The sequence below is a fragment of the Pantoea sp. EABMAA-21 genome, assembly GCF_030053335.1.
Classification (GTDB): Bacteria; Pseudomonadota; Gammaproteobacteria; order Enterobacterales; family Enterobacteriaceae; genus Pantoea; species Pantoea communis.
The window spans coordinates 56,509-287,194 of record NZ_JASGBX010000003.1 but is presented as its reverse complement, the minus strand read 5'-3'; the positions used below and the strand labels follow the sequence as shown (position 1 = coordinate 287,194).

Below are 230,686 nucleotides of genomic sequence, written 5' to 3'. Positions count from 1 at the left end.
AATCCATGCCGGGCAGAATACGACCCACGGTGTGAGGTTTCGCGGCCATCGGCACGTTGATTGCCACCACTGGTGCACACTCGGTGACGCCGTAGCCTTCAAGAATACGAATGCCGTACTTCTCGGCGTAGATTTGGCGCGTGCCTTCCTGCAACTTCTCTGCACCCGCTACCACATAGCGCAGGCGTGCAAAATCATACGGATTGGCAAAGCGCGCATAGTTGCCGAGGAAAGTCGACGTCCCAAACAGCACGGTGCAGTTACGGTCATACACCAGTTCGGGCACGATGCGGTAATGCAGCGGGCTCGGATAGAGGAACACCTGCGCGCCGGTCAGCAGCGGCGTAAACAAGCCCACCGTGAGGCCGAAAGCATGGAACAGCGGCAGCGCCGACATAAAGCGATCGCGCGGGGTGAAATCCGCCACGGTGCGAATCTGTTCAACGTTAGCCAGCAGGCTTTTGTGCGAGTGCACCACGCCTTTGGGATTGCCTTCCGAACCCGAAGTGAACAGCACCATCGCGGCATCTTCCGGCTGCTGCCTGACCTGTGCGCGACGCGGCATCAGCAGGTGAGCCAGAATCCACAACTTGTCTTTCAGTGTGACGGTATCTTTCAGGTCTTCGAGGTAGATCCACTGGACTTCCGTTAAGCCCTGCGGCAGGTGCTCCAGGTTGCCTTTCTCAAGGAACTGGCGCGAGGTGAACACGGTTTTGACCTGTGAAGCGGTGAGCGCTGCACGCATGCCGTTGACGCCCGCGGTGTAGTTGAGCATCGCCGGGATACGCCCGCGCAGTGACGCCCCGAGGATCGCCGCCGCCGTGACGGTGGCATTGGGCAGTAGCAGACCAACGTATTCCCCCTGCTGGCTGTAGCGCTCAAGAATACGGCCGACGCCGAGCGATTTTTTCAGCAGCCCGGTGTAGCTGTCCGGCTTGAAGTTGATGTCTTTGATGCAGGGTTTAGTCAGGCCATAACGCTGGCGTGCATTAAGGAACGCTTCAAAGAGCGTTTCTCGTGGACGCACCGCCATGCGCGCTTCCATCATCACATGATGTAAGTGCTCACCCGCCAGTATGCGACGATCGCGCGCGCGTTTGGCTTCCGGCATCGGAATGACGGTAGCGGGTAAGACGCTTAATGTGATGCGCGGGAACAGGCGGCGTTTGAATACGCCCGCCAGACGACCAAACGGCGTGTACTCCGCGCCTTCAATGCGCATGGGCACCACGGTCGCACCCGATTTCGCCGCGACAAAGCCCGCCCCGCTGTAGATTTTCATCAGCGATCCGGTCACGGTGATACGTCCTTCCGGGAAGATCACCACCGGACGCCCCTCATTGATCATGCGCACCAGATGTTTGATCGACATCGGTTTAGTGGGATCGAGCGGCACGAAGTCGATAATCGGCTTCAGGAGCCGCATAAACCACTGATCGCTGATCGAGGAGTAGACGGCGAACACCGGTTTAATCGGCAAAAACAGCGCCACCAAAATGCCATCAAGGAATGACATATGGTTAGGGGTGATCAGCACTTTTTCTTTGTGCAGTGCGGTGAGATCGCCACGCAGGTCCACCCGCCATAACAGGCGAAACAGGAATCGCAGAACAGTGAATAGCATGCCAGCTCCTTAGCAGCGTTAAAATATGGCGCTTACCTTGCAGGATCTGGCGATTTTCGACAAGTGGCGCGGTGATTTATGGTGAGGAATTGAGGTGGGTGTGGTGTGTAATCTGTAAAAATGTGCCGTTGGGGTGCTGTTTATTGTGAAATGCTGCTCAGTGCTAATGCAGACTGGGCTGCACTGGCGTAGCTGGTGATGCGCAGTCTGAGGGGGAAACAAGGCTGGGTAGACTGGGATGATAAACAGGTGCTGACGCAGGCTGGGATGATTAGCAGGTGCTGGCGCAGAGGGGCTATGGCCCATCCGCGCGCCAAAAAAGCCCACAACAGAATCAAACTCAGCTGTTCTAAACTGCCAGACAACCTTCATCTATGCTGCTAAAACTCATCCCTGCCAGAACGAATAACACTTATCCCTGCCAACCACCGCCTAGCGCAGCGATCAACTCAACGCTGCTCACCCACTGGGTGCTCTGCAATGACAGTAAGCTCTGCTGCTCGCTCAGACTGCTGTTTTCTGTGGTCGCCACATCAAGGTAATCAATCATCCCGGCATCATACTGATTACGCGTCACGCGTGCTGACTCCTGTGCAGCGCTGGTCGCCAGCTGCTGTGAAGCTATCTCACCCTTCAGCGTATTCAGCTGCACCAGATAATCTTCTACTTCACCCATCGCCGTCAGCACCGACTGGCGATAATCCGCCACGCTGGCGTCATAGGCGGCGCGGGCCTGCTCCACTTTGGCTGAGGTGGCACCGAAGTCCAGCAGCGTGCCGCTTAACTCCGGCCCTAATGACCAGACGCGATTTGGCAGTGAGAACAGACTGTTGATGGCCGATGAGCTCACGCCGCCCGTGGCACTTAACGTCAGATCGGGATAGTAACCGGCAATCGCTACGCCCACCGCCGCATTGGCCGCTGCCACGTTACGTTCGGCATAAGCAATATCCGGACGACGCTGCAACAACGCAGAAGGCAGGCTGTTAGGGATGGCTGGCAGCGTGGCATCCAGCTTCGCCACTGGCAGCGAGAAATCAGCCGGTGCACGGCCCAGCAACAGCGCAATGGCGTGTTCCGACTGCGCGCGCTGCCACTGATAATCCTGTGCTGAGGCGCGCGCGCTCTCCAGCTGCATCTGCGCCTGTGCCAGCGTGGCGCGTGATTCGCTGCCCGCCGAGTACTTGTTCTGAATCACCGTTAAATAGCGCTGATAGGCATCGATACTGCGCTGATACAGAGCAATTTTTTCGTCGAGGATGCGCAGCTGGAAGTAATCCTGCGCCAGCTCCGATTGGGCACTTAGGGTGATATTCGCCAGTTCGGCCTTACTCGCCTGCGCGCTGGCTTTGTTCTCTTCCAGCGTACGGCGCAGTTTGCCCCACAAATCCAGCTCCCAGCTGGCGCTGAGATCGGCGGCATGCGCGTTGCTGACGCTGCGCTGCCCGGTGGTGCTGGCGCGACTACCGCTGCGCGTACTGCTGGCGTCGTAGCTTACCGACGGGAACAGTGCCGCGCGTGACTGCGAGGTCAGCGCCTGCGCTTCACGGTACTGCGCGGCATAGCTCGCCACGTTTTGGTTGGAGATGCTCACCTGACGCAACAGGCTATCCAGCGTGGCATCGTGATACACCGACCACCAGTCACCTTTACTCTGCTCATCCTGCGGCGTGGCCTGCTGCCAGCCTTTGGCTTCTTTAAAATGCGTCGGCATCGCCATGGTGGGGCGCTGATAATCCGGCCCCACCGCACAACCCGCCAGCAACAGTGCCACTACCATCGGGGTAAATTTCAGAACATTTTTCATCGATCAGGATTCCACATGACGCATGCGCTGCCACTGACGTTTGGTGGCGCGGCTTAAAATATCGAGCCAGAGATAAACAACCGGCGTGGTAAACAGGGTTAACAGCTGGCTGAGTGCCAGACCGCCGGCAATCGCGATGCCGAGCGGGCTGCGTAAATCCGCATCACCGCCGCTGCCTAATGCCAGCGGCAAAGCACCAAAGAAGGCTGCCAGCGTGGTCATCATGATCGGACGGAAGCGCATTAAACAGGCCTGCGTAATCGCCTGTTTCGGCGACATGCCTTGCGTGCGCTCAGCGTGGATTGCAAAGTCGATCATCATGATGGCGTTCTTCTTCACGATGCCGATTAGCAGAATGATGCCGATCAGGGCAATCACCGTCAGTTGGGTATTGGTGAGCAGCAGCAGCAGCAGCGCGCCAACCCCCGCCGATGGCAGCGTCGAAAGAATGGTGATGGGATGGATGTAGCTCTCATACAGCACGCCCAGCACGATATACACCGCCGCCAGCGCGGCAATAATCAGCCACGGCATGGTGGCGGTCAGCTGCGCAAAGGCAGCTGCGGTGCCGGCAAATCCGGCCTGAATGGTGGACGGCAGGCCGAGCTGCGCCATCGCCTGTTTAATCAGCGCCTGCGCCTGCTCCAGTGACACACCATCATTCAGGTTAAAGGCAACGGTGCTGGTGGCCGACTGCCCCTGATGCGCCACCGACAGCGGCGCGTTACCGCCTTTGAAGCTGGCGAAAGCGGAGAGCGGCACACGATCGCCGCTGTCGTTGATCACATATAGTTCTTTCAAAATCTCCGGATCGCGCGTGTAGCTGTCCTGCAACGACATCACCACATGATACTGATTCAGCGTGTGATACAGCGTCGCCACCTGGCGCTGGCTAAAGGCGTTGTTCAGCATGGTATCCAGCATCTGCACATTCACGCCGAGGCGTTGCGCGCGGTCGCGATCGATATTGATCACCACTTCCTGGCCGCCGGTTTGCGAATCGGAGTCCACGCTGTTGAGCTGTGGGATCGCCGCCAGCGCGGCCTGCACTTTCGGCGTCCACTCGCGCAGCACATCCAGATCGTCGGCCTGCAAGCTGTATTGATAGGTAGCATTGGCACTGCGCCCACCGATATGCAGATCCTGCGCCGCCATCAGGAACATCTGCGCCCCGGCGATATGGCTGGTCTTCAGGCTCAGTCGATTGGCGACTTCGGTGGCCGTGGCATCGCGATCGCTAAAGTCTTTAAGACGCACAAAGAAGTTGGCGCTATTGCGCGAGCCAAACATGCCGCTACCCATCGACGACATCACGCTGTCCACTGCGGGATCGGACTGGATGATCTTGGTGAACTCCAGCATCTTCGGCTTCATCGCCTGGAACGAGATGTTTTGATCGGCGCGCAGTGCGCCCATCAGCAGGCCGGTATCCTGATTGGGGAAGAAGCCCTTCTGCACCACGGTGAACAGAAACAGGTTGAGCAACACCGTCAGCACCAGGCTGAACATGGTGATCTTCTGGTGCGCCATCACCCACGCCAGACCACGCGAGTAGGCTGCCAGCAAAGCATTCAGCTGGTTTTCGATAAACTGATATAGCGGATGCGGGCGCTTGCTGACTTTCGGTTTTGGCTTCAGCAGACGCGCGCACAGCATCGGCGTCAGGCTCAGCGAGACAAACATCGAGATCAACAGCGAGACGGTGAGCGTCACCGCAAACTCGCGGAACAGACGACCGACAATACTGCCCATCAGCAGGATGGGGATAAACACCGCCACCAGCGACATGGTCATCGACAGCACAGTGAAACTCACTTCCTGCGCGCCTTTTAGCGCCGCCCGCAGCGGACTCAAACCTTCTTCGATATGGCGCGTGATGTTCTCCAGCACCACGATGGCATCATCGACGACAAATCCGGTGGCGATGATCAGTGCCATCAGCGAAAGGTTATCGAGGCTGTAGCCCAGCAGATACATCACTGCACAGGTGCCAATCAACGACACCGGCAGTGCCAGCGCCGGGATCACCACCGCCTGCACGTTACGCAGGAACACAAACACCACCGCGATTACCAACAGCATGGCGATCAGCAGCGTCTCTTCGGTGTCATACAAAGATTCACGCACCGTCGGCGAACGGTCCACCACCACCTTCAGCTGGGTATCTGCGGGCAGATCTTTTTCCAGCGCTGGCAACTGCGCTTTGATGGCATCAATGGTGTCGAGCATATTGGCGCCGGCCTGGCGCTTAATGCCCACCATCACCGACGGCTGCGAGTTAAGGAAACCGGCCTGGTACTGATCTTCCACCGAATCGTAGACGGTGGCGACATCGTGCAGACGTACCGCTTTGCCGTCTTTATAGCTGACGATCAGATCCTGATACTGCGCCGCTTTATCTAACTGACCGTTGCTGTCCACCACCCATGATTGCTGGCTACCCTGCAGAATGCCTTTGGGTTTGTTGGTGGTGCTGTTGGCGATGGCTTCACGCACCGTGTCCAGCAAGATGCCGTATTGCGCCAGCTTGAGCGGTTGCAGATCGATACGCACGGCGGGCAAGGCGCTGCCCATTAGTGACACTTCGCCCACGCCCTTGACCTGCCCCATCGCCTGCTCAATTTTGCTCTCGGCCAGGTCGTAGAGCTCACCCGGCGTGCGCGTGGCGGAGGTCAACGCCAGCATCACAATCGGTGCATCGGACGGGTTAGCTTTGCGATAGGTCGGCAGTGATTCCATCGCGCTCGGCAGCAGACTGCGCGCGGCGTTGATCGCCGCCTGCACATCGCGCGCCGCGCCGTTGATGTCGCGGTCGAGATCAAACTGCAAAATCACGCTGGTGGAGCCCTGCGAACTGGTCGAAGTCATTTCGGTAACGCCCGCGATCTGCCCCAGCGAGCGCTCCAGCGGCGTCGCCACCGTGGCCGCCATGGTCTCCGGGCTGGCACCGGCTAAGCTGGCGCTGACCATAATGGTCGGGAAATCCACCTGCGGCAGAGGAGCCACCGGCAACAGCCGATAACCCAGCAAACCGAGCAGCATGATCGACAACGTTAATAGCAACGTGGTGACCGGACGGAAGATAAACAGTCTGGTGAGGTTCATTACTCGCTCCGCGCCTGCTGCTGTTTACGCTGCATATAGCGCTTGCCGCGCTGCGCAATGCCATCGAACCACAGATAAATCACCGGCGTGGAGAACAGCGTCAGCACCTGGCTGACAATCAACCCCCCGACAATTACCAGACCAAGCGGTTGACGCAGTTCGGCGCCGGATCCTGAGGCCAGCATCAGCGGCAGTGCACCGAGCAATGCCGCCATGGTGGTCATCAGGATCGGACGGAAGCGCAGCAAGCAGGCCTGATGAATCGCATCACGCGCACTCATGCCCTGCTTGTTTTCGGCCTCCAGCGCGAAGTCGATCATCATAATCGCGTTCTTCTTCACGATGCCGATCAGCAATATCACCCCGATCAGCGCAATCAAGCTGAACTCACTGCCCGCCAGTAATAACGTCAACAGCGCACCCACCGCCGCTGATGGCAGCGTCGAGAGAATCGTCACCGGATGAATAAAGCTCTCGTACAGGATGCCCAACACCACATACATGGTGATCAGTGCGGCCAGAATCAGCCACAGCGTGTTACCGGTCGCGCTCTGGAATGCCGAGGTTTCCCCCTGATAGCGCAGCGTAATGCTGGATGGCAGATCCAGCTGCTGCGTCACTTCGGCAATCGCCTTCTGCCCATCCTCCAGCGAATAACCGCTGTTGAGATTGAACGACACCATCACCGCCGGGAACTGATTCAGACGCATATGCATCAGTGAACCGGTGCGCTGGTGAATGGTGGCAATTGAGGTCAGTTTCACCATGCCCGTGGTGGTGGTGTCGCTGTCGGAACTGGTGGTTGAGCTGCTGCTGGATGTGCTGCTCGAACTGCTGCTGGTTGATGTGCTGGAACTGCTGCTCACCGGCAGATAAACATCATCAAACGACGCCGGAGACTGCTGATACTGCGGTGCCACTTCCAGCACTACGCGATACTGGTTAGCCTGGGTAAAGATGGTGGAAACCAGACGCTGACCGAAGCTGTTGTAAAGCGCCGTATCCACATCCGAGGCGGTAATGCCGTAGCGCGCGGCTTTGTCGCGGTTCAGTTCGACATAGGCGACACGGCCCTGATCCTGCAGGTTACTCACCACGCCGTTAAATTCCGGGCGCTGCTGCAAGGCCGCCACCATCTTCGGCGTCCAGCTCACCAGGTTTTCACTGTCTGCGTCATCCAGCGTGAACTGATACTGGCTCGGCGTGACCTGATCGTTGACCGTCAAATCCTGCGCCGGTTGCAGATAGAGCTGAATGCCCGCCACCTGCTCCGCCGCCTGCTGCAGCTGCTTGATCACCACATCGGCTTTGTCATCGCGCTCATCAAACGACTTCAGGTTGATTTGGATACGGCCACTGTTGAGGCTGGTGTTGCTGCCGTCAATCCCGATGGTGGAAGAGAGGCTATCCACCGACGGGTTCTGGAGAATCACTTTCGCCAGCGCCTGCTGACGCTTCGACATCTCGCTAAACGACACATCCTGCGACGCCACGGTGACACCCTGAATCAGTCCGGTATCCTGCGTCGGGAAGAAACCTTTCGGGATGGCGATATACAGCAGCGCTGTCAGCGCAAAGGTCGCCAGCGCCACCAGCAGCGTCAGTTTCTGATGATTCAGCACCACCGTCAGCAAGCGGTCGTAACCGTTCACCAACTTATCGAATATTTGTCCGCCCTTACGCGAAAAACGAGACTGCTTCTCTTCCGGAATATGCTGCAACAGATAGGCGCACAGCATTGGCGTCAGCGTCAGTGACACCACCATCGACACCAGAATCGACACCGCCAGCGTAATGGCGAACTCGCGGAACAAGCGCCCTACCACATCGCCCATAAACAGTAGCGGGATCAGTACTGCAATCAGCGAGAAGGTCAGCGAGATGATGGTGAAGCCGATCTGCTGCGAGCCTTTCAGCGCCGCCTGCATCGGCGTTTCGCCCTCTTCCAGCCGACGCGAAATGTTCTCCACTACCACAATCGCATCATCGATGACGAAGCCGGTGGCGATGGTCAGCGCCATCAGCGACAGGTTATTCAGGCTGAAATCGGCCAGATACATCACGCCGAAAGTGCCAATCAGTGACAGCGGCACCGCCACGCTTGGAATCAGCGTCGCCGCCACATTGCGCAGGAACAGGAAGGTGACCATCACCACCAGCGCCACCGACAGCATCAGCTCAAACTGCACGTCGCTGATGGATGCACGGATGGTTTGGGTGCGATCCGACAAGATGCTCATCTTCACGCCATCGGGCAACGCGGCCTGCAGGGTTGGCAGCTGCGCTTTGATGCTGTCCACCACCTGAATCACGTTGGCACCAGGCTGGCGTTGCACGCTGATCACAATCGCCGGGCTGTTATTGGCCCAAGCCGACTGGAAGCTGTTCTCCGGCCCCTGTTCGATGTGCGCGATGTCTTTCAGGCGCAGTGCAGCACCGTTCTGATAGGTGATGATCAGATTGCCGTACTCATCGGCGGTGCGCAGCTGATCGTTGGCATCGATGGTCACCGAATGGTATTTGCCATCGAAGCCGCCTTTTGAGCCATTGACGTTGCTGTTGCTGATCAACGTATTCACGTCTTCCAGCGACAGCTTGTGTGCCGCCAGCGCTTTCGGGTCCATCTGCACGCGGATAGCCGGCTGATGACCACCTGCCAATGTCACCATGCCGACGCCGTTAATCTGCGACAGCTTCAGCGCCACGCGGGTGTTCACCAGATCCTGCACCTGCGTCAGCGGCAGGTTATCCGAGCTGGCCGCCAGCGTAATCACCGCCGTATCCGCCGGGTTGACCTTTTTATAGGTCGGCGGATTGGGCAGATCGCTCGGCAGCAGGTTGTTGGCGGCATTGATCGCCGCCTGCACTTCCTGCTCGGCGACATCCAGCGACAGATCGAGGCTGAATTTTAGCGTGATGATCGAGGAGCCACCGGAGCTGGTGGAGGTCATCTGACTTAAACCGGCCATCTGCCCCAGCTGGCGTTCCAGCGGTGAGGTCACAGACGATGCCATCACATCCGGGCTGGCGCCGGGATACAGGGTGGTGACCTGAATGGTCGGATAATCCACCTGCGGCAGCGCCGAGGTGGAGAGGAATTTATAGGCAAAGATCCCGGAAATCAGCACGCCGACCATCAGCAAGATGGTGGCGACGGGACGCTGGATAAACAGACGTGACGGATTCATTTTTTGGCCGCTGTGGCAGTTTTGCTGTCATCGGCCAGAGAGACTTTACTGCCGTTGGTCAGGCGATCGATGCCTTCGGTGACCAGACGCTCGCCCGGCTCGACACCTTTTAGGATCGACTGCTGATCTTCACCAAACGCCGGGCCGGTGGTCACGGCTTTGCGCGTCACGGTGTTGTCTTGATTGATCACAAACACAAAGCTGCCGTCGCTGCTCAGTTGCAGCGCCTGCGCCGGGATCACCGTGGCGTTATTCAGAATGTTGGTTTGCAGGCGCAGGTTGACAAACTGATTGGCAAACAGCGACTCATCTTTATTCGGGAAAGTGGCTTTTAGCTCGATGGTGCCGGTGCTGGTATCGATCTGGTTGCTAATGAACTGCACGCTGCCTTGAGCCAGCTGGGTGCTATTGTCCTGATCAAAAGCCACCGCCGGTAAACTCTGCCCGTTATGCAGCGCTTTGGTGAGCTGCGCGATATTGCTCTGCGGCACGCTGAAGGTCACGGCTGCGGGCTGCATCTGCGTCACCACCACAATGCCGGTGGTGTCGGTGGTTTGCACCATGTTGCCCGGATCAACCAAACGCAGGCCGACACGGCCGCTGACGGGTGAAGTGATGCGCGCATACTCAATATCCAGCTTCGCACTGGCGATCTGCGCCTGATCGGCTGCCACTGCGCCTTTGTACTGCCCAACGGTGGCCGTTTGCGTGTCGAGATCCTGGCGTGACAACGAGTCCTGGGCCGCCAGTTTTTTGTAGCGGGCCAGCGTCAACTCGGCGCTTTTCAGCAATGCCTGGTTCTGATTAAGGTCGCCCTGATACTGCGCCAGTGTCGCCTGATAGCTACGTGGATCGATCTGCGCCAGCAGCTGTCCAGCCTCGACTTTTTGCCCTTCGGTAAAGAACACTTTTTCCAGTTGACCCGCTACGCGGCTGGTCACGGTAACGCTGGCATTGGGGATCACCGTGCCCAGCGCATTGAGATACACCGGCACGTTGGCCGTCGTGGCCACGCCACTGTGCACCAGCGTGGCACTGCCGCCCATCATCGCCATGCCCGGAGGTCCACCTGCGCCCCCGCGATGACCGCCTTTTCCGCCTCCTGGTGGCATGCCGCCCGGCGCACCGCCATGGCCGCCGACAACGCGCCAAATCACGCCAGCCACGATTAACACAACAAGTAAAATGAGTAGCCATTTCAGCCAGTGGAAACGCGATTTGCCAGGGGAATTAATTGTCATCGGACTCTTCAGATAAACAGGAAAAAGGAAAATCCCCTGCACTGACAGGGGATTATTTCAAAGGAAATCATCACTGCTTGTATTATCAGCTGAAGTGCCATGGAATTTCCATGGAGAAACCGTAAGGGTAACGTTAAGGCACTCAGGCCTTCCAACCGCCTCCTAAGGCTTTATACAAGGTGATTTTCTCGCTCAACTGGCCCAGATGTGCACTGATTAACGACTGCTGCGAACTGTAAAGCGATCGCTGGGCCACTAATACATTGAGATAATTGTCTACGCCTTGCTTAAAGCGCATTTCGGAATAGTCGTAATCGCGTTGATTAGCACCAACCTCCTGTTGCAGCGCTGTCAGCTGATCCTGCCAGGTATCCTGACCGGCCAGCGCATCATTCACCTCTTTGAACGCGGTTTGAATCGCTTTCTCATAGTCAGCAATTTCAATGCGTTTCTCGATGTGCGCGATGTTGAGATTAGCCTCGTTTTTGCCGCCGTCAAAGATCGGCAGATTGATCGACGGCACAAAGGACCAGGCACCGGTTCCGCCGCCCAGCAAACTGCCGAGCGAACTGCTGGTCGATCCCCCAGAAGCGGTCAGCGTGATGCTCGGGAAGAACGCCGCGCGCGCTGCGCCAATGTTGGCATTCGCCGCTTTCAGGCTATGTTCTGCGGCCATGATATCCGGACGACGCGTCAACAGATCAGATGGCAAGCCCGCTGGCGTGGCCGGGAACTGCCAGTTGACGTCCAGCGTCGCGTGGGACAACAAGGTAGCGGGCAGATCGGTGCCCACCAGCAAGCGCAGTGCGTCCACATCCTGACGTACCTGACGCGTATAGCTTGCCACATCCGCCTGCGCAGCCCGCACCGTGCTCTCTGCCTGCGCCAGATCCTGATCGCTACTGGCCCCGCCGTTGTAGCTGAGTTGCGTCAGACGATACGACTCTTGCTGACTTTTGGCGGTATTTTGCGCCAGATGCAGCAGATCGTTATCCGAACTCAAGGTCAGCCAGGCGGTGGCCACCTCCGAAATCAGCGAGATGCGCGTGGCGCGTTCGGTCGCGGCGGTGGACAGATAGGTTTCCTGCGCTTCATCACGCAAGCTCTGTAAACGACCAAAGAAGTCCAGCTCCCACGAGGTGACGCCCAGACCGGCGTTCAACTCGTGATAGGTCACCGCACCGCTGGTCTTGGTGTTATAGAGGTTGGCCGGTTCATGCGCCGAGGTCTGGCTGGCGGTAGCATTGATTGACGGCATTAACGCCGCACGCTGCACCGTGACGCTCTGCTGTGCCTCTTCGACATTTAGCGCCGCGACGCGCAGGTCACGGTTGTTGTCGAGTGACAGCTGAATCAGATTGCGCATCGTGGCGTCAGTGAAGAAGTTCTGCCACGGCAGATCCGCCACGTTGCCCACCGGCGTGGGCTGATCGTACTTCGCGTCTACCGGCATTGCGGGGCGCTGATAGTGGGGGGCCAGCGTACAGCCCGCCAGCGTCATAGCCAGCGGCAGCAGCGCCATACGGAAAGTTTTAGTGTTCATGCGTTGTCACCTCTGCGGATGCTTTTTTCTTGCGGGCGAAGAACTGCGAAACCACCACGTAGAACATCGGAACAAAGAAGATGGCGAGGAAGGTGGCGGTGATCATCCCGCCTGCTACCGCCGTACCAATCGAGTGCTGGCTACCTGCGCCTGCGCCGTTAGAGATAGTCAGCGGCAGCACGCCGAGAATAAACGCCATCGACGTCATGATAATCGGTCGGATACGCAGTCTCGCGGCTTCCACCGCTGCCTCGACCAGCGTTTTGCCTTCCCGTTCGTGCAACTCTTTGGCGAATTCCACAATCAGAATGGCGTTTTTCGCCGCCAGTCCCACCGTGGTGAGTAAGCCCACCTGGAAGAATACGTCGTTCTGCAAGCCGCGCAGCAGTACGGCACTAATAGTCCCGAGAATGCCGAGCGGCACCACCATGATCACTGAGAACGGAATCGACCAGCTCTCATATAGCGCGGCCAGACACAGGAACACCACCAGAATCGAGATCAGATACAGCTGGGTAGTCTGGTTGCCGGACGCCTGCTCTTCATAGGAAATGCCGTACCACTGCACGCGGAATCCTTTTGGCAACTGCTTCGCCAACTGTTCCACGGCTTTCATCGCTTCACCGGTGCTCTGCCCTGCCGCAGGCGATCCGAGGATCTCTTCAGAGGTCAGGCCGTTAAAGCGTTCGAAGTGTGGCGAGCCGTAAACCCATTTGCCGCTGGCGAAGGCGGAGAAGGGCACCATGGTGCCGCTGCTGTTGCGGAAGTACCATTTATCGAGATCGGATGGCGTGACGCGTGAATCGGCTTTACCCATCAGGTAAACCTCTTTCACACGGCCGTTATACATAAACTGATCGATATAGCTGGAACCCCACGCCACTGACAGCGTGTTGTTGATGTCGGTCATGCTCAGGCCCAGCGCGCTGGCCTTCTCGTCATTGATCTCCAGCTGATACTGCGGCTCATCTTCCAGTCCGTTCATGCGCACCTGCGCCAGATGCGGATCTTTGTTGGCCAGATCGATTAACTGGTGCGTGGCATCCATCATCTGCTGATGGGTGTGCGCGCCCGTATCCTGGAGATAGAGATCGAAGCCAGTGGCGTTACCCAGCTCCATCACCGCCGGTGGCACCATGGCGAAGATTTTGGCGTTTTTGTAGTTGGCAAAATGCGCCATCACCCGGTTCGCCAGATTCTGCACGCTTTGCCCGCTGTGGGTACGATCGCCCCAATCCTTCAGGCGCACGAAGGCCATGGCGTTACTCTGGCCGCGACCGGCAAAGTTAAAGCCCGCCACGCCAAAGGTGGTGGTGACCACTGAGGCTTCATTCTTCTGCAGGTAGTCATTGAGATCGTTGATCACCTGCTGCGTACGCTGTGAAGAGGAGTTCACCGGCAGCGTCATCTGCACCATCATCAAGCCCTGATCTTCTACAGGCAGGAACGTGGTGGGCACACGCGTGAACAAAAAGCCCGTCACGCCGACGATCACCAGGTAGATCACCAGGAACAGGCCGCGACGGGAAATAACGTTGTTAACGCCGCGCGTGTAGTGCATCGCGCCGCTATCAAACTTACGGTTAAACCAGCCAGCAAAACCGGTGGTCTTGTGCTCCGCCGCCGAAGGTTTGAGCAGGGTGGCACAGAGTGCAGGGGTAAAGATCAGCGCCATGATCACCGACAGCGCCATCGCCGACACAATGGTGATCGAGAACTGGCGATAAATCACCCCGGTCGAGCCGGAGAAGAACGCCATTGGCAGCAGCACCGCTGACAGCACCAGCGCAATACCAAACAGTGCGCCCTGTATCTGCTGCATCGACTTGATGGTGGCGGTTTTCGGATCGAGATGTTCTTCGTGAATCACACGCTCGACGTTCTCCACCACCACGATGGCATCATCCACCAACAGCCCTATCGCCAGCACCATACCGAACATGGTCAGGGTGTTGATGCTGTAACCGAAGGCCGACAGGATGCCGAAAGTACCGAGCAACACCACCGGCACCACCAGGGTAGTAATCAGGGTGGCGCGCAGGTTTTGCAGGAACAGCAGCATGACGAAGAACACCAGCACCACCGCTTCGATCAGCGTTTTCACCACTTCTTCAATCGAAGCGCTGACCACTGGCGAAGTGTCATACGGATACTGAATTTCAACATTATCCGGCAGTGAGTCTTTCAGATCGGCTATGGTCTGGCGCACCGCTTTGGCGGTATCCAGTTCGTTCGCCCCGGTGGCCAGACGCAGCGCGATACCTGCCGCGGGCTTGCCGTTCATGGTGGCGTCAATGCCGTAGCTCTGCGGACCGAGCGCCACGCTGGCAACGTCTTTCAAACGCACCTGTGAACCATCGCTGTTCACTTTCAACAGCACATTTTCAAACTGCTGCACCGTGGTGAAGCGAGTTTTCCCCAGTACCGTGGCCTGCGTTTTGGCGCCCTGAATGGTCGGTAACCCGCCGAGTGAACCGGACGACACCTGCACGTTCTGGTTATCAATGGCGGTGGTGACATCACTCGGCATCAGGTTGTACTTGTACAGTTTGGCGGGATCGAGCCAGATGCGCATGGCATATTCCGAACCCAGTACCATAAAGTCACCGACGCCTGGCGTACGCGAGATCGGATCTTCCAGCTTCGACACCAGCATATCCGCGAGATCGCCGTTGCTCAGCTTGCCGTCTTTAGAGATCAGCCCGATGACCATCATGAAGTTCTTTTGGTACTTACGGATGCGGATCCCTTGCTGGGTCACGTCGGTTGGCAACTGCGATTCCGCCAGCGAGACGCGGTCCTGTACCTGCACCTGGGCGATATCCGGATTGATGCCCTGGTTAAAGGTGGCGATGATCTGCGCACTGCCGTCCGAGGCACTGCTGGATTCCAGATAGCGCAAGCCATCCAACCCGTTCAACTGCTGCTCAATCACCTGCACCACGGTGTTCTGGGTGGTTTCGGCGCTGGCCCCCGGATAAGTCACCGAGATCGACACCGCAGGTGGGGAGATATTGGGATACTGATTGACCGGCAAACTGATGGCCGCAATCCCGCCCACCAGCATCACGATAATCGCGATAACCCAGGCAAAAATGGGACGTTCAATAAAAAACTTCGACATGCCGCCCCCTTATTGCGCTGCTGCGTCGGTCATCGACAGACTGACAGCGTTGGCAGATGGCGTGTCATGGGTGTTGGCGGCGGTGGTGGTGACTTTCGCCCCGGCACGCACACTTTGCAGATTGTTCACCACCACGTTTTCACCTTCGCTCAGGCCGGCGGTCACCAGCCATTCACCTTTGATCATCTCGCCGGTGTGAATGCTGCGCTGCTCAATGGTGTTATCGCTTTTCACCACGTACACATACGGCTGGCCTTTGGTGTCATGCATGATCGACTCCTGCGGCACCAGAATCCCCTGCTGCTGAATGCCCTGCGGGAAGCTGGCGTGTACGTACATGCCTGGCAGCAGTTCATTATGCGGGTTCGGGAACACCGCACGCAGCACCACGGTGCCGGTGGCGGTGTCGACGTTCACTTCCGAGAACGCCAGTTTGCCCTGCTGGCCATACTGGCTGTTGTCTTCCAGAGAGAGTCCGACCGCCGCCGTGTTGTCATCCACTTTGGCGATCTTGCCGTCGGCTAAGGCTCGGCGCAGACGCAGCAGATCGGTAGAGGATTCACTGACATCAACATAGATCGGATCAAGTTGGGTAATGGTGGCGAGATAGTCGGTCTGGCCGTTAGTCACCAGCGCACCGGCGGTATACAGCGAACGGCTGATATGTCCGGAGATCGGCGCCTTCACCAGTGTGTAATCAAGATTGACCTTAGCGGTTTCCACATCGGCCTGTGCTTCACGCTCTGCCGCAACGGCATCGTCGTAAGTCTGCTGGCTGATGGCGTGTGCAGAAGCGAGCGGCTGATAGCGTTTTGCCACCATCGCATCGTTTTGCCAGGTCGCCATCGCTTTGTCGTAAGCGGCTTTATAGGTCGCCGGATCGATCTGATAGAGCGGCTGGCCTGCTTTCACTTCGCCGCCTTCGGTAAACAGGATTTTCTGGATCACGCCGCTGACTTGTGGGCGCACCTGTGCGGTGCGGACCGCCGTGGTGCGGCCAGGCAGTTGTGTCACCAACGTAACGGGCTCAGATTTTAGGGCGATGACACCCACCTGGGGTGTCGCGGATGCAGCGGGCTTTGCTCCGCCCTGGTCACAGGCTGCCAGTAAAAACACCACGCTGGCAGAAAGAAGTTTCAGGCGCATAATTTTTCTCTGGATGAAAGGAGGGATAGTCACTGATGTGATGACATGCAAAAAATCATTGTAGGGAGGGAGTGATAAGGCGGTTGTTAAGGTTGCGTAAAATATATTTTCCAAAGGAAAATGGTAAACCTTTCGTGCCATAAATGGCTGTGAAAATTAGCTTTTTGCGGGTTTTTTACCGCCATGCAGAGCAACAGGTTTACCCTTTCGGCTCGATCCCGCAACGGCGCAGTTCGCGACGCGCCAAATCTTTCAACCAGCACGATAGCGTGATGTTTTCATCTTCGGTGACTTCGCGCAGTTGATCATGCAACTCCGGATGAATGCGTAACTGAAACGCCGTGGAGCGGCCCTCGCCTTTTGGCGTTCGGTCTTTGGTTTTTGGCATCGGGTCACACCTCAACGAATGGCAATAAAAAACGCCCCAAAGCCGCGCTACCAACACGGCAAGGGGCTGGCGAACCGAAATGGAATGCGGCATCGCGGTGCGTTACATACAGGTTACACGGCAAGATATTTTTATGTTGGCGGGGAAGTGTTAAGACTCAGACAAGAGGTGTGAGCGAGTTCGCTGAGTGCTGAATTTCAGGCAAAAAAAACCCACGCATCCGCGTGGGTCGGTGCAACCGAACAGGGTGAATACCTGAAGACAGGTATTGCTGCCGCAGCAGCCGATCTTCACACCAATCAATACCTCTGGGACTTTTATCGTCGCCGAAAGTGGTGTGAGAAAACAGCCGCAAATCGCAACGGAGTTCGGCGAAATGCAACGAGGTGTGAAAAGCACCTCACGGCAGTTACATCCTGATTTTACTAAGATTTATCCGAAGTCGGTTTGCTGTAAATGGCGTCAGGCGCAATGTTCATATGCTTCAACACCGGCCCCATAATGCTGCCGAAAATCGGCGCCGCTACCGAACCACCAAAGTGATCGCCCGCTGTCGGATGGTTGACCATCACCACCAGCGCCACCTCAGGATGGCTGGCAGGAGCAATACCGGCGGTGTAGTTAACGTAACCGCCATCGTACTTCCCGCTGGTGCCCATTTTCTCTGCGGTACCGGTTTTGGTCGCCAGGCGGTAACCCGGCACAGCGGCTTTGACGCCGGTACCACCAGGCAATACGTCACTCTCCAGCATGTGCACCACGGTTTGCACGATTTGCGGATCGGCCACCTGCTTGCCCAACACCGGCGGTGTCACTTTGGTGATCGACAGTGGACGATATACGCCGTAAGAACCAAGCGTGGCGTATTCACGGGCGATTTGCAGCGGTGTGACGCGCAGGCCGTAGCCAAAGGCAAAGGTGGCGCGTTCAATATCCGCCCAGCGTTCACGGTGCAGCGGGAAGTAGCCCACGCTCTCGCCGGTTAACCCGAGTCCGGTCGGCTTACCCAGGCCAAACGCCTGATAGGTGTTCACCAGCGCTTCAGCAGGCATCGCCAGCGCAATGTGCGATACGCCGATATCACTCGATTTCTGCAAAATGCCCGTCATGGTCAGGCGCGGCCAGTGGCCGACGTCACGAATCAAGTGGCCGTTAACGCTGTAGGGTGTGGTATCGATCACCGAGTCGGCACGCACCAGATGACGCTCCAGCCCTTCCATCACCACCAGCGGTTTCACCGTTGAGCCGGGTTCGTAGCTGTCATTGATCGCCGTGTTGCGCATCTGTGCAGGCGTGGCGTTATCGAAGTTGTTGGGGTTGAACGAAGGATAGGAAGCCATCGCCAGGATCTCGCCCGTATCGATCTTGATCAGCACTGCCGCACCGGAATCCGCTTTATTCAGCAACACGCCATCGCGCAGTTTGCTGTAGAGGGTGAACTGGTCAAACTTATCAATACTCAGCTGTACCGTTGGCGGCTGCTTCGGCGGCTCGTAATCCAGCATCGCCACGATATTACCCTCTTTGTCCTGACGATAAACCTCTTTGCCCGGCTCGCCTTGCAGCACGTGGTCGAAACCTTTCTCCAGACCGTTCAGGCCATTGCTGTCAGCACCGACAATGCCAATCAACGGCGCAGCGGCTTCACTCATTGGATAGAAGCGGCTGTCGTTGTATACCGAGCTGATGCCCTTCAGGTGCAGTTCGGCGATGTCTTTGGCGATGCCCAGTTCGATTTTACGGCCAAGATAGAGGAAGCGTTTTTTCGGGTTCGCGGTGATCTGCTCACGCAACTCTTCCGGACGTAAGTTCAGCGCCGAGGCAAGATAGGTCCATTTGGCGTTGGTAAAGTCGGGATTGGCTTCCAGCACGCGCATCGGGTCGGCGATGATATCGCGCGCCGGTACGCTCAGTGCCAGTGCCTGGCCATCACGATCCAGTAAGGTGCCACGGTTGGTGGGCAAGGTGACGGTGCGCAGTGAACGCTGATCGGCCTCGTGCTCCAGCATCGGATGCTTAATCAGTTGCAGGTCACCGACGAAGATCAGCAGCAACACCATGCAGCTGAAGACACCCAGACAAATCAGGCGAAAACGAAACGGGTTAAATGGGGCTTTGATCTGGTCTTTTCCCAGAAGTTTTTTTATACGGGGCATAGCATTCCGCTGCAATAAACAGTTTTTTCAAGCTTGTTATCCGCAGTTATAAAGAAAGGTAAAGCGAGTTGACAGGAAAACTGTGTTTCAGTTCGTTAGCGGGAACGACAGGCAAAAAAAACCTGCGCATCTGCGCAGGTCGGTGTAATCAAGAAAACTTTTTGATGTTCACCCATCAATACCTCTGGGACCCTGACTGTAGCAAGGTGGCATGACGGTTCTCCATCTCTCAAACGCAACAGTTACCCGCAAAATGTAACCAGCGGTGAGATTGTTAGCACCCCATTCACATCAGGTGTTTTTTGATTTCCACCAGGCAACTCATGGCGTTAGGGCCTTGCGTCAGTGACGAGGTGCCAATATCCAGCGTCAGCACATTGGGGTTACCGGCACGGTCCCACGGCTGCCAGGTGCGGCCGAATCCGGGATCAAACCAGGCACCGGTGGCGATGATCACCACACCCTCGGTTAAGCCATCGGTCAGGCGCACACCGGCCAGCATACGGCCACGCGCATTACTGACTTCGATTTCGTCGCCATCCACAATCCCACGCGCACTGGCGTCCTGCGGATGCATATATAAGGTTTCACGCCCGGCCGTTTTATTCGCTTGCACCGTGGCAGTCGCGTCCATCTGGCTGTGCAGCCGATCCGAGGGCTGAATCGAGATCATATGCAGCGGGAAATCCCCGCTCAGCGGTGAGCCCAACCACTCCTGCGGCTCACGCCACTCGGGATGTCCGGCAAAATCTTCCAGTTGATAATCGGCGATGGTCTGACAGAACAGCTCGATTTTACCACTGGCGGTCTGGATCGGATGGGCCTGCGGGTTAGCACGGAACTCATCCATAAACACATACGGCTTGCCACCTTCCGGGATCTCAACAAAGCCACGCTCCCAGAACTCACCAAACTCCGGGAAGTGGATATCTTTACGCGCGTGCGCCACCGCACACTGCTGATACAGGTGCTCAATCCACTGCATCTCGTTGCGCCCTTCGGTGAACAGATCGCGGTAGCCGAGGCGATCGGCGATATCCGCAAAGATATCGAAGTCATGACGCGCCTGATGCTGCGGTTTCACCGCCTGATGCATCGCAAACACAAAACGATCGCGTGAAGATCCGCCGATGTCGTTGCGCTCCAGCGTGGTGGTGGCGGGTAACACGATATCCGCCATCTGCGCCGCCGGGGTCCAGACGATATCCTGCACGATAACGGTATCCGGGCGCTGCCAGCCTTCCACCAGGCGGTTAAGCTGCTGATGGTGGTGGAACGGATTGCCCCCCGCCCAGTGCACCAGATGGATATCGGGATAGTGCAGGGTTTCGCCCTGGAAATGGTAAGGCTGGCCGGGGTTGAGCAGCATATCGCTGATGCGCGCGACCGGAATCGAGAAGTTGCCGGGATTCGGCCCGGTACTCATCATCGGCGCGGGCCCTTCCTGACGCGGATTACCGACGCTGTTCATCGACCCGTGACCAAAGGAGAAGCCGCCGCCCGGTAAGCCCGGCTGACCGAGCATCGAGGAGAGCGCAATCATCATCCAGTACGGCTGCTCACCGCGATGGGCGCGCTGTACCGAGTAAGAACAGGTGATAAAGCTGCGTTTGCCAATCAGCTGCTGTGCCAGTAACGCGATACGCGCCGCCGGAATGCCGGTGATGGCACTCGCCCACGCCGGCGTTTTGGCGATGCCGTCGCTTTCGCCCAGCAGATATTCACGTAACTGCGGCCAGCCGGTGCAATGGCTGGCGAGGAAACTTTCGTCCAGCGCATTGCGGCGGGTGATTTCGAAGCCAAGCGCCAGCATCAACGCCACATCGGTATTCGGGCGAATCGGAATCCACTCGGCATTCACAAACGCCGGGCAGTCATCGCGCATTGGGCTGATGTTGATGATCGGCGTGCCTTTGGCGCTGAGTTGCTCCAGCGCCGGTTTCAGGCTGTGCTGTCCGGCACCGCCCGACGCCACCTGGGCATTTTTCAGCGCCAGACCACCGAAGGCGATAAAGATGTCGGCATGTTCCACCACGCTCGGCCAGTCGGTGACGCGGCCGGTGAGCGGCATATAGGTGCCAATTACGTAAGGCAGGAAGAACTGCGCGGCGCCCCAGCTATAGTTGCCCTGCTGATCCACCCCGCCGCCGCCCTGGAAGTAGAAACGACGGATCAGGGTGCGCGCATGGTTAACGCGTCCCGCCGAAGACCAGCCATAAGAACCGTTGAAAATACCCGATGCGCCGTAGCGATCGCGCACGCGGCGATTCTCTTCTGCCACCAGATCCAGTGCGGTATCCCAATCCACGGCGACAAAATCTTCACGTCCACGCAGCGTGCGATCGCTATTCTCACGCGACTTTAGCCATGAACGACGTACCATTGGCTGGCGGATACGCTTATCCGAGTAGACCAGTTCCGGGATGGTGTTGAGCATTGGCGACGGATCGGCGTCAGCAAAAAAGGGTTCACAGCCAATCAGGCGGTCGTTTTCCGTGACGGCAGTAAATGCGCCCCAGTGCGCCAGGTGTGGCACGCGTGTTTTCATGGTTATTGGGTCCGGCAGACAGGTCTGAATCGTGCTGGCAGCATACCATGCCGCCCTGACGCGCTGAAGTCTGGCTGTGAGCGCCTGATTTTCCGCGCTTTTGCGACAGCGCTGGCATTCTCGCGGGTTGCTACAGGTACTGTTTTCCGTAACACTGATGAGATGTGTAAACGTTTTCCCGGATGCAAGTAACCGCATGGCTACCATTAAGGATGTTGCCCGCATGGCTGGGGTATCGGTCGCGACCGTTTCCCGCGTCATCAATAATTCGCCCAAAGCCAGCGAGAGTTCACGTCTCGCCGTGACCCAGGCAATGGAGCAGTTGCAGTATCACCCGAACGCCAATGCACGCGCGCTGGCGCAGCAATCCACCGAAACCCTGGGTCTGGTGGTGGGTGACGTTTCCGATCCGTTTTTCGGCGCGATGGTGAAAGCGGTCGATGAAGTCGCCGGTGCCACCGGCAACTTCCTGCTGATTGGTAACGGTTACCACATTGAGCAAAAAGAGCGTCAGGCGATTGAGCAGCTGATGCGTCATCGCTGCGATGCGCTGGTGGTGCACGCCAAGAAAATTCCTGACGCCGATCTCGAAGTGCTGATGAAGCAGGTGCCGGGCATGGTGTTGCTCAACCGACTGTTGAAAGGCTTTGAATCGCGCTGCATCGCGCTGGATGACCGTTACGGTGCCTGGCTGGCAACGCGCCATCTGATTCAGCAAGGTCATACGCAAATCGCCTTTATCTGCTCGACCCACCCTATTTCTGACTCCGAAGACCGCCTGCAAGGTTACTACGACGCGCTGAAAGAGCACGGCTTACCGTCCAACGACCGCTTAGTGGCGTGGGGCGAGCCGGACGAAGTCGGGGGTGAACAAGCGATGACGGAATTGCTGGGGCGCGGTAAGCAGTTCACAGCGGTGGCCTGTTACAACGACTCCATGGCGGCTGGCGCACTGGCGGTGTTGAGTGATAACGGCATTCGCGTGCCGGAAGAGATGTCGCTGATTGGTTTTGATGATGTGCTGGTGTCACGCTATGTGCGTCCACGTTTGACCACGGTGCGTTACCCGATTGTCACCATGGCGCAGCAGGCGGCGCAGCTGGCGCTGGCGTTAGCCAACGGCACGGAAATGCCAGAAGTGACCAATATGTTTAGCCCGACGCTGGTGAGAAGGCATTCGGTGAGCGGACCGGGTTGATCTCCAGGTGCGCATCAATGCGCACCGGGTCATAACACCTGCGAATAGACCTTCACCCGCACATCCGGGAACTCCAGCGCATCACACTGATACTGCCAGCCAAAGCGCTCGTAGTAGCCGCCAAACGTTGACCACAGCCACAGTTTTTCATGTCCGCGCTCGCGAGCATAATTCAACACATGCTGCTGTAACGCTTCGCTCAGGCCATTGCCGCGCGCATGTTCATCCACATACAGCGCGGCGATCCACGGATAGAGATCCTGACGGCTGATGAGATCACAGCGCCAGAATCCCACCGTGCCCAACGGCACATCACCATCCAGCGCCACGAAAGTCACCGGATACTCGGCACCGTTCAGGCTGCTGCGCACAATGCTGTCATAAAACTCGCGCGACGTTCCCTCGCCAAACGCCTGCCACAGCCAGTCGGTAATATGACTGGCGTGATGTGGGACTTCACTGAGTGGAACAATGTTGATCACATCAGCTCCAGCGCCAGCAGCTCCTGAATGGTCTGCGCGCGACGAATTTCACGCGGAGCGCCATTCTCAAACAGCACTTCCGGAATCAGCGGACGGCTGTTGTAGTTGGAAGACATCGAAGCGCCGTACGCGCCGGTGTCGTGGAACACCAGATAATCGCCGACCTGCGTCGCAGGCAGTGCACGCGTCTCGACTTTACCGCCTTCCAGCTGGGTGAACACATCGCCAGACTCGCACAGCGGCCCCGCCACCACGCTCTCCACCGTTGCATCACTCAATGCACGACCATCAGCTGGCAGCACAGAAATGTGGTGATAGCTGCCGTACATCGATGGACGCATCAGATCGCTGAAACCGGCATCCACCAGCACAAAGTGACGGCTGCCCATCTCCTTAACCGCACGCACCTGCGACACCAGCACGCCAGACTCCGCCACCAGGAAACGACCCGGTTCAATCTCCAGTTTCACCGCATGGCCAAGATGCGCCGCAATGCGGTCACGCGCGCCACTCCACAAACCGAAATAGTGCTGGGTATCAATGGCTTCTTCACCGAAGCGATAAGGAATCGACAAACCACCACCGGCTGAAATCGCTTCCAGATCCTGACCAAATTCGATGACCTGATCGACCATCGCGTCACACACCTGCTGCAGGTGGCCGTAATCAACACCGGAACCGATGTGCATATGCAGACCCACTAATTTCAGGCCGTGCTGCTGAATCGCTGCCAGCGCCAGCGGCAGATCGCTATGCCAGATGCCATGCTTGCTGTTCTCGCCACCGGTATTGGTTTTTTGACTGTGCCCATGACCAAAACCCGGGTTGATACGCAGCCACACTTTATGGCCCGCAGAGACCGCGCCAAGCTGATGCAGCATATCCACAGAACCGGCATTGACCGGCACTTTTAACTCCGCGATACGCGCCAGGGTTGGCTGATCGAAGACGTCAGCGGTAAAGACGATATCTTCGCCACCCGGCTGGAAACCGGCGGCCAGAGCGCGTTCGATTTCACCCAGGGAAACGGAATCGACCTTCACGCCTGCGGCACGCATCAGGCGCAGAATGTGGATATTGGAGCAGGCTTTCTGGGCGAAACGCACCACGTCAAACGCACTCAGCTGGGCAATACGCTGCTGAATGATGGCGGCATCGTAGGCCCAGAATGGACCAGCATAGCGCTGTGCCAGCGGCAGTAAATTAGCGGCGGTCAGGGCCGTTTCGTTGTTGTTCAGTGGACGTGGCATCTCAATTCTCCTGTGTCTTTACCACTATTTAGCCACAGCAAGACGATTCAGAAAAATATCTGTTTTAGCGTCAGCTATACAAATATGATATGGATTAACGGAGGAGTGATGGCAAAAATTAACTGGCGACATATCGAAATTTTCCACGCGGTGATGACCAGCGGCAACCTGACGCAAGCCGCCGCGTTGCTGCACACCTCGCAGCCAACCGTTAGCCGTGAGCTGGCGCGGCTGGAGCAGCAGCTGGGTCTGGAACTGTTTGAGCGGGTGCGTGGACGATTGCAGCCCACGGTGCAGGGTTTACGGCTGTATGAAGAAGTACAACGCTCCTGGTACGGGCTGGACCGCATCATGGATGCCGCCGAAGGATTGCGCCAATTCCGTCAGGGCGAGCTGTCGATTGCTTGTTTGCCGGTGTTCTCGCAGTCACTGCTGCCACCACTGCTGCAACCCTTTCTGCAACACTATCCGCAGGTCAGCCTGAACATCATTCCGCAGGAGTCGCCGCTGCTGGAAGAGTGGCTGTCGGCACAGCGCTACGATCTGGGTTTGACTGAGACTCAACATGCGCCAGCAGGCACCGAACGCGTACCGCTGCTGACCTGCGATGAAGTGTGCGTGTTGCCGCCCAACCATCCGTTGTGCCAGCGTGAGGTGCTGACGCCGCAGGATTTTCAGGGAGAGAATTACGTCAGCTTGTCGCGCAGTGACAGTTATCGCCAGCTGCTGGATTCACTCTTTCATGAACAAGAAGTGGAGCGCCGTCTGGTACTGGAAACACACAGTGCGGCATCGGTTTGCGCGATGGTGCGCGCCGGCGTGGGGATTTCAATTGTGAATCCGCTGACGGCGCTCGATTACGCCGACAGCGGTGTGGTGATGCGCAGATTTAGTATCGCGGTGCCGTTCACCGTCAGTCTGGTGCGGCCACAGCATCGCCCGGCGTCAGCGCTGGTTGATCATTTCTGCGACCACCTGCAACAGCAGGTGGCCACCTTTACCCAACGCATTGCCGAGCGTCTGGTTTAAGCGCGTACCGTTTCGCCCTGCCCGCCTGATTTGCGGAAGGTGATCAGACAGATGACCAGACCGACCACCGCCAGTGCAGCGGCGGCCACCGGCACTGACGTCAGCCCGTAGCCTTTATCGATCACCGCGCCGCCTACCCAGGCACCGAGCGCATTACCGACGTTGAACGCCGAGATGTTAAGCGTGGAGACCAGATTAGGTGCGTCTTTACCATGGCGCACCACGTTAATCTGCAAGCCAGGCACGGTAGCAAAGGTCGCCATCGCCCACAGGAACAGCGTGATTTCCGCCAGCCACAGCGCGTGGCTGGTCCAGCTGAACAGCAGCGAGAAGACGGCGATCAGCACAAAGCTGAGGATCAGGCTAAACGAGACTTTCCAGTCGGCCAGCTTGCCGCCGAGGATATTACCGACGGTTAAGCCTGCGCCAATCAGGAACAGCGTCCAGCTCACCCCACGATCGGTGATGCCCGTGACCTGCAACAGCAGCGGCGCGATATAGCTGAACAGCGCAAACATCGCAGCAGCAAAGAACACTGTCATCAGCAGCGACAGCCACAGTTTGCCATTTGCCAGCGCGCTGACTTCACTCGCCAGATGTACCGGTTTCTCTTCTTTGTTGGTTGGCAGACTGACAATCAAAGCGATAAAAGCGAGGATGCCGATGATCGCCACGCCCCAGAAGGTGGCACGCCAGCCAAACATCTGACCAAACCAGGTGCCGAGCGGCACACCCAGCACGTTGGCGAGGGTTAAGCCGGTGAACATCAGCGCCACCGCCGATGCCTGACGGCTCGGTGCCACCAGACTCGCCGCTACTACCGCACCAATCCCGAAGAAGGCCCCGTGACAGAGTGCGGTGACCACGCGCGCCAGCATCAGCAGGTTGTAGGTGTACGCCAGCGCGCACAGCACGTTGCCGATGATGAAGATGATCATCAGCAGAATCAGGGTTCGTTTACGCGGCAGCTTCGCCGTCAGCAACGCCATAATCGGTGCACCGATGGCTACGCCCAGTGCATAACCACTGATCAGCCATCCTGCTGAAGGAATCGTTACCTGCAGATCGCCCGCCACTTCCGGCAGTAATCCCATAATCACGAACTCCGTGGTGCCGATGGCGAACGCACTCAACGCCAGCGCCAGTAATGCAACAGGCATAACACACTCTCCTAAAAATGTTTTGCAGGCAGGCCGCACAACGAACGCCGTGCGGTTACAACGGACGCTTATAGATATTTGAACTGCGTCACATTCTGATTAAAGCACAGGCTTGGCAGCTCAACCAGCCTCTGCGCTGCAAGGCATCTTTGCTTGCAAAGCAATAATCCCCGCGCGCGAAAGTGACTCTGCCTGACCACTGAGACAGATGACACTTTTCACGCTACGCTTGATTCAGTTGTGATCGCTGTCACAGCTCATCAGCTTTTGGCGAGCAATCAAGCAGTAAAGGATGGGCGCGCATTGCCGATACCTCAACCAGTTACGCGGTGATGCGGTGTCAAACAATGCAGGGGGAATGACCTATGCGATGGCTGATCGCACTGACAGTGGGCTGCCTGAGCGGCTGCTCCGTGGGGCACTATGAGTACAGCAAAGAAGCCGCAAAACGCGTCGATATGACCGTAACCGGCATTCCTACCGTGCTGGGCATTGGTGCGCTAGGCACCACCATTCCCCTGACACCGGAATACAGTTTGACGGCCGCACATGTGGCAAAATACTCGATGTATCGGGTGAAAGCCTGGCATCCCGAGTGCGATATCGCCGTGGTGTACCACAAGAACAGCGAACCCAATCTTCCTCCCCCGTTCCGCAACAGCCATATCGGCGACAACGTCAATCTCTATGGCTACAGCTTTATTTCTGCCATGCCGGTGGCCTCAAGCGGCAAGAATTTGATCAACACCACACTGGCCAACGACTGGAATAAACCGAGTTGTGTGGTGGTCGCGGCGAATGCCGGTGTAGTGAAAGGCATGTCGGGTGGTGCGGTGTACAACGCCAGCGATGATACGCTGGCGGGGGTAATTGTCGGCTACAGCAGCGCGATTGACGACAATAAAAGCGGTAAGACCTTGTATAAGGATGTGGCGCTGTATGTGCCTTATTCGCGTTTTCAGGTGTGGCTGGATCAGGTCGTGAAATCGTAATTACGCTGGCACCCAAGCCCCTTTCAGCTGCACCTGCGGGAAGCCGGCAGTCAGAATACGCAGTTCGGCATCACGCGGGGTGTTGTCGCCCTGCCCCTGAATGCTGACGATATCCTGTGGGCAGGCGGAGAATGCCACGTAGCAATCCATCTCAGCGCGCAGCACAATGTAGTCACCGGGCTTTGTCACCACCGGCAGCGTTTTCAACGTGATACCATCCGGCTGCACCTGAATATTCATAAAAATATTCAGAGACGCCAGGTTGCCGTGCGGCAGTTCGACACCTAATTCGCGCATGCCTTCAAACAGGTTATCGTGGCAGTTGCGGTGATACTCGGTGCAGCCCAGCAGCTCATAACGACGCGCATCGCAGGCCGCCATAAAGGAATCATGCACGCCGGGTGAAGTATCTGCCACCAGGGTCAGAATCGGGTGGCGCTGGCTGGTGATAAAGCTGTCACCGACTTTGGGATTAAGACGCTGGTTCCACACGCGCGTCGCTTCCATACACATATATTCACTGACGTCTTCGGCGTTGTACGCCCAGCAATCCACTACCTGAGTGCCATGCAGATTGATCACCTGCACCGCTTCCCCTTTCTTCAGACGCACCGCTTTGCCGTAGCGCGCGGGAATGGTGATCGCTTCACGATGCTGATATTCAGCTGACATAGTGTTCTCCTGATTAATGCTGCATGCCGCGACGATAGCGCGTCATGCGAGATTCAAGGCCGCGTGCCAACCAGTCGATCAGACTGTTGAGCAGCCAGTAACAAAGCGCCACCGTGAGATAGATCTCCAGCGGCGCGTAGGTATCTGAAATCGCCTGTTTGGCGGCGTACATAAACTCCTGCACCGAGACAATCGACAGCAGCGCCGAGTCTTTAATCAAACCAATCATCAAACCGACCAGCGGCGACAGCATCTGCGGCAGGGTTTGCGGCAACACCACATCGCGCAGCTGTTCGCTGCGGCTCAAACCCAGCACGCGGCAAGCTTCCCACTGCCCCTTCGGCAATGCCTCTATTGCCGCACGAATAACCTGTGCGATATAGGGCGCGTAATAGAGCGTCAGGGCCAGCACGCCCACCACCGGCGATGACAGCGTGATGTCGTACTCCGGCAGCACAAAATAGAGCAGGTAGATCACCACCAGCAGCGGCAACGCGAGGGTTAATCCGCTGTAAAGATTGAGTAAACGCAACCAGAACGGCGAAGCGCGCATTAGCAGTAATGCCATCAGCCCGCCCCATGCCAGTGAGCAGAGCGCGGCAACAATGCACAGTTGCAGCGTGGCGATCATGCCGTCTCCCAGCGAAGGCAGGGAAGTGAGAATGGCTTGCCAATCCATCAGGCAATCCTCCGTTTGGCTTCCAGACGTCGGGCAGCGGCAATTAACGGCATGGCGATCAGCAGATATCCAGCCGCCACCAGCAGCAGCACCTGCGTAGCTTCATAGGTACGCGCAATCACAATCTGTCCTGCGTAGGTCAGTTCCGTCAGCGCCACCACCGAGGCCAGCGGCGTGGTTTTCAGCAGGATGGTGAACTCGTTAACCAGCATCGGCAGGCTGGCGCGCATCACCTGTGGATTAATCACATACCACCAGGTTAAGAAGCGGCTGAGACCTAGCGTGCGTGCGGCTTCGAGCTGACCGCGCGTCACCAGTGAACGGTTCACCCGCAAAATCTCCGCCACGTAAGCGCCACTGTTGAGGCCGATGGCAATCACCGCCGCCAGCATCGGCTGACCGCCCAATCCGAGGCGCGGCAAGGTGAAAAACACCACGAACAGTTGCACGATGGCCGGTGTACCGCGCATCAGGCTGACGTACAGCCGGCCGATGGCGCGCCAGATCCAGGCACGGCGCAGTTGCAGGAAGCAGCCAAGCTGCCCCATCACCACGCTGACCAATGATGCCAGTACAGTGAGTACCAACGTCATCAGCAGGCCGTGTCCGAGTTCCGGCAGCGCGGCCACTACCTGTTGATCCAGCCCCATGCGTTACTCCGCGTTAAAGTCGTGCAGGTTTTCCGCCACCGACAGCAGCAGCGGTGCAGGTTGATCGTTGCCCTCGATGCCGGTGTTGCAGGCCGAGACGATAAACTGCGTGTCCATCACCACGCGACAGGTGATGCTGTCGCCTGCTTTGGTGAGGTTCGGCTCCGGCAGGATGTCGCCGGCCCGCGTCAGCTTGACGTGCATAAACAGGTTGATCGGGTCCGGCAGCTTCGGCACCACCATCCCCAATCGCGCCAGCTCGCCGCTCACCGCTTCCAAACAGCCTTCACCCTGATACCCTTTTTCCGTAAGGAAGGCGCGGGTAGAGGCAGGCAGCAGCAGGTCGTGACGCTTCACGCTGTCTTTGCCCAGCACCATCATCGGACGGCGGCGGTTGTTCACCAGACGCATACCGGAACCCAGCAGATAGCTGTTGCTGAAGACGCGAGTGTGATGCACCGACAGCCACACAGCAGGATCGGCGAGGCTAAAACCAAACAGGGAAGCCACCGCGCCGTCGCCCTGCGCCGTGATGCGCAGCAACTGGCCGCGCAGCACCTTAATCGACCCGACGCTGCCCGGTTCCACCGTGACCGACTGCGCCAGCGTGCGCTCAGCGGTCTCTTCATAACTTTCACGCATTAACAGCATGATTCATCTCCTCTGCGTGAAACACGTCACTCACCACGATATCAATCGGCGTGACCTGCAAACCGTTACCGGGAATGATGTCCTGCGGGCAGGACGATACCGAACAAATCAAATCGCACAGCGCTTCGAAGGTAATGCTGTCGCCCGCTTTGCTGTTGGGATCGGTCACTTCCATTCGGCCATCGGCGGTCACCGGACCGTTCTGGAACAGGTTGAACGGCTCAGGCAGCGAGAAGTACGTCACGCCAAAGGCTTTCATGCCCTCCAGCAGGTTGTCCACGCAGTTGCGATGGCCTTCAACGCCGAAATCGACGCTGAAGCGGGTACGATCGCAGGCTGGCACGTTGGCATCGTGGATGCCGATGCTGTCCGCCAGAATCCGCAGCATCGGACGGTTTTCACTCGACCACAGCGCATCGCCTGGCTTGAAAAACAGTGAGCGTAGATGCTGGCGGGTATGCACCGGCGACAGCTTTTCGTTTAAATCATTGGCGTTAACGGCGACGAAATCCGCCGCCTGCTGCCCTTCACTGTCAATCACGGTAATAAACTGGCCCTTACGCACGCGGAAGGTTTTGCCATGGCCCGCAGGCACCGTCAGGTTGCACTGGCACATAATTACTCCTGAGGAATGAAATCGCTGGCGGGCACGGTAAAGGTGGTGCCGAGATACTGCTGCTGCAGTTTGGTCAGCTCGCCATCTTTCTGCATTGCCAGAATGTGGTCGCTGATGGCTTTGTTCAGGCTGCCGTCTTCTTTACGTGTCGCCCAGCCCATCCATTGCGATGGACCGACTTCACCCACCTGCGCCACTTTTCCGGCGTATTTTTTCGCGACCGGGGCCAGCACGGAGATGTCGTCGTAAACGAAGTCAGCGCGTTTGGTCATCAAAGTGCTGACGGTCTGATCCAGCGAATCCACGTTGATGATGGTGATGGGTTTTTTACCCTCCTTTTTCAGCTGCTCGTTAAAGCCTTTCAGCAACTGCTCTGGCACGCTGGCGGTTTTTACCGCGCCACGCAGACCAGACAGGCTTTCCGGGCTGAGCGTTTTGCCGCTGAAGGTGCTGGCTTCACTTTCACGTACCAGCACGCCGTTTACGGTTTTGCTGTAAGGCACGGTGAACAGCACTTTCTTCGCGCGCTCGGCGGTGACGTTAAGAGAAGAACCTTCGGCGTTGAACGAGCCAGAGATCAGGCCCGGCAAAATGCCGCTGAAGGCGGTTTTCTGAAACTCCAGTTTCACACCGAGATCTTTGGCGAAGGATTGCATGATCGCCACGCTATAGCCGGTGATATCGCCTTTGTCGTCGGTGTATTCGTATGGAGGAAAGGTTGGATCGATACCAACGGTAATTTTGCCGCTGCTTTTGATGTCACTCAGGGTATCGGCTTGCGCCTGCGCCATGGTGCCAACGGTGAGAAGAGCGGCGATCAGCAGTGCTGTTTTTTTCATTGTGGTGTTTCCCTGGTGTTGGTGAAATGTCTTTTTCTACTGAGCATATTTTGTGCCAGTTTTTTCACCACCCAGCTAACACCTTTGGGGTAGAGAGGGTATTACTGAATAAAATCAGTGAGAAACATTTGTTTCTTTATTTTAATTTTAAGTTTCTGTGATTTCATTGGCGGGAAATCAGGCGGGGATAGCGGAGGAGTGAGCGCACTACTATGGGGCAATATCTGGCGCACTATGCGCCAGAACGGGGCGTTATTCCAGTTCGTCGAGGGATTGGTGCAAGGCTTCAACCTGCGCCAGATAATCATTGCTGGTTTTGCCCATTTGCCGGGCCACCAGTGAGCAGAGCAGATTGCATACGCCGGAGAGCGCGGCGGTGCTGTCGAACATCAGGCTGCTGTCGGTATGGCAGCGCACCACCCACTGCGCGTGACGCGCTGGTTTGCCGGAGAGCACATCGGCGATATACAACATCGGCACGTTGCGTTCTGCCAGCGCATTCATCGCCGCTTCCAGCGCAGGCATACGGCGACGCAATCCAACGCAGATCACCACATCCTGCTGATTCAGCGCCGCCAGATGCTCCGCAAGCGAATCGCCGGGACGCGGCAGCAAACGCACGTCAGGATGGATATGCACCAGATCGCGGTAAATCAGCTGGGCAATGGTCTGGCTGTGACGCCAGCCCATCACCACCACGCGGCGTGATTGGGCAATGGCGCTCACCGCCTGCTGCAGCTGTTCACTGTCGAGCGTGCGATAGCTGTTGACCAGATTAGCGATCTCTTTTTCCAGGTGCTGCTGCATGATGCTGGCCAGCGGTGATGCGGTTGGTACGGCCTGCAAATAGAGCGGTGAGCCGCTGCTCTGCATCTCACGCGCCTGCCGACGCGCGGCTTCATAGCTTTCGTAACCGAGATGACGGAAAAAACGCGTGGTGGTGGCTTTGGAAACGCCCGCGCTCTGTGCCAGTTCGGTGGCGGTATTCATCGCCAGCTGGCCAGGTGCCGCCAGCAGCACGTCAGCCAGTCGCTGCTCGTGGCTGGAGAGTTGATCCCAGTGCTGTTGAATCCGGCCCTCTAACGTTGCCGCTTTTGCACTCATGGTGATTCCCTGAAAATAAAAAAACTATCCTGCACAGAGCGTGCCGGGTTGTCATCAGGAATTTTGCCAGGGGAATAGAAATGAAAAAGGCCGCCATAATGGCGACCTCTAAGGCTTACGGCAAAGTGCGCGGATTTATGCGCACCGATTTGCCTTACTTGCTGGTTGGACGCAGTGCCGGGAACAGGATCACGTCGCGGATGGTATGGCTGTTGGTGAACAGCATTACCATACGGTCGATACCAATGCCGAGACCTGCTGTTGGCGGCAGGCCGTGCTCCAGTGCAGTGACGTAGTCTTCGTCATAGAACATCGCTTCGTCATCGCCTGCATCCTTAGCGTTAACCTGCTGCAGGAAACGCTCTGCCTGATCTTCTGCATCGTTCAGCTCGGAGAAGCCGTTACCGATTTCACGACCGCCGATGAAGAACTCAAAGCGGTCAGTGATTTCCGGGTTCTCATCGTTACGACGTGCCAGCGGTGACACTTCAGCCGGGTATTCAGTGATGAAGGTTGGCTGAATCAGGTATGCTTCTGCGGTCTCTTCGAAGATCTCAGTGACGACGCGGCCCAGACCCCAGCTCTTCTCTACTTTGATATGCAGCGATTTGGCAATCGCAACGGCTTTATCAAAGTCTTCCAGATCGTTCAGGTCGGTTTCCGGACGGTATTTCTTGATCGCTTCACGCATGGTGAGCTTCTCAAACGGTTTACCGAAATCGAAGGTGTGGTCACCATAAGGCACTTCAGTGGTGCCCAGCACATCCTGCGCCAGGGTGCGGAACAGGCTTTCGGTCAGCTCGATCAAATCTTTGTAGTCCGCATACGCCATATAGAGTTCCATCATAGTGAACTCTGGATTATGACGTGGCGAAATACCTTCGTTACGGAAGTTACGGTTGATCTCGAACACGCGATCGAAGCCGCCGACCACCAGACGCTTCAGGTAAAGCTCTGGTGCAATACGCAGGTACATGTCGATGTCGAGCGCATTGTGATGGGTGATGAACGGACGGGCTGACGCGCCGCCAGGGATCACCTGCATCATTGGGGTTTCCACTTCCATAAAGTCGCGGTTAACCATGAACTGACGGATGCCGGCCATGATTTTAGAGCGCACTTTGAAAGTATTACGTGATTCGTCGTTAGAGATCAGATCGAGATAACGCTGACGGTAACGGGTTTCCTGATCGGCCAGGCCGTGGAATTTATCCGGCAGTGGACGCAGCGCTTTGGTCAGCAGACGCAGTTCAGTGATGTGGATCGACAGCTCACCGGTTTTGGTCTTGAACAACTTACCGCGCGCGCCAAGGATATCGCCCAGATCCCATTTTTTGAACTGCTCGTTGTAGACGCCTTCTGGCAGATCGTCACGTGATACGTAGATCTGAATCTGGCCGCCAACATCCTGCAGGGTGGCAAAAGAGGCTTTACCCATGATGCGGCGGGTCATCATACGACCGGCCACGCTCACTTCAACGCCGAGCGCTTCCAGCTCTTCGTTCTCTTTTGCGTCATAGCCGGCGTGCAGCACATCAGACGTGGTATCGCGACGGAAATCGTTAGGAAACGCGATGCCCTTTTCACGCAGCGCGCTGAGTTTTTCGCGACGCGCTTTCAGTTCGTTGTTTAACTCAAGGGCGGCATCAGCGCTCTGCGGTTGTTGTTCAGACATGTCGGTTCCTTATAACCCTGCTTTTAAACTTGCTTCAATGAAACGGTCGATGTCGCCATCCAGCACCGCTTGCGTGTTGCGCGTCTCTACGCCAGTGCGCAGATCTTTGATACGTGAATCGTCAAGTACGTATGAGCGAATCTGACTGCCCCAGCCAATGTCGGATTTGTTGTCTTCCGCGGCCTGCTTGTCAGCGTTTTTCTTCTGCATCTCATATTCGTACAGCTTCGCACGCAACTGCTTGAAAGCCTGATCTTTGTTTTTGTGCTGTGAACGGTCGTTCTGGCACTGCACCACAATGTTGGTCGGCAAGTGGGTAATACGCACCGCAGACTCGGTTTTGTTAACGTGCTGACCACCCGCACCCGAGGCGCGGTAAACGTCGATACGCAGATCGGCGGGATTGATGTCGATATCGATGTTGTCATCCACTTCCGGGTAGATAAACACCGAACTGAATGAGGTATGACGACGGCCGCCGGAGTCAAATGGACTCTTACGCACCAGGCGATGGACGCCAGTTTCGGTACGCAGCCAGCCAAACGCGTAGTCACCGATGATTTTAATGGTGGCGGATTTAGTACCGGCCACTTCACCGTCTGACTCTTCAATGATTTCGGTTTTATAACCTTTGGCCTCTGCCCAACGCAGGTACATGCGCAGCAGCATACTGGCCCAGTCTTGCGCTTCAGTACCGCCAGAACCGGCCTGAATATCCATGTAGCAGTCGGCGCTGTCATACTCGCCAGAGAACATGCGACGGAATTCGAGTTCGCCCAGCTTGGCTTCTAAACCATCCAGCTCGATAACGGCTTCGTTGAAGGTCTCTTCGTCGTCGGCTTCTACCGCCAGATCCAGCAAGCCCTGCACATCTTCCAGGCCCTGACGCATATGATCTAAGGTTTCTACCACCGCTTCCAGCGAAGCGCGTTCTTTACCCAGCGCCTGCGCGCGTTCAGGTTCGTTCCAGACGTCAGGCTGTTCCAGCTCGGCGTTTACTTCTTCGAGGCGTTCTTTCTTGGCATCATAGTCAAAGATACCCCCTAAGAACGTCGCTGCGCTCGGTGAGGTCTTGAATACGATTTTTGACCGGATTAATTTCAAACATGGCTTTTCAGTCTTTTTTGACGATTCGGTGAAAGGGGATAAAAAGTAACGCGCTAGTTTACCCGAAACTGCGCGTACTTTGTAGCATTGCAGGTATGCGAGATAGCGCAACAGTGCGCCCAAAGGGATTCGGTTACCCACCATGGCGAACCAGGGTCACTCGCTGCAGGTTACCGGGTGCGCTTTTAGACGCCCCCGAATGAATGATGCGGTTATAGCGGCCAGATATGGTCGATAATCAGTTGAACCGAGCGGTTGCCACGGTATTCGTTGATATCGAGTTTGTAGGCCAGTTTCACCTGGCGCACGCTGGTATCCGGCCACAAGGTCGTATCAACGTTAAACGCGATGCCATCCAATAGTGGGCCGCCGCCCAGAGGCTCAATCATCACCTTGAGGTGGCGCTCGCCCACCAGCTTTTGTTGCAGCAATTTGAACTGGCCGTCGAACACTGGCTCCGGAAAAGCCTGGCCCCAGGGACCGGCTTCACGCAGCATTTCAGCGGTGTGCAGCGTGAATTCCTGCGCATGCAGTTCGCCATCGGACCAAATCACACCCTGCAGCGCTTCACCATCTAACCACTCGTCGATCAGCGCGGCGAAGCGTTCGCGGAACAGATCATACTTCTCGGTTTCCAGCGACAGGCCCGCCGCCATGGCATGCCCACCAAACTTGATCATCAAGCCAGGATAGAGCGTATCAAGACGCTCCAGTGCATCACGTAAGTGCAGCCCCGCAATCGAGCGGCCCGAGCCTTTAAGCGTGCCGTCGCCCGCTGGCGCGAAGGCGATCACCGGGCGATGGAAACGCTCTTTCAGCCGTGAGGCCAGAATGCCGACCACGCCCTGATGCCATTCGGGATGATAGAAGGCCAGCCCCAGCGGCAAATCGGTGTGCTGGCGTTCCAGCTCATCACACAGCGCCAGCGCTTCGCTCTTCATGCCCTGCTCAATCTTTTTGCGCGTCTGGTTCAGCGCATCAAGCTCGTTGGCAAGCATGCGCGCCTGCGCAATGTCTTCGGTGAGCAGCAGTGCCACACCGACCGACATATCATCCAGTCGACCGGCTGCATTGAGGCGAGGCCCGACGGCAAAACCGAGATCGCTGGCCGCCAACTGACGCGCATCGCGGTTGGCGATCTCCAGCAGCGCGCGAATCCCCGCCCGGCATTTTCCAGCGCGGATGCGGCTCAAGCCCTGCCACACCAGAATGCGGTTATTGGCATCCAGCGGCACCACGTCAGCCACTGTACCTAGCGCCACCAGATCCAGCCACTCCGCCAGATTGGGCTCGTTTCGGCCATCACTAAACCAGTTCTGCAAACGCAGGTGTGCACGCAGCGCCAGCATCAGATAAAACGCCACGCCCACACCGGCCAACGACCGCGAAGGGAAGGCACTGTCATTGAGATTGGGGTTAACGATCGCTTCCGCTGCTGGCAACGTTTCGCCAGGCAAGTGGTGATCGGTGATCAGCACGGGAATACCGTGCTGATGGGCGGTTTCTACGCCTGCATGGGAAGAGATGCCGTTATCCACGGTGAGAATCATCTCCGCACCGCGCGCGCGCGCCTGCTCTACCACTTCAGGGCTCAGGCCGTAGCCATCTTCAAAGCGGTTCGGCACCAGATAATCGACATTGCCGCCCATGCTGCGCAGCGCTAAGACCGTTAACGCGGTGCTGGTTGCGCCATCGGCATCGAAATCACCGACCACCACAATACGGCGACCGGTTTCCAGCATCTGATGCAGTAAGGCTACCGCTTGATCGATGCCACCCAGGGTTTGCCACGGCAACAGATGTTTTGCACCACGCTCGAGCTCAGCGGCCTCTTTGACACCGCGTTGCAGGTAAAGGCGGCGCAGTAGCGGCGGTAAGGTATCAGGTAAGCTGGCGTCGGCCTGGATTTCACGCCGACGCAGTTCGACAGAATGCATCACTGTGGATTAACCGCCTCGCTTCTGACCATCAAGAACCTGTTTCAGCTCCTGCGGGCCCTGATAGCCAGGGATCATCATGCCGGTATCGGTAAGAATGGCAGGCGTGCCCTGAATACCGTACAAGATGCCCAGCTGATAATGCTTATCCAGATTGATTTTGCAGGTTTCTGGCGCATCCATCTGCGGCGCATCGCCTTTCATCGCTGCATCAAAGGCTTTGTTGCGATCGGCGCTGCACCAGATGGCGCGCATGGCTTTTTCCACCTGACCGTGCAGACCTTCACGCGGGAAAGCGAGGTAACGCACGGTGATGCCCAGCGCGTTGTAGTCGGCCATCTGCTCATGCAGCTTACGGCAGTAGCCACAGGTGATGTCGGTAAACACGGTAATCACGTGCTGCTCTTTTGGCGCTTTATAAACGATCATTTCCGGCGCCAGCGCGGTGATTTTTTTGTCCAGTAGCTGGTTGGTGACGTTTACCGGCTGCGCACCGCTAACATCGTATAGTGGGCCCTGAATCATGTGTTTGCCATCTTCAGAGACGTACAGCACGCCACTTTCGGTCAACACGGTTTTCATGCCTGGCAGCGGTGAAGACTGAATCTCTGTCTGCTGCAATCCGAGTTTTTTCAATGCTTGCTGAATGGCGCTGTCATCGGCATGAGCCAGACCGGCAAAGGCGCTGACCAGCAATGCCAGCATCGTTAACTGTTTTTTCATCTCAATTCCTTGTTGCCGCGGTTCAAGCACGCGGATGATGCTGTTGATGTAACTGACGCAGGCGCTCGGTAGCCACGTGCGTATAAATTTGGGTGGTGGAGAGGTCGCTGTGTCCCAACAACATCTGTACGACGCGCAAATCCGCACCGTGGTTCAGTAAATGTGTGGCAAATGCGTGACGTAGCACGTGTGGTGATAGCTTTTCGCTGTCGATACCGGCAAGGGTGGCATAGTGTTTGATGCGATGCCAGAAAGTCTGACGCGTCATTTGTTGCGCGCGGTTACTGGGGAACATCACATCCAGCGTTTGCCCATTCAGCAACCACGGCCGACCGTGCGCCATATAGTGCTCCAGCCAGTAAATCGCTTCTTCACCTAATGGCACAAGTCGCTCTTTGTTACCTTTGCCGATCACGCGCACCACGCCCTGACGCAAACTGATGTCGCTGAGGGTTAAACCCACCAGCTCCGACACACGTAAACCGGTGGCATACAGCAGTTCCAGCATCGCTTTGTCACGTAGCTCAAGCGGCACATCAATACTCGGTGCCTGCAGCAGACGTTCTACCTGGTTTTCACTGAGGTCTTTTGGCAATCGCTGCGGCAGTTTGGGCGCGGAGAGCAGTGCGCTGGGGTCATCACTGCGCAGCTTTTCGCGATAGAGGTATTGAAACAGACGGCGCATCGCGCTGAGCGTACGCGCCGAACTGGTGGCCTTGTAGCCGCCTTCGACGCGTTCGGCGAGAAATTGCTGCAGATCGAGCGCTTCCAGCGTCAGCAGCGTGCGTTCGTGGTGGTGTAACCAGCCGGTGAGCGTTTGCAAATCCTGGCGATAAGACGCAAGGGTATTTTGCGCCAGGTTACGCTCAATCCAGAGCGCATCCAGAAATTGTTCAATCAGATCGCTATCCTGCACGGTTCCCCCCAAACACGTGTGAAATCGTGCTCATTATGCCTGAAAGTCACCTGCTTCTGGTACAATTGCGCCAAAGTGAGTTTCAGTCAGAGCATTAATTGCATGAATATCGGTCTGTTTTACGGTTCAAGTACCTGTTACACCGAGATGACGGCGGAGAAGATTCGCGATTTTATCGGTGAAGAGTTAGTCACGCTGCACAACCTCAAAGATGAAGATCCCTCGCTGATGGAGCAGTACGATTTGCTGATCCTCGGCATTCCCACCTGGGATTTCGGTGAGTTACAGGAGGACTGGGAAGCGGTGTGGCAGCAACTGCCCGCGCTGAATTTGCAGGGAAAAATTGTCGCGCTGTACGGCATGGGCGATCAGGCTGAATATTCAGAATGGTTCTTAGATGCACTCGGCATGTTGCATGAGTTACTGCAGCCGATGGGCGTGCAGTTTGTCGGTTACTGGCCGCTGGAAGGTTATGAGTTTGTCAGCAAAAAACCACTCACGGCTGACGGCACCCAGTTTGTCGGCCTGGCACTCGACGACGTGAATCAGTTCGAGCTGAGTGAAGATCGTGTCGAACAGTGGTGCGAACAGATTCTGACGGAAACGGCTGCACTGCTTTAACGCGACGCATCTCTGTCACGCAGAAAACAGCAGGCGCGCAGTGAGCGCCATGCATAGGGCGGCAGGTTATCCATCATCAACCACAGTCGCCAGCGCGTGCCCTGCTGGTTTTGCAACGTTAACAATACGCCGAAAGGCAACCAATCTGCCTGCCGCGCTAATTGCCAGCGCTTTCCATACCAATGCCAGTCACCCTGTTCATCCAGCCCTAAGCGACCGGTGCGCTGCCTGAGCCGACGCTCATTGCGCCCGCACTCCAGCAGCATCAGAATCAGCAGCGGGGCTTTGCCCCACGCCCAGCCCTCGGGCCACTCAAGACTCAACAGCCAAACGGTGAACAGCACATACAGCGTCACGTTAAGCGCCCGAGCGCTGCGTGACGGCTGCACATCACATTGGAACCGGTCCGCGTTCACGGTTGCGTTGCTGAATCAGTTGCACCATGCGCTTGAACTCTGGATCAGCGGGCTCGCCGTGGTTCATCAACCAGTTAAACAGGTCAGGATCGTCACTCTTGAGCAGGGCGATAAACACCTGCTTATCGGTGTCAGTGAGCGAGTCATATTCGTATTTGAAGAACGGCATGATGGAGACATCCAGCTCCAGCATGCCGCGACGGCACGCCCACTGAACGCGAGCTTTATCATGAATTTCCATGTGTCTTTTTTCCATGGCTGAAAACAGTGGCGCTCAGTGTACCTGCTTTTTTCTCTGCCTGCAGGCGCAGCGCTGAATGCTGCGTGAAATTGCGCACAACAGTTCTACCCATTGCAGGATTATCACGCGATTTGTGCGCCAGATGAGGTAAACAGGTTGCAAAGCAGCACTGCTCTTTTAACATTGGAAGCAATATTGTTATTAATCAGGACGCACCCATGCCGATTTTCACCCTTCCGCCACGCCAGCCTGCTGCGGCCTCACGCCTGCCATTAACCCTGATCTCCCTCGACGAGTGGGCGCTGGTGTCGGTGCAGGGCAAAGACAGTACGTCATATCTGCAAGGCCAGGTCACTTTAGATGTTGCTGCAATGGACGCCACCCAGCATCGTCCGGCAGCCCATTGTGATGCCAAAGGTAAAATGTGGAGTAATCTGCGTCTGTTTCATCGCGGTGAAGGTTACGCCTACATCGTCCGCCGCAATCTGCGTGAGCAGCAACTTAACGAACTGAAGAAATATGCGGTGTTCGCCAAAGTCACCATCGCTGCCGATGATGATGCAGTGCTGCTGGGTGTGGCCGGTTTTCAGGCACGCACGGCACTGGCTGATGTGTTTGCCACCCTGCCGGATGCAGAAACACCGGTGGTACAACAAGGCGAGAGCACGCTGCTGTGGTTTGAACACCCCGCCGAACGTTTCCTGCTGGTGACCACGCTGACTCAGGCAGAAACGTTGAAAGAGAAGTTAGCCGGTGCTGCACAGTTCAATGACAGCACGCAGTGGCTGGCGCTGGATATTGAAGCGGGCATTCCGGTGATTGAAACCGCCACCAGCGCGCAGTTGATTCCGCAGGCAACCAACCTGCAGGCGCTGGATGCGATTAGCTTTAAGAAAGGCTGTTACACCGGTCAGGAGATGGTGGCGCGAGCTAAATTCCGCGGGGCCAACAAGCGTGCGCTTTACTGGCTGGCGGGCAGCGCCAGCAAAGTACCGCAGGCTGACGGTTCGATGGAGCTGCAAATGGGCGACAAATGGCGTCGTACCGGCACCGTATTGAGCAGTGTGCAGCTGGATGACGGTAGCGTGTGGGTGCAGGTGGTGATGAACAACGACCTGGAGCCGGACAGTGTGCTGCGCGTGGAAGGTGATGAAGGCGGGAAACTGACGATTCAGCCACTGCCGTATTCATTGGTCGATTGATTTGCATTCCAGGTGCGCATGAATGCGCACCTTAAGTAACCCCGCATGTTTCCCCGTAAGGTCGCCATTTATGGCGACTTTGTCGAAAGTCACACCCGGTGGTGGCACTTTTTATATCAACCGCTCAGTAAGCTCAGGCGACATAAAAATAGATCGCGCAGAAGTGCAACACGCTGCCACCCAGCACAAAGCCGTGCCAGATAGCGTGGTTGTAAGGAATACGCCGCGAGACATAGAAAATCACCCCTAGCGAGTAGACAATCCCGCCCGCAGCCAGCAACCACACACCTCCGGCTGACAGCCTGGTCGCCAACTGATAAATCACCACCAGCGACAGCCAACCCATACTGAGATAAGTGATCAGTGACAGTACTTTGAAACGGTGTGCAATCGTCAGTTTAAAGATGATGCCTGCCAGCGCCAGACTCCAGATCACCACCATCAACCCTTGCGCCAGCGGTGATTTCAGTCCCACCAGCAGGAAAGGCGTATAAGTGCCCGCGATCAGTAAATAGATCGCACAGTGGTCAAATTTCTTCAGCCAATATTTCGCTTTTTGGTGCGGAATGGCGTGATAGAGCGTTGAGGCGAGGAACAGTAAAATCATGCTGCCGCCATACAGACTGTAGCTGGTAATCGCAATGGTGTCGGCTCGCATTTCAACCGCTTGTGTTAGCAGCAACACCAATCCAACAATGCCGAATATGCAGCCAATTCCGTGGCTAATGCTGTTGGCAATCTCTTCGGCTACCGAGTAGCCCTGAGCAAGTATACGATTCTGTGCCATGCGCTAACATCCTGGAAAGAGGGTTAAGAACTGTGTTTTTTATCAACATCAGGGTAACCGGGAAAAATTTCAGAGTACACATGTACGCTAAAATAATTCTATGACAGGCGTGTGACAAATGGCCGATGGCCGCGCCGTTTATCACGCGGCCTCAATGTCGGATAGTCAATCAGAAGATTAGCGGCCACCTGCCGCATCAATAAAGGTGCCGGTGACGTAAGAAGCGGCATCACTTGCCAGCCAGATAATCGCGGCGGCGATCTCTTCAGCCTGCCCCCCGCGCTGCATTGGCAGTGAGCTGGCAACACGATCAACTCTGCCTGGTTCCCCCCCATCCGCGTGCATCTCGGTATAGATTAAGCCCGGACGCACGCTATTGACGCGAATGCCCTGCGCCGCCACTTCCAGCGATAAGCCTTTGGTCAGCGTATCCATGGCCCCTTTTGACGCTGCGTAATCAACATACTCGCCCGGCGCACCGAGACGCGCTGCCGCTGAGGAGACATTGATGATCGAACCGCCCTGCCCGCCGTGTGCGGTGCCCATGCGCTTGACCGCTTCACGACAGCAGATAAAGGTGCCCGTAACGTTGGTGGCGAACACGCGCTGAATACGTTCCGCATCGAGATCTTCTACGCGGCACTGCGTAAACAAAATTCCGGCATTATTGACCAGCACGCGCAGGTTGCCTGGCTGCTGATCAAGCTGTTGGAACATGTGCACGACCTGAGCTTCATCGGCGATATCCGCCTGCACGGCAAAGGCGCTGCCGCCCTGTGCTTCGATCTCAGTCACGACCTGCTGAGCTTCAGTGGCGCGCTTACGATAGTTAACTGCAACACGATAACCCGCCTGCGCCAGCATCAAGGCTGTTGCGCGTCCAATGCCACGGCTACCGCCGGTGACTAATGCCAAATCCATGTTGCCTCCAAATAGAAAAAGGGCCGATTTCTCGGCCCTTAGATTAGGGATCAAAATGTGTTTAGCCAAAATAATTTGAGTTGCACAAGGCAGCAGGCCCCCCCCTTCCCGCAAGCCCATATGAGGCCGTGAGCGAGGTGAATGAGTGCCGCCAATACAACGGCGGCCCTGAGCATAACGGCTAAATTATTGGTATTCGCTCATTGGAACACAGGAGCAGAACACGTTGCGGTCACCAAACACATCATCCAGACGCTTCACGGTTGGCCAGTATTTGTTGGCGCTACCTGCCGGGAACACCGCCAGTTCGCGAGTGTACGGATGCGCCCACTCGCCAACGATCTCCATCTGAGTATGAGGTGCATTTACCAGCGGGTTATCGTCAGCGGGCCATTCGCCATCGGCGACGCGGTCGATCTCCATGCGGATGGAGAGCATTGCATCGATAAAGCGATCCAGCTCGATTTTGCTTTCTGATTCCGTTGGCTCAACCATCAGTGTTCCGGCCACCGGGAAGGACATGGTTGGCGCGTGGAAGCCGTAATCGATCAGACGTTTGGCAATATCCAGCTCGCTGATACCGGTCTGCTCTTTCAGCGGACGAATATCGAGAATACATTCGTGCGCCACACGGCCATCGCGACCGGCATACAGGATTGGATAAGCCGATTGCAGACGGCTGGCAATGTAGTTGGCATTCAGAATGGCTACCGAACTCGCCTGCTTCAGACCTTCCGCGCCCATCATGCGGATGTACATCCAGCTGATTGGCAGAATCGAGGCACTACCGAATGGTGCGGCAGAGACCGCACCTTGCTGCGTCAGCACACCATCAATTTGCACCACGCTGTGACCCGGTACAAACGGAGCCAGATGCGCTTTCACACCGATTGGGCCCATGCCTGGACCGCCACCGCCGTGTGGAATGCAGAAGGTTTTATGCAGATTAAGGTGCGAGACATCTGCGCCGATGTAACCTGGCGTGGTGATGCCCACCTGGGCGTTCATGTTGGCGCCATCCAGGTAAACCTGACCGCCATACTGATGCACGATCTGGCACACTTCACGAATGGTTTCTTCGTACACGCCGTGGGTTGAAGGATAAGTCACCATGATGCAAGACAGCTCATCGCCAACCTGAGCGGCTTTCTCACGCAGATCGCCGAGATCGATGTTGCCTTGTTTATCACAGGCCACCACCACCACTGCCATGCCCGCCATCTGTGCGGAAGCCGGGTTAGTACCGTGCGCAGAACTTGGGATCAGGCAGACATTACGTCCACCTTCGTTGCGACTCTCGTGATAACGACGAATCGCCAGCAGACCAGCATATTCACCCTGCGCACCGGAGTTTGGCTGCATGCAGAGCGCATCGTAACCGGTGAGCTGTACCAGCCACTGTGACAGCTGGCCAATCATCTGCAGATAACCTGAAGCCTGTTCTGCCGGGCAGAATGGATGCAGCTCGGCGAATTCTGGCCAGGTGATCGGGATCATTTCGGCAGCGGCGTTAAGTTTCATGGTGCACGAACCGAGCGGGATCATCGCCTGGTTCAGCGCCAGATCCTTTTTCTCCAGGCTGTGCATGTAACGCATCATCTCGGTTTCGCTGTGATGACGGTTAAACACTGGATGGGTCAGGAACTCACTTTCACGCGACATGCCTGCCGGAATAGCGCTGTTTTCCGCAGCAACGCTGGCATCCAGAGCATCAATCTCCTGACCGTGCGCATCACCCAGCAGAATGGCAAACAGCGTCTGCACATCTTCGCGTGAGGTGGTTTCATCCAGCGTGATACCCACGCCGTTGAGCACGTCACTGCGCAGGTTGACGCCAAAGCTCAGCGCGCGATTCAGCACTTCGGCTTTATCGGCGACTTCAACCGTTAAGGTATCGAACCAGCTGTTGTGACGCAGCTTCAGTCCACCGTTTTTCAGGCCAGCGGCCAGAATACTGGTCAGACGATGAATGCGCGAGGCGATGCGCTTGAGGCCCGCCGGACCATGATAAACCGCATACAGGCCGGCGATGTTTGCCAGCAGCACCTGTGACGTACAGATGTTGGAGTTGGCCTTCTCACGACGGATGTGCTGCTCACGGGTCTGCATCGCCATACGCAGTGCAGTGTTGCCAGCAGCATCACGTGAAACACCGATGATACGACCCGGCATTGAACGTTTGTGCTCATCGCGGCTGGCGAAGAACGCAGCGTGTGGACCGCCGTAACCCATCGGCACACCAAAGCGCTGAGCGGAACCAAAAACGATATCTGCGCCCTGCTTGCCCGGTGCTTCTAACTGCACCAGCGCCATGAAATCGGCGGCCACGCTCACCACCACTTTGCGGCTTTTCAGCTCGGCAATCAGTGAACGGTAGTCATGCACTTCACCGCTGGTGCCCACTTGCTGCAGCAGCACGCCAAACAGGTCGTCGTGATCCAGCGCTTTGCTGGCGCTGTCGATGATCAGTTCAAAACCAAAGGTTTCTGCACGCGTGCGCACCACATCCAGCGTTTGCGGATGGATGTCTTCGGCGATAAAGAATTTACCGGCATTTTTCAGTTTGCTGACGCGCTTCGCCATCGCCATCGCTTCGGCGGCGGCAGTGGCTTCATCGAGCAGTGAAGCAGAGGCGATATCCAGACCGGTTAAGTCCAGCGTCAGGGTCTGGAAGTTCAGCAGCGCTTCAAGGCGGCCCTGCGAAACTTCTGGCTGATATGGGGTGTACGCGGTGTACCAACCCGGGTTTTCCAGCATGTTTCGCAGGATAACCGGTGGGGTGATCACGGCACTGTAGCCCATGCCGATCCAGGATTTGTAGATTTGGTTCTGACTGGCAATGGCTTTCAGCTCTGCCAGCGCTTGCTGTTCGGTCGCGGCATCACCGACCGCAGGCGGGCCTGGCAATTGGATGTCGGCAGGCACGATGGCGCTGATCAGTGATTCCAGAGAGCTGGCACCAATCGCTTCCAGCATGGTGGCCTGCTGCGCGGGTGTAGGACCGATATGGCGCTCAATGAAGGCACCGTTGTGTTCAAGCTGGCTGAGAGTCTGGGTCATTTGCAGTAAATCCTGAATCGGGCTGGGTTACAAAAATGGCATTAAATCAGGCAGATAAAAAAGAAGGCGCTGCAATGCAGCACCTCCGATGACTACCGGTTACTCGTCGATAGCGCCTTTATAGGCATCGGCGTCGAGCATCGAATCAAGTTCTGAAACGTCGCTGGCTTTAATACGGAATAACCAGCCTGCGGCGTACGGTTCGCTGTTGACCAGCTCCGGTGCGTCGGCCAGCTCTTTGTTCACGGCAACGATTTCACCGCTCAGTGGTGCATAGATGTCTGAGGCAGCTTTCACGGACTCCGCGACGGCACAGTCATCACCGGCAGCGAAAGTGGCGCCCACATCAGGCAGATCCACAAACACCATATCGCCCAGCAGTTCCTGCGCGTGTTCGGTGATACCCACGGTGAAGGTGCCATCGGCTTCTTCACGCACCCACTCGTGACTATCGCGGTATTTCAATTCATTAGGCACATTGCTCATCGCCATTTCTCCTGAAAAATTACTGAGCGACCGGCTTGCCGGCGCGAACAAAAATCGGTTTGGTGACTTTCACCGGCATTTCACGATTGCGGATCTCTACAATCGCTTGCTCACCAATGCCCGCTGGCACACGTGCCAGCGCGATGCTGTAACCCAGCGTCGGGGAGAAGGAACCACTGGTAATAATACCCTGCTGTGGCTGACCTTGTTCATCGGTGAAACGCACCGGCAAGCCGTTTCGTAACACCCCTTTTTCGGTCATGATCAAACCCACCAGCTTTTCAGTGCCATGTTCACGTTGCGCTTCTAGCGCCTCGCGGCCGATGAAATCGCGATCGGCAGGTTCCCAGCTCACCGTCCAACCCATATTGGCCGCCAGCGGTGAAACGCCTTCATCCATTTCCTGACCGTAGAGATTCATCCCCGCTTCCAGACGCAGCGTGTCACGCGCCCCCAGGCCAGCCGGTTTGACGCCTGCCGCCAGCAGCTTCTGCCAGAAATCAGCCGCTTCACTGTTCGGCATCGCAATTTCATAGCCAGCTTCACCGGTGTAACCGGTGGTGGCGATGAACAGGTTTTCGCTTTGCACACCGAAGAACGGTTTCATGCCCGCTACAGCTTCACGCTGCGCCGCAGTAAACAACGTCTGTGCTTTCTGCTGCGCCTGCGGGCCTTGTACGGCAATCAGCGCCAGGTCGTCACGCTCGGTGAGTTCGACACCAAACGGCTGAGCGTGCTGTTTGATCCACGCCAAATCCTTCTCACGCGTCGCGGAGTTCACCACTAAGCGGAAAAAGTCTTCGGTCATAAAGTAAACAATCAAATCATCAATGACGCCAGCCGAAGCATTCAGCATGCCGGTGTAGAGGGCTTTGCCGGGTTGCGTCAGTTTGGCGACATCGTTGGCCAGCAGATAACGCAGGAATTCACGGGTGCGGACACCGTGCAGATCGACGATGGTCATGTGGGAAACATCAAACATACCGGCATCGTTGCGCACCACATGATGCTCATCCATTTGCGAGCCGTAATGCAGTGGCATCATCCAACCATGGAAGTCCACCATGCGCGCACCGCATGCCTGATGCTGTTCGAATAGAGGCGTTTGCTGAGTCATAACCATCCTGTGAAAACAAGTGAGTGTGACGCGCCTGCGCCGCCTGTACAGGCTGACGCAAACGTTCTCTTTGTGCTGAAGTTACCACCGAACGCGGCGATTAACCATAAGGAAAACGAGGGCGAAACAGTACCACCCTTCAGCACGCACCAAACCCACCACAGCACAATTCACTGCGTTTTTGTGATTAACCGCGCATAAAATACAATTAATAACGATAAACACAGCCTGATAATGGAACACACGCCTCAGTACGGGAAATAGGTCCGGCGAACCCGCGACACCTTCATTAGTTAAAGTAATGCGAATTGGCGAGTAAAATTAGAATAAATCAAACGAGGCGCAATTTGAGTGCAGAGGCGCACCAGAGCAGTGCAGAGGGGTTAAAAACAGTTTAAGTGCGGTTTTTTTACTGACCCGCAGTGTCCCAGCAATCACTACATGAGCAATATCAGGATGGTTTCAGGTATGACGGCGCAGTGAATCAAGCAAAAAAATGGCGCCTGTATCGGCGCCATTTGAAGAGAGTTTAGCGAATCCAGCTGGGCATATCATTCAGCCCCATGGCCTGCTTCAGCATCATCGGTTTTACGCCCGGCAATGTGTCAGCCAGTTTCAATCCCACATCACGCAGTAGCTTTTTCGCCGGATGGGTGCCGGCAAACAGCTCACGGAATCCCTGCATACCCGCCAGCATCATTGCTGCACTGTGCTTGCGACTGCGCTCATAACGACGCAGATACAGGTGCTGTCCGATATCTTTGCCTTCCTGATGCAGGCGACGAATTTCACCGATCAGTTCTGCGGCATCCATGAAGCCAAGGTTAACGCCCTGTCCGGCCAGCGGATGAATGGTGTGCGCGGCATCGCCCACCAGTGCCAGGCGGTGCGCGGCAAAGTTACGGGCATAGCGCGCCATCAGTGGGAAGGTTTTGCGCTCGCTTTCAACATGGCACAAGCCGAGGCGCATATCGAAGGCGACCGACAAATGCTGGTTGAATAATGCTTCTGGCATCGACTGCACGCGGGCCGCTTCCTGCGGTGAGAGCGACCAGACGATAGAGCACAGGTGCGGGTCCTGCATAGGCAGGAACGCCAGAATGCCGTCGCCATGGAACACCTGACGCGCAATCGCATCGTGCGGCATATCGGTGCGGATATTGGCGACCAGCGCGTGATGATCGTAATCCCAGAAGGTAATCGGGATATCGGCTTTGTCGCGCAGCCACGAGTTTGCCCCATCCGCGGCAATCAGCAGGCGCGCACTCATCATGCTGCCGTCCTGCAAAGTGACGAACGCTTCGTTGTCGCCAAAGGCCACCTGCTGCAACTGCGCAGGGGCAAATAAGGTGATGTCGCTACACTGGCTGGCGCGCTGCCACAGTGCGCTGTGAATCACTTCATTTTCAATAATATGGCCGAGATGGGATAAGCCTTGCTGCTCATCATCAAAGCTGATGGAACCAAAGCTGTCTTGATCCCACACTTCCATCCCGTGATAGGCACTGGCGCGCAACGCCAGGATACTGGACCAGACATCCAGCTTTTGCAGCAGACGTTCGCTGGCAGCATTGATCGCCGAGACGCGAATCGATGCGGCGCTCGCTGGATCAAATTGTGGCTCAGGTGCTTTCTCCAGCACGGCAACACGCAGGCCGCTGCCCTGTAATCCGCAGGCGACGGCCAGACCTACCATACCGCCACCGGCGATAGCCACATCAAATGTTTGCATTGCTGCCCCTTAATTCATGCTCAACGCTTCACCCAGCCGAGCGTGCGCGCGGCAAGTGGGTTTCGCAGCCATGGCAGATGGTCCATTGCCACCAGCCCAAGATTTCTTCCCGCCACTAAGGGCGCATAACGATTGGCAAACAGCCGCACCAGGCCATCGGTCACGCCGATTGTCGCGGCGCGATCCGGTTGACGGCGTGCAGCGAAGTGCTGCAAAACGCCATAGCCGCCAACATCCTGCTGATGACGATGCGCGCCTGCCAGCGTTTCCGCCAGCGACATCACATCGCGCAAGCCCAGGTTAAAACCCTGGCCCGCAATAGGATGCAGCGTTTGCGCCGCGTTGCCCACCAACGCCAGGCGATGCGCCACCTGACGCTCTGCGGTTTGCAGCCCCAGCGGATACACTTCGCGCTGGCCGGCATGGGTGAAACGCCCTAAGCGCCAGCCAAACGCCAGCTGAAGCTCGCGCAGGAAAGTTGCATCATCCCACTGTTTCACCGTGGCTTCAGCCTCAACGGGGTGGCACCACACCAGCGACATGCGATTGCCAGACATCGGTAACAGCGCCAGCGGGCCGTACTCGGTAAAGCGTTCAAACGCGCGACCCTGATGCGGCTGCTGCGTGGTGACGTTGGCGATCACCGCCAGCTGCTGGTAATCGTCCCGCTGCCAGCTGATGCCACAGGACGCCGCAAGGGGCGAACGTGAGCCATCGGCTGCCACCAGTAACGCGCCCTGTAGCTGCTCGCCGCTGTTGAGTGTCACCGTGACAGATTCAGCTGATCGCACCACCGTCGTGACGTAATCCGGGCAGCGCAGCGTCACACCAGGCGCACTTTTCAGACGCTGGAACAGGCGCTGGCCCACATCAAACAGCTCAACCACCTGCCCCAGCGCCGGGACCTGGTAATCCTCCGCCTTGAGCTGCACAAAGCCGGTGTGGCCACGGTCAGAGACGTGGATATCCGTGATCGGCGTACCGCAATCTGCGAGCGAGCGCCACACATCGATATCCGCCAGTTGCTGACAGGTGCCCGCCGCTAACGCAATCGCACGGCCATCAAAGCCCGGATGTTTGCGGCTATCCGGCAGACTGCGCTCAATGAGCGTGACGGGCAGTTGGCCTTGCGTCAGATGCGAAATCGCCAGCGCCAGGGTTGCCCCGGTCATGCCGCCGCCTGCAATCAAAATGCTCATGCGTGGCGTGCCGCTGCCATCAAGGCTTCAATTGCGTCGGCATCTTTTACTACGCTGTCGGTCAGGTTTTCGTTGCCGTCAGCGGTGATCACGATGTCATCTTCGATACGGATACCGATACCGCGATACTGCGGTGGGACTTTCGCATCCGGCGCAATGTACAGGCCAGGTTCAATGGTCAGCACCATGCCCGGTTCGAGAATGCGGTCACGGCTTGGTGTACCGTAATGGCCGACGTCATGCACATCCAGCCCCAGCCAGTGACTCAAGCCGTGCATGAAGAACGGGCGGTGCGCCTGCTCTTCGAACAGCGTATCGATATTGCCTTCCAGAATGCCGAGATCGACCAGACCGGTGATCATGATGTGCACCACTTCGTCATTGACGTCGTGGATGCTGATGCCAGGGCGGAACATCGACAGCGCTTTGTACAGCGAGGCCAGCACGATGTCGTAAATCTCGCGCTGAGGTTGCGTGAATTTGCCATTAACCGGGAAGGTGCGGGTGATGTCCCCGGCATAACCGTGGAATTCACAACCCGCATCAATCAGCACCAAATCACCATCGCGCATTTCACTTTCGTTTTCGGTGTAATGCAGGATGCAGCCGTTCTCACCCGATCCCACAATGGTGTTGTAAGAAGGGAAACGTGCGCCGTGGCGATTGAATTCATGGTGAATTTCGCCTTCGAGCTGATACTCAAACATCCCCGGACGGCAGGCTTGCATCGCACGAGTATGCGCCAGCGCACTGATTTTTCCCGCACGGCGCAGGATTTCAATCTCAGCTTCGCTTTTGAACAGGCGCATATCGTGCACCCAGGGACGCCAGTCGGTGACAGTGGCAGGCGCGCTGAGATTCTGACGGAAGCCGCGACGCAGTTTTTCCAACGCGCTGAACACCCGTTGGTCAGCTTCTGCGTACTCACCCTGAGCGTGATACACCACATCAAGCCCGTTGAGCAGCTGATGCAATTGCTCACCGATGTCATCCCACGGTAAAGCGCGGTCAACGCCAAGCTTAGCGGGTGCGGCATCTTGCCCGAGGCGGCGGCCAAACCAGATCTCAGCGGTAAGGTCGCGAACACGATTGAACAGCACGCTGTGGTTATGCTTGTCATCACTTTTGATCAGCACTAGTAGCGCCTGCGGTTCATTGAACCCGGTGAAATACCAGAAGTCGCTGTTTTGGCGGAAGTTGTATTCCGTGTCGTTGCTGCGGGTCACTTCAGGTGCAGCGAAAATCAAAGCGGCGCTGCCAGGTGCCATACGGGCAATCAGCGCCTGACGACGTTGCTGGAAAGTATCCAGTGTAATCATGTTTGCACTCCCTGTTGAAACGGGCACCACGCGCCCGCAATAACGCACTTAGTGTAACGTTGGCTTTTGCACTTCCGGCGCAGTTGGTGTGTGCTGACGAGTGAATGTGTCATGGCAAAGCAAGGCCGCCACGCGCACATACTCAATCACTTCTTCCAGCGACTGCTCCAGCTCTTCCTGATCTTCATCTTCGTCGTAACCGAGCTGCGCGATGGTGCGCAAATCATCAATCGCTTCGCCGGTTTCGCCAGTGACTTTATCCAGCTTCGGCTGCGTAACGCCTAAGCCGAGCAGGAAATGATTGACCCAGCCCGCGAGCGCATCCGCGCGATCGAAGACGGTGATGTCATCATCTTCCGGCAGCATCAGCTGGAACATGAAACCCTCGTCTTCCAGCGTATTGCTCAGATTTTCATGCAGCGCCTGCAGCGGCTGTGACAGGCTTTGTGAAAACGCCATGCCTTCGTTGGTGAGGTCATGGACCATGGTTTTCCAGCGGGTGTCTTTATTGCCACCACACAAAATGCCGGACAGCAATCCGTGCATTTCGGCTGGCGTCATGCCCACGCCCTGCTGAGAAAGGGCTGCGGCTAGCGCGTTGTAACCAGGAGTTTCGTTCTGTAAAGACATAGGCTTTGGTCGTCGTTGGCAGAATAAGTTCGTGTTATGCTACCACCAGGTGCCTCAGGGTTTCCAGAAAAGGGGTTGTAACTTATATCGCGGCTCTATATAGTTGCGCACCTCCCAACCCATTGACAGGTAAGGGAGATGCGAACAGAGTAATCAGTCAGGATGGTGGCATGTCTGCACAACCGGTAGATATTCAGATTTTTGGTCGTTCATTGAGAGTAAATTGTCCTCCCGAACAGCAAGATGCGCTGAATCTGGCTGCTGAGGATCTCAATCAACGGTTGCAAGATTTAAAAGTTCGCACTAGAGTCACCAATACAGAGCAACTGGTGTTCATCGCCGCCTTAAATATCTGCCACGAGCTGGCACAGGAAAAAGGCAAGACGCGCGACTATGCAGCAAACATGGAACAACGTATCCGCATGCTGCAGCAGACCATTGAACAAGCATTAGTTGAGCAAGGTCGCATAACTGATCGCCAGGGCCCTAAATTCGAATAACACTTCATGGTACTCGTGTTAGAGTGACGGTGAAGTCAATTTTCTCTGAGATGTTTGCAAGCGGGCCAGTCCCCTGAGCCGATATTTCATACCAACAGAATGTGACGCTCCGTAACCTGTGAGCATGCTCGGTCCGTCCGAGAAGCCTGATGGTTGCGACGGCATATTCACCTTGAACCAAGGGTTCAAGGGTTACAGCCTGCGGCGGCATCTCGGAGATCTCCTCTTTCGTCCCCTTCGCCAGAGACTCATGTTTCAGCAAGGCGGCAAGCAAATGAATCCCAATCAGCTTAACAAATTGAGTGATTGGGGTGCATGAGCGCAGTTAACCCCCTGTACCTGAAGTATGACGCGAATCTCCCGCTTCGCATGATATAGTTGGCCAAATAGCCGACTCTGCCGGGGGGCATCATGACCGCACCTTCCCTACTTGATCGCCAGGACATTCGTCAGCATGTGCGCCATCTGCGTCGCAACCTTACGCCTGAACAGCAGGAACAAGCTGCCGATCTGCTCGCCGAGCACGCTATCAACTTTGCGCCTATCGCTAATGCTCAACGCATCGCGCTGTTTTTATCTGTCGATGGCGAAATCAACACCCGCCCGCTGATTGCCAAGCTGTGGCAGCAGAAAAAGCAGGTTTATTTGCCGGTACTGCATCCTTTCGCTCCCGGCCATCTGCTGTTCCTGCGTTATACACCTGAGACCTCACTGACCCCGAACAAATTGCGCATCCCGGAACCGCCGCTGGATATCACGCAGATGGCCACACTCGATCAGTTGGATGTGATGCTGGTGCCGTTAGTGGCATTTGACCACCAGGGTCAGCGATTGGGCATGGGGGGAGGTTTTTACGATCGCACCCTGCAGCACTGGCAGCAGCATGGCTTTTTACCGATGGGCATTGCGCACGATTGCCAGCGTGTTGAGGCATTGCCAGTCGCGGCATGGGATGTCCCCTTGCCTGCTATTTTGACGCCGTCAAAGCTGTGGCAATGGGATAGCGCCGAACGATAAAACAAAGGGCGCCAAACGATGTGGCGCCCTGAGCAATCAGCAAGATGAACGGGCACACTCGGTGCCCTGAATCATCAGTACAGCAGACGGGCGCGAATGGTGCCCGGAATCGCTTTCATCAGCTGCAGCGCTTTTTCCGCCACATCTTCTTCTGCATCGATATCGATAACCACATAACCCATCACCGGAGAAGTTTGCAGATACTGAGCGGCGATGTTGATGCCCTGCTCGGCAAAGATCTGGTTAATCGCGGTCAGCACGCCAGGACGGTTCTCATGGATGTGCAGCAAGCGGCTGGCGCTGGCAGCGTGCATCGGCAGAGACACTTCCGGGAAGTTAACCGCAGATAGCGTAGAACCGTTGTCAGAGTATTTCGCCAGCTTGCCCGAGACTTCCAGACCGATGTTCTCCTGCGCTTCCTGAGTAGAACCCCCGATATGTGGCGTCAGGATCACGTTATCAAACTCGCACAGCGGTGAGTTGAAGGGATCGCTGTTGGTCGCCGGCTCAACCGGGAAGACGTCGATGGCCGCACCGGACAGATGCTTGTTAGCCAGCGCATTGCACAGGGCTGGGATATCAATCACGGTGCCGCGTGCGGCGTTGATCAGCAGTGCACCCGGCTTCATCAGCGCCAGCTCTTCTGCCCCAATCATGTTCTGCGTTGAGGCGTTTTCTGGTACGTGCAGGCTGACCACGTCGCTCATGTTCAGCAGATCGGACAGGTGGCGAACCTGAGTCGCATTACCCAGCGGCAGTTTGGTTTCGATATCGTAGAAGAACACGTGCATGCCCAGGCCTTCTGCCAGTACGCCCAGCTGCATGCCGATATGGCCGTAACCAATGATGCCCAGCTTCTTACCACGCGCTTCGAACGAGCCGTTAGCCACTTTGTTCCAGATACCACGGTGTGCTTTGGCGTTCGCTTCAGGAATCCCGCGCAGCATCAGCAGCATTTCACCAATTACCAGCTCAGCCACCGAACGGGTGTTAGAGAATGGCGCATTGAAGACCGGCACACCGCGTTTTGCGGCCGCATTCAGGTCAACCTGGTTGGTACCGATGCAGAAGCAGCCTACCGCGACCAGCTTCTCAGCCGCCGCAAAGATCTCTTCAGTCAGTTGGGTACGGGAACGGATACCAATGAAGTGCGCATCGCGGATGGAGGACTTCAGCGACTCCGCATCCAGTGCCCCTTTGTGGAATTCGATGTTGGTGTAACCTGCAGCACGCAGATTATCCAGTGCACTCTGGTGAACGCCTTCCACCAGCAGGAACTTAATCTTGTCTTTTTCCAGTGATACCTTTGCCATTTCCCGACCCTATTCAGAATTCAACGAGGACTACCATAAGGTAGCCTTCTGCCAAAATATCAAAAATTTCGAGCGCGGCAATACAAACGATTGCCTGACCGCCAGCACGCGCCCACGTTGAGGCAGCACAAAGCCGTACAAAATCGTGGGATGCGAGTGCGCCGAAGTACGAACCTGCTGTTGATGAATCTTTTGTGACATAAGTCACCAAATTTCACCCCAGCAAGAAAAGATGTTTTGCAGATGGAAATAACCGGCGCAGCACTCGCGCCGGTGAATACGCTATCAGATCAATAAGTGATGGTTTTCACACCCTCTGCGGTGCCGATCAACGCCACATCAGCACCACGCGCAGCAAACAAGCCCACGGTAACCACGCCCGGCAGTGCATTGATGGTTTTTTCCAATGCAATCGGGTCGAGAATACGCAGATTATGCACGTCGAGAATAATGTTGCCGTTGTCGGTCACCACGTTCTGACGATACTCCGGCTGGCCCCCCAGCTTCACCAGTTCACGCGCGACAAATGCACGCGCCATCGGAATCACTTCAACCGGCAGCGGGAAGTTACCCAGGATATCCACCTCTTTGGAGGCATCCGCAATGCAGATGAACTTCTTCGCCACCGCTGCGACAATTTTCTCACGCGTCAGCGCTGCGCCGCCGCCTTTGATCATCTGCATCTGTGGATTGATTTCGTCGGCGCCATCAACGTACACCGACAGCTCATCCACATTATTCAAATCAAAAACCGGAATCCCCAGGGCTTTGAGTTTTTCCGTCGAGGCTTCCGAACTGGAGACCGCGCCTTCAATCTGATCTTTCATGGTGCCAAGCGCATCAATAAAATGCGCCGCTGTTGAACCGGTGCCAACGCCAACAATGGTGCCGGGTTGCACGTACTGCAGTGCTGCCCAACCAACCGCTTTTTTCAGTTCATCCTGGGTCATGGTATGTTTAAAACCTGTGCGACATCGAAGTGCGCGTAGTATAAAACAAGGCGTCGTGAAAATGCGCGGCTGTTAACGCATCGATTTAAGCCTTTGGAAGCCAGCCCGCAAAAAAGCGCCGCAGCACAATATGACAGTTTTGTGGCATAGTACTTTCCATCCTGAACGAGAGAGAACAACAATGAAACGCCCGGATTATCGAACGCTTCAGGCGCTGGATGCTGTGATTCGCGAGCGCGGTTTTGAGCGTGCGGCCCAAAAACTCTGCATCACGCAGTCTGCGGTGTCACAGCGCATTAAACAGCTGGAAAATTTATTTGGTCAGCCGCTGCTGGTGCGTACCGTGCCGCCGCGTCCGACCGAGCAAGGACAAAAACTGCTGGCACTGTTACATCAAGTCGAGTTGCTGGAAGAAGAGTGGCTGGGTGATGACAACGGCGGCACCACGCCATTGCTGCTGTCACTGGCGGTCAACGCCGACAGTCTGGCGACCTGGCTGCTGCCTGCGCTGAAAGATGTGCTGGCCGATTCACCAGTGCGCCTGAATCTGCAGGTCGAAGATGAAACCCGTACTCAGGAACGCCTGCGTCGTGGTGAAGTGGTTGGTGCTGTCAGTATTCAACCGCAGCCGCTGCCAAGCTGTCTGGTGGATCAATTGGGTGCACTGGATTATCTGTTCTGCGCCTCGCCGGATTTTGCTGCGCGCTACTTCCCGAATGGTGTCACGCGTTCGGCTTTGTTGAAAGCCCCTGCGGTGGCGTTTGACCATCTCGATGATATGCATCAGGCGTTTTTACAGCAGAACTTTGATCTGTCCCCGGGTAGCGTACCGTGCCACATTGTTAACTCGTCGGAAGCCTTCGTGCAGCTGGCGCGTCAGGGTTCGGTGTGCTGTATGATTCCGCACTTACAGATTGAGCGTGAACTGGCACAAGGGGATTTGGTGGATTTGACGCCGGGTCTTTATCAGCGTCGCATGCTTTACTGGCACCGCTTCGCGCCAGAGAGCCGCTTAATGCGCAGCGTGACGGATGCATTGATTGCACACGGTCATCGCGTATTGCGTCAGGATACGGCGACAGCCTAAGCCCAATTGCAGACGAGCATAGCGGCGCGATTTATAACGTAAATGAACAGCAGAATTGCTGCCGTTCAGCGTCATAAATCACGCCGCTATGATTCAACACATCAGATTACTGAGCCGTATTCGGCTTGATTTCGAACACCACATCGACCTGATCGTCAAAGTGAATGCTCTGCTGCTCATAGGTCTGCTGCGCGGTGGTATCCGCAGGTGCAGCAGCCGCTTTGTACATGCGCGCCATTGGCATTGGCTGATAGTTCGCCACGTGATAGCGGATGCTGTATACCGGGCCTAATTTCGCGTTAAAGCCTTCTGCCAGCGCACCGGCCTGCTGAGTGGCGTTAGCAATCGCCGCTTTGCGCGCCTGATCTTTATAGGCATCAGCATTCGCCACGCCCAGCTCTACTGAACGGATTTCATTCAGGCCGGATTTCAGCGCGCCGTCCAGCAACTCATTCAGTTTATCCAGCTGACGTAAGGTCACCTGCACCTGACGCACCGCACGATAACCTTTCAGTACGGACTTCCCTTCTTTGGTGTAGTCATACTCGGGTTGCGTGCTCAGGTTTGCCGCATCAATATCTTTCTTTTCGATACCGTTCTTTTGCAGGAAATCGAAATATTGCGCCACGCGGTCATCAGCTTGTTTTTTCGCATCTGCCGCATCTTTCGAAGAAACATTCACCACGATGGAGAGTGTCGCGATATCCGGACGGGCATCAACGCTTGCCTGACCTGAGGTCACAACATGCGGGCCATTCGGGACTTCACCCGCTTGTACCATCGCTGACATTACGCCCGTGCTCATAACGGCGGCCAGCGCCAGTGCTTTCAGTTTCACGAAAGTCCTCCTTGAAGGTTCAATTTACAGGTCGCCACTATGGCTAAACCTAAAACACATTACTATGCGTGATGGTCTGAGTTTGAAATCACCAAAAAGTTCGGATAACGGCGTTTTTAACGTATCCGCGATCGCAAAACTATGCTGACAGATTCGCGGAAAGTTCGCCTTGGTGTTTCTATTAAAGAAACAATTCTAGCCTCCGGGAGAGTTGTATTATGACAGAACAGCCCCTTAGCCACAGCGCCGTTGCCGTTCGCGCCGGACGTACCCGATTCCTGATGTTAGGCCTGGTGTTTATCAACATCATCATCAACTACATGGATCGCACCAATCTCTCCGTGGCCGCCACGCAAATGGCCGGCGAACTGCGCTTTACGCCGATGGAGATGGGGTTGATCTTCTCGGCATTTGGCTGGATCTATGCGGCGCTGCAGATCCCCGGAGGCTTTCTTATCGATCGTCTCGGCGCGCGACTGGTGTATGGCGTAGGACTGTTTGCCTGGTCATTGATCACCGCTCTGCATGCGCTCGCCAACAGCTTCGGTGCGCTCTTCGGACTACGTCTGGGCGTTGGTGCTTTTGAAGCGCCGGTGATGCCTTCGAATAACCGCGTAATATCCAGCTGGTTCCCGGAACAGGAGCGTGCCAGCGCCATCGGTATTTACTCCTCGGCCCAGTTCGTTGGACTCGCCTGCATGACGCCACTTCTGTTTCACGTGCAGGATGCCTTTGGCTGGCGCGGACTGTTTCTGATCACCGGTGTGGCCGGGATGATCTGGGCGCTGGTGTGGTATCTGCTTTACCGTGAGCCACATGAGCATAAAGGCGTGTCAGAAGCCGAATTAAACTACCTGCGCAGCAACGGTGCCTTACTCGAGAGCCGTCAGCACACGCTGCAGCCGAAGGCCCGCTGGGCCGATCTGGCACAAATGTTCCGCAGCCGCAAACTGGTGGGTATCTATATCGGCCAGTTCACCATCTCCGCCACCTTTTGGTTCTTCCTCACCTGGTTCCCGACCTATCTGGTGGAGTATCGCCATATGGGCTTCATTAAAAGCGGCTATGTGGCTTCCGTTCCCTACTTCGCCGCTTTCTGTGGCGTACTGCTGGCAGGTTTCGCTTCGGATCGCATGATACGCCGAGGCGTGTCGCCCAGCGTGGCGCGTAAATTGCCGGTGATCCTTGGCCTGTTCCTGACGCTGTTTATTCTTGGCGCCAATTACACCGACGACGCCACGCTCATCGTGCTGTTTATGTCGCTGGCGTTTTTTGGCAACGGCCTCGCGACCATCACCTGGGTGTTTGTCACTGCACTGGCGCCGCGCCATCTGATTGGCTTAGCGGGCGGCGTATTCAATTTCACCGGTGCGCTTTCCGCTATTGTGGTGCCGATTGCCATTGGCGCGTTGATCGATGGCGACAATTTCGCGCCAGCACTCGGCTTTATTGCCGTGCTGGCCGCGATAGGCATTTGCAGCTATCTGTTCGTGGTCGGGAAAATCGAGCATGTCAGCGCGCACTGATCAGCACTTTCGCCAGCGACTGCAACTGCGTCACCCGCTGCTGCAGATGCGCATCGTCTGCCTGCCAGATTTTGGCAAACGCCAGCGCGGCGCGGTTGTTATTGATTGGCTGCGCCATGCTGATTTCGCCGTCATTACGTTGCCAGATCAAGTGGTTTGCATCACGCTTGCGCGCCAGCAACGGCGCCATCTGCGCCCACTGTTCGTTGGTAAATCGTGGACGCAACTGCTCATCACTCTCTGTCGCCAGCAGCGACACACCAATCACCGACTGCCACGCCGGCAGCATGCGGAAACCGGCCAGCGCCTGGCTGGCACTGGTGCGCTCACCCGGTTCGGAGTGCCAGATGTAAATCACCTGGTCCTCCCACAACACGCCCAGCGCCACCACGATGTCGCGTGGCGCGTGTGCTTCCAGTTGCGGCAGCGCCTGGGCAAACAGCGAGGAGCCGCGAATCGCCTGCGCCGCCAGAGCATGAATCCCCGGGCCGGGCAAATAGCGGCGATGTTCGTCCTGAATCGTCAGGCCAATCGAGGCCATGGTCATCAGCAGGCGGTTAACGCGTGTGCTGTTCATGTCCATCTGTCGCGCCAGTTCACGGCAGCCCACGGCTTTATCGCTGGAAACCAAATACTGCAAGCAGCGAATCCCATCAATCAGGCTTTGGTTGGGTTGAGAAGACATAGTTCACCCTGTGGCGCTCAAAACACCAATCTTAGCTTCAGCATGACAGGAAGCAAATGATGCAGACTTTCTCTTCGCAAAATGCGCGCCACTTCCCAGAGCAAAAATTACAGGCCGATTTGTTGGTGGCGGGCGGTGGGCTCGCGGGCGTGTGTGCCGCACTGGCCGCCGCGCGTGACGGATTACAGGTGGTGTTGGTTCAGGATCGCCCGGTGCTGGGTGGCAACGCATCGAGTGAAGTGCGCTTGTGGGCCAACGGGGCGACATCGCATATGGGCAACAACAACCGCTGGGCGCGCGAAGGCGGCATCATGGGCGAGATCATGGAGGAAAACCTGTGGCGCAACCAAGAGGGCAATCCGGTGCTGTTCGATATGGTGCTACTGGATTTGGTGCAGTCGCAGCCCGGATTAACCCTGTTGCTCAATACCGTGGTCACCGATATCGAGAAATCAGACCGTCATTTGCAATCGGTGCAGGCCTTCAACGCCATCAATCAGACCCGCTATCACGTTAAGGCCAGCCAGTTTATTGATGCCAGCGGCGATGGCGTGCTGGGATATCTGGCGGGCGCAGCGCATCGCGTGGGTGCGGAAACCGTTGAAGAGTTTGGCGAAAAGATGGCGCCAGGCGAACATTTTGGCCACAAACTCGGCCACTCAATCTACTTCTACACCAAACGTACTTCGCAGCCGGTTCGCTTTGTCCCGCCCTCTTTTGCGCTTAAAGAGATTACCGCCATTCCGCGTTACAAACGCCTGACCTCCGATCTTAACGGCTGTGATTTGTGGTGGCTGGAATGGGGCGGACGGCTCGATACGGTGCACGAAAGCGAAACCATCAAATGGGAGCTGTGGAAAATCGTCTGGGGCGTTTGGGATTACATTAAAAACTCCGGCGAGTTCCCGGATGCCGATAACCTGACCATTGAGTGGGTAGGATTAATTCCCGGCAAACGCGAGAGTCGTCGCTTCCTTGGCGACACCCGGCTCTGCCAGCAGGACATCATCGAACAGCGCGATCACTACGACGCCGTCGCCTACGGCGGCTGGTCGATTGACCTGCATCCGGCCGATGGCGTCTACAGCGAACACGATGGCTGTCGCCAGTTTCACAGCAAAGGCACCTATACCATCCCGTTCCGTGCGCTTTACAGCCAGTCGCTGGATAATCTGCTGCTCACAGGTCGTTTGATTTCAGCCACTCATGTGGCCTTTGGCAGTGCGCGCGTGATGTGCACCTGCGGCGTACTGGGTGAAGTGGTGGGACGTGCGGCGGCGATCTGTCAGCAGCAGCAACTCACGCCAGCACAGTTAGCCCAGCCTGCTCACGCAACGCAGCTGCAGCAACGCCTGCTGCGCGAAGGGGCATACATCCCACGCCAGCAGCTTGCGAACCCGGTCAGCGATGCGCAGATCGAGGTCAGCAGCACCCTGCAACTCAGCGCCCTGCCCGCCGATGGCGGTTGGCAGTCGTTGCAATCGCGCTGTGCGTTGCTGCTGCCACTGAAAGCCGGTGAGCGCTTACCGGCAATATCCGTGCAGCTTCGTGCCAAACAGACGCAGAAACTGCAGGTTTCGCTGCTCAGCAGTGACAATCCGGCCAACACCTGCGGCGATCAGCATATCGCCAGCCAGACAATCACGGTTAACGACCAGGGCAGCTACCGCCTGAGTTTTGATTACCGGGCGGATGTCGATCGCTATTTGTTTATCGCCTTCGAAGAGCAGCCAGCGATTGAAGTAGCCCTCACCCGCCAGCGTTTGCCTGGCGTGATGATGGTGTTCAACAGCCTCAATCCGCGCGTCGCCAAACGCACAAGGCAGATTAACGATGGCGATTACGGCGTGGATGAGTTTGATTTCTGGCTGCCGCGCCGTGCGCCACATCAGGTGCTGCTGGCGTTCGCGCTGGAGACGCCGCTAAAACTCTGGCATCGCGATTATTTACTCAACGGCAAATTGCGTCCGGAACAGCACACCAACTGTTGGGTGCCAGCACTGGATGATGCTCAGCCGACGGTCACCTGGCGATGGGAACTACAGCAACACGCACGCCAAATCACCCTGCTGTTTGATAACGACTTCGACCATGCGATGGAGACGGTGCAGATGGGTCATGCACAGGCAGTGACGCCGCACTGCACCACACATTACCGGTTATGGCTGGATGAGATGTTACTGGTGGAAGTGAAGGACAATCATCACTCGCTATGCCATCACGTCGTGCCGCAGGATGTCAGTTTCCGGCAGATACGCTTAGAGCTGATCGCCAGTGCGGGCGCGCTACCCGCACTGTACGGTTTACATCTGCATCAGAACGCGGCAATGCCCTGACGCGCTAACTGGATGGCGATAAACCACATCACGCCGCCCACCAGCAGATTGATGATGCGCTGAGCACGCACGGTGCGCAGTCGTGGCGACAGCCACGCTGCCAACAATGCCAAACCAAAAAACCAGATAATCGATGCGCTCACCGTGCCCAACGCGAACCACTGGCGTGCGGCGGTAGAAGGCAGCTGACTGCCCAGGCTACCGAGCACCACGAAAGTATCGAGGTAGACATGCGGATTGAGCCACGTCACCGCCACGATGGTAGCAATAATGCGCCAGCGGCCTTGCTTCATCACTGCATCATCGGCCAGCGTCACATCGCCCTGCCACGCGCTGCGCAGTGCGCCCCAGCCATACCACAGCAGAAACGCCACGCCGGCCCAGGTAATTAGCATCAGCATAATGGGGGATTGATTTAGCAGCGCACTGCCGCCGAAGATGCCGCCGCAAATCAGCACGATATCGCTCAGGGTGCACAATCCTGCAGTCATCAAATGGTAGTGGCGTTTAATGCCCTGGTTCATCACGAATGCGTTTTGCGGGCCCAATGGCAGAATGAGTGCAGCCCCAAGAGCAAGCCCTTGTAAATAAACAGATAACACGTTGATAGTCCTGAATAACGAGGTAATGCGATGCAGTATAGTGACGCGAGGATATTAGTGGAAATTGAAAGATTTAATCAGGCATTAGAGAAAATAATAAGGTCGCCATAAATGACGACCTTTAAACGATGTTGTGCAGTTTACCGTTCAAAACACAAGGCTACTGAGTGATTACTCGGCTTGTGCAGCTTGCTGCTCACTTTTAACCTGGTGCAGATGCACATCCATCTGCGGATACGGAATGCCAATACCCTTCGCGTCCAGTGCACGTTTGAAGTTCTTCAGCAGATCCCAGTACACGTTTTGCAGGTCACCGCTTTTGCTCCAGCAGCGCACCACAAAGTTCAGTGAAGAGGCGGCCAGTTCGTTCAGTCCGATCTGAATCCCCATCTCTTTCAGCACACGCTCATCGGCTTCGACGACTTCACGTAATAGCTCGATCACCTTATCAACGTCCGCATCATAGGCCACGCCGATAATAAACTCGTTACGACGAATCGGCTCACGCGAGAAGTTAACGATGTTGGCGGCGATGATTTTACCGTTCGGGATCACCACGATTTTGCCATCCACGGTTTTCAGCGTGGTAGAGAAAATCTGCACGTTTTGCACTGTACCCATCACGCCCAAATCAACGAACTCACCGGTTTTGAACGGACGGAAGGTCACCAGCAGCACGCCCGCTGCAAGGTTGGACAGAGAACCTTGCAGTGCCAGACCCACGGCCAAGCCCGCGGCACCCAGTACGGCGATCACCGAGGCGGTTTGCACGCCCACGCGACCCAGCGCCGCAATTAAGGTGAAAGCGATAATGCCGTAGCGCACCAGGGCAGAGAGGAAGTCTGCAACGGTAGCGTCGATATGACGCGCCTGCAGCACGCGATTAATCGTATTTGAAACGATACGCGCAATGAACATACCAATAATGATGGTGATGATCGCCGCAACGATATTCACCGCATAGCTCAGAATCAGTGCCTGATTACGTACCAGCCAGCCGCCGGCACTATTAATGCCATCGACGACATTTAAGTCTTCCATTTGTTAGCCCTGTTGTTGAGTTTCCCGCAGGAAAATGCAAAAACGGCCAGATCAGCTCCGGCACTCCCGTGTACAAGGGTAAACAAAAATGGCATGAAGCGCCAAAGATGGGCTGAATTTACTCATTATTCCGAATCGAATGCATAAAAAAAGGCCCTTTCGGGCCTTTTTTGTACTGTAAGGAAAAATTACAGCACGTCGACAGCGTTCAGTTCTTTGAAAGCCTGCTCTAAACGCACAACCATTGAAGCCTGTGCAGAGCGCAGCCATACGCGTGGGTCGTAATATTTCTTGTTCGGGCTATCCACGCCATTTGGGTTACCCAGCTGGCCTTGCAGATAGTCTTCGTTCTTTTTGTAGTACTGCAGGATGCCGTCCCAGGTCGCCCATTGGGTATCGGTATCGATGTTCATCTTGATTACGCCGTAACCAATTGACTCTTCGATTTCTGCAGCAGAAGAACCTGAACCACCGTGGAATACGAAATCCAGCGCGTTGTGCGGCAGATTGTGTTTCTTGGTCACGTATTCCTGAGAATCACGCAGGATGGTTGGAGTCAGTTTCACGTTGCCTGGCTTGTACACGCCGTGCACGTTACCGAATGAAGCGGCGATGGTGAAACGCGGGCTGATTTTGCTCAGCTCGGTGTAAGCGTAATCAACGTCTTCTGGCTGGGTGTACAGGGCAGAAGCGTCCATGTGGCTGTTGTCCACGCCGTCTTCTTCGCCACCGGTGCAACCCAGTTCGATTTCCAGAGTCATGTCGATTTTCGCCATGCGCGCCAGATATTTAGAAGAAATCTCGATGTTCTCTTCCAGTGATTCTTCTGACAGGTCAATCATGTGAGAAGAGAACAGTGGCTTACCGGTTTTCTTGAAGTGCTCTTCACCGGCATCCAGCAGACCGTCGATCCATGGCAGCAGTTTCTTAGCACAGTGGTCGGTGTGCAGAATGACTGGCACGCCGTACTGTTCAGCCATCAGATGCACATGGTGCGCACCGGCGATAGCGCCGAAGATTGCTGCGCCCTGTGGCTTGTCGGTTTTGAAACCTTTACCGGCGATGAAGGCAGCACCACCATTGGAGAACTGAACGATGACCGGCGCTTTAACTTTGGCCGCAGCTTCCAGTACCGCGTTGATGGAGTCCGTGCCGACGCAGTTAACTGCAGGCAGAGCGAATTTGTTTTCTTTCGCTACTTGGAAAACTTTCTGAACGTCATCACCAGTGACAACGCCGGGTTTTACGAAATCAAAAATTTTAGACATGGTTGTGTCCTGTTTCGTTACCGTTCATCCCACAAAGGGACGTCGATTTTTTGCCCAGGATGGGCAAGCCTTCAGACGGCGCCGAAGCGCCGCCCCCAAAAATTACTGCTTAGCGCGCTCTTCCAGCATCGCTACCGCTGGCAGTTTTTTGCCTTCCACGAACTCGAGGAATGCGCCACCGCCGGTAGAGATGTAGGAGATCTTGTCTTCGATACCGAACAGATCAATCGCTGCCAGGGTATCGCCGCCGCCCGCTACAGAGAACGCGTCGCTGTCTGCAATCGCGTTCGCCACGATTTCGGTGCCTTTGCGGAAGTTCGGGAATTCGAACACGCCAACCGGACCGTTCCACAGGATGGTTTTTGCCTCTTTCAGCAGTTTTGCCATCGCCTGTGCGGTTTCGTCACCGAAGTCCATAATCTCTTCGTTATCCGCCACTTCGGAAACCTTTTTCACGGTTGCCGGGGCAGTTTCAGAGAATTCCGTTCCGACGCGTGAGTCGGTTGGAACCGGAATACCGTGCTCGTCACGCAGCTTTTTCGCCGCTTCAACGAAGTCTGGTTCGTACAGTGATTTACCGACGTTGTTGTCGATAGCCACGAAGGTGTTAGCGATACCGCCACCAACGATCACGGTGTCAGCGATTTTCACCAGAGACTGCAGCACGTCGAATTTGGTCGATACTTTAGAACCACCAACAACCGCCACCAGCGGACGCTGTGGGTTGCTCATGACTTTACCCAGCGCTTCCAGCTCAGCAGAGAGCAGCGGGCCAGCACAAGCGATAGGGGCGAACTTGCCCACACCGTGGGTTGAAGCCTGCGCACGGTGCGCAGTACCGAAGGCATCCATCACGAACACGTCGCACAGGGCGGCATATTTCTTCGACAGCGTCTCTTCGTCTTTCTTCTCGCCTTTGTTAAAGCGCACGTTTTCCAGCACCACCAGTTCACCCGCGCCGACTTCAACGCCGTCGAGGTAGTCTTTCGCCAGGGTCACGTTAGTGCCGTTCAGTTTGTCTTTCAGGTAGTTAACAACCGGCAGGAGCGAGAACTCTTCGTTGTATTCACCTTCGGTCGGACGACCCAGGTGAGAGGTAACCATCACTTTCGCGCCCTGTTTCAACGCCGCTTCGATGGTAGGCAGAGAAGCACGGATACGTGCATCTGACGTCACTTTCCCTTCTTTCACTGGCACGTTGAGATCGGCACGGATCAGAACGCGTTTACCAGCAAGATCCAGATCGGTCATCTTAATTACAGACATGGTGAACCCTCTCGTTGATTCTCATAAGTTTTGCCAGACGCAGTCCGCGTCTTACCTGAAACCGCTTGCGGCCATTGCTAACGTGGTGTCGATCATGCGGTTAGCAAAGCCCCATTCGTTGTCACACCAAACCAAGGTCTTGATCAGGTGATGACCACTGACCCGCGTTTGCGTGCCATCGACTATGGCACTGTGCGGATCATGGTTAAAATCTACTGAGACTAACGGTAATTCCGTATAGTCAACTATACCACGAAACGCCCCTTCTGACGCATTTTGCAGCAACGCATTGACCTCACACGCCTTCACGGCTTCGCGTACCGAAACGCTCAAATCAATGGCTGTCACGTTGATCGTGGGCACGCGCACAGCGATGGCTTCAAAGCGATCGTTAAATTTCGGAAAAATACGGGTAATGCCAGCAGCAAGACGCGTATCCACCGGAATGATCGATTGGCTGGCGGCACGGGTACGACGCAGATCGCTGTGATAGGCGTCAATCACCTGCTGGTCGTGCATCGCCGAGTGAATCGTGGTCACGGTGCCCGATTCAATACCGAAGGCGTCATCCAGCAACTTGATCACCGGAATAATACAGTTGGTGGTGCAAGATGCGTTGGAGACAATGCGGTCAGTTTGTTTAAGAGCCTGTTCGTTTACGCCGAACACGACGGTGGCATCTAAATCGTTACCGCCCGGATGCGAGAACAACACCTTCTTCGCGCCTGCTTGCAGATGCGCTTCGCCATCTGCGCGGCTGCCGTACACGCCGGTGCAATCCAATACGATATCGACGTTCAGTTCCTGCCATGGCAGTGCATCGATATCGGCCAGGTGCAGAATGCGGATGGTGTCGTCGCCCACGAACAGTTGATCGCGCTCCTGGCGCACATCCCAGGCAAAGCGGCCATGGCTGGTGTCATACTTCAGCAAATGCGCCATGCCGGTGGCTTCAGCCAGTTCGTTGATCGCCACCACGGTAATTTCAGCGCGGCGGCCGGTTTCATACAACGCACGCAGCACATTGCGTCCGATACGACCAAAACCATTAATTGCTATGCGAACGGTCATCTCACTTCCTGCAACAACAGCCAAAAAAACGTGCCAAATACCTTGAGCGTTTCGCTGCGTTTTGTACAGGGAATTATTGCCCGCTTAACGTTGCAAAATGATGCCGCTCAATTGCAACTGAAACGGTTCAGCTAGAATAAAGCATGCGCGGAATAACAGGAATGATTGCGATCAATTGCGCTGCTGATTATTGGATCTACGTCACATATTTCGCATGTAAAAATTATTACTGCAGGAATAATTGAAGCGTTTCAGGTTAAAAACGGAAGCAGAAATGAAAAAAGGTGCGCATAAAGCGCACCTTAGTTGGCGATCATCTAACCTGTCGGGTCGCCCTTACGGCGACCGCTGATTACAGAATAGATTTCGCGGTGTTCACCACGTTATCAACGGTGAAGCCGAACTCTTTGAACAGCAGCTCTGCCGGAGCAGACTCACCGAAGGTGGTCATGCCGACGATAGCGCCATTCAGACCGGTGTATTTGAACCAGTAATCGGCGATACCCGCTTCGATTGCCACACGTGCAGCAACGGCTTTCGGCAGTACAGACTCACGGTAAGCCGCGTCCTGCTTGTCGAAGGCATCGGTTGAAGGCATAGAGACAACGCGCACTTTGCGGCCTTCGCTGGTCAGCTTGTCATAAGCGGCAACGGCCAGTTCCACTTCTGAACCGGTAGCGATCAGAATCAGCTCTGGCGTACCTTCGCTGTCTTTCAGCACATAACCACCGCGTGCCACGTTTGCCAGCTGCTCAGCGGTACGATCCTGCTGCGCCAGGTTCTGACGAGAGAAGATCAGGGCTGATGGGCCGTCTACGCGCTCGATAGCGTATTTCCAGGCAACCGCAGACTCAACCTGGTCACATGGACGCCACAGGCTCATGTTTGGTGTTACGCGCAGGCTGGCCATCTGCTCAACCGGCTGGTGCGTTGGACCATCTTCACCCAGACCGATTGAGTCATGGGTATAAACCATAATCTGACGAATCTTCATCAGTGCAGCCATACGTGCCGCGTTACGCGCGTATTCTACGAACATCAGGAAGGTTGCGGTGTACGGCAGGAAACCACCGTGCAGCGCGATACCGTTGGCGATCGCGGTCATACCGAATTCGCGCACACCGTAATGGATGTAGTTACCGGCTGCATCTTCGTTGATTGGCTTAGAACCAGACCACATAGTCAGGTTGCTTGGCGCCAGGTCAGCCGATCCACCCATGTATTCCGGCAGGATCTTACCGAAGGCTTCAATCGCGTTCTGGGAAGCTTTACGGCTGGCGATTTTAGCTGGGTTAGCCTGCAGCTGTTCAATGAACTTCTGCGACTCAGTTTCCCAGTTAGCTGGCAGCTCGTTGTTGGTACGACGCGTGAACTCAGCAGCCAGTTCAGGATGAGCAGCAGCATAAGCAGCAAACTTCTGATCCCATGCGGACTCTTTCGCCTGACCAGCTTCTTTCGCATCCCACTGCGCGTAGATGTCTGAAGGAATTTCAAACGGCGCGTGGTTCCAGCCCAGTTGCTTACGGGTCAGTGCGATTTCGTCGTCGCCCAGCGGTGCGCCGTGTGAGTCGTGGGTACCGGCTTTGTTCGGAGAACCGAAACCGATGATGGTTTTGCACATCAGCAGTGAAGGTTTGTCTGAAACCGCTTTGGCTTCTTCTACTGCTTTCTTGATGGCGTCAGCATCGTGACCGTCTACGCCACGCACTACGTGCCAGCCGTAAGCTTCGAAGCGAGCGGCGGTATCGTCAGTGAACCAGCCATCAACGTGACCATCGATTGAGATGCCGTTGTCATCATAGAAGGCAACCAGCTTACCCAGTTTCAGGGTACCGGCGATGGAGCATACTTCGTGTGAGATGCCTTCCATCATGCAGCCGTCGCCCATGAACACGTAAGTGTTGTGGTCTACGATGTCATGGCCTGGACGGTTGAACTGTGCGGCTAAAGTGCGCTCAGCGATGGCAAAGCCCACTGCGTTAGCGATACCCTGGCCCAGTGGACCGGTGGTGGTTTCAACGCCAGCGGTGTAGCCGTATTCTGGGTGGCCTGGAGTTTTAGAGTGCAGCTGACGGAAGTTCTGCAGCTCGCTCATCGGCAGGTCATAACCGGTGAGGTGCAGCAGGCTATAAATCAGCATGGAGCCATGACCGTTAGACAGCACGAAGCGGTCACGATCTGCCCACAGCGGGTTAGTCGGATTGTGGTTCAGGAAGTCACGCCACAGCACTTCGGCGATGTCCGCCATGCCCATAGGGGCACCAGGATGTCCCGATTTGGCTTTTTGTACTGCATCCATACTTAACGCGCGAATGGCGTTGGCAAGCTCTTTACGAGAGGGCATCTTCTACTCCAGGTCGGATTAATGCTCCGCCGCGCTTAACGTATTGTAATTAATCAGTTATCAGGCGAAGCGAGAAAAAAGTCGCACATCAATGTACATGAAAATCGGGGCAAAAGTACATGCGTCGACGTGCTAAATAGCGGGTAAACGGTTGCAATTCGGGGCTTGTCTGCTAGCCAGTGAACAAGATGCGCGCTATAACCAAAGCGTTTGAACACCGATCTCAATTTCAGGTGTTTGTTTTCTCTACCTTGTTACGCAAAGGACCTCTCAATGAAAATCCGCGCCACAATTATTGCTGTGGGAATCGCTTCGCTGCTGAGCGGCTGCGAAGGAATGGACAACAACGCGCTGCTGCAATCCGGCGCGCAGGCCTATCAGGCTTATACGTTGAATGATTCACAAGTGAAGCAGCTAAGCGATCAGTCTTGTGCCCAGATGGACAAAGACAACCAGCTCGCGCCTGCCAACAGTGAATATCAGCAGCGCCTGAACAAAATCGCCGCAGCGCTGGGCGATAACATCAATGGCGTGCCGGCCAACTACAAAGTCTATCTGACCAAAGATGTGAACGCGTGGGCGATGGCCAACGGCTGCATCCGCGTCTACAGCGGCTTGATGGATATGATGACGGATAACGAAGTGGAAGGTGTGCTCGGCCACGAGATGGGCCACGTTGCGCTCGGCCATACGCGCAAAGCGATGCAGGTTGCCTACGCCACCACGGCGGCACGCACTGCTGCGGCCTCGGTTGGCGGCGTGATTGGTCAGCTTTCGCAGTCACAGCTGGGCGATCTGAGTGAGAAGCTGGTCAATGCGCAGTTCTCGCAAACACAGGAATCGCAGGCGGATGATTACTCTTATGACCTGCTGAAAAAGCGCGGTGTTAATCCACTTGGCTTAGCCACCAGTTTCGAGAAACTGGCGAAAATGCAGCAAGGCCAAACGAGTTCGATGTTCGATTCGCACCCGGATTCCGCAGCACGTGCACAGCACATCCGCGATCGTATTGCGGCAGATGGCAAATAATCGGCCATAAAAAGGAGCGCCTTGTGCGCTCCTGTTCTCAGCTTCAACAGCTAGCGCTTAAACAGATCATCCACCATCGAACCTAAATCCATTTGGTTGTTGTGCAAACTCTGCTCATCCAGCTGACCTTGCGGCGACATCTTATCGATCAGTTGCGGTAACAGCGCCGCCAGCGTGCCAGATGCACCATTCACATCGGTGCCCAGCTTATCGGCCAGCGACTGCAACTCCTCCTGACCGAAAGCATTCTGAATCTCGCCGCCACCGACCTGTTGATTGCCGCCAGTGCCGATCCACGAACCCAGCACCTCGCCAAGCCCGCCTTGTTGAAACTTCTGCAGCAGCACTTCGATACCGCCCTGCTCCTGCACCCAATTCCAGATCGCCTGCAACTGACCCAACTGATTGCCCTGCCCGTTGCCGTTCCCCAGCGAACCGACTAATTCATCCAGAAAGCCCATATTGACCTCCGAAGATTGTGTAACCGTGATTAACGAAGCGATTAATGACGTACGCATCAAAGTATAGCCACGCGCAGCCGATAACGAATTGTCACCGTTAAGTTGTTGAGCCGTTGATGCGAGAAGCGTGACAATGGTCTGAACTCGCCAGACGAGGCCATGTCATAGTGAGTATGGTCTACACTGACCGTTTGTTTTTAGGCGATATCAGAGAGAGTCACCGGAGCACCACATACTATGTTGACCATTCTGATTATTCTCGCCATCGTTATCGCGATTGTGCTGATTGGCGCGTATCTGGTGATACGTTCCGCAGCCAAAGATGTGAATGACGATTACTAGGAACCGGGGACGTCGAGGGCAATGGATCGCCCCATCAGCTATCACCCTTTCTTAATCACTCTGCGCCGCTCAAAACAAATCCCAACCCACTTCACAGATTGACATCATTGCTATCAATGCGCGTTGAGAAAGGACGATAAACATCAGTAGACGAATTCGCGTGGAGAATGAGAAAGCAGAAACGTGATGAGAAAGCTCAGAAGCGATGAATGTCCCTGGAAGGATGATTCTGAATTAGCGGGCGAAGCAAGATTTCTGTCATAAATAAAATGTAGCGTGGTTCAAAGACTCTGACTGGAGCCACTTATGTTGACAATTATCATCATTAGCGCAGTGACGTTATTAGCGGTTGCCGGATTCGCCGTAGTGCGTTCAGCCAGCAACGATATCAACAACAACTATTAAGTTGAGGACAAGGCCATCGCCCTGCCCTCATCTGGATTAACCTTTATTTGCAGCCTGCACGTGCAGCATATCCAGCGCCAGCGTAGCAGCCGCCAGTGAAGTCAAATCAGCGTGGTCATAACCCGGCGCCACTTCCACCAGATCCATCCCGACGATATTCATACCCTGCAAGCCACGAATCAGCTTGGTAGCTTTATCGCTGGTCAGTCCGCCGATCACTGGCGTGCCGGTGCCCGGTGCATGTGCCGGATCCAGACAGTCAATATCAAAGGTCAGATACACCGGCAGATCACCCACGGTGCGTTTCACTTCCGCCAGAATGTCATCGACGCTGCGATCGTTAACCTGCGCTGCATCCAGCACGTTAAAGCCAAGGCTCTTATCAAACTCGGTACGGATACCAATCTGCACTGAATGATTCGGATCGATCAGACCTTCTTTCGGCGCGGTGAAGAACATGGTGCCGTGGTCAAAGGTTGGACCGTTGGAGTAGGTGTCTGTGTGTGCATCAAAGTGCACCAATGCCATCTTACCGAAGTGCTTAGCGTGGGCACGCAGCAGTGGCAGCGTGACATAGTGATCGCCCCCGAAGGTCAGCATACGCTTACCGTTTGCCAACAGCTTCTCAGCGTGCGCCTGCAGTTTGTCAGAGAGATCCTGTGAATCACCGAATGCGTAAACGAGGTCACCGCAATCCACCACATTCAGGCGCTGACGCAGGTCGAAATCCCACGGCCAGCGGCAACCTTCCCATGCGAGGTTAGTAGAGATCTGGCGAATCGCGCCCGGCCCTAAACGGCTGCCCGGACGGCCTGAAGTTGCGGCATCGAAAGGTACACCAGTGATCACCCACTCAGCATCGCTGTCGTAAGGCTGAAAGTTCACCGGGAAGCGCATGAAACCGAAGGCGTTAGAAACCAGGGAGTTATCGTACTGATTGCCCAGGGTGTTATACATAACTTGTCCTCTTTAGATCCGTGAGTCGTTTAGCCACTAAGGTATAGATGAAAAAAATCCCCTCCGCGTCGTTATGCCCGACGAGGAAGGGATTTGTTGTGCATGATTATCGCGAAGAATCAGGCGACCTGCAATCGTCACTTTTCAAATGTAACAACTACTACTTTTTGTAAAATTCAGTGGATTGTCTCGTGAATGAATTGATTAGCAGTGTTGATTTCATGATGCAGAGTAAGGTCAAGAACAGAAACGTACTTAAGCATTAAAGTCATTATATTCAGTCAGTTGAGTTAAATCAGGTGCAATGATTAGTTCAATAGGCCTTACAGATAATTTGCAAAATATTAATAGACGAAAACGTTTAGGATTATTTCGACATGATCTGTAACTTACGTCATCAAAATTAGGGAAAATTCTTACAGACAAGCAGGGACCAGCTGTTCAAGTGGATGGATCCATATCAACGACAAACCATCTAATTGTTCAAAATGGCATCACGCCTTTCGCGTATTCATCAGCTCTAATCTTTTGAATTTGCGTAAAATCTGCTGACTAATTCAGCTCCCCCGTCTGAAAAACTATAAACCTCCCCCCTACACCGCCTGTATTGCGTCCAGTGCATTGGTAGCTGTTAAGCCAGGGGCGGTAGCGTGTAAAAATCCCACCCAATTCTTATGAGTTAAACAAATGGCCAGAAGTGGATTTGAAGTCCAGCAAGCTGCCGTAAAGGCCTTGTTTTTGCGTGAAATACGCACCCGATTTGGTAAATTTCGCTTAGGCTACTTTTGGGCGATTCTTGAGCCGTCTGCACATTTGCTGGTGCTGCTGGGCATATTTGGTTTTGTTATGCACCGCACCATGCCGGATATATCATTCCCGGTATTCCTGCTGAATGGCATTATTCCGTACTTTATTTTCAGTAATATTACAAACCGTTCAGTCGGAGCGATTGAAGCTAACCAAGGGCTGTTTAATTACCGTCCGGTAAAGCCGATCGACACCATTATGGCCCGCGCACTGCTAGAAACGCTGATCTATGCCGCCGTTTATATTCTGCTGATGGTGGTTGTGTGGATGGCTGGCGAATACTTTGAAATTACCAACCTTCTGCAATTAGTTGCGACATGGGGATTGCTGATTCTATTTTCATGCGGAATTGGGTTAATCTTTATGGTAGTGGGAAGAACCTTTGCCGAAACCCAGAAGTTTTTGCCGATATTGCTAAAACCGCTTTATTTTATTTCCTGCATTATGTTCCCTTTGCACTCCATTCCAACAGATTACTGGCCTTATTTGTTATGGAACCCTTTGGTTCATGCAGTTGAACTCAGCCGTGAAGCGGTAATGCCAGGTTATGTGAGTGAGGGTGTAAGTCTCAGTTATCTAGCGATTTGTACCTTAGTCACGGTATTTGCTGGCCTTGCATTATATCGCAATCGTGAAGAGGCAATGCTTACCTCATGATTAAAATAGAAAATTTAACGAAATCATACCGCACGCCTCAAGGTCGCCATTATGTTTTTAAAGACCTAAACATCGAAATTCCAAGCGGAAAGAGTGTAGCGCTTATAGGTCGTAATGGTGCGGGTAAATCAACTTTACTTCGGATGATTGGCGGCATCGACCGTCCTGATAGCGGCTCCATCACCACCGATAAAACTATCTCATGGCCGGTAGGCCTTTCTGGTGGCTTTCAGGGTAGTTTGACAGGGCGGGAAAATGTAAAGTTTGTCGCCCGGTTATATGCCAAGCAGGAAGAACTAAAAGAAAAAGTAGCATTTGTTGAAGAGTTTGCCGAACTTGGAAAATATTTTGATATGCCAATAAAAACTTACTCTTCAGGAATGAAGTCTCGCTTAGGCTTTGGTCTGAGCATGGCATTTGAGTTTGATTATTATTTAGTTGATGAAGTAACTTCAGTAGGCGATTCTAGTTTTAAACAAAAATGCGCTAAATATTTCAAAGGTCTTAATAAAAAATCCAACTTCCTAATGGTTTCACACAGTCTGAACTCACTTAAGGAATTTTGTGATTGTGCCATTTATATCGAAAAAGATAATGAAGTAAATTACTTTGAGGATATAGAGAAAGCTTTAGAAAAGCATAAAACTGAACAAACCGCCTGAATGAATGAGATAATTTATGCCCATGTTAAAAAAAATAAAAAAACTCATAAAAACACCATCTTTATTTTTTAAAGATTATCTCAATAAAAAACACCCCATACATCTTAATGAAATAAAGTGCCCTCAAGAAGAGGAGCAAATAATAATAAGTTATGATGAAAAACTAGAAAGAACATTCAAAAATAATGCACCAATTGATATTGTTTTCACCTGGGTTAACAGCGATGATTTAATCTGGTCTGATAAATATAATCACTTTAAGAAAAGTGGAAATAAAGAATTAGGAAGATATGCTACTGATTCAGCTAGGTTTGAAAATCATGATGAATTATATTATTCACTTCAGAGTGTTCACAAATTTTTACCTTGGGTGAGAAATATATTCATAGTTACTGATAATCAGATACCAGCATGGCTGGAAAAGTTTAAATCCAAAAAAATCATAATAATTGATCATACCGAAATCATTCCGGGAAAATTCCTGCCTACATTCAACTCTCATGTTATCGAGGCTTTCTTACATAATATACCTGAAATTTCCGAGAGTTTTATCTACTTCAATGATGACGTTTTTGTAGCAAGACCATTAGAAGCAAGTCATTTTTTCAAGAATAATGGACACGCCTCACTTTTTGTGTCCTCCAAAAACCTCAGTCAAATGGTCGAAAGAGGAACATTGACTCCCACACTTTCAGCATCATTGCTTTCATCCGCGCTCATAGAAGAGACATTTAATCACAGACCAGACAATCCATTGGTTCATACTTATGTTCCATTACGTAAAAGTGATTACTTAGATGTCTGGGAATTGTATAAAGATGAAATTGAATCTTTTCTTATGAATAAATTCAGAACAGATAGTGACTTAAACCTCGCAACATTTCTAGTGCCATGGTTTAGCTATTACAAGGGTAATTCAATTCTCCAAAGAGATATTTGTTATTATTTCAACATTAGATCAAAATCAGCGAATAGTTTCTACAAAGCATTAAGAAAAGCAAAAATTGACAATCATCGCCCTCATTCATTCTGTGCAAATGACTTTAATTCTCTCAATGCTCCGTTTGAAAGCTATCAAGATACTCTTAAAAAAGAATTAGATAATTACTACGAGACTGAAAATAAATGAACATAAAAAAAATGCGAAAACTCATTAGAGATCCAAAACTATTCATTTCAGACATGATGTTAAAAAGAAACAAGAGTATTGACAAGCTAAAGCCAAAAAAAAATCATGGTGCATATCAATACACAGTAGTTTCTGCTGTATACAATGTAAGCAATTACCTTGATAATTATTTTGAAAGCATCACCACTCAAAGATTAGATTTTGAAAATAACATTTTTTTGATTATGGTAGATGATGGTTCCGTTGATAACTCTGCAGAAATAATAAATAAATGGCAAAAAAAATTCCCTAGAAATATAAAGTATATTCTCAAAGAAAATGGTGGGCAGGCTTCAGCACGCAATGTAGGGTTGGATTATGTTAAAACAGAATGGGTAACCTTTATTGACCCTGACGATTTTATAGACATAAATTACTTTTTATCAGTTGACAAGTTTATTAGTAAAAATAATCATGGGAATTTAGATTTGGTTTCCTGCAACTTCATTTTCTACTTTGAAGACAAAGATCAAATTAAAGACACTCATCCACTTAAATATAGATTTTCAGGTGGTGATAAGATCATCCCCGTAAATAGCCTAGGGAAAGAAATTCAACTATCGGTAAACTCAGCAATATTCAAACATGAAAAAATAGAATCTAACAATATAAGGTTTAATGAAAATATAAAACCAAATTTTGAAGATGCACACTTTGCTTCATCTTACCTATTGCATATTCAAAAAAGTAACATAGCATTTTTAAAGTCAGCAAAATATTTATATAGAAAAAGAAGTGATGGAAGTTCAACTTTAGATAAGTCATGGGAAAAACCAGGATTATATGATCAAGTATTAGAATTAGGTTGCCTTGATCTCCTTAAAAAATACGCAAATGAAAAAGGAAGTGTGCCTGAGAACATTCAAATAACAGTTGTATATCATCTTATTTGGTATTTTAAGAAGTTGATAAATAATCAGCAAAAATTAAATTTCCTAAGCTTACAAAAGCAAGAACGCTTTCTTTCTCTCTTAGATGAGATTTTTTTATACATTGATGAATCTGTGATTATGAGATTCAATCTTGCAGGTGCATGGTTCTATCATAAAGTAGGAATGTTAGGTGCATTTAAAGACATAGATCCAAATATGCAAATTGTATATGTTGAAGGCTATGATCGTATAAAAAAAATGGTCCAACTAAGGTACTTTACGTATAAGGAAGTATTTGAAGCCATCGAAATTGGTGGAAAGGAAGTTTACCCTAGCTACGAAAAAATAATAAACCACTCTTTATTATCTCGTAGTTTCGCTCAAGAGAAGCGAATTTGGGTGAAAATTGGCTGGCATGAGAAAATAATAATAAACATTTCAGATGTTAAAACAACAATATCTCTTGCAGGAAAACAGTATAGCAATGGAATAACTGGTGAACAAATTGTACGCCACTTTGATAATTTAATACCTGATTATGTATCCAAAGCAAAAAAAACTGATGCTTGGATTTTGATGGATCGAGATTATCAAGCCGATGATAATGCTGAACACCTATATCGTTATATTAGTAAACACCATCCTAACCAAGAAATTTATTTTGCACTTAATGAAACTTCACATGACTGGGAGCGTTTAAAAAAAGAGGGATTTAACCTTTTAAACTTTGGGGGTGAAGAACATCTATCAAAATTAAAAAGTTGTAGTAAAGTCATAAGTTCACATGTAGATTATTGTGTTGTAAACTTATTGGGGCCGCGAATGCTATCAGGCAGACACTTCATATTTCTTCAGCATGGAGTGACAAAAGATGATCTTTCAGGCTGGTTGAATCAGAAAGAGAACATTGACTGTTTTATTACTGCATCAAGTGATGAATATAAATCAATCGTTTCTAATGATAGCAATTATAAGTATTCTAGTAAGGAAGTGAAAATTACGGGTTTCCCACGGCATGATTCTTTATTAAATAGTTCAGGGCACAATAAACAAATTCTAATTATGCCTACTTGGCGTGCTAGTATTGCAGGAGAAGCTAATCGTAACGGGCATGAACGTTCTAAAAATCCTGATTTCATGAGTTCAAGCTTTGCTATACATTGGAATAATTTATTTAACTCTCAGGAGCTAAAGCACTTATCAGAAAAGTACAATTACAAAATCGTCCTTCATCCTCACCCAAACCTTATTAATTACATTGATGAATTCGATATCCCCTCATATATTACATTAAAAAAACCATCAGAAATCAGAATTCAAGAGCTGTTTAGTGAATCATCTCTTTTGATTACGGACTATTCATCTGTAGCTTTTGAATTAGCAATACAGGGAAAACAAACAATTTATTATCAATTTGATGAGGAAGAAGTTTTTTCTGGAGCACATACCTACTCTAAGGGTTACTATGAATATAGGAAACATGGCTTCGGCCCAGTTTGTAATTATTTAGAGGATGTATTTGTTTCTCTTAACAAACTGCTTGAAAATGATGCTATACCATCTGATGAAACTCTTAATTTAATCGAAAACACATTCCCTTACAGGGATGGTAAATCTTGCGAGCGCACCTATAATGCTATTACTGCGTTGGACCAATGTAACGATGATCACATTGATATAAAAGCATTATATAGAAGAGCAATTATCGCATCTAAAAAAGGGTATTGGGCAAGCGCTTGTGATCGGTGGGAAAAGCTATTTTCTATAGATTCATTTATAAATGAAGCAACTAATTCAGATGTTGTAAACTATGCTCAGGCGTTGCTTCAACATGGAAAAGTGTTCCAGTCATTAAAAATGATAAAATCATTAGATATAAATACACCGCACATCGAGCAGGCCACTATAGATGACATTAAAGATAGGTTAAACTTAGCAATTGAGAGCCTAACATTTTTTAATGAAAAATCTAATGCAAAAAAAATAACAAATAATAATAATAATAATAATAATAATACCATTTATCATAACTTTACTTGTGCTTTTAATGGAGGTGACAATTTTATTTTTGCTCCACCTCAAGATACTGAAAAAAATGAGTTTGAAAATCATTTGAAGTTGTGCGAATCTTTTTCAAGAAGAGATTGGGATGAGGTTGAGACCATATTTGAATCAGCTAATGAAAACATAAGTAAAAACATTGAAATTAAAAAAACAACAAAAATAATCACACTTTTTTATCTGCAATATAAAAAAGGGAAAGTAGATTTAATTTCATATTTAAATAATAACTTCAGCAAGCAAGAAAAAGATAGTTTGTGGTGGATTCAGTCTATTTCAATTAACCATAGCTTAAATATTTTTAATAATGTGGTTAATATGATCAGTCCACTCAAAGAGTTTTTTGATTTATTCCCACCTGAACTTACTACGATTTATCTGAATTCATTAAGACATATTAATAACCATGATCTATTTATAGAAGCTTTATCCTGTCTGAATGAAGAATCAAAATCCGCAAATTCAGTTCGCCATGAAATTGCGGAATTTTTCTTTAAAGCCGGGCAATGGGCTGAATCTGCTGAGAATTGGTTGCTACTTTCGAATTCAGAATTTGAGTCACCATACAAATTAGCTTATTCGTACCGAATGCTAGGTATGATAGATGAAAGCTATCATATTTTAGAAGTAAATGACCAAATAGGTAAATTTGACGTAAATTATTGGCTGCTTCGTTCAGAACTTTCACAAATCACTGAAAATTGGGATGATGTCGTATTATGTTGGAACTCAATTATTCGCTTGCACCCAACAACCGCGCCTAAAAATGCCGTAATAAGATTGCAAAATGCACAGCTAATTAGATCTATAAATAGTCTTACTTCAAAAGAAATATAAAACTGTAGAGTTAAACCCAGGCTTCTTAAGTAGGATTCTGACCTACTGAGGAGCCTAACACTTTTTGTAAAACTCCTTTCTCCACCTATACTAAAACTTTAATTTCGTTACCAACTAGCAAGTTATCTCATCATTTACGTACCAGTTTTACTTCAAAAATATTATCGCGTAATATAGAAACGCATTTATTTAATATACGTAGAGACTCATTAACATAACAGTTTTTAATTCTGGAAAAAAATAAACTTGATGGTTTAGATACCTCAGTTAAGTGCATCATTAATTACTTAACTACCTAAAAAATCACACTCTAAGGGGGCACGATGCTAACAGAGTTAAAGTCATATAAAGATGAAAGAAATAACATCATAAACTATGAGGGTAATATCATAAGCAATATGAAAATAACCTTCATAGGATCAAACAATACATTAAATGTACATAAAAACACTAAATTAAAAAACTCAACATTTACCTTTGATTGCGATAATGGCACATGTACTCTTGGAGATAATTCGTTTAACGGTATGGTAAGGGTTGGACAAGACTGTGTTGTAAAAATAGGGGATGGTGTAACATTCACAGGATGGACTTATATATCTACCGCAGAGGGTTCTAAAGTTGAAATTGGTGACGACTGTATGTTCGCATCCAATATTGAAATAAGATCTGATGATGCACACCCATTTTTTGATGTTGATACTGGTAGAAGATTAAATCCTACGCAAGATATAATAATTGGCAATCATGTTTGGATTGCTGCCAAGGCTGTTATCTTAAATGGTGGTAGTATCGGTGACGGAAGTATTTTAGGTTATGGTAGTATATTGAAAAAAAAGATACCTAATAATTGTGTTGCCGTTGGATTGCCAGCCAGAGTTGTTAAAAAAAACATTGCTTGGGAGAGGCCCCACCTTAACCTAGTAAAACCTTATTACAAACCTAATTCATCGTCAATAATAAAGTCCGCATACTGGAATTTGACTGATGAATCAGAATCTACTTTGAGACCAATAAGCATGCCATTTAATAAGCGTTTGTATAACGCTTTTAAAATTCTACTTAAAGGGGACGTCTCATAAAAAATAATTAATAAAAGGTATTTTAAGATCCATATTAAAGAGTATTCCTTGGGTGGGTATAATAAATACCCCATCCTATCAATGGAAATCACGGCCCTTATCAACTGAAGATAACTCTCTATCCATTGTATTTTTGCATGCCTCATTCATGCTTACAGTTGCAACTTCATTAGACTGTTTTTTTAAAACCGTTAGAGCTCTCTAAAGAAATCACATCTCAATAAAAAATATAAAATCGTCTTTTTAATTCAATCCCTTATCATGTCTTTTTTAGTTACAACCGGAAGCCGATTAGATGATGGTTGTTTTTTCCTAAAATCGCCATAATAAACCGCATTCACCTGCGTATTCTCCAGCAGGTAACCACGAAACTTCTTAAACAACTTCATATCCGGCTTAAAATCTGCCGTCCAGAACTGATTAAGATGCCCTTGATAGGTCAATCCCTTCATATCGTACAGCGCGTTCCCCATCACCTTTAATGGTTTATTGTGGATCAACGCTGAAATCCCTGCCGTACTATTAATCGTGATCGCTGCCTTTGCATGAGTTAACAACTCAGGCATTGGCACGTCATGCACATAAATCACCCGGTTCTTTACGCCGTACTCTTTGCTGAGTTTATTGATCAGCGGACCATATAAACGGTGTCCGCGATCCATCGGATGATGCTTAATCACCAAAAACTCGTTACGCGGTGCTTTCTTCGAAAATGAGAAGATTACGTCGTTAATGTAGTCGCGCACATCTTTATACGGGCTATGGTTGCGGATCTGGCTATCGTTATATACCTGCAAGATAGCGAGAAAATAACGCTGATCAAGGCTATTCTGCAAATGCGATAACACATTGCGCTGACGCCAGCCGTACCATTGCTTGCGCCAGTAAGCCCTAATCCAGCACTGTGCCTCATACCACGGTGAGAAAGATTTATGATGCCGATATTCATGGAATTCATGCCGATAGCGCCAACCTACAAGGTAATACCAGGTGGCGTGGCCGATACGTTTCATGGCTGAGGGCTTAAGCTTCTCAACTTGCATTGGCGGCATTTCTGGCAGACGGCGATAGAACTCAGGATCGCGCGGTAAGGAAGAGAACGCATTTACCCCGCCCTCCTCTACCGTAATAAAGTGCGGCCGCAAGTAGCCTTCTTCAAATGCGATAAAACGTATCCCTTTGGCTTGCGCCCAGCGCTTGGCAGCCTGATGCATAGGACGGCAATCGCCAAAGCAAAGAATCGTGTCGAAATCGTATTCTTTATGCGTATCGCGCAGCCATGATGGAAATTCTTTTGGAGTTTTCAGGTAAGGCAAATATTTACGCTGGCGACAGTAAAAACGATCCCCACCGTTAAATATTACATTAACAGCTTCACGCTCAAGTGATTCGAGCCATGTGGCCAGATCATTGAAGAACGGCCCCATCGGCCCCTGTAATAGCAGATACTTTTTCCCAGACAGCAGCATTTTTAAAGCGTTACTGTGCATCATCAACCTTCTTTTTTTTATTTTATGAATCGGTTTTCCTAACCGAATTTAACCTTAAAAAACATCAACATCTTGCGATAATGCCTAACGAGGTAACTCGCTTTCTTTTTATTAACAAACATCTGTCCACGCGGTGCGTGAATCAAAAACTCTGCCGCTTCTTCCGCGCTAATAGCTGCCAAACGCAGCGGATGGATATACGTTGGATAGGCAATCAATGCCTGGTAGATCACATCTGCAAGCCCCAACTTGCGTTTGCGCCTTGCACAGACATGCTCATCATTGGTTAACCCCCATCCGGCATAAAATGGCAGGCCATAGCAATGCACTTGCTTGCCATGCAATAACGCTTCAAAGCCGGAGAGTGAAGTCATGGTATGCAGTTCATCTGCCATCTGGATGCACTGAATAACATCAGCATCCAGCGCCTGATAGTCCGCCAGTTGCGCCACCACTTCCGCTGGGATATCCCCTTTGCGATTGCCTACCAGTACATCAGGGTGCGGCTTATAAACGATGAAGGCACCGGGATTACGCTCACGAACCGTGCGCAGTAATGACAGATTGGTGTTGATGGAAAGCGTACCCGTTTGAATTGAGGCGTCATCTTCAACCTGGCCGGGCACCAGTAGAATTCGCTTACCCTGCGAACCTTGTGGCAGGGCAAAATCCGCCCCTAAGTTGTATTTACTTAGTTTGTTTTCAACCAAACGCTGATGCAGTTTCTCTGCTCGCAACTGTTGTGCCAGCGTCAGTTCGCTATGGTTTAGCATCACTTCGAGATCGCTGGTGCGCGTGGCGTCGTAATAGATGCCGCGCTTATCCAGTACCAAAGAAAGTGGCGGTAACAAGTCAGAACCCAAACCTGAAGAGCGCAGGAAACCATCTTCCATCCGCCATAACGGCAGCTGGCGTAATCTGGCTTTCTCCTGCCAGCGTTGCTCGCCTCGTACTCCCCACACCACACATGCAGTAGCAGCACGGCAATGGCGGGAAAAACTCAGCTTATTGGCGGTGGTATGTAAAAACGGTTTGAGGATGGTGGATTTCCACAGCGTTAATCCTGGTGCCCATAGATGCCCACTGCGTTGCTGCTGATGACGTCGCTGTAGCTGCATCCAGCCCAACACATCAAACAGGGTTGCGGCTGCTCCCGTCAACGGGTCGATATACCGGCTGTAACGCAAATAAGCTGCGGCAAATAGCTCTTCCAAGGTTGAGCTTCCACGGCGCTGGCGAAGTTGCTCCGCCTTTGGATGGCGATCGTCGGTTAACCCCCATCCTGCAAACCAGGGCTGACCAAAGCAGGTAACCGGTTTGCCCGCCATCAAAGCTTCGAAACCATATTGCGAAGTCATCACGTATACGCGTGAGACATGGCGCAGCAACGATTGCGGGCTGACGTTATCCGCCATCAGATGAACGCGATGCGTCGATTGCAGCTGATGGTAGTAACCGGCTTTTTTACCCTCTAACACATCAGGATGGACTTTCACCCAAATGGTCGATGACGGGTTTTCTTTGATAGCCGCATCCAGCATTGCCACAAAATCGTCTGGCCCGGCGTTACCGTATGTCACTGACATATCGCCAAAGGTCTGATCAACCACCAGCACTAAGTTACTGGTCAGGCTCTCCCCGGCGATGAATGCCGGAGCCTGGTTATATTTGGAAAGATCTTCCGTAACGATGGTGTGGATCGCTTCTTTCGCTTCAGCGGCTAATGCCTGATTTTCTTCGCGTTGATGGATCAAACGCTCCAGTGCACTCGGTCGGCTGGCATCGTAATAGATCCCTTCATCATCTAGCACCATGGAAAGTGGTGGCGCACCGCTTACCCCCAAATCTAGCGAGCGGATAAAACCATCTTCGAGACGGAGAATTGATTTACCTGCCGCCTGTGCTAATTCCACCGGCTTGCGTGCGCTTGGGCGATGGCCCCACACAGCGACAGTATTAATCTCAGCGGGTATTGGACGCAGCGGAGAAAGCTTCTGACACGGCTGTGCCAGAAAATTGTCCAGATGCGGAATACGCCAAATACCTGATGAGAAAATACCAATCATGTCTCTTTATCCTTAGATCGACAGAATCACTTTCGCACCCACCGCCAGCTGGTAGAGGATGGTGGAGATACCGCGTGTGACTTCGATGTTCTTCGATTCGTACTTCGGCAGCACCATCAGCTCGTCGCCTGGGTTCAGCGTGTCAACATCTTCACCGTTCTCGGCTGCACCGTTCTGACGAATCACCACAATCTTGGCGTTACCCGATTTCTGCGTCAGACCACCACACTTCTCAATGTAATCTTTCGGGCTCATGCCTTTTTCCCAGCTCACTGCGTTCGGGAACAGCACTTCGCCATGCACCATAACCAGCGAGGTTTTCTGCGGGATGTTAATCACGTCGCCATCTTCCAGCAGAATCGAATCGAGGTTCTTCTCGTTGAGGATCACTTCACCCTTAGGCACCACGTTGCGCGCTTTGTTGACGAAGCGGCTGATCAGCTGAGCTTCCTGCATGCGCAGGCTGGCTTCTTCTTTGGTGGAGGATTGGGCAGAGAGCGAGGCTTCTTCCAGTTTCTGCAGGGACAGATCCAGCATCTCTTTCTGACGCTGCGCCACAGAAGGACGGTAAAGCTGGATAGCACTCATTTCAGACATGCTGTTGGTGCGGATCTTCGCTAACACCGCACGCATGCTCGAACCGTATGGCAGCACCATCGCGTGTTCGCCAGAGTGCGCACCTTCGACGCGAACCTGAATGGTGCCAGCATAGCGATCGGTGCTGACAATCAGCGTATCGCCATCCTGCAACATGCGGCCCGGCGCAGAGCTGATCGGGTAATACTCACTACGTTTCTGCAAGCCCTGCTGGCGGATGATGGTGATGTTAGTCGCGCCTGGCTTGGCACGTGCCCAGCTCAGCGCTTCCGTCACAGGAATGCTGCTGTCACGGAATTCAAAGTCGTAGCTATTGAACACATCGCCCTGCACGCTAAAGGTGTGCTGACGTGGCCCCACCACGATGGTGTCGCCATCGGCAAACTGTGACAGGCCCAGCTTGCCGTTAAGCAGGAAGTCATACAGGTTGATGCTGGAACGCACGCGGTTGCCACGCTTCACCACGATATCCACATAACTACCGCGATCGGGATCGACGCCGCCGGCTTTAATCAGGTAGTTGAGCAGGGAATCAGAGGTCACACCGCCATATAGTCCAGGGCTGCGCACAAAACCGGTCACGTAAACCTTCACCGGCTGCGCCTGCAGCAGCGAGGCGTACACACTGACGTTAGCCTGATAAACCTCTTTGACTTTGCTGGTCACTAACGCATTCAGCTGACTGTTGCTCACGCCCGCGACTTTTACCGGCCCCACATTCGGCAGGAAGATATTGCCTTTCGGATCAACCTGCAGAGCGCCATCAAAAGTGAACGCGCCCCACAAGCGTACCTGAATGCTGTCGCCGGGATTAAGCACATAGCCGGGGTTGAAGCCGACGGTTGCGCCGCTATCGGCGCTGGTGCCGTTAAACAGCTGTGCGCCAAACATGCGGCTCATCATCGCCGGTGCTACCGGGCGCGGGGTGTTATCAAACCCATCGCTGCTCTGCACCTGACTCTGCTGGCCGGTGAGGAACGAAGGCAGCGGTGCCGCACCGGTCAGATTCGGATCGGCATTAATATCGACGGCCGCGCTGGCGGAGGTGGCTTGCCAGACGGCAAGCAGTAACAGTGACTTCAATAATTTCATGACGAACTCAATTAATCCCGGTGATCTTCAATAACGGCTAACAGCAATTTCAGCGTGCCGAACAATAAGCAGCACACCAGCAACCAGCAGGCGATCAAATAAGGGGTATTGGGGAATGTGGATTCCTGCGGCTGCTGCGGTGAACTGATCACCGACAAGACTTTCAGCTTACGTGCCGCTTCCACGCGGGTTTTCTCAATCGAAGTCAGCGCCAGCTTGTACAGCTCGGTATCAAACGCCACCTTCGATTTAATCTCTTCAAAATCCACCGCCATACGGTTCAGCTTGTGGCCCTGCGGCGCGGTGATTTTGCTTTTTTCAGCGTCAATCTGCGCTTGTAAGGAGGAGATCGCGTTTTGCGCACTCACCACCTGCGGCGCGTCATCACGCAGATAGGTCAGCAGGTTACGCAGATCGGCTTCCATCTGGATCTTTTGACCCATCAGGGTATTGACCAGGGTGCTGGCGGCAAGAGCCTGCGCTTCCGGGTCCAGCACGTTGTTGCTGTTCTGGTAAGCGAGCAATTCACTTTTGCTGGCATCCAGTCGAACGCGTGCTTTCTCCATTTCCGCTTCAGCAAACGAGAGCTGATCGCGTGCAATCCGGTGCGACAGTTCGTTGATAAAGCGCTCGGATTCTTTCAACACGGCCTGGTTAAACTTCAGCGCAAATTCTGGGCTGAAGCCTTGCGTCTGGATATCCAGCAGGCCGGTTTTGTCGTCGTAAGCAATGCTGATACGGTCGCGGTAATACTGCAGGAAGCGTTCGGCAGTCTCTTCCTTCGCCAGATGGTTGAGGAAATCCAACCCGCTATGGCTAAAGGCTTCATGGAAGTCGAGTTGCTTATCCAGCACCCGGAGCATGTCCGGTGAATTGATGTACTCCTTGAGGTAGAGCGCATCTTCGGCGGAACTGGGATTAGAGGCACCCAGCAACAAGCCAAAATTAAGACTACTGCTGGTGAGATCGTCCGAACGTTTTATCGCGACTTTGGATTCGCTCATATAGCGCGGCTGGCTGAAGATCACGAGATAGATCAGCAGCAGCGCCATCGGCAGCAGAATGATAATTTTCGCCAGGTGCTTCTGGATTTCCGCCAGTGAAATGGCAGGAAAACGCGAACGCATCGTGGATGCGGCGGACTTCACTTTCATCAACATGTAACAGTCATCAATTATTGTTGGGGTGTCCAAACTACAATTCGGGTTTGGCAATATCTCTCACACCCACTTCTCCATGGTCAGCCGAAAATTTGTACAAGGCTGGTTATTTTTATTCAGTCAACGGGTAATCAAAAGCGCAGGGACTCAGAGGATCTGCACCCTATTTGCGGATTCTTAGATTCGATTGGGTCATGCTGAGAGTTGAGGCTAAGCGCTGGGTGCCACTCAACCAACACGGTAGAAACTGAAGGGATCAATCCCGGCAAAATGCTGCCGCTTTGCTGCTCCTGAAAAACAACCTGCTTCATGTCAGTTCCTTTGCATGATGTATCTGGCAAATGCTCTCGCTACGCTTCCAGACAACGGACGCATAGCTAAATTGCATTAACGATTTTGCTCTATCCCTTGAAAAACCTCATCGCGCCATCTTTATCAGTGGCGAGCCAAAGCGTGCGCATAGGCATCCGCTTAACGGGTAGTGAGGTAAGCTCTTTTTATTATTTTCACTGCGACGCTCACGGAAAAATCTGAAGTGAGCAAGGGATAGAAATTCGACACTCTATGTAACATACAGCAACAGGCGGCACAAGAATTTTAAGCATATTCTTATTGAACCCTTACCCATTCAGCGGTCAATTCTTAACCACAAAAAAGCACCTACTGGTATAAAACGCTTTAATTCATCTGGTTAACGAAAGTTTAAGTCAAATCCCCAACACGCTTCACTAATTCGCACTAAAATTTTCTAAAAATGTCAAAAAGCTTCCAGTAATTACCATTGCAACCCATCAGGTCAAAGAAAACCGAGAAAACTCCCTGAGAATGGCCTTGGTTAGCTGCATCCTTTCAGCATTAGATTTGGCGAACAGGTTAGCGCTGATACTGGATAACAAATGTCACCTCCTGCAAAACGGCACCTGTCTGCACCTTAACAAAACATCAATTTACTTTAAGTCACCTGACTAACAGACACAAAAAAGCCGCCGTTGACTCCTCAACGGCGGCCCTTAAACATCGAGATTGTGCGATTAACGTTCGCGCATCGCCTCTTTGGCTTTGTTAAACGGTTTCACCAGATAATCCATGATGGTCTTCTCGCCGGTCTTGATATCGATAGTAGAAACCATCCCCGGACTGATCGAGTAGCGCTTACCGGCTTTGTTCTGCACGTAGTCGTTATCAGTGCGGATAAACACGCGGTAGTAGTAAATCTCTGGCTTCACCTCATCCTGAATAGTATCCGGTGAAATGCTTTCCACCACGCCGTTCATGCCACCATAAATCGCGTAGTCATAGGCCGAGATCTTCACCACCGCACGCTGGCCGGGATGGATAAAAGCAATATCACGCGGTGACAGGCGCGCCTCAATCAGCAGACGGTCGTTGAGTGGCACGATGTTCATCAGTTCACCGTTGGGAGGGATCACCCCGCCGACGGTGGAGACTTTGATGTTTTTCACGATGCCATTCATCGGCGCACGGATGGTCAGGCGCGTCACCGTATCTTCACGCCCTTTGATCACCTCAGCCAGGCTGTCCGCTTCGGCACTGGCTTTTGCCAGCTCCTCACGCGCCTGCACATAGTATTGCGAGCGCATGTCGGTGAGTTTCAGCTCCAGATCCGATTTATCGCGCTGCAAACGCAGCACTTCAACGCTACTGGCTGCGCCGGTTTTCGCCAGTCGCTGTGTGATCGCTAACTCTTTGTTTGCCAACGCCAGCGACTCTTTGAACTGCTTTGTCGAGTCATTAAGCTGGGCGCGTTTGGTTTTATACAACCGCGTCTCGGAGGCAATCAAATCAGAATAAGCCTTGAGCTCATTGGGGAACGTAAGGGGATCGTCGTTGACCTCGGCTCTCAGGCGCGAGGCCGCTGCCAGTGCCGCACGATAACGCGCCGCACTTTCACCCACGCTGGATTGCGAGCGCGTGGCATCAAGACGCGCCACCACCTGCCCCGCTTTCACCCGATCGCCTTCGTGCACATAAAGCTCGGTAAGGATGCCGCCTTCTAAGGATTGCAGCACCTGGTCACGTGAGCTCGGAATCACTTTGCCCGTGCCGGTTGAGACTTCATCCAGTACGCCAAACCAGGCCCACACCAGCGATATCAGGATCAACGCGGCACTGATGGTGATCAGCCTAACCGCACCGGTGTAGTGAGTCTCAGATTTGAGTTCCCCCAACAGATCGTCAGAGGAATTGACTTCTGCCGCGGTGACCAGTCGCAGTTTGCCGGGGAGTTGCTTCATCATGAGTGCACCTCCGGTGGATTACCACCCGCACGCGGTGGCGGCAGCGCGTTTTCTTTCGGGCTATCCATCACCAGTTGCCCATCCTTGAGTACCAACACGCGATCCACCAGTGCAAGGATCGCCGCACGGTGAGTGGCGACGATTAAGGTGCGGCCATTGAGCCAAGCCCCTAAACGCTCGATAAACTCTTTCTCGGTATGATCATCCAGCGCCGCCGTGGGTTCATCCAGCAGGATAATGTTGGGATCGCGCAACAGCATGCGAGCCAATAGTACTGACTGGCGCTGGCCGCCTGATAAGCCTACCCCGCCTTCCATAACCGGATGATCGAGACCGAGTGGCAAACGACGAATGAAATCCGCCCCGCCGCTGACCGTTAATGCACCGAAGATGGCATCGTCAGTCGCGTGGGCCGCGCCCATGGTGAGGTTTTCACGCAGCGTGCCGTGGAACAGGCGTGCGTTTTGCGTCATTAAACCCACGTTGCGGCGCACATCCGACACATCAATATGCGGTAAGCTGAGGTTATCCAGACGCAGTTCGCCGCCCACCAGATCCATGCCGCCGATCATCGCTTGCAACAAGGTTGATTTGCCCGAACCGTTGCGACCCAGCACGGCAATACGTTCACCCGGTTTGATCGTCAGGCTTTTAATACGCAGTGCGACGGTGAGTGAATCACTGTAATAGCGGAACATCGCATCATTGAACTGGTAATGGCCAAACAGCACCGGGCAATGAATACGGGTTTCGTCTTTACTGTTTTCCACCGGCAGGTTCATCAACGCATCCAGACCGATTTTGGCGGCTTTCACTTGCTGCCAGCGCGCCAGCACACCACACAGTGTTGCCATGGGGGCAATCATTCGAGAGGAAAGCAGGGATGCCGCCACAATCGCACCGGTAGAGATATCGCCATTAATCACCATTGGCGCGCCCACTACGATGACACTGGCATATACCAGACCTTGTACCGTCACACCCCAACTGATCAGCGAATGCATGACTTTTCGCATCTCAACGCCGGATTGCGCGGTAATGCGAATGTAGCTGTTCCACTGCTGCAGGAAGCGATCTTCTGCCTGCATCAGCTTGATATCCTCCAGCCCCTGCACACTCTCCACCAGCACCGCATTGCGTAGCGTGGACTCTTTCATCGCCTGCTGTGCCAGCTTCGCCAGTTTTTTCTGGCTGAACAGGCCTGGCAGCACCATCAAAATCACCGCGATGGGCGCTATCCATGCCAGCTGGGGAGCGATAATCGCCATCACCAGCAGGAACAGCAGGAAGAACGGCATATCGACGATGGCGGAGACGGTGGTTGAAGTCACCATCTCACGGATCGATTCCAGCTCGCGCAGCTGCGAAATAAAGGTACCAGTCGAACGCGGCACCGCACTGTTTCGCAGCCGCAGCGCATGGCCAAACACGCGATCCGATACACGCATGTCAGCGCGCTTACCCAGTAAGTCGGTGACGTGATCGCGGCCGACTCGCAATATGTAGGTGAACACCACCGAGATAATGACGCCGATATAGAGCACATACAGCGTGGGATAAGATTGCGCGGGGATCACGCGGTCATACACCTGCATGGAGAAGATAATGCCGACCAGCGCCATCAGATTGATCAGGAAGGAGGCCAGCATGACATGGCCGTAAGGCCGCATATCGTGCAGCACCAGCTTCATCAGCCAGTTGGGTTTTACGGTTGCCAGATAACGATCGACACGGCTGTCTTTGGCGGCCGTTACCGGGCGTAATGCGGCGGCGAAGCGGATTTCAGGCAGCAACGTTGCCAGCGCGACGGGGGCGGGTTGTTCATCTCCGGAGAAATGTACGCGCACTTCATCATCACCGTCAAAACTGGTGATAACACCGACTTGCCCATCGTTCAGTTCTACCGCCAGCGGCAAACGCCAGCTGGTGATTTCCCATTTATTCTCTTCATAAAGCTGTAGCGATAAACCAGCCTGACGCGCCAGATGGCGCAACGCTTTGTCACGCGTCTGTTTACCCTGCCATTCGGCGGCGGCCATAATCATGCCCGGAGAACAGGGCAAACGATAATGGGTGGCGATCTGAATGATCGCCGTCGCCCATCCATTTAACGGAACGTGACCGTCAGCACCACTGCTGGTATCACCATTCGGGGCGTCGGGAATTTGTAATTGGGTCATGGCTGGATCTCCACATTCTGGATCCGCTGATTATTCAAAGCGAACGCCGATCGGATATGCCCGGTGCTGTATAAGCAGTCGAGTTGCAACGATCGTAATTGACTGATGGTTTGCTGCAGGGTGAAACGGGTCTGGAATACTTCCTGCTCGGCGTTAAGCACGTCCAGCAGCGGACGGGTGCCGAGTTGCAGATACTGATCCTGATAGAGCTGCTGGGTTTTCTCACCCAGCCTCTGTTGCCGCCCCATAATCGCCAGACTCTGCGACAAGCTAAGGGCTGCACTTTGCGATTCACTGAGTTGCTGCCGTGCTTTCAGGCGCGCGGAGTTGACGGCCGCGTTGGCCGCTTGCAAGGCGTTGGCAGCGGCGTCACGCGCGGCAGTGATCCCGCCTCCCTGATAGATCGGCATCTCCACTTTGACGAAGGCCTGATACTGAGTGCGATCGAGCGTTTCACTGCCGGAGTAGTGATTGTTGAGGTAGTGCGTGACCTGGGGTTCCAGCGAAATCGTTGGCAGGTTCTGCGCGTTAGCATTATCCAGTTTTGCCTGTGCCTGATTGGCCTGTGCCCATGCCGACAGCACTGCCGGGTTGAGTTTGTCATCCGCTTTACCCACCGCGCAGGAGCGCGTCAGGTTCACCGGAAAGTCCTCATTCACTTTCTTCACCAGCGGCCAACCGAGATAGGTCGCCAACGTGGCACGCCAGCGATCGAGGTTGGCCTGATACTGAATCAGCGTGGTGCGCGCCCCTTCAATACGCGCATCAGTTTGCGTGGCATCGGAGAGCGAAGCCGCGCCTTCATCATTTCGCTGACGGGCCAGATCGCCAATTTTGCTCAGTGCATCGAGCTGCTGCTGGGCAATTTTCACCAGTTGCTGATAGCCCTGCACTTCCACCAGCGCGGAAGCCGTGTCATGTGCCACCGTATCAATACTCACCAGCACGTTGGCTTGTTCCATCGCCACGCCAGCTTCAGCGGATCGCACCGAACTGCTGACTTTGCCAAAGTCATACAGCATCTGCGAAACCGACAATACGAACGATGGGCTAAAGCCCTTCTCGGTATAAGCATTGCTGTAGCCGTTGTTCATCCCGCCGCTGATCTGCGGATAATATTTGGCTTTCGCCACATCCACCTGATTGGCCTGTTCCAGCATTTTCCCCACCGCCTGCGCGATATCTGGATGCCACTGAATGGCACGCTGTACGGCCTGGTTAATCGTGAGTGAATCCGGGACGTGAGCCAATGCGGGTTCGGCCACTTCACCGGTTAATGACGGCAGATCCTGCTGCTGTTGCGCCAGGCCTGCGGAGGTGATTCGGCTGGCCGAGGTGAGCGCATCACTGGCAGCCATAAGTTGTGAACAATGAAATAAAGCGATGCCCGCACAGAAGACGCTGAGCTTAGAATAACGGCGAGTTGGAGCGCCTGATTGCATCAAATCCATCGATAATCCACCAGTCAGTAACAAAGAAAGGGGCACATCCCTGTGCCCATACTGCTTCCCTGCTTGATTTACACCGTTAAGCCGTGGTGTTTTGGTGCGGTTGTTGCAGCAGTTCCTCCAGAGATACGTTGACGCCTTCCAGCGTGACCAGTTGAGTACTGCTGTACGCCGTACCTGTACCATCACGGTCAATTGAGAGCACGGTATTGCCATCAGAAGTATGATCTACTTTGACGAAATCATTAATATTACTTGTGGAATCATTCCAGCCAATGAGCAAGTTACTGATGTCAACTTTGTCGCCTTGCGCAACATTAAAGTCGGTCCAGGTATCGTGCCCGTTACCACCAGTGGCATCCGCAGTCGCCAGCAGGTGGTATACCAGCGTGTCTGCGCCGGCACCGGTGGTGATGGTGTCGTCGTAGGCACCGCCGGTGATGGTGTCAGCGCCTGTCGTACCCGTGATGGTCGGGTGTAGATCGATGGTGAACGAGTGGGTGGTGATGGTGCCATCGGTTGCTGCCAACGTGTAAGTGAATACCTCTTTATGCAGAATGTTTTGCCCCTCGACATTCGCATTCAGGTTATAGGTGTAGCTACCATTGGCGGCAATAGTGAGCACACCGTACTCGCCCGCAACCGAGGTGGTACCCGTACTGCTCACGGTAGTAAGATCGCCGTTTTCATTAGTGATACTCAAGGTTCCGGTATGCGTGGCAGAGGAATCACCATAAATACTGCCGCTGGCGTCATGCTCTGCAGAGGTGGTTTCAGCAACCAGAGTGCTCACGGTGATCGACGTTGCCGCACCGTTATGCAAAGTCACGGTCAAGGTGGCAGAGGTGACTGCACCACTCGCATCCCTCACCGAGTAAGTGAAGGTATCGGCTGTTGGCAAGGTATCAATGTTCAGACCCGCCTTCAGGGTATAGGTATAATCACCATGATAATCAATAGTTAAGGTACCGTAGGTGGTATTAATAACAGTGTTTCCACTTGAGGAAACTGCGCTACCTGAGACGGCGGTTACCGTGGTGCCAGTGGGTATCGTTCCTGCAATCGAACTGGTGTCATTCGTTAACAGGTTCCCGGTGACCGTCGCCGCAACCGTCACCGCCAGCGTAGTGATATCCGATACTGTGCTGATAGTGGTGGTCGGCAACACGCCCACACTCACGTTTGAACCGATAACTACTGCATAGTTGCCCGTGCCCAAATTGCTGTAGGTGATGTTGGCACCGGTTTGTGTACCCAGTGAAATCAATCCCGTTGACAGATAACTGCCGTTAGTTTGGATCAACAACCAGGTCCCATCCGTCTGCTGCTCGTACAGATACAGAGAGTAAGTTGAAATCAGACTGATGCCGCCCACAGAACCGTTCAACGTGATGGTGCGGGTATCTTCCGGCCCTACCGAGAACACATAGGCGTTACCGTTCGACAAGACAGTCGCATTCAACACGCTTCCTAAACCGACATTGGCGAGCGCCACATGCGAAACACTGGTCGTGCCATTATTGATGGTGCCTTGTGTGGTACTGTAATCCACCTCATTGGTGTCGTTTGTGGCAACTACACGAATGGCACCGACCAACGGTGTGCTGGTTGAAACGTTACCTGCCCGATCCGTCTGAGTCACTGACAGGGTAGCTCCGGTGATTTGCGCAGTAGTGAGTGAGACTGACCATGTGCCGCCCGTACCTACGGTCGCTGTTCCTATAGCTGCACCGCCTGCATCACGGACGGTGACGGTAGCGCCCACTTCACCGCTACCCGTCACCACCGTACCCGCGGTGTTAATCGCCAGACCCGATACGGCCGCAGGGGCGACGGTATCAACATTGACCGTTGCCGTGGTATTCCCTGTACTGACGTTCCCTGCAGTGTCGGTCACCGTGGTGCTCAGGGTATGAGCACCATTACTTAGTGCCGCGGGGGTGAATGTCCAGGTGCCCCCTGCCCCTACCGTGACCGAACCCAGCGCCGTTGCGCCATCAAAGATAGTCACAACTGCACCGACTTCTGCTGTGCCACTCAGTACTGGCGTGGTATCACGGGTATACGCGCCATTAGCCAGGGTGACCGGCGTTGTACCGGCATCATCTATAATCGTGAGCGTACTGGCTGATGGGGCCACAGTGTCAACAAGCAGCGTGGTTGAGGCTGCCGGACTCACGTTGCCCGCTGCATCGGTCTGAGTCACGCTCAACGTATGCGTACCGTTGCTTAAGGTGCCAGTGACAAAGCTCCAGCTTCCGTTGCTGGCAACCGTCGCAGTACCCAGCAGCGTAGTGCCTTCATAGACGCTGATGCGCGCACCCGCCTCACCGGTTCCGCTCAACAGTGGTGTACTGTCGTTGGTGACACCATTGTTTGGAATCGTGACGGGTGTATTGCCATTGTTGTTACTGGCAATCAGGCTCACAGCAGAGGGTGCCGTGGTGTCCACGATGACTGTGGCACTGGTGGTGCCACTGACATTCCCTGCTGCATCCGTCACGGTTGCGGTCAACGGATGGCTGCCCGTACCGAGCACTGCTGTGGTGAAGGTCCAGGCACCGTTGGTACCCGCCGTCGTGGTACCAAGAAGAACCCCGTTATCATAAATGCTGACACGACTGCCCGCCTCTGCCACACCGCTCAGGGTTGGTGTGGTGTCATTGGTTAAACCGCCTGTCGGTACTACCACACCGGTAATATCATTGGTAATCACCAGCGTGGTGGCGGTTGGTGCGATGGTGTCCACAATCACCGTGTAGATGCCAGAGGCTGGGCTGACGTTGCCCGCGGCATCTTTCACCGTCACGCTTAGAGCATGGCTACCGTTGGTCAGGGCAGTAGCCGGTGTGAAACTCCAGGCACCGGATCCATTGGCAGTAGTCGAACCCAGTACCGTGTTGCCGTCATACACCGTCACAATCGCATCCGCTTCCGAGGTGCCGCTGAGCACTGGCGTACTATCGTTGGTTGACCCGCCACTGGACACGGTAACATTAGGCGTCACGCTGTCGTTGGTCACTGTCAGGTTGGAGGCCGCGACCGGCACGCCTGTATCAATGGTCAATGTGATAGGGGTTGGCGTACTGACATTGCCCGCCGCATCCGTTGCCGTGACGCTCAGGTTATGCGTGCCGTCAGTCAGTGTGGCGCTGGTGAGGCTCCATGCTCCACTGCTGCTCGCCGTCGTTGATCCTAGCACCGTGTTGCCTTCACGTACGATAACGATACTACCCGCCTCTGCAGTGCCGCTCAGCGCTGGCGTGTTGTCATTGGTGCTGCCGCCGTTGGCGATGGCAATCGGTGTTGAGCCATTGTTGTTGCTGGCTGCAACCGTGACGGCGCCCGGTGCGGTGGTATCAATGGTGACCGTCGCCGCCGTTGAGCCGCTGACGTTACCTGCCGCATCGGTCACGGTCGCTGTGAGCGGATGGCTGCCTGCGCCGAGTGCCGCAGTCGTGAAACTCCATGCACCGTTGGTGCCCGCAGTGGCGGTTCCCAGCAAGACCCCGTTGTCATAAATGCTGATACGGCTGCCCGCTTCCGCCACCCCGCTTAAGGTTGGCGTGGTGTCATTGGTTGCCCCGCCCGCTGGCACAACCATCCCCGTGGTGTCATTGGTGACCACCAGCGTTGTAGCGGTCGGTGCGACGGTATCGACGATGAGAGGGAAGTTGGTTGCGCTGCTGGTATTCCCTGCGGCATCCGTCACGGTGACACTCAATGAATGCGCGCCGTTAGTGAGGGTTGCGGTGGTAAATGTCCAGGCGCCATCGGCCCCGGCAATCACGGTACCCAACACTGTGGTGCTATCGTAAACAGTGACGACATTACCGGCTACACCGGCAGTACCTGACAAGGTTGGCGTGCTGTCATTGGTGGTCGTACCACTGGTCAACTGCCCCGTCACCGGCGCCACGTCATCTGTCACAATCAGGTCCGTCACTGGCGCAGGTCCCGTCAGGGAGACGTTGACTGTCACGGTCGCCGCTGTACTCACGTTTCCTGCCAGATCCGTTGCGGTCACACTAAAGGTATGTTGCCCTTCAGCGAGAGCAGCACTGATATAACTCCATGACCCGGTGCTACTGGCGGTAACTGAACCCACCACGACGTTATTCTCACGAATAATCACCAGGCTGCCAGGATCGGTGGTGCCGCTCAGTGCTGGGGTGGCATCATTCGTGATGCCATTGTTGGCGATCGGGATGGCGGTAGGACCATTATTATTGCTTAGAGCAAGGGTCAGAGCCGGAGGAAGGGTATCAACAATCACGGTAGCGGTAGCAGATGCACCACTGACGTTACCTGCGGCATCCGTGACACGGACACTAAGCACATGTGTCCCCTCCCCAAGCTCTGGGCTGTAAGACCAATTACCGCTGCCATTAGCAATGACCGTGCCTAACACGGTGGTACCATCATAAATCGTAACGGTGCTGTTGGCTTCCGCAAGACCGCTGAGTAACGGGGTGCTGTCATTGGTTGAGCCACCGTTTGGTATGACCGTATTCGGCGTGGCGTCATTGTTGGTGACCACGAGATTGGTCGCCGCCGCTGGTGCGAGGGTATCCACGATGAAATTCACTGAGGTTGACGCCGGACTGATGTTGCCAGCCAGGTCAGTCACCGTAACACTCAGGGCATGCGCTCCGTTGGTCAACGTTGACGTGGTGAAACTCCACAAGCCTTCCGTATCTACGGTAGTAGTGCCAATGATGTTCGCACCATCGTAAACGGTGATAATTGCGCCTGCTTCCGCTGTGCCTGTCAGTTGCGGCGTGCTGTCATTCGTTGACGTTCCTTCACCAATGACGACTGGCGTTGAACCGTTGTTGTTATTGACAACAAGATTAACCACCGCATCGGGTGCAATACTGTCCACGTTGATCGTAACAGGACCTGCTCCTGTCCCATCATTGCCTTGCGCATCCACAACGGTCACTGAAAGAACATGCTCACCCTGGTCTAACGCAGGGGTGAAGGTCCACTGACCGTCAGCGGATGCAGTGACTGAACCCAATACGTCTGAACCATCCAGGATAGTGACCACGGCATTGGCTGTTGTTAACCCTGTCAGTACCGGGCTGGTGTCCCTGGTGTAATCGCCGTCAGTCAGCGCCACCAATGTTGAACCACTGTCATCGGTGATTTGCAGCGTGCTGGTCGCCGGAGGCAAATCTGCCTGAATGTTTAACTCAAAAGCAGGCTGTGGAGCCGCAGGGCTGACGTTGCCCGCCGCATCGGTTGCCGTGGCGGTGAAGTTGTGCAGGCCGTTACTTAATGCATCGGGCGAGAACGTCCATGCCCCTGTTGTTGCGTCAGCAATGACGGTGCCTAATAAGGCGGTGCCGTCATAAACCGAAACAATGCTGCCCGGTTCCGCGGTTCCGCCGAACGCAGGCGAATTGTCATCGGTGGTCGCGCCGCTCAGAAGATCGCCGGTTGTATCGCCGACATTATCTGTCACGGTAAGACCCGCAGGCGCCTCTGGGGCGAGGGTGTCCACGCTCAGTGTATAGGTGGATGCTGCAGAGTTGTTCCCGGCGGCATCAGTGGCCGTTACGGAAAGCGTTTGTGGACCTTCACTCAGTACACTGGTCACAACACTCCACGTACCGTCTTCAGCGACCACCGCTGATCCTACCAAGATATCACCGGAATAAACGGCGATGATGGCACCGGCTTCACTTCCGGTTCCGCGCAGTTCGGGCGTGCTGTCATTTGTGGTCGTGTTCACGGGGATGCCGACAGGATTGGCATCGTTGTTGTTGCTGACGGTGAACGTCCCGACATCCGGTGCGGTATTATCAATGGTGAGCGTAAAGTTGGTGGAAGCACTTGCATTGCCCGCATTATCGGTGGCCACAATCCCCAGATTGTAAGTTCCCTCAGCCCAGGCGGTGGTGGTGGTGTAAACCCAGGCCCCTGTCACCGCATCAGCCACTGCCGTGCCCAATATTTCACCCGTTGCGGTGTTAATAATGGATACAGTGCTACCCGGTTCTGCATTGCCACTGATCGCAGGGGTCGTATCGTTTGTCGCACCACCGTTAGTCAGGGTTACAGGGGCATCAGGATCGGCATCATTTTGTACCAGCAGAGCGCTAACAGGCTCTGGCGCCGTGATATCCACACTGATTGTAAAGCTGGTTGAAGGGCTGCTGACATTACCAATTTCATCGGTCACCGTTGCCGTCAGGGTATGCGCTCCCTCTGACAAAATTGGCGACTGGAAGCTCCATGTGCCGTCATCCAGAGCAATCGTTGAACCCAGGGCCAACTGATTGGCATCATAAATGATGACAAGGCTGCCTGCTTCTGCCGTACCGCTCAGCAGTGGGGTATTGTCATTGGTGGAACCGCCTGCCTGCACTTCAACATTGGTCGTACCGTCATTATTGAAAACCTGCAAAGTGGCGACTGGGGGAACGTCGGTATCCACGGTGAAAGTGATCTCAGTTGCAGGGCTGAGGTTACCCGCAGCGTCCACAACGCGCACGGAAAGCGTATAAGTATCATCCGTCAAATTCGGCAGAGTGAAGGTCCATGCCCCATCACTGCCTACCGTCGTGGTGCCCAGTAACGTGTCACCGTTATAAACGTTGATAATACTACCTGCTGTCGCAGAGCCTGATAGCAGCGGTGTGCTATCGCTGGTGAATGTGCCCTCAGCATTGGTGACAGGCGCTGTGCCGTTATCGGTGCTCAGGATGATGCCTGTAGCCGCAGGCAAAGGTGTGGTATCTACTTCGACACTGAGCGTATAAGGGTCGCTGGTATTACCGGCAGGATCCCGTGCCGTGATATTTATCGTGTGCGGACCCTCTGATAGTGCGCTGGTGACAGCAATACTCCAGTTGCCCGTCGCGTCCACCGTGATCTGGCCCAATACCGTCGTGCCTTCGGTGAGGGTAATGACCGTGCCTTCCTCAGCGGACCCGCTGACCACGGGCGTGCTGTCATTGGTCAGTCCGCCGCTGGGGATAGCCACAGGCGTATCGCCCTGATCATTGCTTAACGCCAGGTTAGTGATGGACGGCGCCACGGTGTCAATAGTGACCGTGACCGGTGCACTTGCCACGCTGGTATTGCCCGCCGCATCCGTCACTGTGACAGACAAGCTGTGAGCCCCATCAGTGAGTGCAGGCGTGAAGCTCCAGTCACCATTTGCATCAGCGGTCGTCGTGCCGAGAAGGGTATCGCCGTCTGAGACCGTGATCGTGCTGTTCGCCTCAGCGGTTCCGGTCAGCAGCGGGGTATTGTCGTTCGTGACGCCACCCGCAGCAACTGGGATGGCAGTGCCGCTGGAATCGTTTGCCAGAGCGAGATTAAGAGCCGCATCCGGCACCTCTGTATCGACACTAAACGTTATCGGTGCAGAGGGCTCACTGCGGTTACCTGAGGGATCGGTGACCACGGTCGTCAGGCTATGATCGGTGCCAGAATCCAGCGCTGGCAGGGTATAACTCCAGTTGCCATTCGCGCCCACCGCCACTGAACCCAACACGTTGCTCCCATCCGATATGGTCACCACACTGCCTGCCAATGCACTCCCACTCAATACAGGCGTAGTGTCATTGGTCGCGCCGCCGTTAGTGATCGTTACCGGCGTGGTGCCCTGATCATTCGTAAGCTGAAGATTGATGGCCGTGTCTGGCGCCGTGGTATCTATGATAAGGGTAACAGGAGCGGATTCCGGACCAATATTTCCGGCAAGATCGGTGACGGTCGTGGTGAAACGATGTTCTCCCGTTTCCAGTGGCGTATCTGAAGTAAAGGTCCAGGTACCGTTATCACCCACAATGGTACTGCCCTGTTCTACGCCATCAGCGTAAACGGTCACCGTCGCACCTGCCTCAGCGGTGCCGCTTAATACTGGCGTAGTGTCGTTAGTGGTGCCATTCGTTATCGCCACCGGCGCACCGCTCTGATCGCTGCTCAATACCAAATCCGACGCGGCGTCAGGTAAAACTGTATCCACGATAAAGCCAATTGCTACAGAGGGTTCACTGACGTTGCCAGCAGGGTCTGTGACGGTAGTGGTCAGGCTATGGGCACCGTCGCTTAACGTTGGAAGCGTAAAACTCCAGCTACCATCGGCACCCACAACTGCGGTACCTAACACGTTCAGACCGTCCGATACCGTGATGACACTGTTTGCTTCCGCGCTACCCGCAGCACCGTTCAATACCGGTGAGCTGTCGTTCGTTGCGCCCCCTGCAGGAATCGCCGTGCCCCCGTCGTTCGCCAGGGTAATCGCTGTCGCCGCGTCTGGCGCAGTCAGGTCGACAGAGAAAGCAAAGGATTCAGACGGATCACTAACGTTACCTGCCGGATCGGTTAAGGTGACGGTTAGACTGTGCTCACCCGCATCCAGCGCTGGCAAAGTGAAGCTCCAGCTTCCATCTGCTGCGACTGTCGTGGTGCCCAGAGGCGTCACAGCATCATTATCATAAACCGTGACAATGCTGCCCGGTTCGGCGCTGCCCGCTGCACCGCTCAACACTGGCGTGGTGTCATTGGTCGCACCACCATTGACAATAGCAACTGATGCACCGCCCTCATTGTTGCTGAGTTGAAGATTGATCGCCGCATCCGGAGCCGTAATATCAATGGTGAAGTTGATTGCCGAGGAGGCTGGACCGATGTTGCCTGCGGGATCGGTCACGGTGACGCTCAGACTGTGTTCGCCTGCCGCCAATGCTGGCTCAAAGCTGAAGGTCCAGTTGCCATCTTCTCCAACCGTCGCTGTGCCGATTATCGTGGTGCCATCCAATACATTCACCGTACTGCCTGGCTCAGCGCTACCACTCAACACCGGCGTGGTGTCGTTGGTCGCACCGCCGACGACAATGGCATCGCCATCGTCATTTGCCAATGAGACATCCGTTGCGGCCATAGGCGCTGTCACGTCAATGATAATGGCGACAGGCGCGGAGGCCGGACTGGTATTACCGGCCAGGTCTGTCACCGTTGTGGTCAGGGAGTGGGTCCCTTCCGCCAGCGCAGAGGTGGTGTAACTCCAGCTCCCATCGGGACGGACACTGACTGAACCCAATACGGTGTTGCCATCCGATATCGTCACGGTGCTGCCCGGTTCAGCCCGACCACTTATTACCGGGGTACTGTCGTTGGTAGTCTCACCCGTAATCAGTACGGCAGTTCCTGACTGATCATTACTCAGTTGGATATCAAAGGCCGCCTCAGGTGCAGTGGTATCAACATTGACGTTGATCGGCGCTGAAGCAGAACTGGTATTCCCCGCGGGATCGGTCACGACCGTGGTCAGGCTATGATCGCCCGGTGTCAGCGTTGGGGTAAAGCTCCAGTTCCCATTCGTATCGACCGTGACGGTACCCAGCAGCGTGCCGTTGTCAGAAATGGTCACCGTACTACCCGCTTCAGCAGTACCGCTCAACACCGGTGTGGTGTCGTTAGTTGCCCCTGTCGTGACAGGAACAAGCGTACCGCTTAGATCGCTACTCAGTTGGACATTCTCCGCGGCCGCAGGGGGCAGCGTATCAATAACAACGGCAATAGGATCGGATGCCGGGCTGGTATTACCTGCCGGATCAGTCACGGTGGTGGTAATGTTATGTGGACCATCGGTCAAAGGAGGCAGGGTGTAAGTCCATGTGCCATCCTCACCGACCGTTGTGGTGCCTAATACCGTTGTGCCGTCTGAGACAGTAACGGTACTGCCCGGTTCGGCATTGCCATTAAGTTGTGGTGTGGTGTCGTTGGTTGAGCCACCGTCTGCGATCGGAACGTCGGCATCATTGCGAAGCTCGATGCCCGATGCGGGTAAAGGCGCAACGGTATCAATGGTGACAGTAATGACATCAGATTCAATGGTGTTACCCGTGGCATTGACATAGCTGGACTGGAAGGCATGCGGACCATCAGGCAAAGCATCCGGCGTAAAGGTCCATTGCCCATCACTATCGGCTATCACGGAACCCAGTACGGTGCTCCCGTCGATTAAGGTCACTACCGCCCCGGCAACGGCCAAACCACTCAATACCGGAGTGGTATCTTGCGTACTGGCGCCATCAGCCAAAGCCACCAGGGTGTTTCCACTATCATCGGTCACCTCCAGCGTAAGGGTTGCTGGAGGTAAATCCGCTTCAACATTGACTTCAAATGGCGGGGTAGCTTGGCTGACATTACCTGCTGCGTCGGTAACGGTGACGGTCAGGCTATGACTACCATTGGTCAACGGCGCAGTAGTGAAATTCCATGAACCTCCTACGCCTGTGGTAACAGAACCTAGCAGAGTTAAGCCATCGTAAATGCGAACGACAGAACCCTCCTCTGCCTGGCCTGAGAGATCCAGTGTATTGTCATCGGTGGTCTCTCCTGAAGCCAGGGGGCCCGTCGCCTCACCGACATTATCTGTGACCACTAACTCACTGGCTGCCGCGGGTGCCACCGTATCCACGGTGAAGGTCAGTGGCTCTGAAGCAGGGCTGACGTTACCCGCACGGTCAGTCACGGTGGCAGTCAGACTGTGCGCGCCATCCGTCAGCGTTGGGCTGGTGAAAGTCCAACTGCCATTGCCGCCGACGGTGACTGAACCGAGTACGGTATCGCCATCACGCACGGTGACCACGCTACCGGGCTCTGCGGTCCCGCTAAGGGATGGGGTGCTATCGTTGGTCGCGTCGCCGGGAACAATCGGCACAAGGGTGCTTCCGTCATTATTATCCAATGCCAAATTTGTTGCGGTATCAGGGACAACGGTATCAATGTTGATGGTGATAGTGACAGAAGAAGTACTATTCCCTGTGGCATCGGTAATAGTGGCATGAATGGCGTGTGAACCGTCAGCCAGTGCGGCGGGCGTGAAGACCCATTGCCCATCCGTACCCGCTACCACGCTGCCCAGCACGACTGCACCGTCATACAGGGTAACCACGGCTCCCGCGGTGGTAAGCCCACTTAGCACCGGAGTGTTGTCATTGCTGTAAGCACCATTGGTCAGCGGAACCAGCGCAGGACCGTTATCATCGTTGATTTCCAACGTGGAGGTTGCTGGAGGCAGATCCGCCGTCACGCTGAAGTTAAACGGATCTGTGGCTGCACTCACATTGCCCGCCGTATCGGTAACCGTCACAGTCAGGCTGTGCGCGCCATTACTCAAGGCTGGCGTGGTGAAACTCCAGGTGCCGTCCGCCCCAACGGTTGCAGTGCCGAGCAGTGTAGTGCCGTCATACACGCTAACGTAGGTGCCCGGTTCAGCAGTACCGCTGATAGTCGGGGTATTGTCATCGGTAGTCGAGCCAGCGGTTAATGGGCCTTGCGTACCGCCAACATCATCACTGACCACCAGACCAGCAGCCGCAACTGGTGCAACGGTATCCACGATAAACGTGATCGGATCGCTGGAGCCGCTGGTATTGCCGGCCGCATCCGTCACCGTGGTGGTAAAGCTATGCTGGCCTTCAGCCAACGCAGGCGAAGTGAAGCTCCAGTTGCCATCAGCTCCCACCACGACGGTTCCAAGCAGTGTGCTGCCATCGTAAATACTGACTGTAGCACCCGCTTCTGCGGTGCCGGTCAGCGTCGGAGTATTGTCGTCAGTGGTGACGCCGTTAACAATCGCGCCCTGAATCGCGCCAACATTGTCGGTAAGCGTTAAGTTGGTCGCAGCAGTCGGTGCAGTAGTGTCACCACCACCATTGTTGCCACCGCCGTTATTACCCCCACCGTTGTTCCCGCCGCCATTGTCGCCGCCGCCGGTATTTCCATCATCGACCGCTGCATTACCGCCGCCGCCGCCCGATGAACCAGCAAACATCGCACCCAAGCCCGCCAGCGCCGCACCACCGATACCGAAGGCGGCAATCGTGCCGTCATTGGTGGTGTTCTCAGCTAACAGCCCTTCGGTACTGTCGATGTTGACGTACTGGAAGCCATCAGTGCCCGGATCTTCGACCCACCACAGCGCGCCTTTGTCGTCCTGCAGCACCAAATCGCTATCGCCAGCTGCGGTGTAAAAGTTATGAATAACAACGACTTCACCAGACTTTGTGGTGACGACCAAATCATTACCATTGCGTGTGAAAGACTTAATATCTGATTGATTAAGGTGAAGTTTAACTACGCTTGGCGCAGTTAAATTGACTTGAGAGCCGCTAACTTCAGAGGCTACTGTCCCACCTTTAGGAGTGATAGAGATATTATTCATTTTATCGAAATCCCGCGCAGTTATTAAATTCCATAAAAACGCCCGGTATCCGCAGATACCGGCTTCAATGGCGAATAATCCAGATGACTATTCACTTCTTCTCTTGGTCGATTTCATACAAACTCATGATGAAATCGCGCTGAGCCGAGTTAAGCCTCCATCCTGGGAATGGGCTGGGTTTATTTTTCAGCGGAAAAAAGGGGGAAATGCCTTTATTTTCCATTGGGCGAGCACAAATCAAATTGAATGCAATGAACCCATTTTTGGACTTTTTTTCTACCCCGATTGTAGTGGCCGAACCCGCACAAACTCAGGATTGCTTAAGAAAATCATTTAGATAGACACTCTGCCAGTGATAGCCCTGCATACCGTAGATCGCTTTATGCGCCAGCAAATCGAGGTGTGATGGGTTTTCAACGCCTTCAACAATCACGCCTTTGCATAATTGGTTGAGGTGGCTAAGCAGCGTGTCAAAAATGTGACCGTCGCCAAATTGCCAAAAAAAATCTTTGTCAATCTTGACGATTTCAAATATTCCGCTATCAAGCATGGTCAGGTTGGAATAACCCGGACCAAAGTCATCAAGCCATAAAGGGGCGTGTGTCACTTTCGCGACACCTTTTAATATCAGCAGGTCTGCGCTGTTAAAACGCGCGGTAAAGAAGGCGGATATCTCTAAACGCAACAACGTTAAACTCGCCAGTTTTTGTTGTATTTCAGCATCTTCAAAAATACCGGCGACGATATCTCTATCCACATTTACACTGACTACCTGATCAAACCCTTTCTGGTATAGCTGAATAAGTTTTCCGATCTGGTGGAGGAATAACTGCCATTTCTCGTCAGCAGGAAGCCGACTGAAGAACCCCTCATCCCTGCAAGGGTTACGTTTATTATTAATATCTGCATCATCTGAGAATCGGGTTAACAATTCCCATGCAATCAACTCGCCGGCTTTACCATGAACGGGTTCCAGCAAGAAAATGTATTCAGGTTGATTGCTCATTTCACAGTCCCTTCCGCAACTTACTGATACTCCTGAACTATCAGGATTGCTCATGTGAGATGTAAGGGAAACATCGATAAATCTTAACACGTTAACTGAAGCCTAACGTACAGCTTACAGTTTGCAAAATAGATTTCAGTAAAGACTCAACCACACTTCAATCGTTTAAATCTATCAATTTGCGTAGTAAACTTAATTTACTTTCACAAAATTATCGGATAATTCCTGGAAAAATTTAAGTTAATACCATCCTTGACAGATACCAAAACAACGAACACATTGAATTTATTGTATAAATTATTCTTAATTTGTCTGATAAAGATAATTACATCGCAAAATTCATTTTTTCCGTTCTGGAATACATGGTTCCAAAAGACGTCAAAAAATGTAGTTTCTTGATGGGACTATTCAATCCTTAATGTTTAAATTTTTATTATACATCGATAAGAAAACATAACAGATTAACTATCCAATCCTTACAAAATCAGTAGCTAATGCAGGGATATTCGGGATTGAAGCGAAGCGGTTATTTAGCTTTGTGAATAAAAATGAAGGGGATAGAAAACACGTATTTTAGGCGCGAGTTATAAATGGATGATTAACATTTATTGAGAGTGATCTTCATCACACTTCGAATAAAAGAATAGAGGAATAAGAAAATAGAATGGCAGGTAAATAAAAACGGGCCCTGTACAGGGCCCGCTATGCGTATTAACCGTTACTCATCTTCAAGATAGGTGTAACCATATAAGCCACTTTCAAACTCTTCAAGGAACTGTGCACGCAGCTCTTCGTCGATGTCTTTCTGCTGTGTCACCTGATCGCGGAACAGCGTCATCAAATCGTTAGGGTTCAGCTGCACATACTCCAGCATGTCTGCCACGGTATCGCCTTCATCTGACAATTGCACTTCAACGCTGCCATCCGGGAAAGCGAATACGTCAACCGCTTCGGTATCGCCAAACAGGTTGTGCATGTTGCCGAGGATTTCCTGATACGCGCCAACCATAAAGAAGCCCAGCATTGGCGGATTATCAATGTCGTACTCTGGCATCGGCATGGTGGTGGCAATACCGTCGCCATCTACGTAGTGATCGATGGTGCCATCGGAGTCACAGGTAATGTCGAGTAACACCGCACGACGCTGAGGGATCTTGTTCAATCCTTCCAGCGGCAGCACCGGGAACAGCTGATCGATACCCCACGCATCCGGCATTGACTGGAACAGCGAGAAGTTGACGTAAATCTTATCCGCCATGCGCTCCTGCAGCTCATCAATGATAGGACGGTGCGCACGGTTGCTTGGATCCAGATGCTGCTGGATATAGTGACAGATGCTTAAATAAAGCTGCTCTGCCCAGGCGCGCTGGCCGAGATCGTAGGTGCCGGAAGAGTAACCGGTATGGATATCGAACAGATCCATCTGGCTATCGTGCAGCCATTCACGCAGCGAACGACGGACGTTCGGCTCGTGCATCTCCTGCCAGGTATCCCACAGGCTCTGAATCGGACGTGGTGAATCGACATCTGGCGCCACTGGCGTACTGAATTCGTTGCGCTCTACACCAATGATGTTGGAGACCAGCACGGTATGGTGCGCGGTAACCGCACGACCGGATTCGGTGATGACGGTTGGATGCTCCAGACCGTGCTCTTCACAAGCATCACCAATCGCCCAAATCACGTTGTTGGCATATTCGTTCAGGCCGTAGTTCACCGAGCAGTCAGATTGCGAACGCGTACCTTCATAATCCACGCCCAAACCGCCGCCGACATCAAAGCATTTGATGTTCACGCCGAGCTTCGCCAGCTCAACGTAGAAACGCGCCGACTCACGTACACCGGTGGCGATGTCGCGAATGTTGGACATCTGCGAGCCAAGATGGAAATGCAGCAGTTGCAGGCTGTCGAGACGACCGGCTTTGCGCATGATATCCACCAGCTGCAATACTTGTGACGCCGCCAGACCGAACTTAGATTTCTCACCACCGCTCGACTGCCATTTACCGGAGCCTTGCGAAGCCAGACGCGCGCGAATCCCCAAACGTGGGATCACGTTCAGGCGCTCGGCCTCTTCCAGCACCAGGCGCACTTCGGTCATTTTCTCGATCACCAGGTAAACCTTGTGACCGAGTTTCTCGCCAATCAGCGCCAGACGAATGTACTCGCGGTCTTTATAGCCATTGCAGACAATCACTGAACGGGTTTTACCCGCGTGCGCGATCACCGCCATCAGCTCGGCTTTCGAACCGGCTTCCAGGCCCAGCGGTTCACCGGAGTTGACCAGTGATTCAATCACGCGCTTATGCTGGTTAACCTTAATTGGGTAAACCAGAAAGTAGTCACCCTTGTAGCCGTAGGATTCGCGCGCACGTTTAAAGGCGGCGTTAATTGAACGCAGGCGATGCTGTAAAATCTGCGGGAAGCAGAACAGCGCAGGCAGACGCTGGCCATCGGCTTCACGCTCTTTGACCAGTTTCGCCAGATCAACGCGCACTTCCGGCTGATCCGGATCCGGACACACGCTGATGTGCCCCAGCTCGTTGACGTCATAATAGTTATTACCCCACCAGGCAATATTGTAGGTACGCAGCATTCTGCTCGCTTCCTGGTCGTTCATCGCCACCTCCTGCATGGAGCGGAGTACACCCTGTTCGCCAGCTGACGAACCCTTGATATTCTTCATGTCGTCAGACATCGCGAACCTCAATTTTCCGTTGAAATATGAAACAGTTGCCGGGTCTTGCTGTTGTGAGTCCGGGTAAACATTTCCCCATCCTGCTGAGCTCCGATTATCGGGTTGCCGTGCACGTTGCTGACTCTAAGTGTAAAACACCACGCTGTAGTCAGTAAAAAACGGGCCAAAAGCCAACGCTTTTCACCGCCTAAGACGAGTGAAACACAGCGACAGAAATGAGGGAATAGCTTAGCCGGCGCTCGTGTCGGGATAATTACCGCAACGTGCAAAACTTCGACGAGAGAAAAGAATAAGACTGGATTGGGAAAGGATTGCCAGTGCGCCCGTTGAGCGCAGTGAACCGAAAAGAAGAGAAGTGTGGTTCATTACTTTTATCACCTCCAACGCCTGCAAACAGCAAACGAGAAACGGCCTGGGTGAAAATCAGAGAATAGCTCTGACGGCGCGACGCGCGGTGGCGTCATCCTTTTGTACTGTGGTCGACAGCAGCGGCGTTTTATACAGTTTGCAGGGTGAAAAAGCAAAATCTTTGTCTGGGATCTGTGGAAGGTGTCAGGAATTTCTTCCATCTGCTCACTTGCGTAAACGTGCGGAATCAGAAAAAGCACTGGAAAAGTGCTCACTGTGTAACCTAGAATAGCCGTCCAGATGGTTTTCCATCTAAACTGATTAACATCCAGGCGGTGTCGGTGATAAGCACCTACACTCCCTACTGCTCGCGGCTTTGCCTGAAGGGGCGTCGAGTCGGCCTGGTCCACTTACGCTATGCAGTCGAATTCAAACCATTTGTAAGGTAAAGAACAGAATGGCTAAACACCTATTTACATCTGAGTCCGTATCAGAAGGACATCCTGATAAAATCGCTGACCAAATTTCCGATGCCGTGTTAGATGCGATCCTTGAACAGGATCCAAAAGCACGCGTGGCCTGCGAAACTTACGTTAAGACCGGTATGGTGCTGGTTGGCGGTGAAATCACCACCAGCGCATGGGTGGATATCGAAGAGATCACCCGTAATACCGTACGTGAAATCGGCTATGTCCATTCCGATATGGGCTTTGATGCGAACTCTTGCGCCGTACTGAGCGCGATTGGTAAGCAGTCTCCTGACATCAACCAGGGTGTTGACCGTACCGATCCGCTGGAACAGGGCGCGGGCGACCAGGGCCTGATGTTCGGCTACGCCACCAACGAAACCGACGTGCTGATGCCTGCTCCGGTAACCTACGCCCACCGTCTGGTGCAGCGTCAGGCTGAAGTGCGTAAAAGCGGCTCACTGCCGTGGTTGCGTCCGGATGCGAAAAGCCAGATCACTTTCCAGTACGATGGCGGCAAAATTGTCGGTATCGATGCGGTTGTCCTGTCGACTCAGCACGCTGAAGAAATTTCGACAGCCGATCTGCGTGAAGCGGTGATGGAAGAGATCATCAAGCCGGTACTGCCTGCAGAGTGGGTGAATGCCAGCACCAAATACCATATCAACCCAACCGGTCGCTTCGTGATCGGCGGCCCAATGGGCGACTGCGGTCTGACTGGTCGTAAAATCATCGTTGATACTTACGGCGGTATGGCGCGTCACGGTGGCGGTGCGTTCTCTGGTAAAGACCCGTCTAAAGTTGACCGTTCTGCTGCTTACGCTGCACGCTATGTCGCGAAAAATATCGTCGCGGCTGGTCTGGCTGACCGTTGCGAAATCCAGGTTTCTTACGCGATTGGCGTGGCTGAGCCAACCTCCATCATGGTGGAAACTTTCGGTACTGAGAAAGTCCCTACCGAGCAGTTGACCCTGCTGGTGCGCGAGTTCTTCGACCTGCGTCCTTACGGCCTGATTCAGATGATGGATCTGCTGAAACCTATCTACAAAGAGACCGCTGCTTACGGTCACTTTGGTCGCGAACACTTCCCGTGGGAGCAGACTGATAAAGCTGCTCAACTGCGCGAGGCTGCAGGCCTGTAATCTTACCGTCCTGCAAAAACGAGCCCGCTTATTGCGGGCTTTTTTATGCCCGCTAACCAGCCTGCACATTTTTTCCCGCCGTCTACACTTCATTTTCGATGTTTACAACAAAGTGTTAACGATTACATTTTGAAAACCTTTTGTAATCTGTCATTTAGAGAATTTTCAGCGTAGTTATTCGTATGAAAATGCGTTATTTTCAGCGTCGTCTGATAGCCGATATTTAGAGAGATGTCAGAAACTTAAAGGGTGCTATACCTTACTGGTTACGTAACTATTTCAGGCGGAAAATGCTGGATTGCAGGGTTTCAGTGTGTGTAACCGATTACACTGGTGTGATCGCCCTCACTTTTTTCCGTCGGCAGGTTTCATAACATTGATAAAAACAATGATAGATAAACTTCGGAGGCATTATGCCTGGTAATACTCATAAGAGCAGAACGTCGAACAAGATGATGACCATGTTTGTCTGCTTCTTAGCGGCTCTGGCCGGCCTGCTGTTTGGTCTGGATATCGGCGTTATCGCTGGTGCCCTGCCCTTCATCGCCAAAGATTTCAACGTGACTGCACATGAGCAAGAGTGGATTGTCAGCTCAATGATGTTCGGTGCGGCTGTCGGTGCGATTGGTAGCGGCTGGATGTCTTCACATCTCGGCCGTAAAAAGAGCCTGATGGCGGGTGCAATTCTGTTCGTGATCGGTTCACTATGGTCAGCCATGGCGGTTAGCCCGGATATGCTGATTGCTGCACGTGTAGTACTCGGTCTGGCTGTGGGTGTCGCGTCTTACACTGCTCCTCTGTATCTTTCTGAAATCGCACCGGAAAAGATTCGTGGCAGCATGATTTCTCTGTATCAGCTGATGATCACCATCGGTATCCTGGGCGCGTATCTGTCTGACACTGCATTTAGTGACGCAGGCGCATGGCGCTGGATGCTGGGTATCATCACCATTCCGGCCGTGCTGCTGCTGGTAGGCGTATTCTTCCTGCCAAACAGTCCACGCTGGCTGGCGGCGAAAGGCGATTTCCGCAGTGCAGAACGCGTGCTGGCTCGTCTGCGTGATACCAGCGAACAAGCTAAACGTGAACTGGATGAGATTCGTGAAAGCCTGAAGATCAAACAGTCTGGCTGGCAGCTGTTCCAGAGCAACAGCAACTTCCGCCGTGCGGTGTTCCTGGGCGTGCTGTTGCAGGTGATGCAGCAGTTCACCGGTATGAACGTCATCATGTATTACGCGCCAAAAATCTTTGAGATTGCGGGCTTCGCCAATACCACTCAGCAGATGTGGGGCACGGTCATTGTCGGTCTGGTCAACGTACTGGCGACCTTTATTGCGATTGGCCTGGTGGATCGCTGGGGCCGTAAACCGACGCTGGTGCTGGGCTTCATCGTGATGGCTGCCGGTATGGGTATCCTCGGTACCATGCTGCACATCGGCATTAACTCCGCTTCCGCACAATACTTTGCTGTCGCCATGCTGCTGATGTTCATCGTTGGTTTTGCGATGTCTGCCGGTCCGTTGATCTGGGTACTGTGTTCAGAAATTCAGCCGCTGAAAGGCCGCGATTTTGGTATCACCGTGTCGACCGCAACCAACTGGATTGCCAACATGATCGTCGGTGCCACCTTCCTGACCATGCTGAACACGCTGGGCAACGCGCCGACCTTCTGGGTATACGCAGGTCTGAATGTGTTCTTTATCCTGCTGACCGTGGCGCTGATTCCAGAGACCAAAAACGTCTCGCTGGAACACATCGAGCGCAACCTGATGCAAGGCAAAAAACTGCGCGATATCGGACAGCAATAAGGTCGATAAGCGATACGAAGGGCTGCCGATTGGCGGCCCTTTTTTTGTGTGTTTCGTCAGGTGCGCATTTGTGCGTACCAGGTTATCCTGCCCGGCATGAAAACACCTCGCCTTCCCATTGCCCTGCAACAAGCCGTGATGCGCTCGTTGCGTCACCATTTGCAGCTCGCCAATGAAAAGCTGGAGCGTCACTATGACGAGCCGAAGCTGGTGTATCAGCAGCGCGGCACCGCTGCCGGTACGGCCTGGCTGGAGAAATGGGAGATTCGCATCAACCCGGTGCTATTGCTGGAGAATCAGCAGGCATTTGTGGATGAGGTGGTGCCGCACGAACTGGCGCACCTGCTGGTATGGAAAACCTTTGGCCGCGTGCCGCCGCACGGCAAAGAGTGGAAGTGGATGATGGAGAGCGTGCTCGGCGTTCCCGCGCGTCGCACCCATCAGTTCGAAATCGCTTCGGTGCGCAGCAATACCTTCCCCTATCGCTGCCGCTGTCAGCAACATCAGCTCACCGTGCGCCGCCACAATCGCGTACTACGCGGCGAGAGTGAATACCGCTGCGTACATTGCGGTACATTGCTGCAACCCGGTGAATTTTCAGCAGCTTAATCCGTTTATCTGATTTCCCACCCTGCGCCATTCTGTTACCCTGCCGCCTTTTTACGCATCAGGTAATTTTTGGAATATGTCTCGCAAAACGCTGTTGTTACTCTCCTTATTAGTTGCCCCTATTAGCGCCTTCAGCCTCAGCATCACCCACTACAATCAAAACAACTTCCAGCAGGCCAAAGTGGTCGCCGCGCAGATCAATGCCGATGCCCCGGCAGAATTTTACTGCGGCTGCAAAATCAGCTGGCACGGCAAAAAGGGCGTTCCTGACCTCAGCAGCTGTGGCTACAGCGTGCGTAAAAATGCCAACCGCGCTGAACGTATTGAGTGGGAACATGTGATGCCCGCATGGGAGTTCGGCCATCAGCGCCAGTGCTGGCAAAATGGCGGACGCAAAAATTGCAGTAAAGATGCCGATTACCGCCGCATTGAAAGCGACCTGCACAATCTGCAACCGGCGATTGGTGAAGTGAATGGCGATCGCAATAACTTCCAGTACAGCCAGTGGAACGGCGGCGACGCGCAATATGGTCAATGCGCAATGAAAGTCGATTTCAAGCAGAAGCTGGCGCAGCCACCCGAGCGTGCGCGCGGTGCCATCGCCCGCACTTACTTCTACATGCGTGACCAGTATCAGTTGCGTCTGTCACGCCAGCAGACCCAGCTGTTCACCGCCTGGAACAAGCAATATCCGGTAAGCCAATGGGAGTGTGAACGCGACAACCGCATCGCGCAGGTGCAGGGAAATCACAATCCCTATGTACAACAGGCTTGCCAGCGCTAAAAGCGCTACCCTACACTAGCTTTTTTCCGATTGGGCCGTGTCCGAAGACACGGCATAACGCTGGCAGGAACCGCATGCGCATACCTCGCATTTATCATCCCGAACCTCTTGAAGTTAACAGTGAAGTCTTCCTCGACGAAGATGCCGCTAACCACGTCGGGCGCGTGCTGCGCATGACCGCCGGTCAACAAATTGAGCTGTTTGATGGCAGTAATCTGACTTTTAACGCCGAAATCACCCAGGCTGATAAAAAGCGTGTAAAAGTAAGGGTCCTTGCCAGTCAGCCTGATGACCGTGAATCTCCGCTCCATCTCCATCTTGGGCAGGTGATGTCGCGCGGCGAAAAGATGGAATTCACCATCCAGAAATCGATCGAACTCGGCGTGAACGTGATTACACCCTTGTTTTCGGAGCGCTGCGGCGTAAAGCTGGATGCTGAAAGACTGGCGAAGAAGATTCAGCAATGGCAAAAAATTGCGATTGCCGCCTGTGAACAGTGCGGCCGCAATCGTGTGCCGGAAATCCGTGAAGCGATGACACTGGAAGCCTGGTGTGCCGAGCAGGAAAGCGGTTTAAAGCTCAATCTGCATCCGCGTGCCAGCCACAGTATTAACACTCTGCCGCAGCCGGTTGAACGTGTACGCCTGCTGATTGGTCCGGAAGGCGGCTTATCCGCAGACGAAATTGCCATGACCGCGCAGCAAGGTTTCACCGATATTTTGTTGGGCCCACGCGTGTTGCGTACAGAAACTACCGCACTGACGGCCATTACGGCACTTCAGGTGAGGTTTGGTGACCTGGGTTAAGGGATACTTTTAGGGTTTTAAAACTACGCACGTGAAAAGCCGCAGCGCTGTCACGGAACGGGGCAATAAATTCCCCCTTTGAGGAGAGAATAATGATTAAGCTTGGCATCGTTATGGACCCAATTTCGTCCATCAACATTAAAAAAGACACCAGCTTCGCCATGTTGCTGGAAGCACAGCGCCGTGGTTACGAAATTCATTACTTGGAGATGGGCGATCTCTCACTGCGCGGTGGCGTGACATACGCCCGCACGCGCCTGCTGAGCGTGGAGCAGAACTACGACAAATGGTACGAGTTCGGCAGTGAGCAGGTAATCCCGCTGGCCGATCTCAACGTGGTGCTGATGCGTAAAGATCCGCCGTTTGATACCGAATTCATCTATGCCACCTACCTGCTGGAGCGCGCGGAAGAGCAAGGTACGCTGATCGTCAACAAACCGCAGAGCCTGCGTGACTGTAACGAGAAACTTTACACCGCGTGGTTCGCCGACCTGACGCCAGACACGCTGGTGACCCGCAATAAAGATCAGCTGCGTGCCTTCTGGCAGGAGCACGGTGATGTGATCCTCAAGCCGCTGGACGGCATGGGCGGCGCCTCCATCTTCCGCGTGAAGCAGGACGACCCGAACTTTGGTGTCATCACCGAAACCCTGACCAATCACGGCCAAAACTTCTGCATGGCGCAAAACTATCTGCCGGCGATCAAAGAGGGCGATAAACGCGTACTGGTGGTGGATGGCGAGCCGGTGCCTTACTGCCTGGCGCGTATCCCACAGGGTGGCGAAACCCGTGGTAACCTTGCAGCTGGTGGCCGCGGTGAAGCACGCCCGTTGAGTGACAGCGATTGGGAAATCGCCCGTCGCGTGGGTCCAACGCTGAAAGCTAAAGGGCTGATTTTTGTCGGTCTGGACATCATTGGTGATAAACTCACCGAAGTTAACGTAACCAGCCCAACCTGCGTGCGTGAAATCGAGGCTGCATTCCCGATCTCGATCACCGGCATGCTGATGGATGCCATTGAGAAACGCCTGGGCTGATGTCAACGGCGTGTAAGCGCCGTGAGAACCCAAAACCGACGTGGCTGCGGCCGCGCCGGTTATTTTTGGTATACGAGTGAGAATGAATTTACAGCACCATTTTTTGATTGCGATGCCGTCGCTGCAGGACCCGCTGTTCAAACGCTCGGTGGTGTATATCTGCGAGCACAATGAAGATGGCGCCATGGGCTTGATCGTGAATAAGCCGATGGAAAACCTGACGGTCGAAGGCATTCTGAAGAAACTTAAAATCAGCCCATCAGAACGTGATCCTGCCATTAAGCTGGATAAGCCGGTGTTCGCTGGCGGCCCGCTGGCGGAAGATCGCGGCTTTATCCTGCACTCTGCCCAGAAAATTTACTCTTCCAGCATCCGTATCTCTGATAACACCGTGATCACCACTTCACGGGATGTGCTGGAAGCGATCGGCACCTCAGAACAGCCCGATAACGTGCTGGTGGCTTTAGGTTATTGCGCCTGGGAAAAAGATCAGCTGGAGAACGAGCTGCTGGAAAATGCCTGGCTGACCACACCCGCGAACAGCAATATTCTGTTCCAGACGCCAATCGCCGAGCGCTGGCGCGAAGCCGCACGCAGCATGGGCATTGATATTCATAATATGACCAGCGATGCAGGGCACGCCTGATGGCCAGTGAAACCTTGCTTGGCTTCGATTTCGGCACCAAAAGCATCGGTGTGGCGGTCGGTCAACAGTTAACCGGCACCGCTCGCGCTCTGACCGCGCTTAAAGCGCAAGATGGCACGCCAGACTGGAAGCTGATCGAGAAGCTGCTGAAAGAGTGGCAGCCTGATTACGTGGTGGTGGGCTTGCCGTTGAACATGGACGGCACCGAGCAGCCGTTAACCGATCGCGCCCGTAAGTTCGCCAATCGCATTCATGGCCGATTCGGCGTGCGCGTTGAGCTGCAGGACGAGCGGTTAAGCACCGTGGAAGCGCGCGCCGACCTGTTCGAACGCGGTGGCTTCCGTGCATTGCAAAAAGGTCAGGTCGATTCGCAATCGGCGGTGATCATTCTGGAAGATTGGTTCGATACGCACTGATTGAAATCCAGGTGCGCGTGAATGCGCACCTGACAAATTGCGGCAACAGCTTGCTTGTTATTCGCTCGGCTATAGTGCTCCCGCCATTTACGGCAACCTGCAAACACGCCAATCAATTCTGCCACTTGTATTGACTCACAGGCGCGCAAATCATGCCCCGCCCTTTTGTAACGACTCGCAGGCATTAAAATCATCCCCGCCTCTTTGTATCAACTCGCAGGCACTCAAATCATGCCCACTCCCTTGTATCGACTTGCAAGCATTCAAATCATGCCCCGCCCTTTAGTATCAACTCGCAGGCACGCAAATCATGCCCGCCCTTCTGAATCGACTCGCAAATTCTCAAATCAATCCCGCCTGTTGTCGCGCCTGTTCGCTCTGCGCGAACGTCTGCATCCCTGACTGCGCGCCGGTTTGCAGCACGCCAGGTAGTTGATGCATCTTGCCCTCACGGATTAAATTGGTCACCGCAGGCGTGGCCACCAACACCTCGAACAAGCCAATTCGCCCGCCGTTTTTTGCCGGCACCAAACGCTGCGCCAGCACCGCTTTCAAACTGCCCGCCAACTGAGTGCGCACCAGGTTTTTTTCCTCGGCAGGAAACACATCCACCAGCCGATCCACCGCTTGCGTGGCACCTCGCGTGTGCAATGTTGCCAGTACAAGATGCCCGGTCTCTGCCGCCGTCAGCGCCAGCCGAATGGTCTCGCTGTCACGTAGCTCACCCAACAGAATCACATCCGGGTCTTCGCGCAGCGCCGCTTTCAATCCTTGCTGGAATGACACCGTGTGTGCGCCCACTTCCCGCTGCTGTATCAACGAGCGCTGGCTGTGATGCAAAAATTCAATCGGATCTTCCAGCGTAATAATGTGGCGTGCCTGTTCGCGATTGAGGCTGTCCACCATCGCAGCGAGCGTGGTGGATTTACCGCTGCCGGTGGCACCCGTGATTAAGATCAGCCCCTCTTCCAGCTGCAACAACTGCGTTACCACGTCAGGCAGTTGCAATGGGTTGATGTTGGGCGCCTGGCTGTCAATCAAGCGCAGCGCCAGCGATAAACCGTGGCGCTGCATAAACAGGTTGGCGCGCAAACGCACGCCGCTTTTCAGGGTGATGGCAAAATCAACGTGCCCGCTCGCTTCCAGCTCATCCTGCTGTACGCCGCTGAGCCACTGTTGCAAAAAGGTTTCCAGCCAGTCGCCATCCAATGCGGTTTGTTGTGGGATCGGCTCCAGCACCCCCTGCCGTCGCCAGTGCGGTAAATGTCCGCTGCAAAGGTGCAGATCGGCGGCGTTATGCTTTACACTAAGGGCCACAACTTCATCCAAATCCATTTAACTTCTCCTGACTATGACTTCCATTGAGCACAACCTACAGCAAGTGCGTGAGCGTATCGCCACTGCCGCTGCACGCTGCGGCCGCGCGCCAGAAGAAATTACCCTGCTTGCAGTGAGCAAAACCAAACCTGCGAGTGCAGTCGCAGAAGCGATTGCTGCGGGTCAGCAGGCATTCGGTGAAAATTACGTACAGGAAGGGGTTGAAAAGGTGGCTGAGCTGGCCGCACATCCTGATCTGCAGTGGCACTTTATCGGGCCGCTGCAATCCAATAAAAGCCGCCTGGTGGCGGAGAATTTTGCCTGGTGTCACACCGTGGATCGTGAACGCATTGCACAACGCCTCAACGATCAGCGTCCGGAAGCGTTGCCACCGCTTAACGTGTTAATTCAGGTAAATATCAGTGACGAGAACAGCAAATCTGGCATCATGCTGGAGGCGATTCCGGCGCTGGCAGCGCAGATAGCCGCATTGCCGCGTCTGCGCTTGCGCGGATTGATGGCGATCCCGGCGCCGGAGTCAGATTACGATCGACAGTTCGCGGTATGTCAGCAGATGGCTGACGCGTTTAACGCTCTAAAACAGGATTACCCTAACGTCGATACGCTTTCTCTGGGAATGAGCGACGACATGGATGCGGCAATCGCCGCAGGCAGCACCATGGTGCGCATTGGCACCGCCGTATTTGGCGCGCGGGATTATGCGCGACCTTCACAACAATAATTGAGGAACCTCATGTTAACAATGACGTTTTTAGTCAAAACGCTGATCGACCTGTACGTGATGGTATTGCTGCTACGCATCTGGATGCAGTGGTCACGCTGTGATTTCTACAACCCGCTGTCACAGTTTGTGGTGAAGATTACACAGCCGATTATCAAGCCGCTGCGCCGCGTGCTGCCAGCGATAGGCCCGATTGACACAGCCTCGCTGGTGCTGGCCTTTGTACTGACCACCCTGAAATATCCGGTGCTACTGTTAATTCAGGTTGGCGTGTTCTCAGTGGATCCCACCAATCTGTTAGTCGGCCTGTTGTCACTGGTGAAATCCGCCGGTTATCTGGTGTTCTGGGTGATTATCATTCGTTCACTGATGAGCTGGATCAGCCAGGGACGTGGCCCGATTGATTACGTGTTGATTCAGCTGACTGAACCGCTGATGGCACCGATTCGCCGTATTCTGCCTGCGATGGGCGGCATCGATTTCTCTGCCATGATTGTGATTCTGGTGCTGTACGCGCTGAACTTCCTCGGCATGGACCTGTTCCCGGGTCTCTGGTATTTGCTGTAATTCGTTAATCTGGAACTGTTATGCAAAAAGTCGTACTCGCCACCGGTAATCCGGGCAAAGTTCGTGAACTGGCCGATCTGTTAGCGGCCTTCGGCCTCGATATCGTGGCGCAAACCGAGCTGGGCGTTGAGTCAGCGGAAGAAACCGGTCTGACCTTTATTGAAAATGCCATTCTTAAGGCCCGTCATGCGGCGCAGATCACCGGCTTGCCAGCGATTGCCGATGACTCTGGTCTGGCGGTGGATGCGCTCGGCGGCGCGCCAGGCATCTACTCTGCGCGCTATGCCGGAGAAGACGCCAGCGATCAGCAAAATCTCGATAAGCTGCTGGTGGCGCTGGAAAACGTGCCGGAGGGCGAGCGTCAGGCGCAGTTCCATTGCGTGCTGGTTTATGTGCGTCATGCTGAAGATCCGACACCGCTGGTGTTCCACGGCAGCTGGGCGGGTGAAATCACCCGTGCAGCCGCAGGTGAAGGCGGCTTTGGTTACGACCCGATTTTCTATGTTCCTGAACTGGGCAAAACCGCAGCAGAGCTGAGTAAAGATGAAAAGCGTGCTGTTTCCCACCGTGGCAAAGCATTGACGCTGTTACTGGATGCGATGCGCAATGCCTGAGTTACCTCCGTTAAGCCTGTACATCCACATTCCGTGGTGTGTGCAGAAGTGTCCGTACTGTGATTTCAACTCCCACGCGTTAAAAGGCGAGGTGCCGCACATCGAGTATGTGCAGCATCTGCTCAGCGACCTTGAACAGGATCTACCGCTTACCGCTGGCCGCGAAGTGCGCACCATCTTCATTGGCGGCGGCACACCGAGTCTGCTCAGCAGCAATGCCATGCAAATGTTGACGGATGGCGTGCGTGCGCGCCTGCCGCTGGCGGCCGATGCAGAGGTCACCATGGAAGCCAATCCGGGCACCGTGGAAGCGGATCGCTTCAGCGGCTACCAGAAAGCCGGTATTAACCGTATTTCGATTGGCGTGCAGAGTTTTAGCCCGCAGAAGCTGGAGCGCTTAGGGCGCATTCACGGCCCTGATGAAGCGGTACGTGCCGCCCATCTCGCCGCCGGTCTTGGTCTGCGCAGCTTTAATCTCGATCTGATGCACGGCTTGCCCGATCAGTCACTGGAAGAGGCACTGGACGATTTGCGTCAGGCGATTGCGCTGAATCCGCCGCACCTGTCGTGGTATCAGCTGACCATCGAGCCGAACACGATGTTCAGCTCGCGTCCGCCGGTGTTGCCGGATGACGATGCGCTGTGGGACATCTACGAACAAGGCCATGAGTTGCTGAGTGCCGCTGGTTATCAGCAGTACGAGACTTCAGCCTATGCCAAGCCGGGTTATCGCTGCGAGCACAACCTCAACTACTGGCGCTTCGGTGATTACCTCGGTATCGGCTGTGGTGCGCACGGCAAGCTGACGCAGCCGGATGGCAGAATTGTGCGTACGGTGAAAACCCGTCATCCGCGCGGCTTTATGCAAGGTAATTACCTCGACAAGCAGCACGATGTGGAGAACGAAGACAAGCCGTTTGAGTTCTTTATGAACCGCTTCCGTCTGCTGGAAGCCGCACCGCGTGCAGATTTCAGCCGCTATACCGGGCTGGATGAACAAGTGATTCGTGCACAGATGGATGCAGCGATCGAGGCAGGTTACGTGGTGGAAACCGCAGAGCAGTGGCAGATAACCGAAAAAGGGAAGTTGTTCCTGAATTCGCTGCTTGAACTGTTTATGTAGGCCAAACAGTCATATAACCCAGCGGCACGCTACTTCGTCCCGCTGGTTTTTTTTAACCTTTAACGCCCTGCACTAACGCTTTGCGCTGCCCTTCCAGATCCGTCACGCGATTACACACCTCATGACCGAAGTTCTGGAAGTCCTGTTCCTGCTTATTCCATTCTGCCTGAACCGCCTGCTGCAGACCGCCGAGGTTGCCCATGATCGCCTGCAGTGGATTACTGCCGCTGGCGGCCTGGCTGCTGCCCATCTCGTTCAGGCTGTCCTGCATAATGCCGCCCAGCGTGCTCTGCACCAGCTTTTCGCCTTCAGCGCGCACCTGGTCAATCGCCTGATGGTGGAAGGTCAAACCATCCGGGCGATGCTCAATGATACGGTTCATCTGCTGCTTCAGCTGTCCATCCAGCCTGGTCAGGCGATTGCGCACGTTGCTGTTGGCACCGAGCTTTTCCACAATCACTTTATCCAGCGCCACACGGCTGCGTTCCAGACGCGTCGAGGCCCCGTTATCTACCCACGGCAGATCACGGCGTAACGCATTCTGATAGTCGATGGCTTTCTGTCGCGTGGCGTTATCCACGTTGGCTTTCTGCCCGTTAAAGGTCACATCGCCCTGCGGTGAGATTTCAAGATTACCGTTGGTGCCGACCACCTGCACGCTCTGCGGTTTGATGATCACATCATCCTGAGGATTAACGCTGCACTGATAATCAGCCTGCGCCTGTGTCGCTGCGGCCAGCAGCAGTGCGGTAAGAAGCGCCTTACGAACCATGAAATCTCCCTAAAATGAAAAGCCGCCCACGCCTTTGCAGTTAGTACAAGTCAGGCGTAAGCGGCGCAGCGAATTTGGTGACGGCCAACGCACAGCAACCGGAGCGTACTAAAGTACGTGAGGATGACTCGCGTTGCTCGCCCCTTTCGGGGCCGCCCTTTGGGCGTTCAAGTCGCTAATGCAACTTGTGCGAGCACTGGCCGGCGCCAAAAGCGCAAGTGAGCTAGCCTGAAGCGATATCTCAGGCCAGTAAAGTACTTAGTCCCACCAGACGTCAAAGAGTTCAGTTACCTGAACATCCGACAGCTCGCGTTTCTCCAGCCATTTGCGCACCAGCTCACGGTGCTCATCGGTGCACTTACCGGTTTCCTGCAGGCAAACCAGACCTTCCCACACCAGATAACCGCTGCCGTCATACGCCAGGCCATTGGGATCGATCACTTCAGTAATAAACTGATCCAGCGTGGCATCAATCTGCTCCTCGGTGGTGCCTTCGGCAAAACGCCAGGCCACAGAGAAACCTAACTCCTGAAACTCATCGATATGCAGTTTTTTACGTAAACGACGGCTACGCTGTACGGCCATTATTTAATCCTCTCAAACATCAGATCCCAAACGCCATGGCCCAGTCGCTGCCCGCGCTGCTCAAATTTCGTTAACGGACGCGTTTCCGGACGCGGCACGTAATCGTTAGCTTCTGACAGGTTTTTATACCCATCCACGCTGTTCATGATTTCCAGCATGTGTGTCGCGTAATCTTCCCAGTCAGTGGCCATATGGAACACGCCGCCCAGTTTCAGCTTACGCATCACCAGCTCGGCAAAAGGTACCTGCACAATGCGACGTTTATTGTGGCGCGCTTTATGCCATGGATCCGGGAAGAACAGCTGAACCATGCGCAGTGAGTTATCCGGAATCATCTGCTGCAACACTTCTACTGCGTCGTGACACATCACACGCAGGTTTTCCACGCCTGCCTCTTTGGCAGAAGCCAGACAGGCTCCCACGCCCGGCGCATGCACTTCAAGACCGAGGAAGTTCTGGTGAGAATTATTTTGCGCCATGGTCACCAGTGAGGCGCCCATGCCAAAACCGATTTCCAGCACCACTGGCGCTTCACGGCCAAACAGTGCTGACAAATCCAGCGGCTCCTGCTGGAACTCGACGCCCATCTCCGGCCAGTAATTATCGAGCGCGAGCTGCTGTCCTTTCGTTAAGCGCCCCTGGCGGCGCACAAAACTGCGGATACGGCGTAATGGCCGCCCGTTCTCATCAAATTCCGGGGTGATGACGTCATTAATCATGTTGAAGCCTGCTGGTTAGCCTTTTCTGGGAAACGGGCATTATGCAAAGTTAGATAGCAGAAGCAAGCCTTTGCAATCTTCCGGTTTACACCCCGATGTCTCTGTGCTGGAATTCCTGCCTGATTGTAGAGCAAACACGGAATATTTCCTCAAATGATGCAAGCGCCGCAGTTCGCGCAACAGGTGCTGGAGTGGTATCAGCGCTTCGGCCGCAAAACCCTGCCGTGGCAGCAGGAGAAGACACCTTATAAAGTGTGGCTCTCCGAAGTGATGCTGCAGCAGACGCAAGTTGCCACCGTTATCCCTTACTTTGAACGCTTTATGGCGCGCTTCCCGACGATTGCCGATCTGGCCGCTGCACCGCTGGACGAAGTACTGCATCTGTGGACCGGACTCGGCTACTACGCCCGTGCGCGCAACCTGCATAAAGCGGCGAAGCAGGTGGTGGATAAGCACGGTGGCGAGTTCCCGCGCAATTTCGATGATGTGGCCGCGCTGCCCGGCGTTGGACGCTCCACCGCGGGTGCAGTGCTGTCCTTATCGCTAGGCCTGCATTTCCCGATTCTGGATGGCAACGTCAAGCGCGTGCTGGCCCGGTGTTATGCAGTTGGCGGTTGGCCGGGCAAAAAAGACGTTGAGAAACGTTTATGGCAGATTAGCGAAGAAGTAACACCTGCCGAAGGCGTAAGCCAGTTTAATCAGGCGATGATGGACCTCGGTGCGTTAGTGTGTACTCGCTCACGTCCTAAGTGTGAAATTTGCCCGGTCAGCAACGGTTGTATAGCGTATGCCAACAATAGTTGGGCCGAATATCCGGGTAAGAAACCCAAAGTGACGATTCCAGAGCGCACCGGCTGGTTCCTGATGATTCAGCACGGCGGCGACGTATTCCTGGAGCAACGTCCGCCGGTGGGATTATGGGGCGGTTTGTTCTGCTTCCCACAGTTCACCAGTGAGCAAGCGCTAACTGACTGGCTGGCCGAACGCGGCATTCACGCCAAACCACAGCAGCTGACGGCTTTTCGTCATACCTTTAGTCATTTCCACTTAGACATTGTGCCTATGTGGCTGGCGTGGCCTTCTGCCGGGTCGCTGATGGATGAAGCGAGCGGTCTCTGGTATAACTTAGCGCAACCACCGTCAGTGGGTTTGGCAGCGCCCGTAGAGCGTTTACTGCACGAATTGCGCCATCCCCAGCAACTGGCACTGCACACGCGCGTGATCCAAGAGGAAGAGTAATGAGCCGCACCATTTTTTGTACGTTTCTGCAACGCGACGCTGAAGGGCAGGATTTCCAGCTCTATCCAGGCGAGATCGGTAAGCGCATCTACAATGAGATTTCCAAAGAAGCCTGGCAGCAGTGGATGTCCAAGCAGACCATGTTGATCAACGAGAAAAAGCTCAACATGATGAACCCGGAAGATCGCAAAGTGCTGGAAAAGGAGATGATCAATTTCCTGTTCGAAGGCAAAGATGTGCACATCGAAGGTTTCACCCCGCCAGAAAAATAATCGTTCAGGGCCTCCCTTTGAGGCCCTCTTTTTGAATCAGGCACGCATTTACAATGAATAAAAAACTGATAGCGCTGTTAGTGATTGCTCCACTTTTGGTTTCCTGCTCCGGACAAAAAAAATCGCAGTATCACGAAGAGTGGGTTAAGGACACCAACGGTTTCGACATCCTGATGGGGCAGTTCGCCGCCAACATTGAAAATATTTGGGGTATCAATGAGGTTCTGATCGCCGGACCGAAGGATTACGTCAAATATAGCGACAGCTATTACACCCGCAGTCACATCAACTTCGACAGCGGTAGCATCACCATTGAGACCATTGCTGGCACCGATCCGATGGCCAGCCTGCGCCAGGCGATCATCACCACGCTGTTGATTGGTGACGATCCGGGTAATGTCGATCTCTACTCCGATGCCAATGATATTCAGATCAGTAAAGAGCCGCTGCTTTACGGCCAGGTGCTGGATAACACCGGTCAGCCGATTCGCTGGCAGGGACGCGCGGCCAATTTCGCCGATTATCTGATTCAGAACAAACTACAAAAACGCACTTCTGGCCTGCATGTCATCTGGTCGGTCACCATTCCGATGGTGCCAAACCACCTCGACAAACGTGCGCACAAATATCTGCCGCTAGTGCGTAAAGCCGCTGAAGAGTACGGCGTAGATGCATCCCTGATTCTGGCGATTATGCAGACGGAATCGAGCTTCAACCCCTATGCGGTCAGCAACTCCGATGCGCTGGGCTTGATGCAGGTGGTTCAGCACACCGCTGGCGTGGATGTGTTCCGCATGAAGGGCAAATGGGGTAAACCAAGCCGTAGCTATCTGCTCGATCCTGCCAATAACATCGATGCGGGTACCGCCTATCTGTCGCTGTTGCAGAAGAGTTATTTAGGCGGAATTCAGGATCCAGTGTCACGCCGTTACGCGGTGATTACTGCTTACAATGGCGGCGCGGGCAGCGTACTGCGCGTGTTCTCCAGCGATAAAGATCGCGCCTTCGCGAAGATTAACGACATGTCGCCGAATGAAGTTTATCAGACGCTGACCACCAGCCATCCATCTGGCGAGTCACGCCGTTATCTGTATAAAGTGAATCAGGCACAGCGTAGTTATCATCGGTATTAATCATCAACTGATGAGTTAATGCATTAGTTATTTTAGGGGCAGACAGAGAGAAAAAGATTGACTCTGACTGCCTCTTTTTTAATTACCCTCGCAGGGATATATCCCGTCGATAAATTTCGCCTGACCTCACAAAAATAAGAAATCGATATGGTGAAACTTCGCCCATCGCAACGACTTGTTTTTACTAGCACACGCACGACCTGCCGAACATATATATTCTATATTCTTTCGTTTTCTTCCCATCTTACATTCCCGCCCTGATTGACCCTTTTTTCAATAAGGTGCAATGATTATTTCACGTCCCCACAGATAAATTAACAACGTCCCACATCGCTCTATAAATAATTTCTTGCATTGATTTAAATAATTAAAATATCGATGAAGATCACACTTCATCGCGGAAAATAACATCGTATCGGGCATATCAACATTATTTCATCAACACGGATGCTTGCATCCCGTGGGATATCCAATGTCATGCCTGAATTGCTAAGAGGAAATGTATGGGCCATTCACCCGCAAAACAGGATTCGTTAGGCGACGGCCTTTCAGATCGACAGGTTGGTATGATCTCCATCGCTGGCATTATTGGTGCCGGGTTATTTGTCGGCTCCGCGAATGCCATCGCCACGGCGGGCCCGGCCGTATTGCTCTCCTACGCGATGACCGGCGTGCTGGTGCTTCTGGTAATGCGCATGCTGGGTGAAATGGCCGTGCTGCAACCCGATTCGGGGTCCTTTTCCACCTACGCGGCGAAAGCCATTGGTCCGTGGGCCGGTTTCACTATCGGCTGGTTATACTGGTGGTTTTGGGTATTACTGATTCCGGTTGAAGCGATTGCCGGTGCCGATATTCTGCATGCTTATTTCCCTTCCATTGCCTCGTGGCAATTTACCACCGCGATTATCCTGTTGCTCACCGTCACCAATCTTTTTAGCGTTAAAAATTTTGGCGCCTTTGAGTTCTGGTTCGCCATCATCAAAGTGGTGGCGATTATTGGATTTATTGGCATCGGGATTGTGGCGATTTCCGGATACTGGCCGCTGGCAAATGTCAGTGGTGTGGCACATTTATATAACAGTATTGGCTTTATGCCGCACGGTTTTGGCGCAGTATTAACCGGTATTTTACTGACCATTTTTTCATTCTTTGGCGCGGAGGTGGTCACCATTGCCGCCGTGCAATCTAAAGACCCTGATAAAAAAATCAGCCGTGCGATTAATCTGGTGGTTTACCGCATCGCATTATTTTATTTGCTGTCTATTTTCCTCGTGGTGTCGCTGGTGGCATGGAATGATCCGCAGCTGTTAGCCCAGGGAACATTCCAGTATGTGTTGTCCACACTGAATTTCCCCGGTGCCAAACTGGTGGTGGATTTGGTGGTGCTGATTGCCGTGTGCAGCTGCATGAATTCCGGGTTATATACCGCTTCACGCATGCTCTATTCTCTGGGTAAACGCGGTAATGCCCCGTCCTCTTGTGCCACGGTATCCAACGGTGGCGTGCCACGTGTGGCGGTATTGGGTTCCACGCTGGCGGGCTTTGTCGCCTGTATTGCCAACTACGCTTTTCCGGGCGAGGTGTTTGCCTTTCTGATCTCCACCACTGGCGCGATTGCGCTGATTGTCTATCTGGTGATTGCCGTTTCACAGCTGAGAATGCGTACGGCGATGGAAAAACAGGGCATCACGCCTGATTTTAAAATGTGGTTGTTCCCGTGGCTGACCTGGCTGAGCATTTTGATGATTGTCAGTGTGCTGGGCTATATGTTCTATCTGCCGCAGTATCGCTACGAGAGCTTAATGACGCTGATGGTGACGTTTATGGTGCTGTGCGTCGGTATTTACATCACCGGTAAACGCCGTAAGCAGGCGACATACCGCACAGGAAGGCTGGCTAAAGAGAAAATTCAGGTGGTTCGACACTAACAGGATGCTGACGGCGTGTGGTGATTGCACCGCACGCCGTCAGGCAGGTTAGCGCACCATCATATTTGCCACTAAGTGTTTACGTCCGCTGTCATCTTCCTCGGTGTAAACCCCTTGCAGCTCCGGTGAGAAGCCCGGCAACAAGTTGATACCCTCTTCCAGCGCGAGGAAGTAACGCTGCACCGCGCCACCCCACACTTCGCCTGGCACCACGCACAGCACGCCTGGTGGATAAGGCAATGCGCCTTCGGCAGCAATGCGCCCTTCAGCTTGCGCAATTGCCACCAGTTCCACCTCACCACGGATGTAAGCCTGATGCGCATCCTGTGGATTCACTTCGACTTTCGGGAAGCAGGCCTGGCGGAACATCGCTTTCTGCAGATCTTTCACATCGTAGCTGACGTAGAGATCGTGCATCTCCTGACACAGGCGGCGCAGCGTGTAGCCTTTATAGCGCTCCATGTTTTTGCGATAAATGCTCGGCAGCACTTCAGCCAGCAGCGCATCCTCTTTCACATGGTGTTCAAACTGCTCCAGCATCGCCACCAGATGCGCCATCTTCTCCGGATTCTCCGCTGGCGTCAGCAGGAACAGGATGGAGTTGAGATCGCACTTCTCCGGCACAATGCCGTTCTCGCGCAGGTAGTTCGCCAGAATAGTCGCCGGAATACCGAAGCTGGTGTATTCACCGCTGGCGGCATCAATGCCTGGCGTGGTCAGCAGCAGCTTGCAGGGATCGACCAGATACTGCTCGCTGGCGTAACCCTCAAAGCCGTGCCATTTCTCGCCTGGCGCCAGGCTGAAGTAAGCCGGATCGGCGGCGATAACCTCGGTTTCCGCCGACTGCCACAGCTTGCCGTGCACTTTCTCCGGCAGGAACGGCTGAATCATCTCGCAGCGTTCCAGAATCGCTTTACGTGCATCAATGCCGATGGTGACGCATTCGTGCCACATGCTGCGCCCGGCTTCACCTTTGTGCATGCGCGCATTGATATCCAGCGCGGCAAACAGCGGATAGAACGGGCTGGTTGAGGCGTGCAGCATAAAGGCGTTGTTGAGACGCTTATGTGGACAGAAGCGCTTCTGACCACGGATGTGGTTGTCTTTCTTGTGAATCTGCGAGGTCTGCGAGAAGCCCGCCAGCTGTTTGTGCACCGACTGGGTGACAAAAATGCCGGGATCGTTCTCGTTCAGCTCCAGCGTCAGCGGCGAGCAGCCTTCCATTAACGGGATAAATTGCTCGTAGCCCAGCCACGCCGAATCAAACAGGATGTAGTCGCACAGATGGCCGATGCGATCCACCACCTGGCGAGCGTTGTAGACGGTGCCATCGTAGGTGCCGAGCTGGATAATTGCCAGGCGGAACGGGCGCTGATCTTTGGCGCGATGTGGCGCGACTTTCTGCACCTGTTCGCGCAGGTAGGCTTCATCAAAGCAGTGCGCATCAATGCCGCCGATAAAGCCGAACGGATTACGTGCCGCTTCCAGATACACCGGCGTAGCGCCCGCCTGAATCAGCGCACCGTGATGGTTGGATTTATGGTTGTTGCGGTCAAACAGTACCAGATCGCCGCGCGTCAGCATGGCGTTGGTCACCACTTTGTTGGCGCTGGAGGTGCCGTTCAGCACGAAATAGGTTTTATCGGCGTTAAACACTTTCGCTGCGTACTTCTGTGCATGCTTGGCCGAACCTTCATGGATCAGCAGGTCGCCCAACTTGACGTCTGCGTTGCACATGTCGGAACGAAACACGTTCTCGCCATAGAATTCATAGAACTGACGCCCGGCCGGATGCTTACGGAAAAACGCCCCGCCCTGATGGCCCGGACAGGCAAAGGTGCTGTTCTGCATATCAACATAGCGCGTCAGGGTATCGAAGAACGGCGGCAGCAGGTCAGACTCATACGCCTGCGCGGCTTCTTCCAGCGCTTCCCACTCTTCCGGTGCACCGTTGATTTCCCCGGTCACGCCCGGCAGCTTCAGCACTTCTTCATCGAACGCGTTGGCGACAAACACCGGCAGATTAAAACCGGTCTGGCGCAACAGCGTTAACACGCCACTGCGTGTATCCGCCAATGAGACGACCACCGCCGCCACATCGGTAAAATCAGTATTGTCGAGCGTCACCACATCACGCGCGGTGTTCAGGCTTAGGCTTGGCGCTACCGCAACGCTGGCAGCGATTTTCAATGGATTCATAACACAAATCCCCGTAATGAAGGATGAGTGGGTGCCAGTGGCACAGCAATGAGGAAAATTCCCCGGCGAATAACGTCTTCGGGCGGATCAACCGCCGCAACCGATAGACATCAGTAAAGTCAGATCGCGTCTGTCTTTAGTCATGTCCAACAGCATAGCGCGTTAAGCTGGCCTCACCGCATGGTGAGGGAGAATTGCGAACAACAGATGACGGAGGGCCGCTTATCGTAAAGCGAACGGAGACAAGTGCATAAGCGCATTGTACCGAGCATGGCGGCGTCCTCAGGGTGGATGGAATCAGTGGAAAGCTGCGGCGCAATGATGGCATCTTTTTTTTACTGGAACAACCCGTTGCAACGAGATTGATACGCATAAGCAACATTCAGCAACAATCTGATTAATAAGTGAATATCAAATCATGGAGTGATAAAAACGCTTAAATATCTTTATGTTATGCGAATTTATGCAAGGTGTGTCCGCCTTCATGTTGCTCCCTGTTTCCAGAGGAGTAATATGGCCCGCACTTTCCTCAATCAGCCGGAGGCTGCATGTTTAAGGCATTAGTCATTGAAAATGATGAGCAGGGATACCGCACTTCCCTGCAGGATCTGTCAGAACAACAGTTGCCCGATCAGGATGTCTCCCTCGAAGTTAGCTACTCCACCCTCAACTACAAAGACGCGCTCGCCATCTGCAATAAAGGGCCGATTGTGCGTCAGTTCCCGATGGTGCCGGGTATCGATTTTGTCGGTCGGGTGATCAGCAGCCGCCATCCAGAGTGGCAGCAGGACGATGTGGCACTGCTCACCGGTTGGGGTGTGGGTGAAAAGCATTGGGGCGGACTGGCGCAGAAGGCCAGCGTTTCTGGTGACTGGCTGGTGAAAGTGCCTGCGGCTTTAAGCCCGTTGCAGACCATGGCGATTGGCACCGCCGGCTTCACCGCGATGCTGTGCGTTCTGGCTCTGGAAAAACAGGGCATCACGCCGCAGCATGGCCCGGTGCTGGTGACGGGTGCCAGCGGCGGCGTCGGCAGTTTCAGCGTCAGTTTGCTGGCCCGTTTAGGCTATGACGTGGTGGCCTCCAGCGGACGCGCCAGCGACAGCGATTACCTGATCAACACCCTCGGCGCCTCATCGATTATCGATCGCGCTGAACTGAGCGCACCCGGCAAACCCCTGGCGAAAGAGCGTTGGGCCGCAGCGATTGATAGCGTCGGCAGCCATACGCTGGCCAACGTGCTGGCGGGCATCAAGCGCGATGGTGTGGTGGCAGCCTGCGGCATGGCGCAAGGTCTGGATCTCCCCACCAGCGTGGCACCGTTTATTCTGCGCGGCGTGGTGTTAGCCGGAGTGGATAGCGTGATGTGCGCTAAGCCGTTGCGTGAGCAAGCGTGGCAGCGTCTGGCGGAACTGGTGGATGGCGCACTGCTGGAGCAGTTAACCAAAGTCATTCCGCTAAGTGAAGCGCGTGAAGGTGCCGAGGCATTGCTGGCGGGCGAAGTTCGTGGACGTCTGATTGTCGATTGCCGGTAACTTTTTGGGCGCCATAAATGGCGCCCCACTTCTACGCCCGCAGCTGAATTTGCGGCCTGCCCTGCTCTTGCGGCATCACAACGTGCAGTTCCGCCTGATACCAGCGCGTCAGCGTGGTTTCCGTCATCACTTCTTGCGGTGAACCCTGCGCCACCAGCTTGCCCTGATGCAACAGCAGAATGCGATCGGACCACAGCGACGCCAGATTGAGATCGTGCAGCACGGTGCAGACGCTAAAGCGACCGTTGCGCGTCAGCTTATGCAGCAATCGCAAACTGTACTGCTGCCAATACAGGTCGAGTGCGGAAGTCGGCTCATCAAGAAACAGCCAGCCACGCGGACCATCATCATGCCATAACTGCGCCAGCACTCGCGCCAGCTGCACGCGCTGCTGTTCCCCACCGGAGAGCGAACGATAATCGCGCTTCGCCAGTTCCAGGCTGCCAGTGATGTGCATCACCTCTTCAATCACCGCTTTGGATTTGCTGGCAGGCCAGGGCGCACGGCCCATCGCCACCACCTCTTCAGCAGGCAGCGGAAAAGTCACGCTGTTTTGCTGGCGCATCACCGCACGACGTTGCGCCAGCGGTTCACGCGGCCAATCGATTAACGGGCGATCGCCGAGCCAGCACTCCCCCGCTTCAGGCGCCAGAAACCCAGTTAACAGGCGCAACAGCGTGGACTTGCCTGCGCCGTTGGGGCCGATTAAGGAAATCATCTCACCAGGCTGCAAGGTAATAGAGACATCATCAATCAGCGCACGCGTGCCATGACTAAAGCGCAGGCCGCGAGCCTGCATTGAATCACTCATTCATCCCCCTTTTCTGACGCAGAATCAGCCAGAGAAACCATGGTCCACCGATCAGGCTGGTGATCAATCCCACCGGCATTTCCGCCGGCATTTCCGCCGGGATCACCACCGTGCGCGCCAGCGTATCCGCCAGCAATAGCAAGATGGCTCCCGCCAGTGCCGAACCCGGCAGCATCCAGCGATGATCGCTACCAACACAGAAACGCATCACGTGCGGCACCACCAGTCCGACAAAACCGATAATCCCGCTCACCGACACCGCCGTGCCCACCAGCAGCGCACTCAGCACCAGTAACTCACGCTGGGTGCGCTTCACATCAATCCCCATGTAATGCGCGTCTTCCTCACCGAGTTGCAGCAGATTAAGACGGCGCGCACGGGTCTGGATGGCAATCAACGCAGGAAGAATCAGTACAGCACACACCGCCAGACTCGGCCATTGTGCCGCGCTCAAACTGCCCATGCCCCACAGTGCCAGCTGGCGTAACTGCTGGTCATTACTGAGCCAGGAGAGCACACCTACCGCCGCACCGCACAAGGCGTTGATGGCGATACCGATCAGCAACAAACGTGACAGATTCCCCAGCGCCAGCCGGCTGAAACTAAAGATCAGCAGCGTGACGACCAGGCTACCGATAAACGCAGCAATCGATGGCAGCCACAGCGCCAGCAAAGGCGGCAAGCTGAGCGGCACCACAATCGAAACCGCTACTGCTAGCCCCGCTCCACTGCTGATCCCAAGCAAACCCGGATCGGCCAGCGGATTGCGAAACAAACCCTGCATCACCGCGCCCGATACAGCCAATGCCATACCGAGCAGCACCGCCAGCAATACGCGCGGCAGGCGGATGTTCAGCCAGATTTGCCACGCCATATCGCTGAGCGGCGCGTGGAACAGCGTGCGCATCGACAGCGGCATGGCACCAAAATTGGCAGCCATCAGCATGCAAATCACCATGCTGATGCCCATCAATAGCAGCCAGCGCATCACGGCGGTGTTAGTCATGTTTTACCGCTTCGGCGGCCTTACGCAGCTTCACGATGGTCTCCGGCGTATCAAGACCAAAGCCCAACATGGCCATCTCATCGACCACCAGCAAGGCGTGATGCTGGCCTGCAGGTGTTAACGCCAGACCCGGCAGCGACCAGATTTTCTCTTCGCCGCCCAGCGTGCGCAGGCCATCTTCACCCACCACCACCAGATCCGGCGCGGCAGCAACCACACCTTCCTGTGACAGCTGCTGATAATGCGGGATTGCCGCCATGGCGTTGACCAGACCGGCACTGCGGATTGCAGCATCAGCGCCGGTTTGGTTACCTGCCGCCTGAGTGCGCATGCCACCGTGCGACATCACAAACAGCACTTTGACTGGCAGCGGCTGCTGGGGAATCTGAGCGCGCTGCTTGTTCACTTTCTCAATCAGCGCCTTCGCTTCTGCATCACGGTGCAATGCTTTACCGATGGTGGCGATCTTTTCCGGGATGGCGTCGAGGCTGGTTTTGCCGGTGACATCCACCACTTTCACGCCAGCGCTCTCGACCTGCTGTAACACCAGCGACGGTTTCGCCAGCTCGCTGGTCAGCACCAGCGTAGGCTTCATCGCCAGAATGCCCTCGGCATTAAGCTGGCGCATATAACCGATATCCGGCAACTTGTTAGCCTGCGCTGGATGCTGGCTGGTGCTGTCGCGCGCCACCAGATCGGCCTGTGCATCTAAGGCATAGATGATTTGCGTCACGTCACCGCCAATAGAGATCACCCGTTCAGCGGCAAATGCCGGCAGCGCCAGCGCGCCCAGCAGTAATAGGGTCAGACGTTTCATGCTGTCGCTCCCAATGCGGTGACTTGCTCACGCCAGCGCGCCTGCTCTGGCGTGCCTTCGCTACGCTGTCCATACAGCTGCGCGATCTGCGTGCCATCGGCAGCAAAGAGTTCGAGGCTGGTGACAAAGCCATCGCCACTCGGTTTGCGCGTCACCCAGCTCTCGGCAATGTGGTCCGCCATCAGGTGCAGCGTGAATGTTGGGTTGAAGATGTTGACCCAATTGTCCATCGGCATCAGTTTCTCCACCGCACCGGTGAAGATCTGCGTGCAACCCCGGTTGCCGATAAAGATCATGATTTCGTTGCCATCCTGCTGCGCCTGCTCCAGCAGTTGAGCCAGCGAATCGTTGCTGACCTGACGCGCCAAATCGTCCGGCACCGCGTGAAACGCCTGCTGGCGTGAAATATTGTGGCGCTTCAGTAAGCCAAAGAACTGATGCACATCGGTGATGGCGCGCCATTCGGCTTCCACTTTATCGGCATCAATGGCGCGGCTGTGTTCCTGCGCGGTGGCAGGTTGTGGATCGAGTGCCGCAGCGGCTTCAACGGTAAATTCGGCGATCAGCGCATCCCATGCCGCCATCTCGGTATTGTCGGTGGTGTAGATTTTCAGTACCGCATCCGCGTGGCGATCAAAAATCTGAATACTTTGACGTTCGCCGCGCGCTGTCTGCTCACGCAGGAAGAAGGCGCTGTGCCACTGTGCCGGGAACAGACGCTGATCGAGCGCACGCGGGTTAAGGATCAGTCCGGCATGTTCGCCGAGGTGCAGGTTCTCATATTTGCCGACCTGCTCATGCACCGCATATTCGTTGCGGGTGATGCTTTTGGTTTCGCCAACGGCTTCCAGTGCCTTCAGCAACGCCGGGAAATCTGCTTTTAACGCTTGCGCATCCTGGCCGACGCGCGCTTCACACAGCTGCGCTTCGCCAATGCCCATCAGAGCGGCCAGATCGCGGGCATACTTCTTCGGATGCTCGCCCTTCAGCGCCAGGTAGTGATCGTAACGTGGGTTCATTGCTCTTGCTCCATGAAAAGGCCCTGCGCGAACGCAGGGCGAAAAAATGATTAGAAGTCGACGTTCACACCGAGTTGGAAGGTGCGGCCTGGCTGAGTTGCCAGTGCGATATCGTTGCGATCCTGTGCGGTATCGCTGGTCATTTCGCGGCTGCTCAGGTAATCCCAATATTTACGATCTGTCAGGTTATACACGCCACCGCTCAGCTTGACGTTCTTAGCCACCTGCCAATAAGCCGTCAGATCGACCATACCGTAACCCGGCACGCGCTCGTAATCGGTGGTGGAATCGGTCAGTGCAGAACCGGTATTGGTATAGCTCTGGCGGTTGGTCGCCGTGGCTTTTTTGCCCTTCACGAAGGTTGCCGTCACAGCAGCACCGTACTCGTTCTGCAGCGCATCCCAACCCAGGCCCAGCACCGCTTTCATTGGCGGTACGCTTTCCAGATCGACGTAACGGTCGCCTAGGTAACTCGATTTAGATTTACCTTCGTTATAGCTAAAGGCGAAGCGTGCGCTCAGGCCCTGCACATCTTGATGCCAGGTGCCGAAATTCACCTTCCCACTCAACTCAGCACCATAGATATAGGCTTTATCGCGATTCTCTGACTGATAAGTAGTGTAAATGTTGCCTGGAACGTTGGTGAATTTCTCCGGGCTACCGGCACGGGTGTAACGGTTATAGGCAATGAAGTTTTTGTAAGCGTTGTAGTAAACCGCTGTGTTCATCACCACGCCTTCGGTCGGCTGTCCTTTCAGACCCCATTCGAAGTTGTTGCTGGTTTCGGTTTTCAAATCCGGGTTACCAATCAGCGCATATTGCTGACTACCCGCATAGCTGGAACCGAGGTTCCATGAACCATACAGCTGGCTGGCGTTCGGGAATTGTGCGCCGCGCTTGTATTGCAGATAGGTCATCAGTGTTGGCGTGAGCTCATAGTGGAATGCCAGTGATGGCAGAACCTGCGTATCGCTATTGCCTGAGCCATAAAGCGTTTCAACTTCTGATTCGGTTAGAACGGTGCTGCCGCTGGTCAGGCTGCTGAGGTTATCAGGCTTGGTATTTTGGTAAGCCACACGTACGCCCGGCACCACCGCAAAGTTGTGGCCATCCAGGTCGAAGTTGATCTTATCCTGCACAAAGCCGCCCAGCGTGTAGCTGCGGCTGTCTGCTTCAGGCTGCATGATTACACTGAAGGTACCAGGCGTCGGTGACTGGCGGAATGGGCGCTCGGTTTTTTCCAGACGTCCATTTAAACCGGCAGTCAGCTCATGACGACCCAGCGTTTTAGCCAGGTTGGTTTCAAAGCCGTAGCTGTCAGTGTTGTAGTCCGAGTAAACCGTTTCATAGGCTGACGCACTCGAAGGCATATAGGTGTTGTCATGCGCTTCGGTGTGCTGCCAGTAGACACGCGTGCTCAGGCTGTCGATGAAGTCGTTGTAAGGCGTGTACTCGTCCGCCAGGCTCAGGCCGAAGCGACGGGTATCGCTCTGCTGCTGTGCGGTGCCGTATACGGTATTGCCTGAAGTATCCCAGCTGTCGTAATGGGTGTGATTGGTTTTATGGTAGAAATCGGCGGTACCGGTGATTTTGTGCGCGTCATTCGGCTCCCACACCACGCTGCCCAGCAGTGCGTCAGAGTGCCAGTTGGCAGGATAGGCGCCACGGCTCGCATCATTGTTTTGCGTTTCCTGGCCATCGCGACGGCTGTAAACAAAGATACCGCGCAGTTCCTGATCGCCTGCTGCGGCAGTGATGCCGTTGTGCCAGCTGCGGTTTGAGGAATCGAAGTCGCTCTGGTAGCCAAAGTAGGTGGTTTTACCGGGATGTAAGTAGTCGTCTGGCGTCTTGTTGCGGAACGATACCGCACCACCAATCGCGGTGTTGGCCTGAGAGACTGAAGTCGCGCCTTTATCAATATCCACGCGACCAAACATGTATGGGTCGATGTAATCGCGGCCAATACCAAAGGTATCCAAACCGGCGCGGCTGACGTAGCTACGGCCAGTGGCATCCGGCAGAGAAACACCGTCAACGTTGATATCGACGCGGTTGCTTTCCAGACCACGGATGTTGTAGCCGGTGTAGCCCGCGCGATCAAAACCACTTTTACCTGCAGAAGAGCCGCCGCTTGCACCAGTTGCCGTCACGCCTGGTTCGTAGCGCATGATGGTACCGAAATCATTGCCGCCATCCCGCTGCATATCGGCGGCGGTAATGGTGCTTTTGCTACCGGCTTGTTTCTCCAGCTTCGGCGCAGTTACCGTCATAACCGGCTCTGCACTGGTGGATTTGTCAGAAGATAAAGCAAGTGTCGTGTTGTCGTTGGCTGCATAGCTGCAAGCGGCGTGAATAGCGGAAGACAAAATCGCAACTTTAAACAGACGTTGCTGGGTCATTCCCTGAAAGAGTGAAGACATGCGCGAAATACCTGGTTAATTGTTAGTATTCGCTCACTGGATTGCCGCCAAAAAAACGCGATATGCGTTAATAAACCGTAAAATATGTGGACTTATTTTATGTAATAAATAATTTCGTCAGGAATGTAATGCAATTGGTAATCATTATCAATAAACTTTACACTAAGATGTATCTTAGACCGCACATTTTGTTAACTTGTTTATAATCAATAATTAAGAAGAGGCGCCTGATGTCGCAAAAACCGGCTGTGACGATTTACTACTGCACTCAATGCAACTGGCTGCTGCGTTCGGCGTGGATGGCGCAGGAACTGCTGCACACTTTTGCCGAAGATTTGAGCGCGGTGACGCTGAAACCTGGTACTGGCGGCGTATTTGAAATCTCGATTGATGGCACGGTGATTTGGGAGCGTAAACAGGAAGGCGGATTCCCGGATGCGGCCGCGCTGAAACAGCGCGTGCGTGATTTCTGCTGGCCGGATCGCGAGTTAGGGCACGTGGATAAGAAGAAGCCCTAAAGAGGGTTTCAATAAGGGCGCCAGGTTGCGCCCATGACAGAAAATCAAAACGTTAATGCCTGTGAGGGTTAACTGCTGGCGATTTTTTCCGTCGCTTCATTCAAAGCGTTAATCACAATTTCCAGCGCCTCAGGAGAAATATCTTCCTGCGACAAACGATGGTTCAGCGTATGCCGAATATGATGAATCGCCTGCTCGACTTCCGGAATACTGCGATTATTCACCAGAATCGCCAGCGAAGTCAGTCGCTCAATAATATTGGCAATATTCTCGCCGTTCTCGGCTAATAATGCGCGACCACCTTCATTGAGTGCGTAGGCTTTACGCGATGCATGTGCATCCACCACGCGGATCGCATCCATCTCTTCGAGCAAAGTGAGGTTAGGATAGATGATGCCAGGGCTGGGGGAGTATTCCCCTTTGGACAGCTCTTCCACTGACTTGATGAGCTCATAGCCATGCGCAGAACCGTTGGCGAGGAAATGCATCATCAACAGGCGGATATCACTGGCATCCAGCATCCTTTCCCGGCGCTTTTTACGCGCACCTGCACAGATTGCACGTTGTGCATTATCGGACTGCCATGGAAAATCCCGCTGCTGTTTCATTGCCTTCCCTGAGGTCAATTAAGGGAGGTTGATAGTAGTCTGCCGCCTGGCAAAATTCAACACAGGCGGCAGCGGGCGCGGCGAAGTCAGTTATTTCTGATGCCAGTAAGCCACCGCGCGTACGAAATCAGTGTGCGCACCACGGCGTTGCGTGAAGTAGTCGCTCAGCAGTTTTACCGCTTCACCTTCACCGGTCAGCCAGATGAAATACTCTTCTGTGGGCAGTGAGATCTGATCCAGCTGCGCAATCAGCGGGCCGAGGTTATCTACCTGCATGCTGCCACTGCCGAGCCAGGTCACCTGCACATTTGGCAGATCGCCGAGATAATCGCGTCCGGTGGTTTCATCGGCGTAGGCCAGCAGATGGATCTGCTGCGCCTGCATCTCAGCGTAGCGACGCTTGAAGGCTGGCAGACCGGTCTCATCGCACACGTAAATCTGGCAAGCATAATCCACGGGCACCACACAGGAGCCACGCGGGCCGCCCATGGCGATTTGATCACCTGGCTTTGCCTCATTCGCCCAGCTGCTGGCCACGCCGCCATCGTGAATATAGAAATCGAGCGTCAGGGAATCCGTACCGTTAAACGCCAGCGGCGTGTAGTCACGCGCAGCCGGACGTACGCCACCAGGCCAGACGATCCCTTCTTCGGTCATTTGCGGCAAGGCCAAAGCACTGCCAGCGTTGTCCGGGAAGAACACTTTGATGTGATCGTCGAACGATGGCGAATTGAAGCCCGCCAGATCGCTGCCGGTAAACTCGATGCGCCAGAATTCACCGGCGATTAAGGTTTTGCTCGCCACGGTGATATGACGGAAACGTAATTCGTTGCGTACGCGCTTCGGTGCGCGATCGTTAGTGTTTTTTTGCAAGAGATCTCTCCAGACAAAGGCGTTACTAAATGCGAACCTGCTGTTACCCATCCGGGGTGGCAGGATTGCCGACCCTTCAGCTGACGATACCGTAACTTGAGAGTCGTTCACGTCAAACGTTATCGAAAATCATTCTCATCTGACGTCAGGCAGAATAGCTATGATATATCTTCGATGCAATGCCGAAAAATGCTATTGGGAAAAGTTGCAGAATTTTCGGTGTGGCTTGGCAGGTATTAACGCTGAAGGGGTTTCAGGAGAGCACCGCAGCGAGTTCTCCCGCAAAGGGAATTGAGTTCGACTAGCGAACAACAGCAAGCAACGATCGCGCCGCAACAAACGTGCGGCGTGTCATCGATATTAACGGAGTAAAGCGCGGTAAAACGGAGGTGAAATCAGGCCTGATGGTTACTGCAGTTGACAAAGCTATTGTCATCCTGGCTGTGCTGCGGCAGCGGGTTATCACCCACAATTTCATGCTGCTGGCAGTGAGTCTGATGAGGATGCAGGCCGCCCGGCGGAGAGAAAGGCTCAGCCATCTGTGCACTTGCCAGCGAGGAAAACGCCACAAGCGCTGTCATGAGGAACAACGGTAAAAGTCGCATAATTTTTTCTTTTTCACTTTAGCGGTCCAGAGCGGACCAGGAATGCAGGTGATTATCCAGCCTGATGTGTGGCGGCTGGTGTTTTACGCGGCCAATCAGGTTTCAATGAAGGATTTTACGCCAGTTACGGCGAATATTTTATAAAATCGTGCGGTTAGTCACAGATAACCGCACGATTTATGCATTAGCAGGTGGAGACCGGAATGTAGAAAGTGCCCTGCAGCAAATCGGGCGTGCTGTATTTCAGATCCAGCTTGAGCAGGTCTTTACCGGCCCGGCGCGCCACACCCAGTGCAGGCAAGTGGTTGTAGTAAATCTCGGCGGTAAACGCGTTGATCTCTTCCGGCGTACCGTGCCAGTCAATTTCCGCATATAAACCACTCTCGCCGGTCCAGTTCTGCACGTTGCGCGGCAGCACATCGGCATACTGACTTTCCAGTGCCTGGAACAAGCTAATGTGCTGCTGATCGGCTGAATTCACTCCCGGACTGAACTGGAATCCCAGCCAGCCACGACTGACATGCTTACCGGCAAAACGGACAAAATCGCGGGTATACTGCGCGACCACCTGATTATGATGATCGATGTACTCGCCAAAGCGGCACTCCCACTCAATCACTTCGCCACACAGCTGCAACTCCGGCTTCTCGGCCAGACGCGCGTTGACCCACGAACGCTGCGTGGAAATACGACTGTGGAAATCCTTCATCAGCATGTCCGGGATACGACGATAGGCGCCGGGCGTCATGGAGAAGTGGCTTTTGAATACCCTCGTGAAATTCTGCTGGTTATCGAAGCCAAAGCGCACGGCAATATCGATGAGCGGCATGCTGGTCAAACGCAGCGCCATCGCTGACATGGTCAGGCGACGCTTGCGCGTATACGAGGCCAGCGTTTGGCCGGTCATCTCTTTGAACATGCGCTGCATGTGCCACTTGGAGTAACCAGATTTCAGGGTAATCAGATCGATATTGAGCTCATCGGTCAGATTCGCCTCTATCCAGTCCACCAGATCGTTGATGTACTGTTTTTTAAGATTCAGGCTGAGCATGATTTTTTCAATCGAGTGATAAGTGTGAAGGTAATGAATTTGCGCGATTAGTCACATAAATATAACAAAAACGTATTACTTACGTAAGGAAGAGTAAAGGCAGCGAGGCGGGAACAGCATTAATTGCTTAGGTTACTAACGTTTTAGGGTCAATTTTTGCACTGCGATAATGTGAATAAGGTCGCTATTACCAGCGACCTTCACGCAATTTTTGTAACGGGGCGCACACTGTTGCGAAACCGGTCTCTGTGAAGACTCAGTGCGTATGCATGCCTGCCGCGTTCAACATCATACGAAACAGTGATGCCACCACACCCAGTGCCAGCACGCTTGCGCCATAAATAATGACCAGCCATATCACCCGCTTCCACCATGGCGACGGCGTTACCCTGTCTTTCATCTTGCTGACCTGGATTGGCATATCAATGGTACCCCTCATCGGCTTTGATTTTTCCGCGGAACACGTAGTAACTCCAGAAGGTGTAACCCAGAATCACCGGAATAATCAGTAAAGCGCCCACCAACATAAACGCCTGGCTACTGGCCGGAGATGCGGCCTGCCAGATAGTGATCGACGGCGGTACGATGTTTGGCCAGATACTGATACCCAGACCGGAGAAACCGAGGAAAATCAGCGCCAGCGTCAAAAGAAACGGTGTGTAATGCGCCTCACGCTTGATGGCGCGCACAATCCCCCACGAGCACAGCACCACCAGTAGCGGAACCGGCAGGAACCAGAACAGGTTGGGACGTGAGAACCAGCGTTGCGCGATATCCGCGTGGGTGAGCGGCGTCCAGACACTGATAATGCCAACCACCAACAGCAGCGTCAGGGTGAGCGGTGTGGCCAGCGCTGACATTTTGCGGTGCAGGTCGTGCTCAGTTTTCATAATCAGCCAGGTGCAGCCCAGCAGTGCATAAGCAATCACTAAGCCAATACCGCAGAACAGCGGGAACGGCGCCAGCCAATTCATTGCTGAACCGACATATTCACGGCCTGATACCGGGAAGCCATTAAGAATGGCGCCCACGGCCACGCCCTGACTAAAGGTCGCCAGCAGCGATCCGGCGATGAACGATTTATCCCAAAACGGACGATGCTCTTCAGTGGCTTTAAAGCGGAACTCAAACGCCACGCCGCGAAAAATCAAACCGATGAGCATCGCGGTTAATGGGATCGATAGCGCATCCAGCAGCACCGAATAGGCCAGCGGGAAAGCGCCATACAGCGCTGCGCCCCCCAGTACCAGCCAGGTTTCGTTACCATCCCACACTGGCGCCACGGTGTTGACCATCATGTCGCGCTCGATCGGATCTTTGTTGAATGGCAGCAACAGCCCAATCCCCAAATCGAAGCCATCCATCACGATATACATCAGGGTGCCAAACACGATGATGGCGAACCAGATGATAGAAAAGTCGATCATAATTATTGCTCCCCACGTTTATGGGTATTGGCCGCTGACAGCGGACGAGCCGGAGTGTGTTGCTCGCCCGGGCCACCGTGCGCCACTTCTCTACCTTCACCGGTCACTGGACCTTGTTTAATCAGGCGCATCATGTAGTGATAGCCGACACCAAACACCGAGCAGTAGACCACGATGAACGCCATCAGGCTGATGCTCATGTGCAGATTGCCATGGGCGGAGACCGCATCAATGGTGCGCTGCACGCCATACACTACCCACGGCTGGCGACCCATTTCGGTGGTGATCCATCCCGCCAGAATGGCGATCAGTCCCGATGGCCCCATCAGCAAGCAGAACCACAAAAACGGCCGTGACTGATACAGGCGCTTCTTCACCCGCAGCCACAGGCTGATCACACCCATACCGATCATCAACAAACCGAGCGCTACCATCACGCGGAACGACCAGAAAATCACGGTGGAGTTTGGGCGATCCTCTTTCGGGAAAGTTTTCAGTGCCGGGATCTGCTTCTGAAGGCTGTGCGTCAGAATCAGGCTACCGAGATAGGGAATCTCCAGCGCATATTTGGTGCGCTCCTGCTCCATATCCGGCACACCGAACAGAATCAGTGGCGTGGCTTCACCTGGCTTGTTTTCCCAGTGCCCTTCTATCGCCGCGATTTTGGCTGGCTGATACTCCAGCGTGTTCAGGCCATGTGCATCGCCGAGAAACGCCTGAATCGGTGAGACGATCAGTGCCATCCACAGCGCCATCGAAAACATCTTGCGCACGGCAGGGTTGTCATTGCCTCGCAGCAGATGCCAGGCCGCTGAAGCGCCGACAAAGAAGGCACTGGCGAGGAAAGCCGCGGTGGACATATGTAGCAATCTGAACGGGAATGACGGGTTAAAAATGATCTTGAGCCAGTCCTCCGGCACCACAACGCCGTTTTCGATGATGTAACCCTGTGGGGTGTGCATCCAGCTGTTACTGGCCAGAATCCAGAAGGTCGAGAAGATGGTGCCTAACGCCACCATGCAGGTGGCGAAGAAGTGCAGACCAGGACCGACGCGATTCCAGCCAAACAGCATCACACCGAGGAAACCCGCTTCCAGGAAGAAGGCGGTTAACACTTCATAGGTGAGCAGTGGCCCGGTGATACTGCCGGCAAACTGCGAGAAACCACTCCAGTTAGTGCCGAACTGATAGGCCATTACCAGCCCGGAGACCACACCCATACCGAAGTTAACGGCAAAGGCTTTGGACCAAAAATGATAGAGATCGCGATAGGTCTCGTTGCGGGTTTTCAGCCACATCCCTTCGAGCACCGCCAGGAAACTGGCGAGGCCGATGGTGATGGCTGGAAAAATAATATGGAAGGAGACAGTAAAGGCGAACTGTATCCTTGCCAGGTGAAAGGCATCTAATCCAAACATTGCTTACCTCATTGCCACAAAGTGCACTGGAATTTTTACTTATAATGAACCACAGCGTGCGGGGAGTTATTTCGTCTTATCGGATGAAAGGTCGCACTAATGTAAAAGGAAGCAGTCAGAACGAAAATAAACAGAGGAAGTCTTTAAAACTATAACAGTGTTTGTTGATAACGATCATTGTCTTCATCAAAGACTAATTGATTGATATCACAATTCTAAGGTTAACAACCCTCGATTATTGTAGCGATATTGTTATTAATCTTCACGCTAAGATCTCAACGTTAAACGTTAACTCTCTCATTTGATTATTTTTTAGTGCGGATAACAGGAAGGTTAATTCAATCCTTAACCAGATAGCGTGTCAATAATTCCAGACAATATGATGTTATCTCGATTGTTAATTAAAATAGCCCACTTTTAAAACCAAAGGATATATTTTTTACGGGCCTGGGCCAGACACATTGCGCTCCTCTCTCTCTTAACGCTTTGCGGCATAGCGTTTGCAAGCATTAACCCGCTGTGCTTTTTTAGAGCAGCAAAGCCATCGGTTAATCAGCGAAGGAGAGGTTATGACCCGTCTTACCGCACAGGATTTTCCCCAGGAACTGCTTGAGTTATATGACTATTACGCGCACGGCAGGATCAGTAAACGTGAGTTCATCACCCTGGCCGCCAAATTCACCATCGCTGGCATGACCGGTGCCACCCTGCTTACCGCCATGAGCCCCAACTATGCACTGGCGCAGCAAGTTGAATTCACCGACCTCGAGATCAAACCCGAATACATCCACTATCCCTCTCCGCAAGGCCATGGCGAGGTGCGCGGCTATCTGGTGCGTCCAGCCAAGGCAACCGGCAAAGTGGGCGCGGTGGTGGTGGTGCATGAGAATCGCGGACTGAATCCATACATTGAAGATGTCGCACGTCGCGTGGCCAAAGCCGGATATATCGCGCTGGCACCGGATGGCCTGAGCTCAATGGGCGGTTATCCGGGCAATGATGAAGAGGGTCGTGCAATGCAGGCCAAAGTCGATCCCACTAAGTTGATGAACGACTTTTTTGCTGCCGTCGATTTCCTGATGCACCACGAGGAAGGCACTGGCAAGGTGGGGATCACTGGCTTCTGTTACGGCGGCGGCGTGGCGAATGCTGCTGCAGTGGCCTTCCCGGAACTGGCTTGTGCGGTGCCATTTTATGGTCGCCAGCCCAAAGCGGAAGACGTGCCGCGCATCAACGCCCCGCTGCTGCTGAACTATGCCGCGTTAGACAAAGGCATCAACGAAGGCTGGCCAGCCTACGAAGAGGCGCTGAAAGCTAACCATAAAACCTATGAAGCCTATATCTATCCCGGCGTGAATCATGGCTTCCACAACGACTCGACCCCACGTTATGACAAAGCGGCAGCAGAGTTAGCGTGGAGCCGGACATTGGGGTGGTTTGAGAAATATTTGCACGTCTGACAGTGCCGAACTTGCGTAGCGGACTGATTTATCGGGTGTTCCCAGGTGCTGACACATCAAGGAGATGCGCGATGCATGAGGCCGCTACGCCTACGCGTTATCCTTTACAATGCGGTGCACATTGCTTTCCAGCCAGTCGGCCAGGCCAATCACGTGCCCTTCAACTTCACGTCCGAGCGGCGTCAGTCGATACTCCACATGCGGTGGCACCACTTCATAGGCGATGCGCTCGATAAACCCATCTTCTTCCATATAGCGCAGCGTTTGCGCCAGCATGCGTTCACTGACGCCACCAATCTTGCGGCGCAATTCACTAAAACGCAGCGTTTCTTCGCGCAGCGCTAATAATACTAATACGCTCCAGCGGCTGGTAATGCGCTTGAGCACGTCACGTGAAGGGCAATTGACGTTAAGCAGCTCGCCGCGGATAAATTTATTACTCAATTTTTCAGACATTTATGCTGCCTCTTCCAAACTAACAAATCTGTAAGTACTTACTAAAAGTTAGTTTATCCCTTAGGCTGATTTCATTCCAGCTCAAACTGAAGGAGAACATCATGATTGCGATTACCGGTGCCACAGGCCAACTGGGCCGTTTGGTGATTAACGAGTTACTGAAAAAAGTGCCTGCCAGTGAAGTGATTGCGGCAGTGCGTTCACCTGAGAAAGCAGGCGATTTGAAAGCGCTGGGCGTGACGTTGCGCGCGGCGGATTACAGTAAGCCAGACACGCTGAAAAGCGCGTTCAGCGGCGTCGACAAACTGCTGCTGATCTCTTCCAGCGAAGTCGGCCAGCGTGAAGCGCAACACCAGGCGGTGATTGATGCGGCAAAAGCGGCGGGCGTGAAGTTTATCGCTTACACCAGCCTGCTGCATGCGGACACCACCACGCTGGGTCTGGGCGTTGAGCACCGTGCTACCGAAGCGATGTTAAAGGCCTCAGGCGTGCCCTATGCCCTGCTGCGAAACGGCTGGTACACCGAAAACTATGCCGCCAGCATTGCCCCGGCGCTGGCGCATCACGCCTTTATTGGCGCGGTGGGTGAAGGCCGCATCTCATCGGCCGCTCGCGTGGATTATGCCGCCGCCGCCGCTGAAGTGATCAGCCGTGACGATCAGGCTGGTAAAGTGTATGAACTCGCTGGTGATGAGAGCTATACGCTGGCCGAGTTCAGCGCCGAGATTGCTAAACAGTCTGGCGAGCAAGTGGATTACATCAACCTGCCGCCTGCTGAGTTTGAGGCAGCATTGAAAGGCGCCGGTTTGCCGGATGCGTTGGCAGAACTGCTGGCGGACTCCGATGCCGGTGCCGCACAAGGCGGGCTGTTTGATGACAGCCGAGCGCTGAGCAAACTGATTGGTCGCCCGACCACGCCTTATGCCGAGGTGATTAAAGCCACACTGGCAAAATAATGCCTGTTCAGGCCAGCCCGAGCTGGCCTGATTCCCGTCTCGTATGCCATCAAATGATCAAAGCCAAACGCGGTATTTAAGTCAAATAATGGCGATTTTCTTATTTACAGATAATTCTGTGCACTGATTTGAACCAGCATTTAAAACACTGCTTTCATTTCCTGAAATATAGCTTGTTGTAATCGCTGAAAATTCACTAAAAAGCCGGATCAATCGACAAGATTTATTACGTTCATAGATATTTCGCATTGTTGTCTCGGCTATTCAAAGCTCTATAATTTGTCCTTTGAGCAACCAGGCAATTTCAGGAGGCCGCTATTAATACTAACCAGCAACATCAAGCTTTCGGGGAACACGAAGCCCATGCTGATCTGGGGTATCAATACGATCCTCACGAATTTATCCGCGAAGGCATGGAGGATTCCGAGCCGGAACCGGAGCTGATCCAGGGTCTGCCCGCGCCAGATGCGCTCACCCCTGCCGATCGCTACCTTGAACTGTTCGAGCACGTGCAGATGTCGCGCATATTTCCGGATGGAAAAACCTTCCCGGACTGCGCGCCAAAATATGATCCGCTGGATATATTAATCCGCTATCGTCGAACTCGTCGCTCGGCCGAATTCGATCTCGAAAAATTCGTGCACGACCAATTTTATTTACCTCAGGTGAATGAAAGCTTTTATGTTTCCAATCCTGATAAATCGCTGACGGAACATATTGACGAGTTGTGGCCGGTGTTAACCAAAATGCCGCAACAGCATTTACCGCACTCATCGCTGCTGCCGCTGCCAAAACCCTATGTGGTGCCCGGCGGACGCTTTGGTGAGACCTATTACTGGGACTCCTATTTCAGCATGCTCGGCCTTGCCGATGCCGGGCGTGACGATTTGCTGCGCGACATGGCAGATAACTTCGCATGGCTAATCGATAACTACGGCCACGTGCCAAACGGCAACCGGACTTATTATCTCAGCCGCTCACAGCCACCGGTGTTTGCCCTGATGGTTGAGCTGTTTGAAGAGGATGGGATTCGCGGTGCCAAGCGTTATCTCGACCAGCTGATGAAAGAGTATCAGTTCTGGATGGATGGCGCGGGCGAGCTGATGCCACATCAGGCTTATCGCCACGTGGTGCGCATGCCGGATGGCTCGCTGCTCAACCGCTACTGGGATGACCGCGACACCCCGCGTGATGAGTCGTGGATGGAAGACGTGGAAACTGCCAGCAAATCGAGCCGACCGGCTAATGAGGTGTATCGTGATTTGCGTGCCGGTGCCGCATCCGGATGGGATTACTCCTCACGCTGGTTGCGCGATCCGCAACGTCTGGCCAGCATTCGCACTACGCAGTTTATCCCTGTGGACCTGAATGCGTTTCTCTACAAGCTGGAGCTGATGATCTCCACGTTGTCGCATGCTAAAGGCGAAGAGCTGACGGCGCTGGCGTGGCAGAAGAAAGCCGACACGCGTAAGCAGGCGATTCATCGTTACCTGTGGGATGACACCGCAGGCGTGTACCGTGATTACAACTGGCGCGACGAACGCTTTGGTGCCTTCACGGCAGCGGCTGTGGTGCCGCTGTTCCTCGGCCTGGCCACGCCGGAGCAAGCGCATCTGCAGGCGGTGGCGCTGCGCCAGTTGCTGCTGACGCAGGGCGGTCTGGTGACATCGATGGTAGAGAGCGGTGAACAGTGGGATAAACCCAACGGCTGGGCACCATTACAATGGATGGCGGTAGTGGGTCTGAATCATTACGGCGAAGAGACGCTGGCGACAGAGATTGCCGTTAACTGGCTGACCACGGTGAAGAACTTCTATTCGCTGCATCACAAACTGGTGGAGAAGTATGACATCAGCGGCGATCGTGCCCGTCCGGGTGGCGGCGGTGAATATCCACTGCAGGATGGATTTGGCTGGACCAACGGTGTGACCCGCAGGCTAATGTCGATGTACGGGCATCTGCTGGCGGATTAAAACAGAAAGGGCGCATCAGCGCCCTTTCTTTTTGGTGGTCATTATCGCAGCGGCTTATTGCGCATCTGTAAGCGGCGATGCAGCCCTGGATTCGCGCGATAAATTGCGCCGCTATGCAACCTGCGCTTATTTATTTCCCTGCAAGAACGCCAGTAAGTCGTCGTTCAACTGATCCTGATGCGTCACCGCAAAACCGTGCGGGCCGTTTTCATACACTTTCAGCTCCGAGCCTTCGATCATCTCGTGTACCAGCTTACCGGTGGCTTCAAAGGGTACAATCTGGTCGTTGCTGCCGTGGATCACCAGCGTCGGCACATCCACTTTGGCGATATCGGCGCGGAAATCGGTCTCCGCAAAAGCCGTGACACAATCAATTGTGCCTTTCAGTGAGGCCAGCAACGCAATATTCAGCGTCTGCGTCATTACGCCATCTGAAATAGTCTGGCCGGCATTGGCACCATAAAACGGCGTGGCGAAGTCTTTGATAAACTGCGCACGATCTTTACGCAAGCCGTCTTTGATACCATCAAATACTGCTTTTTCAACACCTTCCGGATGGTCATCGGTTTTGCCGAAGATTGGCGTCACCGCGCCCAGTAGTACCAGCCCTTTCACTTTCGCCGTACCGTAGCGACCGATATAACGTGAGACATCACCACCGCCCATTGAGAAGCCCACCAGCGTGATGTCATCCAGTTGCAGATGCTCAATCAGCGCATGAATATCATCGGCGAAAGTATCGTAATCGTAGCCTTCCCACGGCTGCTCAGAGCGACCAAAACCGCGACGGTCAAACGCAATCGCACGATAGCCGCGTTCGGCGAGGAAATTCAGTTGGCTATCCCACATATCCGCATCCAGCGGCCAGCCGTGGCTGAACAGCACGGGCTGTCCTTTGCCCCAATCTTTGTAATACAGGTTAACGCCGTCTTTTGCTTTGAATGTGCTCATGTTTTTTGCTCCGTTTAGTGAGTGATGTTGTGTCTGCCAATCAAACTACATTCGGTTGCTGTAAAAACCTAAAGCAGAGATTTTGACAACTTGTTCAAAGATTTTTGCCCTGCAAAGCTGTCAAAAAAGCCTGAACAAGTTGGCCGATTTTTTCCGCTATCAAGCGTCTGGCGGGATTCGTAAGGTGCATACATCGCACATTTACAGGAACACGATGATGAGCCAGCAAAACCCAACGACGCCACGCGGCGGTGCTTTTTCTCCCTTCGCCTACGGGCTGTTCGCCCTGATCTGGACCGCCTCGGTACTCGGTAATACCGGCAGCTTTATTCGCGACGTCGCCAGCGCCTGGTTAGTCACCGGCTTATCCGATAATCCGACCGCCGTGGCGTTGATGCAAACCGCCGCCACCCTGCCGGTGTTCCTGTTGGCACTGCCCGCGGGCGTGCTCTCTGATATCGTCGATCGCCGCCGTCTGCTGATCGTGGTGCAGATTCTGATGGCCAGCGTCAGCGGCACTCTGCTGGTGCTGTCGCACAATCACTGGCTCACCGTGGAATGGCTAATCGGCCTGACCTTTGTCGGTGGCATTGGTGCTGCGCTGTTTGGCCCGGCCTGGCAGGCGATTGTCCCTGAACTGGTGCCGCGTCATGAGCTGAAAAACGCCGTAGCGCTTAACTCGCTCGGCATCAATATTGCCCGCGCCATCGGGCCTGCCACTGGCGGTTTACTGCTGGCAAGTTTAGGCGCCATGGCGGCCTACGGTGCCGATGTGGCGAGTTATTTTTTCGTTATTGCTGCCCTGCTGTACTGGAAACGTCCGGCGAAAGCTAAAACCGAACTGAATGAGCACTTCTTTGGGGCCTTCCGCGCGGGCCTGCGCTATGTCAAAGCTAGCCGTGAACTGCACCGCGTGCTGTTCCGTGCCGCGATGTATTTCGCCTTTGCCAGTGCCATCTGGGCGCTGCTGCCGCTGGTAGCGCGCACCATGCTGCACGGTACCGCCGGTTTTTATGGTTTGCTGCTGGGCGCAGTGGGCGGCGGCGCGATTGCCGGTGCGCTGCTGTTACCGCGTCTGCGTAGCAAGCTGAGTAACGATGGTTTGATGTTGCTCTCAGCGGTGCTCAGTGCGCTGGTGATGCTGGCCCTGGCGATGAGCCCGCCGCAGTGGCTGGCGCTGCTGTTGATGCTGGTGCTCGGCATCGGCTGGATTATTGCACTGACCACCTTGAACGGCGTAGCGCAGGCGGTATTGCCGGATTGGGTGCGCGGCCGCGGTTTGGCGGTGTATCTGATGGTGTTTAACGGCACATTGGCCGGTGGCAGTCTGGCCTGGGGTCTAATCGCGCAGCAACTGGGGCTGGCCGCCACTTTGCTGATTGCCGGGGCCGGTCTGGTGATCACTGGCGTACTGCTGAAACGTCTGGCACTGCCTGCGGGTGAAGCCGATCTGCAACCCGCTGAGCATTGGGCCATGCCGGTGGTGCACGATGATGTCGATGTGCGTCATGGTCCGGTGTTGATTCAGATTCGCTACCGCGTGCCGCAGGAAGATCGCGCCGCGTTCAAAAAGGCGATTCACAAATTGGCACAGTCTCGCCGCCGTGATGGCGCCTATTCATGGGGACTCATGGAGCAAACCGACGATCCGACAGCATTGCTGGAGTGGTTTATGGTGGAGTCCTGGCAGGAGCATATGCGTCAGCACCAGCGTGTGTCGCACGCCGATGCCGAACTTCAGCAGGCCGTTCTGCAATATCATCAGGGTGAAGAAGCCCCGCAGGTCAGCCATCACATTGCGATATAACAGCCTTTACGCGGGAGAATAAATCTCCTGCAATCCTGGCAGCGTGAGCAGGTGCTCACGCCACCAGGTTGCCGCATTGCCGGTCGCGGTTTCATTCCACGCCAGATACGCCATATCGCGGCGGCATTCGCTATCCAGCTGACGCGCCACCAGCGCGCCACTCTCCAGATGCGGTCTTGCCAGATACAGCGGCAGATAACCACAGCCCAAACCATCCAGCTGCGCCTGCAGTTTCGCCGGGAAGTCATGCACGCTCAGCGTCTTCTGCTCATCCAGCACGCGTAAATCAATACCTGCACCGTGACGAGACGAGTCGTGCACTGTCACCGCGCGGTACTGACGAATCTGCTCGCGCAGCAGTGGTTCAGGTGCGGAAGCGAGAGGATGCTCCGGTGCGACAGCAAACACATAATCCAGCCAGCCGAGCGGCTGGCAGACAATCTCTTTGCGCGTGGCGGGTTCCTGCACCGCGCCAAAGACAATGTCCGCTTCGCCATAGTTAAGCGCTTCCCAGCAGCCAGCCAGCACGTCCTGGCGGAATTGCAGCTGAGTATGCGGATGCTCCTGATAAAACTGATCGATTAACGGGGTCAGAATGCGAAACGGCAGCGATGCATCGACGCTGATCACCAACTGGCTTTCCCAGCCGCTTTCGACGTAGCGCGCCTGTTGCTCTAACTCATTCACCGCGCGCAGCAGGGTGCGTCCTTTTTCCAGCATCAAACGCCCGGTCGGGGTGAAGGTGGCGCGATGGCCAGAGCGATCCAACAGCGTGATCTTGAGATCGCTCTCCATCTTCTGCACGGTGTAGCTCAACGCCGACGCGGTTTTAAACAAGCGCGCAGCCGCAGCGGCAAAGGTGCCGTGGCGATCCAACGCGTCCAAAATCAGCAGCGCCTCAAGGTTTAAACGCATACCCCATGCCTCCCCAAAAATTGTTGAACAACAACCCAAAATCTATCCGTTATCAATAAACGCTCTCATTTCGTATTTTTTTACTCAACGACGCAAGCACTTTCACCAGCGGAAACTCAGGAACTTACGATGAATTACTCACAACAAGCCAACCATGTGACGCTGGTGATTACCCACAGCATCCTGCCAGAACAGCAGGCCCATTATGAGCAGTGGCTCGACACCATCATGCCGCAGGCTGCGAGCTTTCCTGGCCATCTTGGCGTCAACGTGCTGCGCCCGGTGCACGGCGACAATGCTTACACCGTGCTGATTCGTTTTACCGGATTGGATGAGCTGTACGCCTGGCTGAAATCGGATCAGCGCAAAACGTTAATCCAGAACCTGCCAGCGATGCTGGCACTGCCGGAACACATTGAAGTGCGCCCCGGCGCCGCGTTCTGGTTTACCCCGACGCAAAAAGGCCAGGTCAAACCGGCGAAATGGAAACAATACTTACTGACGCTGGGGGTGATTTTTCCCTCTACCAACCTGGTGCCGTGGTTCTGGAATCAGGTGTTGCCCGCCGCGCACGGCACGCTGTGGGGCCACTTACTGAATGATGCCAGCGTGGTGGCACTGGTGGTGTTCTTGTGGATGCCGATCGTTACCCGTGTTTTAAAACAGTGGCTTATTGGCCGCAACGCGTAATCAAACTGGAGAAGAGATGATGACAACGGCCTCACTGATTTTTACCAACGGCAAATTCCATACCGTGGATCGCGCCAACCCGCTCGCCACTGCGGTGGCGATCAAAGACGGCAAGTTTCTCGCGGTAGGCAGCCAAGCGGAAGTGATGCGCTTTGCTGGCAGCGACACGCAGATTATTGATGCCAAAGGCCACACCGGTATTCCCGGCCTTAATGACTCGCACCTGCACCTGATTCGCGGTGGCCTCAACTACAACCTTGAACTGCGCTGGGAAGGCGTGCCGTCACTGGCCGATGCGCTGCGTATGCTGCGTGAACAGGCGCTGCGCACCCCTTCACCGCAGTGGGTGCGCGTCGTCGGCGGCTGGAGTGAATTCCAGTTTGCTGAACGCCGCATGCCGACGCTGGATGAGATCAACGCCGCCGCGCCGGATACGCCAGTGTTCATCCTGCACCTGTATGACCGTGCCCTGCTGAACCGCGCTGCGCTGCGCGTGGTCGGTTACACCAAAGACACGCCGAACCCACCGGGCGGTGAAATCCAGCGTGACAGCAACGGTAACCCGACCGGCATGCTGATTGCGCGCCCTAACGCCATGCTGCTGTACGCCACGCTGGCGAAAGGACCGAAGCTGCCGCTGGAACAGCAGGTTAACTCCACACGTCAGTTTATGCGTGAGCTGAACCGCCTCGGCCTGACCAGCGCCATTGATGCAGGCGGCGGCTTCCAGAACTATCCCGATGATTACGATGTGATTTCGGAACTGCACGCCAAAAAGCAGCTGACGGTGCGCATTGCCTACAACCTGTTTACCCAGCGTCCCGGCCATGAACTGGAAGATTTCGAGAAGTGGACCGACATGCTGAAGCCGGGCCAGGGCACCAATTTCCTGCGTCACAATGGAGCGGGCGAGATGCTGGTGTTCTCGGCGGCCGATTTCGAAGACTTCCTCGAACCGCGCCCCGACCTGGCCCCCGGCATGGAAGATGAGCTGGAGCGCGTGGTGCGCCATCTGGTTGAGCATCGCTGGCCGTTCCGTCTGCATGCCACCTACAACGAATCGATCAGCCGCATGCTGGACGTGTTTGAAAAAGTAAACCGCGATATTCCGTTTAACGGCCTGCACTGGTTCTTTGACCACGCCGAGACCATCACCGAAGCCAACATTGAGCGCGTTAAAGCGCTGGGCGGCGGGCTGGCCGTGCAGCATCGTATGGCGTTCCAGGGTGAGTACTTCGTCGATCGCTACGGTAAAGAAGCCGCCAAACAGACGCCGCCGGTGGCGCGCATGCTGGATGCGGGCGTGCCGGTTGGTTTGGGCACAGATGCCACGCGCGTCGCCAGCTACAACCCATGGACCGCGCTCTACTGGCTGGTTTCTGGCCGCACCGTCGGCGGCATGCAGTTGTACGATGACAATGCGCGTATTGACCGCGAAACCGCGCTGATGCTGTGGACCAAAGGCAGCGCCTGGTTCTCCAGCGAGCAAAACGCCAAAGGGGAAATCAAAGTGGGTCAGTTAGCGGATCTGGTGCTGCTGTCGAAAGATTTCTTTAGCGTGCCAGAAGAGGAGATTAAAGGAATTGAATCGGTATTAACGCTGGTCGATGGCGAAGTGGTGTATGCCGCAGGCGGCTTCACGCCGCTGTCACCGCCACCGGTGCCAGTGTTGCCAGAGTGGTCTCCAGTGGTCACCGTGCCGGGCCACTACCGTAGCGCGCCACCGCAAGCCAGTGGTCGTGCGGCGATGATGCCGAAAGTGCACCAGTGCAGCGGCCCTTGTGGGGTACACAGCCACTCACACGATGTGGCACGCCAGTCTTCGGTGCCGGTGTCGGATAACCATGCCTTCTGGGGTGCGCTGGGCTGTTCGTGCTTCGCGTTTTGAGTTAAAGGCGGTTTATGGCCCTCTCCTGGTGAGAGGGCTTTGCTGCAAATGGGGGCACAGACTTTGGCGGTGGCGCGGGTCTATTTCCGCAACCGCAAAAGATTACCCCGCCAGGCCAAACCCTTGCTTGCCGTTCTTCTTAATCTGGTACATCGCTTCATCGGCACGCGTCAGCGCCTCATCAAAACTAAAGTGCGGCTGCACCGTCGCCACGCCAATCGAAGCACCAATCTGCGCATGGCCGTTATCAACATCAAACGGCGTCAGTGCGGCATCCAGCACCGCCTGCATCATGATGCGCACTTTGGGGAAATCGATCAGGAACGGCATCAGCAGCACAAACTCATCCCCGCCCAGACGCCCCACCACCACGTTCGGTGGCACCTGGTCAAGAATGCGCTGGCTGAGCTGAATCAACACTTCATCGCCACTGCGATGGCCGAGCGTGTCGTTAACATGCTTAAAGTTATCGAGATCGATAAATGCCACGCACAGCGGCCCCTGCGCTTTCATTTTAGCGAAATGCGTTTGCAGCGCGTGGCGGTTGGTCAGACCGGTTAGCGGATCGTGATGCGCCAATGAAGAGAGCTGCGCTTCGTACTGCTTCTCTTTGGTCATATCGATGTGCGTGCCGGTAACTTTGAGCGGATTCCCCTCTTCATCCCACTCGGTCACGCGCCCACGATCCAGCACCCAGGTAATTTTGTCGTTCTTACCCAGCATGCGATGCAGCGCCTCATAATAAGGCGCACGCCCTTCGATGTGATCGTAAAACGCCCTGAGCACTTCATCGGCGTCCTCGGGGTGCAGGCGTTCGCGCCAGACTTCAAACTGCGCTTTGGTCTCTTTCGGCTGAAAACCCAGCATCGAGCCCCAGCGTCGATTGAAAATCACCAGCTTGCCGCTGGGAATATCCAGCTGCCACAAACATAAACCGGTTCCGTCCAGCGCCGCACTCAGCTTGTTTCGCGCGTCATGCGCTATGCGCTTTAAGCGCGCATTATGCTTTTTCAGGTTCTGAATCTGCTGACGCAGCGCTTCTTCGGACATGATGGCTGACGGAGAGGAAATAAGGGTTATTCTGCCTGCCAGGAAGTTTCTGATAAATAAAACAAATGAAAAGCCGATCAGTAGCGGAAAATTGCATCAAGCTCAGAGGGAACGGCGAAGCATTGAGGTTATTTCAGCTAACAAAACTTTCTTTATTCCTGCAAGGCAGTAGAAAACGCGCCTGGGAAAAGGCGTACCTCTTCTTTCCGTTCTCGTTGCGTTAGCACCCGAACTAAATTTAGGCCACGTAAATCCGCCACACCGCCTGCTTTTCCGAAGAAATTGTGTTCTGTGACGCGGATCAAGAGATATTCGTTAGTCGATGCTGTGATCATGTTTACTAGAATGGTAGTTTAACAGTTATCGCAGCAACACGATGACGGTGGATGAGATTATGCAACTGACAATGCGTTGGTTTGGTCCCAAAGAAGATAAAGTTTCGCTGGAATATATACGCCAGGTGCCGGGTGTGCGTGGCGTGGTGGGCGCGCTGTATGACGTGCCGGTCGGGGAAACCTGGCCGAAAGATAAGATCAAAGCACTGGTTGATCAGGTACATGCCGCCGGTCTGACGGTGGAAGTGATCGAGAGCGTCAACATTCATGACGACATCAAGATCGGCCTGCCGAGCCGCGATCAATATATTGAGAACTACAAGCAGAGCATTCGTCACCTCGCTGAAGTCGGTGTGAAAGTGATCTGCTACAACTTCATGCCGGTGTTTGACTGGATGAAGACCGACATGAATTACGTGCTGCCTGACGGCTCACTCACCATGGCGTTCGAGAAGAAAGGCATCGATAAGAGCCTCGACGAAGTGGTGCAGGAAGTGTTGGGCAACTCAAACGGTTTCGCGTTGCCAGGCTGGGAGCCAGAGCGTCTGGCGAAAGTGCAGGATCTGTTTGCGCAATACAAAGACGTTGACGACAACAAGCTGCGTGAAAACCTCGCTTACTTCCTGAAAGCGGTGATCCCGGTATGTGAAAAAGTGGGCGTGAAGATGGCGATCCATCCTGACGATCCACCGTACTCGATCTTCGGTCTGCCACGCATTGTAAAGAATCGCGAAGACCTCGACTGGATCTGTAACGTGGTGGATTCAGAGGCTAACGGCATCACGCTGTGTACCGGATCGATTGCGGAAGATCCGCAGAATGATGTGTACGGTATTCTGGCCGAGTTCTCACGCCGCAAACGTATTCCATTTGCGCACGTACGTAACATCAAGATTATTCAGGACAAAGATTTCTACGAGTGCGCACATCCTACTGAGTATGGCTCGCTGGATATGTACAAGGTGCTGCAATCGATGCACGACAACGGCTTCGATGGCTACATTCGTTCCGATCATGGCCGCTTTATCTGGGGCGAAACCGGACGTCCGGGCTACGGTTTGTATGACCGCGCACTCGGCACCACTTACCTGATGGGTCTGTGGGAAGCGCTGGAAAAGCGCTAATTCACCCTGCCCTCCAGGCCGCTGATAACAGCGGCCTTTTTTATTGCCGTCAGTCTTCCCAGCACGTTAACGAGAAACCTCATCCCAACCCTTAAACAGCAAGCTGGCATTCACGCCGCCGAAGCCAAAGCCGTTCGACAGCACATGCTGCATCACCATCGGCAGAGGTTTCAATGCCACCAGATTCAGCCCGGCAGCGGCTTCATCGGGATTTAGCAGATTGAGCGTGGGCGGTGCGATTTGATCGCGCAGTGCCAGGATCGAGAAGATCGCCTCCACGCCGCCCGCGGCACCCAGCAGATGCCCGGTGGCGGATTTCGTCGAGGTGATTGCCACATTGCTGTCCGCAAACAGCGTGCGAATGGCCGCCAGCTCGCCTTTATCGCCCACCGGCGTGGAGGTGGCATGAGCGTTGATATGCTGCACCTCGGCTGGGGTGATGCCCGCCTGCGCCAGCGCAGTCTCCATCGCACGGCGAGCGCCCTCACCGGTTTCCGGTCCGGCGGTGAGATGGTAGGCATCGGCACTGGTGCCATAGCCGACCAGCTCCGCCAGCGGTGTCGCACCGCGTGCCTGTGCATGTTCCAGTGATTCAATCACCAGCAGACCTGCGCCCTCACCCATTACAAAGCCATCGCGGTCACGATCAAACGGACGAGATGCCTGTTCAGGATGATCGTTAAATCCGCCTGACATCGCTTTCGCAGCCGCAAAGCCCGCCAGACTGACGCGATGGATCGCCGCCTCGGTGCCGCCGCACAGCGCGATGTCTGCCTCGCCGCTGCGGATCAATCGTGCCGCATCGCCAATCGCCTGCGCACCCGCCGCGCACGCCGTGACAGGGGCGCCAATCGGGCCGCGAAAACCGTGGGCAATCGACACATGTCCCGCCGCCAGATTGGCAAGGAAGGAGGGAATGGTAAACGGCGATAAGCGGCGCGGGCCACGATTGGCGGTGGTTTCAACCGCGTTGGCAATCTCGTTGAAACCACCAATGCCAGTGGCGATCACCGTCGCGGTGCGCTGGCGATCCGCCTCATCCTGTGGGAACCAGCTAGCTTGCGTCAGCGCTTCATGCGCCGCCACCAGCGCAAACTCAATAAAGCGATCCATTTTCTTGCGATCTTTTGGCGCGATCACGCGCTCGGGATCGAAGCCATGCTGTTGATCTTGTTCCAGCGTGGGCACTTGACCCGCCACTTTGCAGCTGATGTCCTGCACCATCTCGTCCGGTAAGGCGCTGATGCCGGATTTCCCTGCCAGCAGTGATTGCCACACCGCTTCTGTACCGCAGCCGAGCGGGGAAACCATCCCCATACCAGTAATCACAATACGTTTCATCGATAACTCCTTAAGCTGCGGGCTTTTTCATCAAAGGCACCAGCAGCGCAGCGATACAAAATCCGACCATGATCAGCCAGAATGCGTCCGAAAAAGCCTGCGTGCGCGCCTCGCGCAGGGTGAGTGAAGCCAGCGATTGCAGCGCCGCCGTGTGCGCCGCATCCAGGCTGAGTCCGTTAAACATCAGGGCTGCGGTGCGCGATTGCAGATAGTCGCCGAGCGACAAACTGGCGCTGTTGAGGTGATCGGCCAGGCGGCTGAAGTGCAGATTGGTGCGGTCATTCAGCACGGTGCCGCACAGCGCAATGCCGATAGCGCCACCGAGATTACGCATCAGATTAAACAGTCCTGAGGCTAATTTTAGTCGCGCGGGTGGCAAGCTGCCGAGCGTCAGCGTCACGGTGGGCGCCACCGCAAACTGCTGCGCCATGCCGCGAAACGCCTGCGGAAACAGCAGCTCTTTTGCGCCCCAGTCATGGGTAATCGGCACAAAGAAAAACATCGATACACCAAAACTCATCAGGCCAAACGCCAGCAAAATGCGCAGATCGACGCGGTTCGCCAGCCAGGCATAAAGCGGGATCGACAGGATCTGAAAAATGCCGGTGGAGAAGATCGCTAGCCCGATCTCCAGCGCACTAAAGCCGCGCACCTGGCTGAGAAACAGCGGCGTGAGATAGATGGTGGCGAAGATCCCCACGCCAGCCATAAACGAGAAATAACAGCCGAGGCTAAAGCCTAGATCTTTTAACGCGCGCAGATCCATGATCGGCTTGGCGTGGTTTAGCGTGCGGAAGATAAACAGCACGCCACACAGCAATGCGATCCAGCCTGTGGTGGTGATGGTGCTATCGTCAAACCAACCCCAGCGCGGCCCCTCTTCCAGGGTGTACTCCAGACAGCCCAGTGATAGCGCCAGCAAGACAATGCTGAAGTAATCCGCACCGCGCAGTAACTCGGGATTCGGCGAGTCGATCCTGACCAGCAGCGGCACCGCGATGGCGATGTAAATACCGGGAATGATGTTGATGTAAAACAGCCAGTGCCAGCTGAAGTTATCGGTGATCCAACCGCCTACCGTGGGCCCTAGCGTCGGCGCTAATGAAGCCAGCGCACCCACAGTGGCGGCCGCAATCACCCGCTGCTTACCCTGGAAAAAGGCAAAGGCGGTAGTGAACACCAGCGGAATCATCGAGCCGCCCGCCAATCCCTGCAAGGCGCGAAAGGCGATCATGCTCTGAATATTCCACGCCCAGCCACACAGCAAACTCATTACCGTAAATCCGCAGGCGGAGACGGCAAACAGCCAGCGTGTGGACATCACGCTCGCCAGCCAACCGGAAAGCGGGATGATGATGATTTCCGCGATCAGGTAGCTGGTTTGCACCCACACGGTTTCGTCGTCACCCGCCGAGAGCCCCCCGCCGATATCCCGCAATGAGGCGGAGACAATCTGGATATCCAGCAAGGCGATAAACATGCCGATGCACATGGTGGCAAAGGCGAACACCTTCTTGCTGACCGGCATCTCCGCCGGTGCCATCAGCGGTGCAGCCACGCTGCTCATCGCGCGCTTCTCTCATCCACCGTCACCGTGACGGAAAGACCAGGGCGTAACAGACCCAGCACCGCCGCGTCGCCGTCCAGCACAATGCGCACCGGCACGCGCTGGACGATTTTGGTGAAGTTGCCAGTGGCGTTTTCTGCCGGAAGAATGCTGAAGCGTGAACCGGTGGCTGGCGACAGGCTGCCAACATGGCCATTAAAGGTGCGACCGGGTAACACGTCCGCGACGATGCGAGCCACCTGCCCCGGCTTCATATTGGCTAGCTGGCTCTCTTTGAAGTTGGCATCGATCCACAGCCCTTGAACAGGCACCAGCGACAGTAGCTGCGTGCCGCTGCTGACATAAGAACCTGACCAGGCGCGACGATTGCCCACCACACCATCAAAGGGGGCGCGGATTTCAGTGTATTCAAGATTGAGCTTCGCCATCGCCAGCCCCGCTTGAGCCTGAGTTAAGGCGGCTTTGGCCTGCTGCTCACGGGCATCCAGCACCTGCAACTGGCGCTCGGCAACGGTTTTGTCGGCGCGGGTTTTGCTCTCTTCCGCCATCGCCTGATGGTAATCGGCCTGAGCATGATCGCGGATCTGCTGTGAGACCGCGGAGCTACTGGCCAGCGCACTGTAGCGGCGCTGATCGGAGGTGGTTTTCAGTGTTACCGCCTGCGCTGCCAGCAGAGAGGCGTGCGTGCCCGCAATAGTGGCAAGTTGCAGCTGGCGCGTGGCAGCGATATCGCTTAACGCGGCTTGCTGTGCTGCCACTTCACCCGTTGCCTGATCCACCGCCGCCAGATAATCACGGTTATCCAACTGCACCAGCAGATCGCCTTTTTTCACCTGTGCGTTGTCCTGCACCGCCAGCGTGTGAATGTAACCGGAGACTTTGGCGGAGATGGCGCTGATATCTGCCCCGACATAGGCATCATCGGTCGAAGGCATAAAGCGCGCGGTGTGCCACCAATAGTAGCCGTAACCTGCCGCCGCTAAACCGCCGATTGCCACTGCCAGCAGCAGAGCGGATTTTTTACGCGTGCGGGTCATGGCTGTTTCTCTGTAAGAGGCGGAGAGAATTTCAGCGTGCTGTCACCCGCGCGTTTTTTCTGCAAATAATCATGGCGATAGTGCATGATCGGTGCCGCTGCAGGGCCGGGCACCATTTGGTATTTATCGCTGGTGAGCGGTTGGCCGTTTTCGCTATCGACCAGCTGCGGTTTCACTGGACGCTGGGTGGCGGTTTCCACCAGCTGCATCTGCCTTCCTTCCGGCGAGAAGTGGGTGCTGCCCCACTCGGCCAGCGCCAGGATAACGCCACGCAAATCACGTCCGGCGGGCGTAAGGTGATATTCGAAGCGCATCGGCGTAGTGCTGTAACACACCTTTTCCAGCAAACCATCTTCCACCAGCTCTTTCAGGCGGCGCGACAGGATGTTCGGCGCCACGCCGCTGTTTTTCTGGAATTCGTCAAAACGGGTAAACCCGGCCAGCGCATCGCGCATGATTAGCATGCTCCAGCCATCGCCGATACGGCCAAGGCTGCGCGCAATCGGGCAGGCCATTCGATAAAGCGGTTCGTTTTTCATGGTGGTATTCCGCAGAGGATCTTATGCGGCATACTGTTGCAGAGTGACTATCATTTTGCAAGTGACTTGCATAATGAAAGCAAGGAGTGTTCATTTTGAAGCGCAATGAATTGCGCCGCTACCCAACCCGTGCAGGCCCTATAGCGGCGCGATTTATCGCGCAAATTTGCCAAAAAAAAACGGCAGCCACATGGGGCTGCGGTCTCATCACAACTTATCAAGCTTCAGGTGCGCACGCGCAGTGCTGCCTCAATCTTGTCGGCGATCTTAGTGACCACATAAGCAATCACCATGTAGAACACCACCGCAATCAGGAAGGCTTCGAGGTAGTAGAAATTCAGCGCCGCCGTCAACTGCGCCTGGGCAAAGATATCCACCACTTCAATCGCAAACGCCAGCGACAGGGCTTTCATGATCACCATAAACGCATTCGCCAGATCGGGGATCGCCGCCACGATAATCTGCGGGAACATCACCCGACGGAACAGCTGTCCACCGCTGTAGCCGAGTGATAAGGCTGCATCGGATTGTCCACTGTCGAACGAGTTCAGCGCGCCTTTCCACACTTCGGCCTGGAATGCCGCGACACAGGCACTCAGCGCCACAATGATGATCACCCAGTTCGGCAGTGAATGGGCATTCACCTCGACGCCAAACAGCGTGGCAACAAAGTGCAGCGCCGGTGGCAAGCCGTAATAGGCGAGGAAAATCACGACCACCATCGGCACGCCTTTGAAGGCGATTTTGTAGGTGATCACCAGCTGGCGCAGCACCGGAATGCGGCGATGTTCGATAAAGGCAAACAACCCACCCAACAGCGTCGAACAGATAAACACCGTCACTGCCATCAGCAGCGTCACCGGTACCGCATCGAGAATGCTCCAGAAGTCCGGCAGCAAAACCTCAGCATCAAACATGGTTTGTCTCCCCGACTCAGACGCTGGTGGTGAACTTCACGCGCGGTGCAGACTTAGAGCTGTACTTCGCATGACGTTGTTCAAAGAAGCGGATAACCAGCCACGCCACACCGCACAGCAGTGAATAGAGCACGGCCAACACCAGATAGGTGCCGAACTGATACTGGTTGTAATCGCGTTCCATAATCAGGTGCGCGGTCGCCATCACATCTGCCGCACCGATGTACATCACCAGCGCCACGTTATGAATCAGATAGATAATCGCATTGCCGTAACCCGGCAGCGCAAAGTGCACCGCTTGCGGGCCAATCACCCGCAGCATTTTCTGGCGGAAGCTGTAGCCAAGGCTGTCGGTGGCATCGTGCTGACCCCGTTCCACCGCAAGGTATGCCGGGCGCATCACTTCCGACAGATATCCGCCGTGATACAGGCTCAGGCCGATCATCGCCGCCACATTGGCGGTAAAGAAGTCACCAAAGCCAAAATTATCGGTGATCAGCGGCATGCCGTAGAAGGCCACAAACAGCTGCAGCACCACGGGCACGCTGCGCGCATAGGAAACATAGAGATCGGCCAGCTGGCTGATCACGGGAATACGGCGCACGCGAAAAACGGTGGCGATCAGCGCCAGAAAGAACCCGGCAATCATCGCGACAAACATGATGCCGAGCGTCAGTGGCAGCGCCGACAGCAGTTCTGGAATCATGGAGGATAGATTCACGGTGAAACACTCCTGCTAAAAAGGACAGCATGCGCCCGGCTCAGCACCGGGCGCAGTGAATCTATTACTTCATGTACTTAGTGACTTCTTCGCCAAACCACTTCTGCGCCAGCTTATCCAGCGTGCCGTCGTCTTTCAGTTCTTTCAGCGCTTTGTTCACGTCATCGTTCAGGGCCTGGTTTTCGGCAGAGCGGTGGATCAGCACATAGGTGTTGTTGATCACCACCGGCTCACTGGCTTTGATCGCCAGCTTCTGGTTGTCGATAACCGTCTGCTCACCGAGGTTTGAAGGCAGGATCAGCGCATCGTATTTACCGTTCTGCACTTCTTTCAGGCGATCCGGGTAAGGCACACCGGCGCTGGACGCTTTGATGGTGATTTTGTCGTTCGGGTTGTCCTGCTGCCACTGGGTGACGAACTTATACACGCCGCCGCCTGCGGTCACTGGCACGATGTTCTTGCCGACCAGATCTTTCATGCCGTTGATATTGCTATCGCTGCGGCTGTAAATCTTCATCAGGCTGGCACCGATCGGTGCATCCGGGATCAGGAACTGTTTGCTGCGCGCTGGCGCTTTGTAGTAACCGCCAGTCGCCATGTCGTATTTGCCGGTCACCAGGCCGGTTTCCTGCGCGATATCCGCCGCGCCTTCCATCACGAATTTGTACTGTGGCAGTTTGGCGTTGATGGCTTTCAGTACGTCCGGCTCGTAACCCTCAGGTTCGTGACCGATCGCGCCCCATGACAGCGGTTTGGATTCCGCAGCGGTGGCGATTTTGATGGTGCGTACCGCGTCAGCAAAGCTGTTACCGCTGATCAGGGCCAGGGCGATGATGCCAGGCGCGGCCAGGCGACGTAATGTGGTTTTGATTGCAGGCATGTCTTTGATTCCTTTAATTATTAGAATGCTCGTTCTGAACTGAGGAACTGTGCAAGGCGCGGCAGGGTTGGGTTATCAAACATCTCTGTCGGACTGCCCTGCGCGGCCACGACACCCTGATCCATAAACACGATGCGATTCGAAATGCTTTTCGCGAACTGCATCTCATGCGTCACCAGCAGCGAGGTAATGCCGGATGACGCCACGTCTTTAATCACTTTCAGCACTTCACCCACCAGCTCAGGATCGAGCGATGAGGTCGGTTCATCAAACAGCATCACATCCGGACGCACCGCCAAAGCACGGGCGATACCGGTACGCTGTAACTGGCCGCCAGACAGCTGCGACGGATAGTGATCGAGCTTGGCACCCAGACCCACACGCTCCAGCTCCTGCACGGCGATGTCGCGCGCTTGCTGTTTGGTTTTACGCTGGATGACGATCAGCGGATCCATCACGTTTTCCAGCACCGTCATGTTTTTGAACACGTTAAACTGCTGGAACACCATGGCGGTGCGCAAGCGGATCGCCTGGATCGCCGCTTTATCCGGTGACTGATAATCCATGCGGATCTGATCCAGCTGAATGGTCCCGGCTGACGGCTTCGCCAGATAGTTAATGCAGCGCAGCAGCGTGGTTTTACCGGTGCCGCTTGGCCCAATGATCGACACCACATCGCCGCGTTTTACCGACAGATCAACCCCTTTGAGGATCGGATTGCTGCCGTAAGAGAGCGTAATATTGTTGAGTTCTAACATCCGGTGCAGCCCTTATTTGTTCAGGTCAGCATGGCCGAGCACATGCATCAGACGGTTGGCCCAGCCGAAAATGGCGATGGCGTGGATCAGATCGATAATCTCCTGATCGTTCATGCCGACGGCACGCAGTGCCGCCACATCTTCCGGCGTGGCCTCAGAAGGCGTAACCGATAAACGGCGGGCAAAGCGGTAGATCGCCGCATCGCGTTCACCTAATACATCCGCTCTATCAAAATAGATGGCACTGACCACGGCGTCACTGTCAGCTAACTGTGCATGACGTCGCGCATGCACCACCGCGCAATAACGGCAGCCGTTGACGATCGAAGCCCCCAGCGCGCCCAGCTCACGATCGGCACGATCGAGGCCACCTTCAACATACATAATGGCGTTGAACAGCCCGGTACGTGCGGTGTAACTCTCGGGATCGTGCACCAGCGTGCGCACGTACTCGGAGATCTTCTTGTTCGACGGCGTCACTTTCATCGCATCGAGCTGCGCCGGTGTCGCCTGTTCAACATCTACTGGCGTGATATACGGATGCCAGTGCAGCGGCTTGAGATTTACCGACGGAATCATGCGGACCTCATCAAACGTAAGCCAGCCGCCACGCGCGTCTGGAAGTTAACAAAGGCGATCAGCTCAGAGAGCGCAACAATTTGCGGGTTGCTCAAACCGGCCTGCTCCAGCAAGCGAATATGCTGTTCGGTAGCCTGAATGGGCTGCTGCGTGACCATGTCAGCATGGCGCGCAATCGTGGCCAGCGGCTCTTCCGCTACGGCGCAACCTGAGGCCAGCGCCAGCAAGGCTTCAGACGGATTTAACGCCGCCAGCTGCGCCTGGTAATCACGTTGCAGCGGCGCATCGTAGTTCAACACCGCCATACGCTGCGCCAGTGCCAGACGCAGATCCGCAGGTAAACCCTGATCCTCTTCCGGCGCGAGTACTGACACACGGCACGCTTCCGCGCCCTCAACAAATTCGGGACGCAGGCGGCGCGTCTGATACAACGCCTCTTCTGGTGTTAATCCGGCTGCTTGATCAATAGCGTCGCTCACAACGCGTTCTCCTGTTTTAGTAACGGGGTTGAATCCACCCATTCATCGCCCTGTAATTCAGGGGTGTCAAAAGCTTGTAAGTTGGCGTAGTGCTGCTCGACGTCCTCGGCAAACAGCGAGGCGGTAATACCGCGCACCAGGCGATCGGCACCGGCGCTTACCGCAGGAATGTCGCCGGAGACTTTGCCGTGCGTCAGCATGGCGGCATCGTTGAAGCAGTGGATGTGTGCCAGCATCGGGCAGGCATCAGGCGTTAGTTCGCGGAACTCGAATGAAGGGCCGAGATCCGGCGCTTCCAGCAGGCTGTGGCGCGGATTGCCCATCTCAGGTTGATAGCGACCGTCAGACCAGCTGCGAATATGCGGCGCAATGGCAGCAAACTCCGGGCGGCCGTGGAAATCGTTGGTGAAGCCGGTGGCGGCGATCAAAAAGTCGTAGTGCAGTGCGCCCTGGGTGGTTTCAATCAGCAGGCCGTTTTCTTCCTGTTTAACGGCGTTAATGCCGCAATCGAGGAAGAAGCGCGCGTTTTCATGACGTGATACGCGCAGAGTGGAAGAGCGCGGCGGTGGCGTTTGCGTCGCGGCGGTGTAATCGACAAATTTCCATTTCCACGCATCCGGCAACTGATGCATGCCGTGCACCACGCCCTGACTGCCAATGCCGGTCATCTTGTTGATGCGCGGCATTTCTTTGCGGCGAATCAGCAGATCGACGGCAGCAGCGCCCTGTTCCAGCGCGGTGGCCGCGTTATCCATCGACGAGGCGCCTGCACCAATCACCGCAATGCGCTTGCCTTTTAAGGCAGTGAAATCGATGTCATCAGCGGAGTGTGCCCAGAACTGGCGATCAATGCCCTGCAGGAAATCCGGCACGGCGAAGCCACCGAGGCCAGAACGTCCGGTGGCCAGCACCAACCGGCGCGTGTAAACACGCTCGGTTTCGGCACCCTCCAGATCCAGCGCAATTAAATCCCCGGCCTGCGCAATGCTGGTGACGCGCACGTTGTTGTGCACCGGCAAATTCAGCACCTTGCGGTACCAAATCAGGTAATCCATCCACTGCGCTTTAGGGATTTTGTCCAGCTCCTGCCACGCCTCTTTGCCCCACTGCGCCGTGAACCAGGCGCGGAAGGTCAGTTGCGCGAGGCCGAGAGCCGGGCCGTGCAGCGTTTTTGGTGAGCGCAGGGTTTCCATACGCGCAAAAGTGATCCACGGCCCCTCCAGCCCAGCGGGTGCGGCGTCATAAGCCACCACATTGCTGATGCCGGTGAACTGTAATTTGGCGAGTGCCGCCAGACCGCACATGCCCGCTCCAATCACCACTACATCACGGACCGGCGCACTCTGGAAGGTGCGTTCCGGTACCCAGGATTTGGCGGGCAGTTCCAGAAATTCCAGATCCTGCTGAAGCTGAGCTTCTAATGCAGCAAGACCTTTGGCGGCATACGTCATAGAGAGATTTCCCTGGTGTCAGCGATCGCGTTGAGAGCGAGCGAAAACGATGAAAACACGCCGATGATCCTACCTTTTTAATTATCTATAAAACGCATAATAGGCAGCTAACAATCATCAATGCGCATAATAGGAGCTAAGTTTTCGCATAATCCTCTTGCCCTAAATGTGAGTCAAGATTTTCGCTCAGGATTTGACCAATGGATTTCTTATATCTTATGCCGAAAAAGTTATAAGCGTTGAAAATGAAGGGATTCATCGCGCCTGATAAGTCAGGAAGCCGCGGTGCATTATCCTGCCGCTGTAGCGTAATAGGGCTATTGCGTGCCTAATGCATTCGGTTCAGATGCGTAGCGATGTGCTTCATCTCTAATTGAAGCGCTAATGCAGTTGGATGAACTCAATTGCCCCGCTATGACTCCTGGTTTATCACTCGCATGATGCGCGGATGTTCACTGGCAGGCAGACGTTCAAACCCTGGCAGCAGCTGAGCAGCGGCGTCTGCCAGCGCTTCCACCAGCGCCTGCGCAGCGCTGGAAATCTGGCGGCCTTGCGGCGTGATCACGCCAAAGAAGTAAGGGATGTCTTCCTGAATCGGACGAATCGCCACACCGGCCAGCGGCATGCCCCAGCCGGTGACCGGTTCGAGGATCGCCACGCCCAATCCGGCACGCACGCAGCCCAGAATATTTGCCGATGAGTTGGTTTCGATAGTTTCCAGCAGCGGCGCTTTGACTTTCTTCAGCGCCTTTTCGTAACGACTACGCAGGCGTTGCGGACTCCACGGTGCAATCAAACGGCGGCCAGCAAGCTGGCTCAGCGAAAGCGCACTGTGTGCCGCCAGTTCATCCTCTTCCGGCAGCGCAATTACGCACTGTGATTGCCCAATCCAGTGCAACTCCACCGCATGATGCTCCAGCGGCAAGCTGCACAAACCGATGTCTGCTTCAGCGGTAATCACCGCATGTGCCGTCTGTACGGCAGACTCACTGATGATTTGCACTTTGTTCTGTAAATTGAGTGCGGCCAGTGCCTGCGGCAATAACCCGGCGGCCAGTGCGGGCGTGGCAGCAATACTGAGTGGGCGATGCTGCTGATGCGCGATCTCTTGTGCGCGCAAGCGGATCTGTTGCAGCGACAGCAGCGCTTTCTGCACATACTGATGCAGCTGCAGTGCTTCTTCCGAGGGGTGAATACGCGGGCCGTTGCGGATAAACAGCGGATAACCCAGCGACTGCTCCAGCTCCTGAATCAGGCGGGAAACGGCGGGCTGCGAGCGGTTTAGTGCTTTGGCGGCCGCCGTCACGCTGCCGGCTGAAATTACCGCCGAGAAGGCTTCCAGCTGACGCAGATCGAGGTCGTTTAATGGAGTCATCGCGTGGTTACTTCCCTAAGTCATTGATCGTTCCCGACAATCACGCGGGAAAAAATCCATCATAGAGAGAGTTACGCGAATTAGCCACTCAATGAATACTGCCAACGATGCCCATTAAAAATGAGTGAGGCCAAGGTGTCGAATGAGAAGTATATGCAATGTCTTTACGAGTAATCACAATTTTAGCACAGCCTATTGGAGTCGGAGTTTAGCAAGCAGTGGATTAACAAGCTGTAGGGCATACATTACATAAATAGCGGGTGATAATGACATATACAATCTCATCCACTGACATATTTAAAATACAATAAAAAATACAATCAAAAAGTCATTACAGATTCAACTACTCGTTATTACTCCAGTGAAATAACAAGTTTGCACATTTTTTAGTTTCAATTTCTCCTGACTTACCTTAACCACCAGGAATAATATGAAAGTCTCATATGTATTCATTTTGTTATTTCTTTCACTCATTTCTCTAAGTGCGAAGGCAGTGATCAGTATTACTCGCGCTGAAATTCCTGCGGGTTCCTCCAGAATTGAAATAAGCTACAGCGCTTCCGGTGGAAATGCCACTTCACACATTGGATGTGGCGTTAGGTATTGTGGATTCGGCATTTGGGTAGTGAACAGCTCGGGAGCAACTGCAACAACACGCTATGCGCTACATAGTGGCAGCGGCGGAATGCCCGCTACAGATACCTGGTCAAATGCCAACATTACTTTTTTACGCAATTACCCCGCTAGCGCCTCTTTTACCGCAAGTTTACCTTTAGGTTCCCCACCCTATTCGATTTGTGTGGGTGGCGGAACAAATGCTTTAGGCGCTAATTATCGAAACCAACCTGGCACTTCATGCCGCACAGTTTCTCTCCCCCCGGTTCCTACCAGTTGCTCATTCTCTGGATCTCCTAACATCAATCATGGCTCACTGCAGGCTGACAAAGTGAACGGAAAGCAGGATAGCGTTTCTATCAATGTATACTGTAATCGCGCCACCTCAGCCACTATCGGCAGCCTGGGCGGTACCATAAACCTGGGTGGCGGAGTGACTTCAACACTCACTTTTGATGGGCGCAGCTCAGGTTCTATTTATCTGTCCAGCGGCAACTCTACCCATACAGTATCCTCAACATTAAGGGCAACAAATCCCACGCCCGGTGATAAGAGCGGCAGCGGCACCATTGTGATCAACCTACCCTGAGCCGTCAGTAAAGAGACCGCATCTAATCAGCTCCTGTCCTCACGGCCCGGCAATTGCCGGGTTTTTTATCGCTAAACTTGCATAGAAAACGATTGCGCCCGAAACTATTCTCTCCCTAATCCTGATTCACATGGAAGAGAAAGGAATGGCGTTATGACGCAGAATGGCATCCCAGCTAACAGAACCTTGCTGCTCGCACTGCTGGTTGCAGTCACCTTTTTTATGGAAAACCTCGACGCCACCGTCATTACCACTGCTATTCCACAAATGGCGCGCGATTTCGCTGCTAGCCCGGTGGCGCTTAACGTGGGTGTGAGTGCTTATTTACTGGCAGTAGCGGTGGGTATTCCGATGAGTGGCTGGTTAGCGGAACGCTACGGAGCACGCACGGTGTTTGCCTGTGCGATTCTGGTATTTACTGTTGCGTCGATACTGTGTGGACTCAGCGATACCCTGCCAATGTTCACGTTAAGCCGCGTTTTGCAGGGCATTGGTGGCGCGATGATGGTGCCAGTCGGTCGTATGGTAGTGCTCCGTGTGACCGAAAAAAAAGACATGGTGAAAACCATCGCCTTTATTACCTGGCCGGGATTGATTGCCCCGGTGCTCGGTCCACCGCTCGGTGGCTTAATAGTGACTTACGGACATTGGCCGTGGATCTTCTGGCTCAATATCCCACTCGGCATTATCGCCATTATTGCCACCGTTTATCTGGTGCCCCAGTTTAAAGCAGAACAACCGCGTCCGTTTGATGTGCGCGGATTTGTGCTGACCGCTACCGCCTGCACGGCGCTGATTATCTCCCTGGAAGCGCTAGGACAAATGCATCTCAGCCTTGGCATTCCATTGCTGTTACTTGGCGTGTTGTGCAGTGTGCTGGCCTATCGCCACAGCTTCAGCCATCCGCAACCGCTGTTGCCGTTCAGTGCCATGACTATTGATACTTTCCGAAATGCCGTTGTGGGCGGTTCACTTTTTCGTGCTTCGATAAACGCCGTGCCGTTTCTGCTTCCTCTGCTATTCCAGCTTGGCTTTGGCTGGAGTGCTGCGCAGGCAGGCGCCATGGTGCTGTGGGTATTTGCCGGTAATCTGGCGATGAAACCGGCCACCACCTGGCTAATGAAGCGATTTGGCTTTCGTCAGGTGCTAATGGTGAACGGCTTAATCAGCCTGGTCGCAATGTTGGGTTGCCTGCTGCTCAGCCCTTCACTTGGCTATTTCGCGATTGCTGCCATTCTGTTTATCGGCGGGTTGTCGCGCTCGCTGCAGTTCAGTTGTTACAACAGCTTAGGGTTTGCCGATGTACCCCAGGCCAAAATGAGTGACGCCTCTGTGGTGTTTAGTATCTTCTTCCAGTTCAGCATGAGCGCCGGCATTGCACTTGCCGCCCTGTTCTTACGCGGAGCCATGCTGTGGCACGAACATGCAACCATTAAGCAGAATGACATTCATATCGCTTTCGCGGGGGTAGCTTTGCTGGTGCTGGTGTCCTTGTTTGATGTCTGGCGGCTGGAGAAAAATGCCGGAGCACAGGTGCTGAGTCGTTAACAATAAAACTGCCTGCGCGGATAATGCGTGGGCGGCTTTATTCATGGCTAGCTCATCAGGAGAATCATGGCTTATTAATAAGTATCATTAACTGTTCTCGTAATATTTCCGACGCTGCTCACATTAAACGCTATCTTGCGATGTTATAGTTTTCAGCAATTGGATCGATAGGTTATTCAGATTAAAATATCGACATCCTGTTTCCTCTATCCTTTTATCACTTCATTTGTAATACATCCCTGACAAATAGCCCATTCACTCACTACATCATCAGAAAATAAATCTTATTTTCATCAGATTGATCGCTATTCATAATACCTTCCAACGACGCCAATAAAAAGAATCATAAGGCTGAGCGAAAATGAATCGTGCAGTTTCTAACCTGCATATTCAAGGAGCACCTGATAGCAGTGTGCAAATACTGACACTTCGTCAATATAAAGGCGTAATACATCGCTTACACCTCTGATGAAGCATCAGTGAACACCATGTTTTAAATATAAAAACATCGGCAAACAAAATGGAAGATATTAAATGAAAAAGTGTATTATCGCCCTGTCCGTATTAAGCCTGTTTACTGCTTCCTCTGTCTACGCTGCAGGAAACACAGGTAAAGTGACTTTCACCGGTTCAATTATTGATTCTCCGTGTTCTATTGCTCCAGGATCATTAGATCAAACTGTATCGCTGGGTGCTATTTCTAACGTGCTGCTGGCAGACAGTGGCAACACGGGTAGCTCAACCCCTCAGATTTTTAAAATCGAACTGGAAGATTGTGTTATCGCCACTGCCGGTACGAATGACAAAGTGACTGCACGCTTCACCGGTGCAACCTCTTCCTATGATCCAGAAAGCCTTGCGTTGACCGGCGGTACCGCACGAGGTGCATCAATCCAGATGTTCACCAATGACGGTGAGAAAGTGAAAATTAATACCCCAACTGCCGCCCAGCAAGTATTCAACGGCAGCAATACCCTAACCTTCACCGCCAATGTTAAGGGTGGTGGATCTACTGCAACCATCGTTCCCGGCACATTCCAGGTGCCTGCGAACTTTGTGCTGAGCTACAACTAATCGGCCATTTCTCTCCCCTTAACCTGCGGCGATTTTGTCGCAGGTTTTTTCAACTGGATAAACTGGGAACGAACCTTTGAAGCGTATGATTTCAGGTAGTTTTAAACCCGTGATTCTACTGACCATCATACATATATCGATGCTGGCGAAAGGTGCCTTTGCCGCGGGTGAAAGTATCTCACAAGTGCACATTACTGGGTCCATTGTTGGAGCCGCTTGCAGTATTAGTTTAGGTTCGCCCGACCAGACGATAAATATCGGAAACCATCCCGTTAGCGAAATAATAAAAGTAGGTCGTGGGCCAAACCACTTCTTCTCAATCGCTTTGTTAGGTTGCATGTTGTTTGAAAACGACACACAGCAAGCTGAAATAACCACGATTAAACTCATGTTCGATGGTGAGGAAGATGGGGGGCATTTTAAAGTATCAGGTTCTGCAAACGGCATAGCAATGATGATTAGCGATCACCATGGAAATCTAGCCTTTCCCGGAAAACATCTGAGTCAGAGCAAATTAAACAGTGATATGCAATTTAACTACCGACTAAACCTGATTGGTAACAAGGACGTCATTCGCTCAGGCGACCTACATTTAACACTTCGATTTAGAATAGATTACAATTAAAAAGGGAAACTATTATGCTGATGCGTTTTTTTTGGCATGCATTTGCCATTTCATTAATAAGCATATTAGTATTTTTTTCCTGCATCCTGGGAGCGAGAAGCACGCTCGCTGGCTCAGACATTCAGTTCAATACTGATGTGCTGGATCTTAAAGATCGTAGCAATATCGACATTAGCCAGTTTGCACGTAAGGGATTTATTTTACCTGGTGCATATACTCTCGCAATAAACATCAATTCAATCACGCTGCCAGAACGCGTGGTCAATTTCTATGCCTCTGAAGAAAACGAAAATGAAACCTTAGCCTGTATCACTCAGGAACTCATTCCTCTTCTGGGTTTGAAGGATAAGTTCTCCTCGCAGCTTCAATGGTGGCATCACGGGGAATGCTTAAATCTGAACAGTGTTGCAGGGATGTCAACGCGAGCTGATTTAGGTAAATCAACGTTACTGATCAACATTCCTCAAGCTTTTTTGGAATATAGCAGTTCTTCATGGGATCCCCCCGCACGATGGGAAGAAGGCATAGCGGGTGCGCTGTTTGACTATAACCTCAATTTTCAGACCATTAAGCAAAATGCGGTAGGCAGTAAAAGTCATACAAATTTATCGGGTAATGGCACGACCGGTGCCAATCTGGGTGCCTGGCGCGTACGTGCGGATTGGCAGGGTCGATATGACAATCAATCTGCAGGTGGCGGCGCACAAACTCCGCAGAACTGGGACTGGAATCGGTTTTATGCGTTTAGGGCAATAAAAAGACTGGGTGCCAAATTAACGCTGGGCGAAGACTATCTGAACTCATCGATTTTCGATGGCTTTCGTTTCACGGGTTTAAGTCTGGCGACAGATGACAACATGCTGCCCCCGAACCTCCGCGGCTATGCTCCTGAGATCAGTGGTGTGGCGAAAAGTAACGCCAAAGTCATCATCAGCCAGCAGGGTCGCGTCATTAAAGAGGTGCAAGTAGCGGCAGGCCCGTACCGCATTCAGGACCTTGATAGCGCCGTTTCCGGCAATCTGGATGTTCGCATTGAAGAACAGGATGGCAATATTGAACAATTTCAGGTCAATACAGCGACTATCCCTTACCTGACCCGCCCAGGACAGATTAGATACAAGTCCTCAATAGGCAGACCTTCAAATTTCGCACATCACACTGAAGGGCCACTCTTCGCGACGGGCGAACTTTCATGGGGAATCAGTAATGGTTGGTCCCTGTACACCGGTGGAATGGGCGGTAGTGACTACCATGCCCTGTCTCTTGGCGTCGGCCGGGACTTACTTGCACTGGGCGCAATTTCCACAGATGTCACTGTCTCAAATTTAAAAGACCATAACCGTGACACGCAGAGAGGCAATGCCTGGCGCGCAAGTTATGCCAAACGATTCGAGGATACAGGTAGCCAGGTATCATTCGCTGGCTATCGTTTTTCGGATGATGGTTTTCGTTCGATGGGAGATTACCTCAATGGTTTAAAAGGTAATGTCGATAACGGGCGCAGCAAAGAAATGTATACGGTTTCTTTGAACCAGCAATTTGAATCGCTAAACCTTGCCACTTATCTCAATTACAACCATCAGACGTATTGGAATCAGCAGTCAAATGACCGCTATGATTTCTCATTGTCAAAAAACATGGATTTGATGAAGTTTAAAAATGTCAGCCTGTCATTAACTGCATATCGAAGCGCATTGGGTCAAAACAATGACAAAGGCGTATATATGTCATTATCACTACCTTGGGGGCAATCTGGCACCGCCAGTTACAATAACTCTTACTCAAAAGGTAATAACCTCAATAGCGTGAGTTATTATGATCGTATTGGTGATGCTGATTCCTATCAGATTAGTGCTGGCGTGGCTAACAGTGATGCTGATATCGGAGGTTACTACACGCACAAAGGCAGCCTCGCCCAATTAAACACGTCAGTGAGTTACCGTGAGAGTCAATATCAAGCATTAGGTATGTCACTGCAAGGCGGTGCAACCCTCACTCCAAATGGTGGCGCATTTCACAGTAGCAGCGTTGCGGGTAGAACACGTATGTTAGTTGATACCGATGGCGTTGCAGGTGTGCCTGTTTCCGGCTACGGTCACTCGATCAACACCAACTATTTTGGTAAAGCCGTTATTACGGATATCAATAGTTATTATCGTAATAGTATCCGAATCAACCTCGATAAATTAGCTGATGACATTGAGGTAATGAAATCCGTTTCCCAAGGTACTTTAACTGAAGGTGCTATTGGCTACCGCACGTTCAATGTTACTCATGGTGGAAAAGCCATTGCCACGGTCCGTCTTGAAGATGGTTCAGCACCGCCTTTTGGTGCAAGCGTATTTAATCTGAAAAATCAGGAAACCGGCATTATCAACGATGATGGCAATGTCTATTTGAGCGGTATTCAGCCTGGCGAAGCGATGACGGTGCGCTGGAACAATGCCGATCAGTGCACCATAACGCCTCCACTGAATCTAACCAATGAAATAACCACAAATTTACTGCTTCCTTGCATTAAAGTTTAATCAAGAAATCACTTATAAATATTACATTTAATAATTAAGAGATGAATTCTCATGAAAAAAATAATATTGAAAAAAGCCCTCATTATCACATTAACACTCAATACTGGCGTTCAATCTGCCGTTGCAGCTGTCTCTCTTGACCGAACGCGAGTCATCTATCCGGGTTCAGAAAAATCAGTCAGTTTAACAGTCAGTAATAAAAATGAATCACTGCCTTATCTCGCCCAGGGCTGGCTTGAAAATGATAAGGATGAAAAACTTGAAAACAACACGCCTTTCATCGTGGTTCCTCCCATTCAACGCATCGAACCGAAAGAAGAAAGCCAGGTCAAAATTCAGGCTTTAACCTCCTCTGAGGCATTTAAACATCTTCCTGGTGATCGTGAGTCGCTCTTTTATTTTAATTTAAGAGAGATTCCACCTAAAAGTGACAAACCCAATGTCCTGCAGATTGCATTACAGACACGGATCAAATTTTTCTATCGTCCGGCAGATTTAGCCGAAGCCGCTGCGGCACAGCATGCAACGCCTTTTCAGGAAAAAATGACATTACTAAAATCAGGGGACAAATATACAGTTAAAAATCCTACTCCTTATTACATTACACTGATTGGTGCGAGCGCAAAAAAAGAAGGCAACGTTATCAAAGGATTCGAATCTATCATGATCCCTCCGTTCAGCCAGGCTCCATTGGGAGGGAGTGCATCCTCATTAGGTAAAAGCCCTGTTTTAGTTTACGTGAATGATTACGGTGGCCAGCCCTCGCTAATATTTAGCTGTAAGGGGAGTGAATGTCATGTGGATCCTCAGAATAATGGATAACCGGACATGCTGAACAAGAGAATAAAATTAATGATGAAGAAACTCGCCCGTAAGTGCATAGTGTCACGCATATACGTTCCCGTTGTGGCCATGCTATTTTCACCACTGGCCATCGCGGTATTTAAAAATGGCGCACTTGATAGCCACTTTGGTGTATTACGTGTTTATGGGACGTTGACTGAAAGCGCATGCTATTTAGATATGCATTCGGCCGATCAGTCGATTAATTTAGGTAATATTACGACCGCAAACTTCCATAATGTTGGTGATCAGGGGCCATTAATTCCTGTGTCACTAAAATTACATGATTGTTTGCGTCTTGCTTCAGACCCTCAACGGGAAAGGGATAATGTCGCCTGGAGCGCACATCAACCGGCGGTGTCATTTTCTTTCACTGGCGTAGAGGATGCTGCTAACCCGCAGCTTTTCCAGGCTCATGGCGTTAAGGGTATTGGTTTGCGTTTGAAAGACGCATCATTCAATAACGTTATTATTGGTCAACGAGGAAAGCCAGTGTTATTGCGACCTGATGATAGCCAGATCGTATATTATATTACTACGGAACGTACCCGAGGTGAATTAAGTGCTGGCAATTACTCTGCCAATATAAACTTCAGGCTGTGCTATGAATAGTAAGATTACGCCATTTGCAACTACCTGTGTTGCTATATGCTTAATGAGTCTGGCTCCGACTAAGTCTGTATATGCTTTTTCTGTGGGAGCCACCGTTAAAGTTAGAGTCCTCGCGCCGCCCTGTGATCTCAACAAAGGAAACGACATTGCTGTCGATTTCGGCAAAGGAATTCTCGCCTCGACGATTAACGGGAAAAATTATGAAAGAACGCTATCGTACACGCTTGAATGCCCTGCAACGGTATCAAAACTGCTAAAAATGCAGTTTTCAGGCACGGGAGCTGCGTTTAACTCAACCCTATTGAGTACCAGCAAGAATAACCTGGGAATTGAGATTAAATATGACGGCGTTAAGGTGCCCGTTAACGACTGGTTCAACTTTACCTATCCTGACCAGCCTGTTTTAACAGCTGTCTTAGTAAGAAACAGTACGGGTGGGATTAGCCTGGGATCATTCTCTGCGACAGCAATGCTGACGGTTGAATATCAGTAGATGGTACATGTGTATGGTTAATGAAGTTTTTTAATCTTTTCAATTTCATTGAAAAATATCCAGAGGAATGGCTATAAATGTAATTAAGTTTCCGTGTGAAGGCATCGCATTCCGAAAAACTGCTTAGCAGCAAAGCTTTGCAAGCCTATTGCACGCGATGCCGTCAGATGGATTAATAATGGCAAATACCAGTTAATTTCAAAGCAGCATCAACACCGCCCACCATTCTTCCATTTTCCGCAATAATGACTTCGCAAACCCGGCTATTCTGCCGCGCCACAGGCTGTGCCAACCTTTAGACAGGGTTCGGGATCATCCCGGCCACCACTAAAGGACACTGATGATGAAACTCTACCACTTCCCGCTTTCTGGCCATGCGCACCGTGCTCGTCTGTTCCTGTCCCTGCTCGACCTTCCTCATGAGGTGATTGATGTGGACCTCGCTAACGGCGAGCACAAATCCCCGGAATTTCTCGCCATCAACCCTTTCGGCCAGGTGCCGGTGCTGGAAGATGACGGCGTGTATATCTCCGACTCCAACGCCATTCTGGTTTATCTGGCGAAAAAATCAGGCCGCAGTGAGTGGCTGCCCGAAGATGCGCTGGGCGCGGCGCAGGTACAGCGCTGGTTATCGGTGGCGGCAGGCGAACTGGCTTATGGCCCTTGTGCGGCACGCTTGATTACCGTTTTTGGCCGCCCGTTCAACCCTGACGAAGTGATCGCCCGTGCGCACACCATTTTGGCGCTGATGGATCAACATCTGACAGGACGTGAATGGCTGGTCGGCGATCGCCCAACCATCGCGGACATCGCTCAGTACAGCTACCTGATCGGCGCGCCGGAAGGCAATGTGGATCTCTCTGGCTATCCGGCGGTCAATGCGCTGTTACGCCGTATTGAAGCGTTGCCGGGCTTTGTTCCCTTCCCGCAAACCGCTGCCGGTCTGCGCAGCATCGCGTGAGTTAACTATCATGGGCGAGAAACTTCCGGTATGGCATGCAGGTGAAATAGCCCTGCAGCAGCAAGCGGGCGTGGCCGAACGCATGGCGGAGGTCGGTCAGCGTGTGATTCGCGATTATATGCCCGACCAGCACCGCGACTTCTACGCGCAATTGCCGTTTATTGTGGTGGGCAGCGTGGATACGCAAGGCGATGCCTGGGTCACGCTGCTGGAAGGCCAGCCCGGTTTTATTTTCTCGCCCAACGCCAGCACGCTGGATATTGCCGCCCAGCCGGATCCCCGCGATCCGGCTGCTGCCGGGTTCACTGATGGCGATCCGGTTGGCCTGCTCGGCATTGAGTTGCACACCCGTCGCCGTAACCGCATGAATGGCATGTTGAGTGCGATTGGCGGTGGCTTTCGGGTACAGGTGGAGCAGAGTTTCGGCAACTGTCCGCGCTATATTCAGCTGCGCGATTTCCGCTTTGCTCGTTCGCCCAATGAGCCGGCTACCGGTGAGGTTGAGGAGCTGAGCAAGCTCGATGAGGCAGCCCGCACCACCATCGCCACCGCCGATACGTTTTACGTTGCGACTTATGCCGAGCATCAGGTTGATGCCTCGCATCGCGGCGGCAAACCCGGCTTTGTTAGAGTCGATGAAGATGGCCTGCTGACCATTCCCGATTTTAACGGCAACCTCTTCTTCTCCACGCTCGGCAACATCCACCGGAGCGGGAAAGCCGGACTGCTGTTTGTCGATTACCACAGCGGCGATACGCTGCAAATGACCGGCGATGCCAGCGTGATCCTCGACTCGCCGGAGATCGCTGCATTCCAGGGCGCCGAACGGTTGTGGACATTCCGCCCGCGCCGCATCATGCGACGTCATGCCGCTCTCGCCTTGCGCTGGGAAACGGAACTGGAAGGTATCTCACCGGCATCAGAAATGACGGGTGACTGGCAATCGGCTGCCGAACGCCTGCGCGCTAACGAACTGGCACGACGCTGGCGGCCATTTAAGGTGACGAAGATTGTCGATGAGAGCGCGTCGATTCGTTCTTTTCATCTGATGCCAGATGATGGCGCCGGTTTGCTGCCACATCAGGCAGGACAGCACATGCCGATTCGCGTGCAGTTGCCTGGTACAGACAAACCGCTGATTCGTCACTACACCCTGTCGGTTGCGCCGTCGGACGGTTTTTATCGCATCAGCGTCAAACGTGATGGCGTGGTCTCGTGCTATCTGCACGATCATCTTCGGATTGGTGATCGAATTGATACCCGTGCGCCAGCCGGTGATTTCACTATCGATGCGCAAGAGACACGCCCAGCGGTGTTGATGGCGGCGGGTGTCGGCATCACCCCGATGCTGGCGATGCTGCGCCATCTGGTTTATGAAGGACGCCGCAAACAGCGTATGCGCCCGACCTACTTTTTCCAGTCCGCGCGCAACAAAGCGGAACGCCCTTTTGTACGAGAACTGGATGCGTTGCTGGCGGCCTCACAGGGCGCATGCAAAATGGTGCGCGTGTTAAGCCAACCGGACGTTGCCGAACAGGGATTCGATTACGATGTCGCTGGGCGCATCGATATGGCGCTGCTTTCACAGGTGCTGCCATTTAACGACTACGACTTTTACCTGTGTGGCCCGCCGCAGTTTACTCAGGCGTTATATGACGGGCTGCGCAGCTACAATATCGCGGATAGCCGTATTCACGCCGAAGCCTTTGGCCCGTCCTCGCTGCAGCGCCGCATGGATGCGCAGCAAACAGAACAAACCTTACTTTCGATTTCGACGCAATCCATACCCGTGATGTTTATGAACTCAGCCAAAGAGGCGCGCTGGACGCCGAATAGCGGATCGCTGCTGGAACTGGCCGAAGCACGCGGTCTTAGCCCGGAGTACAGCTGTCGTGAAGGACATTGCGGATCGTGCAAAACGCGGATTCTAAAGGGAGCGGTAACCTACCCAACTGCGCCGAGTGCCAGTGTGGCAGAGGGGGAGATATTAATCTGCTGCGCGCAGCCGGCACAGCAGAATGGCGATATCGAGCCGATTCAGCTCGAGTTATAACGCGGGATTGTCGTTCAGATACAGCGTGAGGACGTTACACGAAAAGGAGTGCAAACCTGCGTTTATGCAGCAATATTTTTAAGCTCAATCATCGAGGACTTGCAGAAAATGCAGGTCGCACCGTGAGGATTTTTGGGGCTGACATCAAATACTGACTTACGGTATTGAGAGCCCTGACACTGAGGACATCTCATAAAATAGGTGAACAAATTAATATTAGAGACCTGTAACATTGATTGCTGAAGGGCCTTTCGGTCCATCTTGTACGGAGAATTCAACATGCTGACCCTCTTCAAGGGAGCGGAAATCACTACCGGTGATAGCAGAGAAATGTACGAAGACGTCTTTGCTGCCATTTTCAGGGGTAATAAAACCGAAACCTTTTTCAGAATTAAACCACTTTACAGTACCGAGAATTTTATTAGACATAATTAATACCTTTTCTTTTTTGCCGTGAGGCTGAGTAAACTGAATCGCAGAGAAAAATCAGGACTGAAATAAAACTCAAAGAGAAAGGGCTTGTTTTCGGCACTGACGTAGATGAGAGATAAACTGTGAACTAACTTTGAAACTGTCTGCATATCAGACTGAAGTTCATTTACGCATGTCTAATGCAACATTGCAAGATAAAAGAACAATAAACTTTCCATCCTTATGATTAATACTCTTAAAATAAAATAAACCCCTTCTAAAACAACATGATATTTGTTTTTCTTTCAGATTTTTCAGGGTTTTAAAGGTGTTGCGGCCAGTTAACTGGCATAACTGGCCGCTGATCATCATGCAGACTATTTATCTACTGGCCCACAACCGCCAATAATTTTCGAGATAGAAACAGCTGGATGAAGCAGATAATCGTAATCACAGTTCTTTTCTTTGTTGTACACGCTTCCAGTACACCCAGACAGCAGAGTCACTACCGCAGCGGCAATTGAAAACTTAATGAGCTTATTCATAATAACGCGTCCATTTGTTAAAAGTGTTTTTAACTGATTAATTTCATCTCGTGAGTATTAACAGGAATTAATAAAACCTTTAATAATCATTAGAGTGTGAAGTTAAGAGCTCAAGGCTCTTAAGCCGGAAATTATCGATTAATCCCACTATCAAACACAATATTCATAATCCCTTTTCAATGGACACATTATCTGAAAAATTTGTAGTCAAAACCTGACAATAATAAAAGCGTCAGATATGCCTTAAAATAATACGCCTGATATAGACTAAACACCTAACTCATCCATATTAACAATGGATCGATCATAGGGTTATCACGTCGATTAGAACTTGGTCATTTTTATATGAATACAGGATAAAGAGTGGTGATACAGGGAAGTCTTACCTTAAACAATGCTGATGACGTGGCTATCAGTTTTTTAGAGCACGAGCATGATGTGAAGTGGAGCTAACGATTTCACCACCCCACAATAGCAAAAACCCAGCCATAAAGGCTGGGTTTTCAGAATGTTGGTGCCCGGACGCGGAATCGAACCACGGACACGGGGATTTTCAATCCCCTGCTCTACCGACTGAGCTATCCGGGCAACGGGGCGCATTAAACCCTACTCAGGCCGCACCGTCAAACGCTTTTCAGCAAAAATCCGCTGACTGCTGGCTTTTACAGCAACCTTCAGACCATCCGGTAAAAAATTTCTGCAACGACCAACTTTAGTGGTGAATTTTTAACCGCACCCGCCGATAACCGATGTGACGACAAATTCCAATTATAAGGTCCACCATGTTTAGCACTATTACATCGGGAATAATGTCACGCCTGGCGTGGCAGAAGCGCGCTCGCAGCAGCGCCACGCTCAGCTCGTTGCAGGAGGCGATTGCAATGGTTGAGTTTACGCCGGAAGGCCACATTCTCGCCGCCAATAAACTGTTTCTGGAGCGCATGGGATACACGCTGAAGGAGATTGCCGGCCAGCATCACAGCATGTTCTGTACGGCTGATTTAGTCCAATCCCCGCAGTATCGCGATTTCTGGCGCCGCCTGAACCGGGGCGAAGGCTTCAGCGATAAATTCCTGCGCGTTGCCAAGCACAGCCGTCCCATCTGGCTGGAGGCTAACTATGTGCCGGTGCAGGATCGCAGCGGCCGGGTGATTAAAATCGTTAAGCTGGCGAGCGACATCACCGCACGGATTATTGATGCGCAAGAGCAGCGCGCCATGACCACCGCCATTGAACGTTCGATGGCGGTCATCGCTTTTAACCTCAAAGGCGAAGTGCTGATGACCAATGACAATTTCCTCAAAACCATGGGTTATCGCAGCGATGAGGTGATTGGCGTCCATCACAGTCAGTTCTGCCCGCCGCAGATGCGCAACAGTGACGAGTATCGCCGCTTCTGGCACAAGCTGAATCAGGGTGAATTTATCTCCGGTCAGTTTGAGCGCGTGAACAAGCTGGGTCGCACCGTGTGGCTACGTGCCACCTATAACCCGGTGTTTAACGAAGCCGGCGAACTGTACAAAGTGGTGAAATTCGCCACCGATGTGACTGCACAGGTGGAGAAGAACCATCTGGAGCGCGAGGCGGCACAACAGGCGTATCAAACGGCGCTGCAAACCAGCGAAAGCACGCGCCTCGGTGCCACGGTGATTGAAAACAGTGTGCAAACCATCAATGAGCTGGCGGGCGAACTGCACGGTATTTCCGGCGATATCAGTAACCTCAGCGAATCCTCAGACCGCATTGGTGCGATTGTCGAGAGCATTCGCCGCATCGCCGATCAGACCAATCTGCTGGCACTCAATGCAGCAGTGGAAGCCGCACGTGCTGGCCAGCACGGTCGCAGCTTTGCTGTGGTGGCTAACGAGGTGCGCACGCTGGCGGCAAACATCAACCGCGCCACCACCGAGATCGAGAATATGGTGCAACATAACCACACTCTCGCCGAAAAAGCGTTAAAAGGCATCGAATCGAACCTGAAACGTGCCGATCATGGCGTCGTGTTAGCCAAAGAAGCGGGTGGCGTGATCTCTGAGATTCGCGGCAGCTCCAGCGAAGTGGTGCGCGCCATCAGTCATGTGGCTGAGGCCTTGAAAGAAGAGTAATTTTTCCTGCTTTCTCTTCTTCTATTGCACTGCTGTGACATAAAACTGTCATGGCAGTGCAGTAATCTAGGATAAATCCTAATCAATGCCAGAATAATTCTTATGCAGCTGCCTGATTTACGCGCAGGATTAAACTCCCTGTCGAGCCGTTCCCGTGCGCGTTCGCTGTGCATTGAGGTGCCGTTTGTCAGTCCAGCCATGGACAACACAGCGGTCATGGCTCTGTTTACTGAACACAAAGATTTGATCGGTTTGCCAGTGATCGAGAACGGCACGCCGTTTGGCATGATCAACCGCCATATCTTCCTGTCACAGATGACGCGCCCGTTCTTCCGCGAACTCTATGACCGCAAAAGCTGCATCGCTTTTATGGACAAAGAGCCGCTGGTGATTGATGCCGATACCGAGTTGGATCAGGTGGCGCATCAGGTGGTGGCAACCGGGGATAAATCGGTCACCGACGGATTTATTTTGACCGAACAGGGCCGCTATATCGGCATCGGCTTGGGGATCGATTTGATCCGCACCGTCTCCGATTTGCAGGCGCAGCAGCACCAACAAATTTTGCAGAGTATCGATTATGCGCGCGTGATTCAGGACGCGATGCTTGATCGCTCAAAACAGCAAATGGCCCAGCAGCTCAATGACTGGTGCCTGCACTGGCAGCCGCGCGATGGCGTGGGCGGCGACTATTATGCATTCCATCAGGATGAACACGGCTGGCTGGCATTGATTGCCGACTGCACCGGCCATGGCATTCCGGGTGCCTTTATGACGGTGATCCTGCAATCCGCGCTGGAAAACGCGCTGCAGAAAAACCGTCGGGCACCGTCCGATCTGCTGCAATCACTGAATCGTCATATTAAACAAACCCTTGGGCAGCTCAATGCCACGCAGCAAACGTCGCTCTCCAATGACGGCTGTGATGCTATCGCGCTACGCCTTGATACTCACCAACATCAACTCAGCTGGGCCAGCGCACGCATGCATGCGCTGTTACATCCGGCCGCTGGCGAAGCGGAATCGCTCAAGGCCGATCGCGTCGGTGTGGGTTACACCGATACGCCGCAGGATTACATCTGGCCGGAACATCAACGCACGCTGCATCCCGGCGATATGTTGTTGGTGATGACCGATGGCGTGACCGATCAGCCCGGCGGTGAACGCCATATTATGTTTGGCAAAAAGCGCATTCAGACGCTGGTAACACAATATCAAACCCTGCCGATGGACGAGTTGTCAGCGACCTTTGAGCGGGAATTTCTCAACTGGCAAGGCAACCAGCCGCGACGCGATGACGTCACCTGGTTTGGCTTCCGTTATTAATGAGCACCTTATGAACTCAGGTTCAACCCTTAGCCGCTTACCGCCAGAAAGCGTTGCACTGCACTATACTGGCTTCTTCTCGCCGCAGAACATCACCGCCATGGGCGAGGTGATTAAGGTCTTTCTGGAGAACCAGCAGGCGCCGGTGAAAGTGCGCCGCCGCTTGTTCTCCAGCTTTGTTGAAATCGTACAGAATATCCTGCGTTATTCGCAGGATAGCCGCGTCATGAACCACGCCGAGCAGGATTTTCGCTTCGGCACCGTTACGCTGCGCGTAGATGGCGACACCTACGTGCTGGAAAGCAGCAATCAGGTTGATGAAGTCGCCTGTGAGCAGCTGCGTTACTGGCTGGATTTGCTGCGTACCATGAGCAATGAAGAGATCAAACAAGCATACCGCGTAGGTCTGCGAGCTGAGAGCCCTGCCACAAGCAAAGGGGCCAACATAGGATTACTGACACTTGCCCGTGATGTCAGTGAACCGCTGGAGTATGAACTGCGTCCGCTGGAGTCCAGTGGTTACGCCACGTTTTGGCTCAAAGCCACCATTCACCAGGATTGAATTGTTTATGCAAAACCTTGTTATTGCTGCCACAGAAAGCACGCCCGAGGTCAATTTTGACTTCGAAAGCGGTCAGTTTTCCCTGCGCGGAGAATCCTGGCCGGAAAACGCCGCCGCCTTCTACCGTCCGTTGCTGGTTGCGCTGGAAAGCTGGCAGCCCGCACAAAGCGGCCAGATCGAAGCCAATATCGCCCTGCGCTATTTCAACAGCTCCAGCACCAAAATGCTGTTCAGCCTGTTTGATCTGTTCAATCAGCTGGCGCAGAAAGGCCAGAAGGTTGAACTCAACTGGTTCTTTGATGAAGAAGATGATGTGTCTGAAGAGTTCGGCCAGGAACTGGCGCTGGACTTTACCGATCTGCAGGTGAATCTGCGAGCGGAAATGGCCTCATGATGGACCTGAATGAGCTGTTTCGCGAAGAGAGCGAGGTGCTAACGCGCGCTCAGGATGTTGCGGCTCAGACCTCGCTCAGTGCAGACGATTATCGTAATGCGTTGCTGAACGTTAATCGCCACTATCAGCGCCTGATGCGCGAGACCTATCGCATGATCTCGCGCAGTGACCGTGCTGAACGCGAGCTGAACCGCGTCAATGAGCAGCTGCATCAACTGGCTCAGGAGCTGGAATACAAAGCCAGCCACGACCCACTCACTGCTGTCTGGAACCGCGGTGCCATCATTCAGCGTATTACGAATACGTTGAGCAATGGCCCGGCGGCGCTGATCATTCTCGATATCGACCACTTCAAGAAGATCAACGATGAGTTCGGACATCCGATGGGCGATAAGGTGATTTGCGGCATGGTGTCGCGTATTCAGACGCACTGTCCGGAAGATGCCAGCATTGGCCGTATTGGCGGTGAAGAGTTTACCGTGCTGCTGCCGCACTACCGTTTATCGGACGCGGTGATTGTCGCGGGCGCGATTCACGCCTCGCTGAACGCCTCGCCACTGGCGGTGCTGCCGGGTCAGTTAGTGACGGCCAGCCTCGGCGTGAGCTACGGCAAACCGGGTTCTGATTTCGAAACCCTGTATAACAATGCTGATGCCGCGCTATATGATGCGAAAAACCACGGTCGCAACCGGGTTTTCTTCCGCTAGAAGAGCCTTGTCGCGACAGCATTTATAGCGCAGAGATCAGCATTACCGCTCAGGATCGCGCGATAAATCGCACCGCGACGTTGGGTGCGATCTCGCGCAAATTAATTTTTCTGCGCCGTTTCTACCGGCGGCTCAGACGGTGGCGGCAGGAAGATGTGATCGAGAATATTGCGCATCAACGGTGCTGCCGTCACCCCTTCACTTCCCCCGTTTTCCAGAATCAACGCCATTGCGACTTTCGGATCATTAAACGGTGCGAACGCGGTATAGAAGATGTGGTCACGCAGGCGCGTCGGGATCATTTTCGCGTTGTAGACCTGGTTCTGCTTCAGACTGAACACTTGAGACGTCCCCGACTTCGCCGCAATGCCGTAAGGCGCAGTGTGGAAATACTTATAACCGGTGCCGTTCGGTGCATTGGCCATACCGAACATCGCGTGACGCACCAGCGACCAATACGGTGATTTTGGATCGCCAATTTGCGGTTGCGGCAATTTAGGTTGATAAAGCTGTTGTTCCTTACCACGCTGCGATTTTTCCAGCAGGTGCGGATTAATCACCCGGCCATTATTGAGCAGTGCCACCAGCGCTTTCACCATCTGAATCGGCGTCGCAATCCAGTAACCCTGCCCAATTCCCACCGACACCGTATCGCCCTGATACCATGCGTGTTTATGCACTTTCTGCTTCCACTCACGACTAGGCAGCAATCCTGAATACTCTTCATTAAGATCGATGCCGGTGGGTTTGCCGTAGCCAAACTGGCTCAGCATGGTGTGAATACGATCGATGCCCATCATAAACGCCACCTGATAGAAGAAGCTGTCCGCCGACTCCTCAATCGCCTTGGTGACATCCAGCGTGCCATGCCCCGACTTTTTCCAGTCACGATATTTACGATCGGTGCCTGGCAGGGTCCAGGTCGGCGCGCCATAAATAGTAAAGCTTGGGGTGATCACCTTGGTCAGCAGCGCGGACATCGCCATATAGGGTTTAACTGTCGAGGCCGGTGGATACAGGCCTTGCGTGACACGGTTGATCAGCGGCAGATTTTTGTCCTGCAGCAACGTTTTGTAGGCTTTGTAGCTGATGCCTTTTACAAACGGATTCGGGTCATAGCTCGGCGCAGATACCATCGCCAGCACGCTGCCATCGCGCGGATCTTCAATCAGCGCCGCCGCACGCTGGCCGGCGAGCTGGCTCTCAACGTACTGCTGCAGATGTAAATCCAGCGTCAGATAGACGTTCTGGCCGGCAACCGGCGGCACTTCTTTCAGCACGCGCACAATGCGACCGTGGTTATCCACTTCCACTTCCTGATAACCGGTTTTGCCGTGCAAAATGGACTCGTAATAGCCTTCAATGCCCTGCTTACCGATGTTGTGGTCAGCAGCATAGTTTTCGCCAATGCCTTCGGCATTCAGGCGTTTGAAATCGTTATCGTTGATCTTGGAAACATAGCCCACCACATGAGCTAAATCGGCGCCATAGGGATACTCGCGGTCCTCATAGGTGTCGATGGCCACGCCGGTGAAACGGAACTGATTGACGGAGAAGCGCGCCACCTGCTCATCGGTGAGTTCTGCTTTTAACTCGACCGGCTTATAGCGGCTGTTCTGTTTGAGTTCGTGCTCGAAGGTTTCAATTTCTTCCGGCGTCAGGTCGACAATCGGCGTCAGCTGCTTCAGCGTTTCCTGCATATTGTCGATTTTGTAAGGCGTCACGAGGATGTCGTACCAGGTGACGTTACGCACCAGCGGAATACCGTTGCGATCGTAGATCAACCCTCGCGTCGGCGCGATGGGGATCATTTTGATGTCGTTTTCGTTGGACCGCGTCTGGTAATAGCTGTGCTGATCCACCTGCAGACGATACAGGTTAACGCCAAGGATAATGAAACAGATGACGACCAGAGCAAAAGCGACAAGCGCACGGCGGACAAACAGTTTTTCTTCAGCTTCGAAATTACGGAAATTCATCAGGGGGGCTTAGTCTCTTTGTTATCACATAATGATAAGCAGAGATGGCTTTAGAGCCAGCACGAAGATGCACAAGCCTGGGTAAAAGTGTGTCAGATGTTTACGAGGAGAGGTTCAGGTCGCCCTGAGTGGTATCGATGATTCCGAGCGGTGAGTAACGAGGTGGTGATAAATGGCAGGGTTCATTTCGCGCGAAGAAGAACAAGGTCGCCACCCATGACGACCCTGTGCGCTGGTGGGTTTCGTCAGGTGCGCGTTGAAGCGCACCGAACAAAACAGACGGGATTAATCCCCCAGCAGCACCGACTCCAGCGCGATCTTGATCATATCGTTGAAGGTGGTCTGGCGCTCAGCCGCCGTGGTCTGCTCGTGCGTGCGGATATGATCCGACACGGTGCAGATGGTCAGCGCTTTAGCACCGAACTCCGCTGCCACACCGTAGATACCGGCGGCTTCCATTTCCACGCCCAGAATGCCGTATTTCTCCATCACATCGAACATCTGCGGATCTGGTGTGTAGAACAGGTCAGCAGAGAAGATATTGCCAACGCGTGCGTCCACACCCAGCGCTTTGGCGGCATCAACCGCGTTACGCACCATGTCGAAGTCCGCAATCGCCGCGAAGTCGTGATCCTTGAAACGCATACGGTTCACTTTGGAATCGGTGCAAGCACCCAGACCAATCACCACGTCACGCAGTTTCACATCGGCACGCACCGCGCCGCAGGAACCGACACGGATGATTTTCTTCACGCCGAAATCGGTGATCAGCTCTTTGGTGTAGATCGAGCAGGATGGAATACCCATACCGTGGCCCATGACCGAAATCTTACGGCCTTTGTACGTCCCGGTGTAACCCAGCATGCCGCGCACGTTGTTCACTTCAACCGCATCTTCCAGGAAGGTTTCTGCGATGTGCTTAGCGCGCAGCGGATCGCCCGGCATCAGCACCACGTCCGCGAAGTCACCCATTTCTGCATTAATATGAGGCGTTGCCATGGTTATTTTCCTTTTTAAAATTGGTGGGCTGTTTTACAGCAGGCTTTTGCCGTAGTCCATGCTGGACAGGCCAAAATACTTCGCGATGGTCTGGCCGATATCCGCAAAGGTATCGCGATAACCCAGCGATCCTGGCTTCACTTTTGGACCGTAAATCAAAATCGGGATGTGCTCGCGCGTGTGCTCGGTGCCCTTCCAGCTTGGGTCACAACCGTGGTCGGCGGTGAGGATCAGAATATCACCCTCTTTCACCAGCGCCATCAGCTCCGGCAAACGACGGTCGAAGAACTCTAAACCCCCCGCATATCCGGCGATATCGCGACGATGGCCCCAGGTGGAGTCAAAATCAACGAAGTTGGTGAAGACAATGGAATTGTCCGGCGCCTTTTTCATCTGCTCGATGGTGGCGTTAAACAGTGCATCCAGCCCGGTAGCTTTCACTTTCTGGGTGATGCCCTGCTCGGCGTAGATATCCGCAATTTTACCCACGGAGATCACTTCGCCGCCCTTCTCGTCCACCAGCTTTTTCAGCATGGTTGGCGCAGGGGGTTCCACGGCGAGATCGTGACGGTTGCCGGTACGCTCAAAGTTGCCCGCTTTGTCGCCGACAAACGGACGCGCAATTACACGGCCGATGTTGTAGCCACCGTTGGTCAGCTCTTCACGCGCGATTTCGCACAGTTCGTACAGACGATCCAGACCAAAGGTCTCTTCGTGACAGGCAATCTGGAATACCGAGTCCGCCGAGGTGTAGAAAATCGGCTTGCCGGACTTCATGTGCTCTTCGCCCAGTTGGTCGAGGATCACCGTACCGGACGAATGGCAGTTACCAAGATAACCCGGTAAATCGGCGCGTTTTACCAGCACGTCGAGCAGCTCCTGCGGGAAGCTGTTCTCTTTGTCGCTGAAGTAGCCCCAGTCAAACAGTACCGGCACGCCGGCGATTTCCCAGTGGCCTGACGGCGTATCTTTACCGGATGACAGCTCGCTGGCGTAAGCGTAGGCACCAATGATTTCAGCATTGGCGTCGAGGCCCGGCGGAAAGCGGCCGGTAGAGAGTTCAGCCGCTTTACCCAGACCGAGCGCGGTCAGGTTGGGCAGATGCAGCGGGCCTTCGCGACCTTCATTGGCGCGGCCTTCGAAGCACGCTTCGGCGATATGGCCGAGCGTATCCGATCCTTCATCACCGAATTTATCGGCGTCTTTGCTGGAGCCGATCCCGAAGGAGTCGAGAACCATAATAAAAGCACGTTTCATGCAAGTCTCCTGCGCAATGGCGCGATGACAAGTCAAAAAAAAGCGATCAGATCAGTATACCCGAATGGCCGCTGCCTGGCACGAAGAAGCGTTACTCGCTGACGCGGCGATAGACCACCGGCGTTTCCGCAGGCGCGCTATCACTCAACGTGATAGCTGCTTTGACCGCTTCCGCAGCCTGCTGCCACTGCGCTTCCGACGCGGCATGAATCACCGCCAGCGGGCGCTGTGCATCAACCTGCGTGCCGAGCGTGGTCATGTCACTTAAGCCCACGCTGTAATCAATGCTGTCGCTGGCACGCTGACGCCCCCCACCCAGCGACACCACTGCCATGCCCAGCGCACGGGTATCCATGGCGCTGACAATCCCGGCGCGATCGGCATACACCGCTTTGCTCAGGGTCGGGGCAGGCAAATAGCTGTCCATCCGCTCGATGAAATCCACCGGACCATTCTGCGCCGCCACCATGCGCGCGAACACTTCCGCCGCTTTACCGTTATCCAGCACGTTCTGCAATTTCTGTCGTGCTTCGGCGTCGTTGTCGGCCAGCTTGCCGGAGATCAGCATTTCCGAGCACAGCGCCATGGTCACTTCCAGCAAGCGCGGGTTGCGCGCCTCGCCGGTGAGGAACTGCACTGCTTCGCGGACTTCCAGCGCATTACCGGCGGTGGATGCCAGCACCTGATTCATATCAGTGAGCAGCGCAGTGGTTTTGCAGCCCGCGCCGTTCGCCACGCCAACAATCGCCTGCGCCAGGTTTTCGGAAGCCTCGAAGGTCGGCATAAAAGCACCGGAACCGACTTTCACATCCATCACCAGCGCATCCAATCCTTCCGCCAGTTTCTTGGCAAGGATCGATGCGGTGATCAGCGGGATCGAGTCAACGGTAGCGGTGATATCACGCGTGGCGTAGAAACGTTTATCGGCGGGGGCCAGTGAGTTGGTCTGGCCGATAATCGCGATACCGACATCCTTGATGATCTGGCGGAAACGATCGTCGCTCGGGAAGATATCGAAACCGGGGATGGCTTCCAGCTTATCCAGCGTGCCGCCGGTGTGGCCGAGGCCGCGCCCGGAGATCATCGGGACATAACCGCCACACGCTGCCACCATCGGGCCGAGCATCAGCGAAGTCACATCGCCCACGCCGCCGGTGGAGTGCTTATCAACAATCGGGCCGTTGAGGTTCAAAGACTTCCAGTTGAGCACCGAGCCGGAATCGCGCATCGCCATGGTCAGCGCCACGCGCTCTTCAAGATTCATATCGTGGAAGTAGATGGTCATTGCCAGCGCGGCAATCTGACCTTCTGATACGCTGTTGTCGCGCACGCCATTGATAAAGAAACGGATCTCCGCTTCGCTCAGTGGCTGGCCGTCGCGTTTTTTTCGAATAATTTCTTGTGGCAGGAACAAGGTTGCCTCCCGGGAGATTGCTGTGAAATGCACCAAACATTATTTGGGTCGCCATTGATGGCGACCCTGAGGCTGGGATCAGTAGCCCGCTTTGCTGGTCGCTGTCGCGTGGCCCAGCGTATTCAGCAGGCTCGCCAGCAGGCTTGAAGCACCAAAGCGGAAGTGGCGCGCATCCGCCCAGCCTTCGCCCAGAATGTCATCCGCCAGCTTCAGATAGATCGCGGCATCTTCCGCCGTGCGCACGCCGCCCGCAGGCTTGAATCCCACCTGCTGCTGCACGCCTTTATCGTGAATCACCTGCATCATGATCGCCGCCACTTCTGGCGTGGCGTTAACCGGCACTTTACCGGTTGAGGTTTTGATGAAATCCGCACCGGCATCGATAGCGATTTCAGAAGCGGCGCGAATCAGCGCTTCTTCTTTCAGTTCACCGGTTTCGATGATCACTTTCAGCAGCACGTTGGCAGCGGCGCAGGCTTCTTTACAGGCTTTCACCAGCGTAAAACCAATGTCGCGATTACCGGCAATCAGCGCGCGATACGGGAAGACCACATCCACTTCGTCTGCACCGTATGCAATCGCCGCACGGGTTTCTGCCAGCGCGATCTCAACGTCATCGTTGCCGTGCGGGAAGTTGGTGACCGTGGCGATGCGAATATCAGGCGTGCCCTGCTCGCGCAGTGCTTTACGTGCCGCAGGGATGAAACGTGGATAGATGCAAATGGCCGCAGTGTTACCGGCTGGCGACTTCGCCTGATGACACAGCGCGATCACCTTCTCATCGGTGTCATCGTCGTTCAGGGTGGTCAAATCCATCAGTTGCAGGGCGCGTTGTGCAGCCGCTTTAAGATCGGTCATGATGCTCTCCAAAAGGTGACCGGCAGACGACGCCCACCGGATAATGTGATAATTCTAACAAATCACACCTGAATGAATTGCGCTTCATGTCACATGAAAAAGAAAATTCGTCATATGAATACAATTATTTAGTGATTTAAATCACAAATAACCGCCAGCACACCCGTTTTCAGGCGCAATACAGATTGTGAATATTATCACAAAAAAGAGCAGAAAAGGGTAATGCCGATTTTATTACTGTAGCCAATACCCGCCAAAACCGCGGGAAATCCAGATTGTGTCGGGAGGAGGTCAGGCAGGCAGGGCAAACACGCGCAGGCTGTTCTGCCACAGCGTATCAGCAATGATATCGGGCGATTCACTGCGCAACTGACACAGCACATCAAACACGTTACGCGCGCGCTCAGGACGGTTGGGCTGCCCCTGATAACCCTGCAACGGCATATCAGGCGCATCGGTTTCCAGTAACAGTGAGGTGAGCGGCAGATTAGCAATAGTGTTGCGGGTTTTACTGGCGCGTTCATAGGTGATGGTACCGCCCACGCCGATCGCATAGCCAAGCTGGATAAAACGTTCCGCCTGCTGCTGGCTGCCAGCAAAACCGTGTACCACGCCACGGCGCGGTAGATCATGGCGACGCAGATGCAGCGCCAGCTGATCGTGGGTGCGACGTGAATGCAGGATCACAGGCAAATCGTATTTTTTCGCCAGTTTAAGCTGTGCATCCAGTAAACGCGTTTGCTTATCAAATTGCGCGTCCTGCATATACAGATCGAGGCCGATCTCGCCGATCGCCACGCGCTTGCTATCCGGCGTTTGCAGCCACTGCTCCAGCTGATCCAGATGCGCATCCTGGTGCACGGCAATATTGATCGGATGGAGACCCAGCGCGGCGTACAGCGCGTCATGCTGCTGCGCCAGTTGGCTGACCAAAGCAAAGCGGCTGGCGTCCACGCTCGGCACAATGATGCGTTCCACACCCGACTGCGCCGCACGGGCGATGCTGCCTGCGGCGTCATCGACAAAAGGCGGGAAATCGAAATGACAGTGGGTGTCGATAAATCTCATGCCAGCGATCCTGCATCAAAATCGGCATCATTATCCGCCAGCGGCGGCGTATGCACGGCGCGATTGTCTGGCGCATTCGCCACGGCGGCCGGCGGCGTTACGGTGGTCTGGCGCAGGAACGGTTCGGCATCACTCAGCCATTGGCCCAGCGTGGCGAGGAAGTAGCGACCGCTGCGGCGCCCTAAATGGTAATCCTGATTCAGTGAAGCCAAACGGCTGCCGAGCGCCATACTCGCCAGCGGTTTCGGCGGGTAAATTTCAATGATGCGCAGATCGTCTGGCGGCTGATCGATGAACTGCTGAATCTCACGATAGCTCTCTTCATGATGATGCATGATGTTAATCATCGGCTGCAGCGCGCTATCACCCAGCCAGCGCTCCATGCGTTTGAACCACTTTGGCGTATAGGACATTTGTGACGGCACGGTGCGGATCACCACAATGGTATCGGCACCGCGTCGTGCGGCTTCACGCACCGGAATCGCATCGCTGATACCGCCATCAAGATAGTTCACCCCGTCCATCAGCACACCGCTGCGATAGAACCCCGGAATGGCGCTGGAGGCTTTGATCACGTCATGCCAGTTCAGGCTGGTAGGATTGAAATATTCGGCACGATAATCGTCACCGCGACAGGCGCACATATAGAACTCGCTGCCTTTGGCAAACAGCCCTTCGGCGGTGCTTAGCGACAAGGGAAATTCTTGTTTGGTGATGTCGATCAGCCAGTCGAGATCGATAAGGTGGCCACCGCGCACAAAGCGCAACGGATCAAAAAACAGTTTGCTGGTGGTGTAACGCGTGATGACACGACGAGCATAGCCCGGCTGGGCACAGACGAACGCCGACAGGTTTTGTGCCCCTGCGGAGGTGCCCAGCATCAATTGAAAGGGATTAAAACCGGCACGTTGAAACTCATCCAGCACGCCTGCGGTGAAGATGCCGCGTTGACCGCCGCCTTCGCAGACCAGTGCAATTTTTTTGGATTTAAATGGGGTGAGCGCCAGTGGCTCAAAGGTGTCCAGTGACACCGGGATGCGTATTCCCAATGGATGTCCCTCAGTTTTCCTGCTCTGAGGGAGCCGCTGACGGCAGCATCCCGGAGAACCAGTCATTGTCATTCCCTGACCTATTGCATCGTGCAATCGGTGCGGCTGCCTATTATGCCGCAAATGACTGGTCTCCGCTTTAGTGACTCGCGGGTTAGCGTTGTGTTAACGCAATCGGTCAGGGTCGTTTACGCCCGGTAAACAGGCTTACGAGGAACAGAATAATACCGACAATGAAGACAATTTTAGCTGCCCATGCTGCCGTACCCGCCAGACCGCCGAAACCTAATGCTGCAGCAATCAGAGCGATGACCAGAAAGATAATACCCCAACGAAACATAAGCCTCTCCTTACCGTAGTGAAAATCGAACTGCTTATTGGTACATCACTGTTTTTATTACGATGCGGCACCGAAGCAGTGCCGCTTCGCTCGCGTTAAGATTTCACCTTCAGGTCATTCTTCACGCTTTTGACGCCTTCAATGGCTTTGGCGATTTTCTCAGCACGATCGGACTGTGCCTGGGTCGCCACTTCTCCTGATAACTGCACCACGCCATCGGTGGTTTCCACCTTAACGTTGCGCGATGGCACAATGTCATCTGCTAAAAGCTTAGCTTTTATTTCACTGGTGGTTGCGGTATCCCCCGCATAACCTTTCAATGATGTTTCTTTGCTGTCTTTAACGTGCAGTTTGTCACTGACGGATTTCACACCCTCAACTTTTTGCACCAGCGCAACGGCTTTTTCCGCCTGATCCTGCGAAGCGACAAAGCCGCTCAGCGTGACCACGCCCTGATGCGTTTTTACTGAGATATCCGTACTTTTAATCGCTTCATCATCCACCAGCGCCGCTTTGGCTTTAGCAGTGATGCCGCTGTCATCCATAAAACCATCGACTTTTTTCATAGAACTATCGATTTTAGAACCCGTGCTGCTGGTGTCCGCAGCGTAGGCTGCGCCGCCCATCAGAGCAGTGGTAGCCAGAGCGGCAATCAGGGTTTTAGCAATCTTAGTCTTATTCATCGATATCATCCTTCTATCAGTTAACTCACTCGCAACTGCGAATGCGCCAGCAACAAACGGCGTTGCTGCATTCATAGACGTAATGAAACCAGAGGTCTCTTTTCTCGTCCGACAGGATAATCATAGTAGGGATTACAGGTTTTGCTGGCTTTTGTGGTTGATATCTCGCCAAAAAGCGATAAACGCAGCGCAATTAGGAGGAGTCTGTAGGATAAAAATAGGGCCAGTAAAATCACTGGCCCTGTGGTGATGCGGGATTAATGCTCGCGCGTTTTGCGGAACTTCACGTCAGGATAGCGTTCCTGCGTGATGTTGAGGTTTACCATAGTTGGGGCGATGTAAGTGAGGTTATCACCGCCATCCAGCGCCAGGTTCACTTCGTTTTTGCGTTGGAAATCGTCGAATTTCTTCGCATCGCTGCACTCCACCCAACGGGCGGTTGAGACGTTGATGGCTTCATATATCGCTTCGACGTTGTATTCGCTTTTCAGACGCGCCACGACCACTTCGAACTGCAGCACACCAACCGCACCCACAATCAGATCGTTGTTGTGGACCGGACGGAACACCTGCACCGCGCCCTCTTCCGACAGCTGAACCAGACCTTTCAGCAGCTGTTTCTGCTTCAGCGGATCGCGCAGACGGATACGACGGAACAGTTCCGGCGCGAAGTTCGGAATACCGGTGAACTTCATGTTTTCACCCTGGGTAAAGGTGTCGCCGATCTGAATGGTGCCGTGGTTGTGCAAGCCGATGATATCGCCAGGGAAAGCTTCTTCTACGTGCGAACGGTCGCCGGCCATGAAGGTCAACGCATCCGAAATCACCACGTCTTTGCCAGTACGCACCTGGCGCAGCTTCATGCCTTTCTCGTACTTGCCAGAAACCACACGCATGAAGGCAACACGGTCACGGTGTTTCGGATCCATATTCGCCTGGATCTTAAACACGAAGCCGCTGAATTTCTCCTCGCTGGACTCCACCAGACGCGCATCGGTTTTACGTGGCATCGGCGTCGGTGCCCAGGCCACTAAGCCATCGAGCATATGATCGACGCCGAAGTTACCCAGTGCGGTGCCGAAGAACACCGGGGTAATTTCACCGCTCAAGAACAGCTCCTGATCGAACTCGTGGGACGCGCCCTGCACCAGTTCCAGCTCATCACGCAGTTGCTGTGCCAGGTCTTCACCCACCGCCGCGTCGAGATCCGGGTTCGCCAGGCCTTTAACGATGCGCACATCCTGAATGGTATGGCCCTTACCGGTTTGATACAGGTAAGTTTCATCTTTGTAGAGGTGATACACGCCCTTGAACAGCTTACCGCAGCCAATCGGCCAGGTGATTGGCGCGCAGGCAATCTTCAGCTCGCTCTCAACTTCATCCAGCAGTTCCATCGGATCGCGGATGTCACGGTCAAGTTTGTTCATAAAGGTGATGATCGGCGTATCGCGCAGACGGGTCACTTCCATCAGCTTACGGGTACGATCTTCAACACCTTTCGCGGCATCGATCACCATCAAACAGCAGTCAACCGCCGTCAGCGTACGGTAGGTATCTTCAGAGAAGTCTTCGTGCCCTGGGGTATCCAGCAGGTTCACCAGACTGTCGCGATACGGGAATTGCATCACCGAGGTGGTGATGGAGATACCACGTTGTTTCTCCATCTCCATCCAGTCAGATTTAGCATGCTGGCTGGAGCCGCGGCCTTTGACGGTACCGGCGGTTTGGATCGCCTGCCCGAACAGCAGCACTTTTTCGGTAATGGTGGTTTTACCGGCATCCGGGTGCGAGATGATCGCAAACGTACGGCGGCGCGCCACTTCATCTAAAAAGGAAGCATTAGACATGTGTGAATTCTTCTTCAAGGGCAACGCGCGGGCGGCGCGCTGCGAATAAATCGTTCCGGGCAAAGCCGGGGGATAACGGAACCAATGGTGACGCAGTGGCGTCAGTTCACAGCAAGATGTGCGCGATCTACATTGGCGGCAGTCCGGTTATCCAGTCAGCATTAAGGCGGCATAGCATACAATATTTCAGCAGGCGGGGAAATCGCGGGATGGAACCTGTGTACACCCTCGCCCTGCCGCTTTCCTGCAGGCGAGAAGAAGAGACTGCTCGAGCGAGGCTTTCATTCAGGGTTACAGCCTCGCCCATTTGCGGGAGAGGCTGGGGTGTGGGAAACGACACACGACTAACCCAATACGCGCACCACTGCCGCCTTAAAGATCTTCACCCCAATCTCCAGCGAACTCAGTTCAAAACGCATATCAGGATGATGCAGGCCCGGCACCAGATTGGTACCCAGCCCCCAGAAACCGGCTTTCACCTGCGGTCTTCTCACCGGGTAGTAGAAGAAGTCTTCACTGCCTGGCGTGGATTTGGTGTCGAGCAGCCCTTCTTCCCCCAGTACATCGACGATCGCTGCCCGGATCACTGCCGTGGCTTCCTCGTGGATTTCTGCGGCGGGCATCTCTTTCAGTACCACTACTTCAGCGCTCGCACCCAATGCAGCCACGCTGTGCTGAATCGCCTGCGTCACTTTCTGTTTCAGCACCTCCATCGGTGCGTTCTCCTGCGAACGCAGATCCCACACCACGCGCGCCTCATCCGGCACGGAGTTGGTGACACCGGCATCACACAGGAAGCGGGTGGCTTTCACGCTCCATGTCAGACCCGGCGCCAGATGGATACTGTTCACCGCCTGTACCGCTTGTACTGCGGCATCCAGCGCATTGACACCCAAATGTGGGCGCGCGGCATGAGCAGGCACACCTTTAATTGTCGCTTCCAGCGTACTGCACGCCGAATAGAGCACGGCTGGCGTGGCTTGTCCGACATGGCACTCTTCCAATGGACGCACATGGAAACCGAGGATCATCTCAACATCCTCCAGCGCACCGCCCTCAATCATCGATAACGCACCCGCACCGAGTTCTTCCGCAGGCTGGAACAGCAGCTTAAGCTTGCCGCGCTTGATCGCACCCTCTTTCAGCAACTCCTGTGCCGCCGTCAGCACCACCGAAGAGTGCCCATCGTGGCCGCAGGTATGGCGTGCACAGGCGACGCCGTTAATGATGTGGCCGAGTGCATCCATATCTGCACGTAGCGCCAGTACCGGACCCGGCACGCCGCTGTCAATTTCCGCCACGATGCCGGTGGTGTGATTAATGCCGCGCGTCACGCTGATGCCAGCCTGCTCAAGTTGGTCGGCGATATAGGCGGAAGTTTTGAATTCTTCGAATCCCAGTTCCGGGATTTCATGCAGGTAATGGTAATGATCTAATACGTTCGACACCGCTAAGCTCCTGACAAGTAAAGGCTCATCACAGCATCCGCCGATGTACGGCTATAATCAATCCAGGGTGAATGAAAATGAGTCAAACCTGAGAACTCTTCGCATTCAATAAATGAAATAATTCCATTTACAATCAATAAGATAATTTCAACTTTTTGCTGAAAAAGCCTTCACAAAAAAGTATAGATTGATGCATAATTCACCGTACTTCACCTGACAAATTAAAAAGGACTCAGCCATGTTAACTGCTGAAATGACCTCTCGCCTGAACGATCAACTGAACCTCGAATTCTTCTCTGCCAACCTGTATCTGCAGATGAGCGCATGGTGCAGCGACAAAGGTTTTGAAGGTGCTGCCGCTTTCCTGAAGATGCATTCTCGCGAAGAGATGGAACACATGCAGCGCCTGTTCGATTACGTTAGCGATGCCGGTTCTCTGCCGGTGCTGGGCAGCATTGCCGCCCCTGCCGTTAGCTGGAACTCACTGAATGACGTGCTGGAAGAAGCGCTGAAGCATGAGCAGCTGATCACGCAGCGCATCAACGACCTGGTACACACCGCGTTGATGTCTCAGGACTACTCAACCTTCAACTTCCTGCAGTGGTATGTGGCTGAGCAGCACGAAGAAGAGAAGCTGTTCAAAACCGTACTGGATAAACTGGCGCTGGTGGGCAACAAAGGCGAAGGCCTGTTCCTGGTGGACAAAGACCTGGGGCGCATGAACGTCGAAGGCCACGGCCAGTCATAATAAAGACGACACACAGCTGAAAACACCACGCCCGGTAATGCCGGGCGTTTTTTTATGCTGAAATCGTACGCTTAGATGGCGACGAGCGTACAAACGATCAGGAACATAGACTCAACCAGGGGCGCATCAATGCCCCCCTGCGTTGTCGCATCGCCATACATGGCGACCGCTTACTCCAGCTCTTTCAGACGCAGTTCTGAAGGCTGCGGGCGGCCAAAGAAATAGCCCTGGAACAGGGTACAACCCTCTTCACGCAGCTTGGCGAATTGCTCGCTGCTCTCCACCCCTTCGGCGGTGATCTGAATATCCAGACTGCGGCTCATGCCGGTGATCGCCCGGATAATCGCCAGCGCTTCGCGGCTGTCTCCCATATCGTTGATAAACGACTTGTCGATTTTGATCTTGTCGAACGGGAAGGATCGCAGATAGCTCAGCGATGAATAGCCGGTACCGAAATCATCCAGTGCAATCTGCACACCAATCACTTTCAGGCTTTGCAGGGTGCGGATGTTACCCAGCGTGTCATCCAGCAGCACCGATTCCGTGATCTCCACCTCGAGGCGGTGCGGAGCCAGCCCGGATTCGCGCAACGCGCCTTCCACAACCGACACCAGCGAGCTGTTCTTAAACTGCAGCGGCGACAGGTTCACCGACACCGACTGCTCGGTGCCCCAACTCTGCGCCTCGCGGCAGGCTTCATATAGCGCATAAGCGCCCAGCATGTGGATCAGTCCGGTCTCTTCGGCAATCGGGATAAAATCATTCGGCATGATCAAGCCCTTAACCGGATGGTGCCAGCGCATCAGCGCCTCATAACCAATGATTTCGTCCTCATTGGTGATTGGCTGATAGTAGAGTTTCAGCTGACGCCCGGTGATTGCCTCACGCAGATCGTTTTCAATCACGCGGCGACTGCGCGCCACATCATCCATTTCCATGGTGAAGTGTTCATAGCGGTTACGTCCGTTGCGTTTGGCTTCGTACAACGCCATATCCGCACAGCGCAGCATGTGCTCCGGCGTGTTGGTGACCTGTGACGTCAACGCAATGCCCACGCTCAGCCCAACGGAAAGATTGTGCCCTTCAACGTTGATCGGCGGACGGATCGCTTCGATAAGGCGTTGAGCCACCACCGCCGCTTCCTGCGCGTTATTGATATTCGGCAGCACGATAGCAAACTCATCGCCGCCAATACGTGCCAGCGTGTCGTGATCGCGCAGCACACTGCGCAAGCGTTTTGCCACCACGCGCAGCAGATCGTCTCCAATCTGATGGCCCAGCGCATCGTTAACGTTCTTGAAGTTATCAAGATCGAGGCACAGCGTGGCGCTCAACGCATGGTGATGATTATCCTGACGCAGCGCTTCACTCAGCTTCTGCCGGAACAGAATACGGTTTGGCAGGCTGGTAAGGTTATCGTGGTGCGCCATGTGGTGAATACGCGCATCGGCTTCACGCTGATCGGTAACGTCCTCAACAATCAGCATCACGTAGTTCTGACGCATATCTTTGCCACTGATGGTGGTGGCGCGGGTATGCAGAATACGATCACCGCCTGCGGTCAGCAGCAGCTGCTCGCGTGAATGGATGCCTTCGCTGCGCAGCGCGATATCCGCCAGGCTGTTGAAATAGTCGCTCAGCTCCGCCGACATACACTCGTGCGGACGCTTGTGCATAATCAAAGATTTACTGACGCCAAACAGCTGCTCGGCTTTGTCATTAACCATCAAAATTTCGCGGCTGATGGCGTCTTCCACAATCACGCAAGACGGAATGTTAGCGATGATGGTATCGAGGAAACCAGACAGCTCAGACATCTTAGCGCTCTGCGCCTGCGCCAGATCCCGCGCACGCAGCAGTTGCTGTTCATTCTCACGACGTTCGGTGACATCACGGGTGATCTTAGCAAAGCCGATCATCTTGCCATCTTCATTGTGGATGGCATCGATCACCACATGCGCCCAGAACGCCGAGCCATCTTTACGATAGCGCCAGCCTTCATCTTCAAATCGGCCGGTTTTCAGCGCAATACCCAGGTTGGCTTCCGGCGTGTTGGCCAGCCGCTCCTGAGAACCGTAAAACACTGAAAAATGCTGGCCGACAATCTCCTCGGAAAGATAGCCTTTGGCACGCTGTGCCCCGGCGTTCCAGTTCACTACACGGCCCTGCAGATCCAGCATGTAGATAGCGTAATCGGTCACACCTTCCACCAGCAGTCGGAAGGTTTTCTCGTATTCCTGCTGTTTGCGTTGCAGCTCGCGCTGCTCGGTGCAGTCACGGGTGATTTTGGCGTAGCCAATCAGCTTGCCCGCATCATCACGAATCGCATCAATGATCACATGTGCCCAGAACGCGCTGCCATCTTTGCGATAGCGCCAGCCTTCATCCTCAAAGCGCCCGGTTTTGAAAGCGGTGCTGAGGTTTTTCTCAGGGATATGATTTTTGCGGTCCTGCGCACTGTAGAAGCGTGAGAAGTTCTGACCAACAATCTCTTCGGCCACGTAACCTTTGGCACGCTGCGCGCCGGCATTCCAGTTTTCGACGTTACCGTCGAGATCAAGCATGTAGATGGCGTAGTCCGTTACGCCTTCAACTAATAAACGGAAACGTTGCTCCTGTTCCTGCTGTTTGCGCTGCTGTTCTTGCTGAACCGTGCAGTCGCGGGTGATTTTGGCAAAGCCCAGCAGTTCGCCGAAGTCGTCGCGAATCGCATCAATCACCACATGTGCCCAGAAGGCGCTGCCATCTTTACGATAACGCCAGCCTTCGGTTTCGAAGCGCCCCACCGCTGTCGCTATTGAAAGCCCGCGCTGCGGCGCACCGTTTTTACGATCTTCTTCGCTGTAAAACAGCGCAAAATTTTTGCCGACGATTTCGTCCGGCGTATAACCTTTAGCGCGTTGCGCTCCTGCATTCCAGTTGGCGACGGTGCCATCGGGTTTGAGCATGTAAATGGCATAATCCACCACGCTCTGCACCAGCAGCCGGTACATGACGTCAGAGTTATTATTCATTGTTGTTCGCCTATTGCTGGCCTGGTATTAATTGCTTCTTAAGAAAAATCTTAATTACCGTGGAGACTTAAACGCAAAAGCGCAGCGCTGACAAGCGTTAATCGTCCACAGACAAAAGTTGGTAGTCAGGTTATCGGCAATGGCGAAAAAACATTCAGAGGGATACTCAATATATTCTGCTACGTTGACGCTGCTCCTGGGGAAAACGCGGACTATCCAGATGGCATTGCAGGGGGAGATGCGCTTGCCAGCATAATGGCGCGCGTGTCGCTAAAATCGGGCACTCTGCCGCCGCAATAAAGGCCGGGATCACGCGCTGGGCAGCGGTTTTCTCAATTAACCATAGCTGATCGTCAAGCGGCGGATGGACGTTCCACGGCAGCCAGCGTGCCTGCTGCTCGGCCAGCAGCCGCGCAGCGCGTGTGCCGGGCGCAACGTGACTGCTGAAAATCAGCTTAAAGCCTGGCTGAGCACTGAGCTGCGCGGCTAAGCCGCTGTCGGCCACCGCATCGGCCGCCACAATGACATCCGCAGGCCGCCATTGTTCCGGCTGCGGCTGTTTCAACAAGCGCACCAATCCCAGCGCCGTGGTGGCGGGCAGTTTGTCCATCGCCAGCAGTTGCGCGACCTCACTGCGAATTTGCGGGCAGAGCTGAACCGCCAGCCCCCGTGCGGTGAGCTGTAAAGCCACTTCCGGACCGCGTCCGTGTTCCGGCACGGCAATCACCGCGCCGTGGGTGGCGGCCATCCCCAGTGCATCCATCTGATCGCACAAACGCTGCGTGCGATCGCCGTAGGACGCATCAGTGATCAACAGCTTAGCCTGCGGCGGGCAGTCAAACGGCAACAGCAGCGCTTCGCGGCTCCAGTCGCCCATATAGGTGATGCCACCGGCAATCGGCAGATGGAACCATACCGAACCCGGCGAATGGCCGCTGCGGCCGGTAAACAGATTTAACGGGCCAATGGCCGTTTGCCCGCGTAGCGGTAACAAACGTCGCGCATACATCGGCACCGCGACGTTAGCCAACTGCAACCAGGTTTGCTCGGTGGCGTACACCGGCGGTGAGCCGATTTGCGCCCAGCAGTCGAGCGAGGCGGCGTGATCAATGTGCGAGTGGGTCAAACATAACGCATCAACCCGGCCAATGGCGCGGATATCCGGGCGCACGCCGGGTTGCGGACCGGCGCCGAGATCCCACAGCAGGCGATAGCCTTCCATCTCAACCAAAAAGGCCGCGGGCAGCTTGCCGCCCACACCGCTGATAACCGTTAAGCTTGCCATGGTAAAACCCCTTGCGGCAGGCGCCGCGCCAGCCGCGTTGCCAATCCCATCAGCAAACACACGACCAGAATCATTAGGCAGCCTACCGCGGCCGCCAGCGAGGCGGAGCCCCCTTCGTCGAGGAACACGATGGTGGGTCCGATGGTTTGGGTTTGCGAGGTGACCAGCAATACCGAAACCTGGATTTCATTCAGTGCGGTGAGGAACACCAGCACCGTGCCCGCCAGCGCAGAAGGCGCAGCCAGCGGCAGTAAAATATCGCGCATGCGGCGCATAAAGCTGGCACCGCACAAGCGTGCCGCCTCATCCAGCGCCGGTTCCAGTTGCGCGAAGCCTGCCAGGGTCGGGCGCAGCACCAGCGCAAGGAAGTTCGCCAGATACGCGGCGAGGATGATCCACACCGTGCCATACAGCGACACATTGATTATCGGCAGCGGCCGCAGGAAGAACAGCATCGCGGCGACACCGGTAACAATGCCCGGCAAGGCATAGGTGAGTTCACTGGCCAGCCACAGGCCGCGCACCAGTTTGGTCCGTCGCCAGCTGAGGAAATAGGCCAGAGGCAGCGCGGTGGACGTCAGAATCATCGCCGCCAGCGTGGTTAGCCCGAGGCTGGTCATAAAGGCATGGCGCACCGCCGGATAGCCCCATAGCGCGCTGCGGAAGTTCTCCAGGGTCAGCGTGTGCCAGGTGAGTGCCTGACCATATCCGCTGGTGAGTGCAGTGATCAGCAGCGCACTGACCGGCAGCAGCAGCGTCAGCACCATCCACAGCCAGGCGGTACCTTCAATCGCCATGCGCCCGCGCCCTAGCGTTTGCTGCCACAGGCGCGGCGCACCGTTGACGCGCACATCATGACGCCCACCGAGCCAGGCGCTGGCCGCCATACCCGCCAGCGTGATCACGGCAATCAGCAGCGCGTAAACGGCGGTATTGGTTAAGGCGCTCGGACCAATGCCGTTGAGCTGCTGATAGACCAGCGTGATCAGTGTCGGCACGCGGGCAGGAATACCCAGCATCGCCTGAATACCGAAGTTACCGGCAGCGGCAACAAAGGTCAGCGCGGCCCCGGCAAAGATCGCCGGACGCGCCAGCGGCAGAATGATGGTGAACAGCACGCGCATCCTGGACGCGCCGCTGATCTGTGCCGCTTCGACTAAATCGGCCGGTAAGCGACGTAAACCCGCGCGCACGGTGAGAAACACCAGTGGCGCGTTGTGTGTACCGAGCAGCAGCACGATGCCGCTCAGCGAATAGAGCGGCTGTTCGCCGGGTGCAAACCACGGCAAGCCGAGCGAACCAAACAGCAGTGCTAACGGGCTGGACGGTGCCAACGCCTGCAGCCACGCCAGCGCCGTGACCTGCGGCGGAATCATCAGCGGCAGGATAAAGGCAAACACCCAGGCGGTTTTGGCGCGCAAATCGCTCAGCGCCACCAGCCAGGCGGCGGCGGCGCCGAGCAGCACCGAAATCAGGGTCGAGCTAAAGGCGATGAGCAACGTATTGCCACTGGCAATCAGCACGCGGTCGCTGGCTACCAAGCGCGTTAACCGAGCCATGTCCGGCACGCCCTGAGGAGCAATCGCCGTCCACACCAGTCGCAGCAGCGGCGCGACAGACAGCAAACCAATCAGCAGCACCATCAGCGCCAGGATCAGCTTTTCGCTGTTGAGACGCCAGCGTTGGCCGCCACGCGTCGCGTTACGCCATTCGTTGCTCACCACGCTCATGCTTAGCCGCCAAACATTGCGGTGAACTGATCGCGCACCGTGGCATCTTCCTTGATGGCTTTCGCCACGTCAGGGGTCAGCAGTTTGATTTTATTAATGGGCGTAAAGCCGTCCGGTGCAGAAACACGATCGTCCACCGGACGGTTACCCTGCTCGACCACCAGCTTCTGGCCTTGCTCAGACAGCATAAAGTTTACGAAGGCTTTAGCGGCGGGCAGGTTGTGCACCGACTTCATGATCGCTACCGGCTCCGTCACGTAAGAGACGCCCTCTTTCGGGTACACCAGATCGACTGGCGAGCCTTTTTTCTTCGCCAGAATCACGTCAGCATCAGTGATGATGCCGTACTTATCCAGTCCGCTGGCCACCGCTTTCAGCGCCGGGCCATTGCCGCCCTGCGGAGCCACACCAATCGCTGCCAGCTTCTTGTAGAAGTTCCAGCCGATGGTTGGCGTGTTGATATCGGTGTGCAGCTTGTACAGCGCCGCACCAGAGTAGAGCGGGCTTGGCATGGCGATCTGACCTTTATTGGCCTCTACCGCCAGCGCGTTCCAGCTGTCAATCGGCTGTGCGTGCTGGGTGTTATAAGCAATCACCGTGGCGATGATTTTGGTGCCAAAGAAGGTTTTGTCTTTGTCGTAGAACGACGGATTGATGTGGCTCAGTGGCGCATCTTTGTAGCTGTAGAGCTGGTTCTGATTCTTCAACGCGCCAAGGTTGATGGCATCGGCAATCAGCAGCACATCTGGCTTAGCGCCACCGCTCATCATCTCGGTCTGCAATACGTTCATCAGCTGTGTGGTGCCGTTACGCGTCCACTCCACTTCGACTTTCGGGTACGCGGCTTTGAACGCGTCCACGGTTTGCTGCGCGATTTCCGGTGCCTGTGAGGTGTAAATCACCAGCTTGCCGGACGGGGCATCATCGGCGTGGCTGGTGGCGGCAAACACTAATCCACTGGCTAACATCAAAGCGTTAAAAGACGTGCGCATAGCAATTTCCCTAAGGTTTGAACGTTATGAAGGAAGAATCCAACCGTCGCGCAGCGCCACACCAAGGGTCGCGTCAACAACGGGTAAAGCGGCATCGGCCAGCTGCAGCGTGATGCTGTGGTCTGGTGCCTCGATGGGTGCAACATCAATTTGGTAATGGCTGCCGCGATAGATCACCCGCTGCACGCGTGCCGCAAACTGCGGTTCACCCGGTTCAGCGAGACGGAAATCCACCGCATGAAAACTGGCTTTGCCATGGGGCATCGGGCGTTGATCCGGTGCACAGCGCAAGGTGACGCGCAGACCGCACAACGTGGCGAGCGCTTTGCCCTCGCCGGTAGGTTCGATATCGCTGACCGGCAGCACTTTGCCGTCATCGATAAATCCCGCCACCATTGCATTCGCCGGTTCACGCCACAGGGTTTGCGGCGTGGCGAACTGCATCACGCGGCCGCTGTCCATCACGACAATGCGGTCGGCCAGCGCCATCGCTTCGTGCTGATCGTGGGTGATGTAGAGCAAGGTGGCGTGGCTGTGGCGATGGAAGCGTCGAAACTCCTCTTCCATGGTAGCGCGCAGGTGCACATCAAGGTTGGCCAATGGCTCATCGAGCAGCACCAGCGTCGGTTTAGCGACCAGACAGCGGGCTAACGCCACACGCTGACGCTGTCCACCGGAAAGATCGGAAGGACGGCGCGAGGCAAAGTTTTCTAATCCCACCAGTTCCAGCGCCTGCTGCGTGCGGCTGTCACGCTCATGGCGCGCCACGCCGTTGACTTTCAGGCTGTAGGCGACGTTTTCCGCCACCGTCATATGTGGCCACAGCGCATAGCTCTGGAACACCACGCCGAGCTGGCGATCTTCCGGCGGCAGGTGCACGCCCGGCGCAGCAAAGCAGCGCTCACCGACGTGGATTTCACCGGCATCAGCGGTTTCAAAGCCCGCCAGCAGACGTAATAAGGTGGTTTTGCCGCAGCCCGAAGGACCCAGAACGGCGATGAACTCTCCCTGCGCAATCTGCAGCGAGATATCCTGAAGTACCGGCTGGGCAGCAAAGGCTTTGCTTAACCCGCGAAGTATGATCGTTGCCATGTTTCTGGCCTTTATCTGACAGTCCGGCTAAGACCCTACGACAATCAGATGACGATCCCGTGACATCGATTTGACGTTTCCGTGCTCAAACAAAACGGGAGGCCCTAAAGCCTCCCTGCTACTTATTCGACGCTTTCAACCTGCAAATGCATGCCGATGTAGCGCTCATAGCGTGATGGCTTCACGCGTGACAGGTCCACCAGCACCAGCCCGTCGATACAGTTGTTGAAATCAGGATCGCTGCCGAAATCGATAAACTGCACTCCGCCCGGTTCACACACTTCCGAGTACTGCTTGTAGAGCGTGGGAATCGCGGTGCCGAGATTTGCCAGCAGATGCTTCAGACGACGCAAGTCTTCCGCATAGTTATCACCGGTAAACTGCGCCAGCACCTCCGGCAGCGAGGCCGGATAAGGACGGCGCGATTTTGCCAGCGGCAATTCAGTCGGGAAGTACATGCGGTAGAACGCCACCAGCAGATCGCGCGCCGCCAGCGGCATACCGCCGGAGATCGACACCGGACCGAACAGGTAACGGGTCTCCGGGTATTTGGCGATATAGGCACCAATGCCCATCCACAGATAATCCAGGCCGCGTTTGCCCCAGTAGGCGGGCTGGATAAAGCTGCGACCCAGCTCCAGGCCCTGATTGATGATCGGCAACATGCGCTCGTCGTAGTGGAACAGGCTGTCGCTGTAGATGCCTTCCAGACCACGACGCTCCAGCTGCTCGGCACCCGGAATAAAGCGATAAGCGCCCACAATCTCCAGCGCATCGTCATCCCACAGAATCAGGTGATAGTAATCGTCATCGTATTTATCGAGGTCACGGCGGCGACCGCTGCCCTCGCCCACCGCGCGGAAGGCGATTTCACGCAGGCGTCCGAGTTCACGCAGCAGCGGCACCCAGGTCGCGCCGTTACGACGCCACAGGTAAATCTGTTTGCCATCCGGCAGCGAGCCGAGACGCTCACTCTCCATCAGCGCTTTTTTCAGTTCGGCACGATCTTCCGGGCGCGCAATCGCCGCTTCAGTCTGGAACAGACCACGACGGCCCTGACCAATGCGATATAAGTGCTTGCGCAGCCGTTTCGCCAGCTCTTTGCCCGGCGTGTGGCCATCGTGCCAGTTGGCAAACGGGATCTGCTCGCCAATGTGCAGCTTGATGCGCGATCCACGCTGGCGGAACATCTCGCGCACCAGCATCAGCAGCGCCAGCGGTGAGGCGATTTTGGCGGCGGCATAGAACGCAAGGCTATTACGTCCGACGACGTGTGCCGGAACAATCGGCGCACGAGCACGGGCGGCCAGGCGCAGGAAGCTGTGATGCCAGCGGTTATCGCGCACACCACGGCTCGAAAGGCGCGACACTTCACCCGCCGGGAAGATAATCAGTGCGCCCTGATTGTCGAGATGCTGCTGCATGCGCGTCAGCTGTTCGCGACTGGTGCGGTTGCCCATGTTATCCACCGGCAACATCAGATTGTTGATCGGCTCCAGCATCATCAGCATGCGGTTTGCCACGATTTTCACATCACGACGCACCTGAGACACGGCCGCCAGCAGCGCCAGTCCGTCCAGCGCACCGAGCGGATGGTTGGCGACAATCACCACCGGACCGCTGGTCGGGATCTGCTCCAAATCGCGTTCACTTAATTCACAGCGCACATCCAGGTGCTCCAGCACTTGCTCGACCATATCCACCCCTTTCAGGTGGCGATAACGGTCAGCAAAAGATTGGAATTCATGTTCGCGAACCGCCCATTTCAACAGGCTTTTTTGCCAGTTCGCGGGGTGATGGCCTGGCCAGTAAGTATCGAGAAGCTGATCAACAGAAAACATCATTCACCTTTTGTGCGCAGAGGTTTATGGCACCGAAGTTAAACAGGCTTGTTTTCAGATTTATGACCAGTGAGAAAGCGAAACGGAAATAACGGGGGGAAACGCAGGGCGTTAGTCAGTAATGGCACCGCTAGCGAACCGTATAGAGGATTGTCGAGCCAGCGAGCGGCAGAAGCCGCCCCTGAAAAGACAACCACTTATCGATGGTGTGGCACCGCCCGATTCATCGTGCGTGAGCGGTTAAAGTTTTAACGGCGGCAATTGTGAGAACACGCTCAACAAGCCTTTGCTCCACAACTGACGAATCTGCGAAAAGTAAGGGTGCTGTTCGGTAATATGATGCTGTTCGTTATCTTTGAACCTGTCGGTGTGATACACCATCACATCCAGCGGCAGGCCCACCGAAATATTACTCGCCAGCGTCGAGTCCATGGAAATCAGCGCACACTGCATCGCCTGGCTGAGCGGGGTCTCATAACGCAATACGCGATCAATAATCGGCTTGCCGTACTTGCTTTCACCAATCTGGAAATAAGGCGTATCCACGCTGGCTTCAATGAAGTTGCCCTGCGGATAGATCTGGAACAGGCGCGGCTCTTCACCACGAATCTGCCCCCCTAATAGCAGCGTGCCACCAAACTCTTCGCCATCACGTTTGATCACTTCACGCAGGGTTTCCCCCACCAGCAGCGCAATGTCATACAGCGAGCGCCCATTCAGCAGATTGGGCTGGTCGCTGTCGTGGTTATTACGCCGTAGCAAACTCATCACGCTTTGCGTGGTCGCCAGATTACCGGCGCTTTGCAGCACCAGCGTGCGTTCATCATCCACCTGAAACACATGTAATTTACGGAACGTGGAAATATGATCTACGCCCGCGTTGGTGCGTGAATCCGATACAAAAATCATCCCTGACGATAAACGCATTGCCACACAATAAGTCATAGTCACGCCTGCAAAAAAATATCACTGCTGCGCATGCACCTGCTGCACCGCGGCCATCGCCAGCATATCCTCACCGCCGCCACCCAGCCGCATACCGCGCACCGGACAAGCATCGAGATAATCCACACCCACCGCCAGACGTAAATGCTGGCGCGTACTGCGCGTATTGTTGGTGATATCAAAGCTGTGCCAACTGCCATCCAGCCAGGCTTCAACCCAGGCGTGAGTAGCAACGTGTTCTACATTGTCCGTATAAAGATAGCCGCTGACATAGCGCGCCGGGATCCCGAGACTGCGACAACAAGCCAGAAACACATGGCTGTGATCCTGGCAAACGCCGCTGCCCGCCGCAAATACTTTCGCTGCGGTATCACTCACCTGGGTGCTGCCTGGCTGGTACGGCATTTTTAACAGCAGCTCATCCATCAGTTTTTCCAGGCTGGCGAGCGGTTTTTCCGCGTGCCAGTAGCGCTGTGCGAAATCGCGTATCGCCGCATCGGGCAAGGTTAATGGCGTGGCGCGCAGAAACACCAATGGCGAAAGGATCGATTCAGGGTCGGGGGAATACTCCCCTTCATCCAGAATTTCCACCACCCCGCGCGCGGCAATCTCCAGTTGCTGATGTGGCGTATCCAGCGTCAGCACATGCAACACGTTGCCGTAAGCATCCAGGGTGCGCGTGGCTTCGCACGGTAAATCGAGATCCCATGACAGAATCTGCTGGTGCACCGAGTTTTGCGGCGTCAGGCGCAGATACTGGGTGCTGAGTTTGACCTGATGCTCATAGGCATACCAGGTTTTGTGCTCGATGTTCAGTCTCATTTCGCCTCCAGGTAGGTCTGATTGATGCTTTCTGCCAGCGCATTGGTCTGCGTGAGAAAGTGATTAAGCCAGCTGTACAACCCGTCACGCGTCAAACTCTCCCAGGTGCTGAAGCGCATTTCGGCTAACAGCACCGTCACCAGATAGCGTGGACGATCCTCACCGCTGCTGCCGATCTGTTCCAGCTGGTTGGCGATCTCCTCAATGCAGGAGTGCAGCGAACGCGGGCTTTCGTTACGCAGGATCAGCATCTCGTTCACCAGATCCGGCATCAGCTGCTGCTTAAAGATCGCGTTATAGGCTTCACGCGCCGACACCGCACGCAGCAAGGTATCGAGGCAGTAGTATTCCCGCACCGAATCGGGGTTTTGCTCCAGCAGTTGCTGGTTGACGCTCAACAAACGCGCGGTGCCGTCGCTGCGCTCCATCAGCGTGCCGATGCGGATAAAGCACATCGCATCGCCGCGCAGCAAGGTGCCGAACATCGCGCCACGAAACAGGTGGGAGCGCTCTTTAACCCAGTCGAAAAAGCTGTCGGCGTTGGCGCTGGTGATGCCGCGTCGCCGCATGTTACGCATCTCAATCCACGTTGAGTTGATGCTCTCCCACACCTCGGATGACAAACTGCCGCGCACCGCGTGCGCATTGTTCCACGCCTCCTGCCAGCAGCTAAAAATACTGCTAGGGTTGCGATCGTCGAGGGCAAAAAAGTTAAACAGCTGCGGCATGGTGAAACGCCCGTTGAGGGTTTCAAACAGCTGGCGCGTGCCGGTGAGATTGAGCGGCAACAACAGCTCATCGGTTTGGCTGTTACGCACCGGCATCAGCGAAAGCCGGTTGGTGACATCCAGCACCCGGGCAAGTTGTTCTGCGCGCTCCAGATAGCGCGCCATCCAATAGAGGCCACTGGCCGTGCGGCTTAGCATGATGCGTCATCCTCCAGAACCCAGGTGTCCTTGGTGCCACCGCCCTGCGATGAGTTCACCACCAGCGAACCTTCGGTCAGCGCCACGCGGGTTAAGCCACCCGGCACTAAACGAATATCCGCACCGCATAAGGCAAAGGGACGCAAATCGATATGACGCGGCGCCAGGCCGTTGTCGATAAACGTCGGGCAGGTGGAGAGCGAGAGCGTGTCCTGCGCGATATAGTTTTCCGGGCGTGCTTTTAAACGATCGCGAAAATCACTCAGCTCCTGCTGGCTGGCCACCGGACCAATCAACATGCCGTAACCGCCAGCGCCGTGTACCTCTTTCACCACCATTTTGCTGAGATTGGCGAGGACGTAAGTCAGATCCTGCGGCTTGCGGCACTGCCAGGTCGGCACGTTGTTGAGGATCGGATCTTCATCCAGATAGAAGCGGATCATATCCGGCACATAAGGGTAGATCGATTTGTCATCGGCCACGCCAGTGCCAATGGCATTGGCCAACACCACGTTACCGGAGCGATACACCGACAGTAGGCCCGGCACGCCGAGCATCGAATCGGGACGGAACGCCAGCGGATCGAGGAACGCATCATCAACACGGCGATAGATCACATCAACTTTGCACGGCCCGGCGGTGGTGCGCATCATCACTGCACCGTCTTTGACAAACAGATCGGCACTTTCCACCAGCTCAACGCCCATCTGCTGCGCAAGGAAACTGTGTTCGAAGTAGGCGCTGTTGAAGCGGCCCGGCGTCAGCACCACGACCACCGGATCGTTGACCGGTGAGCTTTCGCGCAGGGTTTGCAGCAGGTGTGAAGGATAGCGTTCTACCGGGGCAATATGCTGCTCGACGAACAGTTCCGGGTAGAGGCGCATCATCATCTTGCGGTTCTCCAGCATGTAGGAGACACCAGAAGGCGTGCGCAGATTGTCCTCCAGTACGTAGTACTCGCCGTCGTTGTTGCGCACCATATCGACACCGGTGATGTGCGCATAGATGTTGCGGTGCAGATCGACACCTTGCATGCAGGGCTGATATTGATCGTTTACCAGCACCTGCTCGGCAGGCACGATCCCCGCCTTGAGGATGTGTTGTTGATGGTAGATATCATGCAGGAAGGCATTCAGGGCTTGCACGCGCTGGCGGATGCCGCGATCGAGCATCGCCCACTCACTGGCCGGAATAATACGCGGCACGCTATCGAACGGGATGAGCCGCTCCGCGCCGCCGTCTTCACCATAGACGTTGAAGGTGATGCCCACGCGATGAAACAGCAGTTCCGCTTCTTCGCGTTTCCGCGCCACAGCCTCTTTGTCCGCCTGTTGTAACCACTCCCAGTAATGCTGATAGTGCGCACGGTGTTCGCCGTTGCTCAATAACATCTCATCATAGAAGTGTGACGCTATCTGGTAGCTTTCTTTCATGATTTACCCGGCGCTTGTCAGAGGACCTGGATCCTCTCCTGCACAAAGTGTGCCAGAGGCTCACGCCCCAAACGGCACACGCACCCCGATAGTGGAGCAGCGCCGAATAACACTCAGATTGCACCTTACTGGTGCATTAGCTGCTGCGCAATTGGCAGCCAGATATCCGTCATCGCTCCATCGCCCCCCGTGAAAGGATCGCGCTGCGGCAAAGGTACGCGCGCGATCTGATCTTTCGCCGCGCGTAAACGAGAAGGTTCATCACGCACGGTTTCCGGGGACATCCCTTCAGGATAGGCGCCAACGGCGAAAAAATCGTCTGAGGCGAACACCTGTTTATGGCCGACACCGGCGGGGATCAGCACCGCATCACCCTCACGTAGCGTCACCATACGGCCGCTATCGCCGCCAAACAGCACTTCCGCCCAGCCCGACGCGACGCCCAGAATTTCATGGGTGTTGGGATGGTAATGGGTGTAAGGGAAGATTGGCGCGCGCCACGCGGCCGGCCAGCCGTTAGCCGTGAAGGTTTTTTCAAACCATTCGGCGCTGTTGCTTTGCAGCTCCTCATCATAGTCAGGCGCAATGCCGGGCCAGATGATCAGCGGCAGCAGATTGTTAGGCACACCGCCTGAGGGCTGCGACAGCATCAAATGCTGCGGATTATTTGATGAACCTGCAGAAAAGGTACCGGCGGCGAAAGACATCAGTAACAGCAGGCTGGAAGTGTTGGCAGTCATACTCTTTCTCCGGGAAGCCACGTTGCTTAATTGTGGCAAACCCCGACGGCATTACAATGTGCGCCCGCCGACAAAATTCACATAAAAGAATGATTTACCTTACTAAAGCCAAATTACCTGGCAACATATTTAACATTTTGTGGGACCGGAAAAGCCGCCAATAAACTGTTATAAAAAAACACCTCAATTCTGTATCTGATTCGCTTCACTGTTATGTGATTAACTGGCAGGCAGTAACATTCAGAGGTGAACTATGGAAGCGATCAAACAAATTCTGCTCGATGAAATCGCCACGCTTAACCGTGAAGGCCAGCGCGATAATCTGCCACGCTTTAGCTTATCATTCCTTAAAACCCATCCGGGGCTGTGGGCGATCATGTATCTGTGTTACGCGCTGTGCGTGGCGCTGATCTTCTCCACCGACATGCTTGGCTGGCCAGCGTTTTGGTTCGCCACCGCCTTTGTATTGGTGATGAGCTTCCTGATGCTGATGGATATCAACCCCAAATACCACTTTGAGGATATCGACACGCTGGATTTGCGCGTTTGCTACAACGGTGAGTGGTATTATGTGCAGCCAGTTTCACAGCAAGCGCTGGATAAAATCGTGGAAAATCCCGGCACGCCCGACCGCGTGCGCAGCGGCATCGATCGCCTGATGAAGCAGAAAGGTGAGGTGGATTTTTATGATGTTTATTACCTGACATGGGGCAATAAGCAGGCAGCAACTATCTGATGAATATCGTCTTGCACGAGATGCGAGACAGCACAGGCTACAAAAATCTGACGCGATGTTGTCAGGTTGCCCTGCAGGTACAACCGGCACATTGATGACAATTCAGACTGACCACATTGGTCATCCTTTGTGGTCAGTCGTGTCAGGGGCCAACATTTTGCGGCAGAGCCCTTAAGCCGACGCCAACTGAGCAATCAATTTCCCTAACGTCTCCACCGCCGCCTCGGCGCGCGCATCCCACGGCCAGGCGGTGTTGAAGCGAAAACAGTGGCTGAATCCTTCACTGCCCGAGAACAGCTGACCGGGCGCGATGCTGATGCCCTCTTTCAACGCCAGATGATAAAGCTGCGTCGTATTGATCTGTTCCGGCAGCGTAATCCACAGGAAATAGCCGCCCGGCGTATCACCGATCTGCGCATCAGCAGGCAGCACACGGCGCAATGCTTGCTGGGCCAGTTGCTTACGCTTTGCCAGCGTCTGGCGCAGCTTCTTTAAATGCGTGTCGTAACTGCGGGTGCTGAGGAAGTCGACCAATGCCAGCTGCATCGGCGCGCTGGTGGAGAGCGTACTCATGAGCTGAATACGCTGTACGCGCTGTGCATAGCGCCCGGCCGCCACCCAACCGACGCGAAATCCCGCTACCAGGTTCTTCGAAAAGCTGCCGCAATGCAGCACATTCCCCTCGCGATCAAAAGCTTTGGCGGGCAAAGGCTTGTCGTGGCCGCTGTAGAGATCGCTGTAAACGTCATCCTCAATCATCGCGACCTGGTAGCGCGACAGCAGAGTGACCAACTGTTGTTTTCGTTCAGCGCTCAGGGTAAAGCCCAGCGGGTTTTGTCGGTTAGTCATCAGCCAGCAGGCTTTGACCGGCCAGCGTTGCAATGCCTGCTCCAGCTCGTCGAGATCGATGCCCTGCTCAACATCGCTGGCGATGGCAATCGCATTCAGTTTCAGGCGTTCAATCACCTGCAAGGCACCGTAGAAAGAAGGATTTTCAATCACCACCCAATCACCGGGTTCGGTCACCGCTTGCAGGCTGAGGTTGAGCGCTTCCATCGCGCCGTTGGTGATGACGATATCGTCCGGCGACAAGGTGATGCCCTGCTGGGCATAACGTTGCGCCAGAATTTTCCGCAGCGCTTCGTTGCCGGGCGGCAGGTTATTCAAGGCATCACTGGGTTTCAGATTGTGCGAGACTTTGACCAGCGAGCGCATCAACTGACGCTGCGGAAAGAGTTCGGGATCGGGAAAGGCAGAGCCAAACGGCATGATGCCAGGGTCACGCGTGGCTTGCAGCACATCAAACACGAAGCTGTTGGTGTCCGCCTGCTCGGTTTTGGCAATCGCCTGTGTCGGCAAACGTGGGCGGCTTTCGGCAGCACGAGGCGCAACGTAGTATCCGGATTGCGGTTTTGACAGGATCCAGCCCTGGCTTTCCAGCACTTCATAGGCGTGCATCACCGTCATCAGGCTAAGGCCGCTCTGCTCCGCCTGCTGACGTAATGACGGCAGCTTTTCGCCCGGCGGCCAGATGCGCGCTTCGATCTGCTTACGAAGTTGATCGACCAACTGCTGATATTTCGCCACCCTGGCTCCGATATGGGAAATGAGTGCGGCTATTTTCCCTCACCCTGGCCCCTTCCCGCAAGCGCGAGAGGGGATGGTTGGCCAGGGAATATTACTCAGGTACTCAAGCTTTGCCGCACCGGGAAACGCACCTTCGCCTACTTGCGGGAGAAGATTGGGATGCAGCTCATCTCCTGACCATTGCTTTACGGCAGCTGCACCAGCTGCTGCTCATTTTCGACAAAGTTCGGCAGTTCGTGGATGCGTTCCGGCGGCACCGGTTTGCCCAGCAAATACCCCTGCAAGGTATCGCAACCCAGGCCGGTGAGGAACGCTTGTTGATCCTGCGTTTCCACCCCTTCCGCCACCACTTTGAGATCCAGTGACTGCGCCAGTGCCACAATGGCGGAAACGATGGTGGCATCTTCCGATTTTGCCTGCAGTTCATTGACGAACGCGCGGTCGATCTTCAACTCACTGGCGGGCAAACGTTTGAGATAAAGCAGGCTGGAGTAACCGGTGCCGAAATCATCGATCGAGGCTTTCACGCCCATATCCGTCAGTTGCGTCATGATACGCACACTCTCTTCCGGATCACGCATCGCCGTGGTTTCCGTCACTTCCAGCGTCAGCAATTCGGCCGGGATCTGATGCTTCGCCAGCGCCTGCGTCACGGTTTCCACCAGGTTGCTCTGCTCAAACTGCAGCGCGGAGAGATTCACCGCGACCGACCAATGTGAATGGCCCTGCAGATGCCAGCAGTGCAATTGACGGCAGGCTTCGTTAATCACCCAGTTACCGATGTTGATGATCATGCCGGTCTTCTCGGCAATCGGCAGGAATTTGTCCGGTGCCAGCAAACCGCGTGTCGGATGCTCCCAACGTAACAGGGCTTCAAAGCCGAGAATCGGGCCGCTCGGCGCACAGTATTTTGGCTGATAGAATAGACGTAACTCTTCGTTATCCAGCGCTTGCCACAGATCGTTATTCAGCTGTAGCTGCGACTGCGCGAGGGTATTCATCGACGGCTGGAAGAAGTTGTAGCCGTTACGACCATTGTTTTTGGTGTGATACATCGCCGCATCGGCGTTAAACATCAGCTCGCGATCATCTTGACCGTCGCCGGGATAGACCGCGATGCCGATACTCAGTGACACCACCAGCTCATAGCGTGAAATATCAAACGGGCGATCGACCGCTTTCACCAATGCATCCGCTACCGCTGCGGCGTCATTGGGCTCATCGATTTCGATCAGCAGCACGAACTCGTCGCCACCCATACGTGCCAGGGTGTAGTGCCCTTTCATCTGACTGATCATGCGCTCGGCCACGGCAATCAGCAGGTTGTCACCCACATGGTGACCAAAGGCGTCATTGACCGCTTTGAAGCCATCCAGATCCATAAACATCAGCGCAAACTGCGACTTCTCGCGATTGGCTTTGTTGATCGATTGCTCCAGACGATCTTCCAGCAAAATACGGTTTGGCAGGCGTGTCAGGTTATCGTGCAGGGCCAGTTGCGCCAGCTCGCGGTTGGCTTCCGCCAGTGAGTGCGCAAGGATGGAGGTGCGCGCTTGCAGGCGTGCATCCAGCATCGAAACCAGCAACGTAATGCCGAGGATCGCCAGCGTCACCACGGTGACCACAATCGCCAGCCAGTTGCTGTTAACGCCCATGTGCGTGGCATGACTCATCATCGGGAAGCTGGCCGCGGCCATACCGGTGTAGTGCATGCCAGCAATGGCGCAGCCCATTACCACCGAAGCACCGAGACGCAGAATGTTCACGCGACCATGTCCTTCGCGCAGGTTAAAGGCCAGCCACAGGGCCGCCCCCGATGCCACCAGCGCAATCACCACTGAAGCGGCGACCCAGCCCCAATTCCAGACGATGCCCGGCGCAAACATCAGCGCGGCCATGCCCATGTAGTGCATGGCGACCACGCCGGAACCGAGCACCAAAGCCCCGCCCGTTAAGCGCCGCCAGGATAAATCATGCGATGAGCACACCAGCCACAAGGCAAAAATTGATGCCAGGATTGCCACTGCCATCGACGTCGCCGTCAGCAGCGGATCGTAGCTCATCACCATATCCAGGCTCATCGACAGCATGCCGATGAAATGCATCGCCCAGACGCCCACGCCCATGGCGAATCCACCGCCTAATAACCAAATCAGCGCCACCTTGCCAGTTGAAGAAGCCACGCGTCCCGCCATATCCAGCGCGGTAAACGAGGCCAGCATCGCCACCAGAATGGAAACGATGACAGTAAACGAATCGTACGAAGTCACTAACATAGTGATTTCCCAAGTTAAAGCCGTTATCAATCAGCTGTGGTGTTATGAAAAAAAGTCAAGGCTATAGGTTTTATGGTGTGTTTTATCGGCAGGATCACTGCCGATTTGAGTCTTTGAACGATGAAACCTTCCGATGTGGAAGAAAATAAAAACTGTTTATCAGGCGCTGGTTAAGGGCAGCGGGTGCTCAGCAAACAGCGGCGGTGCATTAAACACAGCGGTAAATTCACCGATACGCTCCGCCGGTGTTGGCTTGCCCAGCAGATAGCCCTGCAGCGTGTCAAAACCGAGCCCGGTCAGCAGACGCTGCTGTTCCTCGGTTTCTACCCCTTCGGCCACCATGCGCAGATTGAGACTTTGTGCCAGTGTCAGCATCGCGCTCACGACGGTGGCGTCCTCGCTGTCGGCACGCAGGCTGTTAATAAAGGCTCGGTCGATTTTCAGTTCGGTGGCTTCCAGATGTTTCAGATGCAGTAAATTGGCATAGCCGATACCGAAGTTATCGATCGCCACTTTCACGCCGAGCTGATGCAATTCTGCAATGCGCTGCTGGCTGAACTGCGGGTCGCGCATCGCGATATTCTCGGTAATCTCCAGCATCAGCGCCCCCTCCGGCAGCTGATAGCGCAGCAGTGCATGACGCAAGCTGTCGATGAGATCGCGCTGATGGAATTGCAACGCCGAAAGGTTAACTGACACGCTCCAGTCGCGGTTGCCTTCATCGTGCCACTGTTTTAACTGACGGCACGCTTCGTTGATCACCCAATTGCCCAGCGCCACGATTTGCCCGGTTTTCTCCGCACGCGGCAGGAACATATCCGGCATCAGTAATCCGCGACGCGGATGTTGCCAGCGCAGCAGCGCTTCGAAGCCCATGAGCACCGTGCCGCCTGCGCGGAATTTTGGCTGATAAAACAGGCACATTTCCTGGTATTCCAGCGCATTCCACAGGTCATTCGCCAGCGCCAGCTGATGCTGTGCCACGGCGCTCATCATCGGTTCAAACAGACACCAGCCGTTTCGGCCGCTGTGTTTGGTGTGATACATGGCGGAGTCGGCGTTGAACATCATCTCCTGCTGGCTACGACCGTGCTGCGGGAACACCACGATGCCGATACTCAACGACACCCGCAGTGAATAACGATCCAGTTCAAACGGCGCATCAATCGCATTCACCAGCTGCTGCGCCAGCGCCGAGGCTTGTAAATCATTGTATTGTGGACACAGCAGCACAAACTCATCGCCCCCCAGTCGCGCCAGCAGCACGCCCTCGCCCAGCTGCACGCGCAGACGTTCGGCGACCGCGATAAGCAGGCGATCGCCCACGTGATGGCCCCAGGTATCGTTGACGGCTTTGAAGCCATCGAGATCCATAAACATCAGCGCAAAAGTCTCATCCTGCAACGTGGCTTGCTTGATCTGCGCCGTCAATTGCTGCTCCAGCAGCACGCGGTTGGGAAGCGAGGTGAGATTGTCATGCAACGCCAGCTGGCGCAGTTCACTGTTGGCACGCTTGAGCTTGGCCGCCAGACGCGCCGCGCGTAGCTGAGCGTCCAGCATCGAAACCAGCAGCGTGACGCCGAGAATGGACAGCGTGATAATGGTCACCCATACCGCCAGTCCATCCTCACTGATGCCATGATGTTGCTGCATGGTGCTTGGCACGCTGTACTCCGCTGCCGCCATGCCGGTGTAGTGCATTCCGGCGATGGCAATACCCATCACCAGTGCCGCGCAGACGCGCATGATCCACACGCTCTCGCCCTGACGCAGATGAAACGCCAGCCACAGTGCTGCCCCCGAGGCGGCATAGGCAATCACCACGGAGAGTGCGACCAACGGCATGTCCCAGCGAATCGCCGGTTCAATCATCAGGGCATTCATGCCAATGTAATGCATTGCCACCACGCCGCTGCCGAGTATCAGGGTGCCACTTAACAGCCGACGTGGGGTCAGATGGCTGCCCTGAACACCCTGGGCGAAGGCGAAGATGGCAGAGAGGATCGCCACCAGCAGGGAAACCGTGGTGAGGGTAATGTCATAACGCATGGTCATCGGCATCATCATCGCCAGCATGCCAATGAAGTGCATCGCCCAGATGCCAATGCCCATCGCGGTGCCACCGCCAATCAGCCACATTTTCGCCAGGTAGCCGCGTGATATCGCGACGCGTCCTGCCGTATCCAGTGCGGTAAACGCAGCAATGAAGGCCACGATTAATGAAACCGTGACCAGAACGCTATCCCAGGTAACCAGCAGCATGTGCGCTCCTAAACTCAGCCCGCTGCGGAGCAGGTGCTGTATCGTCAAAAAAGTTCAAAGAGTTCGAAACATTGATTAAGGGTGAGTAATGACCGCACGCAGTGAGGCAGAGGGGGGAGCCGATCCAGATAATTCTGGAAACACCACGCTATGTTTTTTGTTTTTCATCATCCGTCGCAGTCAGAAAAATTAATAATATCTGATTAATGCACGAACATAACATTGAACGATTAATCGCGGTAGAGGGTGAAATCACTCGCTGTTTAGTTTTTTTAACCGGTTGTCACTCCTTGCGATTACTGCATTATCGGCGAAAATTGTGAATTGATTAATGAAAAATCTAACCGCAACGCTCCCAGTGTTGATTTGCTGATCTATAGTAAAGAAAACTGATATAAATCATAAACCCTCCATCTAAGAATATTCCTAGATGCCGGGCACTTACGCAGTAAAGTCGATCGTGGCTCTTGTTTGACTTCGGATTCGTTACATAAATGAATCACCAGGTGAAAAAGCACTGACTACGGATAATCAGTAAGGAATGATTATGAAACTCAAGCTTTTTCTTTTGGCGTCCAGCCTGAGCGTAGTGCTCGCCCCTCATGCGGCTTTTGCCGCCACCACAACGGGAACCATTAATGCGACCCTGACCCTGACCACCGGCTGCCTGGTGAATGGTCAGTCTGCCACCACAGGCGTCAACTTCGGTACCCTGAACTTTGGTAGCAGCGCCGCAACCTTCGATACCCTGAATGCCACGTTGGTCGGCGCATCAGGCAACGGTATCTATGTTCGCTGCACTACCGGCCAGACTTTCAACGTGCAGGTCACCAGCAGTAACGCCGCGCCAGCGACCATTTATGGCACCGTCAGCGGCCAGCCGCGCTATCTGATCCTCGGTTCCAATAACACCCAAGGCATTGCCTATACCCTGTATAGCGATGCGGCATTCACCACCGCCATCGCCAATAACACCAACATTGCCGCCAGCGGCACCACGGACCCGACCTTAGGCACTAACTACGCCATTTATGGTCGTGTGGTGGGCGGCGGATTTAACCCACTGATTCCGGCAGGGACTTATACCGACACCATTAACGTTGCGGTGAACTACTGAGGTCAGTTGTGGGGTAATCAGGGTGGCCGTGGTGCAGCGTTGGGTGCACATTGCAGGCGGCCTCGCCCTGCTGATAGGGAGCGTCTCTGCCTGGGGGTTGCCAACCGCAACCTTTCAGGTCTCTGCATCAGTAGTGGCAGGCTGTGTTGTCTCCGGTACCAATACCGGGGTCTTTGGCACGCTTAATTTCGGTACGCAATCTGGCGTATCGTCCAGCAGCGTGAGCGCCAGCTATGTGCAAAGCACCACCATCATTCTCGCCTGCACGCCAGGCACCGCCGTTAGCATGAGCATTAATGGCGGCGCCAATTACTCTACTACCCGCAATCTCAAGGTCTCGGGTAACACCAATACCGTGCCCTATTCCCTTTACACCAACGCGGCACACTCCACGGCTATCCCAGTGAATAGCGCCGTGGCGTTGAGTTACAGCAACGCCAATAACATTACTTTGCCGATTTATGGCCTGTTAACGCTGCCCGGCCCCACACGCGCCGGCACTTATACCGACACCTTAACCGTTACGCTTAGCTGGTGACGGCAGTGATAAAGAAGGATGAATAATCATGAACCTGCGCGCCCTGTTACTGTTGTTTATCATGGCACTAATGCCTGCTGCCCACGCTGCCAATTCGCTGATGATTTGGCCCATCGATCCCACCATCAATCCCGATGATAAAGCCAGTGAGCTTTGGCTGGAAAACCGTGGGAATGCCACCACCATGATGCAGGTGCGCATCTTTAGCTGGCTGCAAGTGGGCGGTCAGGAACAGTATCAAACTCAGCAGCAAGTGGTTGCCAGCCCGCCGATGGTGCGCCTCGAACCGGGTCAGAAACAACTGGTGCGACTCATTAAGCAGGGCGCGCCGGAAGCGGGACGCGAAATGTCCTACCGCGTGGTGCTGGATGAAATCCCTACGCCACGCACGCCCGGCGAAAATCAGGCGGGATTAACCTTCCAGATGCGCTATTCGGTTCCGCTGTTTGTTTATGGTAACGGCGTCACCAGCGACAGTGCGAAGCCGCATCTCAGCTGGCAACAGGTGGACAGTGGTGGCAAACGCTGGCTGGAACTCACCAACCGTGGCAATGGCCATGCGCGGCTGAGTAACGTCACCATCGGTGGTCGCCGCCTGGGCAATGGCCTGTTTGGCTACGTACTGGCAAACAGCAGTAACCGCTGGCCATTAACCAGCAGCGTGAGCGGTGAGCTGTCCGCAGAAGTGAATAAAGGGCACTGGAGCAGCGCGGCCGCGCGTTGATGACGTTTTCGCTGCATCCCTGCACGTTGGCAGTGGCTAGCGTGCTATGCCTGTTACCTCAAATCAGTAGCGCGGAGACCTTTTCCGAGCTACCACCGCCCCCTGCGCTGGAGAACAACGCCAGCGGTCAGCAGTACATGCTGGAGCTGGTGGTGAATCAGAACGCGCGCGGCGATATCGTGCCGGTGGAGCGCAAAAACGGCGACTTTTGGCTGCGCAGTGGCGATTTACAGCGTGCCGGTATCCCTGCAGAGAAACTCCAGGGCGAGCAAATCGATGTGAATCAACTTGCGGAGGTGAAAGCAGAATATGACGAGCGCCGTCAACGCCTGTTGCTCACCGTTCCGCCCGCCTGGCTGCCCGGCCAGGTGATCGGTAAAGATCAGCGCGGCCCTCGCTACCCGGGGCGAGCCAGTAACGGTGCGCTGCTCAATTACGACTTTTACGCCACGCGTACCGATAATGCCGGTTCCCGCCTGTCGAGCTGGAATGAGCTGCGCGTGTTTGGCCCCAGCGGGCAATTCTCCACCAATGGCGTCTACACCCAACAACTGGAAGGCGGTGTCAGCGGTCAGCAAGAGGGATACATTCGCTACGATACCTGGTTCAGCAATGAAGATGAGAACGATGCAATTAGCTGGCGCGCCGGGGATCTGGTCACCGATGCGCTGAGCTGGAGTAACAGCGTGCGTCTGGGTGGCGTGCAGATTGCGCGTGATTTCAGCGTGCGACCGGATTTGGTCACTTACCCGCTACCGGCGTTTTCCGGCCAGGCCGCAGTGCCCTCTTCCGTCGATCTGTTTATTAACGGTTATCGCAGCACGCAAGCCAATGTGCAGCCGGGTCCGTGGTCGCTGACCAATGTGCCGTTCGTTAATGGCGCGGGCGATGCGGTGATCACCACCACCGATGCCGTGGGGCGCCAGGTCACTACCACGCTGCCGTTTTATGTCTCCAGCAGCCTGCTGCGACAGGGTTTGTCGGATTACTCCTTCTCGGCCGGTGCTATTCGTGAAAACTACGGACTGGAGAACTTTGACTATGGCGCAGCAGCAGCCAGCGGCTCTTATCGTTATGGGTTAACCGACTGGCTGACGCTGGAGAGCCATGCGGAAGGCAGCGACAGCGTGGCCACCGGCGGCGCTGGGGGATTGGTGAAGCTCGGCAGCTGGGGCGTGGTCAATGGTGCGCTGGCACAAAGTCAGATGGAAGGTAAACCCGGCACGCAATACAGTTGGGGTTATCAATACAACAACAGCTGGTTTAGCCTCGGCACCCAGCATGTATTACGCACCGCCGATTACGGCAATCTGGCGCTGGTCGGCAGCCGGGGCGACAGCGCCAACACCAGCTACTCACTGGCGCGACGCAGTGCGCAGTACACCGCCAGCGTGTCACTCAATCAATACGGCAGTCTGGGCCTGGCCTACTTTGATATTGCCGGCGGATCGGGCGATCGCACCCGTTTATGGAACCTGTCGTGGAGTAAAAATCTGTGGGGTAACAGCAGCCTGTATATCTCCGCCAGCCGCGATCAGGAACAGGGCGACTGGAGCGGTGCCATCTCTTTGGTGATCCCATTCGGCGAGCAGAGCAGTGCTTCGGTGAGCTATGAGCGCGATCAGCAGGGCAACAACAATCAGCGCCTCTACGTGTCACGCGCTATGCCGACCGATGGTGGCTTTGCGTATGATGCGGCCTGGGCCAATCAGGGTGGCGACAGCGGTGATTACCGCCAGGCAAGCCTGCGCTATCGCAATAACAAAATCGACACCTCAGCCGGATTCTACGGTGATAACGATAACACCACGCAGTGGGCCGATTTCACCGGTTCGCTGGTGCTGATGGATAACCGCGTGTTTGCCGCCAACGACATCAATGATGCGTTTGTGGTGGTGAAAACCGATTACCCGGATGTCACGGTGCGCTATGAAAACCAGGCAATGGGACGCACTGATAATCAGGGCTATTTGCTGGTGCCATCGATCAGCAGTTACTACGGCGCAAAATACGATATCGATACCCTGGATTTACCCGCCGATCGCACCGCACCCAAGGTGGAACAGCGTTTTGCGGTGAAACGGAAAAGCGGTTACCTGCTGAACTTCCCGGTGGAGCGCCTGCGTGCCGCCAGCATGGTGCTGCACGATAAACAGGGGCAACCGTTGCCGATCTCCAGCCAGGTGCTGCGCCCGAATCAGGGTACGGAATATATCGGATGGGATGGCATTGTCTGGATGGAGAATCTGAGCGCTGAAAACCCAATTCATGTGGTGACGCCTGATGGGCGCAGTTGTGATACCACGCTGACCATTGCGGACGGCCAGCCAAAAGCGCTGGAGACCTACGGTCCGCTGACGTGCGACCTGCCGCCGTCGTCGCCGGGTTCGGCGGTCAGCACGGCCAATAATTCACAGTCAGGAATTTCGCCATGAGAAAGTTTCTTCTGCTGCTGGCACTGTTTATCTTGCCGGGCACCAGCTATGCGCTTTGCAGTTTATCGGCCCCAACGGCGACCTTTGGCTCCGTGACCACCTTCGCGGTGGGCTCCACAGTGCAGAACACCTCCAGCACCACCAACGTCAACTGTGGGTCAGGTACGCTGTCGTTGCTGGGCACCGATAACGTCACTTACGCCTTCACCACCGCGACCTATCTTAGCGGCGCGCGCGCGGTGTTGAAAACCGCCAGCACCGGCACGGACAGTATTCCGATTCAGATGTGTATCGACAGCGCCTGTGCCAGCGAACTCACGCAGGGGTCTAACCACGTTTACAGTTCATCGGCGTTGTTAACACTGGGCAGCACGCTCAATTTCAATATTCCGCTCTATTTCCGCACAGTGCCTGGACAGGTGATTGCCGCAGGCAGTTATACGACGACGATTACGCTCACTGTGAGCTATACGGTATGTGCCGGGTTGAACGTAGCAGGTTTATGCGTGGGTACGGTGCAAACCAGTACCGGCACCGCGATGCCGATTACCGTTAACCTGGTTGTGACCAATGATTGCACCACCATCACCGCGCCCAATGTGAGTTTTGGCAGCGCACCCTTGGTGGGAAGTTTCTCCACGGTGCAGCAGACCATCAACGTGGTGTGTTCTAAAGGCAGCACTTTCACTGTGGGGTTGAGCAATGGCAGCTACTACAGCGGCACCACGCGCCAGATGGCGAGCGGGACTAACCGGCTGGCTTATGACATTTATAAAGGCACCACCACCACGACACGCTGGGGACCGACCGGCACTGACCGCTGGAGCAGTGCCAGCGCCACCTCTCTGAACGCGGATCTGGTGACGCGCAACTTCACCTATACAGCGCAGATTCTGACGACGCAGAATACGCCAGCGGCGGGGAGTTATACGGATAGCGTGGTGGTGGATCTGTCGTTTTAGGCAGGGCATGAGCGACGATGTCGCTTGTTAAGAGGCCCGATGATTGCGTTTCACTGCGCCATACCCACATATCTGCATAAACAAAAAAGCAGCCCCTTGAACAAGGGGCTGATTTATTCGAATCGCTTCTTAACGGGCTGATATGAGGCCCGTTGTCAGCCAGGGCGTTACAGCGAAGCTCCCACCGGCGTGCCGCCATGGCGCGCCTGATACTGTTTCACCATGCGGCCAATCAGCAGCGTCCCGATCAATCCGCACACCGCCGCGA

General features: G+C 54.3%; 185 protein-coding genes, 2 tRNA genes, 1 other RNA gene and 1 pseudogene (2 of these 189 running past the window's edge). 65 read left to right on the top strand and 124 right to left on the bottom strand.

Features of this window, described 5'->3' with window-relative positions; genetic code table 11:
* The 10 genes from aas to QMZ65_RS06660 all read right to left on the bottom strand — a co-directional run.
* Positions 1-1,624: the 5' portion of a bifunctional acyl-ACP--phospholipid O-acyltransferase/long-chain-fatty-acid--ACP ligase gene (gene aas, locus QMZ65_RS06705; RefSeq protein ID WP_283215645.1), read on the bottom strand. The gene continues 527 nt to the left of window position 1, outside the view; 1,624 of the gene's 2,151 nt are visible here — the first part of the coding sequence; the start codon lies at positions 1,622-1,624; its stop codon lies beyond the left edge, outside the window.
* Positions 1,625-2,036: 412 nt separating this feature from the next.
* Entirely contained in the window at positions 2,037-3,431 is a 1,395-nt protein-coding gene (locus tag QMZ65_RS06700) for an efflux transporter outer membrane subunit (protein WP_283215644.1), read from the bottom strand.
* 3 nt (positions 3,432-3,434) lie between these two features.
* Entirely contained in the window at positions 3,435-6,536 is a 3,102-nt protein-coding gene (locus QMZ65_RS06695; protein WP_283215643.1) for an efflux RND transporter permease subunit, read from the bottom strand.
* Positions 6,536-9,724 (bottom strand): efflux RND transporter permease subunit, encoded by a 3,189-nt coding sequence (locus QMZ65_RS06690; RefSeq protein WP_283215642.1) that lies wholly within the window; start codon positions 9,722-9,724, stop codon positions 6,536-6,538. The genes QMZ65_RS06695 and QMZ65_RS06690 overlap by 1 nt, the downstream gene beginning before the upstream one ends.
* Entirely contained in the window at positions 9,721-10,965 is a 1,245-nt protein-coding gene (locus QMZ65_RS06685) for an MdtA/MuxA family multidrug efflux RND transporter periplasmic adaptor subunit (protein WP_211729282.1), read from the bottom strand. Before QMZ65_RS06685 ends, QMZ65_RS06690 begins: the two co-directional genes overlap by 4 nt.
* A gap of 142 nt (positions 10,966-11,107) precedes the next feature.
* The gene (locus QMZ65_RS06680) at positions 11,108-12,508 is read right to left on the bottom strand and encodes an efflux transporter outer membrane subunit (RefSeq protein ID WP_211729283.1); all 1,401 of its coding nucleotides are present in this window, start codon (positions 12,506-12,508) and stop codon (positions 11,108-11,110) included.
* Positions 12,498-15,632, bottom strand: a complete 3,135-nt coding sequence (locus QMZ65_RS06675; protein WP_283215641.1) for an efflux RND transporter permease subunit — start codon at positions 15,630-15,632, stop codon at positions 12,498-12,500. The genes QMZ65_RS06680 and QMZ65_RS06675 overlap by 11 nt, the downstream gene beginning before the upstream one ends.
* Before the next feature lie 9 nt (positions 15,633-15,641).
* Positions 15,642-16,778 carry an efflux RND transporter periplasmic adaptor subunit gene (locus QMZ65_RS06670; RefSeq protein WP_283215640.1) on the bottom strand — a complete coding sequence of 379 codons (1,137 nt, stop codon included), beginning with the start codon at positions 16,776-16,778 and terminating at the stop codon, positions 15,642-15,644.
* Positions 16,779-16,977: 199 nt separating this feature from the next.
* A complete protein-coding gene (locus QMZ65_RS06665) occupies positions 16,978-17,166 on the bottom strand; it encodes a toxin-antitoxin system HicB family antitoxin (protein ID WP_283215639.1) in 189 nt (62 codons plus the stop codon).
* 425 nt (positions 17,167-17,591) lie between these two features.
* Positions 17,592-17,981, bottom strand: a complete 390-nt coding sequence (locus QMZ65_RS06660) for a penicillin-binding transpeptidase domain-containing protein (protein WP_153012330.1) — start codon at positions 17,979-17,981, stop codon at positions 17,592-17,594.
* Positions 17,982-18,062: 81 nt separating this feature from the next.
* On the opposite strand from QMZ65_RS06660, the gene QMZ65_RS06655 reads away from it, so the two are divergent.
* Positions 18,063-18,175: transfer RNA gene (locus QMZ65_RS06655), tRNA-OTHER, on the top strand.
* A 517-nt stretch (positions 18,176-18,692) separates the two neighbouring features.
* On the opposite strand, the pseudogene QMZ65_RS25335 reads toward QMZ65_RS06655, so the two are convergent.
* Together QMZ65_RS25335 and QMZ65_RS06645 are read right to left on the bottom strand one after the other, a co-directional pair.
* Positions 18,693-19,175 (bottom strand): annotated as a pseudogene (locus tag QMZ65_RS25335) (peptidoglycan synthase); the annotation flags it as partial.
* A 433-nt stretch (positions 19,176-19,608) separates the two neighbouring features.
* Positions 19,609-21,870, bottom strand: coding sequence for a molybdopterin-dependent oxidoreductase (locus QMZ65_RS06645; RefSeq protein ID WP_283215638.1), 2,262 nt, complete (start codon positions 21,868-21,870; stop codon positions 19,609-19,611).
* A 196-nt stretch (positions 21,871-22,066) separates the two neighbouring features.
* Here QMZ65_RS06645 and galR point away from each other — a divergent pair, with 196 nt between their 5' ends.
* A complete protein-coding gene (gene galR, locus QMZ65_RS06640; RefSeq protein ID WP_034823157.1) occupies positions 22,067-23,068 on the top strand; it encodes an HTH-type transcriptional regulator GalR in 1,002 nt (333 codons plus the stop codon).
* 29 nt (positions 23,069-23,097) lie between these two features.
* On the opposite strand, the gene QMZ65_RS06635 is transcribed toward galR, so the two are convergent.
* A complete protein-coding gene (locus QMZ65_RS06635; protein WP_283215637.1) occupies positions 23,098-23,550 on the bottom strand; it encodes a GNAT family N-acetyltransferase in 453 nt (150 codons plus the stop codon).
* Complete coding sequence (lysA, locus tag QMZ65_RS06630) at positions 23,547-24,800, bottom strand: diaminopimelate decarboxylase (protein ID WP_283215636.1); 1,254 nt, start codon at positions 24,798-24,800, stop codon at positions 23,547-23,549. Before lysA ends, QMZ65_RS06635 begins: the two co-directional genes overlap by 4 nt.
* 108 nt (positions 24,801-24,908) lie before the next feature.
* On the opposite strand from lysA, the gene QMZ65_RS06625 reads away from it, so the two are divergent.
* Positions 24,909-25,829, top strand: a complete 921-nt coding sequence (locus QMZ65_RS06625; protein ID WP_283215635.1) for a LysR family transcriptional regulator — start codon at positions 24,909-24,911, stop codon at positions 25,827-25,829.
* Here QMZ65_RS06625 and QMZ65_RS06620 read toward each other — a convergent pair.
* A complete protein-coding gene (locus QMZ65_RS06620) occupies positions 25,826-26,989 on the bottom strand; it encodes an MFS transporter (RefSeq protein WP_058961822.1) in 1,164 nt (387 codons plus the stop codon). The genes QMZ65_RS06625 and QMZ65_RS06620 overlap by 4 nt on opposite strands.
* 365 nt (positions 26,990-27,354) lie before the next feature.
* On the opposite strand from QMZ65_RS06620, the gene QMZ65_RS06615 reads away from it, so the two are divergent.
* Positions 27,355-27,981, top strand: a complete 627-nt coding sequence (locus QMZ65_RS06615; protein ID WP_097118011.1) for a hypothetical protein — start codon at positions 27,355-27,357, stop codon at positions 27,979-27,981.
* Here the strand turns inward: QMZ65_RS06615 and QMZ65_RS06610 are convergent, their stop codons facing one another.
* From QMZ65_RS06610 to xerD, 12 genes are all read right to left on the bottom strand, one after another.
* The gene (locus tag QMZ65_RS06610) at positions 27,982-28,653 is read right to left on the bottom strand and encodes a DUF1989 domain-containing protein (RefSeq protein WP_097118012.1); all 672 of its coding nucleotides are present in this window, start codon (positions 28,651-28,653) and stop codon (positions 27,982-27,984) included.
* A 13-nt stretch (positions 28,654-28,666) separates the two neighbouring features.
* Positions 28,667-29,332 (bottom strand): amino acid ABC transporter permease, encoded by a 666-nt coding sequence (locus QMZ65_RS06605; protein WP_034823167.1) that lies wholly within the window; start codon positions 29,330-29,332, stop codon positions 28,667-28,669.
* Complete coding sequence (locus tag QMZ65_RS06600; protein WP_034823169.1) at positions 29,332-29,982, bottom strand: amino acid ABC transporter permease; 651 nt, start codon at positions 29,980-29,982, stop codon at positions 29,332-29,334. The genes QMZ65_RS06605 and QMZ65_RS06600 overlap by 1 nt, the downstream gene beginning before the upstream one ends.
* A 3-nt stretch (positions 29,983-29,985) precedes the next feature.
* Complete coding sequence (locus tag QMZ65_RS06595) at positions 29,986-30,633, bottom strand: urea carboxylase-associated family protein (RefSeq protein ID WP_097118014.1); 648 nt, start codon at positions 30,631-30,633, stop codon at positions 29,986-29,988.
* Positions 30,617-31,249: a DUF1989 domain-containing protein gene (locus QMZ65_RS06590; protein ID WP_211729291.1), complete on the bottom strand. Its 633-nt coding sequence runs from the start codon at positions 31,247-31,249 to the stop codon at positions 30,617-30,619. The genes QMZ65_RS06595 and QMZ65_RS06590 overlap by 17 nt, the downstream gene beginning before the upstream one ends.
* 2 nt (positions 31,250-31,251) lie before the next feature.
* Positions 31,252-32,088: a transporter substrate-binding domain-containing protein gene (locus QMZ65_RS06585; protein WP_097118016.1), complete on the bottom strand. Its 837-nt coding sequence runs from the start codon at positions 32,086-32,088 to the stop codon at positions 31,252-31,254.
* A 252-nt stretch (positions 32,089-32,340) separates the two neighbouring features.
* Positions 32,341-33,192, bottom strand: a complete 852-nt coding sequence (locus tag QMZ65_RS06580; RefSeq protein ID WP_097118017.1) for a MurR/RpiR family transcriptional regulator — start codon at positions 33,190-33,192, stop codon at positions 32,341-32,343.
* A gap of 154 nt (positions 33,193-33,346) precedes the next feature.
* Positions 33,347-34,867: a lysine--tRNA ligase gene (gene lysS / locus QMZ65_RS06575; protein WP_283215634.1), complete on the bottom strand. Its 1,521-nt coding sequence runs from the start codon at positions 34,865-34,867 to the stop codon at positions 33,347-33,349.
* Positions 34,868-34,876: 9 nt separating this feature from the next.
* A protein-coding gene (prfB, locus tag QMZ65_RS06570) for a peptide chain release factor 2 (RefSeq protein ID WP_097118019.1) occupies positions 34,877-35,975 on the bottom strand; the annotation gives its coding sequence in 2 pieces (ribosomal slippage) (positions 34,877-35,899 and positions 35,901-35,975; 1,098 coding nt in all).
* A 211-nt stretch (positions 35,976-36,186) separates the two neighbouring features.
* Positions 36,187-37,911, bottom strand: a complete 1,725-nt coding sequence (gene recJ / locus QMZ65_RS06565; protein WP_283215673.1) for a single-stranded-DNA-specific exonuclease RecJ — start codon at positions 37,909-37,911, stop codon at positions 36,187-36,189.
* 9 nt (positions 37,912-37,920) lie between these two features.
* Positions 37,921-38,634 (bottom strand): bifunctional protein-disulfide isomerase/oxidoreductase DsbC, encoded by a 714-nt coding sequence (dsbC, locus tag QMZ65_RS06560; RefSeq protein WP_034823178.1) that lies wholly within the window; start codon positions 38,632-38,634, stop codon positions 37,921-37,923.
* Between the two features lie 22 nt (positions 38,635-38,656).
* Positions 38,657-39,550, bottom strand: a complete 894-nt coding sequence (gene xerD / locus QMZ65_RS06555; protein WP_034823182.1) for a site-specific tyrosine recombinase XerD — start codon at positions 39,548-39,550, stop codon at positions 38,657-38,659.
* A gap of 102 nt (positions 39,551-39,652) precedes the next feature.
* Between xerD and fldB the strand changes: the two genes are divergently transcribed.
* The gene (gene fldB / locus QMZ65_RS06550) at positions 39,653-40,171 is read left to right on the top strand and encodes a flavodoxin FldB (protein ID WP_097118022.1); all 519 of its coding nucleotides are present in this window, start codon (positions 39,653-39,655) and stop codon (positions 40,169-40,171) included.
* Here fldB and QMZ65_RS06545 read toward each other — a convergent pair.
* The gene (locus tag QMZ65_RS06545) at positions 40,168-40,587 is read right to left on the bottom strand and encodes a protein YgfX (protein ID WP_283215633.1); all 420 of its coding nucleotides are present in this window, start codon (positions 40,585-40,587) and stop codon (positions 40,168-40,170) included. The genes fldB and QMZ65_RS06545 overlap by 4 nt on opposite strands.
* Positions 40,562-40,828, bottom strand: coding sequence for an FAD assembly factor SdhE (gene sdhE, locus QMZ65_RS06540; RefSeq protein ID WP_038645011.1), 267 nt, complete (start codon positions 40,826-40,828; stop codon positions 40,562-40,564). Before sdhE ends, QMZ65_RS06545 begins: the two co-directional genes overlap by 26 nt.
* Positions 40,829-41,046: 218 nt before the next feature.
* On the opposite strand from sdhE, the gene ygfZ reads away from it, so the two are divergent.
* Positions 41,047-42,030, top strand: a complete 984-nt coding sequence (gene ygfZ / locus QMZ65_RS06535; protein ID WP_283215632.1) for a tRNA-modifying protein YgfZ — start codon at positions 41,047-41,049, stop codon at positions 42,028-42,030.
* Positions 42,031-42,163: 133 nt separating this feature from the next.
* Here the strand turns inward: ygfZ and trhA are convergent, their stop codons facing one another.
* The 9 genes from trhA to QMZ65_RS06490 all read right to left on the bottom strand — a co-directional run bounded on the left by trhA (position 42,164) and on the right by QMZ65_RS06490 (position 53,281).
* Positions 42,164-42,817 carry a PAQR family membrane homeostasis protein TrhA gene (gene trhA, locus QMZ65_RS06530; RefSeq protein WP_283215631.1) on the bottom strand — a complete coding sequence of 218 codons (654 nt, stop codon included), beginning with the start codon at positions 42,815-42,817 and terminating at the stop codon, positions 42,164-42,166.
* A gap of 177 nt (positions 42,818-42,994) precedes the next feature.
* A complete protein-coding gene (locus tag QMZ65_RS06525; protein ID WP_283215630.1) occupies positions 42,995-43,738 on the bottom strand; it encodes an SDR family oxidoreductase in 744 nt (247 codons plus the stop codon).
* Positions 43,739-43,924: 186 nt separating this feature from the next.
* Positions 43,925-46,798, bottom strand: coding sequence for an aminomethyl-transferring glycine dehydrogenase (gene gcvP, locus QMZ65_RS06520; protein ID WP_283215629.1), 2,874 nt, complete (start codon positions 46,796-46,798; stop codon positions 43,925-43,927).
* Between the two features lie 99 nt (positions 46,799-46,897).
* Positions 46,898-47,284 (bottom strand): glycine cleavage system protein GcvH, encoded by a 387-nt coding sequence (gene gcvH / locus QMZ65_RS06515; protein WP_097118027.1) that lies wholly within the window; start codon positions 47,282-47,284, stop codon positions 46,898-46,900.
* A 19-nt stretch (positions 47,285-47,303) separates the two neighbouring features.
* Positions 47,304-48,401: a glycine cleavage system aminomethyltransferase GcvT gene (gene gcvT, locus QMZ65_RS06510; protein ID WP_160833074.1), complete on the bottom strand. Its 1,098-nt coding sequence runs from the start codon at positions 48,399-48,401 to the stop codon at positions 47,304-47,306.
* Between the two features lie 529 nt (positions 48,402-48,930).
* Complete coding sequence (gene ubiI, locus QMZ65_RS06505) at positions 48,931-50,133, bottom strand: FAD-dependent 2-octaprenylphenol hydroxylase (protein WP_160833073.1); 1,203 nt, start codon at positions 50,131-50,133, stop codon at positions 48,931-48,933.
* 20 nt (positions 50,134-50,153) lie between these two features.
* Positions 50,154-51,332, bottom strand: coding sequence for a 2-octaprenyl-6-methoxyphenyl hydroxylase (gene ubiH / locus QMZ65_RS06500; protein WP_283215628.1), 1,179 nt, complete (start codon positions 51,330-51,332; stop codon positions 50,154-50,156).
* Positions 51,329-52,651, bottom strand: coding sequence for a Xaa-Pro aminopeptidase (gene pepP, locus QMZ65_RS06495; RefSeq protein WP_160833071.1), 1,323 nt, complete (start codon positions 52,649-52,651; stop codon positions 51,329-51,331). The genes ubiH and pepP overlap by 4 nt, the downstream gene beginning before the upstream one ends.
* Positions 52,652-52,699: 48 nt before the next feature.
* The gene (locus tag QMZ65_RS06490; RefSeq protein WP_034823202.1) at positions 52,700-53,281 is read right to left on the bottom strand and encodes a YecA/YgfB family protein; all 582 of its coding nucleotides are present in this window, start codon (positions 53,279-53,281) and stop codon (positions 52,700-52,702) included.
* Between the two features lie 170 nt (positions 53,282-53,451).
* Between QMZ65_RS06490 and zapA the strand changes: the two genes are divergently transcribed.
* From zapA to QMZ65_RS06475, 3 genes are all read left to right on the top strand, one after another.
* Positions 53,452-53,781: a cell division protein ZapA gene (gene zapA, locus QMZ65_RS06485; RefSeq protein WP_034823204.1), complete on the top strand. Its 330-nt coding sequence runs from the start codon at positions 53,452-53,454 to the stop codon at positions 53,779-53,781.
* A gap of 39 nt (positions 53,782-53,820) precedes the next feature.
* Positions 53,821-54,004, top strand: a non-coding RNA gene (ssrS, locus tag QMZ65_RS06480) — 6S RNA.
* A 188-nt stretch (positions 54,005-54,192) separates the two neighbouring features.
* Entirely contained in the window at positions 54,193-54,798 is a 606-nt protein-coding gene (locus QMZ65_RS06475) for a 5-formyltetrahydrofolate cyclo-ligase (protein ID WP_097118032.1), read from the top strand.
* Positions 54,799-54,872: 74 nt separating this feature from the next.
* Here the strand turns inward: QMZ65_RS06475 and serA are convergent, their stop codons facing one another.
* The 3 genes from serA to rpiA all read right to left on the bottom strand — a co-directional run bounded on the left by serA (position 54,873) and on the right by rpiA (position 57,061).
* Positions 54,873-56,111, bottom strand: coding sequence for a phosphoglycerate dehydrogenase (gene serA, locus QMZ65_RS06470; protein WP_034823209.1), 1,239 nt, complete (start codon positions 56,109-56,111; stop codon positions 54,873-54,875).
* Between the two features lie 13 nt (positions 56,112-56,124).
* The gene (locus tag QMZ65_RS06465) at positions 56,125-56,319 is read right to left on the bottom strand and encodes a hypothetical protein (protein WP_155287966.1); all 195 of its coding nucleotides are present in this window, start codon (positions 56,317-56,319) and stop codon (positions 56,125-56,127) included.
* Between the two features lie 82 nt (positions 56,320-56,401).
* Positions 56,402-57,061 (bottom strand): ribose-5-phosphate isomerase RpiA, encoded by a 660-nt coding sequence (gene rpiA, locus QMZ65_RS06460; protein WP_058961895.1) that lies wholly within the window; start codon positions 57,059-57,061, stop codon positions 56,402-56,404.
* Positions 57,062-57,242: 181 nt separating this feature from the next.
* Here rpiA and QMZ65_RS06455 point away from each other — a divergent pair, with 181 nt between their 5' ends.
* Complete coding sequence (locus tag QMZ65_RS06455; RefSeq protein ID WP_034823211.1) at positions 57,243-58,148, top strand: LysR family transcriptional regulator ArgP; 906 nt, start codon at positions 57,243-57,245, stop codon at positions 58,146-58,148.
* A gap of 106 nt (positions 58,149-58,254) precedes the next feature.
* On the opposite strand, the gene QMZ65_RS06450 is transcribed toward QMZ65_RS06455, so the two are convergent.
* A complete protein-coding gene (locus QMZ65_RS06450) occupies positions 58,255-58,986 on the bottom strand; it encodes an oxidative stress defense protein (protein ID WP_045814671.1) in 732 nt (243 codons plus the stop codon).
* Between the two features lie 218 nt (positions 58,987-59,204).
* On the opposite strand from QMZ65_RS06450, the gene QMZ65_RS06445 reads away from it, so the two are divergent.
* A complete protein-coding gene (locus QMZ65_RS06445) occupies positions 59,205-60,512 on the top strand; it encodes an MFS transporter (RefSeq protein WP_097118034.1) in 1,308 nt (435 codons plus the stop codon).
* On the opposite strand, the gene QMZ65_RS06440 is transcribed toward QMZ65_RS06445, so the two are convergent.
* On the bottom strand, positions 60,499-61,197 hold the full coding sequence (locus QMZ65_RS06440; protein ID WP_283215627.1) for an IclR family transcriptional regulator: 699 nt from the start codon (positions 61,195-61,197) through the stop codon (positions 60,499-60,501). The genes QMZ65_RS06445 and QMZ65_RS06440 overlap by 14 nt on opposite strands.
* 59 nt (positions 61,198-61,256) lie before the next feature.
* On the opposite strand from QMZ65_RS06440, the gene QMZ65_RS06435 reads away from it, so the two are divergent.
* Positions 61,257-63,533, top strand: coding sequence for an FAD-dependent oxidoreductase (locus QMZ65_RS06435; protein WP_502921523.1), 2,277 nt, complete (start codon positions 61,257-61,259; stop codon positions 63,531-63,533).
* On the opposite strand, the gene argO is transcribed toward QMZ65_RS06435, so the two are convergent.
* The 6 genes from argO to tkt form a co-directional block, all read right to left on the bottom strand.
* On the bottom strand, positions 63,512-64,135 hold the full coding sequence (gene argO, locus QMZ65_RS06430; protein WP_160833069.1) for an arginine exporter ArgO: 624 nt from the start codon (positions 64,133-64,135) through the stop codon (positions 63,512-63,514). The two genes, QMZ65_RS06435 and argO, sit on opposite strands and share 22 nt — an antisense overlap.
* A 171-nt stretch (positions 64,136-64,306) precedes the next feature.
* On the bottom strand, positions 64,307-65,176 hold the full coding sequence (mscS, locus tag QMZ65_RS06425; RefSeq protein WP_283215625.1) for a small-conductance mechanosensitive channel MscS: 870 nt from the start codon (positions 65,174-65,176) through the stop codon (positions 64,307-64,309).
* 188 nt (positions 65,177-65,364) lie between these two features.
* Positions 65,365-66,444: a class II fructose-bisphosphate aldolase gene (gene fbaA, locus QMZ65_RS06420; protein ID WP_034823221.1), complete on the bottom strand. Its 1,080-nt coding sequence runs from the start codon at positions 66,442-66,444 to the stop codon at positions 65,365-65,367.
* Between the two features lie 102 nt (positions 66,445-66,546).
* On the bottom strand, positions 66,547-67,710 hold the full coding sequence (pgk, locus tag QMZ65_RS06415; RefSeq protein WP_097118039.1) for a phosphoglycerate kinase: 1,164 nt from the start codon (positions 67,708-67,710) through the stop codon (positions 66,547-66,549).
* 51 nt (positions 67,711-67,761) lie between these two features.
* On the bottom strand, positions 67,762-68,781 hold the full coding sequence (epd, locus tag QMZ65_RS06410) for an erythrose-4-phosphate dehydrogenase (RefSeq protein WP_034823224.1): 1,020 nt from the start codon (positions 68,779-68,781) through the stop codon (positions 67,762-67,764).
* A gap of 352 nt (positions 68,782-69,133) precedes the next feature.
* Entirely contained in the window at positions 69,134-71,125 is a 1,992-nt protein-coding gene (tkt, locus tag QMZ65_RS06405) for a transketolase (protein WP_283215624.1), read from the bottom strand.
* A gap of 273 nt (positions 71,126-71,398) precedes the next feature.
* Here tkt and loiP point away from each other — a divergent pair, with 273 nt between their 5' ends.
* Entirely contained in the window at positions 71,399-72,154 is a 756-nt protein-coding gene (gene loiP / locus QMZ65_RS06400) for a metalloprotease LoiP (protein ID WP_211729308.1), read from the top strand.
* A gap of 50 nt (positions 72,155-72,204) precedes the next feature.
* Here loiP and QMZ65_RS06395 read toward each other — a convergent pair whose 3' ends face one another.
* Positions 72,205-72,672 carry a YidB family protein gene (locus QMZ65_RS06395; RefSeq protein ID WP_283215623.1) on the bottom strand — a complete coding sequence of 156 codons (468 nt, stop codon included), beginning with the start codon at positions 72,670-72,672 and terminating at the stop codon, positions 72,205-72,207.
* Between the two features lie 726 nt (positions 72,673-73,398).
* Positions 73,399-74,319 carry an agmatinase gene (gene speB, locus QMZ65_RS06390; RefSeq protein ID WP_034823229.1) on the bottom strand — a complete coding sequence of 307 codons (921 nt, stop codon included), beginning with the start codon at positions 74,317-74,319 and terminating at the stop codon, positions 73,399-73,401.
* A 687-nt stretch (positions 74,320-75,006) separates the two neighbouring features.
* Here speB and QMZ65_RS06385 point away from each other — a divergent pair.
* The 5 genes from QMZ65_RS06385 to QMZ65_RS06365 all read left to right on the top strand — a co-directional run bounded on the left by QMZ65_RS06385 (position 75,007) and on the right by QMZ65_RS06365 (position 82,465).
* Complete coding sequence (locus QMZ65_RS06385; protein WP_283215622.1) at positions 75,007-75,783, top strand: ABC transporter permease; 777 nt, start codon at positions 75,007-75,009, stop codon at positions 75,781-75,783.
* Positions 75,780-76,445: an ABC transporter ATP-binding protein gene (locus QMZ65_RS06380; protein WP_283215621.1), complete on the top strand. Its 666-nt coding sequence runs from the start codon at positions 75,780-75,782 to the stop codon at positions 76,443-76,445. The genes QMZ65_RS06385 and QMZ65_RS06380 overlap by 4 nt, the downstream gene beginning before the upstream one ends.
* Positions 76,446-76,461: 16 nt before the next feature.
* Complete coding sequence (locus QMZ65_RS06375; RefSeq protein WP_283215620.1) at positions 76,462-77,574, top strand: stealth family protein; 1,113 nt, start codon at positions 76,462-76,464, stop codon at positions 77,572-77,574.
* The gene (locus QMZ65_RS06370; protein ID WP_283215619.1) at positions 77,571-81,383 is read left to right on the top strand and encodes a CDP-glycerol glycerophosphotransferase family protein; all 3,813 of its coding nucleotides are present in this window, start codon (positions 77,571-77,573) and stop codon (positions 81,381-81,383) included. The genes QMZ65_RS06375 and QMZ65_RS06370 overlap by 4 nt, the downstream gene beginning before the upstream one ends.
* Positions 81,384-81,706: 323 nt before the next feature.
* A complete protein-coding gene (locus QMZ65_RS06365) occupies positions 81,707-82,465 on the top strand; it encodes an acyltransferase (RefSeq protein WP_283215618.1) in 759 nt (252 codons plus the stop codon).
* 248 nt (positions 82,466-82,713) lie between these two features.
* Here QMZ65_RS06365 and QMZ65_RS06360 read toward each other — a convergent pair whose 3' ends face one another.
* From QMZ65_RS06360 to speA, 10 genes are all read right to left on the bottom strand, one after another.
* Positions 82,714-83,955: a capsule polysaccharide biogenesis protein gene (locus tag QMZ65_RS06360; protein WP_283215672.1), complete on the bottom strand. Its 1,242-nt coding sequence runs from the start codon at positions 83,953-83,955 to the stop codon at positions 82,714-82,716.
* 38 nt (positions 83,956-83,993) lie between these two features.
* Entirely contained in the window at positions 83,994-86,021 is a 2,028-nt protein-coding gene (locus tag QMZ65_RS06355) for a capsule polysaccharide biogenesis protein (RefSeq protein ID WP_283215617.1), read from the bottom strand.
* A gap of 12 nt (positions 86,022-86,033) precedes the next feature.
* The gene (locus QMZ65_RS06350) at positions 86,034-87,710 is read right to left on the bottom strand and encodes a polysaccharide biosynthesis/export family protein (RefSeq protein WP_283215616.1); all 1,677 of its coding nucleotides are present in this window, start codon (positions 87,708-87,710) and stop codon (positions 86,034-86,036) included.
* 11 nt (positions 87,711-87,721) lie between these two features.
* Positions 87,722-88,870, bottom strand: a complete 1,149-nt coding sequence (locus tag QMZ65_RS06345) for a capsule biosynthesis protein (protein WP_058961877.1) — start codon at positions 88,868-88,870, stop codon at positions 87,722-87,724.
* 1,031 nt (positions 88,871-89,901) lie between these two features.
* The gene (locus QMZ65_RS06340; protein WP_502921522.1) at positions 89,902-91,125 is read right to left on the bottom strand and encodes an HlyD family type I secretion periplasmic adaptor subunit; all 1,224 of its coding nucleotides are present in this window, start codon (positions 91,123-91,125) and stop codon (positions 89,902-89,904) included.
* Positions 91,125-93,308, bottom strand: a complete 2,184-nt coding sequence (locus QMZ65_RS06335; protein ID WP_283215614.1) for a type I secretion system permease/ATPase — start codon at positions 93,306-93,308, stop codon at positions 91,125-91,127. Before QMZ65_RS06335 ends, QMZ65_RS06340 begins: the two co-directional genes overlap by 1 nt.
* A complete protein-coding gene (locus tag QMZ65_RS06330) occupies positions 93,305-94,759 on the bottom strand; it encodes a TolC family outer membrane protein (RefSeq protein WP_097118053.1) in 1,455 nt (484 codons plus the stop codon). Before QMZ65_RS06330 ends, QMZ65_RS06335 begins: the two co-directional genes overlap by 4 nt.
* Before the next feature lie 76 nt (positions 94,760-94,835).
* On the bottom strand, positions 94,836-106,949 hold the full coding sequence (locus tag QMZ65_RS06325; RefSeq protein ID WP_283215613.1) for an Ig-like domain-containing protein: 12,114 nt from the start codon (positions 106,947-106,949) through the stop codon (positions 94,836-94,838).
* 310 nt (positions 106,950-107,259) lie between these two features.
* Positions 107,260-107,955, bottom strand: a complete 696-nt coding sequence (locus tag QMZ65_RS06320) for an EAL domain-containing protein (RefSeq protein ID WP_097118055.1) — start codon at positions 107,953-107,955, stop codon at positions 107,260-107,262.
* Positions 107,956-108,673: 718 nt separating this feature from the next.
* Positions 108,674-110,653 carry a biosynthetic arginine decarboxylase gene (speA, locus tag QMZ65_RS06315; protein WP_072016983.1) on the bottom strand — a complete coding sequence of 660 codons (1,980 nt, stop codon included), beginning with the start codon at positions 110,651-110,653 and terminating at the stop codon, positions 108,674-108,676.
* 805 nt (positions 110,654-111,458) lie between these two features.
* Here speA and metK point away from each other — a divergent pair.
* The 8 genes from metK (at position 111,459) to ruvX (ending at position 118,716) form a co-directional block, all read left to right on the top strand.
* On the top strand, positions 111,459-112,610 hold the full coding sequence (metK, locus tag QMZ65_RS06310) for a methionine adenosyltransferase (protein WP_058959339.1): 1,152 nt from the start codon (positions 111,459-111,461) through the stop codon (positions 112,608-112,610).
* 413 nt (positions 112,611-113,023) lie between these two features.
* Positions 113,024-114,418 carry a sugar porter family MFS transporter gene (locus QMZ65_RS06305; protein WP_097118057.1) on the top strand — a complete coding sequence of 465 codons (1,395 nt, stop codon included), beginning with the start codon at positions 113,024-113,026 and terminating at the stop codon, positions 114,416-114,418.
* A gap of 96 nt (positions 114,419-114,514) precedes the next feature.
* The gene (locus tag QMZ65_RS06300) at positions 114,515-115,027 is read left to right on the top strand and encodes a SprT family zinc-dependent metalloprotease (protein WP_211728608.1); all 513 of its coding nucleotides are present in this window, start codon (positions 114,515-114,517) and stop codon (positions 115,025-115,027) included.
* A gap of 76 nt (positions 115,028-115,103) precedes the next feature.
* The gene (gene endA, locus QMZ65_RS06295; RefSeq protein WP_034823262.1) at positions 115,104-115,811 is read left to right on the top strand and encodes a deoxyribonuclease I; all 708 of its coding nucleotides are present in this window, start codon (positions 115,104-115,106) and stop codon (positions 115,809-115,811) included.
* A gap of 74 nt (positions 115,812-115,885) precedes the next feature.
* A complete protein-coding gene (gene rsmE, locus QMZ65_RS06290; RefSeq protein ID WP_038644914.1) occupies positions 115,886-116,617 on the top strand; it encodes a 16S rRNA (uracil(1498)-N(3))-methyltransferase in 732 nt (243 codons plus the stop codon).
* A 92-nt stretch (positions 116,618-116,709) separates the two neighbouring features.
* Positions 116,710-117,654 (top strand): glutathione synthase, encoded by a 945-nt coding sequence (gene gshB, locus QMZ65_RS06285; RefSeq protein ID WP_283215612.1) that lies wholly within the window; start codon positions 116,710-116,712, stop codon positions 117,652-117,654.
* An 82-nt stretch (positions 117,655-117,736) separates the two neighbouring features.
* Entirely contained in the window at positions 117,737-118,300 is a 564-nt protein-coding gene (locus tag QMZ65_RS06280; RefSeq protein WP_034823267.1) for a YqgE/AlgH family protein, read from the top strand.
* Complete coding sequence (ruvX, locus tag QMZ65_RS06275; protein WP_034823268.1) at positions 118,300-118,716, top strand: Holliday junction resolvase RuvX; 417 nt, start codon at positions 118,300-118,302, stop codon at positions 118,714-118,716. Before QMZ65_RS06280 ends, ruvX begins: the two co-directional genes overlap by 1 nt.
* A 342-nt stretch (positions 118,717-119,058) precedes the next feature.
* Here the strand turns inward: ruvX and QMZ65_RS06270 are convergent, their stop codons facing one another.
* On the bottom strand, positions 119,059-120,051 hold the full coding sequence (locus QMZ65_RS06270) for a type IV pilus twitching motility protein PilT (protein ID WP_283215611.1): 993 nt from the start codon (positions 120,049-120,051) through the stop codon (positions 119,059-119,061).
* 16 nt (positions 120,052-120,067) lie between these two features.
* Here QMZ65_RS06270 and QMZ65_RS06265 point away from each other — a divergent pair, with 16 nt between their 5' ends.
* From QMZ65_RS06265 to hemW, 4 genes are read left to right on the top strand one after another with little or no spacing between them, the layout of a single operon-like run.
* On the top strand, positions 120,068-120,775 hold the full coding sequence (locus tag QMZ65_RS06265) for a YggS family pyridoxal phosphate-dependent enzyme (protein WP_211728605.1): 708 nt from the start codon (positions 120,068-120,070) through the stop codon (positions 120,773-120,775).
* Between the two features lie 12 nt (positions 120,776-120,787).
* The gene (locus QMZ65_RS06260; protein ID WP_034823271.1) at positions 120,788-121,342 is read left to right on the top strand and encodes a YggT family protein; all 555 of its coding nucleotides are present in this window, start codon (positions 120,788-120,790) and stop codon (positions 121,340-121,342) included.
* A gap of 20 nt (positions 121,343-121,362) precedes the next feature.
* The gene (locus QMZ65_RS06255) at positions 121,363-121,956 is read left to right on the top strand and encodes an XTP/dITP diphosphatase (RefSeq protein ID WP_160833045.1); all 594 of its coding nucleotides are present in this window, start codon (positions 121,363-121,365) and stop codon (positions 121,954-121,956) included.
* On the top strand, positions 121,949-123,079 hold the full coding sequence (hemW, locus tag QMZ65_RS06250; protein ID WP_283215610.1) for a radical SAM family heme chaperone HemW: 1,131 nt from the start codon (positions 121,949-121,951) through the stop codon (positions 123,077-123,079). The genes QMZ65_RS06255 and hemW overlap by 8 nt, the downstream gene beginning before the upstream one ends.
* 52 nt (positions 123,080-123,131) lie before the next feature.
* Here the strand turns inward: hemW and QMZ65_RS06245 are convergent, their stop codons facing one another.
* The 3 genes from QMZ65_RS06245 to trmB all read right to left on the bottom strand — a co-directional run bounded on the left by QMZ65_RS06245 (position 123,132) and on the right by trmB (position 125,155).
* Positions 123,132-123,851, bottom strand: a complete 720-nt coding sequence (locus QMZ65_RS06245; protein WP_058959333.1) for a YggN family protein — start codon at positions 123,849-123,851, stop codon at positions 123,132-123,134.
* A gap of 258 nt (positions 123,852-124,109) precedes the next feature.
* Positions 124,110-124,436, bottom strand: a complete 327-nt coding sequence (locus QMZ65_RS06240; protein WP_034823275.1) for a YggL family protein — start codon at positions 124,434-124,436, stop codon at positions 124,110-124,112.
* Complete coding sequence (gene trmB / locus QMZ65_RS06235; protein WP_283215609.1) at positions 124,436-125,155, bottom strand: tRNA (guanosine(46)-N7)-methyltransferase TrmB; 720 nt, start codon at positions 125,153-125,155, stop codon at positions 124,436-124,438. The genes QMZ65_RS06240 and trmB overlap by 1 nt, the downstream gene beginning before the upstream one ends.
* 153 nt (positions 125,156-125,308) lie before the next feature.
* Here trmB and mutY point away from each other — a divergent pair, with 153 nt between their 5' ends.
* The 4 genes from mutY to QMZ65_RS06215 all read left to right on the top strand — a co-directional run bounded on the left by mutY (position 125,309) and on the right by QMZ65_RS06215 (position 129,727).
* Complete coding sequence (mutY, locus tag QMZ65_RS06230; RefSeq protein ID WP_283215608.1) at positions 125,309-126,394, top strand: A/G-specific adenine glycosylase; 1,086 nt, start codon at positions 125,309-125,311, stop codon at positions 126,392-126,394.
* Entirely contained in the window at positions 126,394-126,666 is a 273-nt protein-coding gene (locus tag QMZ65_RS06225; RefSeq protein ID WP_034823278.1) for an oxidative damage protection protein, read from the top strand. Before mutY ends, QMZ65_RS06225 begins: the two co-directional genes overlap by 1 nt.
* 53 nt (positions 126,667-126,719) lie before the next feature.
* Entirely contained in the window at positions 126,720-127,799 is a 1,080-nt protein-coding gene (mltC, locus tag QMZ65_RS06220; protein WP_097118064.1) for a membrane-bound lytic murein transglycosylase MltC, read from the top strand.
* A 503-nt stretch (positions 127,800-128,302) separates the two neighbouring features.
* Positions 128,303-129,727, top strand: a complete 1,425-nt coding sequence (locus QMZ65_RS06215; protein WP_283215607.1) for an amino acid permease — start codon at positions 128,303-128,305, stop codon at positions 129,725-129,727.
* 48 nt (positions 129,728-129,775) lie between these two features.
* On the opposite strand, the gene QMZ65_RS06210 is transcribed toward QMZ65_RS06215, so the two are convergent.
* Positions 129,776-131,926: an ornithine decarboxylase gene (locus QMZ65_RS06210; RefSeq protein WP_097118066.1), complete on the bottom strand. Its 2,151-nt coding sequence runs from the start codon at positions 131,924-131,926 to the stop codon at positions 129,776-129,778.
* A gap of 548 nt (positions 131,927-132,474) precedes the next feature.
* On the opposite strand from QMZ65_RS06210, the gene acuI reads away from it, so the two are divergent.
* On the top strand, positions 132,475-133,458 hold the full coding sequence (gene acuI, locus QMZ65_RS06205) for an acrylyl-CoA reductase (NADPH) (protein WP_283215606.1): 984 nt from the start codon (positions 132,475-132,477) through the stop codon (positions 133,456-133,458).
* 31 nt (positions 133,459-133,489) lie between these two features.
* Here acuI and QMZ65_RS06200 read toward each other — a convergent pair whose 3' ends face one another.
* From QMZ65_RS06200 to QMZ65_RS06180, 5 genes are read right to left on the bottom strand one after another with little or no spacing between them, the layout of a single operon-like run.
* The gene (locus QMZ65_RS06200) at positions 133,490-134,269 is read right to left on the bottom strand and encodes a heme ABC transporter ATP-binding protein (protein ID WP_097118068.1); all 780 of its coding nucleotides are present in this window, start codon (positions 134,267-134,269) and stop codon (positions 133,490-133,492) included.
* Positions 134,262-135,275, bottom strand: coding sequence for a FecCD family ABC transporter permease (locus QMZ65_RS06195; RefSeq protein ID WP_283215605.1), 1,014 nt, complete (start codon positions 135,273-135,275; stop codon positions 134,262-134,264). Before QMZ65_RS06195 ends, QMZ65_RS06200 begins: the two co-directional genes overlap by 8 nt.
* Positions 135,268-136,092, bottom strand: coding sequence for a heme/hemin ABC transporter substrate-binding protein (locus QMZ65_RS06190; protein ID WP_283215604.1), 825 nt, complete (start codon positions 136,090-136,092; stop codon positions 135,268-135,270). The genes QMZ65_RS06195 and QMZ65_RS06190 overlap by 8 nt, the downstream gene beginning before the upstream one ends.
* Entirely contained in the window at positions 136,089-137,111 is a 1,023-nt protein-coding gene (locus QMZ65_RS06185) for a hemin-degrading factor (protein WP_283215603.1), read from the bottom strand. Before QMZ65_RS06185 ends, QMZ65_RS06190 begins: the two co-directional genes overlap by 4 nt.
* Positions 137,112-137,161: 50 nt before the next feature.
* The gene (locus QMZ65_RS06180; RefSeq protein ID WP_283215602.1) at positions 137,162-139,531 is read right to left on the bottom strand and encodes a TonB-dependent hemoglobin/transferrin/lactoferrin family receptor; all 2,370 of its coding nucleotides are present in this window, start codon (positions 139,529-139,531) and stop codon (positions 137,162-137,164) included.
* 230 nt (positions 139,532-139,761) lie between these two features.
* On the opposite strand from QMZ65_RS06180, the gene QMZ65_RS06175 reads away from it, so the two are divergent.
* Positions 139,762-140,049, top strand: coding sequence for an Rdx family protein (locus tag QMZ65_RS06175; protein WP_097118073.1), 288 nt, complete (start codon positions 139,762-139,764; stop codon positions 140,047-140,049).
* Between the two features lie 68 nt (positions 140,050-140,117).
* Here the strand turns inward: QMZ65_RS06175 and QMZ65_RS06170 are convergent, their stop codons facing one another.
* The 7 genes from QMZ65_RS06170 to QMZ65_RS06140 all read right to left on the bottom strand — a co-directional run bounded on the left by QMZ65_RS06170 (position 140,118) and on the right by QMZ65_RS06140 (position 146,031).
* Positions 140,118-140,657: a PadR family transcriptional regulator gene (locus tag QMZ65_RS06170; protein ID WP_097118074.1), complete on the bottom strand. Its 540-nt coding sequence runs from the start codon at positions 140,655-140,657 to the stop codon at positions 140,118-140,120.
* 90 nt (positions 140,658-140,747) lie between these two features.
* The gene (locus tag QMZ65_RS06165; RefSeq protein ID WP_255253265.1) at positions 140,748-141,530 is read right to left on the bottom strand and encodes a siderophore-interacting protein; all 783 of its coding nucleotides are present in this window, start codon (positions 141,528-141,530) and stop codon (positions 140,748-140,750) included.
* Positions 141,531-141,925: 395 nt separating this feature from the next.
* On the bottom strand, positions 141,926-142,135 hold the full coding sequence (locus QMZ65_RS06160; protein ID WP_034823294.1) for a hypothetical protein: 210 nt from the start codon (positions 142,133-142,135) through the stop codon (positions 141,926-141,928).
* Between the two features lie 184 nt (positions 142,136-142,319).
* Positions 142,320-143,186, bottom strand: coding sequence for a helix-turn-helix domain-containing protein (locus QMZ65_RS06155; protein WP_097118076.1), 867 nt, complete (start codon positions 143,184-143,186; stop codon positions 142,320-142,322).
* Positions 143,187-143,442: 256 nt separating this feature from the next.
* The gene (locus tag QMZ65_RS06150; protein WP_283215601.1) at positions 143,443-143,607 is read right to left on the bottom strand and encodes a DUF2474 domain-containing protein; all 165 of its coding nucleotides are present in this window, start codon (positions 143,605-143,607) and stop codon (positions 143,443-143,445) included.
* Position 143,608: 1 nt separating this feature from the next.
* A complete protein-coding gene (cydB, locus tag QMZ65_RS06145; RefSeq protein WP_283215600.1) occupies positions 143,609-144,613 on the bottom strand; it encodes a cytochrome d ubiquinol oxidase subunit II in 1,005 nt (334 codons plus the stop codon).
* 2 nt (positions 144,614-144,615) lie between these two features.
* Entirely contained in the window at positions 144,616-146,031 is a 1,416-nt protein-coding gene (locus QMZ65_RS06140) for a cytochrome ubiquinol oxidase subunit I (protein WP_097118079.1), read from the bottom strand.
* 569 nt (positions 146,032-146,600) lie between these two features.
* Here QMZ65_RS06140 and yghX point away from each other — a divergent pair.
* Positions 146,601-147,491, top strand: a complete 891-nt coding sequence (gene yghX, locus QMZ65_RS06135; RefSeq protein WP_283215599.1) for a YghX family hydrolase — start codon at positions 146,601-146,603, stop codon at positions 147,489-147,491.
* Between the two features lie 90 nt (positions 147,492-147,581).
* On the opposite strand, the gene QMZ65_RS06130 is transcribed toward yghX, so the two are convergent.
* Positions 147,582-147,947: a winged helix-turn-helix transcriptional regulator gene (locus QMZ65_RS06130; protein WP_097118081.1), complete on the bottom strand. Its 366-nt coding sequence runs from the start codon at positions 147,945-147,947 to the stop codon at positions 147,582-147,584.
* Positions 147,948-148,048: 101 nt separating this feature from the next.
* Between QMZ65_RS06130 and QMZ65_RS06125 the strand changes: the two genes are divergently transcribed.
* Together QMZ65_RS06125 and treF are read left to right on the top strand one after the other, a co-directional pair.
* Positions 148,049-148,903: an SDR family oxidoreductase gene (locus tag QMZ65_RS06125; protein WP_097118082.1), complete on the top strand. Its 855-nt coding sequence runs from the start codon at positions 148,049-148,051 to the stop codon at positions 148,901-148,903.
* Positions 148,904-149,220: 317 nt separating this feature from the next.
* The gene (gene treF / locus QMZ65_RS06120) at positions 149,221-150,876 is read left to right on the top strand and encodes an alpha,alpha-trehalase TreF (RefSeq protein ID WP_097118083.1); all 1,656 of its coding nucleotides are present in this window, start codon (positions 149,221-149,223) and stop codon (positions 150,874-150,876) included.
* A gap of 126 nt (positions 150,877-151,002) precedes the next feature.
* On the opposite strand, the gene QMZ65_RS06115 is transcribed toward treF, so the two are convergent.
* Entirely contained in the window at positions 151,003-151,827 is an 825-nt protein-coding gene (locus QMZ65_RS06115) for an alpha/beta fold hydrolase (protein WP_160833023.1), read from the bottom strand.
* 217 nt (positions 151,828-152,044) lie between these two features.
* Between QMZ65_RS06115 and QMZ65_RS06110 the strand changes: the two genes are divergently transcribed.
* On the top strand, positions 152,045-153,634 hold the full coding sequence (locus tag QMZ65_RS06110) for an MFS transporter (protein ID WP_097118085.1): 1,590 nt from the start codon (positions 152,045-152,047) through the stop codon (positions 153,632-153,634).
* A gap of 6 nt (positions 153,635-153,640) precedes the next feature.
* Here the strand turns inward: QMZ65_RS06110 and QMZ65_RS06105 are convergent, their stop codons facing one another.
* A complete protein-coding gene (locus QMZ65_RS06105; protein ID WP_058959305.1) occupies positions 153,641-154,549 on the bottom strand; it encodes a LysR family transcriptional regulator in 909 nt (302 codons plus the stop codon).
* Between the two features lie 129 nt (positions 154,550-154,678).
* On the opposite strand from QMZ65_RS06105, the gene QMZ65_RS06100 reads away from it, so the two are divergent.
* Both QMZ65_RS06100 and QMZ65_RS06095 read left to right on the top strand, forming a co-directional pair.
* Positions 154,679-155,239: an antibiotic biosynthesis monooxygenase gene (locus QMZ65_RS06100; protein WP_097118086.1), complete on the top strand. Its 561-nt coding sequence runs from the start codon at positions 154,679-154,681 to the stop codon at positions 155,237-155,239.
* Positions 155,240-155,258: 19 nt separating this feature from the next.
* The gene (locus QMZ65_RS06095) at positions 155,259-157,127 is read left to right on the top strand and encodes an amidohydrolase (protein ID WP_502921521.1); all 1,869 of its coding nucleotides are present in this window, start codon (positions 155,259-155,261) and stop codon (positions 157,125-157,127) included.
* A 102-nt stretch (positions 157,128-157,229) separates the two neighbouring features.
* On the opposite strand, the gene QMZ65_RS06090 is transcribed toward QMZ65_RS06095, so the two are convergent.
* A complete protein-coding gene (locus QMZ65_RS06090; protein WP_211728587.1) occupies positions 157,230-158,177 on the bottom strand; it encodes a sensor domain-containing diguanylate cyclase in 948 nt (315 codons plus the stop codon).
* Between the two features lie 394 nt (positions 158,178-158,571).
* Between QMZ65_RS06090 and uxuA the strand changes: the two genes are divergently transcribed.
* Positions 158,572-159,636 (top strand): mannonate dehydratase, encoded by a 1,065-nt coding sequence (uxuA, locus tag QMZ65_RS06085; RefSeq protein ID WP_283215597.1) that lies wholly within the window; start codon positions 158,572-158,574, stop codon positions 159,634-159,636.
* Between the two features lie 66 nt (positions 159,637-159,702).
* Here the strand turns inward: uxuA and fabF are convergent, their stop codons facing one another.
* The 12 genes from fabF to QMZ65_RS06025 form a co-directional block, all read right to left on the bottom strand.
* On the bottom strand, positions 159,703-160,977 hold the full coding sequence (gene fabF / locus QMZ65_RS06080) for a beta-ketoacyl-ACP synthase II (RefSeq protein WP_283215596.1): 1,275 nt from the start codon (positions 160,975-160,977) through the stop codon (positions 159,703-159,705).
* A gap of 10 nt (positions 160,978-160,987) precedes the next feature.
* The gene (locus tag QMZ65_RS06075; RefSeq protein WP_283215595.1) at positions 160,988-162,544 is read right to left on the bottom strand and encodes a DHA2 family efflux MFS transporter permease subunit; all 1,557 of its coding nucleotides are present in this window, start codon (positions 162,542-162,544) and stop codon (positions 160,988-160,990) included.
* Positions 162,541-163,581 carry an HlyD family secretion protein gene (locus QMZ65_RS06070; protein ID WP_211728584.1) on the bottom strand — a complete coding sequence of 347 codons (1,041 nt, stop codon included), beginning with the start codon at positions 163,579-163,581 and terminating at the stop codon, positions 162,541-162,543. Before QMZ65_RS06070 ends, QMZ65_RS06075 begins: the two co-directional genes overlap by 4 nt.
* The gene (locus QMZ65_RS06065; protein ID WP_283215594.1) at positions 163,578-164,120 is read right to left on the bottom strand and encodes a winged helix-turn-helix transcriptional regulator; all 543 of its coding nucleotides are present in this window, start codon (positions 164,118-164,120) and stop codon (positions 163,578-163,580) included. Before QMZ65_RS06065 ends, QMZ65_RS06070 begins: the two co-directional genes overlap by 4 nt.
* A 224-nt stretch (positions 164,121-164,344) precedes the next feature.
* Positions 164,345-165,037: an amino acid ABC transporter permease gene (locus QMZ65_RS06060; protein ID WP_034823323.1), complete on the bottom strand. Its 693-nt coding sequence runs from the start codon at positions 165,035-165,037 to the stop codon at positions 164,345-164,347.
* Between the two features lie 16 nt (positions 165,038-165,053).
* Entirely contained in the window at positions 165,054-165,743 is a 690-nt protein-coding gene (locus tag QMZ65_RS06055; RefSeq protein ID WP_197080186.1) for an amino acid ABC transporter permease, read from the bottom strand.
* 79 nt (positions 165,744-165,822) lie between these two features.
* Positions 165,823-166,638: a transporter substrate-binding domain-containing protein gene (locus QMZ65_RS06050; protein WP_034823325.1), complete on the bottom strand. Its 816-nt coding sequence runs from the start codon at positions 166,636-166,638 to the stop codon at positions 165,823-165,825.
* A 20-nt stretch (positions 166,639-166,658) separates the two neighbouring features.
* Positions 166,659-167,396, bottom strand: coding sequence for an amino acid ABC transporter ATP-binding protein (locus QMZ65_RS06045; RefSeq protein WP_160833014.1), 738 nt, complete (start codon positions 167,394-167,396; stop codon positions 166,659-166,661).
* A 12-nt stretch (positions 167,397-167,408) separates the two neighbouring features.
* The gene (locus QMZ65_RS06040; RefSeq protein ID WP_045814738.1) at positions 167,409-167,975 is read right to left on the bottom strand and encodes a peroxidase-related enzyme; all 567 of its coding nucleotides are present in this window, start codon (positions 167,973-167,975) and stop codon (positions 167,409-167,411) included.
* Positions 167,972-168,454, bottom strand: coding sequence for a CMD domain-containing protein (locus tag QMZ65_RS06035; protein WP_166933578.1), 483 nt, complete (start codon positions 168,452-168,454; stop codon positions 167,972-167,974). The genes QMZ65_RS06040 and QMZ65_RS06035 overlap by 4 nt, the downstream gene beginning before the upstream one ends.
* Positions 168,451-169,905 (bottom strand): NAD(P)-binding domain-containing protein, encoded by a 1,455-nt coding sequence (locus QMZ65_RS06030; protein ID WP_283215593.1) that lies wholly within the window; start codon positions 169,903-169,905, stop codon positions 168,451-168,453. Before QMZ65_RS06030 ends, QMZ65_RS06035 begins: the two co-directional genes overlap by 4 nt.
* A 412-nt stretch (positions 169,906-170,317) precedes the next feature.
* Positions 170,318-171,280: a LysR family transcriptional regulator gene (locus QMZ65_RS06025; RefSeq protein WP_283215592.1), complete on the bottom strand. Its 963-nt coding sequence runs from the start codon at positions 171,278-171,280 to the stop codon at positions 170,318-170,320.
* A gap of 430 nt (positions 171,281-171,710) precedes the next feature.
* Here QMZ65_RS06025 and QMZ65_RS06020 point away from each other — a divergent pair, with 430 nt between their 5' ends.
* The 10 genes from QMZ65_RS06020 to QMZ65_RS05975 all read left to right on the top strand — a co-directional run bounded on the left by QMZ65_RS06020 (position 171,711) and on the right by QMZ65_RS05975 (position 183,221).
* Positions 171,711-172,484, top strand: coding sequence for an MrpH family fimbial adhesin (locus QMZ65_RS06020; RefSeq protein WP_141399011.1), 774 nt, complete (start codon positions 171,711-171,713; stop codon positions 172,482-172,484).
* Positions 172,485-172,637: 153 nt separating this feature from the next.
* Complete coding sequence (locus QMZ65_RS06015; protein WP_283215591.1) at positions 172,638-174,032, top strand: MFS transporter; 1,395 nt, start codon at positions 172,638-172,640, stop codon at positions 174,030-174,032.
* Positions 174,033-174,566: 534 nt separating this feature from the next.
* Positions 174,567-175,106, top strand: a complete 540-nt coding sequence (locus QMZ65_RS06010; RefSeq protein WP_034823335.1) for a fimbrial protein — start codon at positions 174,567-174,569, stop codon at positions 175,104-175,106.
* 76 nt (positions 175,107-175,182) lie between these two features.
* Positions 175,183-175,731 carry a fimbrial protein gene (locus QMZ65_RS06005; protein WP_141399012.1) on the top strand — a complete coding sequence of 183 codons (549 nt, stop codon included), beginning with the start codon at positions 175,183-175,185 and terminating at the stop codon, positions 175,729-175,731.
* 20 nt (positions 175,732-175,751) lie between these two features.
* Positions 175,752-178,259 (top strand): outer membrane usher protein, encoded by a 2,508-nt coding sequence (locus tag QMZ65_RS06000; RefSeq protein WP_502921520.1) that lies wholly within the window; start codon positions 175,752-175,754, stop codon positions 178,257-178,259.
* A 51-nt stretch (positions 178,260-178,310) separates the two neighbouring features.
* Positions 178,311-179,081 (top strand): fimbria/pilus periplasmic chaperone, encoded by a 771-nt coding sequence (locus QMZ65_RS05995; protein WP_283215589.1) that lies wholly within the window; start codon positions 178,311-178,313, stop codon positions 179,079-179,081.
* 30 nt (positions 179,082-179,111) lie between these two features.
* The gene (locus tag QMZ65_RS05990) at positions 179,112-179,714 is read left to right on the top strand and encodes a fimbrial protein (RefSeq protein WP_283215588.1); all 603 of its coding nucleotides are present in this window, start codon (positions 179,112-179,114) and stop codon (positions 179,712-179,714) included.
* Positions 179,707-180,207 carry a fimbrial protein gene (locus QMZ65_RS05985; protein WP_283215587.1) on the top strand — a complete coding sequence of 167 codons (501 nt, stop codon included), beginning with the start codon at positions 179,707-179,709 and terminating at the stop codon, positions 180,205-180,207. The genes QMZ65_RS05990 and QMZ65_RS05985 overlap by 8 nt, the downstream gene beginning before the upstream one ends.
* Positions 180,208-180,547: 340 nt before the next feature.
* A complete protein-coding gene (locus tag QMZ65_RS05980) occupies positions 180,548-181,168 on the top strand; it encodes a glutathione S-transferase family protein (protein WP_502921518.1) in 621 nt (206 codons plus the stop codon).
* A gap of 10 nt (positions 181,169-181,178) precedes the next feature.
* Entirely contained in the window at positions 181,179-183,221 is a 2,043-nt protein-coding gene (locus QMZ65_RS05975) for a 2Fe-2S iron-sulfur cluster-binding protein (RefSeq protein WP_283215586.1), read from the top strand.
* A gap of 62 nt (positions 183,222-183,283) precedes the next feature.
* Here QMZ65_RS05975 and ymcF read toward each other — a convergent pair whose 3' ends face one another.
* The 4 genes from ymcF to QMZ65_RS05955 all read right to left on the bottom strand — a co-directional run bounded on the left by ymcF (position 183,284) and on the right by QMZ65_RS05955 (position 184,765).
* Positions 183,284-183,415, bottom strand: a complete 132-nt coding sequence (gene ymcF / locus QMZ65_RS05970) for a cold shock small protein YmcF (protein WP_370523022.1) — start codon at positions 183,413-183,415, stop codon at positions 183,284-183,286.
* A gap of 22 nt (positions 183,416-183,437) precedes the next feature.
* Positions 183,438-183,650 carry a transcription antiterminator/RNA stability regulator CspE gene (cspE, locus tag QMZ65_RS05965; RefSeq protein WP_200577433.1) on the bottom strand — a complete coding sequence of 71 codons (213 nt, stop codon included), beginning with the start codon at positions 183,648-183,650 and terminating at the stop codon, positions 183,438-183,440.
* A gap of 359 nt (positions 183,651-184,009) precedes the next feature.
* Positions 184,010-184,177, bottom strand: coding sequence for a YhfL family protein (locus QMZ65_RS05960; protein WP_071845640.1), 168 nt, complete (start codon positions 184,175-184,177; stop codon positions 184,010-184,012).
* Between the two features lie 512 nt (positions 184,178-184,689).
* Positions 184,690-184,765, bottom strand: a tRNA-Phe gene (locus QMZ65_RS05955).
* 194 nt (positions 184,766-184,959) lie between these two features.
* Here QMZ65_RS05955 and QMZ65_RS05950 point away from each other — a divergent pair.
* The 5 genes from QMZ65_RS05950 to QMZ65_RS05930 all read left to right on the top strand — a co-directional run bounded on the left by QMZ65_RS05950 (position 184,960) and on the right by QMZ65_RS05930 (position 189,271).
* The gene (locus QMZ65_RS05950) at positions 184,960-186,282 is read left to right on the top strand and encodes a methyl-accepting chemotaxis protein (protein WP_283215585.1); all 1,323 of its coding nucleotides are present in this window, start codon (positions 184,960-184,962) and stop codon (positions 186,280-186,282) included.
* A gap of 102 nt (positions 186,283-186,384) precedes the next feature.
* Positions 186,385-187,608: a SpoIIE family protein phosphatase gene (locus QMZ65_RS05945; RefSeq protein WP_034828500.1), complete on the top strand. Its 1,224-nt coding sequence runs from the start codon at positions 186,385-186,387 to the stop codon at positions 187,606-187,608.
* Positions 187,609-187,618: 10 nt separating this feature from the next.
* Positions 187,619-188,170, top strand: coding sequence for a SiaB family protein kinase (locus QMZ65_RS05940; RefSeq protein ID WP_160833658.1), 552 nt, complete (start codon positions 187,619-187,621; stop codon positions 188,168-188,170).
* A gap of 7 nt (positions 188,171-188,177) precedes the next feature.
* Positions 188,178-188,564: a DUF1987 domain-containing protein gene (locus tag QMZ65_RS05935; protein WP_283215584.1), complete on the top strand. Its 387-nt coding sequence runs from the start codon at positions 188,178-188,180 to the stop codon at positions 188,562-188,564.
* Complete coding sequence (locus QMZ65_RS05930; RefSeq protein WP_283215583.1) at positions 188,561-189,271, top strand: GGDEF domain-containing protein; 711 nt, start codon at positions 188,561-188,563, stop codon at positions 189,269-189,271. The genes QMZ65_RS05935 and QMZ65_RS05930 overlap by 4 nt, the downstream gene beginning before the upstream one ends.
* Positions 189,272-189,372: 101 nt before the next feature.
* Here the strand turns inward: QMZ65_RS05930 and mrdA2 are convergent, their stop codons facing one another.
* From mrdA2 to QMZ65_RS05875, 11 genes are all read right to left on the bottom strand, one after another.
* A complete protein-coding gene (gene mrdA2, locus QMZ65_RS05925; RefSeq protein WP_283215582.1) occupies positions 189,373-191,250 on the bottom strand; it encodes a peptidoglycan DD-transpeptidase MrdA2 in 1,878 nt (625 codons plus the stop codon).
* Positions 191,251-191,535: 285 nt separating this feature from the next.
* Positions 191,536-192,249 carry a purine-nucleoside phosphorylase gene (gene deoD, locus QMZ65_RS05920; protein ID WP_034828492.1) on the bottom strand — a complete coding sequence of 238 codons (714 nt, stop codon included), beginning with the start codon at positions 192,247-192,249 and terminating at the stop codon, positions 191,536-191,538.
* A gap of 33 nt (positions 192,250-192,282) precedes the next feature.
* Positions 192,283-193,506, bottom strand: a complete 1,224-nt coding sequence (gene deoB / locus QMZ65_RS05915) for a phosphopentomutase (RefSeq protein ID WP_034828490.1) — start codon at positions 193,504-193,506, stop codon at positions 192,283-192,285.
* Between the two features lie 91 nt (positions 193,507-193,597).
* On the bottom strand, positions 193,598-194,920 hold the full coding sequence (gene deoA, locus QMZ65_RS05910; protein WP_160868851.1) for a thymidine phosphorylase: 1,323 nt from the start codon (positions 194,918-194,920) through the stop codon (positions 193,598-193,600).
* Between the two features lie 78 nt (positions 194,921-194,998).
* Positions 194,999-195,778 carry a deoxyribose-phosphate aldolase gene (gene deoC / locus QMZ65_RS05905; RefSeq protein WP_097118107.1) on the bottom strand — a complete coding sequence of 260 codons (780 nt, stop codon included), beginning with the start codon at positions 195,776-195,778 and terminating at the stop codon, positions 194,999-195,001.
* 291 nt (positions 195,779-196,069) lie between these two features.
* Positions 196,070-196,846 carry a TatD family hydrolase gene (locus QMZ65_RS05900; RefSeq protein WP_283003830.1) on the bottom strand — a complete coding sequence of 259 codons (777 nt, stop codon included), beginning with the start codon at positions 196,844-196,846 and terminating at the stop codon, positions 196,070-196,072.
* Positions 196,843-197,895: a patatin-like phospholipase family protein gene (locus QMZ65_RS05895; RefSeq protein ID WP_211728571.1), complete on the bottom strand. Its 1,053-nt coding sequence runs from the start codon at positions 197,893-197,895 to the stop codon at positions 196,843-196,845. Before QMZ65_RS05895 ends, QMZ65_RS05900 begins: the two co-directional genes overlap by 4 nt.
* A 178-nt stretch (positions 197,896-198,073) precedes the next feature.
* The gene (locus QMZ65_RS05890; RefSeq protein WP_007893192.1) at positions 198,074-198,235 is read right to left on the bottom strand and encodes a DUF1328 domain-containing protein; all 162 of its coding nucleotides are present in this window, start codon (positions 198,233-198,235) and stop codon (positions 198,074-198,076) included.
* A 95-nt stretch (positions 198,236-198,330) separates the two neighbouring features.
* Positions 198,331-198,918, bottom strand: a complete 588-nt coding sequence (osmY, locus tag QMZ65_RS05885; protein ID WP_283215581.1) for a molecular chaperone OsmY — start codon at positions 198,916-198,918, stop codon at positions 198,331-198,333.
* Between the two features lie 257 nt (positions 198,919-199,175).
* Positions 199,176-200,765 (bottom strand): peptide chain release factor 3, encoded by a 1,590-nt coding sequence (prfC, locus tag QMZ65_RS05880; RefSeq protein WP_283215580.1) that lies wholly within the window; start codon positions 200,763-200,765, stop codon positions 199,176-199,178.
* A 344-nt stretch (positions 200,766-201,109) separates the two neighbouring features.
* Positions 201,110-202,213 carry a M20 peptidase aminoacylase family protein gene (locus tag QMZ65_RS05875; protein ID WP_283215579.1) on the bottom strand — a complete coding sequence of 368 codons (1,104 nt, stop codon included), beginning with the start codon at positions 202,211-202,213 and terminating at the stop codon, positions 201,110-201,112.
* A gap of 238 nt (positions 202,214-202,451) precedes the next feature.
* Between QMZ65_RS05875 and ftnA the strand changes: the two genes are divergently transcribed.
* Positions 202,452-202,961: a non-heme ferritin gene (gene ftnA / locus QMZ65_RS05870; RefSeq protein WP_097118111.1), complete on the top strand. Its 510-nt coding sequence runs from the start codon at positions 202,452-202,454 to the stop codon at positions 202,959-202,961.
* Between the two features lie 170 nt (positions 202,962-203,131).
* On the opposite strand, the gene QMZ65_RS05865 is transcribed toward ftnA, so the two are convergent.
* From QMZ65_RS05865 to QMZ65_RS05815, 11 genes are all read right to left on the bottom strand, one after another.
* Complete coding sequence (locus QMZ65_RS05865) at positions 203,132-205,975, bottom strand: sensor domain-containing protein (protein ID WP_283215578.1); 2,844 nt, start codon at positions 205,973-205,975, stop codon at positions 203,132-203,134.
* Between the two features lie 166 nt (positions 205,976-206,141).
* Positions 206,142-207,260 carry an MBL fold metallo-hydrolase gene (locus QMZ65_RS05860; RefSeq protein WP_097118113.1) on the bottom strand — a complete coding sequence of 373 codons (1,119 nt, stop codon included), beginning with the start codon at positions 207,258-207,260 and terminating at the stop codon, positions 206,142-206,144.
* Entirely contained in the window at positions 207,248-208,990 is a 1,743-nt protein-coding gene (locus QMZ65_RS05855) for an ABC transporter permease (protein WP_283215577.1), read from the bottom strand. Before QMZ65_RS05855 ends, QMZ65_RS05860 begins: the two co-directional genes overlap by 13 nt.
* Positions 208,991-208,992: 2 nt before the next feature.
* The gene (locus QMZ65_RS05850; RefSeq protein ID WP_283215576.1) at positions 208,993-209,982 is read right to left on the bottom strand and encodes an ABC transporter substrate-binding protein; all 990 of its coding nucleotides are present in this window, start codon (positions 209,980-209,982) and stop codon (positions 208,993-208,995) included.
* A 24-nt stretch (positions 209,983-210,006) separates the two neighbouring features.
* A complete protein-coding gene (locus tag QMZ65_RS05845; protein WP_283215575.1) occupies positions 210,007-211,074 on the bottom strand; it encodes an ABC transporter ATP-binding protein in 1,068 nt (355 codons plus the stop codon).
* A gap of 122 nt (positions 211,075-211,196) precedes the next feature.
* The gene (gene olsF / locus QMZ65_RS05840) at positions 211,197-212,915 is read right to left on the bottom strand and encodes a bifunctional ornithine lipid synthase OlsF (protein ID WP_097118117.1); all 1,719 of its coding nucleotides are present in this window, start codon (positions 212,913-212,915) and stop codon (positions 211,197-211,199) included.
* Between the two features lie 240 nt (positions 212,916-213,155).
* Positions 213,156-213,860: a proteasome-type protease gene (locus QMZ65_RS05835; protein ID WP_283215574.1), complete on the bottom strand. Its 705-nt coding sequence runs from the start codon at positions 213,858-213,860 to the stop codon at positions 213,156-213,158.
* Positions 213,861-213,881: 21 nt separating this feature from the next.
* On the bottom strand, positions 213,882-214,682 hold the full coding sequence (locus QMZ65_RS05830) for a transglutaminase family protein (protein WP_034828459.1): 801 nt from the start codon (positions 214,680-214,682) through the stop codon (positions 213,882-213,884).
* Positions 214,679-215,608, bottom strand: coding sequence for an alpha-E domain-containing protein (locus QMZ65_RS05825; protein WP_211728565.1), 930 nt, complete (start codon positions 215,606-215,608; stop codon positions 214,679-214,681). Before QMZ65_RS05825 ends, QMZ65_RS05830 begins: the two co-directional genes overlap by 4 nt.
* Entirely contained in the window at positions 215,602-217,041 is a 1,440-nt protein-coding gene (locus QMZ65_RS05820) for a circularly permuted type 2 ATP-grasp protein (protein WP_160868858.1), read from the bottom strand. Before QMZ65_RS05820 ends, QMZ65_RS05825 begins: the two co-directional genes overlap by 7 nt.
* 125 nt (positions 217,042-217,166) lie before the next feature.
* Positions 217,167-217,781, bottom strand: coding sequence for a cupin domain-containing protein (locus QMZ65_RS05815; protein WP_283215573.1), 615 nt, complete (start codon positions 217,779-217,781; stop codon positions 217,167-217,169).
* Positions 217,782-218,034: 253 nt separating this feature from the next.
* Between QMZ65_RS05815 and QMZ65_RS05810 the strand changes: the two genes are divergently transcribed.
* On the top strand, positions 218,035-218,517 hold the full coding sequence (locus QMZ65_RS05810; protein WP_283215572.1) for a YlaC family protein: 483 nt from the start codon (positions 218,035-218,037) through the stop codon (positions 218,515-218,517).
* Positions 218,518-218,688: 171 nt separating this feature from the next.
* Here the strand turns inward: QMZ65_RS05810 and QMZ65_RS05805 are convergent, their stop codons facing one another.
* The 3 genes from QMZ65_RS05805 to QMZ65_RS05795 form a co-directional block, all read right to left on the bottom strand.
* On the bottom strand, positions 218,689-220,104 hold the full coding sequence (locus QMZ65_RS05805; protein WP_211728564.1) for an aminotransferase-like domain-containing protein: 1,416 nt from the start codon (positions 220,102-220,104) through the stop codon (positions 218,689-218,691).
* A gap of 185 nt (positions 220,105-220,289) precedes the next feature.
* A complete protein-coding gene (locus QMZ65_RS05800) occupies positions 220,290-222,380 on the bottom strand; it encodes a putative bifunctional diguanylate cyclase/phosphodiesterase (RefSeq protein WP_283215571.1) in 2,091 nt (696 codons plus the stop codon).
* Between the two features lie 159 nt (positions 222,381-222,539).
* Positions 222,540-224,642 (bottom strand): putative bifunctional diguanylate cyclase/phosphodiesterase, encoded by a 2,103-nt coding sequence (locus QMZ65_RS05795; RefSeq protein WP_160833675.1) that lies wholly within the window; start codon positions 224,640-224,642, stop codon positions 222,540-222,542.
* Positions 224,643-225,189: 547 nt separating this feature from the next.
* Here QMZ65_RS05795 and QMZ65_RS05790 point away from each other — a divergent pair.
* From QMZ65_RS05790 to QMZ65_RS05770, 5 genes are read left to right on the top strand one after another with little or no spacing between them, the layout of a single operon-like run.
* Positions 225,190-225,759, top strand: coding sequence for a spore coat protein U domain-containing protein (locus QMZ65_RS05790; RefSeq protein ID WP_045814784.1), 570 nt, complete (start codon positions 225,190-225,192; stop codon positions 225,757-225,759).
* Between the two features lie 22 nt (positions 225,760-225,781).
* Positions 225,782-226,297: a Csu type fimbrial protein gene (locus tag QMZ65_RS05785; RefSeq protein WP_160833677.1), complete on the top strand. Its 516-nt coding sequence runs from the start codon at positions 225,782-225,784 to the stop codon at positions 226,295-226,297.
* A 25-nt stretch (positions 226,298-226,322) separates the two neighbouring features.
* Positions 226,323-227,021 carry a fimbrial biogenesis chaperone gene (locus QMZ65_RS05780; protein WP_176505759.1) on the top strand — a complete coding sequence of 233 codons (699 nt, stop codon included), beginning with the start codon at positions 226,323-226,325 and terminating at the stop codon, positions 227,019-227,021.
* Positions 227,018-229,456, top strand: a complete 2,439-nt coding sequence (locus QMZ65_RS05775; protein WP_283215570.1) for a fimbria/pilus outer membrane usher protein — start codon at positions 227,018-227,020, stop codon at positions 229,454-229,456. Before QMZ65_RS05780 ends, QMZ65_RS05775 begins: the two co-directional genes overlap by 4 nt.
* The gene (locus QMZ65_RS05770) at positions 229,453-230,418 is read left to right on the top strand and encodes a Csu type fimbrial protein (protein ID WP_160833680.1); all 966 of its coding nucleotides are present in this window, start codon (positions 229,453-229,455) and stop codon (positions 230,416-230,418) included. The genes QMZ65_RS05775 and QMZ65_RS05770 overlap by 4 nt, the downstream gene beginning before the upstream one ends.
* Positions 230,419-230,585: 167 nt before the next feature.
* Here QMZ65_RS05770 and QMZ65_RS05765 read toward each other — a convergent pair whose 3' ends face one another.
* A protein-coding gene (locus QMZ65_RS05765) for an MFS transporter (protein WP_160833681.1) crosses the window boundary here: on the bottom strand, positions 230,586-230,686 show its 3' end. 1,222 nt of this gene lie beyond the right edge of the window; 101 of the gene's 1,323 nt are visible here — the last part of the coding sequence; its start codon lies beyond the right edge, outside the window; its stop codon occupies positions 230,586-230,588.

Excerpts from the sequence above, each read along its gene's own strand:
- QMZ65_RS06700 (WP_283215644.1), bottom strand. The coding sequence starts at position 3,431 with ATGAAAAATGTTCTGAAATTTACCCCGATGGTAGTGGCACTGTTGCTG.
- QMZ65_RS06695 (WP_283215643.1), bottom strand. The coding sequence starts at position 6,536 with ATGAACCTCACCAGACTGTTTATCTTCCGTCCGGTCACCACGTTGCTA.
- QMZ65_RS06690 (WP_283215642.1), bottom strand. The coding sequence starts at position 9,724 with ATGAATCCGTCACGTCTGTTTATCCAGCGTCCCGTCGCCACCATCTTG.
- QMZ65_RS06685 (WP_211729282.1), bottom strand. The coding sequence starts at position 10,965 with ATGACAATTAATTCCCCTGGCAAATCGCGTTTCCACTGGCTGAAATGG.
- QMZ65_RS06680 (WP_211729283.1), bottom strand. The coding sequence starts at position 12,508 with ATGAACACTAAAACTTTCCGTATGGCGCTGCTGCCGCTGGCTATGACG.
- QMZ65_RS06675 (WP_283215641.1), bottom strand. The coding sequence starts at position 15,632 with ATGTCGAAGTTTTTTATTGAACGTCCCATTTTTGCCTGGGTTATCGCG.
- QMZ65_RS06670 (WP_283215640.1), bottom strand. The coding sequence starts at position 16,778 with ATGCGCCTGAAACTTCTTTCTGCCAGCGTGGTGTTTTTACTGGCAGCC.
- QMZ65_RS06665 (WP_283215639.1), bottom strand. The coding sequence starts at position 17,166 with ATGCCAAAAACCAAAGACCGAACGCCAAAAGGCGAGGGCCGCTCCACG.
- QMZ65_RS06645 (WP_283215638.1), bottom strand. The coding sequence starts at position 21,870 with ATGAAAACACGCGTGCCACACCTGGCGCACTGGGGCGCATTTACTGCC.
- galR (WP_034823157.1), top strand. The coding sequence starts at position 22,067 with ATGGCTACCATTAAGGATGTTGCCCGCATGGCTGGGGTATCGGTCGCG.
- lysA (WP_283215636.1), bottom strand. The coding sequence starts at position 24,800 with ATGCCACGTCCACTGAACAACAACGAAACGGCCCTGACCGCCGCTAAT.
- QMZ65_RS06625 (WP_283215635.1), top strand. The coding sequence starts at position 24,909 with ATGGCAAAAATTAACTGGCGACATATCGAAATTTTCCACGCGGTGATG.
- QMZ65_RS06620 (WP_058961822.1), bottom strand. The coding sequence starts at position 26,989 with ATGCCTGTTGCATTACTGGCGCTGGCGTTGAGTGCGTTCGCCATCGGC.
- QMZ65_RS06615 (WP_097118011.1), top strand. The coding sequence starts at position 27,355 with ATGCGATGGCTGATCGCACTGACAGTGGGCTGCCTGAGCGGCTGCTCC.
- QMZ65_RS06610 (WP_097118012.1), bottom strand. The coding sequence starts at position 28,653 with ATGTCAGCTGAATATCAGCATCGTGAAGCGATCACCATTCCCGCGCGC.
- QMZ65_RS06605 (WP_034823167.1), bottom strand. The coding sequence starts at position 29,332 with ATGGATTGGCAAGCCATTCTCACTTCCCTGCCTTCGCTGGGAGACGGC.
- QMZ65_RS06600 (WP_034823169.1), bottom strand. The coding sequence starts at position 29,982 with ATGGGGCTGGATCAACAGGTAGTGGCCGCGCTGCCGGAACTCGGACAC.
- QMZ65_RS06595 (WP_097118014.1), bottom strand. The coding sequence starts at position 30,633 with ATGCTGTTAATGCGTGAAAGTTATGAAGAGACCGCTGAGCGCACGCTG.
- QMZ65_RS06590 (WP_211729291.1), bottom strand. The coding sequence starts at position 31,249 with ATGTGCCAGTGCAACCTGACGGTGCCTGCGGGCCATGGCAAAACCTTC.
- QMZ65_RS06585 (WP_097118016.1), bottom strand. The coding sequence starts at position 32,088 with ATGAAAAAAACAGCACTGCTGATCGCCGCTCTTCTCACCGTTGGCACC.
- QMZ65_RS06580 (WP_097118017.1), bottom strand. The coding sequence starts at position 33,192 with ATGAGTGCAAAAGCGGCAACGTTAGAGGGCCGGATTCAACAGCACTGG.
- lysS (WP_283215634.1), bottom strand. The coding sequence starts at position 34,867 with ATGTCTGAACAACAACCGCAGAGCGCTGATGCCGCCCTTGAGTTAAAC.
- recJ (WP_283215673.1), bottom strand. The coding sequence starts at position 37,911 with ATGCATTCTGTCGAACTGCGTCGGCGTGAAATCCAGGCCGACGCCAGC.
- dsbC (WP_034823178.1), bottom strand. The coding sequence starts at position 38,634 with ATGAAAAAACAGTTAACGATGCTGGCATTGCTGGTCAGCGCCTTTGCC.
- fldB (WP_097118022.1), top strand. The coding sequence starts at position 39,653 with ATGAATATCGGTCTGTTTTACGGTTCAAGTACCTGTTACACCGAGATG.
- sdhE (WP_038645011.1), bottom strand. The coding sequence starts at position 40,828 with ATGGAAATTCATGATAAAGCTCGCGTTCAGTGGGCGTGCCGTCGCGGC.
- ygfZ (WP_283215632.1), top strand. The coding sequence starts at position 41,047 with ATGCCGATTTTCACCCTTCCGCCACGCCAGCCTGCTGCGGCCTCACGC.
- trhA (WP_283215631.1), bottom strand. The coding sequence starts at position 42,817 with ATGGCACAGAATCGTATACTTGCTCAGGGCTACTCGGTAGCCGAAGAG.
- QMZ65_RS06525 (WP_283215630.1), bottom strand. The coding sequence starts at position 43,738 with ATGGATTTGGCATTAGTCACCGGCGGTAGCCGTGGCATTGGACGCGCA.
- gcvP (WP_283215629.1), bottom strand. The coding sequence starts at position 46,798 with ATGACCCAGACTCTCAGCCAGCTTGAACACAACGGTGCCTTCATTGAG.
- gcvH (WP_097118027.1), bottom strand. The coding sequence starts at position 47,284 with ATGAGCAATGTGCCTAATGAATTGAAATACCGCGATAGTCACGAGTGG.
- gcvT (WP_160833074.1), bottom strand. The coding sequence starts at position 48,401 with ATGACTCAGCAAACGCCTCTATTCGAACAGCATCAGGCATGCGGTGCG.
- ubiI (WP_160833073.1), bottom strand. The coding sequence starts at position 50,133 with ATGCAAACATTTGATGTGGCTATCGCCGGTGGCGGTATGGTAGGTCTG.
- ubiH (WP_283215628.1), bottom strand. The coding sequence starts at position 51,332 with ATGAGCATTTTGATTGCAGGCGGCGGCATGACCGGGGCAACCCTGGCG.
- pepP (WP_160833071.1), bottom strand. The coding sequence starts at position 52,651 with ATGATTACACTGGATACTTTCCAGCAACGTCGTCAGGCGCTGATTGCC.
- QMZ65_RS06490 (WP_034823202.1), bottom strand. The coding sequence starts at position 53,281 with ATGTCTTTACAGAACGAAACTCCTGGTTACAACGCGCTAGCCGCAGCC.
- zapA (WP_034823204.1), top strand. The coding sequence starts at position 53,452 with ATGTCTGCACAACCGGTAGATATTCAGATTTTTGGTCGTTCATTGAGA.
- QMZ65_RS06475 (WP_097118032.1), top strand. The coding sequence starts at position 54,193 with ATGACCGCACCTTCCCTACTTGATCGCCAGGACATTCGTCAGCATGTG.
- serA (WP_034823209.1), bottom strand. The coding sequence starts at position 56,111 with ATGGCAAAGGTATCACTGGAAAAAGACAAGATTAAGTTCCTGCTGGTG.
- rpiA (WP_058961895.1), bottom strand. The coding sequence starts at position 57,061 with ATGACCCAGGATGAACTGAAAAAAGCGGTTGGTTGGGCAGCACTGCAG.
- QMZ65_RS06455 (WP_034823211.1), top strand. The coding sequence starts at position 57,243 with ATGAAACGCCCGGATTATCGAACGCTTCAGGCGCTGGATGCTGTGATT.
- QMZ65_RS06445 (WP_097118034.1), top strand. The coding sequence starts at position 59,205 with ATGACAGAACAGCCCCTTAGCCACAGCGCCGTTGCCGTTCGCGCCGGA.
- QMZ65_RS06440 (WP_283215627.1), bottom strand. The coding sequence starts at position 61,197 with ATGTCTTCTCAACCCAACCAAAGCCTGATTGATGGGATTCGCTGCTTG.
- QMZ65_RS06435 (WP_502921523.1), top strand. The coding sequence starts at position 61,257 with ATGCAGACTTTCTCTTCGCAAAATGCGCGCCACTTCCCAGAGCAAAAA.
- mscS (WP_283215625.1), bottom strand. The coding sequence starts at position 65,176 with ATGGAAGACTTAAATGTCGTCGATGGCATTAATAGTGCCGGCGGCTGG.
- fbaA (WP_034823221.1), bottom strand. The coding sequence starts at position 66,444 with ATGTCTAAAATTTTTGATTTCGTAAAACCCGGCGTTGTCACTGGTGAT.
- pgk (WP_097118039.1), bottom strand. The coding sequence starts at position 67,710 with ATGTCTGTAATTAAGATGACCGATCTGGATCTTGCTGGTAAACGCGTT.
- epd (WP_034823224.1), bottom strand. The coding sequence starts at position 68,781 with ATGACCGTTCGCATAGCAATTAATGGTTTTGGTCGTATCGGACGCAAT.
- tkt (WP_283215624.1), bottom strand. The coding sequence starts at position 71,125 with ATGCCCTCTCGTAAAGAGCTTGCCAACGCCATTCGCGCGTTAAGTATG.
- loiP (WP_211729308.1), top strand. The coding sequence starts at position 71,399 with ATGAAAATCCGCGCCACAATTATTGCTGTGGGAATCGCTTCGCTGCTG.
- QMZ65_RS06395 (WP_283215623.1), bottom strand. The coding sequence starts at position 72,672 with ATGCGTACGTCATTAATCGCTTCGTTAATCACGGTTACACAATCTTCG.
- speB (WP_034823229.1), bottom strand. The coding sequence starts at position 74,319 with ATGTATAACACCCTGGGCAATCAGTACGATAACTCCCTGGTTTCTAAC.
- QMZ65_RS06385 (WP_283215622.1), top strand. The coding sequence starts at position 75,007 with ATGGCCAGAAGTGGATTTGAAGTCCAGCAAGCTGCCGTAAAGGCCTTG.
- QMZ65_RS06380 (WP_283215621.1), top strand. The coding sequence starts at position 75,780 with ATGATTAAAATAGAAAATTTAACGAAATCATACCGCACGCCTCAAGGT.
- QMZ65_RS06375 (WP_283215620.1), top strand. The coding sequence starts at position 76,462 with ATGCCCATGTTAAAAAAAATAAAAAAACTCATAAAAACACCATCTTTA.
- QMZ65_RS06370 (WP_283215619.1), top strand. The coding sequence starts at position 77,571 with ATGAACATAAAAAAAATGCGAAAACTCATTAGAGATCCAAAACTATTC.
- QMZ65_RS06365 (WP_283215618.1), top strand. The coding sequence starts at position 81,707 with ATGCTAACAGAGTTAAAGTCATATAAAGATGAAAGAAATAACATCATA.
- QMZ65_RS06360 (WP_283215672.1), bottom strand. The coding sequence starts at position 83,955 with ATGCACAGTAACGCTTTAAAAATGCTGCTGTCTGGGAAAAAGTATCTG.
- QMZ65_RS06355 (WP_283215617.1), bottom strand. The coding sequence starts at position 86,021 with ATGATTGGTATTTTCTCATCAGGTATTTGGCGTATTCCGCATCTGGAC.
- QMZ65_RS06350 (WP_283215616.1), bottom strand. The coding sequence starts at position 87,710 with ATGAAATTATTGAAGTCACTGTTACTGCTTGCCGTCTGGCAAGCCACC.
- QMZ65_RS06345 (WP_058961877.1), bottom strand. The coding sequence starts at position 88,870 with ATGTTGATGAAAGTGAAGTCCGCCGCATCCACGATGCGTTCGCGTTTT.
- QMZ65_RS06340 (WP_502921522.1), bottom strand. The coding sequence starts at position 91,125 with ATGAAGCAACTCCCCGGCAAACTGCGACTGGTCACCGCGGCAGAAGTC.
- QMZ65_RS06335 (WP_283215614.1), bottom strand. The coding sequence starts at position 93,308 with ATGACCCAATTACAAATTCCCGACGCCCCGAATGGTGATACCAGCAGT.
- QMZ65_RS06330 (WP_097118053.1), bottom strand. The coding sequence starts at position 94,759 with ATGGATTTGATGCAATCAGGCGCTCCAACTCGCCGTTATTCTAAGCTC.
- QMZ65_RS06325 (WP_283215613.1), bottom strand. The coding sequence starts at position 106,949 with ATGAATAATATCTCTATCACTCCTAAAGGTGGGACAGTAGCCTCTGAA.
- QMZ65_RS06320 (WP_097118055.1), bottom strand. The coding sequence starts at position 107,955 with ATGAGCAATCAACCTGAATACATTTTCTTGCTGGAACCCGTTCATGGT.
- speA (WP_072016983.1), bottom strand. The coding sequence starts at position 110,653 with ATGTCTGACGACATGAAGAATATCAAGGGTTCGTCAGCTGGCGAACAG.
- metK (WP_058959339.1), top strand. The coding sequence starts at position 111,459 with ATGGCTAAACACCTATTTACATCTGAGTCCGTATCAGAAGGACATCCT.
- QMZ65_RS06305 (WP_097118057.1), top strand. The coding sequence starts at position 113,024 with ATGCCTGGTAATACTCATAAGAGCAGAACGTCGAACAAGATGATGACC.
- QMZ65_RS06300 (WP_211728608.1), top strand. The coding sequence starts at position 114,515 with ATGAAAACACCTCGCCTTCCCATTGCCCTGCAACAAGCCGTGATGCGC.
- endA (WP_034823262.1), top strand. The coding sequence starts at position 115,104 with ATGTCTCGCAAAACGCTGTTGTTACTCTCCTTATTAGTTGCCCCTATT.
- rsmE (WP_038644914.1), top strand. The coding sequence starts at position 115,886 with ATGCGCATACCTCGCATTTATCATCCCGAACCTCTTGAAGTTAACAGT.
- gshB (WP_283215612.1), top strand. The coding sequence starts at position 116,710 with ATGATTAAGCTTGGCATCGTTATGGACCCAATTTCGTCCATCAACATT.
- QMZ65_RS06280 (WP_034823267.1), top strand. The coding sequence starts at position 117,737 with ATGAATTTACAGCACCATTTTTTGATTGCGATGCCGTCGCTGCAGGAC.
- ruvX (WP_034823268.1), top strand. The coding sequence starts at position 118,300 with ATGGCCAGTGAAACCTTGCTTGGCTTCGATTTCGGCACCAAAAGCATC.
- QMZ65_RS06270 (WP_283215611.1), bottom strand. The coding sequence starts at position 120,051 with ATGGATTTGGATGAAGTTGTGGCCCTTAGTGTAAAGCATAACGCCGCC.
- QMZ65_RS06265 (WP_211728605.1), top strand. The coding sequence starts at position 120,068 with ATGACTTCCATTGAGCACAACCTACAGCAAGTGCGTGAGCGTATCGCC.
- QMZ65_RS06260 (WP_034823271.1), top strand. The coding sequence starts at position 120,788 with ATGTTAACAATGACGTTTTTAGTCAAAACGCTGATCGACCTGTACGTG.
- QMZ65_RS06255 (WP_160833045.1), top strand. The coding sequence starts at position 121,363 with ATGCAAAAAGTCGTACTCGCCACCGGTAATCCGGGCAAAGTTCGTGAA.
- hemW (WP_283215610.1), top strand. The coding sequence starts at position 121,949 with ATGCCTGAGTTACCTCCGTTAAGCCTGTACATCCACATTCCGTGGTGT.
- QMZ65_RS06245 (WP_058959333.1), bottom strand. The coding sequence starts at position 123,851 with ATGGTTCGTAAGGCGCTTCTTACCGCACTGCTGCTGGCCGCAGCGACA.
- QMZ65_RS06240 (WP_034823275.1), bottom strand. The coding sequence starts at position 124,436 with ATGGCCGTACAGCGTAGCCGTCGTTTACGTAAAAAACTGCATATCGAT.
- trmB (WP_283215609.1), bottom strand. The coding sequence starts at position 125,155 with ATGATTAATGACGTCATCACCCCGGAATTTGATGAGAACGGGCGGCCA.
- mutY (WP_283215608.1), top strand. The coding sequence starts at position 125,309 with ATGATGCAAGCGCCGCAGTTCGCGCAACAGGTGCTGGAGTGGTATCAG.
- QMZ65_RS06225 (WP_034823278.1), top strand. The coding sequence starts at position 126,394 with ATGAGCCGCACCATTTTTTGTACGTTTCTGCAACGCGACGCTGAAGGG.
- mltC (WP_097118064.1), top strand. The coding sequence starts at position 126,720 with ATGAATAAAAAACTGATAGCGCTGTTAGTGATTGCTCCACTTTTGGTT.
- QMZ65_RS06215 (WP_283215607.1), top strand. The coding sequence starts at position 128,303 with ATGGGCCATTCACCCGCAAAACAGGATTCGTTAGGCGACGGCCTTTCA.
- QMZ65_RS06210 (WP_097118066.1), bottom strand. The coding sequence starts at position 131,926 with ATGAATCCATTGAAAATCGCTGCCAGCGTTGCGGTAGCGCCAAGCCTA.
- acuI (WP_283215606.1), top strand. The coding sequence starts at position 132,475 with ATGTTTAAGGCATTAGTCATTGAAAATGATGAGCAGGGATACCGCACT.
- QMZ65_RS06200 (WP_097118068.1), bottom strand. The coding sequence starts at position 134,269 with ATGAGTGATTCAATGCAGGCTCGCGGCCTGCGCTTTAGTCATGGCACG.
- QMZ65_RS06195 (WP_283215605.1), bottom strand. The coding sequence starts at position 135,275 with ATGACTAACACCGCCGTGATGCGCTGGCTGCTATTGATGGGCATCAGC.
- QMZ65_RS06190 (WP_283215604.1), bottom strand. The coding sequence starts at position 136,092 with ATGAAACGTCTGACCCTATTACTGCTGGGCGCGCTGGCGCTGCCGGCA.
- QMZ65_RS06185 (WP_283215603.1), bottom strand. The coding sequence starts at position 137,111 with ATGAACCCACGTTACGATCACTACCTGGCGCTGAAGGGCGAGCATCCG.
- QMZ65_RS06180 (WP_283215602.1), bottom strand. The coding sequence starts at position 139,531 with ATGTCTTCACTCTTTCAGGGAATGACCCAGCAACGTCTGTTTAAAGTT.
- QMZ65_RS06175 (WP_097118073.1), top strand. The coding sequence starts at position 139,762 with ATGTCGCAAAAACCGGCTGTGACGATTTACTACTGCACTCAATGCAAC.
- QMZ65_RS06170 (WP_097118074.1), bottom strand. The coding sequence starts at position 140,657 with ATGAAACAGCAGCGGGATTTTCCATGGCAGTCCGATAATGCACAACGT.
- QMZ65_RS06160 (WP_034823294.1), bottom strand. The coding sequence starts at position 142,135 with ATGCGACTTTTACCGTTGTTCCTCATGACAGCGCTTGTGGCGTTTTCC.
- QMZ65_RS06155 (WP_097118076.1), bottom strand. The coding sequence starts at position 143,186 with ATGCTCAGCCTGAATCTTAAAAAACAGTACATCAACGATCTGGTGGAC.
- QMZ65_RS06150 (WP_283215601.1), bottom strand. The coding sequence starts at position 143,607 with ATGCCAATCCAGGTCAGCAAGATGAAAGACAGGGTAACGCCGTCGCCA.
- cydB (WP_283215600.1), bottom strand. The coding sequence starts at position 144,613 with ATGATCGACTTTTCTATCATCTGGTTCGCCATCATCGTGTTTGGCACC.
- QMZ65_RS06140 (WP_097118079.1), bottom strand. The coding sequence starts at position 146,031 with ATGTTTGGATTAGATGCCTTTCACCTGGCAAGGATACAGTTCGCCTTT.
- yghX (WP_283215599.1), top strand. The coding sequence starts at position 146,601 with ATGACCCGTCTTACCGCACAGGATTTTCCCCAGGAACTGCTTGAGTTA.
- QMZ65_RS06130 (WP_097118081.1), bottom strand. The coding sequence starts at position 147,947 with ATGTCTGAAAAATTGAGTAATAAATTTATCCGCGGCGAGCTGCTTAAC.
- QMZ65_RS06125 (WP_097118082.1), top strand. The coding sequence starts at position 148,049 with ATGATTGCGATTACCGGTGCCACAGGCCAACTGGGCCGTTTGGTGATT.
- QMZ65_RS06115 (WP_160833023.1), bottom strand. The coding sequence starts at position 151,827 with ATGAGCACATTCAAAGCAAAAGACGGCGTTAACCTGTATTACAAAGAT.
- QMZ65_RS06110 (WP_097118085.1), top strand. The coding sequence starts at position 152,045 with ATGAGCCAGCAAAACCCAACGACGCCACGCGGCGGTGCTTTTTCTCCC.
- QMZ65_RS06105 (WP_058959305.1), bottom strand. The coding sequence starts at position 154,549 with ATGCGTTTAAACCTTGAGGCGCTGCTGATTTTGGACGCGTTGGATCGC.
- QMZ65_RS06100 (WP_097118086.1), top strand. The coding sequence starts at position 154,679 with ATGAATTACTCACAACAAGCCAACCATGTGACGCTGGTGATTACCCAC.
- QMZ65_RS06095 (WP_502921521.1), top strand. The coding sequence starts at position 155,259 with ATGACAACGGCCTCACTGATTTTTACCAACGGCAAATTCCATACCGTG.
- QMZ65_RS06090 (WP_211728587.1), bottom strand. The coding sequence starts at position 158,177 with ATGTCCGAAGAAGCGCTGCGTCAGCAGATTCAGAACCTGAAAAAGCAT.
- uxuA (WP_283215597.1), top strand. The coding sequence starts at position 158,572 with ATGCAACTGACAATGCGTTGGTTTGGTCCCAAAGAAGATAAAGTTTCG.
- fabF (WP_283215596.1), bottom strand. The coding sequence starts at position 160,977 with ATGAAACGTATTGTGATTACTGGTATGGGGATGGTTTCCCCGCTCGGC.
- QMZ65_RS06075 (WP_283215595.1), bottom strand. The coding sequence starts at position 162,544 with ATGAGCAGCGTGGCTGCACCGCTGATGGCACCGGCGGAGATGCCGGTC.
- QMZ65_RS06070 (WP_211728584.1), bottom strand. The coding sequence starts at position 163,581 with ATGACCCGCACGCGTAAAAAATCCGCTCTGCTGCTGGCAGTGGCAATC.
- QMZ65_RS06065 (WP_283215594.1), bottom strand. The coding sequence starts at position 164,120 with ATGAAAAACGAACCGCTTTATCGAATGGCCTGCCCGATTGCGCGCAGC.
- QMZ65_RS06060 (WP_034823323.1), bottom strand. The coding sequence starts at position 165,037 with ATGTTTGATGCTGAGGTTTTGCTGCCGGACTTCTGGAGCATTCTCGAT.
- QMZ65_RS06055 (WP_197080186.1), bottom strand. The coding sequence starts at position 165,743 with ATGATTCCAGAACTGCTGTCGGCGCTGCCACTGACGCTCGGCATCATG.
- QMZ65_RS06050 (WP_034823325.1), bottom strand. The coding sequence starts at position 166,638 with ATGCCTGCAATCAAAACCACATTACGTCGCCTGGCCGCGCCTGGCATC.
- QMZ65_RS06045 (WP_160833014.1), bottom strand. The coding sequence starts at position 167,396 with ATGTTAGAACTCAACAATATTACGCTCTCTTACGGCAGCAATCCGATC.
- QMZ65_RS06040 (WP_045814738.1), bottom strand. The coding sequence starts at position 167,975 with ATGATTCCGTCGGTAAATCTCAAGCCGCTGCACTGGCATCCGTATATC.
- QMZ65_RS06030 (WP_283215593.1), bottom strand. The coding sequence starts at position 169,905 with ATGACGTATGCCGCCAAAGGTCTTGCTGCATTAGAAGCTCAGCTTCAG.
- QMZ65_RS06025 (WP_283215592.1), bottom strand. The coding sequence starts at position 171,280 with ATGACTCCATTAAACGACCTCGATCTGCGTCAGCTGGAAGCCTTCTCG.
- QMZ65_RS06020 (WP_141399011.1), top strand. The coding sequence starts at position 171,711 with ATGAAAGTCTCATATGTATTCATTTTGTTATTTCTTTCACTCATTTCT.
- QMZ65_RS06015 (WP_283215591.1), top strand. The coding sequence starts at position 172,638 with ATGACGCAGAATGGCATCCCAGCTAACAGAACCTTGCTGCTCGCACTG.
- QMZ65_RS06010 (WP_034823335.1), top strand. The coding sequence starts at position 174,567 with ATGAAAAAGTGTATTATCGCCCTGTCCGTATTAAGCCTGTTTACTGCT.
- QMZ65_RS06000 (WP_502921520.1), top strand. The coding sequence starts at position 175,752 with ATGCGTTTTTTTTGGCATGCATTTGCCATTTCATTAATAAGCATATTA.
- QMZ65_RS05995 (WP_283215589.1), top strand. The coding sequence starts at position 178,311 with ATGAAAAAAATAATATTGAAAAAAGCCCTCATTATCACATTAACACTC.
- QMZ65_RS05990 (WP_283215588.1), top strand. The coding sequence starts at position 179,112 with ATGATGAAGAAACTCGCCCGTAAGTGCATAGTGTCACGCATATACGTT.
- QMZ65_RS05985 (WP_283215587.1), top strand. The coding sequence starts at position 179,707 with ATGAATAGTAAGATTACGCCATTTGCAACTACCTGTGTTGCTATATGC.
- QMZ65_RS05980 (WP_502921518.1), top strand. The coding sequence starts at position 180,548 with ATGATGAAACTCTACCACTTCCCGCTTTCTGGCCATGCGCACCGTGCT.
- QMZ65_RS05975 (WP_283215586.1), top strand. The coding sequence starts at position 181,179 with ATGGGCGAGAAACTTCCGGTATGGCATGCAGGTGAAATAGCCCTGCAG.
- ymcF (WP_370523022.1), bottom strand. The coding sequence starts at position 183,415 with ATGAGATGTCCTCAGTGTCAGGGCTCTCAATACCGTAAGTCAGTATTT.
- cspE (WP_200577433.1), bottom strand. The coding sequence starts at position 183,650 with ATGTCTAATAAAATTCTCGGTACTGTAAAGTGGTTTAATTCTGAAAAA.
- QMZ65_RS05960 (WP_071845640.1), bottom strand. The coding sequence starts at position 184,177 with ATGAATAAGCTCATTAAGTTTTCAATTGCCGCTGCGGTAGTGACTCTG.
- QMZ65_RS05950 (WP_283215585.1), top strand. The coding sequence starts at position 184,960 with ATGTTTAGCACTATTACATCGGGAATAATGTCACGCCTGGCGTGGCAG.
- QMZ65_RS05945 (WP_034828500.1), top strand. The coding sequence starts at position 186,385 with ATGCAGCTGCCTGATTTACGCGCAGGATTAAACTCCCTGTCGAGCCGT.
- QMZ65_RS05940 (WP_160833658.1), top strand. The coding sequence starts at position 187,619 with ATGAACTCAGGTTCAACCCTTAGCCGCTTACCGCCAGAAAGCGTTGCA.
- QMZ65_RS05935 (WP_283215584.1), top strand. The coding sequence starts at position 188,178 with ATGCAAAACCTTGTTATTGCTGCCACAGAAAGCACGCCCGAGGTCAAT.
- QMZ65_RS05930 (WP_283215583.1), top strand. The coding sequence starts at position 188,561 with ATGATGGACCTGAATGAGCTGTTTCGCGAAGAGAGCGAGGTGCTAACG.
- mrdA2 (WP_283215582.1), bottom strand. The coding sequence starts at position 191,250 with ATGAATTTCCGTAATTTCGAAGCTGAAGAAAAACTGTTTGTCCGCCGT.
- deoD (WP_034828492.1), bottom strand. The coding sequence starts at position 192,249 with ATGGCAACGCCTCATATTAATGCAGAAATGGGTGACTTCGCGGACGTG.
- deoB (WP_034828490.1), bottom strand. The coding sequence starts at position 193,506 with ATGAAACGTGCTTTTATTATGGTTCTCGACTCCTTCGGGATCGGCTCC.
- deoC (WP_097118107.1), bottom strand. The coding sequence starts at position 195,778 with ATGACCGATCTTAAAGCGGCTGCACAACGCGCCCTGCAACTGATGGAT.
- QMZ65_RS05900 (WP_283003830.1), bottom strand. The coding sequence starts at position 196,846 with ATGAGATTTATCGACACCCACTGTCATTTCGATTTCCCGCCTTTTGTC.
- QMZ65_RS05890 (WP_007893192.1), bottom strand. The coding sequence starts at position 198,235 with ATGTTTCGTTGGGGTATTATCTTTCTGGTCATCGCTCTGATTGCTGCA.
- osmY (WP_283215581.1), bottom strand. The coding sequence starts at position 198,918 with ATGAATAAGACTAAGATTGCTAAAACCCTGATTGCCGCTCTGGCTACC.
- prfC (WP_283215580.1), bottom strand. The coding sequence starts at position 200,765 with ATGTCTAATGCTTCCTTTTTAGATGAAGTGGCGCGCCGCCGTACGTTT.
- ftnA (WP_097118111.1), top strand. The coding sequence starts at position 202,452 with ATGTTAACTGCTGAAATGACCTCTCGCCTGAACGATCAACTGAACCTC.
- QMZ65_RS05865 (WP_283215578.1), bottom strand. The coding sequence starts at position 205,975 with ATGAATAATAACTCTGACGTCATGTACCGGCTGCTGGTGCAGAGCGTG.
- QMZ65_RS05860 (WP_097118113.1), bottom strand. The coding sequence starts at position 207,260 with ATGGCAAGCTTAACGGTTATCAGCGGTGTGGGCGGCAAGCTGCCCGCG.
- QMZ65_RS05855 (WP_283215577.1), bottom strand. The coding sequence starts at position 208,990 with ATGAGCGTGGTGAGCAACGAATGGCGTAACGCGACGCGTGGCGGCCAA.
- QMZ65_RS05850 (WP_283215576.1), bottom strand. The coding sequence starts at position 209,982 with ATGCGCACGTCTTTTAACGCTTTGATGTTAGCCAGTGGATTAGTGTTT.
- QMZ65_RS05845 (WP_283215575.1), bottom strand. The coding sequence starts at position 211,074 with ATGGCAACGATCATACTTCGCGGGTTAAGCAAAGCCTTTGCTGCCCAG.
- olsF (WP_097118117.1), bottom strand. The coding sequence starts at position 212,915 with ATGTTTTCTGTTGATCAGCTTCTCGATACTTACTGGCCAGGCCATCAC.
- QMZ65_RS05835 (WP_283215574.1), bottom strand. The coding sequence starts at position 213,860 with ATGACTTATTGTGTGGCAATGCGTTTATCGTCAGGGATGATTTTTGTA.
- QMZ65_RS05830 (WP_034828459.1), bottom strand. The coding sequence starts at position 214,682 with ATGAGACTGAACATCGAGCACAAAACCTGGTATGCCTATGAGCATCAG.
- QMZ65_RS05825 (WP_211728565.1), bottom strand. The coding sequence starts at position 215,608 with ATGCTAAGCCGCACGGCCAGTGGCCTCTATTGGATGGCGCGCTATCTG.
- QMZ65_RS05820 (WP_160868858.1), bottom strand. The coding sequence starts at position 217,041 with ATGAAAGAAAGCTACCAGATAGCGTCACACTTCTATGATGAGATGTTA.
- QMZ65_RS05815 (WP_283215573.1), bottom strand. The coding sequence starts at position 217,781 with ATGACTGCCAACACTTCCAGCCTGCTGTTACTGATGTCTTTCGCCGCC.
- QMZ65_RS05810 (WP_283215572.1), top strand. The coding sequence starts at position 218,035 with ATGGAAGCGATCAAACAAATTCTGCTCGATGAAATCGCCACGCTTAAC.
- QMZ65_RS05800 (WP_283215571.1), bottom strand. The coding sequence starts at position 222,380 with ATGTTAGTGACTTCGTACGATTCGTTTACTGTCATCGTTTCCATTCTG.
- QMZ65_RS05795 (WP_160833675.1), bottom strand. The coding sequence starts at position 224,642 with ATGCTGCTGGTTACCTGGGATAGCGTTCTGGTCACGGTTTCATTAATC.
- QMZ65_RS05790 (WP_045814784.1), top strand. The coding sequence starts at position 225,190 with ATGAAACTCAAGCTTTTTCTTTTGGCGTCCAGCCTGAGCGTAGTGCTC.
- QMZ65_RS05770 (WP_160833680.1), top strand. The coding sequence starts at position 229,453 with ATGAGAAAGTTTCTTCTGCTGCTGGCACTGTTTATCTTGCCGGGCACC.